The following is a 230,686-nucleotide window of genomic DNA, read 5'->3' as shown; positions in this document are numbered from 1 at the left end:
ATGAGCTTGGTTTAAAAATCCTTTTGCCGTTTACCCCCTTAATAGGAATTCTACTCTCCGTATTGATTGTAGATCTTTTATTCGGAGGAAAAATCGCCAAAGGATTAAGTCACATCATATATATTATAATCAGACGTAAATCTGACATTCCACGCCGTGATACAATCTCTCATTTACTAACAAGCGGGGTTACAATTGGAATGGGTGGTTCGGCAGGACTCGAAGCGCCGATAGTTATAATAGGTGCAGCTATAGGATCCAATTTTGCAAAGAGTTTTAAACTAAACTATCAAACAAGAACTTTACTGCTGGCATGCGGATCTGCTGCCGGTATATCGGCAATATTTAACAGTCCAATTGCCGGAGTTATTTTTGCATTCGAAGTTTTACTACCTGAAATAACAGTCTCATCATTCATTCCTCTCTTGATCGCATCTGCATCTTCGGCTGTTCTTTCTAAATTTCTTTATAGTGGACAGTTGTTTTATTTAGTTACTGAAGGGTGGCAACTGTACGCAATCCCATATTATATAATGCTGGGAATTCTTTGCGGATTAATTTCTTTGTATATAATTAAAACCTCTTTTTTGATGGAAGCTCGCCTGGAAAAATTTCAAAAACATTATGCTAAAGCCGTTATAGGAGGTTTATTATTATGCGGATTAATATTTTTATTCCCTCCGCTTTTTGGTGAAGGTTATACAAGCGTTATAAAATTACTTTCAGGAAATCATTTTAGTCTATTAGAAAATAGTCTCTTTAATGAATTCATTAACAAAGATTTATCGTTAATTGTTTTTGTAGCTCTGATGATTTTTACAAAAGTGATAGCCACATCTTTAACAATCAGTTCCGGCGGAAACGGCGGAATATTTGCGCCTTCTCTTTTTATCGGCGCATTAACAGGCTTTTTTCTTGCTCACTCATTGAGATATTTTGGCGTTGCAGAACTAAACAGCCAAAATTTCATTGTTGTAGGAATGGCCGGTGTTCTATGCGGAGTATTACATGCGCCTTTAACAGGAATCTTTTTGATTGCAGAGATTACAGGAGGTTATACTTTAATTGTTCCTTTAATGATTGTTACGGCATTATCCTTTTTTATTTCAAAACATTTTCATCCCCATTCGATTTATACGACCTCATTGGCAAAAAAAGGGATAAAGTTCAGATCCGAGAAGGAGAAGTATTTTATACAGCAAATGAGTGTAAGCGATTTAGTTGAGAGCGATTTTATTATTATAAAACCGGGAATGACCTTAAGAGACTTAGTTGAAAAAATACCTCTTACAAAAAGAAATTTATTTCCGGTTGTAGATGACGAAAAAAAATTGATTGGTGTTATCACTCTTGATGATATCCGGGAGATCATGCTTGATTATGAAGCATATGATATAATTCTTGTGACCGATATTATGGTTTCTAACTTTAACGCTATCGATCTCAATGAAGATATCAACAGAGTCATCGAGATATTTGAAGAAACACAATTGTGGAATTTAGCTGTTACAAACAATGATGAATATGTCGGCTTTATATCTAAATCAACTATATTTAACAAATATTTATCTGTGTGGGCAAAGCAGCAGAAAGAATCGATATAATAACAGGTAATATCTTTGTATTATATACCACTATTTTCTCCAAGATTAAATAAAATGGTTAGCGATTTGTGATTAGTAGAGATATGTAGCAGCAGTAAAGAGGTAGGCAGTTGCGTGTCACTACTTGGAATGATTTAGTTGAAGGAGGTGACAAAAAATGGAAATTTTAGAAAAGATGAATAAGAGAGTGAGAAGGTTTAGCATAGTCGATTTGAAGCTTGCACTTGGTTCTACGATGTTTTTGGCGCTTATACTTGCTAAACTATTTCCACAAATAATGACAATCAGCATCTGGTGGTTCGCGGTGTTTTGGCTGTTATGCGGCATAAAGCCTCTTTACACTTTCTGGGCAAAGAAGCAAATAGAGTAGCATGTAGAGACGTTAAGTTACTTTTTTGAGACTCGCCGCGGTGAGTCTCTATTAGAGACAATATGAAAAGAGATTCAACAATGTTGAGACGGAATATCCCTTCTCTGGTTTAAAACAAAAAATCCCGCCTAAAGCGGGATTTTTTGTTTTAAACTATAAAGGAAATTAGAAAGTAACTTTTGTTTTGGTTCGTTTAGAATATTCAAGAACGAACGCGCTTGCAACGAATACCGATGAATAAGTTCCGGTGATCATACCGATAAACAGAGCAAATGCAAAACCTCTCAATACCTCACCGCCGAAAATTAAAAGTACGGTGATACTTAGTAATGTTGTTAATACTGTTATAATTGTTCTGCTCATTGTTCTGTTGATTGCGTAATTCATATTTTCTTCAACAGAAAGAGTTTTATGAATCTTCATCTGTTCACGCACACGGTCGAACACAATTACAGTATCGTTAATTGAATAACCGATAAGAGTTAGAAACGCTGCAACAACGCTTACCGATATTTCCAGATTGAAACCCGGAATAACACCGTATAAAGCCGCAAAGACACCAAGCGTAAGAAGAACGTCATGAAAGAGCGCAATTACAGCACCGATTGCAAATGCGAATTTAAACCGGAAACCAAGGTAAATTAGAATCACGAGAAGAGACAAAATTACAGACAATACTGCGTCTCGTTTTAATTCTTTACCAACCTTTGGACCGACCCTATCTTCTTTCTCAACTTTAAAATGGTTATCTGCGTATACCTCTGACAGTTTTTCTTTAATTAAATCGGAAATACCGAGACGAACATTTAATTTGGTATTAGTAGGCTCCATAGAATCGAGAGCACTCTGATACCCGGCTAAGTTTAGTCTATTATTTAAAACAATAGCTGTCTGTGGATCGGGAAGTGAATAAGTAATTGATGTGGAGGTTGAATCCGTAATTTTCTTTTCAACACCAGGATAAATCTTTGCCATTTCAGATTCAATACTCGTTCTAACTCTCATTAAAACGTTTTTCGGAAGTTCCTGAAGTTCAGTTCTTAACAAAACGCCAGTTGCGTCGCCAAATGTTTTCACTTCTAAGTTGCCAATTCCAAGTTTATCAACTTCGTTTCTCATCTTTTCGATATCAACGGGTCTTTCGAATTGAAGTGCAATCTCCGAACCGCCTTTGAAATCGATTCCAAACTCGACACCTTTGAAAACAATAGTTAACAAACCCAGAAGGAGAATTGCAGACGACACCAAGTAGAAGGTCGTGCGTTTTGCCATGAAATCAATATGTAAATTTTCAAAAAGTCGCATCTATGATTTTTCTCCTAAAATTTAACCGACGTTAATTTTATAACCTTTTGTCAACATAAAATCGAAAATAACACGAACAACTACCAACTGCGCAAATAAGCTTGTAACCAATCCTATCATAAGAGTTAAAGCAAAACCTTGAATTGGTCCGCTTCCAAACTGATAAAGAATTAGTGCGGTAAAAAATGTTGTTATGTTAGAGTCAAAAATTGCTGAGAAAGACATTTTAAAACCGCTGTCTACAGAAGCTTTTACTGTTTTACCCGTGGCTAATTCTTCCCGGATTCTTTCATAAATAATTACGTTTGCATCCACAGCCATACCCATTGTTAAAATTATACCTGCAATACCGGGTAATGTAAGTGTAGCTCCAAATCCAGCCAACACTCCGACTAGCAATAATATTGTTACCATTAATGCAAAAGAAGCAAACATACCGGCTTTCCTATAATAGAATATCATAAATACTGCAATTACAAAGAAACCAATTACGGTAGAACTTAATCCTTTATTAATAGAATCCTGACCGAGTGAAGGTCCAACAACTCTTTGTTCAAGCGTTTCGATTGGTGCCGGGAGAGCGCCGGCTTTCAATACGATCTCAAGAAGTTTAGCTTCTTCCATGTTAGCTGAGCCGGTAATTCTTGAACTACCGCTCGGAATTTTACCTTCTATTGTCGGGGCAGTATAAACTTGACCGTCAAGTATAACAGCGCATCTTTTACCGATATTAGCGCCTGTAATTCTAGCCCATTCGCGCGCGCCTTCATTGTTCATCTGCATTGTAACTTCAGGAGCGGAAGTGGATGGGTCAATATTAGCCTGGGCATCAACTACTACTCCGCCCGTTAATTCAGCTTCTTTACTAACCATATACATTCTGTAATAATCAATTCCGTCATTACCTTTTAAAGGTTTTGCATCATAAATGAATTGAACATTATCCGGCATTACTTTTTTAACTTCAGGATTTTCCAGCAACGCATCAATTTTATTCCGATCATTTTCTTTAACATAAGCATCGGCACTTCTTTGAGGATCGATCAGTCTGGCAAGAGTGAAAAACGGATGTTCCTTTGCAAACTGTTCTTCTGTAAGTTTTTGATCTTTTTTGGTAGTATCTGTTTTTACAGCGGATACATTTTTAGATGAGTCAATTTTATTCAGTCCGGCAACAGTTTCATCAATTTTATTCATGATGGCAATTGCAAAACTAGCATCCTTCACCATTTTGAATTCCAGCAATGCCTGTCCTTGAAGTAGCCGTTTAGCTTCTTCTTCTCTTGCAATGCCAGGTAATTCAATTACAATCCGGCGGGAACCCTGCTTTTGAATACTCGGTTCAGAAACACCGTACTGATTTACTCTATTGCTGATAATTTCAATAGCTCTTGTTACGGCATCGTTTTCCTGCTGTTCCAGTTTACTTGCAATTGCATCATCGCTTTCACGAATTGAGCCGAAGTATCTGCTCATCCGTACATTCTTTGCTTTCATCTTACGGACAAAAATTGCTACTACATTTTCGTCAGTAGATTTTGAATCGGCTTCCGATTCTTTTAATATTTGTTTGAATTGCTGGTCGGGATCTTTAGCTAATTTTTCAAGAAGCTTTGCGGTATTCACTTCCATAACAAGATACATTCCGCCCTGAAGATCTAGACCGAGCTTCATTCTTTTTTCTCTCGCGGATTTGTATTCCGGTGTATTGACAAGAATACTATCTTTGATGGAGGAAAGTTTAGTTTCTAATTCTGTAGGAGTGATCGACGGATCGTTCTTTTTAATCTTTGCCTCATAAGAAGCCAACTTTGAAGTAACTTCTTTAGTATTCATTGAATCTTTATAAGTTGGGTAGAGGAGGTAAAGACTGAGAGCAATAGCCGCGATAATCATTATGATTCTGAATCTTAGCTCTTTCATTCTGGTATGTAATTTTTAGTGATTGAAATAGTAAAATTTATGAGTATTAAATAATGCCCCGAATAAACGGGGCACTTAAAACAAAATTTAAATCTATTCTCTTACCACCCAGGTTTTAACAACTGCTGAAACGCTCGGGTGAACTTTAATAGTTACACTGTAAATGCCGAGAGATTTAATCGGTTCTGTAATTTCGATTTTTCTCTTATCTATGTCGTAACCTTTTTCTTTCATAGAATCAGCTATCATCTGGCTGGTAACTGTACCAAAAATTTTATCTTCTTCACCAACTTTAACAGGAATGGTGATAGATACTTTTTCAATATCGTTAGCAAGTTTTTGAGCAAGGTCAAGTTCTTTAGCTTCTTTTTTAAGAATTTGTTTCTTCTCTTCTTCAAGAGCTAAAATATTTCCTTTGGTTGCCTGATACACAATTTGACGCGGGATGAGATAGTTTCTTGCATATCCGTCCTTAACGGCAACTACATCTCCAACTTTTCCAAGCTGATCAAAATTTCTTCTTAATATTACTTTCATTGCCGCTCCTACTTAACTGCTTCTGAAACAAATGGTAAAATTGCCAACTGACGGGCTCTTTTAATTGCCTGAACTAATACTCTGTGTTGTTTTGCCGTTAGTCCGGTTATTCTGCGGGGAATGATTTTACCTTGATCGGTTAAAAATCTTCCGAGTTGTTTAGAGTCTTTGTAATCGATGTAACCATCAATTGTTCTCTTAACTTTTTTCTGGTTTTTATTTCTTTCATTTCTCATATTTTGTTACTCTTCATTAAGTCTGATTCTTCATCGGTTAGAAATTTATCGAATGAGTTATCTTCATAATCTGCTTCGTCTGATTCAACAATAACATCTTCGCCGTTACCGGTCGTCTTTGCAAATTTATTCAGAAATTGAATTCTCTTAGCTTTAATCTCAACGATTGTTCTGTTTTTTCCATCTTCTGTTTTAAAAGTTCTGCTTTGAAGTTCTCCATCAATTAAAACAGCGCTTCCTTTTTTAAGACGGTCTTTGCAGCTATCGGCTAATTTATTCCAAGCAACAACGCCGACATAGCAAACATCTTCTTGCCATTGATTGCTGCTGTCTTTATACCTTCTATTAGCCGCAACATGAAAATTTACGACCGGTGTATTATTAGAAGTCTGTCTGAAGACGGGATCTTTTGTAAGATTGCCCGCAACAATAACACTATTAAGTTCTGGCATCTTAAGTTCAGCCATCGTTACCTCCATTGCTTAACAAATTAGTTATACTTGGCTTTCTGTCGTTTTTAATTGGGCTTCAGCAGCAGCTGCAGCTTCTGCATTCTTAAACGCTTCTTTTTGTTTAGCTATTGCTTCGAGCGCAAATCTATCAAGTTGAATTGTTAAATAACGAATAACATTTTCATCCAGCCTGTAGTTTCGTTCTAATGTTGCAATCAGATCTGTTGATGAATTAAATCTGAAGATAACATAATAACCGCTTTTTGCTTTATTGATCGGGTATGCGAGGCGCTTTCTGCCCCACTTATCCAAATCAAGCATTTCACCGCCATGTGTTGTAATTGTTTCTTGCATACGGGCAATGGTTGATTCGATTTGATCTTCTTCGAGTGCTGCGTTGATAATTGCAACGCTTTCGTAGGTTCTCTTACGCATTGTGATACTCACCTCCCTATGGTCTTTGTCCCTCCGTCTATGCGGAGAGAAGGGTTTATAAATTGGGCTCAAAAATAGGATTATTTAAGAAGCCGTGCAATAATTTATTGAATAATTAATTTTATTCGTTTTTAGAGTTTTTTGGGCGGATTATTGAGGTCTAAGCCGTCTTTTTGATCTGGCTGCTCTGAATTTACCGAAAAATTCTTTTTTGATTTACTGTACAAGTCCAACATTGATTTATAACCGCCGTATACAAATTCCTCAATCAACTCAACGGCAAACTCTATACTTTTATTTATAACACTCAATTCTTCTTTAATAAATTTATCAAGAACAAATTCTGCCATTTCACCTTTTTCAAATTCGTTTCCAATTCCAAATCTTAAACGGGGGAATGAATCACTTTGCAAATGGTAGATTATTGATTTGATTCCGTTATGTCCGCCGTCGCTTCCGGATTTTCTTAAGCGAATTTCTCCAACGGGTAAATTTACATCATCAACCAATACCAGAATATTTTCAACATCAACGGAATGTTCTTCCAAGAAATCTAAAACCGGAATGCCGCTCAAATTCATGAATGATGTCGGCTTCAACAAAAAAAAATCGGAAGAGTTCATCACACCTTCCGAATAAACGTAATCCTTTTTCGAGGAAATAAATTTTAACTTATTCTTCTGAGCAAAGCGATCGAGTATTTGAAACCCAATATTGTGCCGGGTCAACTCGTATTTTGTACCCGGATTACCTAGCCCAACAACAACATACAACTAGATTATTCCTCTTCTTCAGTCTGCTTGCCTTTAGTAATAACTTCAGGTTCAGATTTTTCATCACCCGGTACAACTGCTGCTACTGTAGGTTCAACTGCTGCACGCGGTACAACAACGGAAACAATTATAACATCCGGATGCTGTACGAATTTAACTTTTTCGATGTTCAAGTCACGTACGTGAACAGAATCACCTAAAGCCAATTCGGAAATATTAATTGCGATATGATCCGGAATATCTGCCGGTAAGCAAGAAACAGTAAGTTTATGAAGTGTCTGCTGAACAACGCCGCCTTCTTTAACACCTTTAGCTTGTCCTTCAAAAAGAAGCGGTACATCAATTTCAATTTCCTGATCTGCAGAGATACCAAGAAGATCGAAATGGACAACACGATCTGTAACCGGATCGAACTGAACATTTTTCAAAATTGATTTGAGTTCTTCACTATCACCAATTTTTAGATTGATGATATGAGTTTCCGCTGTAAAGACAATTGGTTTTAATGCTTTCTCGGAAACATAAACTGGAATCGGTTCAACACCTTTGGTATAATAAATTCCCGGAACGTTTCCATCTCTTCTCAATTGGTTAACAACACCTTTTGTAGAGAGAGTTCTTTTGTTTCCTTGTACTAGTATTTCTGACATTTCTTAATTATCTCCCAGAATAAATTTTTCTCTAACTTTTATCTATTTCGAATAAAGAACTTATTGATTCATTCCTGCTGGAACGAATAATTGCTTCCGCAAATAGACCGGAAGCTGATCTTACAACAATTTTTCCGCCTGCATCCGACTTTAACGGAATGCTGTCTGTTACATATAATTTTTTAATTTCCGAATCTTTAATTCTCTCAATTGCCTCACCGGAAAGGAGGGCATGAGTAATAGCACCGTAAATATCTTTTGCACCTTTTTCTTTAAGGGCTTTAATAGAACTCACAAAAGTTCCGCCCGTATCAATCAAATCATCAACAAGAAGAACGTTTTTCCCTTTAACTTCACCAATAATATTCATTGCTTCTGCTTGATTATGCTTTGGTCTTCTTTTATCAATAACAACAAGACCGGCATCTAATCTTTTTGCGTAAGAACGCGCAAGTTTAATTCCACCCATATCTGGAGAAACAACAACAAAATTTTTCGTTTTCTTTTTGAATATTCCTGTAAATGCCGGTGAAGCGTACAAGTGATCGAACGGAATATCAAAGAAACCTTGAATCTGAGCCGCATGCAAATCCATAGTAATAACTCTATCTGCACCGGCAACCGTAATTAAATTTGCAACGAGTTTTGCAGTAATGGAAACTCTCGGCTGATCTTTTCTATCCTGCCGGGCGTAACCGAAATATGGAATAACAGCAGTAACCCTAGTTGCGCTTGCTCTCTTGGCAGCATCAATTGTTATAAGGAGTTCCATTAGATTTTCTGCAGGAGGATGTGTAGATTGAATAATAAACACATCTCTGCCTCTAATGTTTTCCATGAACTTAACCCAAATCTCACCGTCGCTAAATCTTCTAAAGTCAATCGAACCGGGGGTCAATTTCAAATACTTACATATTTTCTTGGTCAATTCCTTACTGGAAGTACCGGAAAATATGAGTGGTTGATGCTTCAATTGGCAAATAATCTATCTTAGTTCTAAAAACGGTGGGCAAATATAAAGAAATCAGCAAGGCGTGTCAAATTAATTGGGTTTATCTTTTATAGGTCAAAATTTTACATCATTTCATCCTTTTACTAAAGAGAAATACAATAACTACAATTAAAACGAATAACGCGCAGATATAAATCCAAACCGGTGTTTCTTGCAATTTAAACGGACGGTATGTTGCCGTTATATACTTTCCGGTGCCGATATCATCAAGTGAAAATTTCCAGGTAAGTTTATTCCGATCAATTTCCGTTGCATTATGGCTTAATGTTTCTCCGGGAAGATAATAGATATATGTAATTGAGAAATTTTTGCTCCCATAACCAAATCCCGTTGCAAAGGGAGGAACAAACTGAGAGAATATTTTTGTGTTTTTTGTACCATCCTTAATTGATAATTCCGATTTCCGGAAAGCAGGAGTTGTATTTAATGAATCCAGACTGTTAAAATCCAATGATACTTGCGCATGAATTGTGCTGTCGCCAAGATCCTTAAATATCTCAACTTTTTTAATTGAGCTGTATTCTGAAGAAAATTCTTTATTAACGGAATCCTTGCTGAAAATCCCAAGTTGTTCAACTATTGAAGAATCTTTTTGCGAATTCCATTTCATCCAGTAATGGATGAACATGTTGCCGGATCCGTCTTTTTTAATTGTCGTAATTTGAGTATAGTTTAAGCAGCCGCTGAGAAATAATAAAAATGAAGAGACAAAAAGTAAAAGGATTCTGCGATTCATAACGCCAATTTTTTTGTTGACAAATATGCGAAAAAAACGATTAACAAAATAGAAGTTTGATTTATGAAACCTACTGAGTATTTTTGCCACCGGTTTAAGAAAATATCAATAAGGAAAATTATGCCGACTTACGATTATAAATGTTTGGATTGCGGTTACACTTTTGAACATTTTCAACGGATTAATGATGAGCATCTAACTAATTGTCCTAAATGTAACGGGCATGTTAAAAGATTAATTGGCGCGGGTTCAACTCCAATTTTCAAAGGTACAGGATTCTATCAAACAGATTATAAAAACATTTCTAAAAACGATTCAAAAAAAACAAGTACAAATTCTACTGAAAAAAAATCCGGGGAGTCAACCCCGGATAAAAAATAGATTTATAATTGAAGAATATTTTTTAAAAATCCAATCCAATGGAAACTAAATACCGCGGCACAGAAAAATGCTGCAAATCATATTTCCATGCAATGTCCAGTCTCCACAAAAACAAAAAATAAAATCTAAAACCAACTCCGGTACCAATTAAAAGATCTTTTGTAATATGTGAACCGGTATCATCGGAGCCGATTAGTTGAAGTTTTTGAGTCTTGTCCCACGCCGAGCCGGCATCTATAAATGCTACGCCAAGAATATTCTGAAAAAATAATGGCAAACCTCCGGTTAGTAAATATCTAATTATTGGAATGCGAAGTTCTAAATTTACCAATCCATATTTAGAGCCGATCCGTTCGGCATAATCGTAACCGCGAAGTGGAAGAGCCGGACTTAAGAAAGCGAAATCATTGGCATTAGAAATTGGAATGCCGCCGGTAGAAAATGTGCGGTTAATCCAATTTTCTGTTCCTCCGATAAAAAATCTTTGCGGAGTTGCACCCGCTGATAAACCTCCGGAAACTCTAAACACAAATCCGTTATCATAAAAGAAACGAAGATAATTTCTGTAATCGAAAGTTATCGAATAAAAACTTTGAGACTTTCTAACAAATCCGGGATCTCCGAAAAGTGTTAACGAATAGCGTGTTCCTTCTATCGGCGAAGTGTATCCCCATAAAACATTATCCTGCACATAACTCATTGAAGGAAGTGTATAAGTATTGTGATCGGATGGGACAGAAAGATTATCAAGATTATCCGCACTTACGCTCAAAACACTAAATCCGAAATCTAAACGATGAAAGCGGTCAAGAGGATAACTTGCAGTTCCGACTAAGCCGAAATTTGTAAAACGGTATAATTCCGATCCTAAAAATCCGTCTTTGTAAAGAAACCGTGCGGTATGAAAGGCTTGTATGCTAAGATCGAGACGTTCTTTCAGATAGTAATATGCCAAACCGTAATCGCTATTTTTAATATCAACTTGCAAACTGGTTATGCCTACCAAACGATGATTTCCTAGAACATCACTGAATGAAAGAACAGTAGTTCCCAGCAAACCGTAAAAAGTACTGTACCCGGCGTTGGCGTAAACTAAATCCGGCGAGAAATTAATTTTATATTTATTAACAAGGAAATTTCCATTCTTATCAAGTTCTTCTTTGAATAATTGATTCCGTTTTGCAATACGCGCACTATCACTTTCGGTTTTGTCGCTAGTAAAAATATATTTTCTATATGCGTTATTCAAAGAATCATCCACTACCTTTTTATCACTAATATATTGCCCAACAAAAATCTTGGGATTGGTTATATTTGAAGTAGAATCGACTTTCGCTAACTCATTCACTTTTAATGAATCTTGGTTTGAAACCACTTTCTGAGTCGAATTTTTTGATTCTTTATCCTTTGACTTGATCAAACTTGTCATGTACTTAGTGAATTTGAGAGAATCAGCATCCGCTTTCATATCGAAGGGATTGTTGAGAAGGAAAATATTATAACCAAGATTATAGAGCGCGGTGAAGACTAATTTTTTGCCGTCGTATGTAAGCGAAAGCTGGCCAAGATCGCTTTGCGAATTAGTAATCGGGATTGCCTTATATTCTAGTGAAGATTTGACAGAATCCTGTTCTGAGGTTTTAATCTTTTTCTTATAGATGTTGTTAATTCCATTATGGTCTGAAACAAATAGAATCTCTTTTCCATCCGCCGATACAGCCGCATATTTTTCATCGCTCAAGTTCCAATCTGTAATTCGGTCAATTTTTTTGCTAGCTAAATCAATCGAATAAAGATCATACTGTTTGTAATCATGTTTGTACATATCAAAATCAACAGTTGGAACCGTTTGAGTTAAATCGTTCCCGCGGTCGGATGAAAAAATTATTCTTTTTCCGTCCGGAGTCCAAACCGGTTCTGTATCGCTGTAAATATCGTTTGTAATGTTGGTTACCTGCTGAGTAGTAAAATCATAAATATAAATATCTGATTGAACAGCATCCTGACCGACAAAAGCTAATTTATTTCCATCACGAGACCAGTTCACAGATTCAATTCCGCTTAGTCTGAAGGGAAGTTCATAACTTTTTTCTGTTTCCGCATCAATTATTGTGATAACATCGTAACCGCCTGCTGTAGAAGAGAGTGCAAGACGTTTATTGTCCGGCGACCAAGTTAAAGATGGATGTAAAACGGTTAATTCCTCAAAATCATTAGTCCAGCCGCTTTCAACAATTTTTTTCAAAACTTTTCCGTCTTGTGAATTCATTACATAAACATTCAAATAAATATCACGGTCGGATATAAACGCAATTTTATCACCTTGAGGAGAGATAACAGGGCTTGTATTATAGAAGCCGCCGATTTTTTTATTATCGGTTAATCTTTTAGACAATTCGTCCGGGTCTTGAGTAGTAGCAACATCCGGCCAAAATTCTTTTTTCAAACTTTTTTTCCAGCGTTCATTTAATTCTTCTATATTAATTCCAATAGCAGATTTCATAGCAGATCCTAAAGAGCCTGTACTCTGGACGCTATTAATTATTTCACCAACTTTTTGTCTGCCGTAATTATCGGCTATGTATCTAAAAACGGATTGACCTCCGCGGTAAGCAAGGTATCCATCAAGCTGGTCTATATCCGGAAGCGTTTCACTTATAATTGAATTACGAATAAACATATCGGTATTTGTTTCCCAGCCCTGCGAAAGAAATTCAGCGCTTCCTTCCATAAACCAAGTTGGAAGCTGCAATGAAATTCCTTTGGCAATTATGTTCTGTACAGTTCCACCGAAATACATATCGCGCATAACGGCATGAACAAGCTCGTGAGCAATTACATGTTGAAATTTTTTGTAAGAACCTTCAAAAGGGAAGACAACGCGGTTTTTGAATGGCTCCGTAAAGCCTCCGGTTCCTTTGCCGGTGTATTCATCTGTAACATTGGTTTCCTGGAAGTCATTGTGAGAATTGTAAGCTATAATGGTAACTCTGTTATTCAATTGGTAATTAATATCTTTTTCAATATGCGAAAGAGCGTCTTCCGATGCTGATGCCGTAAACTCGGCAATTTTTTCGCCGCCTTTTGAAAAATAAATATCAAAATGACGTGTTTGTATATAATACCAATCAAAATCTTTATAGTTTACTTTGTTCTGCCCAAACTGAGCGAGCGAAACAGAAGTCAAAATAAAACTCATTACAATTGCAAAATAAATTCTATTCATCCACTACCGCCTTTTTATAATTTTAATCTTCTAATAGAATGAAATCAATTTCACGTTTTTCCTCATCAACACGGATCAATTTGACATTCACTTTATCACCGAGACGAATTCTTCTTCCGGTTCTTTTCCCAGTAATTGCATAATTTTTTTCATCATAGACATAAAAATCATCCTGCATATCACGCAGTCTAACAAGTCCTTCCGATAGTGTCTGGCTCAATTCAATAAAAATTCCAAAATGTGTTATACCCGATACAACACCGTGAAATTCTTCACCTACTTTACCTTTTAAATACTCGATTTGTTTCAACTTAACCGAGAGTCGTTCCGCATTAACCGCATTACGTTCTTGGGCAGATGAATGATCACAAATTTCTTCTAATTCTTCCAGCGATAAATTTTTCTCCAGGCTGCCGGAATTAAATTTGTAAATCAAATTATGGACAACAAGATCGGGGAAACGGCGGATCGGTGAAGTAAAATGAGTATAATATTTGAATCCCAATCCATAATGCCCGATATTTTTTGTTGCGTAGATCGCCTTTGCCATTGAACGAATAGCCACTTCATTAACGACGGCTTCTTCTTCTTTTCCAACCACTTCATCTAACAGCATCTGAAATTGTTTTGATTTGTTCGCGGAGTTCGGGTCAAAGTGATAACCTAAAGTCTTAACAAACCGTGCAAATTCCAAAATTTTATCCTTATCCGGCAAATCATGTATCCTATAAACAAAAGGAAATGTTTTTTTGTTCTCTTTTGGTTGCACATGCTGAGCAACAATCTGATTCGCCAGAAGCATGAATTCTTCAATCAATTTATGACTCTCTCTGACTTCCTTAATCTTAATTTCTACCGGTACGCCGTTTTTATCTAACATGAATTTAACTTCCGGTGAAAAGAAATTTATGCTTCCTTTAGACATTCTTTTCTGGCGTAAGGTTTGAGCAATTTTGTTAAGCTTATTAATTTCTTCCCACAATTCGCCTTTTTCATTTTCTAATATTGTTTGTACTTCATCGTAGGTGAATCTTCTTTTACTATTGATTATAGATTTATGAATTTCATAAGAAACAATTTTATTGCGCGGTGTAATTTCAACAATAACGGAATAAGTAAGCCGGTCTTTATGAGGAACGAGAGAGCAAATTGTATTTGATAATTTTTCCGGAAGCATAGGAATAACTTTTCCTACAAGATAAACGCTTGTTGCGCGTCTGACTGCTTCTTCATAAACAGCGGTGCCTTCATGAACATAATGACTTACATCGGCAATATGAATTCCGACTTGATAATTACCATTGGAGAGAGTTTCAACTGAAACTGCGTCATCGAAATCTTTTGCATCTTCCGGATCTATTGTGAAGATAGTTTTATTTCGCAAGTCCAAACGTTTTTTAATTTCGGCTGGGGCAATTATTTCCGGAATTGCTTCGGCTTCTCGTTCAACTTCTTTTGGAAATTTATAAGTCAATCCAAATTCACGGGCTATAGAAGAAATCTCGGCATCATAACTTCCTGCTTTGCCAAGAATTTCTTTAATTTTTCCTTCAGGATTAAGCTGCGGAGATTTCCAATCTATTTCGCCCGCAACAACTTTATCTCCGGCTTTTGCACCGCCTAATTTGTTTGCCGCTATATAAATATCACGATGAATTTTTTGATCGTCCGGTTTTATGAAGAAGAACGATTTACTTTTTTGAAGTGTGCCTACAATCTCATTCCGTTTACGTTCTACAACTTTTATAATTTCGCCTTCCAAACTTTTGCCGCGGTGCGAAGCAATCAAAGAGATTTCTACTAAGTCGCCGTCGAAAGCGACGTTAAAATTTTTCCCGGTAACAAAAATATCTTTACTGTTTTTATCTTTTAGAATCACAAAGCCATAATCTCCATCACCAACAATCTGCAGTGTTCCTATCAATTTGCCGCTTCTTTGAGCATTATAAATGTAGCGCTTCCCATCTCTTTTAATAAATCCTTCTTCAGTAAGCATGTGAAGAAAATGTTTCAGTTCTGCGTATGCGTGATCTTCAACAATGTTTAATTGTTCGGAAAGATCCTTCGATTTAATTTTTAGAGAAGGGTGATTTTTAAAAAATGCTATTAATTCTTTTTTCATCAGAACTCAAACCTATATTTAAGTGAAAATTCACTAACCTTGTCTTCAGAGCCGAATTGTGTTACTACCGGGTCTCTTCTCTCAATTCGAATTAAGAAACTTGGACCTAGAGGAGACCAATCTAATTTTAAATTTGCTTTGCCGATATTCTGGAACACTTCTGTTGTGCCGCCAAATGAATAGCGTAAGTTTTGAATTTTACCGGAAAGTGAAAACTTTGTGGCATAACCAGTTTGATTGATCTGGATATTATTCACTAAATCACCAACAGAAGAATTTAGATAATTTGTTAAGACAGAACCGAGCAATGAATAGCCGGTGCTTCCAATAGTTTGACCTGCAACATTAGTCTTATCCTGAACCGTCAAATCATCTTTAAATTTACCCGTAAGAATAAATGAGAATGCGTCGGCATAATCGTAACGCGTATCCCGTATATTATTCTGAATATTTTTTGCGCCGATATAAACACCTATGCTTTCTGTATTACCGGCAAGGCTTTTCCCAAGGTCAGAAAGAGGCGACCTAATTTTAATTTTTACCGCAACTTCCTGCGGCTGGCTGTTTTCTTCTCGCGGATTAATGTAATCATTTGTATATGTAGCAACTATATCCAGATAAGGGTTTGTTATGTCGCTCTCGAAACGTAAGAGACCGGTTGCATCAAAAGTTTTGAAGAATTCAAGTTTGGAATCTTGCAATAATTCAAATGAACCCTGCGCGCGCGTTTCTCCGCTGAAGTTGGAATATTTCAAATCGCCGCGCATTTCAACAATTAATTCTTGATTAGCCGCTTGTGATAGAATTATTACAGCTTTTGCGCTGTTCTCGGTGCGTATTTCAATTTCATAATCAAAGCTTAGAGGTTTTTCCGTTTCTTCTTTAACGTTTTGTAAATCTTTCTCTTTCAGAAGGACTTGCTGAAATCGTGCGAGTTCTGAATCAATCTTTGATGAATCTTCAACAAAAATAAAATTGAAATTTTTATTTGTAACACCGCCATTTTCTTGTCCGCTTGTATAAGTTAAATCAGTATTTTTCAACAAAACATTTCCTTGAAAGAAAACCCGGTCGCCATTTTTGGTTAATAGCCAATCTCCGTCGGTTCCAATTAAAAGATCGCCATAAAAGAGAGGACTGACAATTTGCGATTGCTGACCAAGTACCGCAAGATCTCCGTTGAAACGGAGTTTAATTTCTTTTGTTTTAAAGCCGTCAAAATCAATTCCGCCATAGCCGTTAATTGTACCTGAATATTTTGTACCTCCCGCATTTGAGAGGACAAAATTATCAACCGTCATAGATTCTTTTTCGAAACGCAACTTCATTGCGCATTTGTAGTCTAAATTATTCAAGCGGCTTTTAAATGCACCATCTGTTAAACTAAGAGTGCCTGCGTATACAGGTGAGTTAATTGTTCCGGTGATATTTAAATCTGCAGATAGTATCCCACTCTGATCTGTTATTCCCGGTACTACTCGTCCAAGGGAATTTAAATTAAATTGCGAAGAAGTTATTTGAATATTGATTGGTTCGTTATGCATCAATCTCTCACTAACCGAACTAAAGCTCAAATCAATCGGTAAAATTCCATTGATTAAAAAGAGCGGCTTCATTTCATCCGAAGTGGAATCCAGAAATGCAATGTTAGTAGTAAGTTTTTTCCCCGTATAATTCAATATTCCCTTAATGTTGCCCAATTGAGTTGTAAGGAGCTTAAGATTTTTCAAGTCAACGGATAGCTCAATAATAGGGTTTTCCAGTTCTCCTTTGATAGTAGCGCTCGCGGAACCGTTCGCAATAAGTTGACTCTCTTTTAATCCAAAAATATAACGTTCCAAAATATCGCCAGAAATTCCGGTCGCATTCAAAAGCCAATCTTGTTTACCGGAACTTTCGATTATTCCGCTGAGACTTATCAGCGATGTATCCCGCTGCATACGGCATTGACTGACTCTAAAATAATTTGGATTAAACAAAACTTTAATTGTGTCCTTGTTCTTCCATTCAATTTTATTATAGTCAAAAGAAAGATTATCAACTAGCAGCTGTTGTTCACCGGGAGTCATCTTAATGATCCCTTCCGCTTCGGTGTTAAACATATCTGCAATATTTGCTGATGCGCTAAAATATAACTTGCTCTGATTGAATGTTACATCTGCGGCAATGGATTTAATGTTGCTGCCGGAATAAAATCTTTTTCCGGTTAATGATGCCGTTCCAAAAAGTTTATCGAATGAAAGAAAATTATTATCGCGTGTAAAGTTAAGTTGTGTATCAAAACCCGAAAGATAAATTGTCTTATCCTTCTGCATCATTACAAAATAATCGAGATTCAATTCCGTTGAGACAGAAAAATTGCCGGACTCGTTTTTTACGTTGCCGTTAAATTCACCGGAAAAATCGAGCCGGTCGTAACCGATAATTTTTGTAAGTAATTCTAAGTCTTTAAATTTTCCGTTGAAATTGAATTTCAAATTTTCATTCACAAAATCCGGAAGCTTAGAGGAAATTGAATCATCTACCACAGCCGGTTTAACAATAGATATTGGATTTAATTCGGAAATTTTTGATGAAATTATTCGCGAAATGGTTCCCGATTCATAGGTAACCAATTCAATAGCTTTGCTTAATGAAAAACTGCCATTAATTGTAAAATCTGCAAAATCTGATGTTAAGATAATTTCACGTTTAGCAGAATCTTTCTTGAATGAACATTGAATATCGGAATTGCTGATTCTTTCTCCTTGAAAGCGGGAAGAGTCAATACCTATTTTAAATGTGGCATTTAATTCATCGGGGTTAAAACTTTTGCCATCTGCGCTGATATAAAAATTGAAATTGCTTTCATACTTCTCATCTTTCAAAAAGTTTGCGAGGTTTACATTTTTTAATTGCCCTACTAAATTGTAGGAGGGAATTGTATCTTTATCAAAAGAGACCTCTCCTTTTAGAAACGCAGAAAGTTTATCGCTTGAGCCGTCCATCTGTAAATCTATCAGATGGTTTGCCGCATGTGAGCTGAAGTTAAATTTAGTAATGTTGTAACCATCTATACGGGAGCCATCTGCATTGATCTGGAAATCAGCAGCAATATCGGAAATTGAAAAACCTTTTCCTTTCAGTTTTCCGCTTGAAACCAGTTTTGTATTTATATTTAATACCGGAAAGAGATCAAGATTTTCAGTCTTGAAATTAATATCGTAAGTCATGGGCTTGGAATTGAGATTCATTGCCGCATCAAGGCTTAATTTGCCCTCGTCAATATTACCCGCAAACCGTGATTTGAAATTCAGCGGTTCACCCTCGAATTCCATATCAACTGCTGAAAATTTAAGTTTTGCAAACTCCGGAATTTTTAAGGTGGGAAGAAAAGCTAGTATATCTTTGTAACTGATATCTGTTTCATTCATCTTCGCATTAATAAAAAGTTTTTCGGGTTTGTTAAGATTTTGAACTTTGCCTTCCATCTTAATATGTATGTCACGGAAATCAACGATAAATTTATCAATCTTGAAATTGCCGAATTTACCGTGAGCTTTTAAATCCATTGATGGATTACCTTTTAAAATCTCGGTACTGGTTAAGAAAGAAGAGAGGTCATCAAAGTTAAACGACTTTGATTTTGCACTTATGGTAAAAGGATAATTTTTAAAATCATCTAATTGTATTTTCCCAAATAAATTTAGACTGTCAAGACGGGCGCTGATGTTAACCTCGCTGCTGTCCGTTAAAAGATAAAAATTGCGGACACTCACAAACTCTTTTGTTACCGCAATTTCACCGGAGATATATTTTAGGTTAAAGTGAGAGAGGTTCGGCTTGAATGATAATTCATTCAGAGCCAGTAAATAATTTGAACTTGGAATATCTGCAAACGCATGCGCGGAAAAATTTAGATTTTCAATCCGCAGATCGTCCATGTTTATCGTCGGATAAATTTTCTTCGATTTTAAGTTTGAGAATGATTGTCTGATAAACGAAATGTTATGAAACTGAATGTCATTGGCTTGAATCGCAAATGAGAATGTTGATGAAGTTGTATCAACCGGTTTTGGTTTTAAAAGCTTTTCAAAATTCCATTGACCTTCACGGTTTTGAAGCATCGCAATATTCACATCCTCAAGCAAAATGTTTCTCACAAAGATCTTCTTTAGAAGGAGCTGAAGCGGACTTGTTTTTATTTCGATTTTTTTTGCGAAGAGGAGAGTGTCGTTATCAACAACAATTGATGTATTCCGGAGAAAAAGAGAAGTTAGAATCGTCCCATCGATATTCTCTATGTTTAATTTTCCGTTGAGTTCCTTGTTGGCAAGTGCAATAACTTTTTCTCTTAATAATTCCCGAAATGTTCTAGTCTGTGTAAAGCCGACGGTCAAAATGCTTAGAATTAAAAGCCCGAGGAAAATCCCAATGAAGACGTTTATTATTTTCCTGAATAAACTTCTCTGAGGTTTTTTTTGTTTTTGATCCGGAGCATTATTTTTTTCGAGGTCAGGCATTATTTTTTAAATCTTTCAAGAACTGTTTTGATTATGTTCGTCGTAGAATTGTCATTCACAAATTCTATTGTTTCCACCTTGCCGCCGTTCGCTTCAACAATTTCCCGTCCAACAATTTTATCTATTGACCAGTCCGCGCCTTTTACCAAAACATCGGGTATCAGTTTGTTGATGATTTCGTCCGGTGTGTCTTCGTCAAAAACTACAACGTAGTCAACCGGTTTAAGTGAAGAGATAATAAAAGCCCGTTCCTGCTGGTTAACAATCGGTCGAAGCTCACCTTTAATACTTTTAACGGACGAATCGGAGTTTACACCAACAATCAGCACATCACCTTTCTCTTTTGCTTTGGTAATATAATCAACGTGACCGGCATGAAGAATATCGAAGACACCGTTTGTAAAAACAACTTTTTTATTTTGCTGTTTCAAATCATTTCTGATTGCGGTAAGCTCATCAATATTTTTTACGTAATTCATTTTAACTCTTTGGCTACTGCGTTGAACAAAATATTTAATTCGATCGGAACAATTCCAACTTCCTGACAGACTAATCCGCCCGCATAATTAGCAAGATATGCGGCGTCAAAAATATCGGCTCCGGCTGTAAGTGCCATAGTGAGTGTTGATATTACAGTATCACCGGCACCGGAGACATCCGAAACTTTTCTGGCAATTGTAGGAACACGTCTTTCCGGTTTCCCTTTTTCGAATAATGCAATACCGTTTTCTCCTAAAGTCAGAAGTGCGTATTTACATTTTAATTGATCCAATAATTTTTGCCCAGCTTTAGAAATATCTTCGGCGGACCTTATTCTGGTTCCGAATACATCTTCGGTCTCTTTTCTGTTCGGTTTGAAAACCGTTACATTCTGGTAAGTAAAGAAATTGTCAAATTTCGGATCAACGGTTACAACTTTGTTTGCTTTATGCGCAAGTTCAATTACTTGCTTTATTAAATTTTCGGTCAGTACACCCTTGTTGTAATCTTGCAGAATAACGGCATCTATACTTTTGATTGTCTTTTTTAAAAGATCTAGTATTTTTTTTTCGGTTTGAGAAGAAATTTTAGTTCTCTTCTCTTTATCAATGCGAACAACATGCTGTTTGTCCGCTATAACACGCGTCTTTGATGTAGTCGGTCGTTTAGAATCTATAACAATACCTTTTGCAGAAATATTTTTCTCGTTTAAAAGTTTTTTGAAAATTTTTCCTTCATTATCTTTTCCAATCACTCCGATTGGAATTGGAACTCCTCCGAGAGTTAATATATTGTAAGCAACATTCATTGCACCGCCGAAACGGTAAAACTCATTATCAACTTCCAAAACGGGCACGGGTGCTTCGGGGGATATTCTGGTTATTCCGCCCCAGTAATAACAATCAAGCATCAAATCACCTATTACTGCAATCCGCTTTCCTTTGAAATTATTTTTTAATGCGTTCAGTTTTTTTAGCGAGACATTAATCATTTCTTAACTCCCGATTTGGTATTGTCACGGACTAAAGTCCATTGAGCAAGTTTGTTAAAGAAATTTATTTTTATCAATCCGGATTCAGTACCGAGCCAAATATTTGTTCCGTCAAAAAAGATTGAATAAACGGTTGCAGGAATTCTTTCATCTCTTAAAGGAATAATTTGATTTGTAAGTCTGTCGATCAAGACAATTCCTCTGCCGAAAGTTTCCTTTGTGCTTTTCCCAAATTGATATAAGGAAGCCCAAATATAATTTCCTGTTCTTTCAAGATCGTAAACACCGTTTGCCGGCAGCCCGTTCCTGTCATCGAATCTCTGCCAATCGTTTCGGCGGTTGAAGCGGAATAATCCGCCAAGATTAAATTCCGGTCTTTCCGGAGTTATAAACTCATCGAGCCCAATCCAGATATTTTTTCTTTCAAAGAGCATGGATGTAATTGAAACCTGCTCTCCTTCGCCGTCAAAGTAATTATATCTTGTATCATAAAAAGTAATTGCGCTCTTATCTTTCAGATCTTTCGATTTATCATACTTATCCAAACCGGCTTCGGTTCCGAACCAAACAAGAGAATCACCGTCAACTTTTATTGTCTTGATATTATTTGTCTTCTCGTTCCCGCGGACAGTTAAATCATAATCGGAATATCTTTTGTCGTTCAGATCGAATTTGGTTAAATATTTAAAGCGTCCGATCCAGAGAACATTTTCGTATTTATCGAATGCCAGCGCGCGAATCCAATTAGAAAGCTGACCGCCGAGACCAAATTTTCTTTTCGTCCAGGTACCGCGTTTAATATCAAGAATGAAAAGTCCGTCTGTTGAGCCAGCCCATACATAATCTTTGTTTGCCGCAATGCAATAAAAGAAATCGTGCTGTAAATTGCCATTTGAAGTGGAGTATGTCATCCATGCATTGCTCTTTGGAATGTATTTAAATATTCCGTTTCCGTTTGTGCAAAACCATAGGTTTGTTCCGTCGCTCGTAATATCTGTTACTTGAGCGCCTTTAATAAAAAATTCAAGATCGGGCTGATCCTGTGCAAAGAGATTTATTCCAAACAATATGAAAAGCAGAAACAATATTTTCTTCATGGTGAAAATTTTCAGTTAGTGAAAAAGTTTGATTTCTATGGGGAAATTTAACACTAAGAATGAACGGATGGAAATGTTTGAGAAAGATTTTTACTCTACAGAAACAATAGAATGTCGGCTCTCAAATTTTATATTCCACTCCAGTTCAAATCCAAATGTTAGACATGTTTTCAGTTTGTCGTAATCGATCTTTTCATTCAAGATTGTTTGCAGTTCTGTGGTTTTATCGTTGAGTTCGAACGAAAGGGTCCGGCGTGTTTCATCATTGCAGTTAAGATAATCGACAAGTTTTCTATGAAATGAACCGCACAAAATTGAACCATGCTGAAGGACTATATTGTTCAATTTTCTTTGTGCGCTGCCAATCAATTTCTTTCCGTTAAACTTCACTTCATTCTTAGCAGTGCTTGCAAAACATAAAACACCCGCAGGTTCCTCAAGCAGTTTTGGAAAATCCGGCTGATAATTTTCTAATTCCGATTTGGCAAGAAGGGGATTATAAATCTCCAGTCCTCTCATTAATGCGTTAGAGACTTTAACATAAATTTCGCGCGGAGAAAATTTATAATTAAGCGGAAGTACAACAGAATAAGTAAGTTCTTCGGCATGAAGGATTGCACGTCCGCCGGTAGGGCGTTTTACAACATCAATCCCATCTTGATTTGTTTTTAGCAGATTTATGTCATCAAAACTTTGATTTGCACCAAGAGAGATACAAAACGGATTCCATCTATAAATTCTCAAATATGCTTCATCGGGATCGCATTTATGGGCGAGTTCCAGATCGAATTCCATATTATAGGAGCCGGTATTAGCGCCTGAATCAATTAAATTCCAGATCATTTACGAACTAATCCGCGTGATGATTTCTCCATAAATTCAAGAATGCTTTTAACGTGAGGCTGAGTTCCGAATTTTTCAACAATTTTTTCTTTAGCCGCGACAGGATTCATTCCGGAATTGTAAAAGATCCGGTAAGTTTCTTTTATCGCGTCAATCTCTTCATTTGTAAAACCTCTCCGTCTCAAACCGATAATATTCAATCCCATAAAACGTGCTGGGTAACCGGAAGTCATAATAAACGGGGGAACATCCATATTCGCCATAGAGCCGCCGCCTACCATGGCGTGTTTTCCAATTTTACCAAATTGATGAACAGCTGCTAAACCGCCGATTATAACTGTGTCTTCGATCTCTACATGTCCGGCAAGTTGAACGCCATTTGCGATGATGCAGTTATCGCCGATATGACAATCGTGGGCGATATGGGCATAAGCCATCAACAAACAATTTTTTCCGATGCGTGTTTCGCCGGTTGCATGAGTTCCGCGGTGAAGAGTTGCAAATTCACGGACTGTTGTGTCGTCGTCAATTTTTAGTAATGTTTTCCCTTTATCGAATTTTAAATCTTGCGGTAAGTTGGAGATTGAAGCTCCTTGAAAAATTTTTACACGTTTCCCGATTCTCGCAAAATCATAAATCACAGCATTGGGACCGATTTCACATCCCTCATCAATTTCAACATCGTCATTGATTACAGCAAATGGACCAACTATAATATCATGTGCAAGTTTTGCTTTAGGACTTACGATTGCGGTTGGATGAATATTGCTCATAGAGTATTTTTAATTTTCTTTTTGATTTTCTTTATTAGTAATAGCGCCCATAAATTCCGCTTCGGCAACAAGATCGTTATTCACGTAAGCAGAACCCTTAATTGAAAAATATTTACTCTTCTTACTAATGACCTCAGCTTCCAGGTATAATTGATCTCCGGGAACAACAGGTTTTCTGAACTTTGCGTGATTGATGCTCATGAACATAACAAGATGATTTTCGGGATCAAGGAAAGAATTTAAAATCAGAATGCCGCTAACCTGTGCCATAGCTTCAACAATTAATACGCCCGGCATTATAGGCTGACCGGGGAAGTGACCCTGGAAAAACGGTTCGTTGATTGTAACTGATTTCACACCGACAACTTTTTTATCAAGATCGAGTTCAACAATTTTATCAACGAGGAGGAAGGGGTAACGGTGCGGAAGAATTCTCTGTATCGCGTTTGCATCAAGCACAACGCCTTCTTTCTTAACCAGCTGGAATTTCTTAACTATTTTTTTCTGCTGATAAAGACTTCTGATTTTTTTTGCGAATTCAACATTTGCTTTGTGTCCGGGTCGTGCGGCAAGGATTTGAGCTTTTATCGGTGTTCCTATTAATGCCAAATCGCCCATCAAATCAAGAAGTTTATGACGCGCCGGTTCATTTTTGAATCTTGGTTTATTGTTATTTAAAAATCCTTCATGGCTCATTGTTAAATCTTCAGCCAATCCCAGTTTCTCTTTCAAGCGATTCAATCCGGCGTCATCAATTTCATGGTCAATTATCACAACCGCATTATCAATATTTCCGCCTTTTATCAAACCCTTATCGGCAAGCATTTCAACTTCGCTTAAAAAACTAAAAGTTCTCGAAGGGGCAAATTCCGTTACAAATTCTTTTTCCAAATCAAATAAACCAGTGTGCTGGCTTCCAAGAATCGGGGTTTCATAATCAACCATCAATGAAATTCTATAGCTATCCATTGGAAGAGCAACAATATCAATTTTTTCTTCATCGTTATGGTACATCACGGTTTGATCAATTACCAAATAATCTTTTGGAGAATCTTGCGTGACGAACCCGGCTTCCAAAAGTTTTTCAACATAAGGCATCGCACTTCCGTCGCCAATCGGCGGTTCAATGCCGTCTAACTCAATTGTAATATTATCTATTTGTAAACCGACGATTGCGGCAAGAACATGTTCAACTGTATAGACCTTTGCGGAGCCAAGACCAAGCGTGGTGCCTCGTGATATGTCAACAACAAAATCCGCGTTAGCAGGAATTTCCGGTCTGCCGCCTAAATCCGTTCTGACAAATTTGATTCCGCTGTTATCAGGTGCAGGTGTAAAAGTCATTGTACATGATGTGCCGGTATGCAAACCAATTCCGGAAAGTGAAACAGGTTTTGCAATCGTTCTTTGAAGTTCGAGCATCAGTTACCTTTAGATGTTAGTTGCGAGATTTTCTCCTCCAAAGATGCAATTTTTTCTTCTAACTTTTTAATTTTTTCTGCATACGTGCCAAGGTTTTTTAAATGTGCCTCTCTTTTAAAAGCATCTCTGAATTCGATTGCGGGCGAGCCAAAGTATTTCCCCGATTTTTTTATTGATTTTGCAACCCCGGATTGTGCTGCTATCATAACTTGATCTGCAATCTCTGCATGACCAATTATTCCGACTTGACCGCCGAACATACAATTCTTTCCAACTTTAGTACTGCCGGCAATTCCGACCTGAGCTGACATGACAGTGTTCTCTCCGACTTCAACATTGTGAGCAATCTGAACAAGATTATCAATCTTAACACCTTTTCTAATTATCGTTGATCCTAGAGCTGCTCTGTCAATAGAAACATTTGAACCGAGTTCGACATCATCTTCCAATATTACATTTCCAATCTGCGGTATTTTTTGATAGATGCCTTTCTCATCAGGAACAAAACCGAATCCATCTGAACCAATAACAGTATTCGGATGAATAATAATATTGTTTCCGAGAATACAATTTTCACGGATGGAAACATTTTGATAGATTAAACAATTACTGCCTATCTTAACATTTTCAAGTATTACACTATTATGATAGATAACCGAATCATCTCCGATAGAGCAACCTTTTTCGATTACAACATTTTTACCGATCGCCACATTTCTACCAACCTTTACAGAGTTATGAACGGCTGCGCTTGGATCAATTCCATGCAAATTGATTTTCGGTTTTAAGAAAGTTGTTATAATTTTTTGAACTGCGTCGGAAGGATTTTTAACATCGATGTAAGCAATATCTGTTCTGGTTTTTTTAAACTCCGGTCCAATAATAACCGCGGATGCTTTTGTGGTGCTGAGGAATTTTTCATAAGCGGGGAGAGATAGAAAAGTTAGATCTCCTTTTTTTGCTTCCTCGATTTTAGCAAAACCCGTTAATTCAATTTCAGGATTGCCGATAACAACACCGCCGACAAAGTCGGCGGCTGATTTCAAATTTATTTTCATAAATTCTCACTTAAGTTTATCGATTACCTCTTGCGTCAGATCATATTCTTCTTTCGCGTAGAGGAACAATATATCGCCGCTTCTATCGAAAACATAATCATATTCTTTTTCTTTTGCTATTTGTTGAATTACTGTAAAGATTCTATTCTGAATCGGTTTCATTAATTCTTCCTGCTTCTGAAAAAGTTCTCCTTTGACGCCAAATTTATCTTGACGGTACTTGGAAACCTGATCTTCCATAGTGACAAGCTCTTTTTCAATCTCAACACGTTTCTGTTCGCTCAATATTAATTTACGCTTGTCGTAATCGTCGTATTTGGTTTTCCAGTCTCTTTCCATTTTAGAAAGTTCTTCCTGCCATTCTTTAACCATGGCGTCCAGTTTTTTCTGAACATCCTGGGCATCTGGAAGCTGCTTCATAATTGTGTCGCTGTCCACATAACCAATTTTCAGTTGTGCATCTAGTTTCTGTGTAAAAACAGCGAACAGAATTAACGATAGAACTAATCCGGTCTTTTTCATATTGAACTCCCCGGTAATTATTTTTTACCTCTTTTAAGTAGATCGAGTACTTTGTAAGTAATATCGAACTGAGGATCGGCTTTAAGAAGAATTACTTCGCCTGCTTTATCAAAAACAAACTGCATGTTCTCTTCTTTAGAAACTTCATCAATTGCTTTGAAGATTTTTTCTTTAACCGGTTTCATAAATTGATCTTGTTTTACAAAATATTCGCCGTTAGGCTGATTGAATTTTGAATCCTGATATTGCTGCGCTTTTTGTACTTTTTCACCGTACTTTGCTTCTGCCGCTTTAACTTCTTCAGGCTTCATAGTTTTAGCTTGTTTCTGATAATCATCGGATATTTTCTGAATGTCTGTCTTCATACTGTCTAAATCTTTTCTCCATTTAGCAACTAATCCGTCAAGATCAGCTTTAGCTTTTATAGCTTCTGGATACTGAGCAAGAATAACTTCTGAATCAACATAACCTATTTTTAACGGTGTTGGTTGAGTAGTTTGTGTTTGAGCAAAAAGCGATGTAGAAAAAACAATTAATGCAAATAAAATAATTCTTTTCACGGTTACCTCTATTTTAATGTTTGTTAAAAACCTTTTCCAAATTGGAAGTGGAAAACCCATTGTGGATCTAATCCGTCAACACTTCTGCGGTCAAATCCGTATCCATAATCGAATCCGATCAATCCAATCGGATTTAATAATATTCTTGCCCCAATACCCACCGAGCGTTTCAAATTGAATAAATCGGTATTTTTCATATTCAAATAAACGTTACCTGCCTCTGCAAAAGCAAGTAAATAAATTGGAATTGGTTCCATTGATAGTGCCACTCTGAATTCAGTAGTGAACTTAGCCATTACGCTGCTGCCTCTAACGTTGTTTGTTTGAGGGTCTCTTAGACCTAAACTGCGGTCTTCGTAACCGCGTAAAGGCGTAGTAGCTATTATCAAACCATTTCCACCCATGTAAAAATATTCGAACGGCTGAATTGGGGTGTTGTCTTTTAACTCTCCAATATAACCCAGATCTGCCGAAGTGTAAAGTACAAATCTATTACTCCTAAATAAAGGCCTGTACCATTCAGCTTTAAATTGCAGTTTGTAGTAGTCAACATTTCCCGGCAAGAAAGGTCCGCCTGAAAGTTCACCGCTCAACATAATTTTGGATCCGCGCGTAGGGAAGATAGGATTATCAATATCGGTTCTTGAAATTGTTGTGCCTAATGTGTATTGACGTGAAAGACCCGTTGGATAATATCCTGCGCCGTCAATTACATCGTTATATTGAAAACGCATTGTACCTTGAACATAGAAAAAATCATCCGGCCACGTTAATCTTTTTCCTACACGGAAAGTGATGCCTGACTGTTGAAGATCGTAAACATATCTTTGGCGGGTATCGAACAGATCGAAACCGAGAGAAGTCGGAGTATCCATAAACCAAGGTTCTGTAAAACCGAGAGAGAAAGTTCTATAAAAATTTCCAACTCCAAACTGCCAATTGAAATTTAGAATCTGCCCGCCGCCCATTTGGAGCGGTTCTGCAATAGAAAAATTTGATAATGTAAATCCGACAGCACCGCTAAAACCGAATGCGCCACTGTAACCCACAGAAGCATTTAAATAGTCGCTCGATTTTTCTTCCACTTTGTAGATGATATTTACAATACTGTCGTTCGCAGGTCTATAATCAACACCGCTTTTATAGAGGGCTTCCGAATTGAAATACTGAAGATTCGCAAGCTGTTGTAAACTTCTTAAAATATATCCTCGGCTGAAATAACTACCGGGAATGGTATAGAGCTCGCGGCGAATAACTTTATCTTTTGTTTTATCATTACCTGTAATATCAACTTTACCGACTTTAAAACGATTACCTTCATTAATTTTAATTCTAATATCGATTGAATCCGGGGCTACCTTCTCTTCCTTAGCATCAAGTTGAAAACCAAGATATCCATTGTCCTGATAGAGCGAAGAGACATCTGATTGTTTTTCATTGTAATGCAGATTCTGGTTAAATTTTTCATAATCGAAAACATCACCCTTCTTAAACGCAAGACGAGCACTTAGTTCTTCCGAAGGATAAACAGTATTGCCTTCCCAAATTACATCTCTAATTTTGTATTGTGCGCCTTCGTAAACATCGATTAGAACATCAAGATGTTTTTTATCTTCGGAAAAGACTGTACTATCGCGCAGAACAACAAAATCTCTGTAACCATTCTTTCGATAGAAATTTGTTAATAGATCTTTGTCTTTTTCAAATTTATCTTTCTTGAATTTTGGAGAAGACCAGAATTTCCACCACTTAGGTTCTTTTGTTTCATCAAACTGGCTGATTAAATCATCATCCGGAAAGGCTGTATTACCATGAAACCTAATACGTTCAATTGTAACTTCATCTCCTTCTGTAATATCAAATATTACAACTGTGCGGTCTTTTATTTTGGCAACCGAATTTAGGGAAGAATTTTTATCAAGTTCGTAAGTAGTTTTATATTCTTTGGAAAGATCTTTTTCATTGCGCCACGTAACACTTAATTCTTGACCAACTGTATCTGCACGAAAAAATTGATAATAGTCTGGTACAATCTTAGCATTCAGATAGCCGTCGTCGTCATACAACAATTTTACTTTGTTTATAATTCGTGTTATTTCTTGCGGTTTTAGAGTTTGTCCGCGAACGATATTAATCTTTTTATTGATATTGTCGCTGCTTAATTCATCATTGCCGGTTAATACAATTTTTTCGAGACGCGGATATTCTTGAACCTTCAATTGAAGAAAAACACCGTTATCAATTTTCTTTTCAATTAAAAGTTGAACATCTTGAAAAATTCCCAAATTCCATAATCGTTTAATTGCGTTATTGGATTGATCGCCGGGCATGGTAATTTCGTCACCAACCTTCAACCCCGAATTTGCAATAATAGTTGCGGCATCTGCAGACTTATTTCCAATAACAGAAATACCAAGGATTTTGTAATTAATCTTTTGCGTTTGCGGATAAACTTCGGCTAATGTAATTAGTAATAAGATTAGACTAAGCTTTAACCACTTTTTGGGAGTGTGTTTTATCATTATGCTCTTTTATCTGTTTGCTCGATAGTTGTTCGCTAACCAAACCAAATCTTCTTTCTCTTTTTTGAAAATTTTTAATCGCTTCAACCAAATGTTTACACCGGAAATCGGGCCATAACACATCTGAGATAAATATTTCCGAATAAGCAATCTGCCAAAGCAAAAAATTACTAATTCTAAATTCGCCGCCGCTTCTAATCAATAAATCCGGTTCGGGCAACCCTCTCGTAGAGAGATTTCCCGAAATTGTATCTTCTGTTATCTCTTCTGGTTTTAACTTTCCGGCAATTACTTGTTTGCTTATATCTTTAACTGCCTCAACAAGTTCCCATCTTCCGCTATAACTAAGAGCAAGGTTTAAAATCATCCGATCATTATGAGATGTCTTATCCAGTGCAGCTTTCAATTCATCTTGAACAATATTCGGTAGCGAAGTAGTATCGCCGATAGTAGTCAATCGAATTCCATTACTGTTCAACTCATCTGTTTCGTTCTGAAGACTTCTTACAATTAATCTCATCAAAGTAGAAACTTCATCTTGCGGGCGTTTCCAATTTTCTGTGGAAAAAGTATAGAGAGTAAGAATTTTTACACCGAGCCCTACACATGCTTCTACAACTTGTCTAACCGATTCAACACCGCGCTGATGTCCGGCAACACGGGGCAAACTTCTTTTATTTGCCCATCTACCGTTTCCATCCATTATTAATGCGATATGCTGAGGGATGTTGCCTTTTGCTTTTACATCTTCAACTAATTTTTTATCAGTGGCACTAAGCTTTGTAGCCAACTTATCTTGTCATCCTCAAATTTTGGCTCGAAAAAATAGTTCCCATGCGTGTAAATGTCAAGGTAAACTAAGTTTAGATATTTTGAACAAAATTTAAGGTAGAAATTTATTTCGATGACGGCTCTGGTATAGTGATTATTTTGATATGCTTTTGCGTCTCTTCATCAAGAGAAGAAATTAGAAGAGATGCCTTAACTAACGAGTTATATGGAACTCCAATAAATAGAGTAATTCTGTTTTGAGGAAAACGTGCAGAGTAGTTTGCTAAAAAATCAAGCTTGCTTAAAAATGAATGGTCATTCAATTCTTCATCGGTAACAGTTAATCCCAATGCAATTTTCTTTTTATACTTTGCCACGGCATCAACTTCATACTCGCCCATTAATGGAGGAGCGGGTAGATACTTACCGAACTTTCTACTAAGAGTTAAATATCCATGCTGCCATAGATGGTCTATCAGGTAATCAACTCGTTCTCTTTTTAATCTTGGTGCCATTTTTTACTCTAATTAAATCTCGGTATAATTGGAATAACCGGAGAAAATTTTTCAAATGAAAATATTTTGATATTGCTCATCTTTTCATACTCGAACATTTTGATTTCATTTGTACAGCTCAGTTTTCCATAAAGCACTTTCTTACCATTTTTATTCCGTGCTATGTAATAAGGTTCCAAATTTATCTCTTCAAAACCGTACAAAAATTTTACTCTATTTCTATTTCTGATTGCCGATGTAAATAGCAGTGATTTCATTTTTTCTCCATTCATCAGTTATACGTTCTAAAGACACCGATTACTTTTCCAATAATTGAAAAATCTTCCCGGTCTGCAATTTCAATCGGGTTATATTTTTCATTTTCAGGCATTAAATAAATTTTGTTGTCCTTTGCTATAAATCTTTTCATCGTTGCTTCATCTTGAAGAAGCGCAACAACAATATCTCCGTTTGAAGCATTCTGTTGAGGAGATACAATTACCAAATCACCTTCAAGAATTCCTGCATTGATCATACTATCGCCTCGAACCTTTAGACCGAAGCAATCATTTCTTTTATTTAATAAACCGGCATCCACCAAAACGTTCCCTTCTATATTTTCTTCCGCAAGTATCGGTTGACCAGCGGCAACACGACCAACAATTGGTATTCCTATCATATTATCGAGAACTTGTCTTGATTTGTTTAATGTATTTTCAATAAGTGCAATAGTTCTACTTGTTTTGCTTTCATTGGATAGGAATCCTTTTTTAACCAATGCATCGATATGTCTTTTGACGCCGAATGTACTCGCAATGTTAAATTGTTTTCCTATTTCCCGGTAAGTTGGGGGATAGCTGTTCTGATTCGCATAGGTTTGAATGAAATCAAGTATTTCTTGCTGGCGATCCGTGAGTTCATTTTTCATATTAGTGCTCCTTTGTGCACCTACAATATAGTGAACGAATGAGCACTGTGTCAAGGGAAAAATTTAAGGCATGTTCTGGCTTATGAATGTATCTGTTAAATGAGATTTAGAAATAGATCTTTTCTATTAGAACGTGTTGTGTGAATTAAAAAATATAGTTTAATAAACTGTTGAAACAGTTAACAAAAACATTGTTTCATTGATTAACCCCGCGATTAATCGCGGGGTTAGAAGCACAATGTTAGAACCGTTTTAACGGTTTACATTCTAATTCACACAACGGGTTATTAGAGATAATAAGTAATGCAGAATCTATTTCCATTTGAAGAGTGGGTTTATAAAATTTATAATTTTCCGGCCTATGATATTATTGTCTTGAATACCTACAAACATTTCGGAGCCCGGACCAAAACTAAAAACACCAACTAAATTTGCCGTATGATATTTTGTTGCCCATACAACATCAAGTTCACCAGTCTCTTTATTCTTTCCCGAAATACCGAGACTTCCGGTATCGTGGTCGGCAAGAACAATTACTAATGTGTTTTTATCTTTTTCAGCAAACTTCAATGCGGCTTCTATTGCAGAATTAAAATCTTTCAATTCGCCAAAAAGATAATCTTTATCATTTGCATCCGCTGCCCAGTCCATTTGAGAACCTTCGACCATAAGAAAGAAACCATTTTCATTTTTGCTTAAATACTTTATTGCATTATCGGTAAGAAAACCGAGTGTATAATCCCTTTCTTTGGCATGCGGAAGTGCTGCAGCACCGAAAAGTCCAAAAAATTTTTTCGATGGAAGTTTTTCTTTAAGCAAACTTGGGCTAGATATGAATTCATATCCAACAGATTTCATAGAGTCAATCAAATTATATTTATCATCCCTTCTACCGCCAAGACTTTTGGGGAGGAAAAAATCTGTGCCGGCACCAAGTAAAACATCTACACCGCATTTTACAATCTGTGAAGCGATTCCGTATTCTTCTTTACGGGTTCCGTTATGAGAGATAAAAGCTGCGGGAGTGGCATTGGTAACAGAACTTGTTGCAATTATCCCCGTAGCCATTTTTTGCTTCTTCGCAATTTCAATCACAGTTTCTAAAACTTTTCCATTCTCATCAATACTTATCATTCCATTTTTTGTTCTATAACCGGTTGCGTATGATGTTGCACCTGCGGCTGAGTCGGTAATCAAATTATCTATATTACAAGTATTTATAAGCCCAATGGAAAGAAATTTTTTGAACTGGTCGTTCTGCATTGATTGAGCGGAAACAGAAACCTGTGAGACTCCCATTCCGTCGCCAATCAAGAGAATTATATTTTTTGGTTTATTATTGTTTTTAGAATAAAAAACGGCTGCAGTTAATAACACTGCAACCGTTGCGTAATAAAATATTTTCTTTATCAAAAAGCCGCCAATATTAGTCTATGTAAGTCATCCATTTATGTTTGTCTTCAACTCTACCGTAATGTATGCCCGCTAATTCATTGTACAATTTTGTGCCAAGTTCACCGGCTTCAGTTTCACTGAATTGGAGGAGTTGATCATTAAACTTCAATTTACTAACTGATGAAATTACCGCAGCAGTTCCAGTTCCAAACATTTCAATTAAATTACCTGCTTTATATTCATCAATAACTTCTTGCAGGCTAATCATTCGCTCAGTTGTATTATATTTCCAGTCCTTCAAAATTTCGAGAACGGACATTCTGGTAATACCGGGAAGAATCGATCCAGTCAGCATAGGAGTTGTAACTTCATTTTTGAAACGAACAAAAATATTCATTGCACCGACTTCTTCAAGATATTTCTGCTCAATTGCATCAAGCCAAAGAACTTGCGAATATCCTTCTTTCTTTGCCTCATGCTGGCCCATTAGACTTGCTGCGTAATTGCCAGCGGTTTTTGCTTCACCTATTCCTTTTCTAACTGCGCGTGCATATTTATCAGTTGCATAGATTGGTACAGGTTTAAAACCTTCGGGATAATACGGACCAACAGGACTGAGCATAATTATCAGTTTGAAGTTCACAGCGCTTCTAACACCAAGTAATGGCTCCGAAGCAAACATAACCGGACGGATGTATAGAGAATGCCCGGGACGTGTTGGAATCCAATCCTTATCAATTCGAACTAATTCAAGCATAGCTTTAAGAACAAAATCCGGATCAATTTCCGGGATACACATTCTTCTAGCAGAATTATTTAATCGCTCAACATTTTTGTTGGGGCGGAAAAGAGCAACTCTGCCGTTATCTTGCTTGTAAGCTTTTAGCCCCTCAAATATTGATTGACCGTAGTGAAAAACCATAGCTGCCGGGCTGAGATTAATATTTTCGAATTGTTTGATTGTAGGATTATACCAACCGCCTAAATCTTCATCGTAGTCAACTTCAAAAATATGATCTGTGTAAATTTTTCCGAAGATTAATTTTTCAGGTAGAATTACTTTTGTGTCTCTTTCAAGAATTTCAATATTTAGATCGTTCATATTAATCACCATTCCTTCTCTTTTATTGAACGGAACTAATTAAAATAAAAAAACCCGGTCAAAACAAAACCGGGTTATGCTGAAAACCAGAAATTGTAATTACTAGAATACCGAGAATTATATCTTTTATAATAAAATTTCTTCGCATTTATTTTTTATTTTCTTTTCAATTATTTGTGCGGAAAAAATATACAAAATTACTGATAATTGCCAAGTTGATGATTTTGTACTTAATGGCAAAATACGGCGAAATATCAGAATGCGTTAAAGAATAGCTTAAAATTCCGCAAACTTTTTCTTTAACAAATCTACTAATATCTGATTTCAATATTGGAACAACTTTATTAGCTTGCATATAGAATAAAAAATTAAAATATGATTAGCCTTCTCTTTCAAAAAATTGGTAAAAAGACTATTGACTTTTTCCAGGAGTTCGGACAAGTCGTTCGGCTCTTTTTAGAAATAATAAAATCTTTGCCCTACCTATTTAAAAGAAGGCGAAATTTTTATTTTCAGATGGAACACATTGGAGTAAATTCAATTCCGCTTGTGCTGATAATTGCAACGTTTACAGGCGCAGTTGCAGCATGGCAGGCGGCTTATCAATTAAAAGGAATAGCACCTTTATCATTTCTTGGTAGTGCCACCAGCAGATCTATAATTACTGAATTGGGACCTGTTCTTACAGCTATTGTTATTGCAGGGCGTATAGGCGCTTCTATTGCGGCTGAACTTGGCTCAATGAAAGTTACCGAACAGATAGATGCACTTGAAACAATGGGAATTAATCCCATCTCTTATTTAGCAGCACCCCGGTTTTTTGCTTCCTTAATAATGATACCGATACTTGTACTTTTCGCCGATGTAATTTCAATAATCGGTGCCTATTTTATTTCAAATTTTTTTCTCGGTGTTTCATTTAATGTGTTTTTTATCTCCGTCAAACGTTATTTTCTATTCAGTGATTTTATATTTGGTATAGTAAAGGGGATGCTTTTCGGCAGCGTAACTTCATTGCTTGGCTGTCATATTGGTTTCAGAACCGAAGGCGGTGCCGAGGGGGTTGGTTTATCAACTATCCGATCTTTTGTTATTAGCTCTGCTATGATTCTAATCCTTGACTATATACTGTGGACATTGATTTTCTGATTTATTTCTTTACAATTGATCTTCCAGAGTAATTAAGAACAATAGATTCTGAACATGTACAAATTTATGAAACGAACAGTTGATATTATCCTTTCACTATTACTTATTATTTTGACATTTCCGTTTCAATTAATCATTGCGGCAGTTCTTTTAATAATTGTCAAAGATAACCCACTTTTTTTTCATCCGCGGGGATTAACACTAGATACCTACCGCTTTACTATGATAAAATTTAGAACAATGCCGTCTTTTCAAATTGAACGAAAAAATAAGAACAGGATGAATGAAGTTTTTTTAATGCCGAAAATGGAGACCCATCTTAATGCGTTTGCATGCTGGTTAAGAAAAAGTGGTCTAGACGAATTACCTCAGATTTACAATATCCTCCTTGGTGAAATGAGCTTTATTGGACCGCGTCCTTTGATGATTAAAGATTTAGAAATTTTAAAGGCTCAATCATCATTCTATTATAATTTGCGGGAAAAGATAATTTCAAAACCAGGCATTACTGGAATTTGGCAGATAATAGGAGACCGGTCTCGCGGCGCGGAAAATCTGGTAGGTCTTGATCTTTTTTACGAAGAGAAAAAATCTTCATTATTAGATTTAATTATTCTTTTTTCAACAATTCCAATGATTCTTTTTGCAAAAAATTCAGATGAAAGGATTCCGGATAACGATTTTATAAGCAAAATATTTATTACCGCTCTTGAGTACTTTAGATTTGCCCCCTCAAAAGAATTACTTCCCGGGAAACATGAATAAGAATGAAATATATCTAACACTGTTTTACTCTCATGCTTTTATTACAATGATAATTTTTATTGATATAAAGATATAAAAAAGAGTTTTTCCGCTTGCGTAAGAATCTTAATGCAATTAATTTGTATTAAGAATAAGAGTTATTCCTTTATAGATGATAAGCATATACATTTATTCAGAAAATATTATTCTCCAACTTTTCCTTCATTCTAATATTCCTAACTGGCAAATCATATTTCTAATACATTCTTGTAATACCCTTCCTACTTATCAAATCACTTATTCACTAATCAATCATCGAGGCAGTTATGTCAGAGTTCGTTAAAAGTCTAATGGCTCAAGTAAAAGCCAAGAATCCAAATGAGCCGGAATTTCACCAGGCAGTGTTTGAAGTTGCATCATCATTGACTGTAGTACTTGAAAAACACCCGGAGTACCGCAAAGAAAAAATCTTAGAAAGGATTATTGAACCGGAACGGCTCTTAATGTTTAGAGTTCCATGGGTTGATGATCAAGGAGAAGTTCAGATCAACCGCGGATTTAGAATTGAAATGAATAGTGCAATTGGTCCCTACAAAGGCGGATTACGTTTTCACCCTTCTGTAAATCTTGGCATCTTAAAATTTTTGGCTTTTGAACAAGTATTTAAAAATAGTTTAACAACACTCCCAATGGGAGGAGGTAAAGGCGGTTCGGATTTTGACCCGAAAGGAAAAAGCGATGGTGAAGTTATGCGTTTCTGCCAAAGTTTTATGAATGAACTATTCCGTCACATCGGTTCAAACACGGATGTACCGGCTGGCGATATTGGAGTAGGCGGGCGTGAAATTGGTTTCATGTTTGGTCAATACAAAAAATTGCGTAATGAATTCACAGGTGTTCTTACAGGTAAAGGACTAAATTGGGGCGGTTCACTTATCCGACCGGAAGCAACCGGTTACGGCGCCGTTTATTTTGCAGCCGAAATGTTAAACACTCGTAAGCAAACTTTAGAAGGAAAGAAATGTTTGGTCTCCGGCAGCGGTAATGTTGCTCAATATACAGTAGAAAAAATTTTACAGCTCGGTGGAAAAGTTCTAACACTCTCAGATTCCAATGGTTACATTTATGATGAAGTCGGTATTGATGCAGAGAAATTAAAATTTGTGATGGAATTGAAAAATGTTCGCCGCGGAAGAATGAAAGAATACACAGATAAATTCAAAGGATCGGTTTATACTCAAATTGATGCAAGCGGAGATTTCAATCCATTGTGGAATCACAAAGCCGATTGCGCATTTCCTTCAGCAACACAAAACGAAATAAATAGTAAAGATGCGGCAAATCTTTTAAAGAACGGAGTTTATGTTGTTAGCGAGGGTGCAAATATGCCGTCGAGTATAGAGGCAATCGATCAGTTTGTTGCAGCGAAAATTCTTTATGGACCAGGTAAAGCAGCAAATGCCGGCGGCGTTGCAACTTCCGGTTTAGAAATGGCGCAGAATAGTATGCGTTACGGCTGGACTCGTGAGGAAGTCGACAACAGACTTCACATGATTATGAAGAGCATTCATAAAACGTGTGTTGATACAGCTGAAAAATACGGAACTCCGTTTAATTATGTTAACGGTGCTAACATTGGAGGATTCGTAAAAGTTGCAGATGCAATGTTAGATCAAGGAATTGTATAATTAAATATCATTCGTGAATTAATGGGGCGATTTTAATCGCCCCACTTTTATATTGAAACGTGTTCGGTAACAAATTCGAAATGCTCGAAAATTTTCCGTGAAATATTTTTATGAACAGCCAACCAATCAAATTTGATAAAGAGCTGATAGAAACAAGCCGCTATTCCAAGTTTCAGGATTTCCATAACCTGATGCGCTACCGCATTCATGATATACTTCTCGTTTCCAGTCTTTACGATTCATACATTTTTGAAGAAGACAACCGTCTTTATGAACTGATCCGTCAAGAATATCAAGGGTTAAATCTTAGCCATTCACCAGAACTTGTTCATGTTTCCAACGGTGAGAAGGCGATCAGTATGGCTAAAAAGGAAAAGCGGTTCAATCTAATTATAACAACGCTGCATATTGAAGATATGTCGGCACTAACTTTTGCAAGAAAAATTAAAGAGAACAAACTAGAAATTCCGGTTGTCCTTTTGAGCTACGATAACCGTGAAATGACCGATCTTATCGCAACAAAAGATATTTCCGTTTTTGATAAAGTTTTTATTTGGCAGGGCGATTATAGAATTGTGCTCGGCATCGTAAAATATTTAGAAGACAAGATTAATGTAGAACACGATACCAAACATGTCGGCGTGCAATCAATAATTCTCATCGAAGACAACATTAGATTTTACTCATCGTATCTACCAATTATCTATACAGAAGTACTCAAACAGTCGCAAAGTTTAATTTCTGAGGGAATAAATCTTTCTCATAAATTTTTAAGAATGCGCGCGCGTCCAAAAATATTATTGTGTTCCAGCTTTGAAGAAGCATGGAACTATTTTGAAAAATACGAGGAATATGTTCTTGGAATAATTTCTGATATTGATTTTAATCGTGAGGGAACACGCGATCCAAATGCGGGAATTTTATTTGCGCAAAAAGTAAAAGAGCATAAACCGGATATCCCGATTCTTCTTCAATCAACAAATCATACTATTGGAAAATTAGCCTCCTCAATCGGCACAACTTTTTTGGAAAAAGATTCTCCTACACTTTTGGAAAATTTGAAAGAGTTTATGCTGACTCATTTCGGTTTTGGCGATTTTGTTTTCCGAACCGATGACGGAACTGAAGTAGGAAGGGCAGAAAATTTAACCGAGCTTGAAGAACAACTCGAAATAGTTCCGGATGAAAGTATTGTTTACCATGCTTCGCGTAATCATTTTTCCAATTGGTTAAAAGCAAGAACTGAATTTTGGCTTGCGCATCAACTTCGGCCGAAAAAAGTAGAAGATTTTCCATCAACCTCTGCATTACGCAAATTATTAATTGATTATGTAAGTGAATTTAGAAAATCCCGTCAGATCGGAGTTATTTCTGATTTTCACAAAGAGACATTTGATGTTACAACAACATTCGCAAGAATCGGCGGCGGTTCTCTTGGCGGAAAAGCACGCGGTCTCGGTTTTGTAAATACGTTACTCAGCAATTTTGAAATTCGTTACCGATTTACTGGAGTGAAAATTTTTGTTCCTTCTGCAGTCGTATTGGGCACAGATGTTTTCGATCAATATTTAGATGATAATGAATTAAGGGACTTCGCATTAAATTCTGAGAATGATAAATTGTTGATGGATCGGTTTTTCAAAGCAGATAATTTTCCGCGCTTTGCCGTTGAAGATTTGCGTTCATTCTTGGATTTAGTTCGTGTTCCGCTGGCGGTTCGTTCATCAAGTCTTCTTGAAGATTCGCAAGGTCAACCATTCTCTGGTGTTTACGATACATTCATGCTTCCAAATAGCCACGAGGATCCGGAAGTACGGCTCAAACAACTTTTTCATGCAATAAAAAGAATTTATGCTTCAGTCTTTTTTCATAAGTCAAAAGATTATTTCAAGGTTACTACATACCGCCTTGAAGAAGAAAAAATGGCTGTGATAATTCAAAAATTAGTTGGCGCCGATCATGACAAAAAATTCTACCCTGAATTTTCCGGTGTTGCTAAATCATATAATTTTTATCCAAACCCGCCGCTAAAATCAACCGATGGAACAGTCGCTGTTGCGCCCGGACTTGGTAAGGCTATTGTTGACGGCGGATTAAGTTTTAGATTTTGTCCTAAGTTTCCAAAGCATCCGCTTCAAATAGGAAGTTTTAATGATTTATTGAAATACACACCGCATGATTTTTTTGCTCTTGATCTAAATGAAGAATATACTGATAGAAATATTGATGAAGATCGTTTAGTAAAAAAATATTCTTTGGCAGATGCGGAAAAAGATGGAACGCTCGATTTAGTTTGTTCGACTTATTCTAAAGAAAATCAAACATTGTATGATGGTGTAGAAAGAACTGGACCAAAAGTTTTTACTCTGGCGCCGATCATCAAACAACAAGTTTTTCCTCTTCCGGAAATATTAGACCTACTCCTGGAAATGGGTACATGGGGAACCGGTTCTCCAATTGAAATTGAATTTGCAGTCAATCTTAAAGTACCGGAAGGAAAACCAAAAGAGTTTGGTTTGCTTCAAATGCGTCCGCTCGTTATAAGTAATGAAATAGAAGAACTCGATCTGGATCATAATGATTCGAAAGATTTAATTTGCAGAAGCGATCAAGTTTTGGGACACGGGGTTGTTAGCGATATAAAAGATATTGTTTTTGTCGATCTCGAAAAATTTGACCGCAAGTTTACAATTGATGTTGCACATGAAATTGCTCAATTCAATTCAAAGATGGTTAATGATGAACTTTCTTATTTATTGATTGGAGTTGGACGATGGGGTACTCTCGACCCCTGGCTCGGCATTCCAGTTACATGGGAACAAATCAACGGTGCTAAAGCAATCATAGAATCAAACTTTATGGATTTCAATGTTACTCCTTCGCAAGGATCTCATTTTTTCCAGAACCTTACTTCATTTAAAATCGGTTATTTTACTATAGACGATTTTACAGAGCAAGGATTTATTGATTGGACTTGGCTGCAGCATCAGAATATTGTAGAGCATAAAAATTTTACTAAACATATTCGTTTAGAGAGACCTCTTACAATAAAGATTAATGGTCACCGTAATAAAGGAATTATTCTAAAACCCGCCTGAACTTTTCCTTAAAGCATTCTTACTTGTTGGATAATGGATTTCAAAAAGACTAATTTTTGAACGCATTATTGAAATTAATGGAGAAGTGATGTCAAACTTTGTAATTAAACCGGCTGTAAGAACAGAAAAGATTACTTATGCGGTACGTGATATAGTTGTACTTGCAAATGAAGTTGCAAAAACGGGAAAAGAAATGTTGTATCTAAATATCGGCGACCCGAATGTTTTTGATTTTGAACCGCCAAAACATCTTATAGAAGCTACTTATTATGCAATGAAAAAAAACTATAACGGTTATTCTCCTTCATCCGGAATTAAGCATGCATTAGATGCAATTGCAAAAGAAGCAGAGCGTAAAGGAATAAAAAATATTCAAGATATTTTTGTAACTACCGGCGCGAGTGAAGCAATTGATATTTGTCTTACTGCACTTGTAAACGAAGGTGAGAATGTTTTAACACCAACTCCGGGTTATCCTCTTTATACGGCAATTCAAAGCAAATTACAGACAATGGAAAATCCGTATTACTTGGATGAAAACAACAACTGGCAGCCCAATATTGAAGACATCAAAAGTAAAATAAATAGCAAGACACGCGCAATTATATTAATCAATCCAAATAATCCAACCGGATCAATCTGCTCAACAGAAATTTTAAAACAAATAATTGAGATTGCATTAGAGCATAATCTTGTAATTTTTGCAGATGAGATTTATGATAAACTTTTAATGGATGGAAAAAAACATACTTCAATTGCGTCTCTTAATTCAGAAGTTCCTATGATTACATTCGGAGGTTTGTCTAAAAATTACATGGTTCCCGGTTTTAGAATTGGATGGGGGATTGTTAGCGGGAATAGATCGGTACTGAATGATTACATTGAAGCAATAAATAAAATATTGCGTGCGCGTTTATGTGCTAATCATCCTGCACAATATGGTATAGCGCCTTCACTTCTCGGAGATCAATCTCATCTTGAAGTTGCAATGAAAAAATTGACGAGCAGAAGAAATCTAACTTTTGAGATGATGAACTCAATTCCAGGAATTTCATGTGTTGCACCTGAAGGAGCATTCTACGCGTTCCCGCGTCTCAATGACGTTTCTAACGATACGCATTTTGTTGCCGAGTTATTAAAAGAAACAGGAGTTGTAGTTGTACCGGGAAGCGGATTCGGACAATTACCGGGAACAAATCATTTCCGAATTGTATTTCTTCCACCGGAAAATATTTTGGAAAAAGCATACAAAGCAATTGGCGAATTTCATGCAATGTACATTGAGAAATTTGAGAAGATTTTAGCAAAATAATTCTTGACTGCCGCGGTTTGGCTCTAAGTTGTAAACCAAACCGCGCTTCTCTATATTTGCCCACCATTTTCTAATAACATAAGAACATTTCATTTGAAGAATATAAATATTACAGAACTGCCTAACGGAATTAAAGTAATTTCTGAAAAGATCAGCTATGTTAAATCATTCTCGCTTGGCTTCTGGTTTAATGTTGGTTCACGTGATGAAACTCCGGAATACAGTGGTATAAGTCACTTTTTGGAACACATGTTCTTCAAAGGAACTAAAAAACGTTCGGCTAAAAAGATTGCGGAAGATATTGAATCGCTGGGTGGATATCTAAACGCGTTCACTTCTAAGGAACATACTTGTTTTTACGGAAGAGGACTTACAAATCATATCGAAAAAACTTTTGAAGTGCTGGCAGATATGATGCAAAATTCTGTTTTCAACCCCAAAGAAATTCAAAAAGAATCTGCAGTTGTAATTGATGAACTTTACGATATTGAAGACTCACCCGATGAATTGATATTTGATAAATTTGAAAGCAATGTTTTCAAGGGCAATTCTCTTGCAATGCCTATCATCGGTACAGAAAAAAACTTGCGTGAATTCAAGCAAAAAGACCTATTCAATTTTGTAAAAGAGAATTATACATTCGACCGTTTTTTCATTGTGGCTTCCGGAAATATTGAGCATAAAGATTTAGTTAGATTCGCAAAAAAATATGTTACAAAAAATCTAAAGTCAACCAGCGAAAATAAACGCGATCTTATACTCAAGCCGGCTGCAGATATTTATGTTGAGAAAAAAACTCAGCAAGTTCATTACATATTGGGTAAACCGACTTACGGAATCAAAGAGAAACGTAGAAATATAGTTAGTGTTCTTTCACATATTTTGGGAGAAGGAAGCAGCTCTCGGCTATTTCAAAAAATACGTGAAGAGAACGGAATAGCATATCAAATAAATTCATTTTTAAATTCTTTTTTTGATATCTCCACATTCGGGGTTTATCTTTCGACCAACGATAAATCGGTTTATAAAGCACAGGATTTGATTCTAAAAGAGCTTGAAAAGATTAAACAAAAAAAGGTTGGAGAAATAGAACTCAGTCGCGCAAAAGAATATCTGATTGGCAATATGCTTATGAGTTTGGAAAGTACAACTAACCGTATGCTTAGAATTGCGCAGTCCGTTATCTACTTTAATAAGATAAAATCAGTTGAAGAGACGGTAAAACATATTCAATCTGTTACCGCTAAAGATATTCAGGAAATGTCGAACGAATTATTTTATTCATCAAATAAATTTGAAAATGGTGGTCTAACAAGAGTAATTTTATCTTCAAAAAATTTACTGCTTAAGAAAGTTGTGTAAAGGAAAGCAATATGCCAATGTTAACTGTTGATGGTAAACAGATCGAGTTTAAACAAGGACAAACTGTAATAGAAGCCGCACGTGCTGCGGGTATTGAAATTCCTCATTTCTGCTGGCATCCGAGTTTATCGGTTTCCGGTAATTGCCGTGTTTGTCTTGTAGAAATTGAAAAGATGCCTAAGCTTGCTATTTCATGTTCAACATACGCAATGGATGGAATGGTCGTTTACACTCAATCTGAAAAAACTTTGCAGGCACGCAATGCAGTAATGGAATTTATTCTCATAAATCACCCATTGGATTGCCCAATATGCGATGAAGCCGGTGAGTGCAAACTTCAAGAGTATGCTTATGCACATGGCAGCGGTGAAAGTCGTTTTGAAGAAATTAAAGTCAGAAAAGAAAAACGTGTTCAACTTGGTCCAAATATAAAATTTGACGGTGATAGATGTATCATGTGCTCGCGTTGTATCCGGTTCTCGGATGAAATTGCAAAACAGAATCAACTTACATTTGTTAAACGGGGAGATAAAGTTACTATTACAACTTTCCCCGGTGAATCGTTTGATAATCCTTACACATTGAACACAACCGATATTTGTCCGGTCGGAGCGTTAACAAATCAAGATTTCAGATTTAAATCCCGTGTATGGGAAATGTCGAAAACAAATTCTGTATGTGTTGGATGCGCACGCGGATGCAATTCAGAAGTTTGGGTTCGCAACAATCAGATATTAAGATTAACACCGCGTCAAAATGATGATGTGAACAGTTACTGGATGTGCGACAACGGGAGATTAAACACTTTTAAAAATGTAAATGCGGATAATAGAATTAATGGAACTTTCATACGCAAAGAAGGAAAGCTCGAAAAAGTTTCTTGGGAAGAAGCATTTAAAGTTGCTGCAAAAAGTTTGAAGGATTACAAGAGCGGCGAAATTGCATTCATCGGTTCTGCATTTACTACATGTGAAGATAACTTTGCGTTAGTAAAATTTGCTAAGTCTCTCGGTGTCGTCAATTTCGATTTTGTAAATCATACCGTTCCGGGTGATCAAGATGATATTTTAATTCGCGAAGATAAAACTCCAAACAAACTTGGTGCGGAATTATCTGGCGTAAGAGCCGGTTCTAATGGATTGAGTGTCGAAGGAATAATGAAAGCAATTAAAGAAGGTAAGATCAAAGCACTTTATGTTATGGAAGATGATGTTGCAACATTCAATGATGAATATGAAAAAATTCTGGATAAACTTGAGCTCTTGATTATTCATTCTTCGAACGAAAACAAAACTACAATGCTGGCAGATATAGTTTTCCCCGCTTCTACATTTGCCGAAAAGAACGGTACATTTGTAAACTTTCAAGGTAGAGTTCAAAGAATTCGTCCGGCAGTAGCAACGGAAGAGATGGACCGCGCTCTTGATGGAATGGAAATGAGCCGTTGGGATAAATTTGGTACTAAGTTCGACCGCTGGATGCAAGGATCAAAATATGATTCTCGACCGAGCTGGAAAATTTTTACAATGCTCTCTTCATATCTTGGCGGAAAAACAAAATACGAAATGGCGGAAGATGTTTTTATAGATATGACTCATTCGGTAGATAGTTTCAAAGGTCTTGATTATAATAAAATTGGTGAGCAAGGAGTATTGCTTAAAATTAAGCAAACAGTTTCAGCTTAAAAATGGAACGCTGATATTTATGATGATTATGATTTTTAAAAATTTGCGTTCTATTAAAAAATTCGGAGTGATTGGTTCATGAACATTTGGGAAATATTAATAGTCTCTTTTATAAAGATTCTGATTATAGTTGTAATGCTTCTGTTAACAGTAGCGTATTCAGTTTACTTTGAAAGGAAGATTAGCGCATGGGTTCAAAATAGAGTTGGACCAAACCGTGTAGGATGGCATGGCTTATTGCAGCCGTTTGCGGATGTTTTTAAATTAATGTTTAAAGAAGATATAATCCCAGATGCTGCAAATAAAACATTACATACTTTAGCCCCGTTCATCGCATTGTTTGTTTCTTTTGCTACATATGCCGTAATACCGTTGGGTCCTCCAATTGAAATATTCGGCTACAAAATAAATTTGGTAGTCGCAGATGTAAATATTGGAATTCTTTATGTCCTTGCACTCACTTCTCTTGGCGTATATGGAATTACTTTTGCAGGATGGTCTTCCGGAAGTAAATATTCTTTACTCGGTGGAATTCGATCTTCCGCGCAAATGATTTCATATGAAGTCTCAATGGGTTTTTCAGTTGCCGGTGTGATTTTGATGTCGCAGTCTTTAAGTCCGGTAAAAATAGTAGAAGCTCAGCATGGTTGGATGTGGAATGCAGTTGTTCAACCTATTGGATTCATAACATTTTTAGTTTCGGCATTTGCAGAAACAAATAGATTACCTTTTGATTTGCCCGAAGCAGAACCGGAACTTGTTGGGGGCTACCATACAGAATACAGCTCGTTTAAATTTGCCGGTTTTTTTCTTGCCGAATATGCAAATATGGCAATAGCGAGTGCAATGATTGTTACGCTTTACCTTGGCGGTTACCAGGTTCCATATATAGAAAAATTAGGACTCAGTTATACAATTACAACTATTATACAGATCGCTGCTTTCTTATTTAAAATTGGTGCTTTGATATTCTTCTTTATGTGGGTTAGATGGTCCTTACCGCGTTTTAGATATGATCAGTTGATGAATCTTGGCTGGAAAGTAATGTTTCCGTTAGCTCTTGCAAATATTATTTGGGTTGCCGCATTAATAATGATTTTTGGATTATAATTTGTAGTGCGAACTTTAGTTCGCAAAAGATTAAAAGGTAAAAGATGCCGGTACAAAAAAGGAAAGAAGATTTAAACATATTGCAGAAACTCTACATTCCCGAAATCGTAAAAGGAATGGCACTTACTCTTAAGAATATGTTTCGTCCAAATGTAACGATGCAGTATCCAGAGGTAAAATTTGAACCGCCGTCATCATACCGCGGCCGGCCTGTTCTTGTTCAAGAAAATAATGGAACGGAACGTTGTGTTGCATGCGGATTATGTTCCCGTGTTTGTCCCGCATTGGCAATTGAAGTACAAGCGGCAGAAACTGCATTGGAAAAAGAAAGATATCCGCAGAAGTTTGAAATCAATATGCTGCGCTGCATCTTTTGCGGTTTCTGCGAAGAAGTTTGTCCGGAAGAAGCAATTGTTATGAGCAAAGATTATGAATTGGTTTTCACGAATAGAAATGATGCGATCTATGGAAAAGATAAATTATTGGTTCCCGTTGAGAACTTAAAAGATAGATTGGAATTCTTAAGAAAGTTTAAATAGAATTCCTTTAATGATTTTTTTCAAACCCTCGACTATTTCGAGGGTTTTTTATTTTAAAGAATCATGCGTAAAAATTTAAAGTACTTCCTTCGATTCCTTTTTTATAAGATGCAGAAAAATTTATCTTGACAATAAATAACCAGTGCCCTATATTATTAGTGTAATAGTAGACTATTGCATTGATTAACTAAATCGAATAAATTATAAGGAAATGCTTATGATTGAATTCAAACTTGACCCCAGGAGCGGAGTTCCTTTCTACAAACAGATTGTCGATCAGATTCGTTTTGGAATTTCTTCAGGAAGTCTGAAAGTTGGAGAGCAACTCCCCACCGTTCGTTCTCTTGCGGTTCTATTAAAAGTAAATCTCAATACAATATCGAAAGCATACAAGGAACTTGAGATCCAGAATGTACTTGAGACCCAGCAAGGGACCGGAACATTCATCGGTACAATTCCACCTCGTATCGATTCGGATGAATTAGAGAGTAAATTATCAAACATTTGTTCGGAATTTTTAAGTATCACATCTAGTTACGGTTTCAAAATTGATGAAGTAATTAATGAACTAAAAAAAAAGAAGGGAGGTAGCAAATGAATCCTCGTGAAGTAGGAAGAAATGATTTCAATCTTATTGCAATGACTATTTTTATTTGTCTGGCCATTCTCGGTTCACTTCTATTTGTCTTTATGTTTATAAGCATTTATGGTTTAACTGCATGGTTTATTATATCATTATTATTCTCATCCTCTTTTAAAATTGCCGATCAATGGGAAAGAGCCGTCGTTTTGAGAATGGGAAAATTCATTGGTCTGAAAGGTCCCGGTTTATTTTTAATAATTCCAATTGCGGATCGTGTAACATGCTATATAGACCAACGAGTTCGAACTACATATTTTAAAGCCGAAGAAACTCTGACCAAAGATACAGTTCCGGTAAATGTTGATGCTGTTGTGTATTGGACTGTCTGGGATGTGGAAAAAGCTGCATTGGAAGTTCAAGACTATATTACTGCGGTATCTTACATTGCACAAACCGGGTTGCGTGATAATATCGGCAAGCATGAATTGGCAGATCTTCTGCAGAACAGAGAAAAAATTGCAATCGATCTACAGGCGACACTTGATGAACACACTAATCCCTGGGGAATCACCTGCAATACCGTTGGTATTAGAGATATTGTTATTCCAGCCGCACTAGCTAATGCAATGAGTAAACAAGCACAAGCGGAAAGAGAGAGACAGGCAAGAGTAATATTAGGAACAGCGGAAACAGAGATCGCAGAAAAATTTGCTAAGGCGAGCGAGAATTACAAAAACAATCCCGTTGCATTGCAGCTAAGAGGAATGAACATGTTGTTTGAAGGACTTAAAGAAAAAGGATCATTAATTATTGTTCCTAGCTCTGCTTTAGAATCGATGAATCTCGGAGCTGTGGGTGGATTGGCTGCTTTGGCACAAAATGCAGCGGAGAAAAATTAAAATGAAGTTGAGATAAAATGCAGTTTGGTATATTCTTAAAAAATATTTTATTCTTATTATAAAACCCTGGTCAAACGCCGGGGTTTTATATTTTATATTTTTTTGTTAGTTTAAATTCAAAATCGGGGAAAGCATATGTTTTCTAAGATCCTCTCCGGTGCTACATTTGGTATTGACGCTTATCTGGTAGAAGTTGAAACTCATTATGAGAAACAACTTCCGTCTATTACGATTGTAGGCTTGCCAGATAACGCGGTAAAAGAGAGCAAGGAAAGAGTGCTTGCAGCTATTAAAAATTCCGGTATTGAATTTCCACTTAAAAAAATTACGATCAACTTAGCCCCTGCAGATATTAAGAAAGAAGGCAGTTCATTCGACTTACCAATCGCGGTTGGAATTCTTGCCGCAACAGAAATAATTAATCCGGATTTACTCAATCAAACTTTTATTCTAGGAGAACTTTCACTTGATGGATCTCTTCGTAAAATAAAAGGTGCACTGCCAATTACTGTTGAAGCAAGAAGACTCGGTATTAAAAAGATAATTCTTCCTGCAGAATCTGTGAAAGAAGCATCTATAGTTGATGGAATAGAAGTTTATGGTTTGCTAAATCTGACGGAAGTAATTCAATTCTTAAATGAAGAAGCAAAATTTGATCCTGTTTATACGAACAAAGATGAAATATTTTCTCAAGTAAATACTTATATGCTGGATTTCTCAGATGTCAAAGGTCAAGAGAATGTTAAACGCGCTCTTGAAATTGCCGCAGCCGGCGGACATAATATTTTAATGATTGGACCGCCTGGTTCAGGCAAAACGATGCTGGCTAAAAGATTTCCTTCAATTCTTCCGCCGCTCAATTTTGAAGAAGCACTTGAGACAACAAAAATTCATTCCATTGCCGGAATTCTCCGTAAAGATCAGGCTCTAATAACCGAGCGTCCATTTAGAAGTCCACATCATACAATTTCTGATGCAGCTTTAATTGGTGGCGGAACCATTCCACGTCCCGGAGAGGTTTCTTATGCGCATCATGGAGTACTTTTTCTAGATGAGCTGCCGGAGTTCAAGAAAAATGTTTTAGAAGTTTTGCGCCAACCGCTTGAAGATTACAAAGTTACCGTAAGCCGATCGAAAATGTCTCTTGAGTTCCCCGCAAATTTTATGCTTGCTGCAGCAATGAATCCTTGAAGTTGTGTTGCCTTTCTGTCATCAATTTATCCCCGGCGGAAACGTATTGAAGCTGTATAGAAATATCATTTTGTCCAATAGTTATCTTATCGGTAATAGTCTCAATAATCTTACGTTTTTCATCAGAATTAAATGTTTCCCACCGATCATATAGATCCTTCGCTTCGCGAAGTATTTCATCACTAGAAAGGAACTGAATCTTAAGAAAGTCTATCTCAGCTTGTAGTTCAGGGATTTGATTCTCCATCTGTATATAACGTTCGTCAAGGGGCTTATAATGACTTCCAAAGCCTGTTTTGGGTAACTCCCCGGCTAAGTGTAGCTGTACCAATTTGTCCATCTCTAGCTTGATTTTAGACTGTTCTTTGAGAAGTGTAGTAAGAAGTTCCTCTTTTTCCCGAATAGAATGATCAGCCGTATTGAGATATTGCATCATTTCTTTAGGAGAAAGAAGAAAGCTTTTTAATTGTTCATGGAAAATAGACTCAAGATCAGAAATTCCAATTTTATTGTGGCACTTTTGGCAAATGTATTTTGGTGAATTCGAAGGCACATACATTTTATTACCGTTGGTCTCGCAGTCACAGAATACAAATCCGGTAAATAAATGTGTTGCCTTTTTAGTAGGGCGGTGATTTGCTTTTTGCTGCTCGTCCAAAATTTGATTGCATTGATTCCAAAGTTCTTCAGAAATGATCGGTTCTATTTCTATAAATACCCAATCCGATGGTGGCTTTAATTCCCATTTTTTATTGGCACCCAAACTCTTGGTATAGTTTGCTCGACGAAGTCCTTTTGCACTTGAGTCTTGAAGTAGTCGCATCACTGTAGTGTCACTAAACTTTGAACTGTTGCGAGTTCTATAACCAGATTCATTTAATAAACGTGCAACAGTTTTTTTACGTTTATGCTCAATGAATAATTCATACATAAGTTTTCTGATTGGAGCTTCTTTAGGATCAGGAATAAGTTTTTTATCAAGCCACTGAAACCCAAAAGGAGCTTGTCCTCCTAATGGTTTTCCCATCCTAGCGCGAACGGGAACAGATGCGGCAACTCGTTCAGCAATTTCTTCGCGTTCCCACTGAGCCATAGCCGCAATCATCGTATAAAATAATCTTCCGGCGGGTGTTGAGGTATCGATTGATTCTTGGAGAGAAATAAGATCGGCATTATACTTTCTAAATATTTCTGCAAATTCTAAAAGCTCTTTTGTGTTTCTTGCCAAGCGAGCAAGTTTAGAAAATATAATTCCCGTAATTTTTCCTGACTTGATATCTGAAAGCATCCGTTGGGTTTCGGGATGTTCCATGACTGATTTACCACTTACGGCCTCAAGCTTATATACTTCTTTAATATTCCATTCTTTCGATTCTGCATAATAACGAGCACGTTTCTCATGATGTTCGGGGCTTTCACCTTTTACCTGATCTTCAGTTGAAACACGAATCCAAATACCTATTGATTTATTTCCATCCATTTCATTTCCTCATAGTTCATTGCAACAAAAAATCTCGTTACGTAATCAAGTTATTATTTTTTTGTAAAACAAAAAAGGAGATGTTTAGCATCCCCCTTTTTCTTTACGCATTGCCGACACGCTTAAAAGATGAATTTGCTTTTTCTTTATAATGAGAAGAGGAAGCAAGATCAATCTCATGGAGAGAATAATTAGATGGAATTTTATTCTCCATTTCTGAAATAGCTTTATATAGTAATTGATTCACCAATCGCGTCATGGGAATGCGTTTCTGTTTTGCAATAGGATAGAGCTGAACAACGAGCTCCTCCGAAATTTTTGGACTATACATAATACAATCCTCTATGCTGTTGTCAAAGAACTCTTCAAAGCATAAGGGAGATAAAAAAATAAATAAGGAGTGATTATTTGTCTAAGTCTACAAAAACATCCGACTACATCACAAATATCTCAATAATCAAAGAGTCTTTTTTGCTTTTTTTCATTAGGAATTTGAGAATAAACATTTGTTTGAATTTCTTTTCTGATTAATTCATGAGGCTTCGTATAACGCTCACGTGAATAAGTGATGATTTCATCTTTCATTGTATTCTTAGGCAATGGTAATGGAAGTGTTACTCCGCTAAAGGGAACTGAGGTAATCCCATCAATCATAAGTTTAATACAAATGTTATAATTGGGAAGATTGATCAAATCAGTTTCTGCAAAGGTAGGTTCAAACTCTTTTGCTAAATAGCGTGCATCATCAACACCCACTCGAAATGCAATCATCGTTCCTACATTACCAAAGATTGCATCACGAACCGGCTCTTGTAATTGTTTTACATATTGATGTGCTAAAACTAAATTGAGTCCATACTTTCGTGCCTCAGAAAGAATGTTCGCAAAAGAAAGCGTCATGAAATTATGAAACTCATCAACATAGAAATAAAACGGTCGTCTCTGATCTTCTGAAACATTTGCCCGATTCATAGCGGCAAGAAAAATCATAGTCGTAATCATTGAACCTAATAACGAACTGGTATCTTCACCCAATTTTCCTTTTGAAAGATTTACAATAAGAATTTTCCCTTGATCCATAATCTCTCTGAATCGAAATGTATTTTGCACTTGACCGACAATATTGCGTAAGGGAAGATTAGTGAGAAAGTGACTCATCTTATTGAGTATTGGTGCAATGGCTTCAGAGCGAAAGTAGGGTGAATATTTATCAAACTCTGTTGTCCAGAATGTTCGTATTTGTTCTTGGGTACAAAATGCCAACACGTGTTTACGAAACTCTGCATTCGTTAATAAAGTTGGCACATTAAGTAATGTTCCCTGTGGATATTCAAGTAAGGTATAAAATGAGTAACGTAAAATGTGTTCCAATCGTGGTCCCCAAAATTCTGCATATATTTTTTTAAATACCGAAATCAATCCAGACACAACGAGATAATGAGAGCCAAGTGAAACATGCGCGAGTGGATTAAATGCAATCGGATATTCACCATCACTCGGATTAAAATAAATCACATCATTAATTCTTTCTTTGGGAATGTGTGATAGCAAAGTCTCTGCTAAATCTCCATGTGGATCAATTATTGCAAGACCATTACCTTGATTAATATCTGAGATTGCCATCTGAGCAAGTAAACTTGATTTTCCCGTTCCCGTTTTACCGACAATATACATGTGACCCCGTCTGTTCTTCTCTTTGATACCAAACTTCTTTCGGATATCGCGCCAATTAGTGAGTGCAATGGGGGTGATCGATTGTGCATCATGTTGTATGTGTTCCATATGAATCGATCATATATAAACTTCAATACTGAAATAAGCAGTGTGGTTTTGTCTATACACGCAAATTATCCTCTCTTATTGCTCACCCCTTTTTGAAGGAAGATGATCATAGCTCATCACAACTTAAAAAAGGAGGAACAGATGCAACCAGCAAAATCAATCGAAGTATATACCCCAAGCGGAATTCTACTGTTCAAAGCAGTACTCACCGACATTGCGATTTCTCTTCAAACAAAATCAGAATCGCAGATCCAAAGTTCGTCAAGGCCCGAAGTGAAGGGCAATGGCAGATCCAACGGAGAAGCAGTCACTGATCCACAAAAACGGCTGCTTTTCCGGCTTATCGCTACGAACTATCATCTCGAAGGTGATCAAGCGTTTGAAAAACTCAAAGAACTCTTTAATGCCAATTCGCTCAAAGAGGTTTCAAAATTTGAGGCAAGTAAAATGATTGAACGCTTACTCGAAGAAGAACGGGGGGGTGGGCATGATTAATCATTTATCAGCAAGTCAAATTAATCTCTATCTTCAATGCGGTTTGAAGTATCGATATCAATACATCGATCTACTTCCTAAACCGTTTCGTCCTTCGGCACTTGCGTTTGGGAGTGCATTGCATTCCACCCTTGCCTGGTTTCATGAAGAAACCATGAAGGGTAATGTCGTTACTCTTGAAAAGCTCTATCGGATATTTGATGCCGACTGGTATAGTCAGTGCATTGATGTGAATATTCATTTCAAAGAAAGTGAAAAAGAAATGAATCTACTCAACACCGGAAGAGAAATGCTTACGATCTTTTTTCAAGAGAAACATCCCAAAGTAAAAGGGTGCGAAGTGCCATTTACCGTCCCCTTGCGCTCACCTACCGAAGGACCTGATTTAGAGATAGCACTTGAAGGATACTTTGATCTCATTGAGGAAGACGGCACCATCGTTGAATACAAAACATCAGCTATCGCATTGAGTGCAAGTGATATTGATGCACGTATTCAATTAACGGCATACAGTTATGCGTATCAGTTACTCTTTCGCAAATCACCGAAAGGAATTCGAGTTGTAGATTTTGTAAAAGGGAAGAAACCAAAGATCGTGGTGATAGAAACCAAGCGTGATAAAAATGATCATCTTGGATTTCTACACACGGCACAAGAAGTATTAAAAGGAATCAAAGCAGAAATCTTTATTCCTCGTCAAAGCTTTTGGTGCAAAGAATGTGAGTATGCGGATATCTGTCCATTGTTTAAAAACAAGGCGACAGCTCCTAAAGCAGAATCACTCTATGCGGCATAAACAGCTTCATTGAACACATTTATATGCCCTGTTTACACAGGGCATTCATTTATAAACATTTGGAAGGAGAATAAGTCATGAGTCATAATATTAATATCGTTAATGGAGTTGCCTCAATGATGTATGTAGGTGAAACACCGTGGCATACCTTAGGAACCAAACTTGATAAACCTGCAACGGCATCAGAAGCTATACAAGCTGCGGGTCTTGGATTCCGTGTTGAAAAAATGCCCTTACGGATTGCGGTGCACAACATACCAGTTACAGATCATTATGCAACCGTGAGAATCGATACCATGCAAGTATTGGGTGTTGTTGGTTCGCGCTATACACCGATTCAAAATAAAGATGCATTCTCTACCTTCGATGCATTAGTGGGTGAAGGGAGTGCAATCTATCATACAGCTGGTGCGTTGGGTAAGGGTGAACGGATTTGGATATTGGCTAAATTACCGGAATATATACGAGTCAATAAACATGATATCGTCGAACCGTTTCTATTGTTAACCAATACCCATGATGGTTCAAGTGCGGTTACGGTAAAACTCACACCGATTCGTGTCATATGTGAAAATACCTTATCAGTTGCCTTACAGGGAACGGAACAAGAAGTGCATATTCGACACACCACACAAGCTGAAGAAAAGTTAAAACAAGCACATGAGATTCTGGGACTTAGTAATAGGCTCTTTGAAATCTTGGGACAATACTATGTCGGCATGAGTCAAAAGATGATTAATGCAACCATGTTTACTCAATACCTCAATCAGATATTTCCAGAACCAATTTTCACATTACAAAGTAACCGAACAAAAGAAATTCATGAAAGAATTATGGAGTTGAGTGAGGTTGGAGTTGGTGCTGAATTATCAAGAGGGACATTATGGGGTGCGTATAACGCGGTTACTGAATATGTCGATCATATTCGACTGCAATCAAAAAACAGTTCAATGCGATTAAAATCCATGTGGTATGGATCGGGAGACGCGCTCAAGAAGAAAGCATTTACTTGTGCTGTTGCTATGTTGAATTAACTAACAACGGAGAGTTTATTGCTCTCCGTTTATACTTTTTGAAGTAAATTAATTTATCTAAAGTTAAGAAAAATATAATCGGACTTCATATTACTAAATAAACTATAGTATCTCGGAATTGAACATTTATAAAGATTTCTAAAAATATTTTGTTGATATTGAAGCGTTGATTTATTAAAATAAATTGTTCAAATAAAATTAGAAGATTAATGAAGATGAAACCCATCAATCAAATCTATTCTTTGAAAGAATTGGAAACCAGTGACCGTCGAGTTTCTCATACAGAAAATCGACCCTCAGAAGAAAACAAAACAATCTGGGAAAAATGGTTTACTGAAATTCATAATCGGACTTATATGAGCTTCAATTCTAGCTACGAAAGGAGAGATGTTAGAGTAAACCACAATTTCAAAATTAAATTATAATTTTCCAATCGGGGATAATGAATCACGAAATTCTAGAAGCCGGTATTCCTTTCAAAAAAGATTGGGTCGATTTAGCCGATAAAGTCGTTCTATCGAGACCTCCCGCACTGAGAGACAATGATCAAATTTATATGATGTCGGGCGGTATGATTCTACAAACCCTTCTGATGCACGATTATATAGGTGGGAAACATATTATTTTTGTAGGCGATGGGGATGGGATGAGTATGATGTTTGGGATTTTCTCTCATCATGGTATAATTCCAAAGCCAAGTTATATGACTGTGCTAGATATGGATAAAAGAACACTATCCCATATCAAGCGATTCGCTAATGCAGAAGGATTCGGCCATATAATTGATGTTCGTTCTTATAATGTATTTGAAACTGTACCTAAAGATCTTGTAGAACAAGCAGATGTATTTTATACGAATCCACCATATGGATCGAAGAATTGTGGCAATAGTGGAATTGTATTTTTATCCCGATGTATGGAATTGTCAAAGAAATCCAAATCATATGGAATAGCTATTTTACCATATGGTAGTGGGCATCCTTGGTCTATTACTGCTATGTATAACATTCAAAAATTTGTTGTCGATCATGGATATTCAGTTTCAGAGATGATTTGTGGATTACATAAGTATCATTTACCGGACAATCCTATTCTTGCTTCAGGCTATGTAGTTATGGACAGAATTAATTACATCCCCCATCCCTGGACGAATTCAGTTGTTCCCAGTGAATACCTTAAAAATTTTTATGGTGATCACAACAATACACTTCCTCATTACATCGAAGAGGACGGGCAATTAATCTTATGGGAAAATGAAAAATAATACAGAACAAAAATCAAAAATATTTTTGATTGATGAAGAAATTCCAAAGCTTTTTTTCCGAAATAAAACGTATCCTGTCCATTCTTGTATTCTCATGAAAGTTGGTAGTCACGGAGCCGAAAGCTTCACAGAAATTTTAAACAGAAAAAAATCAGAACATATTAGTTATGGCTTTATGCTTTGGGGATATTCAGGAAACCTTCTTAATGTGATTGATACACGGAAGCATTTTGAATCCAAAACCAAATTAGGAAATAAGTTTTTTATTTTTATGATTGAAACTAAATCGCCCTTTAAGAATTCTCCAGTTAGAAGTAAATATTTTTCTCTAGATAAAATGAGGTGGTTCGCACTACCTCAAAATTTGTTTACCACGGGGTGTGACAAGGCGATTATTTGTCGAAATTTAACTAAATCAAATTTTCAATTTGATTTGTCCAAATATTCTGTTGCTTCAGGTGCAAGTAAAGGAAAAAATGCAAGTGAGTATTTAAAATTTAGAACAGATAAGGCTTGTATCGAATTATCTGGTCATACTGATAATTCTGATCCATCATTCATCACAGTAAGTTGGGTTGCGGAAATATTACCTCCATATGCAATTCACATGAAAAAAGATGAAACTTTCCAACAAAATCTCTTTTCAGATAAAATTCCAAAATCAAAGTTGGGAGTTTTTGGTCGTTTGCAGACTGATGAATAACGAGAGCTTTTCTCAAATAAATAACAATTAGTTTTTGATTAGATGTAACACTATTTTAGTTTGACGAAGGTCGGAATGGATATTGATTTACTTTCTCAACTAACAGGATTTAGCAAGACAGATCTTACTGAAGCAATTGCCGGTGATAAGATTTTAGGATTGGGTTTAGAACTTACGAGACAATGCAATTTGAAATGTGTGTATTGTTATGCTAATTCGGGGAAGCCTCTAAAAAATGAATTAACCTACGAAGAATTATTAAAAACTGTTGATGAAGCTACACTTCTTGGTGTAAAAAAGATTGGTATTATTGGCGGGGGTGAACCTTTACTTTATGAAAATCTCAAAAATCTAATAAATTATATTTTTCAGAGAGGAATAAGTATTTCCTTATTTACCAATGGTGTCTTAATAGATAAGGAATGGGCTTCGTTTTTATATGATAAGGGTGTTTCAATTGTACATAAGTTAAATAGTTTTGATAAAAAAGTTCAAGATAAATTGTGTGGAGTAAAAGGGAGTTTTGAACAAATACAAAATTCATTAAATATTCTGATGGGGATTGGTTATCCAACTGCAAATCATAAATTAAGTATCGAAACAGTTATCTTAAAAGAGAATATTTCTGAACTACCTTCTATTTGGCGTTGGGCTCGTAATAATAAAATAATACCCGTTGTTGAACGATTAACCCCATTTGGTAGGAGCACAAAACTTTTGAATAAATGTTCAACGGAAGATATTAAAAACCTTTTTGAGAAACTTTCAAAAATTGATATGGAAGAATTTAATATCAAATGGTTACCACATCCACCATTTGCTGGTACGAGAGGGTGTTATCACCATTATTATGCTCTCTACATTACATCGAATGGAGAAATTCAGCCTTGCAGTGGAGTTACAGTTTCTTTAGGGAATATTCGCACTAGAAAGATAAGTGATGCATTGCGTTCAAGAACAATCACGGAACTAAGACATATCGGAGAATCGATCAAAGGAAAATGTAAAATTTGTGAGTATGCGAATGTTTGTTACGGGTGTAGAGGCTCCGCATATCATGTTAAAGGAAGTTATCTTGCAAGTGATCCACAATGTTGGATTTCCTAATTATTTATAAAAAAGGGAGGACGCAATCATTAATAAAGGTATTATACAAATAATTGGAATCTCTGGATCTGGCAAAACAACTGTTGCTAAAATGACCGCAAATCAACTAGGTATCAGATTTGTTGATTTTGCAGATTTAATAGTCGAATGTGCTAATTCATTAGGGATGAAATCTGATTCTCATGATGATATCATTAATTTCGCCCCATCTTTTTTGGCAGAATCAGTTAGTCTGGCAAGATCGAATTTATTAAAAATGTCTGGGGAAGAATTATTGATTCTCGAAACACATCTGGCTCCTAGAATTAAAAAACTTTGGTATACCTTTACGAGTCCAGATATATTAAAGGAACGAAACACAATAGGTATTGTGGTTATCGCAGATGACCTTAATGATATAAAAAATAAAAAACAGAATCGTTCAGCGAAAAGAGATTTAATTAATCAATCTTATGAGATATTGAATGAAGATCAACAGATGAATATTATTGCTGCAACTACATGTTGTGTTTCTTTAGGCATTCCTCTTCAAATAATATGGAATAAGTTTAATCATTTAGAGGAGTCGATTAATCAATTAACTGAATTTATACTTGAACTAAAGAAAAAAATTAATTTGGAGTAGATTGTAAATTAGTCCCACTTATAAGAGAGTTATTTTTAAACTTTTGAAATCAGGGATATGAATATACTTACCCTCAGAAATATGTTGTGAGATTTGGTTGCGAACATCGTCCACGATGGCTCATTGAAAATCAATAGAGGATTACAAACCCTCTTTTTTGTAGGGAGATTTTGATCCTTCAAGCAAATTAACATTTCTATTCTAAAAGTTTTCCAATGGTATTCTTATTACGAAAAATATTATGCTTACTCTTGAACATGTCAAGGAACTTGTGAATGATCCATCACTCTCTGAAGAAGAAATTGAACAAATTAGGGACGGATTTTATAACCTTTCAGAGATCATTTATGAACAATGGAAGCTTGAGTTCACATTAGAAAGCAAAAATCCATTCAAGGGCACTTTAAATAAAGATAAATCCTAGACTTTACTTTAAAGCTTTTTAAAGCTATACGTTTAAACGAGAAAAATAAGTAGCATGATTTATTACATCTCACCATAGAAATAGTCGCGTTATATCTCATCTTTTACTCCATGAAAGGCATCATATACACACGAGTATCTAGCGACGAACAAGTAAATGGTACCTCTTTAGAATTTCAAGAGGAGCTTTGTCGTAAATACGGTGAACAAAAAAATATTGAAATTGTAGAAATCTATCGAGAGGAGGGAGAGTCGGCTAAAGATTTGAGTCTGAATAATCGGGAAAAATTCTTGGAAGCATTAGAGTATTGTAGAAGAAATAAAAACCAAATAGATGCATTCATTGTTTTGCGAGTTGATAGATTTGCGCGTAATACTGAAGATCACTTTGCAGTGAGAAAAATATTATTAGGATATGGAACAACGCTGTATTCAGTAACCGAACCAATTGGAAATAAACCAGCAGAAAAATTTATTGAAACCGTTCTTGCGGGTGCGGCAGAATATGATAATGCATTACGTAAACAGCGTTGCACTGATGGAATGTTAGCCCGCATCAATCAAGGAATTTATCCTTTCAGGCCACCGATCGGATATGCGTGCGCAAATTTTAAAAAGAGGGGGGAGAAAAAAACTGAACCTGACCCACCAGATGAAAAAACATTTCCCATCATTCAAAGAGCATTAAGAGAATACGCGCGAAACGTTTATCGACAAACCGACATAATACGCATGTTGAAAGAATGGGGATTAAAAACTTCATCTGGAAAAAATCCTACCCCACAAATGGTAGATCGAATGCTCAGAAACAGTCTCAAGTTTTATGCTGGAATTATTGTGAATCCTTGGACAAAAGAAGAAATAGTAGGACTTCATAAACCGATGATCACGAAAGATGAGATGTATCAGATTCAAATGGTTCTCTCAGGTAATTCCCGCAATAATTCACTCATACGAGCTAAGTACAACCCTTTGTTTCCATTGCGTCGCACAATACTGTGTGGCGAATGTAATCGACCTCTTACGGGCAGTATAGTGCATGGCAATGGTGGCAATTATCCATATTACCATTGTGCTTATAAGCTATGCTCAATGTATGGCAAGGGGATTGGGAAAAATCTTCTGGAAAGCGAATTTATAAAAATTCTTGAAAAGATTATTCCAAAAGAAAAATGGTTTAATGTATTTCGAGATTCGATTATTGATGTATGGAAAGAACGCGGCAAACAATCTGAAACAGATGTAAAAAGAAATGAGGCGTGCATTTCTATACTGAAAGCTAAGAAAAACCGCATCTTTGAAATGCGTGAAGATGGTTCCTATACAAAAGAAGAATTTCAAAAGAGAAGAGATGAAATCGAAGGTGAGATAGAAGTTTGTAAAACAGAGCTAAACAGACATAAATACGAGGAATTCAATCTCGAGGAGGTGATGGCTTATGTAATTGATTTTATTGGCGCTCTAGCTCAAAAATGGCTCCTCATGCCAATTGCACAAAAGACACGGTTCCAAAAATTAGTGTTTCCAGATGGAATTCCATTTAAGAGAGGCCAAGGACTTGGAACCACAAAATTGGGTTATGTTTTCGAGCTTATTCAGTCTTTTGACGCTTCAAAATCCGCTTTGGTGCACCTCAATGAATTCAGTTGGAACCAGATTATCGGGGAGTTGGAAGAGTGGCAAAAAGCAATCGACTCTATAGAGTTGACTAGTCAGTCATCAAATTCCAATTCAGATGATATAAGGCAACTATATCGTAATGTTGCTTGATTTTATTATTAAAAAAACGTGAACAACAAAAAAGGATGAACAATTTGTCCCTCCTTATTACAAATTAATTTATTGTTAACACTCAGACTATGAAGTGTGCATAATACAAAAATATTACTAACACATTGAAAGCTCATCGACTTGTAAAAGGTCTCACTCAACAAGATGTGGCTCAATTACTTAATCTCAAAAATAACACGCTGATTTCTAGGTGGGGGAAGGAGAATCGTTCCCCAATCTTATTAATATCATCAAATTATGTGAATTATATCAAGTCTCGTTTCACGATTTGTTTGAAAAATTAATAACGATAAAAAAGAACGAATGCCGTTAACAAATATATTGGACAAATATCGTCTTAGGTATTAAAAGATGGTTACTCAAGTACATAATTTCTTTTCCTATTCTAGGTTTATATGCAAAATGCGGTAATGTATATCGTTTTGAACGATATGATTTATAAAGTTCTCTTATTGGTAGAGTATTGTCATAAGTCAGAATCCAATGACTATTCTTGATGGATTTGATAACTCGTGAGACTTCCACATGATCATCAAAATTATATGAATTAAGATATAAGCTCTCGCCCTTCAAAAAGTATGGCGGATCAAAATAAAATATTCCGTTTTTTACTTTTTGTGATAATTCCAATTTCTTCACTAACTCTATAGCATCAAGGTTATAAACATGGATCTTACCTTTTTTCTCGGCTATTTTTTTTATCCGAGAAATCAATTCTTTTTTGTTATATCTACAATTAATTTTATAATCTCCTGTCTGCTTAATTCCACCAATAGGGCCACCTTCAATTATGCCCGATCGATTTGTTCGATTGAGAAAGAAGGTTGAAAAACCGAGCTCTAACAAAGAAGCATCTTTTTTCTTTTTTTGTATTTCTCTTTGTTTTTTCCATTCTGATAGACTTATAGGGGTTTTATTTATCAATTCACAAAGTTGTAAAGGATAATGCTTAACCGAATACCAAAAAGCATATATTGAACGATCTTTATCATTGATGGTAATTTCATCAACAACTTCCTGCAATAGCAAATATAATGCTACTGCAGCCCCACCAGCATATGGCTCAATATAATGCCCTCGAACCACATTCCTTTCACAAACTCTAGCAATGAAGTTAGCTAGTTTGCGTTTTCCGCCTGGATATCTTAAGGGTGAATATAATTTCATTTACTCTTCTTTTTAAAATAATATTCAAGTATTTCTGCAACAATCTTAGATGTCTGCACTATTGTTTGTTTAGAATAATCGATATTGCCATGTGCAAATTTATGTAGAATAGCTTCTAAACTATACTTATCTGAAATCCACTCTAAAGTTAGAGAGGTGGAATTTTTTTTCATTTGTGCCCAATCTTTTTTCAGCGCGGATTTAGCATCCTTTATAAACCGGTTGCTTATTTGATCCTCCTGTGAAATAGTCTCGTCTCGGCTTTCGTAATATAACCGCCCCGCAACATCTAGTATAAGACGGAAGGACATAGCAATTATTGGCAATACATTCTCTTTATCCTTAAATCGTTCATACACATCAGTTACACCACAATACAAGTTGTTAACGGGTCCACTTTCTAGAATAAGCTTGCGACCAAAAAGTTCATCAGAAGTGGATGTAATTGATGTTCTGCGAACAGAAGCATCACTTACACTATCAAATCGAGTTGTAACATCTTCATTAGTTTGTGATTCATTTAATGTTTTTATAATATTTTTATTTTCTGGATACTTCGCTAATAACGGTTTCTTTAGCAAACCACGATTTTTTCTTGTTGTTATATCCTTATCTTCTACCAAGGAACCTACCTTCTGTAATATATCTTTTTCCTGTTGTTTGTCTTTATAAATAGAAATTAATTTTGTATCCTTCAAACCAAATCCTACGTCTTTCAAATTTTTCTCTGTAAGAATTTCATCTTTCACAAAGCCTTGATTCATTATCGGGAAAGCACTAATTAATCCAGTTTGTTCTTCAATTAAAAGGAACAAACTTTTAGGTTGACCACGATGTTGATGTAAAAAATATTCCCGTTGTATTGTTCCCCAAGAGCCATTGTTTACGTGTTTCCTCTCAATGTTAGTCAATGCTGTCTCCTTATCACAAACATTACATGGGATTTCATGAAGTTCCCGTAATCCCTTTGGCCCGTCGTTATAAAACAATTTTCCAGTCAAAGTTGAATAGAGTTCTTTGTTTTGCAAATATTTAAGTACTGCCACACGCCGATTGCCATCAAAGACTACGGGTATTCCTTCTAGATATACAACAGTTGGGATTTCACTAAAATCATAATGAGCGCCCATCTCCTTTACAAGTTTGTCAAGATTCCATTGATCTGGGTTATCGTCGATAGCACGTTTAATGACATCAAAATCCGTACTCTTGTGATCAATGGGATCACGCGGATTTTCTGACCAAAGTCGAAGTTCATTAACCTTTATTTGTTTTATTTTTTGTTGGGACATATTAACTCCAAAACACCATTTAAACAAATCTCTTTACATTACAAGTGTAATTTATTTCTTCAAATTCATTGTAGCAAGAATTATAACAAAAATAAATAGAACCACCCTACTATCACCGAAAGAAAGAAATAATTACATCCTGCTTTGATCAAAAGGCGAATAATTTAAAAGAGGAATCTTGTCTAGCCCTTCTTCCCTATATAACTTAGTATTTATCTAACTTACTTACCATCTGTGTCTAATGACAAGTTAGTCATTATTTGTGCACCTCAATGAATTTAGTGGGAATCGATTGCAAGAAGAACTCAAGAAATGGAAGAAAGACATTCGTGTATTCGAGAAATCTATTTCAGAGGGTGAAGAATCTAATTCAGAAGATAATGACATCTTTCTATTCCACAAAGCTGCGTGATTTATTTCCTTCATGATATGTTTTATCAATCCATAATAAAAGGTTGATAAATTTGTTGTAATAGGAAAATTATATTTGAGTTTATCTCAAACTATTATAACTAATTGATGTTTATCCACAGACTTATTGACATACCCATCAAGACTGATATAATGACGGGGTGCTTGTGGGGCGTCAGCCCTATTCGGCTAATACATAAGCTGAAGGCAAGCATTTCAAAGATACCGTCTTTTATGACGGTGTTTTTGTTTTAATCTTCCTCTGGATTACCTTTCATTGTGGCAACGAATCGAGTATCACGATATTTATTAGTCATCCATGCAGGCACAATACTCCAAAAATGAAGTGTTCCATTTTCTCCCACTTTTCTAATAATTACTTTAATTTTTCGTCCATCAATAATCGCAATCAATCCCCAATAATATACTGGTTTTGTCGTGACGACTCTTTTCTTAAAATGTTTAACTTCAAATTCTTGTAACGTTTCTTCAAACTCTTGATAGGTAGTTGCAACCTCCACAAGATTTTTTGCAAGTGGCAAAAGTTTCATACGCATAATTTGAGAAGATCGGTCTCGTTCAGTACGTGCTCGTCTGAAAATGATGTGGTTAAATCCTTCCGCGCTGAAACGGATATTATCTTGGAGCAACGGAGAATACACGTGATTGATTTCATTGTAGTATCGCAATGCGTCCTCTCTTAATTTTTCATAGTTTGAATTGTCTTCCATAGAGAAATGGTATCGCATTTTTCTACAAAATCAAGAATGATTATTGTCTTCTTTCCGTTCCTTCTGGTGTTCTTCCTGCCACTGCTCATAAATAATTCCGGCAAGAAGACGAAATTCATCTCTAATTTGTTTTACTTCATCATCACTTAGGTTTTTGTCTTCGTCGGGTAAGAGTTTCCGAACATCTTCAAGTGATAGCATATAAAATGTTTTTAGTATAAGGCGCCCTTTGGCGTATTTTATACTAACCGATTCATTTCATGAATGGTTTGTATGAGATCACCGAATAGATCGGTGACAGAAACCTTATACAGATCGCATAATCTAAGCACATTGATCAGATTGGGTATTGCTCTTCCTCGTTCCCATCGAGAAATAAGGGTCTTATTCTTGAGCCCAAAAGCAGTAGCTACCTGATCTTGTCCTAATCCTCGGTCTTTACGACACTGCCTGAGATTATTTGGGATACTGTGATACTTTTGGTAATCCATACCATTTATGATAGTAGGGACTGTCTGAACCTATAAGGTGGGTAAAGTTGCTGTTAAGGGCAAATACATCCTCAAATAAAAATAGTGTAGTATTTAAAACAAAAATCGCCCTTGCTTGAGGCAGATCTTTGTTGACTATGTAGTCAACTAGTGCACCCTGCCTGGCTCAGATCGAACCAATTTATTAAGGAACCCTTTTTTATATCCATCTCTTATAAATACTCACCAAAAATAATTATGTCGTAGTTGTACGATAGTAATTAATCAACGGATTTATTTCATTATTATCATAATTGTCGTTCTATATGCCCAGAATAAAATGATTAAAATATTCCCAATCTGTTGATGGAGGTAACAATAGATGAACAAATTTCATGAGTTATAATAAAACAAAAAACATTTATAGTAGCTCTACTCGTGTTTCTTTATTCCGTAGTTGTTACATGAATATCACAGAAAGAGCAAAAACTATTTCTCAATAAATTTGTACTTTCGTCCGGAACTCTTTGAAGACATAGAATGATTGATTTAACAACTTTTAATAATTATGACGATGCGTGCGATCCCGGGATAAATGAATCGAGGGGAGTTATCTAAGACGCCCATGTATTTTAATTTAATAAATAATTACATTTATAGTATTATTTGAGGAATTATCTAACATTAAGGAACAAGAAATGAGTACAATGCTGGATCATGATCCGTTGCGAGAACTTGGTGAAATTAGGAATCAACTATCGTATACAAAAAGATTGGGTTTTTTATTTGGGGCTGGGACATCCAAAGCTATGGGAATACCCGATATAGCCACTATTACACAGACAGTTGAGGATGAACTCAAAAGTGACGATAAAAATAATTATGTCGCTATCAAAAAGACGCTAGAGAAAGATTTACAACATATCGAGGCCATTCTAAACCAAGTGCGTCTTATTCGACAGATTACATCTGACAATAAAACTAATTCGTATGATGGTTTAAATGGAGAAAGAGCAAAACAACTTGATAAAGCCATATGTGAGGCAATTTATAAAATTATATCTTCTGCAGAAATAAAAGCAGACTTATCTATTGCTAAGGGGTTCATTAGCTGGTTAAATTGGATATCAAGGGATTTTACTAAGGAAATATTTACCACAAATTATGATTTAATCTTTGAGAGGGCTTTTGAAAATTTACTAATTCCTTTTTATGATGGTTTTGTAGGATCGCATGAACCATTTTTCGCACATGAAAGTTTGGATGGTAAATCTAATTATGACAGACCACCAGTTTCATGGATCCGCCTTTGGAAATTACACGGCTCATTAGGTTGGTTTTGGAAACTAAACGATGATAAAAAGACCCATAGAGTAATACGCTTAAGTGATGGAGCGAAAGAGAAATTCCCCGACGCAGAGTTAGTAATATATCCATCAAGAGACAAATATGAATCTTCGAGAAAACAACCTTTTACTAGCTTCTTTGATAGATTAAAAGAATTTTTATTGAGTGGCGAGGGGATATTTATAATAAGTGGTTACTCTTTCTCGGATGATCATATTAATGAAGTTATTTTTAACAGCCTTAATCAAAATAACAGACTTCATATAATTTCATTTTTCTACGAAAATAAGCCAATGGAAAAAATTGTTGCAGAAGGTAAGAATTTCCCCAATTTAACAATGATCGGACCTACTAAAGCATCAGTTTCAGGTTTGTATGGGAATTGGGTTTATTCCAAAGGCGGAGAAATACTGGATACGTTTTGGGACAAAGATAAATTAAAGCTTGGCGATTTTAAGGAGCTTGTTAAGTTTTTAATCGTGACCTCTGGATTAAAAGAAAACGTAACTATCCCAATTAAAACGAAATGAAAAGAGATATTACATATTTAGGCGATGTGATTAATGTGAGTAGTGGAAGCGTAGAAGTTGAAATTTCCAAAGAAATCCCATCTGCTGCACCAATCATTGGAGGAAGGCTGTATAAAATTGGGCAAATCGGAACATTTGTTAAGTTTCCTATAGGGAGTTTAACTTTATATGGGCTAGTGTCTTCAGTAAGTAATACTCCGTCAAGTAATGAAAGTAATCAATATGAACCAAACTATGGTTCTCGATTTTTACAAGTTCAATTAATTGGCGAAAAACTTGGCAATGAAAAATTTCAAAAGGGAGTTGGCACATTCCCCACAATTAATGACGAAGTCCATATTGTTACAGAAGAGGATTTGAAACTTATTTATGGAAATAAATCAGACGGCTATATTGAAATAGGCAAACATTCATCGTCTGAAAACTTACCAGTATATATTGATTTGCATAATTTAATTTTGCGACATTCCGCAATTCTGGGATCAACAGGAAGTGGTAAATCAAACACTACAGCGCATTTGATTAAGCGTATTCTAAATGATTATGAAGGAGCCAGAATCGTATTGGTTGATACTCATGGAGAATATCCTTCTGCTTTTAAGGATAGTGCTCAAATATTCAAAATTAATGATAAAGTTAATCCCCTCTTCGTTCCATTTTGGACAATGACTTTTGATGAATTATCTTTCTTTTTAGTGGGCAGATCAGAAGGCCAGGAAAAACCCGAAGACAAGCAGTTAAGAGAAAAGATTGTTGAATTAAAAAAGATAAATGCTGGCAAATTAAAAGCTGGGAAAGTTGAGGATAATTATATAACAGCAGATTCACCAATCCCTTTTGACATCAAACAAATGTGGTATGACTTCGATAGAGAATTAAATGCTACTTATAATCATAATAGTGATCACATTACGGCAAATGAATGTCTAGAATCTGAAGGAAATGCCAAAGATTTAATACCTGCTAGATTCACGCCATACTCTCCTAATAATACCCAACCATACAAATCGAAAAAACAAACAATGTACCCTTATATCGGAAAAATATATTCTAGATTAAAGGATTCAAGGTTTAGTTTTATGTTCAACCCACCTGATTACTATGATGTCAGAAGTAAGCATGACATCGATCATTTATTAAGGAGTTGGATTGAACACGACAAACGACTTACAATTTTAGATTTGAGTGGAATTCCATTCGAACTAATAGATATCTCTGTTGGTTTAATCAGTCGTTTCTTGTTCGATGCTATGTACTGGGGACGCTTCGAGACTTATACGGGCCGAAACCGGCCTTTATTAATGGTTTACGAAGAAGCTCATTCATACCTTCCAAAATCAGAAAAAAATTCAAATGTGTATGGATATGCTCGTAAAGCTGTCGAAAAAATATTTAAGGAGGGACGAAAGTTTGGAATCGGAGCTATGGTGGTTACTCAACGCCCTTCGGAAATTTCTGAAACTATTCTTGCCCAAGCGGGAACCTTTGTTGCGTTGAGGTTATCGAATAGTAGTGATAAAGGAACAGTAGAATCTGCAGCTCCTAATAATATGAATAGTTTAATGGAATTGCTCCCTTCACTTAGAATTGGTGAGGCTATTGTTGTAGGTGAAGCCATTAATATTCCATCACGAGTTAGAATTGACCTTGTCGAACCGAGACCTAGTAGTAATGACCCCGAATTGGTCAAAACGTGGAAAACAACTTTTACACCGAATGACAAAAATTATAAAGTTATCGTTACAGCAATTAGAGAGCAAAAAGCTATCACTAAAGCAAGGAAGAAATAAATCATGGAAATGGTACACGTAAGTTCATCACACATCGAAGCAGTTGGTTACGATCCCAATACAGCCGTCTTAGAGATTCAGTTTAAAGATGGTAGCGTTTATGACTATTATGATGTGCCATCATACGAATATGATGGGCTACTTAGTGCTGAATCAAAAGGAACATATGCGCATCAAAATATTTATAAAAAATATAGACAACAAAAAATCGGTTAAAATGGGCAATATAAACCTGAATCAAAAATTAAAAAGAGTTGAGCTTGGAAAGTTTGAAATTGAAAACGATATTGTGTTTAATTATTTCAATAACTTATCGGCTAACGAGCGGGAATCCAAACTAGTAAAAGCGATTTACATAGGTGTATTAGCATTAATGGAAGACCGAATCTCCTCTTTTTTATCAAAAACTTCCAACGAGCTTGGAACTGAATTGGAAAGTTTGAAAATGATTTTTGATATGAAAAAGGAACTCTTTTTTAAATCAACTATTAAAGGGACTTTGGCTGAAGATGATATTGTAGAATATTTAAATGCTTATTTCTTGGATAGGAAATTAAGAGATCGAGCTTTTTTGACAGGTAATAGCATCGGGAAAATTCCCAAAAATAAAACTGGTGATATTATTTGTGAGGTGAATAGCGACTCTGAATTAAAAATTGCAATAGAATGTAAATTTGATAAGAGTATTCGCTTAGGTGATATTGAAAGTAAAGATGTTTTTACCCGAAAAGCAGACACTGCTTGGAGCCAATTAATTGAGTCACAAGCCAACAGAGAAAGCAAAGTTAGTCTCATAGTATTTGATGTATCATTAGTCGATAGTTCGATTATTAAAATTTATGAAAATGTTGGTTATATCCCCGGAGTTGGCCTAATAGCTATCATTAATTCCCAGAAAGGAGATTATTCAAATCTTATTATTGCTTATATGCTGGCCAGAGATATTGCTCTTAATGCCAGAGTTATTGATTTGGACAAAGATTTATTAGCCATTTTAGTCAATCGGCTTGTTAAGGACGTGACTGATATTCTTTCCATTAAATCCTTAGTATTGAATAATATTGATAACAATCGGGCCATATTAAAGCAACTAGATAAATCCATGCTTCTTATGGAATTTAATCAAGAATATCTAAGACGTTTTTTAAGTTTAGGTACACTTTCAAAAAAGGATTTGTTTGAATTTTATTCAGGAGATGACGTAAAAGATAAATATAGATTAATTGAAAAGGAAATAAGTCGACTCTAAGTAATTACTAAAGTTTAGATCAAACGCTGGAGTAATTTGTGGATCAAGACACTAAAAGTGTATGACATGCTCTGGCATACTATTTATTGCACATTCATCCACAATGATTATAAAAGGACAGCTAGGCGAATTGTTTCTGAATAGAGTGAGGTTTTAGTCAATTATATAATCATTTTAAAATCACACCACTAATTAAAATCGACAAGACGGGGTGCACTTAACTTATGAACTTCGATTTTGAATAAAGGTCAATGTTTTTAATTTTTAAATACCACAAATTACTGTAACTGCTTGTATCCAACTCTATCCCACTTTTCAATGCTATCGTCTGAGCAACGTATCCTAATTGACTTGGACATTTTGAAAGAGTTGCCTTAACAATTGCTCGCGCTCCATAAAAGGATGGCTCAAAAAATTGTGGAATCTTTTTCCTAATTAATTTTGTTGGAACTACTCCTATAATTCCTTCAAGTATAAATCCATATCGGGCATATAATCCTACTAAGGTCTCTCCATTTAAGCTACCCACACGTAATGCTGCATCTGAACCAGAAAAAAATTCCATTGCCTGATATTGATGTTTTGAAATTTTTCCTTCAAACGAATATAAATCATTCCATCTTTGACCATTTTTAAAAGGATCGCCGGGAAATAATTGCGCATATGGTTATATAATGCCATCAAAAAGTAAGTTGGAGTTTTCGAAAATTTGCTCATCCCTAATACCTCTACACCATAGATCCATTGCACCTACATATATATTTTTCTCTCTAATACCAGTGATTAATTTACCCACAGCTAACGACCCAAGGGCTCCAACAAGTGTTTGAGCTGCAGCCTCAAGCAATGGTTTCCATAATAAATTTGAATCAACCATAATATTTAGTTATCCGTTATTCGAATAGATGAATTACAAATTAATATAATGCAGAATCCCTTTTTGTGAATTATTTCAACTTTTTACGCAACTGGTTTAACGAATCTACCTGAAATTTATTAAGAAGAGTTCCCAGCTTTGTATTTCCATTAAACTTTTCCAGTTCTGGATAATCCTTCTTAAGATTTTTTACAAGAGAATCACTTCTTTCTTTACGGAAGGTGCCTTTTTGTGTCTTTTCATGTTTTCCTAACATAATATTACCTTAAATATTTATTCTATATAATCTAAAAAATCATGATTTAGTTAACATCAGTATAAGTACGACAAATGAGTTCGTGAATTAAAGGTGATATTTCCCCACAATTATGGCTCCGGATTTTAGAAATAAACATATTATGGTCATCTACAAGGACAAGTTCATCCCCACAAATGATTTGAAAACATGAATTTGCCTAGTTGTGCCAATTCTTATATTCCAAGTTTATATACCTCAATCAATCTTTTTAAACTGCTTTGTCATTAAAATCCAAAATCATTTATCGTACTTATACTGATGTATCATAATATTGAAGATATTATGATAATCAGTCCAAATCGGGGGGATTTGGACTTTTATAAAATGAATTTTAAATTCAATTCAGATTAATAGTGCAACAGACGAGGTGAATTATGAGAACAAGAAAAATCCTATTCTTATTTTTATTCGTATGTTTATTGAGTACAGAACTATTTTCTCAAACAGTCTATATCACAAAAACTGGTGCAAAGTACCATTCAAGTGGTTGTCAGTATCTAAGAAGAAGTTCAATTCCCATTGAATTGAAAGATGCATTAGACAGAGGGTATTCAGCATGCTCGAGATGTAACCCGCCTACTCAGGTTAATAAAAAAGAAAAGGCCACCATAAACACTCAATCTCAAATCAAAGAAAAAGTGAAGTCTTCTTCTGAAGTAACATCTTCTCAATGTCAGGCAATTACTAAGAAAGGAACTCAATGTAAAAGAAAGGCGGAACCCGGCTCTAAATATTGTTGGCAACATTCTCGTTAGTCGGAGGGGACATGAAACGGTTACTCTTAATAGGTTTTTTTCTATTGTTATTTTGTGTGAATTGTAAAGATAGTTCCACAGATCCATCTGAAAGAAAGGGTGCCGTATGTAAAGATGGGACCCGAACAGATGCAACCGGCTCGGGTGCATGTTCTAGTCATGGTGGAGTAGATCATTGGTTATATTAATAATTCTGGACTGCAGTGTTATTTCTTGCTCTTAAATACATTAACAGATAAGAGCGATATCAATTAAAAGAGGTGATGATGAAAAAAAATATAAAATATTTCCTCATGGTATTGTTATCATTTTTATTTATTACACCGCAACTATCATCAATTGATGGTGCGCCACAAAAACGAAAATCCTACAGTTATAAGTCATACCATAGCAAAAGTTATAGTACTCATAGAAGAAGTAATGGTGGATATTATAAAGGAGGAAAAGGTTCATCTCATAAAGGTGGGCATTACGTAAATCCCAAAACAAATAACCATTACTCGAAGCATAGAAAATAATTTAATACTGTTTTGATGAACAAATTTCTTGTTATTGATTTCTATATCTTTATCTGAAAAGATGGTGTTAGTTTATTCCTAATTCAATTTATTTATATAATGCTTGGGAGTTTATACTATGTATAATATATTTATTAGTTATGCCCAAAATGAACTCAGATGGGCAGAGTATTTAAAACAACATTTAGCGCTTAACAATGTGGATATATTCGTAGCTGAACACGATCTTCCTGCAGGAAGTAGCCTCAGTATTGAAATATCAGATCAGATAAAAAGAAGTGATTTATTTGTTCTTTTATGGACTTCTAATGCTCGTGAATCAAAGTATGTAAATAACGAACTTTTTCTTGCTAAAACAGAAGGGAAAGATATTCTTCCGGTGCTTTTACAACCTGGGGCAGCATTTCCACCTTTGCTTGGTGATATAAAATATCTTGACATTGCAAAAGCACCAGAAGCACAACTCGCATGGTTACGTGACTTTGTTCAAAAACGGGCTCAATCAAAAACATTGTCAGACGTTATTGCGTTGGGTTTATTAGGACTTGTCGCATATGTTGCCTTAAAAAACTGAACCAAGACTTTTATTTTAAATTCAATCATTTTTTATTCAATTTATTGAGTATCCTTAATTGATATTTTTCAATTGTATATAACTTTATTTCAATAATAGTAGTTTCATAGTTTGCGAAAAATGGGAAGTTTGTAATCGATAAAAATATACACCACTTGATAAAGAATTACCGTCAAATTTAACAGAATATGTCCCAGCGGGTTTTTCTTCATTTACTAATGTTGTTATCTCTTTACCACAACTATCGTAAATCTTCAGTTTCATGAAGGTCTTTTCGTTGAGTGAGAATGATATGTTTGTCGTTGGATTGAATGGATTAGGATAATTCTGAAACAACTGAATCTGATGTGGTACCTGTACATTGAGGTAATCATCGACTTTTGTTATGGTTCGATTTATCTTATATAGTGATCCTCCATCCAGATAGAATATATCCCCAAAAGAGTTTATTTGCATCTGTTTACCATACGTATGACCATTATCCCCATTCAATTCCCCTAATAGATTCCATATGAAAGAGCCCTTCGTATTTTTATATAAATAACTCTCGCTGTAATTAGTAGATTGTACGTACAAATCATCTTGTTGATCTCTAACAATTTTATACGTCACAAATGGAGATTGAGTTAAAGGAAAAATACCCAACGCTGACCCGTTGTCCATCGTATTTCTGATTTCATTTGAGGTTGTATAATAGATTAATCCATTCGACTGAATCGCTGTTGAATAGACAGTTCCTGGCTCACAAAATTGCCATGATTCACCGTCGGTGGATTTATATAATCCTTGATAGGTCCCGATGTAGATCGTCTTATTGGGATGTACCGCAATACCAAGGCCAAGACTTTTACTGAATTGAGATGGAATGTAATTCCAGTTAAGGCCATTATTTTTTGAAAGATAAAACGTATATACGCTATTATACACGGCTGGATTATACGCATTAATATGACAGACTAAATTACCCGTTGCACTTTCAAAAATCTGATCAATTTCCACATCTTGAAAGCCGACCAATTCCCAATTTCCAGTTCCCCCTTTGCTTCGATAGAGACCGTTGTATTGTGCATCAACATACAAATTTCCCGAACTCGATTTATATGCCATGCCTGTTAATGAGTGAGGAAATGTAAGGTAAATCCACGTGCTACCATTATCGGGTGAGTAATATAATCCGTCATTTTGTGTCCCTACAAATATTCTGTTATCTGCCAGTACTGAAATTGATCGAGCGGTGCCAAAGGGAGTTATGATTTTTGTCCCAATTTTTTGAGCCCACAGTACTTGGGTAATACTCAGAATAAAAAATAAAATATGTTTTCGTTTCATGTATGCTCCTCCATATTTACATGCAAGACAAAATTTAAATACATCATGTATTCCAGTGCCCACTATTACAGATGAAATGTGTGTGCGGTTTTTATCAAATGTACACACATCAAATGTTTTATTTCGTTTCACCACTATTCGAACGGCTTTCAATTTTTTCATACAAATAATTTTCTAAATTTTGAACTTTCTCGATATTGTCTTTTGATATATCGTGCCATGCAATATTTTTTGATGAAGATTCAAGTGTGGCCATGATGGTAATGGTAGTAGAATATTTTCCTTGTGTTTCAAACATGATGTTGTATTTGTATCGAGTTGTAAGAGAACCACCCAATACGCCAGCTTGTGTGAGTCCTTGAATATAATCCGTTTGTATCCTTTTGTTTGCTTTGTCTTGCGTGATAATAGTGATGCGTTCTGTTAACAGCACATCTTGAATTACTTTCCACACATCATCATATGATTTCTCATATGTTTTTTTAGGATTATATCCCTCAGTTGCAGAAGGAAGCGTTGCGGAACCAATCGAAAAACAAGAGCATAAAAAAATGCTCATGATCGCAGAAGCTACAAATACTTTTTTCATACATTTCTCCTAGTTTGATTTAGCAATGCACACATTCTGTTACGCTAGGCGTATGCGCACTGCTATTAAGCATTTGTCTAGCAATGAATCTACTTGTTAGGAATTGCACGTCTTTAAAAAATAAAAAGGACGCAACTTTCATTACATCCTTCTTCGAGGCACTGGCATGCCCGTGCACAAAGACATAAGAAAGCGCGTCCATTTCGGACGCAACTTACTTGCTTGTTCTCATGCACTTTAAACTTGCCAGTTTTCGAAGAAGAACAACGCAGTAGCTGCGTTATAAAATTATGTTAAAAAGTTTTTATTGTTTCCTTCTGTTGGTTTTCAACTCGCAATAAATCTAATAAAAAATTTAATAATATGTCGACAAAAAATACTTCCTTTGACTTTCGGCACACTCAATAGGAGATATTCTTCTTCTTACAAAGATGGTTCTTATTCAATTGTTTTATTGCATCATAAAATGAAGAATTTTTTTAGTCTTTTATAAAATTATCATCTGCTATCTGTCATTGTTTCAAAAGTAAATTTATTTATCGGATTCATTTTATCCAAGGAGTACAAAAAACGATTCTTTTAATAATTGCTTATAAAAGCAAATTATCCTTCCTTTTTTTCCTCAGCACACATATTAAACTTATGTAATGGAATATGAGAGATATAAAAAAATTCCCAATCTCATGCGCAAGTACCGGAAGATAAACGGGTACAAGCAAAAGGATGTTGCTAAGATTTTGGGAATTAAAAGTACGAGCAAAATCTCGCGATGGGAGAAAGGTGAATGCATTCCTAATTTAATAAATGCATTTAAAATATCCATTCTCTATCGTGTGATGGTCGATTCGTTATTCATTGATCATCTTCGCCAGTTACGTGAAGAAATGAAAAAACGGGAATCCGAGTTCACGAAAAAGAAACAAGCAACACCTCGTAATTAAGTACTGAATTCATGGAATATCCTCACATGTACAACCAACGAACCATGTATGCGGGAGAGTGGTATTGGGTTGCTAAGGGAGTTATCTGGAAATATCCATCTCTAGTCGGTTTCTCTGCATTAGCAGTGTATTTTTTCCTTGCAAGTATGGCAGATGAAAGACAATCCTGTTTCCCATCACAAAAATATATTGCAGATCATTTGGGGTGTTCTCGGGCGACAGTTAATCGAGCAATTCAAAAACTCACTATGCATAAACTCATTGCTCTTGAGAAAAAAGACAGAATGCACAACCGTTACTACTTACTACATGTGGAGCGTTGCACTAAAGGAATTCAGATGTCACATAAGAGAAACTCACCTGTATTAAAAGTTGACACTAACAATACTAACCAACAAGAAATAAATAACAACACAATAGCTCAAGCAAAAAAGAAAGAATTACTTGCTCAAGAAATTGCCGAAATACTTAATGATCAAGAAAATCGTAAAACTTACTTGCAATTTGCAAACAGATATCCAGAAGAGTTTCTAAGAAAAATAGCAGCAGAGGTTAAATTAACCCCATTCCATAAAATTAAAAAAAGTCGATGTGCATTATTTACCTACCTTATTCGTCATTATGAAAACTCACGGACATAATATTTTATCAATCGTTTTGGGAACTAGATATATCGGTGTCGCAATATTTAATGATTCAGATTTACGCGATTGGTTTATAAAATCGCTCAATGGAAAAACGCTCAAAGAAAAAATAAAAAACCTAGTCGGATATGGATCTGATTACATTGAACGATTTAACATAGATGTTGTAGCAATAAAAAAGATGCATTCATCTCGGAGTTCATTGGCGTTGACCAAACTTAATGAATCAATAAAGAACATTGGAAGACAGAAACATCTTGCAATAATTGAATATCCAATCAGTGCTATCGAGAAAACATTACTTTCAGGTAAAACAAATAAAAGGTTATTGACCGAAGAAGTACTCATAATATATCCCGTTGTATATCACGAATATGAACGGGAGAAGAAAAACAAAAGCCGATATCTCACCCGTATGTTTGAAGCTATCGCGATGGGAGTTGTCTGTTTTCAAAATCTTGGTACAAGACAAAGAAAAGTTGTTCAACGTGTACATTAATTATTTATCTATATGAAAAAACTTATTTCACGAAAAGTTCTAGCTATCGATCCGGGAACTCGGCATCTTGGGGTTGCCTTCTTTGAAGGGAAAGAACTTATTTATTATGGAGTCAAGACTATTAAGCATATGAATCTTGCCCATGAAACTTTAAAAGAAGGGAAGAAGGCTATATTGCGTATGATTCATGATTTCAAACCAGAAATACTGGTTGTTGAAAAAACATTTTTTTCAAATAACCGAAACTCTGCATTACTCAATGTTTTTGCCGATGAAATACAAACTATAGGAAAACGGCAAGGACTCAAAGTATATGCATATGCAGCAAATACCGTAAGAAAGCAAATTTGTGGCAATGGTTCAGCAAGTAAAGATGAAGTGGCTAAAGTAGTTGTTTCTTATTATCCTGAACTCAAGCCTTATTTGACATCAGATCGAAAATGGAAAGAAATATTTCACCGCAATATGTTTGATGCGGTTGCGCTTGGATTAATAGCCGTTAATAAAATATAAATCCGACTTCAACAACAAATCAAAGGCATAATTTAATTGAGCGAAAGTCTTTTCAATAGACATGCGAAGTAAACCAACTCATATAACTGATTAATCCCACCTCGCCAGAACAAATAATTAAGAATTATTCTCCTTTATCTTTCAATAAAAATGAAGAAAGATGCTTGTTGGAATTTTTTAAAAGATCCTCAAGATTTAAGGAAGATAATACTTGAATTAATCTAACATTTTCATTGAAAGTATCATCCATTTCTTTTAGTAAGGAAGCCCTTACATTTTGCTCTTCCATATCAAGCATTATATTTTGTATCCTTGAAGAAGATTTCTGTAAAACATCTTGAACGGTAAGTATAGTTGTTTGAAATAGTTTAAATATTTCTTCATTAACCCTTTTATATCGAGCTCTATCAACTAATAGAAGCCCCAATGGTAATACTACACTTAAAGGTATCCACCACCATGAATGGTCATTAAAATAGTCACCAATTGGACGAATAATAAAAAATATATTCAAAAAAAGAATTAAGAAAAACAGAATGGAAAATATAACCGTTGAAAGAGAAATATAATCTATTACTTTTACTTTCATATTGTAACCCATTTTATTTTTACATGGTTGTATTATAACTAGTGCTACATTGATCTACTCGTTTTAACGCGTGTTTAGGTATTCAGTTGCCTATATAAAATTGTGAATATTTCTTCTGTCGTTTCTTAACTCGTTTTATTATGTATGTTAAGTACGACTAAGGATCCAAATAATAATAATAATTGCATTCAAATTGTACTTGAAGGTTGAACATTTATGTCTCAATTTAATACTATTCGAATTGGTTCTTCAATATCTAGGAAATTCGAGAAGAGTAATTAGATCTGAATGTTTCTTGTCCATCAATATACCTTTGACATATTCCTTTGGAATTCGTCCAATGCTCTAAGTCTTGATTTTTTATCATTATTATGAAAATAAATTGAGCTAAATATTCTGGCTAATTACATCAGTATATGTTCGACAGTACAAAAGATTTTTGATTATTGTTTAATAATCATAGATTATCGTGAGATCTAAGTTTTATCTATGTGGTCAAAGGTTATCGTACTTATACTGATGTTGTTTTGAACAAAAAAGATTTATTTTATCCAGAGGAATGAAATTAACCTTTAATTATTTTCAGCGGATACTTATAACCTGACGATATAAATGAATAACTTAGAGAATTACACGAATCAATTTTTTACTTTTCAAAATCCATTTTTCTTTGCAGTAATTATGAGCATCGTTGTATTGAGCGTAACTATTTTGATTTTTATAAAAGTAATCTTTCCTTTACAAAAAAAATTCGTTTTGGAAAATCAGCGATACTTGCTAGAGAAAGCTGAGCTTATGGCATTATTTGCAGAAATGGATCCAGATCCATTAATTAGAATTGATTTATCGGGTACTATAATTCAAACAAATGAAGCTTCTAGGCGACTATTCCCTGGTATCGACTACAAAGAGAAAAAGATTAATGAGGTGTTACCATTATTTTCCGAACTATCAAAAAATAAAACATATCCTTCAATAGAAAAAATAAATGATGTGATATTTTCCGTTATTGTAAAAAAGTATGATAAGTTAAAATTCAGTAATATTTATTTACACGACATCACCCAAGTAAAAAAATATGAATTTGAACTTGAAAATTATAAAAACAGGTTAAAATCACTCGCCAATCGACTCGATTCCGAGTACGAAGAGTTAAAAAAAACATTATCACGTGAACTTCATGATGATATTGGTCAACAATTAGTGATGATAAATATGAAACTTGCTCAGTCGGGAAATTATAAACATGAAGAACTTCTTTCCGACATAGCTACCGTATATGAAAAAATAAGAGAGATATCTAGAACTCTAAAACCAATAGAGCTTAATAATCTTGGCCTCAAATTGAGTGTACAAAGTTTGATTCATAATGTAACTACAAATTCTCAAATTACTGGAGACCTGGAATTCGAGGGGAATGACCACGGACTTAACCATGATGTTGTATTCTGCATCTATCGTATTATTCAGGAAGCAATTAATAATATTATTAAACATTCACAGGCTAACGAATTTTCAATTCATATTGAAATCCTTGAACAAACTATTAATATGGTTATTTCTGACAATGGTGTAGGAATTCCTGCGGAGTATTATTCAAATAATCATAATCATTTAGGTGTTGGTTTGATCAGTATTCAAGAGAGAACTGAAAAACTGAAAGGAACTTTTAAAATTGATTCTTCACCTAGTGAAGGAACGACTTTACTTATTCAGATTCCGAAGGAAGGAATATAATATGTGTACAATCCGATTGCTAGTTGTAGATGATCACACAATTCTCCGACAAGGTCTTGGAGATCTTTTACAAGGTTATGATGATATCTGTGTTATTGCTGAAGCAAAGAGTGGGGAAGAAATGATTGATAAGTATTTTAGTTTTCATCCAGATATCGTTCTCAGCGATATTGAAATGCCAGGCTTGAATGGAATAGAAGCAGCTATTAAAATTTTTGATCGAGATGCTGATGCAAAAGTTATTTTTTTAACAATGTATAATTCTGATGAATATATTTACAAGGCCCTCCAAATAAATGCTTCTGGTATCATTCCCAAAGAGATTGTGAAAATCGAACTCGTGAATATCATAAGACTGGTTTTTTCAGGCAAGAAATATTTTATGGGTAAATCCGAGGAAGAATTAGATAGAATTAAAAAGAAATATGATGAATTTATGAAACCACCCCGTACACGATCTCTTACTCTCACACCCACCGAAAAAATGATATTATTTTATATTTCCGAGGGCAAATCGACAATGGAAATAGCTCAAGAAACGGGTAAAACAAAAAGAACTATTGATACAATGCGTTCAAATATCATGGGTAAATTAAATATTAAATCACTTCCGATGCTTATTAAGTATGCAATCCAATATTCTTTTTTTAATAAAAAAAAGGTATAAATTAAATCCGGTTAAAATCTTGTTGCACTGTATTAATTCTAGACAACAAGTCGATTTTTATTAAAATTCAGCTAAACTCTAATTTGTATAATTTTTGTTAATAGTTTTAATGAAATGTCGTACAAGTACGATATTGATTGCGTAAAGAATAGCATATTTTTCACTATAATATTTATTAAAAATTCCATGGAGATATATATGAATAATTCTCAACCAATTGGTAAAATATTTACAAAAGAAGAAGCTAATAATTTATTTGGAAATGTTATTGATTCAGTGTCTATTAAACAAGGAGAGATTACTTCAGTATTGAATCAGATTCAAAGTTATATTATGTTTCAAGTAAGTAATGGTGAATTAGTGATTCTTGGTGAAGGGAGAAAATTGTTGTATCCAATAGTGAAAAACGTTGGTCCAGATGAAGTATTCGCACTTTTTAGTAAATCTAAAGTTGTGGAATTGCTTAGTTCTGGTACTGGGGAGACTATATCTATTGAGAAAAGGCAGAACCATCTAACAGTCACATTTGGACTTCTTACTTTAGAAGAAGCAGTTTGGTGCCCGCCATTTTGTCCATATTAAAAAATGAATTACCCTTTAATCATTGTTATTATTTCGATCACTGTATGGTTTTTCCCATTATTTAAACAATATAAGACGGACTATTTTTACTTTTTTTTAATACTAGCACTATCAGATATTGTAAAAATCATTTCATTTTACTTATTAAGGATAAATCCTCAAGTATTTTCATTGACATTTGCTTTTCTTCTCACATCATCCTTACTGTCAAACCGTAAACAGAAATACTTTTTTGTTATTCTTTCCATATTAACGTTCATAATCTTTTTGAATTTTTCAATGAATAGAAGTATCCTAATTCTTTCACTAATAGTGACTCATTTTATTATCGCATTAATACTTGTCTTATCGTTGATAAAATATATTCAAAAAGTAAAAGCGGTAAATTTATTCTTGATTTTGTTAATCACTTATGAATACATCGATATAATTAAATTCGTCACCGGGCTCTTAAACAATGAGCAAGGAGGTATTAGTTTTTATTTAGCCACCTTTACTCAAATATTTTTTGGTCTTCTTTTTTCATTCATAACATTTACCTCAAAGGATTTCCCTCTGTTTGTAAAAAAATAAATCTCACACATTATTTATTTACCGTTTTTTACAACTACATTTTATTAAATCGTCTGTAAATTGTATCCGCCTTCGGCTGAAAATGTTAAACAAATGATCGGACGATTTTAAAAAATAGTAATTAATCTATAGAAAGATAAAATAATCATTGCACGTAGTTACTAACCGTACTTGTACTGATGTAAGTATTTAATTTAAAAGATATATTATTCGTGGAATAATACATAATGTATTTCTCAAAAATAGTAAGGCAATATTTGAGGTGATGAGCCGTAAATCACCAAAAAATGAACGTTGCGGTAATAGTTGCCAAAGTTTTCTCACAACTATGATGAGTCAACAAAGATTGTCGACTATGGTTGATTTTTTTTGAAGTCTTTACTAAATCAATCACTGACAAGTTTTCAGTAATTTCTAGCGGAAATCTTGACAACATTTTTAATGAAATATTTGAAATTCAAAACTTATTTGAAACAAATGCTTAATATCAAAACGCAGCCCTTGCTTAAAGGTTAAATCGCAAAATTGTAACAAATAGATTTGAGAGTCGGTTTTCAAAACTAATTACTCAATTATTCATTAAATCGGGGTTTAAATATGAAAAGCATTAAAAGTATTGGGAAAATGTCTGTTCTATTGGCGATAATAGCTATTTCAACATCCTGTACAAGCCAAGAAGACTCAATTACAGCAAATGTTCCAAGTGGATTAAAGATCCCCGTTGAAAGTAATATCAACGGCAAGATTATAAGAGAAATGATTGGTATTGATATAACCCATAAAAATAAACTTAGTAAAACTAGTTCTGTTCTGAGTGGCGGCCTTGAAGATCAATATCTTGTTGATGATTTCAATCATGATGGTTATGCAGATGTTGCTGTGAGAAGAGGCTATTATATTCTGATTGATACTAATCGTGATGGTGTATCAGATATAGCGTTTTCTTTTGGTAATGGTAATTCGGAAAGATGTTATGAACCTTCTAACGGTGGTATTGCTATTGTAAGAGGTAGCTCGGTTTATGTTGATGACAACCTAGATGGAACAGCTGACAGATCATTTAGTTTTGGAAACGGAAATAGTGAGGATCAATATATTTTTATGAGACCTTCGGGTATAGCGGTAAGAAGAGGGAATCAAATCATTTATGATTATGGTATGGATGGAAATGCCGATGGCAATTTTTACTTTGGAAATGGCAATAGTGAAGATCAATATATTCATGGATTTGATCTTCCATCAAGTGGTGGATGGAGCCTAAGGCGTGATTATGTATGGCATCATTATTATACTACCCCTACTTATTCTTATGGTTATGGAAATTCTGAGGATGGGTACTTTCTTGGGAAATTTGATGGCGGTTCGAATTATGACTTTGCTGTATTACGAGGCAACACACTTTATTATGATAATAATCGGGATGGAACTGCAGACGGTAATTTTTCATTTGGCAGCGGACTCAAATAGTAAACAAATGTATAGAAGTTATTTTTCTTTATGAAAAATATAAATGAGAACCGACTCTTTTCATATTTTTAATAAGAAAGTGTAAAATTCTGGGTGAATGTCTAATATTTAACATTATTTATTTTAAGATGTACTTTTCATTTCAGAAAAGTGGGCTAAAAGTTTAATAATGTCACACCTCCTTTTGATTACATTTCATTTAGAAAACAAACCCAATTTTCATTTCAAGTAGGGTTTCATCATCATTGTAAATTTTTATTAATGCGTGGAGTTTTTGATTGAAACGACTAAAATTCGACATTAAATAAAAGATTTTTTATCTTAAAATTTTAAATCATAATAAGATACTCACAGACGAAGTTTTTGAAGGACATTTGAAATGGATAGATACACCGAAAAAACAAAAAGTTGGTTAGAGCAACGGTTTAAGCGAACAACTAATGAGGGTATTTATTATGCTCACCAACCTATATATGGATTCAGAGGTGGTAGTAGTGGCGGATGGGTGATTTCTAGTTACACTGTGACGTACCAGATAATCAAAGCATTATCGCACATGCAATTCAATTCATTATTAGATGTAGGTGGAGCAGAGGGTTATACAGCAGCGCTTATTCGTTCAATATTCAAGGTACATGTCAGAAATTGTGACTTATCAAACGAAGCATGCAACAGGGCGAAAGAAATTTTTGATATTGATGGTGAATCAGTAGACATACATAAATTGCCTTATAGTGATAATGAATTTGATATTGTTGTATGTAGTGAAACTTTAGAGCATGTTCCTAATTTTCGTTTAGCAACAAATGAACTATTAAGGGTTTGTAAGAAAGCTGTTGTTATTACGGTACCACATGAAGCAAAAGAGATAATCGAAAATAACATCAAGGAAAATATTCCTCATGCCCATATACATTATTTTGATATGAAGACTTTTGATTTTGTAAAACCGATTGTAAAAAAAATTAAGACAAATAAAATGCTTAGCACCAGATTAAATATTCCTCGTGCTATTGTTGAATCTAAAAAAAGAGAAAAAGAAGAAACAAGTTATTCCTCGATTTCAGTAATAGTTTATAATTTATTTAGACCATTATTTCATTTGGTCTTTGGGAAAAAAGCTGTAACATTTTTAATGAAACTTGATGAGAAATTTTCGAAAAACGTCAAGTCTTTTTCGGGAATAATATTTATCTTACTTAAAGACGAAGAATTCTTTTCGGAAATCCCGCTCAGAAAAATTTCGGCATCCCAAATAATAAATTTTACAGTCCCGTATTATTATTTGAATAGACAACATTAGTAAAAGAGAATAAAACAGCCGGATACCACAATGTAACTTTTGATGCAAGCAGATTAACAAGTGGAATTTATATTTATACCATTAATTAATGCAGGTAAATTTGCTCAGTCAAAGAAGATGCTGCTAATGAGGTAACTTTTAGCCAAGATTCTCAAATCCAAAGTCGCCTTATTGAATTGAGGCGACTTTTTTATTATTTACTATCCTTATAGAACATTCACCCGATCGGAACTCTGACAAAAATTTACACAAAAATATACTATCACTATTAATTCTTCTGAAATTAAAGGAAGCTTATCCAAACATTCTAGTTGCAGAGTTTATTTTACGAAAATCATCTGCTCGAGTACTTGTCGTACTTATACTGATTCCTCACACATTTGCAAACCCTATATTTTAATTAATTAAACGTGATTTAAATTATTTAATAATGAGATATAAAATGGCTCCAAGGATTCGAGTTTCTTGTATTAATAAACATGAGCATTATAATCCACACGAACGAATAATTAATATTGGTGGTGTAAATCTTGACGGTAGTAGATGGAAAATGGCGCAGCAAAAAGTTATTGTGGCCATCAAGAAGGGTGAATATGCTTTCTATGTGAAGGTTGGTAATTACGAAACTAATGTCATTGTCTCGACCCATAATGGTAATGAATACATTAAAACTCTTCCAGATGCAACAGGAAAAGATAATTTGCTCAATCTTCCGGAGTGCCCTATTTAATATAGCTAATAAAAACAATGTTTTTTAAAGGATACAGGTTTGAGAAGACATAGAAGACACATGAATGGTGAAAAATACTTGGGTAACAAAAACACTAAAGAAGTCCATGATCTAGATAATGAGAAAAAAGTGTGTCAGATTGATGAGATTATAAATGCTGCCAATGATGTTCCCTTTACTTCTTTACTAGAGGCATATATTCAAAAATTTGATAATTGTGCTTATTGTATCGGGAATTCAAAAAGATAATAATATTGCTGTTACTTAATAAGCGCGATTTTAATTTCTTTTTGTAATATAAGTATTAACAACCGAACGGATAATTAGAAATAAAAGCCAATCGTGTATACTGTCTTTTTTATGTAACTAAATTTATTCAAATTATTAAGTCTGAGGCGGTTCTTAACTAATAGAAAATACTACTCTACAATATCAAATTGAGTAATGAATGGATGTAAGAGATTTCATTTATTGTAATGAAGTACAACAATTAATAGTTGATTTAAAAAAGTCTGACGCGAAGGCAAAACACTATTCTGATCTTATAGATGACGAAGGGAATCAATATGTTGACCTCGTTCAAGAAGGAGGCGGAGTTCTAGGAATTGCATTGTTGGGATACACCTATGTGATGGAGGAGATGGGTATTAGGTTTTTTAGTTTGGCTGGGACATCAGCAGGGGCAATCAATACGCTACTTTTTGCTTCGATTGGTAAGATTGAAGAGAAAAAAAGTGAAAAGATTTTAGAGATTCTAAATTCAAAAAATCTCTTTGATTTTGTAGATGGTCCTCCGTCAGTTCGACGGTTGATTCAATCAATAATTAATCCATCTGGGATTTTGAAAAAGATTTTTTGGTTTTTGTGCAGCATAAATCACCTCATTAAATTTAATGGATTAAATCCTGGTGATAACTTTTATAATTGGATTACTGAAATTTTAAGAAAAAATAATATTCTTTCTCAATTACAGCTCACTCATCTTCGAAGTATTCAGCCAAAGGAACTAAAGATTCGTGAGGGCATTAATAGAAGCGTAAATGATTTGATCCCAAAACTTAAAATAATTGCGGCTGAAATCAAAACCGAGACTCGTGTTATTTTTCCCGAGATGAATGAACTGTTTTGGGACTTATCCGAATGTGCACATCCTGCTGATTATGTACGTTCTTCAATGTCAATTCCGGGATTTTTCCATCCTCATAAAGTAAAGCTGGATACTCATATTCAGAAAGAAGATTGGATTCGATTAGTAAAATATAATGGTGAGCTACCTCAAGAAGCTGTTTTTGTTGATGGTGGAATTATGTCAAATTTTCCCATCGATGTTTTTCACAATATAAATATGGTCCCTCGATTACCAACGTTTGGAATAAGGTTGGGAACAGATAGAAATACGTTAAATCATGCTGGTACAATTCCAGGTTTATTAATGTCAATTTTCAATTCTGCCCGTCATGTACTTGATTATACATTCATACTCCAAAATCCGGATTATGAAAAATTAATTTGTAAAATTGATGTTGGTAATCACAACTGGCTCAACTTTTCGATGCGTGATAGCGACAAACTTGATCTTTTTATTCGAGGGGCAAAAAGTGCTGCTGAATTTTTAATGAAATTTGAGTGGGAAGAGTATAAAAAAATCAGAAAAAGTATGATAAATAATTAAGGTTTAGAAACAATTTTCGTTTTGTGACATCTCCCAAATAAGTTATTAAGTAAAGAATAGAGGTAGAATTATGAAATTAAAATTATTTTTTTCAGTCTCATTATTTCTTACTATGATACTGTGTGCATTTGTTGTCTCTCCTAAACTCAATCCAATAAAACCAAAGGATCGAATTTATTTCGAACTACCTGAAATAAACATGGGTGATCAAATTATTAAGCATACAGCATATACTCTCAAATATTCAGAAGAATATGAGGAAGCCGAATGGGCAGCATACATGTTGACAAAAATAATGACAATTGCAAAGTATCCCCGAACCAATAAATTTAGAATAGATCCTGATGTGGAAACGGGTTCAGCTGCACCGGGAGACTATAAACAAACGAGAAATGATAAATATGATAAAGGACATCTTGTTCCGTGTGATGATATGCGCTGGTCGAAGGTAACTGAGTCTGAATCATTTTTCATGAGTAACATGAGTCCTCAAGTACATTCGTTCAACGCGGGAATTTGGAAACGACTCGAAAGCTGGGTTCACAAATATGCCAACACATATGATACAGTCTATGTTGTCGCGGGTCCAATATTAGAAAAAGGAATGAAAACAATTGGAAAAAATAAAGTCGCAGTTCCAAAATATTTTTATAAAGTTCTATTAGTGTATAGGCAAAATGAAAACAAATGTATTGGATTTATTTTCCCACATAAACAGTCTCCAAAAGACATCATGACATTTGCGGTTTCAGTAGATTCAGTTGAAAAACGAACCGGAATAAATTTCTTTGCAGCCATTCCTGATAGTACTGAAAACCGAATTGAATCAGTTGTAGATAAATCTCAATGGAAATTGAAATAACAAAACAATTACAATGACTCGCTCAATAGCTGAAAATGTTATTGGTCGCATGATTCTCTCAAATTGTTTTAATTTATATAAACAGATTATAATCTAATATTAAATGATAAGGAGGTAACATGTCATCATATTATGTCAATAAGAATGCGCAAACAACTGGTGAACACGAAGTTCATAAATCTGGATGCAGTTTCTTACCTACTGCTGAAAATAGAATTTATTTAGGAGAATTCTCAAACTGTAAAGAAGCAGTTAAAGAAGCGAAAAAGCATTATTCAAACGTTGATGGTTGTTATTATTGTTCAACCGAATGCCATACGAGATAATGAAATATATAGTTAAAACGATTTAGTTGACGTGTTGAAAAAAACAGTGTTTTATTCGACATTTTAAGTCATTATAGAATTTGGCTAAGCTGATCAATATTAATTTGACAGATCTACTTAAATATATTTTCCTTGATCAAGGGAGGGAAATCCATGGCTAGTAAGGAAAGCATACCATTTGCTCACTGGTCTCATCTTACCGAGGGGTTACAAGAGTCTGCGCAAAAATTTTATGCCTCTGTTGAAGAATCAGTAAAAAAACGTCAGATACCTGATATCAAACTTTCTCGTATTGATTACAAAGAAGGAGGCTTATTTTCTGCAAAGAGAGAATATCTTCGCGTGAAGTGGAAATCATATATTTTTGATATATGTGCCGCTCCTTTTGGAACGGGATTCTTTATGTCATGGTGGCTTGGACAAATACCATCCCCTATCATGGCACTGGTATATATGATCCCTTTTATTGGTCCACTCATGGTGCGTTCATTTAAACCAGAAACGTATTATCAACTCGATACTACTCAAATGTTTCAAGAATCAATTCATCTCGCTGTATTAGAAGTATTGGATCAAACAACACAAGCAAGTGGATTACGATTACTTACTGAATCAGAACGAAAACCAATCATGCAAGATCTATTAAAAAAATCATGAGTGATAACGCATGCAGTATGAACTGATTGAAGAATTAACAAGGAATTTTTATGAGTGGGAACAACGGGGAAGAGGATGGGATGTATATAATTTTCCCGTTGATCCAGAGCCACCGTTTGTTCCATTCTATTATCATTATGCATCTCATGTCACGCAAATTGATGATGGACGTAAACCAACTCTACTTAGTTCTTTCGTTGATAAACTTAAAAATGTTTTGGCCCCTACATCAACACAAAATGCACTTCCAGAACATCCATTATTTACGATACAAGATGCCGTTCCAAATCAATTCAGGCGCAGTGATGAAATTCAAGAAATAAAAATTGTATTGCCATCAGATTATAAAATGGAAGCGGAGTATCTTGAGCAATGTATTCTAGGAATAACTCTGCATACCTCACTCATTAGTTTTGAAATACTAGGAACGCACGAATCTATCACCGTCCAATTTACCTGTTGTGCGCATGACACCACACATCTTTCTCAACAGCTTCTCGCATACTTTCCTGAATGCACGCTCTCAATATCAGGAAATACTTTTTATGATCGATTCTTTCCTGATTCTGAAGATGATACAGTTGTTGTGGACTTTGGATTATCGGAAGAATTTATGCGACCGATTCGTGTGTATGATTCATTCGATCCTGATCCTCTTACTGGAATAATTGGAGTATTAGAGAATCTTGCAGAAGAAGAAGTGGGACTCTTCCAAATACTTTTTACTCCAGTTGAGTCACCGTGGTCTTTGAGCATTATGAGATCAGTGATGAATCATGAAGGAGATTCTTTTTTTGCAGACGCACCGGAAATGGTAAAACTCGCACAAGCAAAATGTAAGTCCCCTCTCTTTGCGGTGAATGTAAGGTTGATTGCAAAAGGGGCTAATCCCAATCGTTCCTGGGAAATAGTAAAAGCTATCACTAGTTGTCTAAGTGTTTATACACTTCCGCAAAGTAACGAATTGATCCCCCTTACTAATCATGAATATAACAACACGGTGCATTGTGAGGATGTTATCTTACGACAGACTCGTCGAAGCGGAATGATTCTTAATTGTGAAGAGTTGCTATCATTAGCACATTTCCCATCAGCATCAATTGTTTCTCAAAAACTTAGAGGGCAGAACCAAAAAAGTAATCGTGCACCTGAAAGTCTATATAGTCATGAATACATATTGGGTGAGAATATTCATAACGGAATTTCACATGAAGTATCATTGAGTCACGAACAGCGACTCAGACATATGCATATTATAGGTGCCACAGGTACCGGAAAATCTACATTACTACACTCTCTCATTATGCAAGACATTGAACATGGACTTGGAATAGCGGTTCTTGACCCGCACGGAGATTTGATAGATTCAATCCTTGAAAATATTCCACAAGAGAGACATAAAGATGTAGTCATATTTGATCCGAGTGATGATCAATATCCAATCGGGTTTAATATACTCGAAGCTAAAACAGAAGTTGAAAAAAATGTTTTGTCATCTGATCTGGTAGAAATATTTAAACGATTCTCCACCAGTTGGGGTGATCAAATGAGTGTTGTTTTAGGCAATGCAATCTCTGCATTTTTAGAAAGTGATCGATCTGGTTCTTTGATGGATCTGCGTAAATTTCTGATTGAAAAAGATTTTCGAGAAACTTTTCTTGAAAGCGTATCGGATGATCACGTTGCCTATTTTTGGGAAAAAGAATTTCCACTTCTTCGAGGAACTGCATTAAGTTCGATTCTCACGCGACTTGATTTTTTCTTACGTCCTAAATTGATTAGAAATATAGTTGCTCAACCGAAAGGAATTGATCTTAAAGAAATAGTGAATAGTAAAAAAATACTATTGGTAAAACTTTCTCAAGGAATTATCGGTGATGAAAATGCCTACCTCTTAGGATCGTTACTGGTTTCTAAACTGAATCAAGTTGTCATGCAGCGACAATTACAAAGTAGTCATGAACGCGAACCTTTTTATTTATATATAGATGAGTTTCAAAACTTTATTACTCCATCAATGAAAGCAATGTTATCAGGTGCAAGAAAATATCATATGGGATTGATTCTTGCACATCAAGACTTACATCAACTATGGGAAACAGACACCGGACTTGCCAACTCCATCATATCAAATGCGGGAACTCGAATTTGTTTTCGGATTGGTGACTTTGATGCGCAGAAACTTGAAAGTGGATTTACACATTTCGATACGAATGATTTACAGAATCTGAGTATTGGTGATGCGGTGGTTCGCGTGGAACGATCTGATTATGATTTTAATATCAAAACACTTTTACCGTTAAATATTGTTTCTGAACAAGCTCAAAAAAATAAAAATGAGATTATAGAATTATCAAGAAAGAAATATGGCGGAATTCCAGTTGTTATTGAACGAATAAAATCTGACCCCCAAATTTATCCACTATCTCACACACCGATAAAAAGAAAAGCGGAAAAGAAAGAATCTGCAACTACTAATAAAATAGATGTTATTACTCTACCTGTGCAAAATGAAAATCAAAAGAATATTACTTATCATAAATATCTACAAACATTGATCAAGCAATTAGCAGAACAAAGAGGTTATAAAGCTGTTGTCGAAGAGCAGACTCTTGATAAACTCGGACGAGTAGATGTGGGGCTTGAGCGTGATGGTGAAAAAATTGCATGCGAAATCTCAGTGACTACAAACGATGATCATGAATTGAAAAATATCGAGAAATGTTTTCAGTCCGGATACAGCAAAGTTCTATTCTGCTCTCCGGAACAGAAAAGAATCGATGCGGTTCGAAAATTAATTACTGACAAGTTAGCCCCGCAATATTTAGATAAAGTTTTTTTCATGCTACCAGATAAACTGATTTTATTCTTTGAAGAAGAAACAATAAAAGAAATCAAAAAAGGAAATGAAAATGTTATAAAAGGATATCGAGTGAAAGTGGAATACAAAACAATCTCAGAAACTCAGAAAAAAGAAAAACAAGACTTAGTGAGTGGTGTAGTTGTAAGAGCCTTAAGAAGATTAAAGAGAGATTTATAAGCTTGATCAAGGTTCAAGGTTGGTGGTTATAATCATGGGACTATTCTACAACAATCCAATACAGCACAAGTAATTGCTATAAACATAATTAACTTAAGAGAGTAAACATGGAATCAGAAATTAAAATACTGCATTTATCAGATTTACATTTTACTGAAGGTAAAGATAAGTCATCACCGAATCATAAGCATTCTATAAGTCGTTTAAGAGGTATAGAAAAGTTTTATACTGAAAATAATAATTATGATCGAGTTATCATTACTGGCGATTTATCAAATTATGGTGATAAAGAAAGTCTCTTAACTGCGAGAGGATGGATTTTCAATAAATTGCAAATCGGCGAAGGTGATGAAACTGGATTGCATTTATCGCCCTCAATTACACGCATTGTGCCTGGAAACCATGATGCTTTCAATAATGAAAAAAGTGGAACATTTACGAATAGGAAACAAAAATCACTCGAACATTACAATTTTGCTTTTAAGGATTATTATGCAATGCAACCACCACACTTTGCTTACTACGATTGGATAGAAAAAAGCAATATGTACATATTTATGGCATTCTTAGATTCATGCCATTTGGGTGATACTCAAATTGAGAATGAAGATAATAAAGCTATGATTTTTGATAAAATTGCGCGAGGAAACATTACAATAAGGCAATCAGAAGTTTTATTGGAATGGTATGATAAAGGAATGAAAGGCAATCTAAATATTCCTAATAATAATCAAGAATGTATACTCAAAGAGAAATTTGCTCAATCATTAAAAATACTTGTCATGCACCATTATTTATTTGAACCCGTTGAAAAAAAATATGATTACTTTATGAGCATGTCCCATAGAGATGTGGCTATTAAAAATTTTGCAATGTCAGATTTTGATATTTTGTTATGTGGCCACAAGCATATACCTGATTTTCAATCTCAACAATATGGTGACCATTTTAACCGAAGAGCAAAACATCGCCTATTATTTAATTATTTTCGAAGAATCATTGGCATTCCTTCACTACCAATGCAATACAGCGATGAAAATGGAAAATTCTTTGATAGGCTAATCTCTCAATTCTTTAATTTTCTTTCCTTATCGGTTAAAGATAATACTCATGATGAAGTCTCCGAATCTGCCTTAGTAGATTTATTAAATGAATTTTTAGAAGATCCGGATAAAGTTGAATCAAAACTTAAAAAACTAATAATAGATTTTCAATTCAAAGGTAAATCCGAAATTTCTTCTCATGAGCTTAGAGAAATTCAGAAGTTTATTAATACTTCTATTTCTCAAACAAAACGACAAGAACTTAAAAAAATAGTGTCCGAATTAAATAAAATAATAAAAGAATTTAAACATAGACCTTTTCTTCAGCTAATGGCTGGCTCAGCATCAAAATCAGTTAGTGATTTTTCCAGGGAGCGAAGCTTTAATGACTATACAATAAAAAGAGATGCGGCCGGATATCACATAAAATCTTCGCGCCATGATTGGGATGATGATACAAAAAATTTCGACAAGGATGGTTTTTCGCAAGAAAAAGAATTTACTGATACGAATAAAAAAAAGACATCATCTTTTTCAAATAAAATACTAAGTAAGTTTCCAATAACTCTTTCATTCGATAAATGAATGTTTATGACTTCTTTAATAAGTAGAAAAGCAGGAAGTTGTGAGCGGAGTAGTAGTACGCGCACTTCGAAGATTAAAAGGTGAAAAGCAGAAAATTGTTTTAGGAAACTTATTATATAAATATAGTCACATATACAAGTTCGGTAGTATGCTATACAAAATTAATTTTTGATGAAAATATTAATTCAAACACAATGTTTATTAAGGAGGAAGGATGAAATTCAAAAAAAATAATTTGAGAAGACTATTTGTCATTTCACTAACTATTTCATTATTAGTAGCCTGTAATTCAATAACAATTATTTCAAATTACGATGAGGTTACCGATAAATATCTCACAACATTGCAGCAATCAGTATCAATATTCATTGACAGCCTTGAACAATTCTCAGGGACTGATACGGCTGCTTTTGCGAAGCACCAAAAAACTTATGACATGCTGGATAACCAAATCAAGATACTCGAGTTTAGAGTTGCCGCAATTCCAAAGAATGATCAAACTATTATCATTGTGAAAACAATTCGATTAACTATTTTGGGTAATGAAGATACATCACAACCCAAAACCGGCTTAAAAGATTTGCATTGTTTAAATGATCATAATAAAAGTTATGGACCCTCAAAGGCTGTTTTAGAAGTATGTAGGAGAAATATAAATCAAACCATTTCTGCTGCTCTAACTCTTGAATTAGCAAAAAAAACAGGGAAAAGCCCTCAATAACTATTATAAAGGAGAACTACCATGGCATTTATTGATGATTTAAAAAACACAATACTGAGTGCGGCTGGAACTGAATTAGGTCACAAACCTCAAGCGGTTTTTGACTATTTGAAAAGAGAAGGACAAAATCTAGCAGAAACTTTAGTGATGATAACCGAAGGAGTAGTAAAAGGATCAATTACAATTGAGGAAGCACCTATCTTGCTCAATCAACAAAAGGAGGCATCTATAGCAATTTTGGCTGCTGCTGAAGGAATGACAAAAGTAATTGCTCAAAATGCTGTTAATAACGCAATGGATGCAGTAAAAAATATGGTGAATTCCAAATTGCCGATTCTATTAATCTAAAAGTGAAGATTCAAAAATGAATTGTAAGAAAAGGAGAAAAAATGGAAAATTTGGAAAATCGATTGTGGCCCAAGGATGAGGAAATCGAATACTTAGTTTATGAGACAGATGAATTTATTGTCTGGATTGATAAAGTGATAGATATCGATTGGTCGCATAATGATGATTACGATGAGAAATGGAATCCAGATGAAGAAAAACAAAATATGGTATTTAATTATGTTACTAAATTAGAATGCATTCCAAATGATCATCTTACCAAAAATATTCGCATTAATTTCAAAAGGATGATTGGAGAGGCAATAGTAAGAAATCTTAAAACAGACTATGAAAATGCTATGCAGATGGCAAAAAATGCTGAAGAGTTTATTACAAACAGAAATAATGAACAGTCACGTTTATGGTTTTTGAAAGCAAGTGGTGGCACGGCTTTAATTGTGACTGTACTTGGTTCTATCTTATGGCTAACGAAATATTTTCTTAAACCAATGTTGGGAGAGACAACCTTTTTCCTTTTAATCGCAGGCAGTTGTGGAGCTTTGGGTGCTCTTTTATCTGTGATAATGAGATTGGGGAAAACCAATCTTAACCCCGCAGCAGGAAAGGATTTACATTTTTATGAAGGAGGATCTAGAATTATAGCGGGTTGCATTTCTGCCATTATTATAGCTTTGTGTGTAAAACTGCAACTACTGGTACCAATATTTTCAAATATTAATAATACTCAAGTCGCGATGGTTTTAGCTGGTGTGATTGCAGGCGCTAGCGAGCGCTGGGTTCCATCCCTTATCGCAAAAGTTGAAAGCAACACACTAAATGATTCCAATAAATAAAAAACAAGGATGTAAAATATGATCAAAAGGAGAGCTATAATTATTGGAAACCCAGGTGAGATCGGTGCTGTAAATTATTGTGACGGCGTTAATAAAGATTTACAAAATTATAAGTCATTTTTAACATCTCCGTTGGGTGGGTTGTGGTATGATAATGAAATCGAAGTGTTATTAAAACCAAATCTCAAAAAAACTAGAGAAGCGCTTGGGAAATTGAAAGATTATGATTACACGAAAGTAATATTCTCTGGTCACGGTGAATATTCTTCTTCGGTAAAATCAACGATCCTAGAACTAAATAAAGTTGAAACAATTGATCTAAATGAATTACGAAAAGGAAGCCCAAGACAGACTATAATAGTGGACTGCTGCAGGAAAATTGCAAAATCTGTTCTAGTTAAATCATTTCAAGAAAGGATGATAAAACTATCCGATCACGTAACGAATAAACAAAGCTGTAGAATGTATTACGATAAATGCATAGAGGAATGTACTGAAGCATTGTTAGTCTTATATTCGTGTAATATTGATGAAGTATCAAATGACGATAGTGCTCGCGGTGGATACTATTCATTTAGCCTTATTGATTCTGCTGAAGAGTGGGAGAATAATGACTCAACTGATACAAGTAAGTTCTATAACATTTTCTCTTTACCCGTGGCGCACGAGAAGGCTAGTATAAAAACTAAACGATTAAGTGGTGATAGACAAAATCCACAAATTGAAAAACCAAAAGAGGAAAAGTATTTCCCGTTTGCAGTTATAGCATAAAAAAATATTGGTACTTTGATTTTTTAATATGCGTAAGAGCAAATTTAAGGATATAACATTTTATTATTCTAATATTAAAAAAATAAGGAGACGAAATGGCACTTTTGATTAGCACGTCTACACCCGAAAATTTACTTAAGTTAATTAAGAAGACAATTGATGATAAAGCCGTTGATACATGGACGTATGATAAAGACGGCGATTTTACACATACTCCTCCTCAATGGAAGAATAAGGCCTGGCTTCGCCCAAGTATCCAATCTAATATTTTGAAGTTTATAATTGTTAGTCCTGAAAATGTAATTCTGACAAAAGAAGTCATCGGAGTATATCATGGTCGATTCATTGAGATGCTTCTTGTTCATTTTGATGAAAAGTTTACACTGGTCTCGGCCCAAAAGTGAGTGAATAAAAAATCTTTATACGGGGAAGAAAATATTTCTTCGTTTTCCCCTATATAAATTGTATCAATAGATGGGCTTTAATTATAGATATATAGATTCTAACAATGAATTGTAGACCTCCTATCAAATTAGTAAGTTTTTAAATGAAATTAATTACAAAAAAAGATTATGAATTAACATTTGCAAACTGAAATATTGGCATTACCTTTTATTTCCCAGAAAAAAACAAGATCTAGTGAATGGTGTAGTTGTAAGGGCAATAAGAAGATTAAAGAGAGATTTATAAGCTTGATCAAGGTTCAAGATTTGAGGTTATATGTATGAGACTTTTTTTTATTTTTTATTGAAATGTTATCTCAGACACTAAGATAAAAAGCATGATTAGAAGGAATATCTTCAAAGCTTAAAATGGTCATGAACAACAAAAACTACTCAGACATCAATTGGTTAAGACAAACATGATTTATGCACGTGAATTGAGTCGAAGGATTTGCGTAAGGATTCCATTGGATTAGTGTTTTTATCAAGAAATAATTTCGCGATAAATGATTTCACATAAGTTATTTATCAAGACAAAAAAATTGTTTTTATGATTTTAGAATATTTATATGATGATAAAGGATAGTATGAATTTATTTTATCGTAGTAAAAAAAGGAAGATAAAGCGATTTACCACAGCGGATCGAATTCAGTATAAATATATGTTAGAACACATAATTAAAGAGACAGAATAAAATGAAAAAAGAATTAAAAGCAATGGATTTTATATCTTACAAACATTTGACAGATTTTGTAAAAGAAAAGAATATCCAAAGAGAGGATATTTTAATTATAACTACTAGCTCCGAGTATTATCAGATCCTATATTATTACGAATAATGAATGAGCTAGGCAATACTTTGAAAGCTAAACATAGTAACTGTAGCAATGAAACTGTATGCTTATATATTTTCCGTACTAATAATTTCATACTGAGTAAGTAAAAGTTAGAACAAAAAATAATCAATCAGTAGAGGAAGGAGACCTAATGGAAAAAGTTTACTCACAAGAAATTCCTTCATTTGAAATGGATTCAATGCCAATTCAAAATGACTTTTTTAGAACAGCGATGGGCCACCGAGTTTGTGATAATTGCGGCGAAGAAAAAGATATTTCTGGTGGTAAGTCATGTTCGAAAGGCCACTTTATATGTCATTCATGCTCAAGTCGTCATGTGCATTGTCCACTTTGTGGGCATACTTTGAGATAGTTAAATTCCATATGTATGTGGAAAAATTTATTTCTCAAATATTAAGGATAAATTAAAATGGAAGAACAAAATTTATTTGATGAAGGCGGTGTACTTGTAACACGCACAAAACTGAGTTACGAAAACAAATATTATCAACTAAGTTCAATTAAAAGCGTTCTTTTTATTAAAGAACCGTTTGATGTTAAGGGTTTACTTATAAATCTTTTAGTAGCGATTGCGGGACTCTATGGTATTCTTACTTTCTCAACTATTGGGCTTATTCTAGGATTAATCGGTTTGGGAATAGGGGGTTTTAATCTTAAAGGTTTTTATCAAGATTTTACAGATCCAGTATATATTGTATGTGTTGATTTACATTCTGGTGAAACAATATATATAAAACGAAGAAATTTAGATTTTGCTAAAAGATTAACCGATATATTAAATTCGGTTTTAAGAATGGACTAATTATTCTTTTCTACATTCTTGTTCTGGGTTGCCCCGCAATAAAACTGCGGGTTAAACTATTAGCGGCAAGGCTGTTAGACAGTAAAATGTCTAAAGTCATTTGTATTACAAAAAATCCTATTGTTCACTCATTAAAATAAGGAGAATGCAATGGACGAAGAAACTAGGAACACAAAAGAGCTGCATCCAGAGGAACTGGAACTTCTAAACTTCGAATACGAGAAACCGGAAGTTGAGAACTTACTCGACGGTTCATGTAAGTGTACGTCCAGTTGTGGTGCGCATTACAACGAGAGTTAACTAGAATAAACTTGGCTTGTCTGGATTTGATCGGGCAAGCCAAGTTTTAACTAAGTACTCTAAAAAGAGAAAAATATGAATATAACTTCAACCAACATAAGTCAATTTGATTATGTTATTGATCCTAAATATAAAGTCATTAAGGATGATGATAATTTCTATTTGTCAAATGATGTTTCTCGTCAGCAAATTAACTTTAGCGCAGCTTTCATTATATCTAGTCTCATCGAGCATAAATTTCTTGATAGTGTTTTACGTAAGATGACCTCTCGCTTCAACATAACCCTTGAACAAGTATTTGAGGATGCTCAATCACTTCTGAAGAATCTTTACCGTCAAAATATATTATCAATTTACAAAAGTGGAAAAAAGGTTAATATAAGATCTTGGCAGAAGTATGCAATTGAAAATGTACAGGTTATTCTAACGAGGAAATGTAATCTTAGATGTAGACATTGTTTTATCGATGATTATGGCGGGCATAACGAAATGAAACTAGAACATTTTGATTCATTATTTTTTCAGCTTGTCGAAAGAGGCGCGGAATTTGTACATTTTTCTGGTGGGGAACTCTTTATGCGTCCAGACTGGCTACAGATTTTTCAACTTGCTTCGAAAGCTAAATTAGCTTTTGGATTAAACACAAATGGTACTCTTTTAGACGAAGGCATAATTGACCTACTAAAAGTATATTCACCAAGGGATTTGAGTATTAGTGTTTACGGACATACTGCTCAACTCCATGAACAAATTACTCGGAAGCGTGGAACATTTACTAAAACCACAAATGTTATTCGACTCTTATCTAATGCAGGACTAGATGTATTTGTAAAAACGATGGTTACAAAATATAATAAAGATTATCTCAAGGAAATCGAAGAATTTACATACTCGTTAGGGGCCAAATCAATTATTTTTGATCCATTTATTATAAAAAAGATGGATGGGGACACATTCCCACTTGATTTGAGAATATCAAATCTGGATTTGGTGAACTTTGACAAAAGTGATTTTCGCTTGAAATTAAAATATTCAGATAAGAATCCTGAGTCATTAGTATGTAATGCGGGAATTGACAGGGTTGCCATTGAATCTGACGGGACAGTTTATCCTTGCAGCGCCTTCAGGTTACCTATTGGAAATATAAGGTACGAAAGCCTTGAACAAATCTTAACAGAGTCGGAAACATTAAAAGAATTTCTCAATTTCAAATTTAAAGATTTGCCAATAGATTGCATTTCCTGTAAAGCTATCAACTATTGCCAGATTTGTCCAGGTAGATCATATGCCGAGTACGGGGATTATAAAGCGCGCTGTGCGTTTACATGTTTAAGAACAAAGATGAATATGTATAAAAAAGAAATGCATGTATGAAATTTGTTTTTTTAATCATCTGCCAAACTATCGTATCAACAAGGATGCTACTAGTATACCGTGATTTCAAAGTTTGGCTCTTTGGAGAAATTTAATCTTTTATTGACTCTATTGTTTGTTGTGAATTACATTCTAGTGAATCGATAAATATAAAACAAAGAAATATAAATTTTTGCAAAGAGATTGATTTATATATTGAATTCAGTTTTAAGAATGTGCTAAACATTCTTTCATTAATAATTTTGGGAATGTGTTCTAACACGCCGCTCAACACGGACAGCGTTTTTCAGTGCGGCATTTGTGTAATTATAAAGTTTGGTTTGTAATACCATGTTGTTCCTCAAAGTAGGTTGTTCAAAGAAACATTTTTATAAATAAAAGTTGCTGTAACTATTCGACATCTTGAACTAAGGTACTAATTACAGACAGCGTAAGTTTGAAATTTTAATTAGGAATAACCATGAATAAATTAACTTTATTATCAAGATTGATTTTATTCCTGACCTCTTATATTCCCCTAGGTATCATTTTTCTTATTATTGATTTCCGAGAACTTATTTACCCATTTTTCAAGAATCCTTTCATTTCGTTCTCTCTTATAGTTTTCACTTGTATTCTAATAGTTCTTCTTTTAACATTTTTGAAATATTTCAAAAATAAATCATCGCCTATTGAATCAATGAAAATAATAAATGTTCAAAATATGGATGGAGAAATTCTTGCCTACATTTTTACTTACATTCTACCATTTCTAGGATTCCCGACTGAGAAACAATTTCCAATTTCACTTTTCCTTTTGATAGTCATTGGGATCCTATACATTAAAAGCGATATGATAGGTATCAATCCAATACTTGCTTTCTTTGGGTTTCATATTCTAAAGGTTGAATGGACAAAAGATGGCTGGAAAAAATCTAAAGAAGTCGTATTAATTAGTAAAGAAGACTATTTTATTCTCAAGCATTCGGAAATTATTTCTACAATTCAAATCGAGAAAAATCTTTATTTATTGAAGGAGATTAGTAATGGTTGATATTAAAGAATTTAAGGAATTGAAAAAATTAGATGAATTGAAAGTGGCAAAAGTATCGCTGTACCTTTTCGAAAATAAAAGCACTAAAACGAATCCCATAACAATTTATTCGTTAAACATTCAAAAAAATGCGATAGCTAAAATCAGAACCATTGGAGATGATTATTTAAATGAGATTGATAGCATTTTTAAAATTGATGAAATGAAGAGCATACCCGTATATAACCCTGATTCTCATCAAATATTATTTAAAATGAACCCAGATGAAATTAAAAGCTTTCCGGAGATATTAGAATTTGTAACCGGTGAAAAACCATGTGCAAATTATAATAAAGAATCCATCAGAGAAGATAAAATCAAATCTTGGATTTTACGTTTTGAATTGGTGCTTAAAAATCGAACTGAGCAATTACTAATATTTCAAAAATTTCAGCCATCTAAGATGCTCTCGCAAAAGTTTCTTACTCTATTTGAAAAGAATAAACAATTTGAAATGCTTGATGAAAATATTCTTAATATTAACTACGCCATGGACTTTCTTTATTATAAAAATACTTTCATTGTTTCAAAGATGTCTGCATTTGAAAGAGTGTTTGGTTTTCATGAATATTATAAAAATGTCGCAAATGAACTTGTTTGTGCACTAACGGCTCAAAAGTCCGTCGGACAAGATTGTAAAATAATATTCGAAGACACGGATGATGTAAAGATAAAAATTGATACAAATACGCGGTTAGCTCACAAACTCTTTTCAGCAAATAAAAATAACTATTATAAAAATATTTACTATAAGAAGTTGGTTGCTCTAAATAAAAAATATCAATTAAAACTAAAATTGAAAGATGATCAAAAAGAATGGTTTGTTGATAAGGACGCCGATTTAAAAGTAGTTGCAAGAGTATTGAATGATGATTATGAGATTTCACAAATTACAGATATCGAATATCTTGTTGATTCTAAAGAAGTTGTTAAATAAAACGACTTAATTAACCGCCCTGCCGTTCAGAGTTTATGGGCGCAGCGTTTGCGAGATCGCAAAATTGCATTCATCGGGCTAAGTTACTCATTAAGATTGGTTATTCTAATAAACATTTTATATAAGTATTAAGCCATGATGATTAATTAGCGTTACTGTGTTTGGATGCAAGAATTGACAATTTTGTTAGAGCGAATAAATAAGAAAACAGTTCATTTTTTTGTACTGGTTTCTCAAGTGGATGCTGAATGCAATATCAGAAGTTCAGAAAAGAGAAAAACAAGAAATGGTAAGTGGTTTTGTGGTGCGAGCTTTAAGAAGATTGAAAGAGAGTTTATGGTGATTCTGATAAGACTAATTACTCTTTAAAAAATATAATAAAAATACTATATATCTTTAGAAGTGATTAATTCCAATATTATATTTTATTTTTTCTTGCTTAATGAAGCATCACAGTGATGTTTATGATTCTTAAATGTTGAATACTTAAAAACTAGTACAAAAAATTTATAATATAAAATTTTTGGTTACTTAAAAGTGTTATTGTAAATCTTAGCGCTTATGCGATAGGTGGTATCTTGGCTAGCTTGACAAAAATAGAGCTTGAAGGTTTACATTATATGTTTAACCTTGGGGACGCTCATACCCGAAAATTGCAATTAAAAGAATATGATTCTATTATAAATACTTTTGGCAATAAGTTCGACAGTGTTGACTTACAAAATTATTATACTTTAAGACAAGAATTTTTGAAAGAGTATTTCAGACTTATTGGGCAAACCTATAAATATGAACAGACTTTATTATCGTATGCCTCCTCAATCTCTATGGAAGTTATAGCAAATTTTTTACGTTTGTATAACCTAAAAAAAATGGCTCTTGTAGAACCAACGTTTGATAATATACCTGACATATTATATAGGCATGGAATTGAGTTAATTCCATTCGGCGATCACGAAAATTATAGAATCTTATTAGAAAAACCTGAATTGTATCACAATTTAAACGCCATTTTCGTCACTGTGCCTAATAATCCAACTGGAGAAATAATAACAAAAGAAGCGTTGGAAATAATTTGTAGTTTTTGTTTTACAAATAATGTTTTGTTAATAGTTGACGCTTGTTTTAGACTTTTCTCGCCTCAGATGCTTAGTTATGATATGAGAGAGATATGTGAAAAATCAAATATTGATTATATTATTATAGAAGACACTGGTAAATATTGGCCTTTACACGACCTAAAAATTGGAATAATTGTATGTTCTCGTAGTTTATTTGATAAACTTAATGATGTCCATTGTGATTTTATGCTGAATGTATCTCCTTTTATATTGAGTATACTAAAGGATTTTGCATGTTTAGAAATGAAACTTAAAAGCAGACCAGTACTTAATGTTATTAAAGAAAATCGAAATACTTTAAAGAGAGCATTGGAGACAATGGATTTAGAAACGTACAATAGCAATTCTACTGTTAGCGTTGAATTTATTAATACTTCTAAACTGCATAAAGACTCCAATTATATTTGCCAAATATTGAAATCAGGTGGAGTTATAACTTTACCTGGAGAAAAGTTTTATTGGAGCGGAAATGGATTAGGGGAAAAGTATATGAGAATAGCATTAGCAAGGATACCAGAGTATTTTGAACAATCAGTCCGAAGAATGATGGAAATTATGTGTAAAAGTTTTCCAATTAAATAAAGATTACAGCAATGAGCATCGCGTTGTGTCCAAATGATATCGGTTATAAGGAAAGTATACGTATATATAACGGAATGATTTCTAAAAAACCTGAATTTGTCTTTATCTGTAATAATGATAAAGATATAATAGAGGCCATAAAATTTGCGAGAATACATTCAAAAAGTATCAGTGTACTGGGTAGTGGGCATAACGTATCGGGTAGAGCTATTCAAGGAGAGGTGGTAATTTCGGTTAGAAATATGCAACACATTAAAGTGTTTCCTAAAAAATCACTTGCAATATGTGAGCCTGGTGTAACAATGTCAATATTTGATAAAAACACATTTATGCATGGTTTAGTTTGCACCGGTGGTACTGTGTCTTCAACGGGAATATCTGGTCTTACTTTAGGAGGAGGGATCGGTTGGTTACACGGATGCCTTGGTTCAACTTCGGATAATATATTAGAGTTTGAAGTTTTGAATTATTTAGGAGAAAAAATTGTTTGTAACGATAGAACTAATTTAGACCTATTCTGGCTTCTCAAAGGAGCCGGTTTTGGAATTGGTGTTGTTACCAAAATAATTTTTAACCTGCATAAAATTAAAAAGTTCATCGCTTATAATTTCTTAATACGTTATGATAATTTTGACAAAATTGTAAACTTATATTCAGATTTAACTAATAATGATTCATTTAAAATTACTTTTTTCTTATCCTTTCTGACGTTAGAAAATAATCAAAAAGTTATTAGTTTAGAAATTGCATTCGCAAATTTCGAGGATCAAAATAGTGACGAAATTGAGAACTTCGTGAACAATATTAAAAAAGAATTTACGAATGAAATTATTATAGAGAAAATTTTTTCTAACTACGTTGAGTTTCAAAGTTATTTTGATAATGAGAAAAAATATGGGATGCGATCATACTGGAAATCAGTAATAAAAAAGGAATTGATAAATTTTGATTGGGAATTAATTAAAGAAGCAATTGAGCAAAAACCATCTAGATATAGTTCAATATTTATAGAGAGATATCATGGGAAAATGTGTCAAATACCAGTCGAGGATTCAGCCTTTAACAAAAGAGAGGAAGGATATGGTATTCTTATAACCTCTACTTGGGAGAACCAAGACAGAGACGATTTAAATGTTTTATGGACTAGAAAGTTGTATAATAGTTTAGTTCGAGATAACGACACAAACTATATTAATTATCTTTACGATACCTACCCTAATGATTTAGAGTTGACAAGGGTGTTTGGAAAAGAAAAACTTGAAAGAATCAGAACTTTGGTAAAATTATATGATCCAAACAATCTTTTTATAAAGCCCATAGTTTGCAATTCTAATAAAAAGAGAAACTGAAGTCACAGTAATTCTGTAAAATTAAGAATTGAATCAGTTTAAAATTTTTATAACTATATATGGTGAAAAAAACAATGTCAAATAAAATTCTTGTAACTGGCTCTAGTGTTCGACAAGAACTATTAGAACCACTTGTTAGCGCTGGGTACACAATTGATAATCCAACGCATCTTTTATCTGAGAGCGAATTGAAAAACGCACTTAAATCTTCAGTGGCTTATTTACTCGGGGGCGATGAATACGCCAGTCGTGATACTTTAGTGACTGCTAATGAGCTAAAGATCATTGCATTTCTTGGAATGGGATACCAAACCTTTATCGATGTAACAGCGGCCAAGGAATTTCAGATACCAATTACTTATACACCAGGGACTTTAAGCAATTCAGTTGCTGAGTTTACTGTAGGATTATTACTAAATAGTACACGCAAGTTATTTCTTTACGCCTCTGAGTTTGCTTTGGGTCATTCCGGAAACGAAGAAAAGCAATCTGAATTATCTAGTCTACATATTGGAATAATCGGACTCGGTGGAATTGGGACAAAAATAGCTGAGATTCTTCGAAAGGGATTTGGATCTAAGGTTAGTTATTATTCAAGAAATAGAAAACCCACTGAGGAAAACCGACTTGGTATAAACTACCTAACATTTGAACAACTAACTAAAGAAGTAGATGTAATTATTATAATGACACCAAGTACTTCTGAGACTAAAAATCTAATTGGAATGTCTCAGATTTCAAATTTCAAAAGCGGAACTATTCTTATCAATACTGCCCGCGCAGATATTGTTGAACCCGAATCATTAGTAACTGGACTTCAAAACGGTCAAATAGGATATGCTGCTTTCGATGGATTTTTCGAAAATCCCGTGGAGGTAGTACAATACCTTAAAACTATGATTCCAAATAAACTTATGATAACTGGTCATATTGCATCTCTAACTCATGAAGCTCGTGATCGTATGTCTAAAATGTCGGTACAGTCAATTCTCAATATATTAAGAACCGGAAGAGATAAATATATTATAGAAAGTTTAAAGAGACCTCAATAAACATTGCTTGAGATTTTCGATGAAAGAAATAAGTAGAAAAGAATCGATATTATTATTCATTTGTGTATTGCTAAGTCTTGCACTTTTTTATGTACTGATGCTGAACTTGTGGGGACTTTCTCTATTTGGTGAAACAATTGATTATACTCGATTTGGAACCTGGAGTAATGCCCTCTCGGGTATTGGAACGACCTCCGCACTCATAGTTGCATTGACAAGCTTGTATTTGCAACGTTCTATTTACAGAAAAGCTGAAGCTCGCCGTTTTATCGACGAAGAAACTTCTATCTTCCTATGGCTTACCTTCAAAGAAGTTAGAGATGACTCAGGAAAACTTGTTTGTAGATTATGGGATATGATCGTACAGAATTCTACCGTTGCCCCAATTTATCACTGGCAAATTTCCATTGATTCTTATACGACTCATATATGCAGCTTTTTAAAGCACCCTCTATTGCCAGGGGTAAATGTATTTAATTTATCTTTTCTTGATAACCTTGAGCCCAGCAAGGTTCCGGAATCTATTTTGGTATTTGAAGGAAGATCTGGTCGCATTTGGACAAGATCAACTCGAGGCACTATAAAAGAAGACACTATTAAAGATTTGAATTGTAATCATAATGTTATAGAAGGTTAATTAAAATATGCCTGATCTAGATGAACATAGAACTCCTGAACAAGAAGTTATTAAAGCTTCTTCAAATTCTAGAAAAAAAAAGTCAGTAAGTACTGGACTTGCTAAATACTTTCAGGCAGCACTTGAACATTTAAATTATTTAGAATATGGTGATCCCTCTGAATATATCTTAAGAAAACATAAAATGGAGGTATTTAATAGTCCTCTTGAATCTATCTGGGTGCCCCCTAGATTCCGGAGACAGGATCAATCTGGTGATGAAGTCCCATTCAATACCTTATTGAATGACTCAAATCAAGGTCAACTTGTTCTTGCTGATCCAGGCTGTGGCAAATCTACACTATCAAGGTATCTCACTTGTTTATTTATTAAAAATTTTCGACAAGAAAAACAAAATTATTTTGGAATATTAGTCCCATTGAGCTTGATTCAATTATCAGGAAAAACATATCAAGAAGCAGTAGCACATTGTGCTGCAAAGTATGTTGGTTTAGAGAAGGATAATGAAGTTATCGATGAATTGAAAAAAAACATTTCCTATGCATGTATCATTTTTGATGGTTTTGATGAATTGCCAATTAGTCGAAAAACAATAGCAGATAAAGATTCAGCATCACTTAGACAAGAAGCTGCTGCTCTCATAAGATCGCTTCTCTACGTACAAATCCCACAAGCAGAAAGCGACACTCCTTATAAACTAATTATAACTTGTCGGACAAAAGACTATTTTGAAGATCGTACATCAAATCTAGGTACGCTTCCACATTATTATATGTCAAAATTTTCGCCGAACCAAATGAATTTGGCAATACTTAGATGGCATGAGGCTGCTAGAATTCAGGTTATTGATCATTTTAAAAGCAACAATGAGGCCATTAAGTCACTTGCCGAACGATGTGTTGGTATACAAAGTACGTTGCGAGAGCATTCTGATTTGGCAACAGTATGTCTTACACCACTTATGTTAAACGCTTTACAAACAGTTTTTTCGGATGTAAAAGATATACCATCATCTGTTAGTCAACTGTGTTGGCAAGCTATTAATTGGTTTTTTATAGACAAATACCGCGATACGAACCAAGATTTATTCGTTAAACAGAATGGGGCTTGGTTAATGGAAACAATTACTGAGATTGGGTGGTCAATGCACGTGCGTGTAGTTGGTGGTCAACTAAAGGCTTTTAACAACATCGAGCTTAGGGAGCTAACAAAATCTGCTTGTACTCTAAAGGATTTTACAAAACTTGATTATGATTCCCAAGAAGATGCAATTACTCGTGTGGCTTCATTTCTAAGACGTGGGCACGGTATTCTGGTTAAAGTCTCAGATGATGGATTTGATTTTGTTCATAATGTATTTCGAGAGGTTCTTGCAGGTCGTGCATTGGCAAGACTATCGATGTCTGAGCGCCGATTGTATGCACTAAATGAACAATGGCAAAATCCGATACGTTACTGGGCAGGTTTAAAAGCTTCAGAAAATGATGGTTTATATGAAATAAGTTCCTTTGTTGCTGAATTGTCTCAAGATGTTCAATCTGAAAGTTTACAAGCTACCCTTGCTTGTGGTGGAATGCTGGTTGAAGTTATTGCAATCGTACCATCTCAACTAATTACACGGATGCTGAAGACCCAAATAGATGAAATTCGGGAAAAATTATGTTGTTTGCTTCAAAAAGAAAATCTGAGGTTGGTGGATAGGATTAAAATTGGGGATATGTTAGGTACCTTAGGAGATCCAAGGCTTGAGAAGGGGGTCCTGGACAGAATTATTTGGATTGCTGCAGGTAATTGTCAAATTGGACGCATTGAAAACCATCGAACTAGAATTTTAAAATATCAGAAATGTCCGGCGGCACCACCACTTTCTGGACAATTAGAAAAATTTGGAATTAGTTCCTATTTAGTAACAAATGCAGAGTTTCAGCGTTTTATTGAAGCTGGTGGATATGATATTGATAAATATTGGTGTAATGAAACAGCTTTAAAATGGGCTCGTGGCAACGAAGAGACAATTCAAATTCTAATAAAAAAATCTAGTGATGTTGCACAAATTCATTATTCAAGCGAATTAGCAGCACAGCGATTAGTGCCTGACGAAATTCCCGAACGTTGTATTCAAATGATTAAACGAAAGTTTCCACTATACTGGGAAGATCCAGCCAATAATAGACCAAATCAACCAGTTGTAGGTTTAAATTGGTGGGAAGCAATAGCATATTGTCGTTGGTTAGAGGAGACTCTAAAAAATAAAGGTTTATTAGATCCACAAAAAACCATACGCCTTCCGATTGAAGCAGAATGGGAAATTGCTGCTCGTCTCTGTGGTGATAACAGTATATATCCGTGGATAGACGGAGAGCCTTCGGATTGCGCTCTAGTGAGAGTCGCCTTTACTAAAGAGGATATTGCGCCTTTGTTCAGATCATGTGGAGTTGGCCTATTTCGATCAGTCAAAACCAAATTTCCAATTTATGATCTTGTCGGAAATGTTTGGGAATGGTCTGGTTCCAAAGCTAATCCATATGATAAAAATAGCTTTATACAAACTTTAGACACAATTGGTCTAGAGGACCGAATTTCTCGTGGTTCATCCTGGCTTTCTTCCGAGGAGGAATCTACGCAAATTACTTTTCGTAGCTTTGATCCACCATATAATGCTTATGAAGATCTTGGTTTCAGAATTGTTATCAAATAAAAATTTAAATGGCAATAGGTTTTAATAAACATATTGAACCTTATATTATAGATGTTTCTCATGCATGGCGAATTCTTGGACGATTAGGATTGGTTGACACAATCTTTAATCATATTTCAGCTGTAGCCGGAGATGAAGAAGGAAAATTAAGTTTGATAATGAATCCTAGTGGGAGACTTTCAATTGAAGTTTACCCAGAGCATTTATGTGTTTTTGCCTTGAAGGAATACATGCCTTCAGAAGCAGCTAGACTTGGTGTTATAAAAGATGGATTACATATGCATTCTGCCATGCATAGCTTGAGAAGGAAAGTAGGTGCAATTATTCATACACACTCACCTTATTCTATAGCAGTGGGCTGTTCTGAATCTGGATTACAATCGATGAGCCAAACTGCAATGGAGTTTTTAGGCGAGTTGAAAATGATTGACTATGATGGAATGTTTCGCAACCAGATCTTATCCGAAAGCATTTCTAATCTTGCTATTCATGGTGGGGTCGCACTGTTACGGCATCATGGGTCATTAGTTGTGGCAGATAGTATTGCTGAAGCATTCTATCTAGCATACTACATTGAAGAAGCATGCAAAATTCAAGTACTAACTCTTTCACAAGGTGTTCCACTGATAATTCCTGAAAAATCCTCAATAAATGAAGCACATCAGTTACTACAAAATGATAGAAAAATTGTAGCAAAGCAACTTTTTGAAGCTTTTTGCCGGCAATTGGAGAATAAAAATGCATCAAATAAAACAACAAAGAAGTAATATAGCAGTAATTGGAGGTGGAGTCGTTGGCCTTACAACTGCTTTTATCTTGTCAAAAGAGTATAACGTCACTGTGGTTGCAGAGCACATTGGTACAGCAACTGATTCTATCAAAGCTTCCGCAATCTGGCATGTTTACCTAGTTCCTGAAACTGACGAAGTCCTATCTTGGGCTCAAATCACATTAGAAAAATTATATGATTTAGAAACTAATGAACCGTCTGCCGGAGTTGAGGTAGTTCCAGGTGTTGAACTATTTCGTAAAAGTGGACCAATTCCTCATGTTCCAAGTTGGTCACATATTCCAAAGAGATTTAAGATATTTACAGAGAAAGAGGTTGCAATGTATAACAAATATATTGCTTCAGAGCTCACTGAAATTGAACTTCAACTTTTACGAGAAAATCCAGTCACTTGGGGATATTATATTGATGCACCTGCCGCAGATATGCAAAAGTATTTATCATGGTTAGAGAAAAGCGTTATTAACCAAGGAGTAAAAGTTAGAAAAGTAAAACTTTCAAGTTTTGATGATATATCAAATGATTATGAAATCATCATCAACTGTTCAGGTTTAGGTGCAAGAGAATTAACTAAAGATAGAAATTTTATTCCTTATAAAGGACAGTACTTCGTGCTTAAGGCTTCTACTACATCACCAAAAGATTATGTTGGAGATGATTACCATCCTAATGGCATAACATATGTAATTCCAAGACTTGGTGAAGTGTTGGTGGGGGGATGGGCAGAAAAGGGATGTGAAGACCTTGAGTTAACTCTAAAATTTACTGATGCAATTAGAAAAGCTGGATTGTATACCCCTTGGTTGCAAAGTTGTTCAGAAAGTGATCAGGCTCGGTCACCTGTAGTGGGAATTCGACCTGCGCGTGTTAATGGTGTACGTTTGGAAACAGATACTCTTTCTGCTAAAATCCCTATAGTTCACAACTATGGTCATGGGGGGTCAGGGTTTAGCCTTTCCTGGGGTTGTGCTGAGGCCGTGAAGGTATTAGTTCTAAAATTGTAAAAAATGTTGTAAAACGCACTTTATAAAAGGGGTTACCTAGGCTCATAAATCTAAGTTGAGGGCACTCTCAATTTCAAGATGAAATTCTCATCCTTGGCGACTACAAATGTTTTTGGTTCAAGTTAATGTGGAATCCAAGACAATCATTAGAATGAGAAAAAAGAATAGCACAAAGTAATAAGTGGAGTTGTAATTAACGCACTGATAAAACTTAATAATTTAGAAATAGTACAATAAAAACATCTCTCCAGATTTTCCAATATGTGTCGAGGGTCATCATAATCCCCAGCTGGGTCATAAGTATCTATAGAAAAGAAAAGTCAAGTAAATAATTTAATATTACTAAGGAACGCTTTTGGCCCCCGACACAATATGGGAATGTGCTATCGAGGAGCAATAACATTCTTTAACCATCACTTCGAGATTAGAGAAAAAATATTCTTTTTTAATCGAAAAAGAGATACAATAAATAATATTGACTTTCATACATTAATTAGATAATTTTTCTTTACCAAGTTGGTAAAGAAAAATACTTGGCTTATTTTATGCCGATATGCTACTATGAATATAGAATTTTATAATCTAAAACATGAGAGACTCGTGAATGATTATGAGTCGTTGAAAAAGCGTTATAATAAGGTGAAGGGCGTTGATTCGGCTTCCGATATTATTGCAACCTTAGATGTTTTGTTTGCAGCACCTACCTTAGCGGATGTTCCAACGGGGTTTCGTCCCCATCCACTAAAAGGAACTTACAAAGGCTATTTTGCAGTAGATGTTGATAAAGTTATTAGAGTTATTTTCAGACCAAATCACGAGGGGGATTCCGAATATAGAATAGATAATTATAAAACCATTAAAAATATTTCAGTCATAGAAATATTTTCGAACTATCATAAGGGCTAACATTAATATGAGCTACTTACCTAATAAAGCAATACATCCTGGTCGCATCATAGCTGAAGAGCTTTCGCGTGAGGGAATGACCCAAAAAAGTCTCTGTGAACGAATGGGTATTACGGAAAAGCATCTCAGCCAAATCATTAATGGGGAGGCATCCATCACCGTTGAAACATCTCTTTTATTGGAGAATGCGCTTGGTGGATCGGCTTCATTTTGGATCAATCTTGAAAAAAACTTTCAGGAAACGAAAGTGCGTATCGAAAAGCTTTCAATAATTAAAGAAGAAATATCCATTTTATCAAAATATCCTTATTTAGAATTAGTTAAGCGTAGGTATGTGGAACAAACAACTAATAAAGAAAAGAGAATCGAGAATCTTTGGAAATTTTTCGGTGTGAATTCTCTTTCTTTCGTATCGACAACCGAAGGAGTAGCCTTTCGTAAACGAAACGAAGCAAGTATAAAAAGTGAATCTATCGCTGCATGGTTAAGATGCGGAGAACTAGAAGCTAAAAAACAAATTCTTCCAGAATATTCCGAAACAAAATTGAGGGATATACTGAGTACCCTAAAATTATTATCTACGAAAAAACCCGAACAATATTCAGTAGAGGTTATTAAACAATTGAATGAAGTTGGTATTGCCCTAATATATATTTCACATTTCCCGGGATCGGGTGTAAGTGGTGCTGTTCGTTGGATTAACAACAAACCCGTTATTCAGTTGAGCTTGTATTATTCGTGGGCGGATATTTTCTGGTTTAATTTATATCACGAACTTGGCCACTTGGTATTACATGGAAAGAAAGAAAAATTTATTGAATTTGATAAGAAGGAATTAGCTCTTGCAAGAGACAAAGAAGATGAAGCGGATGAATTTGCGAGTGATGAACTCATTTCACCCAAGAGTTATTCACAGTTCTTAAAAAACAATCCCATTATTTCAAAAAGTAGTATCCTAGAATTTGCAAATAGTCTCAAGATTCATCCAGGAATAGTGGCCGGTAGATTATGCCATGATAAGAAGGTTAATTGGAATACGGTTTCAAGCTTGCGTCCAAGATTAAAAATAGCATCTGAATAAAATGAATGTAATTATAAATTAAAGGTCGTTAGTAAATTTGATGGAGGTACATAATATGGAAAACGAAAAAGATCAAAAAGAAAAGTACGAAGGAAACGGTGGAGAAAAAAAAGAAGTTACTATCATCGTAAACACGCGTGAAAAAAAATGGCCCAAAACCAAGATAACGTATGAAGAAGTGATCGTAATTGCCTTTGGTTCGTATTCTTCAGACGAAAATATTATTTACACTGTCACTTACGCAAAAGGTGCAGATTCAAAACACGAAGGATCACTTGTGCAAGGTGGAAGTGTTATGGTTAAGGACGGAATGATTTTTAATGTCACACAAACTAATAAATCTTAATCCAGATTTAAAAAGGCTTAGGGATGAAGGGTATGAGATTAATGTCGTTAAATCCTATTTACTCGTGTATCATGTCCCATATGTAAACTCGAAAAAGGAAGTTGTTTTAGGTGTGCTTGTTGCTCCTATACAGATTATACAAGATAATCGAATAGCAAAACCTAACGACCATACAATTCACTTTGTTGGAGAACATCCTTGCGACCAAAATGGAATACCTTTGAAAGGAATGGTTAATGAAAGTAGGCACAAAACTCTAGCTGAAGGTATCGAAGTTGATCACTACTTTTCTGCAAAACCTATTAATGGTAATTATGAAAATTTCTATGATAAAATTACCACATATGTTTACACATTGCTGTCTCATGCACAAGCAATAGATGAAAACACCAAGGCAAAAACGTTTAATATTATTGAATCTACCGATCCAGATGATGTTTTCAAATATTCAGATTCAAATTCAAGTAGGGCTGAGATTGATGCTATCTCCGAAAAGTTACAAAACTTAAAAATATCAATCGTGGGATTAGGTGGGACGGGATCATACATTTTAGATTTTATTACAAAGACTCACGTAAAGGAGATTCATCTTTTTGATGAAGATCAATTTTTTTCTCATAACGCTTTCCGCGCGCCTGGGGCAGCTTCAATAGACGATCTAAATAAACAACAGAAAAAGGTTGCCTATCATCACGAAGTATATTCACATATGCGGAATTTTGTTTTCCCACACGCATATAACCTTTCACCCTCAAATTTAGATGAATTGCGTGGAATGGACTTTGTGTTTATCTGTATAGATAAAGGAGAGATTAAGAAACTTATAATACAAAAACTAATGGAGTTAGGAATACCATTTATAGATACGGGCGTAGGTATCGATAATATTGATGGTAAATTAACGGGTAGTGTACGAGTGACCACAGGTACGGTGGAAAAGAATAATCATATTGATTCAAGAATATCTTTTTCTGACACTGGTGGGGGTGATTATAATAAGAATATTCAAATTGCAGAGATCAATGCGCTCAATGCAGCCCTTGCTGTAATAAAATGGAAAAAGTTGTTTGGTTTCTATCATGATTTGCAAAAAGAATATCATTCAGTTTTTAATATCAATTGTAATCAAATGGTAAACGATGAATCAATTAACGCATAAGTTTGTAAAAAATATCCCTGAGAAAATAGAAGATGGTGTTATTTATATATCCATAGATTATGCCTCGGTTATACATAAATGTGCGTGCGGATGTGGGAAAGAGGTTGTAACTCCCCTCTCACCAACAGATTGGAAATTAATTTTCGATGGAAAAACAATTTCTTTATATCCTTCAATAGGTAATTGGAATTTTGCCTGTCAATCTCATTACTGGATTGAAAGAAGCCAAATCAAGTGGGCACCTAAATGGTCAAAAGAACAAATAGCCACAGGAGTGAAACAAGATAAATCCAATAAGAAAGAATATTACAGTGGTAAGGAAAAATGGTCTCTATTTGATTATTTCAGGAAAAAATAAATCTAATTTTAAAAGTAACTTTTGTCTCATAAGATTATTGTTGGATGTGAAATAATATTTTTCGTACCTCCTAAGGGTTCCTTGATCAATCCCAAGATTCGTTGCCATTTTTTTCTGACTTAGTCCATGAATCTTTCTATAATAGATTAGTTGTTCTCCAAGTGTTTTATTTGGAAAAATCTCAGGTATATATCCTAAAAATTTTATGACCTTGGGAATGTACTTAACCGATGGATTACTTCTATTACTTTCCCAATTATAGATACTCGTCTCTTCGACACCGATTAATCTAGCAACATCAGCTTGAAAAAGATTTTGCTCTAGTCTTCGTTTTCTAATATGTTCCCCTATAGATTGTGGATTTTGAGGTATATGTGAAGGTTTTTGAGCCTTTAATGTTATTTGGCAGATGGGCAACGCAGGTATGAAAATTTATAGCTGAAAGCAATATAAACTTTGGAAGGATTTTTTCCTTATCTAAATAGTTGAAGTTCACAATCTATAATAATAGCTCAGAATCGCTGTAAATTGCCTGATTGTTAATCAGTCAGCTCAATCACATGCTCATTTTTCAAGAATTCGATTCATGGATAAAGGTATAATTGTTGTAAAATATTTAATTCTTCACAAATATCTATTCGATACTCGAAAAACTGACCTAACTATCCAATGAAATTCTTCTTTGCCTTGTCATCAATTTTAGAAATCAAATTAAGATGTTGTGGAAGAAGTATTGGTAAAGAACAATAAAAACTCGGATACAAGTTTAAAGACAAAAAACTGATTTAGTTACATGAAATCCCTTTCAATTTGAATAACATTAGTACAACTACTAAACTTTTCCGGTAAAAATGCCCTAAATATTTTAAAAATGTCGTATAACTACTAATGCTATATTCAAGACCTCGCAATATATTCAGTAGTAGAATTGATAACTCCTGAACAGCGAGGACTTTTAAAGTTGTCAAATATTTTATCGTTTTAAAGTTTCGAACGGCTATAAATTTAATAATACCGGTCTTCTTAATTGCTCTCTCGATTTCTTGGACAGGCAAAATTAAATTTTTACAAAAAACATCAACTATAATATGCGAGGAATAACCATGGAGAAAATCCGATTGCTTGTGGCTGAGGATGAGACCATTATAAGAATGGCTCTTATTAAATTACTCGAATCTTATTCCGGATATTGTGTTGTTGGTGAAGCTGAAAACGGTCATGAATTAATGGAAAAGTATCCGAAAGCAAAGCCTGACATTGTTCTTTGCGACTTAACTATGCCGATTATGAATGGATTAGAATCTTCGGCTAAAATCCTCAAACAAGACAGATTTGCTAAAATAATTTTGTTTACAATGCACAATGAGGAAGAATATATCTGCGGTGCAATAAGACTTGGTATATTGGGCTACGTTACTAAATACTTATTGGATAGCGATTTGAGATTTGCGATTCAATCTGTATACGAGGGGGGAACATATTATCTGGGAAAGACAATTGAGGAAATAGAAGAAATTAAATCTAGATGTTGCAACAAGGGAATGGATGGTAAATTTGATGAATTATCAACGCGTGAGAAAGAAGTATTATTTTGGGTTGCAGCCGGAATGACAAGTGATGAAGTCTCGATAAAATTAAATATATCTAAAAGAACGGTTGATTGTCACCGTTTTTCAATAAAAGAAAAAACAGGTCTTAACAAGAGATCTGAAATTGTTGATCTTCTAAAAAATATTAAACAATTCCCGAGAGTAAATTAGCATGAAAATATAAGACTGATTTTATTATGGAAATAAATATATAAGTATAAAATAGGTACTTTATACTTATTTGCATGATAGAATTAAATATTATCTTAAAATTGAAAATCTAAGGTGCAAAAGCAAATCTTCACTACAGCTAATACAAATCCAGGGATGGGGGTTACGACAACTAAATTGCTGACTATTTTATTGGAACTTTTATATTATTTTATTGCTGTGATTCTGCTTTTCTCAGGGGTGAGTAAAGTTCTTGATCCTTCCCCAATGTTTGGAACAATGAAAGCGGCTTTTAAGATTAATGAGGAATTGTTAATACTTGCGGTAACAGTAGTCCCTATAGTAGAAAGTGCACTTGGCTTGATGTTGCTTTTAAAAGTACAAACAAAGAAAACCTTCTTGGCAACTATAGTATTATTCTTTGCTTTTTTTGTGTTCAGTGTTTACGGAACTGCAATTGGTTTGAATACAGACTGTGGATGCTTTGGAGATGCGGTTAGCAGTGAGTTTGGGATTACGATGATAATTAGAAATTTAGTTTTGTTAACCATAATAATATGGTTAGCAGTTGATATTAAGAAGTTTGCTTCTACCAGGCACAAAATAAAGTAACTATTAAATAATTGAGGATAAAACTCAATCTGTGTTTTTATTTAATCACTAATTAATAAAATAGAATGTTTAAGAAGTTATGAAGATTAAAAATATTAAGGTAATTTTAGCATGGTCCATTCCAGCTCTATTGCTTTTGTTTTCTTTTTTTAATTTTATTGAGACAAAAAACAAAAACAAAGACTTTACTAAATTTTATTTACAACCATATGAAATAAGTGTTTCGCAATCACTTCAAATCGATAATCACTTTATTCCAGATCTGTCATTTATTAATTTAAAAAATACTAATAGTGTAAATATCCTAAACGAATCAAAACATGAAAATTATTTAATAGTTGTATATTCGGAACACTCATGTAATCCTTGTTCAGAATTACTTCTTAATTTTTGTAATGAACTAACTCAAAGTGGCTACAATAAAATTTATGGGATTTTCAATTATGAGGATATGAATGAAGCTAAAAGATTTGTAATTAATAATTATGTGAACTATCCATCTCTTTATGACCCTGAAAATCAATTCATGGAAAAATTAAAAATTACAGAAAGTCCAGTTATTTTATGGGTTGATAAAAATAATAATATAATTAATTCACACTTTTTACAACCTGAACTTGAGAATATAACTAGGATATTTTTTGATTACATCAGGTCACAGGTAATTACAAAACCAAGTAGTTAATACTTTAAACTCAGTGTTAGGAGGTATTTATGAAAGTGCAAAAAGTTATTTATTCCGCTGTATTATTATTATCCCTTAGTATTTTTTTCTATTCACAAGTTAAAGCCTTGCCAGAACCTTATGAAAAAGGCCCTATGACCGAAAGTTATTGCAATAAAGACCAAGCTTGGGATGTAAATTGTGCTGGTGATAGTGGTATTTGTACAAGTCAACACCACAAATGTAGTGCATAATTAAAAATTTAATTAGTCGATTGAGTTTGTTTGCTAGGTATTTGATAACAAACTCAATCACTTTTTTCCTAAAAGAAGTTTATATGAAAAATAAAAGAAAAATTGGACTCTCTATATTAGCTACTTTTTGCATTGTTCTGTCTTGTAGTAAAGAAACTCCATATGAAAGAGCAAATAATCATTTTACTATTGACACGGCAAAGGCTGAAGTAATAAAACAAACTAAAACGCTTGAAGATATATTCGAAAAACAATCCTTAATTGAATTAGAGACAAATAATAGATGTAAAATTGGTAGGATTGACGAATTTATTGAAGTAAAATCAAAGAATAGAATAATCGTTCTAGACTATAAGAACTCAGAAGTATTTCTATTTGATACCGATGGAAAATTCATTAATCAAATTGGGAAAAAAGGAAAGGGTCCAGGCGAATTTATTAGATTATTTTCGGCTTGTTATGATAATGATAAAATTTATATAGGTACGAATTACACGCTGTTAGTTTATGATATTAAAACCGGTGACTACCTAACTTACTATTCATTAATCAAGAATGAAGATATTATTTATGTTCATAAAATATATGTAAAAGATGACATTTTAGTAACATATCAAAGGTATCCTAGTAGTAAAAAAAATGACGTAATTGTTTACTCATTAAGCAAAGAGAAAATTATAAATGTGTACGGACATGGAGAAACAAATTATGGTTATCAGGTCAACTTGTTCACTCAATTAAACAATACTTATTTTATATATGGTAACAGTTTTAACAAAGACCTTTATCAAATTGATCTGGATAATAAAACTATTAAAGTGTTTTCCACTCTTGATGATGTGACTATACTTCCCGATAAGTTTAAAAATATAAAAGATCAAAATCAGCAAGTAATGTGGAAACAAAAGAATAGAGACATAAGCAATAATTTCAAGCCTTTATATAATATACAAACAGTTCAAGGTTTTATTTTTGTTGAACAAATAATTACTTCTAAAGGTGGAAAGTATTATATCTATGATTCAAATGGAAACTTACTGAATATTCTAAATGATTATGATTTTCTAAGTTCATATAAAAACTTAATGTTCAGAGATGAGCCAAATTATAAATTCACATCCGAAGGATTAATTATTTATGGGTATGAAAAAGAAAAACCCATTAGTGCAAATCCAACATTAGTCTACTATAAATTAAAAGATAAATTGGACTAAATATTCCGATAAATGTTTTGTGAATTGAATGATTCAGAAAGCACTTTTAGTTACTACTATATTATTCTTCGTCCTTAATTGAGTAGCGTTAATGGAAATGTAATTAGGTTAGGCGCGAGTTGAATACGTTTTAGTACTACCATTAAAAGTAAGTTTTACTGTAATTATAATAATTTGAATTTTGGTTTTGTTAACGAATGTTTTTGCCTGGTGATGATAAAGAAAAGTGTGCCTCCAATGGAAAAATTATTGTAATAATATTTTCAAGGAATACTAATTATAAAAATTATTTGGACATCCATTGTTGCTCGAATAATTCGATATTAAATCAAATATAAGTAAAGTTAAATTCATCAATTTGTATAAAGTACATGGTGAATTAATGTTATATTTAAAAAATATTATTTAAGAACAACAAAAAGGGAAATGACATACCCTGTATAATTATATAAATGTAAATGTTATCCCACTCGCGCCAGAAAAATAGGGATTGTGATTGAGTGCTGAAAATGTGAAAAAAACAATTCACTATTTAAAAGCAGATGTATGACAAATCAATTAATTAAACAAAATGGAGGTTACATGTCGGTACCAACAAAAAACAAACTAAAAGTTTGGAGTAAGAGAGCAAGTGTTGTACTTTTTGCTATGCTCTTTTTACTCAACATTAAAATTGCTTTTACTGATGATCTTTCAGATGGTGACATTTCATTGTTCGGGATGAAGTTAACCTTGTTCCAAGCCACTTCTGCTTTAGAAGCAGATCCTAGAACTGGATTAACTTATATGAGTACTCCTGGCGGAACGATAATCTGTTGCTTGCATAATGCCTCAACAGCTGGTTGTGCTTATGTCCCGGAATGTGATAGAGGTAATTAAGGTTAGTATTTTCCTACCTTTCAAAAAGAGAGGTAGGAATTTATTTATCTGATTTTGTGTCATATTAAATATTAAGTTGTTTTATAGGAGAAGTTAGATATGAGAAGAATTGTTCCATTGCTTATAATATTATTTTTATTTGCATGTAGCTCCGATGATCTCAAAATGAATCATAAAAAATTTAACTTTAGTAAAGCAACATTTGATTCGATCTTTGTAAAAACATCCCAAATTAATCTAAAAGGCAATCTCGAACATTCAATCGCTAGTATAAGAAAAATATGCTTAACAAAGACGAAAATCGTCGTTCTTGATAGCCGTTCAAAAAATATACTTGTGTTTAATAAAGATGGTAAGTTTGAAAACACAATTGGTAAAAAAGGTCATGCACCTGGAGAATATATTACTCCATTTGACATTGATACTAATTTGAATAATGAAATTTTAGTCCTAGATGTTGGAAGTCAGCGCATCTCAAAATTTAAGGAAGATGGTTCATATATTACTGCTTATAATGTTCAAATTGGATTTGGAGTTTGTTCAGATTTAAATGGCGGTTTTTATCAGTATAATCCTAGTGAATCTGCAATTGCGGAAAAGAATTCAATAAAACATTATAACGAAAACGGAATATATGAGAAATCCTTTTGTCCACCGTTTTATAAAATTGGTATGATTGGTGCTAATATAACTATTGACAATGAAGGGAATGTTTATGTTATTCATTCTTCTATGTATTTAATAAAAAAATTTTCTCCTTCTGGAGATTACATTAAAGAATTTGGGAAAATCCCAAAGTTTTATAAACCTTTAGAAGTCCTCCCAGGAAGATTTGCTAACCGTGAAGAACTTGATGCTTTTACGTCACTCACAAAAATATTAGTAACAAAAAGCAATTTAGTTATGATTGAGCTAGTTCGTTCAAAGCCTCGCACACATTGGATTGAAATTTATGATACTGACGGAAATTCCTTAATTGGTGGAATTAAAGTTGATCCCGATCTTGCATTGACTGCAGTCGGAAGAGATGATTCAATTTATTTTATTAAAAACCCACCAGAGGAACCATCCCCTAATAGTAATGAAGTACCAGATTATCAGCTTGTTTGTTATAAAATTAATGGAAAATAATTATGTATAATTTATTTCTATTAATTTCCGGTTTATTTACATTTTATCTAACAGGTGCACAAAACATTGAGAAAGAATTCGCAAGATTTTTTACTCAAGTTGAGGAGAAAAATATTTTATCTAGTAACTTTAGGAAAGTTAATACGGATATTGTCAAAATACTTCGTGATGGCACCATACTTTTAGTGTACAAAAACGAGTTTCTCGTTGAAAGATATGACGAGAACAATAAAATAATTACTCATCTCGATTTGAAAGGTAAAATCAATTTTATTGATGATGTTGATATTGACTCTTCAGGCTTCTTTTTCGTTGTTAATGACTACGATAATCAATTAAAAAAATTCGATAAAAATGGTATTGAACTTAAGTCAATTCGGGTTAAAAGTGGCCAAATGTTGTGTCTTGTAGATAATGAATTGTTGCTTTACAATAAGTACCATATTAATGATAGATTACACGATCCGGTAATACATTATTATGCTCGGGATGGAAGTTTTGTCCGTTCCTTTGGAAAGGAACCTAGGAAACCTAAAATTGGGTTAATTCCGTTAGGTGCAGGAAATATTACTTATAATGGAAAGGATATTTTTGTTTGTCATAGTTCCGATTACATTATTGATGTATATAACCGAATATGGATTTTAACCAAAACTTATAAAAAACGACCAACATTTTTTTTCATGCCTATGGAAATTAATTCCTTAGATGAAAAAGAGATGAAAATATGGCATCGTACAACTCAGCTATTAAATAGTTATTCTTTTGGGAACAATATTATAGTCTCTTATTTTGAAAGAGTTGATGGAACCAAACGCTGGCTATTTCTCCAGAACGATAGAAAATCTTTAGAAGTACTCTTACCATCCACAATCTCTTTAGTAGGGACTTTTCAAAATAGAATCTATTTTTTAGAAAATAAAAAAACAGATATTTCTAGCAAGAATCTACCTAGGATTGTTAGTTATGAATTTCAAGATCAATTTTTCAAGTAGGTATTATTTACCTTTGTTATTAATACTCATAGCGCTCTTAACATGGCATATTTTATATCTAAAGTTAAAAATAAAGCAGAACCATGATAGCATAGTTTTATTACATAATAGTTCTTATGTAGATTCAAACCTCCAAGCTATTTGCGACACTGTGGAAGGACAAATAATGGATAATATTGTGTTGCATAATGTTAAAGGTAAAAAGTATTTGGGTGATTTATTTGAGAATCATGATTTTTTTATTGCAGTTTACCAAAATGGAATGGTGTGCGATCCATGTTTGGAATTTATTCAGAATTATTGGGCTGAAAATTCTCAAAAATTCCCTCAGGGACTTTCAGATAAACTGATAATCATTGGAAGTAAAAATTCTCGTGATACCTTTGTTTTTTTAAAAAGGTATAACCTTGAGAATTCATATTTTATTGATATAAATCAATATATTCAAAAAAACCTATTATTGAGTAATATTCTACCGGTAAATTTTCTTTTTCTAATTGATAAGAAACTTCATATTGTATATATAAGTTATTTTACGACTATAGTAAAAGATCAGTTTAAGAGCTTTGTTAGTAAGTCGAAAAAGCTTATAAATGAAAAAAAATGATTCTTGTTTTCGAAACACAAAATTGTAATATATAAAATTGCTGATTATTAATAGTTCTCAAGTTATATGTCTCTTTATTGATAACGAAAGAAAAATTATATGTGATTAAGAATTAGCTATAGAAAATACTCAACAAACAAAGTGAATTTTTAGAAGATCATTAGTCTCTAAAAAATACATTGTTCAATGGGTATATACCAATTTTTATTCAGCTCATTTATAAAACCATTCTGTAGCTGAATCGTAATACCTTTATTTTTTTATTTCCTTCATTTTGAAATAATATTGAGAATTTTGGAGCAAAAATTTACTAAACAGACATTAAATTCATCAGTAATTGTTGTAGAGATCTATAGTTCGTGTTGATAAGTTCATAAAGAATCCACGTCATATAAGAATAATGGAGAGTCCCACTAAATCCCTACTATAAGGAGTAATAAAATGTTGATCGTTAATAATCATTTAGTAGAAATTATGTTTGTTCTCTCTTTGAATTTAATTTGGGTGACTATATGAAGTTAGAAAATTCTTTTTTGAACTTGCATCAAACCATTTGAAGACTTATAATAACCCTGATCTATTGAGAATTAATGGGAATTCATTTCTGTGTCAATAACCTCAACCAGTATCCACCGCCCTATTACAATAACTGTTATTTTTGTGGCAGTCACCCTGCTCGGTATCTTCTCCTTTTCCAATCTCGGAATCGATCTTCTCCCAAACGTTAATATTCCTCATTTAATAGTTCAAACAACATACACAAACGCTTCACCTGAAGAAGTAGAAAAACAAATTACCGAACCTCTTGAATCAGCAGTTGCAACTGTATCCGGTGTGAAAAAAGTAACATCTGTTTCTAAAGAAGGTGTTTCAATTATTTCTGTGGATTTTGTCTGGGGAACGGATATGAAGTTTGCTCTTCTTTCATTAAGAGAGAAACTTGATAACATGAGTTTTGCTTTACCTCGAGAGACTGGCAGACCGACAATCATTCGCTCGGATCCTTCGTCCAGCCCGATAATGACGTTGATTCTTTCGTATCGTCAAGAGATGAGAGGCGAGAGACGAGAGGTTGAAAGGAAAGAAGAAAAGACTGCCGGAGAAATTTCAGATTCACTCTACACTCAACATTCAGCATTCAACATTAGATACATCGATCACGATTCTCCGAAGGAAGATATACAACGGCTGATTGAACTTAAGGAAGCTGGAAGAGTTTTATTCAAACGGCGGCTGGAACAGATTGATGGAGTTGCACAAGCAATAATAACTGGTGGACTTGAACGGGAAATTTTAATACAAATTGATCCGGTAAAATTAAATTCTCTCAATCTTACATTTGATGGAGTGTCCTCAGCGCTTAACTCCGCAAATCTTAACATGTCCGCTGGTTCAATAATGAAAGGATTATTCCGCTATTCATTAAGAACTTTAGGTGAATATAAAAATGTAAATGAGATTGAAAAAACGGTTGTTAGGAAAAATAATAACGGCAGTTCAATTCTTGTTGAAGATATTGGGACTGTAACAGAGAATTTCAAAGAGAGGGAAGGTCTAACCCGTATCAACGGTAATGAAGCGATCGGAATCCTTATCTACAAACAGCCAGATGCAAATACCGTTTCAATCGCTCAATCGGTAAGGAATACAATCTCCTCGCTAAGGAAGAACTATCCCGAGTATGCTCTTCTTGTAGTTTCGGATCAATCCGGTTTTATTGAAAATGCAATATCAAACGTAAAACAGGAGATTTATTACGGCGGAATATTAGCAGTAATAGTTCTCTTCTTCTTTCTTGCTAACCTAAGACATATCTTAATAATTGGAATTACTATTCCCGCATCATTGGTGATAACTATACTTCTCCTTTACCTGTTTAAAATAAATTTTAATATTATTTCTCTTGGCGGAATAGCGGTGGGTGTTGGAATGCTTCTCGATAATGCTATCATTGTTATCGAGAATAATATGCGTTATAGAGAGCTCGGATATTCCAACCGGCTGGCAGTAATAAAAGGAACTGAAGAAGTTGCAATGCCTGTAGTTGCATCCACATTAACAACAATCGCTGTATTTCTTCCGCTGATATTTGTCCGTGGAATAGTAAGCGAACTTTTCAGAGACGAATCCCTGGCAATAGCATTCTCTCTTTTTGCATCTATAATTACGGCACTCACATTAATACCGATGCTGGATTCCCGTGAAAGTTTTAGACTGATCAGCAATCCCGAAAAATTCACTCAAGGCTTTCTAATAATTAAAAGAAATGAAGAAAAGAAATTCTCCAGACGTTTATTATTCTGGATACTATTTCCGTTTAAAGTCTGCATAAAGTCTTTCATCTATCTTCTTGCTTTAATCTATATAAAGATCGGCGGATACCTGAATAAGAAGCTCTCTTTTTTCTTTAAGAGAGTTGATAAGTTTATGGAATACCTTATTGAAAAATATGAACTGCTTCTCGAGTGGTCGCTTGGAAACAAAAAAACCGTTCTCGCAGTTACACTCGGTTTAATTGTAATTACTGTTCTTGCCGCAATGGATATGAAGAAAGAATTTATTCCAAAGGGAGCGCAGGATGAGTTCATACTTGAATTCGATTATACCGCAGGAACTTCCTTGAGGGGAAACGCGGCACTCACTTCTAAAATTGAAAGCTCGATTCTCGCAATCCCTCATGTAAGTGCTCTCGTTTCAAATATCGGGAGAGTAAATGAATTTGATTTTATGAATAAAGAACAGATTACGGTTAATAAAACAAATCTTATTGTCAAATTGGATTCCTATGAAAACTATTATGATGTGCAGAATTATCTAAGAAAGATTCTTGAAAAACTGAAAGGAATTAAATATACTTTCAAAGATGTAAAAACTTCCTACTCCATGCTGCTTAACCCGTCCGAAAACGACATAGCGATAAAGATAAAAAACAAAGATCTTGATAAAGCTTTTTCAAAAGCTGAAGAGATACTGAAAAAAATAAATGAAACAAAAATTGATGGAATAAAAGAGATCAGAATTGGTCTGGAAAGAGGAACACCGGAATACTCTATTACAATTAACCGTGAAAAGTGTCTTGCAAAAGGTGTAAGTATTGCTTTGGTGGCGAATCAGATTGTCAATATGGTTAAAGGAAATGTTGCTACATATTTCTCCGATTTTGATAAAAAGATCGGTATAAACGTTAGAACTTCGGAAAATAATAGAAACGATATTACAACACTTCTTCAATATTATATCCAAAACGGTAATAATAAAATTCAGATAAAAGATTTGGTTGATTATAAATTCGGTTATAACTACAGCGAGATATGGAGGGAAGATCAATCCAGAATGCTCTATATTTATGCTACACTACAAAATGCAAAGCTGGATGATGTGATTAAGAAAATCAATAACGCAATTTCCACTCTTCCAAAATCACCGGAAGAGATAATAACTGTCGGTGGTGTGAATGAAGAGATTACGAATGCTTTTTCAGCACTTTATATTGCTCTTATAATCTCAGTTTTATTGATGTATATGGTACTTGCCTCGGAATTTGAATCTATTCTCTACCCGTTTATTATTTTGTTCTCGGTTCCGCTTGGACTTATTGGAGGCATTTTACTTCTATATGTATTCGGTGAAAGTATTAGCGTTATCTCTTTAATGGGTTTAATTATCCTTGTTGGTATTGCTGATAATGATGCTGTTGTAAAAGTTGAGTTTATAATCAGAAAAAGAGAAGAAGGACTTTCGGTTCATGACGCGATTGTAGCTGCAGGCAAAGACAGATTCAGACCGATCGTTATGAACTCATTTACGGTCATGTTTGGATTAATACCAATGATGATCGGTATCGGTGCGGCAACACAATTACGTATTTCTCTTTCGCTTGCTGTATTCGGTGGTTTAATCTCTTCAACATTTTTGACGTTGACGATTATTCCTGTTTTGTATACTTATATGGAGAAGTACTCAAGAAAAAAAAAGAATAGCACACAGATTTAACAGATACAATGGATATAAACAGATAAAAAAATGGAATATTTGCACAAAGAAATTACTGATAAAATTATCAAAGCATTTTATAATGTTTATAATTGTCTTGGTTATGGGTTTTTAGAAAAAGTTTATGAAAACGCCATTAGTATTGAATTAAATGCAATGAATATAAAATGCGAAAAACAAGTTCCAATTGATGTTTTTTATAAAGGAAAGGGAGTCGGTGAATATTTTGCAGATATAATGGTTGAAAATAAAGTAATTGTTGAATTAAAATCTGCGGAAGGAATTATAACTGAACATGAGGCACAATTATTAAATTATTTAAAAGCTACAGAAATAGAAATTGGATTATTATTAAATTTTGGAAAAACTCCACAGATCAAAAGGCAAATATTTGAAAACAAATTCAAAAATCAGTTTCAATCTGTTTAATCAGTTTAATCTGTGTCCTATTAATCTGGATATAGGAGATAAATATGAAAATTAAATTATGGGTTTCTATAACTATCGTTATTTTGGTAATCCTTGCGTTTCTCTGGATAATCCTTCCGGCTAAATCAGATCAAAAGAAAGATGGAGATGAAGCAAACATAAACTACGATAAATTGGATGAAGTTGTTTTTGATGTGCGTGCAAAACCGGTAGTAATAGGTGATTTGATTCTCTATATAAACGCAAATGGTATTGTAAGAGCAACTGAAGAACTTGAATTAACTTCAAATATCAGCGGTATAATAAATACACTCAATATTTTTGAAGGCAAAGATGTTAATAAAGGGGATCTGCTAATTGGTCTTGACGACAGAGAATATGAATTGGCGTTAAACGATACCAGGGTGAAGGTGACAGATTCAAGAGTAGAATACGGATTTCTTGAGAGGGAAGCTCCGACAGACACAACAAACAATTCTAAAGTCCGCGAGATTATGGAACAGATTAAAAAATTAGACAAAGATTATAAGGACGGAAAGATAGATGAGTTAAAATACAACGCATCGAAAGATGACCTTGACATGAAACTAATATTCTCAGGAGCTAAAAGAGAAGAAGTAATTCAAAATAAAAGCGGGTTAACCACGGCTATAAATGCTTACAAGAGAGCAAAACTTAATTATGAATACACAAAAATATTAGCACCTTTCAATGGTGTTGTAGGTGATTTCGATTTGGTAAACGGGCAGCGGATTAATGCTGGACAGAAACTTTGTAAGCTATTCAATACCTCCACACTCAGAGTTGATGTTGGAGTTCTGGAAAATGATGTAACTAAAATTAAAGTCGGAAATATTGCAAAGGTAGAAGTACCATCCGTAACAGGCGAAGCGTTCAGCGGGCGCGTGTTAAATGTTAGTCCTTACATAGATAAAGAAACTAAAACTTGTAAAGTGACGATACAAATACAGAACAGTTCGAATAAATTAAAACCGGGCATGTTTGTTAAGGTATTCATCGAATCAAATAATCTTCAAAATAGAATTCTGATTCCTAAGGAAGCATTGCTTGTAAGGGATAAACGTCCTCTTGTTTTTGTTGTAGAAGGTGATCTTGCAAAGTGGAAATATGTTCAGATTGGCGAGCAGAATGATGAATTTATAGAAGTAAAAGAAGGTGTTGATAAAGGAGAGAATGTTATTGTAGAAGGGCAGTATACATTAGCTCACGATGCTAAAGTGAGGGTGATAAAATAATCAGTCTTACGCTGATAATGTTTTGTTTATCTGTGATAATCTGTTTGACCTGCTTGCAGCAGGCAAGTCTGTTCAATCTGCGTTCTATTTATTTAGAAAATTTTTGAAAAAAATATTTTACATATTTCTCACTCGTCCCATAACAACAGCGATGTTCTTTTTCAGTGTAGTTGTTGTTGGAATTGTATCCGTTCTTAATCTGCCGATTGAGTTAAGCCCCAATGTTGAATATCCTCGGTTATCTGTTTCTGTTGCTTGGCCCGGCGTTTCACCTGAAGCGGTCGAAGCACATCTAACATCTCCAATCGAAGCAGAGCTTTCAACAATTCAAGGAGTAAAGAAAATTTCCTCTACTTCGTCGGAGGGTTCGGCGCAAATCTCCTTAGAGTTCCATCCTTCTGTTGATATAGAATTTGCCCGTGTAGAAATAAATGAAAAACTCTCATCAATTAAAAATAATTTGCCGGTTGGAGTTTTATCACCTAGAGTATCCCAATACATACCCAAAGATCTTCAAAACTTGCAAGGTTTTTTAACTTATTCAATTTCCTCTAATAGATCATCAAACGATGTCCGCAAATACTTGACTGAAAATGTTGTGATGCGTTTAAAAAATGTTGACGGCGTTTCCGAAGTTGAGATAAGAGGCGGTTCAGATAGATTAATAGAGATAGAAATTGATTACGATAAATCCAAATCGCTTGGTATACTCAACGAAGAGATCAATAATGCAATTTCCGAGACTGAAAAAATAATTCCCGCAGGTAAACTGGAAAGAAATAACAATCAAGTATTTGTAAAGATAAACAATGAGGTGGTGAAGCCGTCATTAATAGGAGAGCAGGTTGTTAAAATTTTACCAAATGGAAATTCAATCCGTATAAAAGATATAGCAAGGATAATTGATGATTATGAAGAACAACGCTCTTATTATAGAATCAATGGGAAAGAAACCGTAACACTCATTATAGATAAAGAACTCGGTGCAAATACACTTAGCGTAGCAAAGTCTGCTGACGAGAAGCTAAAAGTACTCTCCAAAGAATTCCCTTCGGATTTTATCATCACAAAAGAAGTTGATAGAAGTAAAGATATTTCCAAAGATTTGGATGAACTATATAAAGACGGACTCTTCTCAATTCTTATTATCTTTCTTGTTGTATTGGTTATTTTTAGAAGAATTCGTTATTCCTTAATAATATTGTCATCAATTTTCTTCTCTTTGTTGGCTTCATTCTCTTTATTTTATCTATTCAATTTAACCCTTAACATAATCACGTTTTCATGTTTTGTTCTTGGTTTCGGTTTTATTGTAGATAATTCAATAGTTGTTCTAGATTATCTTGATAGACATTATGAGGGACGCGGTGAAAGACATTTAACTGTACTTGTCAAAGAAATTTTCTTTCCATTATTTACCTCTACAATTACAATTACGGCAGTCTTCATTCCATTAATTTTTCTAACAGGGGAACTTCAACTTTATTTCCAACAATTTGCTCTTGGAATCGGCTTTACTCTATTCGCTTCTTTAATAGTTTCTTTTACAGTTGTGCCGTTGTTATATCTCAAAACATTTCATAAAAGGAAAGTAAAAGAAAAAAATAGTGAAGGATGGTTATATAAAATTTACAGGAAGATCGTATCACAAATCATAAAAAGGAAAAAGTTGAGCATTGCATTTCTGATATTGGTCATCGGGTTTCCTGTTTGGCTAATTCCGAATAGAATTGAAACACCTGTAATTGGAGAAGCATATAATTCTATTTTTGATTCAGAGACTTATCAAGATATAAAACCGTATGTAAACTATGCATTGGGCGGTGTACTGAATTTGTTCTTTAATCATGTCTCACGCGGAGAACTTTGGAAGTATGGAGAAGAAACATACATTTATGTACGGCTCGATCTTCCGAACGGAAACAGAATTGAAAGAATAAATAAATTATGCAAAGATCTGGAAAATGAAATTCTTGCTTACAAGGAAAGTTTTAAAACAATTATAGCCAACGTACTTGATGAAGAAACCGCAACACTTAGAATTGAATTTACACTCGAACAATCAAATTCCGCATTTCCCTACATGCTGAAAAATTATGTTACCGCTTATGCAACACGTCTAGGTGGAGTTGATTCTTACGTTTACGGATTTGGCCCCGGTTTCTCAAATGCCGGCGGCGGGTCATCAAGCATGTTCAATGTTGAAGTGAAAGGATTTAATTTCGAACGAGTAAGATCACTTGCGGAATCATTCAGAGATATTATAAAAAGAAATCCGCGAGTTGATAATATTGATATAGACAAATCGATGTCTTACTGGTCGCCTGAAACATATGAATTAGTAGGGAAAATTGACCGTTCGCAATTGGCTGCATATGGAATTTCAGTTCAAGAACTATTTGCAATTATTGCTAAGAACACAAGTGGTAACATGAACTACAGCCGCTTCAAAATATTAAATGAATCTGTAAACTATCGTGTAAAATTTTCTAATTATAATGATATGCAACTAGATGAGCTTAAAAATCTGATTGTAAACGAAAAAGGGAATGAGAGACTAAAAGTAAGTGATCTTGTAACATTTGAAGAAAGAAAAGTACTTTCATCAATCAACCGGATCGACCAGCAGTATGTCCGTTACGTTAGTTTCGAGTTCAAAGGTCCGTATAAATATGGTAATAAGTTTTTGGAATCCTCCGTTGCATCCATAAAAGTGCCGGAAGGTTATTCGCTTAAACAATCAGACTATTCGTATCTTTTTGCTCAAGAAGATGAAATTAATATTTGGAAAGTATTAGGTGCTTCACTTTTCATAATTTTTATGGTTACTGCAGGATTTTTCGAATCATTTAAGAAACCTTTGATAATTATAACAGCGGTCCCCTATGCAATTGTCGGAGCTATCTTTCTTTTCTGGTTAACCGATAATAATATTGAACGAGGTGCTTATGCAGGAATGTTGCTGTTAGTTGGTTTATCTGTATCAAACTCAATTGTTCTTGTTAGCTATCTTTCAAAAAATGTTATTATGAGTTCGGAAGAATTAATAAGTGCGGCAAAGAATCGGCTTCGCGCAATAACATCCACGACATTAACAACATTTGCTGCCTTACTTCCTTTTATTTTGAGTGATCGTGCAACATTCTGGAAGAATTTAAGCATTAGCATAGCGGGAGGAATATTCATTTCATACATATATATCAGTCTATTTTTACTACTCATATATAAATTAGTTGTTCTTCGAAAAAGGAAAATCTGGCGCAAGTAGAGCATTGTGATATTCAAAATATATTCCAGAAGAATTCTTAAATGATTTTCATTTTAAGCTATTATTCTTTCAAGAAATTGATAAAGTCTAAAAATAAATTTACATAAATTGAATAATTTTCCTAAATTGTTGTTAATGCGTACAGCAACTGTACATTTTTAAATAAATAATTAAGAATTCGGTATCGAATTTAGCTTGATACGGAATTACCTGTCTTTCTCTGGATCAGAAGACTTCAGGTTCGACCCCTGACTGGGCAGCACATTCTGGGTTTTATAAACGAATAGTTTGTAAAACCTTTTTATTTTTGATTTGGCCTAAGCAATTTTGACTTTAATATACTATCGTTTTTTGCATCTGCTTTTTATCACTTTCATCTCAAATTTAGATTTATTCATTCGCTCATGAATCGTTAAAGTAGTGATCAATGCAATGAGTTTTTGATTTACTGTCATGAACTAAGATAAATTTTACAAATAGAAAAACCTATCAATTATTTACAGATGAACTACTAGTTATTGCCAATTTAAAAATCTATTATTTTGCTTTCATTTCATTGATGGATATGAATACAAAGAAATTTGAATGTCTTTTCAATAACTTTTTGCTCGGCTTACTTATATTTCTCTCCCATCTCCTCAAAGTTGTTTGATCAACCCCAAGTTTCATTGCCAATTTTTTCTGACTGAGTCCATGAATCTCTCTATAATAGATAAGTTTTTCTCCTAATGTCGTATGGGGAAATATATCCGGTACATATCCCAAAAATTTTATGATCGTGGGAATGTATTTAACTGATGGGTTACTTCTATTACTTTCCCAATTATAAATGCTCGTTTCTTCAACCCCAATAATCCTTGCAACATCAGATTGAAAAAGTGATTGCTCTAATCTTCGTTTTCTTATATGTTCCCCTATAGTTTGTGGGTTTTGAGGAATATTTGATGGTTTTTGAGCCTTTAATGTTATTTGACAGATGGGCAACGCAGGTATGCCCATGCGGATTTTTTACAGATCCAACTAAAGAGTGTACCTGCAATACGATGCAAATTCAAAAATACATGGCAAGAATTTCAGGCCCTCTATTGGACAGAATTGATATTCATATTGAAGTACCCGCGGTAAAGTTTAAAGAGCTTGCTTCAAGCTCTATAGGTGAAAAATCAAGTGAGATTAGAAAACGAGTAATTTCTGCAAGGGAAATTCAACAATCGAGATTTCACGGTATCAAAAATATTTATAAAAATGCAGATATGGCTTCTAAAGAAATTCGCAAATTTTGTAAAGTAGACAATCAATGTGAAGATTTATTAAAGATGGCAATGACACGGTTAGGATTGTCGGCTCGTGCATATGATAGAATTCTTAAAGTGAGTAGAACAATTGCTGATTTAGACGGATCGTCTGAAATAAAACCGCAACATATTTCCGAAGCAATCCAGTACCGGAGTTTAGATCGGGAATTGTGGGGTCATTAAGTCCATTTTAGGCAATAAATTAATTCATAATAACTTTTCTTGCTTTTTTATTTCCTCCGTTCTATATTTGAAGCTCGATTTTTGAGTTATTGGGTGAAATCTATCTGGGCGGACGCCGGAGTTGGAGAGCCGGGGCGGACTGTAAATCCGTTGGCTAAAGCCTTTGGGGGTTCGAATCCCTCGCCGCCCACATAAAACGAATTGATGAAGTAGAATATCACCAAACATATTCACACTTCGCTGATTCACTCTGGGAATAAAAAAAATAAATTTTAGGCAGAGAATATCTGCTGCTATTGTTTTGTTCTTTTTGAAAATGCGGGAGTAACTCAGTTGGCTAGAGTCACAGCCTTCCAAGCTGTTGGTCGCGGGTTCGAGTCCCGTCTCCCGCTCTGAAAGCTGATGTAGCTCAGTTGGTAGAGCATCCCGCTTTAGCGGGAGAAGAAGTAAACTGGAAGTCGGTTTTTACTGATGCTGATGTAGCTCAGTTGGTAGAGCACTTCCTTGGTAAGGAAGAGGTCACCGGTTCAATCCCGGTCATCAGCTCAAAGTTGAAAAATTTTATTGCAAAAAGTTTTATTAGAGGAATTATAAGATGGCAAAATCTAAAAACGTTAGACAAATAATAATATTAGAAAGCAGTGCAAATACCGGCTTCCGTTATTCAACAAAAAAGAATAAAAGAGAACATCCAAATAGAGTTGAATATAAAAAATACGATCCTGTTGTTCGCAAGCACGTAGTATTTAAAGAAACTAAATAATACGTCAGTGGCTCAATTGGTAGAGCAGCGGTCTCCAAAACCGCAGGTTGGGGGTTCGAGTCCCTCCTGACGTGCGAGAATTAAAACTGGTAAAATTTTATGAAAGAAAAAATAATCAACTTCGTTAATGACGTAGTAAAGGAAATGAAAAAAGTTACCTGGCCTACTCGTGAAGAATTGAAAGAATCTACTTCGGTAGTAATTGTGGTATGCCTCATTCTCTCTGCATTCACTTATGTTGTAGATATGGTCGTCAATAAAATATTGCAAGGAATTTTTTAGGATTGGAAAACGAAAAGGCAAAATGGTACGTCGTTAGAACTTTCTCCGGGCATGAGAACAAAGTAAAAACTTTGATTGACGCTGAATTGAAAGACAGTGATGAATTACGTGCAAGAATTTTTGATGTACTTGTTCCAACTGAAAAAGTTTTTGAAGTTAAAGACGGGAAAAAGAAAACCAAAAAGAAAAATTTTTTCCCCGGTTATATTTTGGTATGCGCTGATTTAGATATTCGAGTTAAGGATTTTATTATTAATACTCCTTCTGTAATGGGATTTCTCGGATCCGCAAATCACCCCGTGCCTTTACTTCCGGAAGAAGTTAAGAGGATCGTAGGAAGACTTTCGCAAACAGAAGAAACAGAAAGAACGGAAACAATTTTTAGAACCGGCGATTTTGTCAAGATTACAGATGGACCATTCAATAATTTTTCAGGCTTTATTCAAGAAGTAAATGAAGAGAAAATGAAAATTAAAGTTATGGTTTCGATTTTTGGTAGAAAAACTCCGGTTGAAATTGATTTTGCACAAGCTGAATTTGAAAAATAAATATTAGATAGGTTAAACAATGGCAAAGAAAATTGATAGTTTCATTAAATTACAAATTCCTGCGGGAGCTGCAAATCCGTCTCCACCTGTTGGCCCGGCATTAGGTCAAAAAGGCGTTAACATTATGGAGTTTTGTAAGCAGTTCAATGCTAGAACTTCAGCACAGCAGGGATTAATTATTCCTGTTGTTATCACAGTTTATTCTGATAAATCTTTTACATTCATTACAAAAACACCGCCTGCTGCCGTATTGTTGAAAAAAGCGGCAAAGGTTGAAAAAGGTTCTGCTGAACCGAACAAAACTAAGGTTGCAAAAGTAACCAGTTCTCAAGTTCGAGAGATTGCAACATTGAAAATGCCCGACTTAAACGCTCATGATGTTGACCATGCAATGAGTATGGTTGCCGGAACAGCTCGCAGTATGGGTTTCACTGTTGAAGACTAATTTTATAAAAATAATTTTTCATCGGAATTAAAATGAAAGTTTCAAAAAGAATTAAAGCAATCAACAAAAATGTTGATAGAGAAAAAGAATATTCTGTAGAAGAAGCAATAAAACTTCTTAAAGATAATTCAAAAGTTAAATTTACAGAAACTCTTAACTGCGCAATCCGTCTCGGCGTAGATCCGCGTCATGCAGATCAAATGATTAGAGGAACAGTTTCCCTGCCTCACGGAACCGGAAAAAAAGTTTCCGTTCTTGTAATTGCACGCGGCGCTCAAGCTGAAGAAGCTCTTAAAGCAGGCGCAGATTATGCAGGCTTTGACGAGTATCTTGAAAAAATAAAAGGCGGCTGGGCTGAGGTTGATGTAATTATCGCTACACCAGATTCAATGGGTGAACTTGGTAAACTTGGGCGTGTTCTTGGACCGAAAGGTTTAATGCCTAATCCCAAGAGCGGAACAGTTACTCAAGAAGTTGCAAAAGCAGTTAAAGAAGTTAAAGCCGGAAAGATTGAATTTAGAGTTGAGAAAGCGGGAATAGTTCATACTGCTTTAGGTAAACTAGACTTTTCGACTGAACAATTAACAGAAAATACACGTGCTTTTCTTAAAACAATTGTTAAGATGAAACCATCTTCTGCAAAAGGCCATTATGTTAGAAGTCTTTTCCTCTCATCTACTATGGGACCTGGTTTAAGAATTACGAAAGAAGAAACTGCAGTTTCTACTAAACACGAATAAAAATTTTACGCACTCATCCCGCGCAGAGCGGGATAAATTAAATGCTTCTACATTAATTAGTGTGTTGTTATAACTGAATGGGAGTACGATGAAAAAAGAAGAAAAAGGAGAGATGATTGAGCAGATAAAAGAGCTTATCAAAAAGTCTCCCTCCATGTTTCTTGTTGATTACCGCGGCGTAAACGTTGCAGATATTAATAAGATACGTTCTGAATTCAGAAAGGAAGGAGTTACTTATAAGGTCTTTAAAAATACTCTCTTCAAAAAAGCACTCGAGCAATCGGGTGGATTTGAAAAATTTAATCCGCAACTTTTAGGAATGATTGGTGTTGCTTTTACCGGAGAAAATTTTGTTTCGGCTGCAAAGGTTATCAAAAAATACTTCGACGAAAAACAAAAACTTTCCTTTAAGGGCTGTTACATCGATTCTGCTTATTACGGGGCAGACCAATTAAATACAATTGCATCCATGCCGACAAAAGATGAAATCATGTCTGGAATTGTTGGAAGCATTGCAGCACCTGCAAGCGGAATCGTTGGTGCAATCAATGCAGTTATTAGAGACCTTGTGAGTGTTATTGATGAGGTTGCAAAGAAGAAAGCTGCATAAATAAAATTTGAATTGAACAATTAATTATAAGTTATAGGAGAAATAAAATGTCAGAGAAAATTGCAGAGATTGTAGAGAAGATTAAAGCTCTTACACTCGTTGAAGCATCAGAATTAAAAAAAGCATTAGAAGAAGAATTTGGTGTTACAGCTTCTGCACCAATGATGATGGCTGGCGCAGCAGCACCGGCAGCAGCAGCAGTTGAAGAAAAAACAGAATTCGATGTTGTTCTTGAAGCAGCAGGCGCAACAAAAATTAACGTCATTAAAGTCGTTCGTGCTCATACTGGTCTTGGTTTGAAAGAAGCAAAAGACTTAGTTGACGGCGCTCCTAAGACAGTTAAAGAAGCGATCTCTAAAGACGAAGCTGAAAAAATAAAGAAAGAATTAGAAGAAGCTGGCGCAACAGTTAAAGTAAAATAAACTGATTCAATTCCCTTCATTCGATATATAATTGAAGTGGTAAGATGGTAAAATCCGTCTTACCACTTTCTTGCATTTTTTGATGTAAGTAAAACTGACAAAAACCACATTGGAGGTTAGGGTTGGAAAAACAAAAAATTAACAAAAGCACAGGTAGAATTACCTTTGCTTCTATTTCTCAATCGGTGAAAGTTCCGGATCTTCTGAACATTCAATTGGATTCTTTTGAAGAATTTATTCAATTGAAAGTCACACCGTCGCAAAGAGAGAATAAAGGTTTACACGCGGTATTCAATACCAACTTCCCAATCCTTGATAACAAAGAATTTTACAGATTAGATTTTATTGAATACTACATTGAGAAACCACGTTTCTCTATGGCTGAATGCGAAGAGAGAGGACTTACTTATTCCGCTCCGCTGAAAGCAAAACTACGTCTTTCTACAAAAGATGATGAAACCGGAGAGTACGTAAACTCCGTTGAACAAGAAGTATATCTTGGCAATCTACCTTTCATGACGGGACGCGGTACATTTATAATTAATGGTGCAGAAAGAGTTATTGTAAGTCAATTGCACCGTTCACCCGGTGTTGCGTTTGCTCAAACGTTGCATCCGAACGGAACGCCGATTTACTCCGCACGTATTATTCCGTTCAGAGGTTCTTGGGTTGAATTTGCAACCGACATTAATAACATTCTCTATGTTTATATAGATAGAAGAAAGAAATTCCCGTCAACAACTTTGTTGAGAGCACTTGGATACGAAACTGATGAACAGATTTTAAATCTATTTGATTTGATTGAAGAAATAACCGCAAAACAACTCAATGTTGATAAACATACCGGACGAGTTGCTGCAAGCGATATTATAGATACTTCAACCGGTGAAATTTATGCAACTAAAGACACCGAGCTTACAGAAGAAATCATCCTGAACATTAAAAAATCTGCACTTACAAGAGTTCAGCTTCTAAGTATCGATACTTCTTTCGAACAGGATCTTATTGTTAATACTCTGAAGAAAGATACATCGACAAATAAAGAAGAAGCGCTTTATGCAATTTACCGTCAGTTGCGTTCAGGCGAAGCACCGGACGTTGATACGGCAGTCAGTTTGATCGATAAATTGTTCTTCAACGAAAAACGTTATGATCTTGGCGATGTTGGACGTTTTAGAATGAATGACAGGTTAAATCTGAATGTGCCTGATAACGTGAAAGTGCTTACAGTTGAAGATATAGTTGCGATCATGAAAAATATCGTCAAACTTAAAAACGGAAACGTTGCGGTTGATGATATCGATCATCTTGGCAACAGAAGAGTTCGTACAGTTGGCGAACAATTGCAGCAACAGTATAATGTTGGTTTGGCTAGAATGTCGCGTACAATAAAAGAAAGAATGAATATGCGCGATAACGAAAACATGCAACCGCAAGATTTAGTTAATGCAAGAACCATCAGCAGTGTTATCAATGCATTTTTCGGAACCAACCAGCTTTCTCAATTCATGGATCAGACAAATCCGCTTTCAGAACTAACGCACAAGAGAAGAATCTCTGCGTTGGGACCTGGCGGTTTAACACGCGAACGCGCAGGATTTGAAGTTCGCGACGTGCATCATTCACATTACGGTCGGTTATGTCCAATCGAAACACCGGAAGGTCCAAACATTGGTCTAATCTCTTCACTTACGATTTATGCACGGGTTAATCACTACGGATTTTTAGAAACACCATATAGAAAAGTAAAAGATGGAAGAGTTACAAACAGCGTAGACTTTTTAAGTGCAGATCAAGAAGATGAATTTATTATTGCACAAGCAAACGCTCCGATTGATGAACAAGGAAAATTTTTAACGGAAAGAATTAAAAGCCGTGAACGCGGAGAATTTCCAATTGTTCCTGCAAGCGCACTTCATTATATGGATGTTGCACCCGCGCAAATTGTATCTGCAGCCGCAGCATTAATTCCATTTCTTGAGCATGATGATGCCAACAGAGCTTTGATGGGTTCTAACATGCAACGTCAGGCAGTACCGCTTTTGGTTCCCCAAGCTCCAATTGTCGGAACCGGTATGGAAGCAAAGATTGCTCGCGATTCTCGATCTGTCATTATAGCAGAAGATAACGGAATTGTTGAATATGCCGATTCTAAAAAAATTATTGTAAAATATGATGTTGATGAAAGCGCCCCAGAAACTTTGGTAAGCTTCGACGATGAAAGAAGAGTTGAACATATACTCACAAAATTCTCCGGAACAAATCAAGAAACATGCTTCAATCAAAAACCAATTGTTGTTACAGGCCAGAAACTTAAAAAAGGTGATGTTCTTGCCGATGGTCCTGGAATTGAAAAAGGAGAACTCGCACTCGGACGAAACGTTTCTGTTGCATTCATGCCTTGGCGCGGTTACAATTTTGAAGATGCAATTGTTCTTAGCGAACGCCTTGTTGCCGATGATGTATTTACATCAATCCATATAGAAGAATTTGAATTACAAGTTCGCGAAACTAAACGCGGCGAAGAAGAACTTACACGCGATATTCCGAATGTTAGTGAAGAAGCAACAAAAGATCTTGATGAACACGGAATTGTTCGCGAAGGCGCTGAAGTTAAAGAAGGTGATATTCTAATTGGAAAGATCACTCCTAAAGGCGAGACCGATCCAACACCTGAAGAAAAATTATTGAAAGCAATCTTTGGAGATAAAGCAGGTGATGTAAAAGATGCATCATTAAAAGCTCCTCCAGGTCTTAAAGGAATTGTAATTAAAACAAGATTATTCAGCCGTAAAAAGAAAGATATAGAATCAAAAAAAGTTGAAAAGAAATTGTTGGATACTCTTGAAGTAGAATACAAGAAACGGAAAGAGAATCATTACAATAAACTCATTACTAAATTAACACGAATCACAGAAGGTAAAACAACCTCCGGAATTCGTGATTTAGATGGAAGCGTTGTATTAAGAAGTGGAACATCTATTAAGGAAGATACTTTTTCTAATCTTGAAGATGTTACAAAATTAGATTACACAAAAGAGTGGTTTGAAAGAAAAGCTCCAAACGAACTTATCAAACAACTTTTTACAAATTATTTTCCTCTTCTAGCTGAGATAGAAGAAGATTATAAACGAGATAAATTAAAAATTCAGAGCGGTGATGAATTACCTCCGGGAATCACTCAACTTGCCAAAGTTTATGTTGCTAAGAAAAGAAAAGTTTCTGTCGGTGATAAAATGGCAGGCCGTCATGGTAACAAAGGCGTTGTCGCAAAAGTTGTTCCTGTTGAAGACATGCCGCATCATGAAGATGGAACTCCTGTTGATATTGTTCTTAATCCGCTTGGTGTACCATCTCGTATGAATTTAGGTCAGTTATATGAAACCGCACTCGGATGGGTTGGAAAAAAACTCGGCGTCAAATTCGAAACACCAATTTTTGATAGTGCCCAAGTTTCCGAAGTTGAAGGTTGGCTGACACAAGCCGGACTTGACGAAGGAAGTAAAACCTGGCTATACGATGGAAGAAGCGGTGAGAGATTCCATCAGAAAGTTACTTGTGGCTACATCTATATGATGAAACTGGGCCACATGGTTGACGATAAGATTCATGCCCGTTCAATTGGACCATACTCGCTTATCACACAGCAACCTCTAGGCGGTAAAGCTCAGTTTGGCGGACAGAGATTTGGAGAAATGGAAGTTTGGGCTTTGGAAGGTTATGGCGCTGCACATATTCTTCAAGAAGTGTTAACAGTGAAGAGTGATGATGTTCAAGGCAGAGCTAAGGCTTACGAAGCGATTGTAAAAGGTGAAAATATACCAACACCAAATATTCCTGAGGCATTTAATGTTCTTATTAAAGAACTTCAAGGTCTCGCTCTCGATATAAAAATTAAATAATCAACCAAGAGTTTGATTAAAGGAGTATGACAATGCGATTTAAACCGCAAGAAAATAAAATCAAATTGATTGAAAGTCTTACAATTGGCTTGGCTAGTCCTGATGATATTCTATCCCGCTCTCATGGCGAGGTAACCAAACCAGAAACAATCAACTACCGTTCATTCCGTCCCGAGAAGGATGGATTGTTCTGTGAGAAAATTTTTGGGCCTGTTAAAGATTGGGAATGCGCATGTGGTAAATACAAAGGCATTCGCTATAAAGGAATTGTGTGCGATAGATGCGGTGTTGAAGTTACATTGAAAAGTGTACGCCGCGAAAGAATGGGACATATTCAACTTGCTGTTCCGGTTGTTCATATTTGGTTTTTCAAAGCGTTACCATCTAAAATCGGTAACATCATTGGAATGACCACTAAAGAACTGGAAAAAGTTATCTACTATGAATCTTATGTAGTTATCAATCCGGGTCCAACAGGATTAAATAAAAAAGATTTGATTTCGGAAGATCAGTATTATGAAATCATGGGTTCACTTCCACACGAAAACGATTCTCTGGAAGATGAAGATCCGAAAAAATTTGTTGCAAGAATCGGCGGCGACGCAATCAAACATTTATTGAAGAAAATCGATATTGAATTTACATTCCTCGATTTAAAATCTCAGCTTGGTCCCGATATATCTCAGCAAAAACGTGCCGAACTTCTGAAGAGATTAAGAGTTTACGAAGCGTTCCGCGAGTACGAAGGAAAAGTTCCTAACAAACCGGAATGGATGGTGCTCAATGTTGTGCCTGTAATTCCGCCTGAACTTCGTCCTTTAGTTCCGCTTGAAGGTGGAAGATTCGCAACATCGGATTTGAATGATCTATATAGAAGAGTAATAATTCGTAATAATCGTTTAAAAAGATTAATTGATATAAAAGCTCCTGAAGTAATTCTTCGTAATGAAAAAAGAATGCTTCAAGAAGCTGTTGATGCTTTATTCGATAACTCGCGCCGCGCAAGTGCAGTTCGCAGCGATGGCAACAGACCGTTGAAATCTCTCAGCGATATGTTGAAAGGTAAACAAGGTCGTTTCCGTCAGAACTTACTTGGTAAACGTGTTGATTATTCTGGTCGTTCTGTAATTGTTGTCGGACCGGAATTGAAATTACATCAGTGTGGATTGCCGAAAGATATGGCAGTCGAATTATTCAAACCGTTCATCATTCGTAAACTGATTGAACGCGGACATTTTAAAACTGTGAAGAGCGCACGAAAAGCAGTTGATAGAAAAGACGCGATGATTTGGGATATTCTAGAAAAATTGATTGATGGTCATCCGGTTATGTTAAACCGTGCGCCTACATTGCATCGTCTTGGTATTCAAGCATTTCAGCCAATCTTGATTGATGGAAAGGCAATTCAATTACATCCGTTAGTTTGTACAGCTTTCAACGCGGATTTCGACGGCGATCAGATGGCAGTTCACGTTCCGCTTTCTTATGAAGCTCAGCTCGAAGCATCTGTACTAATGTTAAGCAGTCACAATATTCTTTCTCCACAAAATGGTTTACCAATAGTACTTCCGTCACAGGATATCGTTCTTGGTCTGTACTATCTCACAAAATTAAGACCCGGTGCAAAAGGTGAAGGAAAGCTTTTTAGTAATGTTGCCGAAGTTCTTATTGCTTACAATTCGAAAGCTGTAGATCTTCATGCGAAGATAAAAGTTAGAATTGATGCTCAGATGATTGAGACAACTGTCGGACGTGTCATTTTCAATGAAATTGTGCCAAAAGAGATGGGCTACATTAATGAACTTCTCGTTAAGAAAAGTTTCTCCGGCTTCATTTATAAAATGTTTATAAAAATCGGAAATGAAAAAACCGCAATCTTCCTTGATGACTTAAAGGAATTAGGTTATAGATACGCAACAGCTGCTGGTATTTCAATCAGTTTCAGTGATATGATTGTTCCTGATGAAAAAGTAAAATTGATTGATGACTCGAATAAAAAAGTATCTGGAATTTTGAATGAACATGAACAAGGTTTGATTACTGATGCCGAACGTTACAATAAAATTGTTGACGTTTGGACCCACACAACAAACAACGTTGCCAAATCATTAATGGATAGAATTAAAACTGACCAAGGTGGTTTTAACTCTCTTCACATGATGGTTGATTCCGGTGCAAGAGGTTCGCAGGATCAGGTTCGTCAGCTTGCCGGTATGCGTGGTTTGATGATGAAACCACAAAAGAGTTTAACTGGGCAATCTGGTGAAATTATTGAAAATCCGATCGTTGCAAATTTTAAAGAAGGATTATCAGTATTAGAATATTTCATATCAACTCACGGTGCACGTAAGGGTCTTGCAGATACAGCTTTGAAAACTGCGGATGCCGGTTATCTAACACGCCGTTTATGCGATGTTGCTCAAGATGTTATTATTACTGAACTCGATTGCGGTACAATTCGTGGTGTTTACATTTCTGCTTTGAAAGATGTCGAACTCGAAAGAGAACCATTGGCAGAGAGAATCACCGGTCGTGTTGCGCAAGAAGATGTTTACGATCCTCGCACAGATGATTTGTTGATCGAAGCAGGCGACGTTATTACAGAAGAAATTGCTGAAAAAATAGACGAAGCAAATATTGATCAAGTTTACATCCGTACTGTTCTAACTTGTGAAGCAAAGCGCGGAGTGTGTGCAAAATGTTATGGTCGTAATTTAACAACAGGCCAGTTAGTAGAAAACGGAGAAGCAGTTGGAATTATTGCTGCTCAATCCATTGGCGAGCCTGGTACACAGTTAACTTTACGTACATTCCACTTGGGCGGAACTTCATCACGTATTGCAAGTCAATCGCAAGTTGAAGCAAACGTCAACGGAACAATTAAATTAGACAGATTAACTTTCGTAGAGAAAACTGATTTCTTTGGTAAAGTTAAAGTTGTAATCGGTCGCCGCGGTTCAATTGGAATTTATGATGATGACAACAGACAAATAAAGAAATTTGATGTGCCTTACGGTGCTGAGTTGATGGTGGGTGAAGGTCAAGAAATTAAGAAAGGTCAACCGCTTTATAATCACGATCCATACAACTCTGTAATTGTTGCCGATGTAAGTGGTAAAGTTTCATTTATCGATTTGATCGATAACGTTACTATACAACAAGTCGCTGATGAGCAGACAGGCCACGTTCAAAAAGTAGTAATCGAATCAAAAGATAAAACTTTAACTCCTAGCATCTCTATAAAAGATAATAAAGGGAATGAAAAAGTATTTAACATTCCAACACGTGCTTACTTATCAGTTGAAGAAGGTGAAGAAATTCAAGCTGGAACAATTTTGGCGAAAATTTCAAAATCATCAACAAAGTCACGAGACATTACAGGTGGTTTACCAAGAGTAACAGAACTTTTTGAAGCACGCCGTCCGCACGATCCAGCAGTAGTTTCTGAGATTGAAGGTAAAGTGAAGTTTGGTGCTCGTAAAAAAGGTTCGCGTGAAATTATAATCGAATCACTCGACGGTTCAATCCAAAAAGTATATAACATTGCTTATGGAAAACACACCCTTGTTCAGGAAGGCGATGAAATTCCTGCCGGTGAAAAAATAACCGATGGTCCTACTGATCCGCATGATATTCTTAAAATCAAAGGAACAAATGCAGTTCAAGAATATTTGGTAAATGAGATTCAAGATGTTTATCGTTTGCAAGGTGTTAAGATTAATGATAAACATATTGAAGTTATAGTACGCCAGATGTTGCAGAAACTTCAAGTTATTTCTGCCGGGGATACAATTTTTATCGAAGAGGATTTAGTTGATAGAAATAAATTTATTGACGAAAATGAAAAAGTCAAACAAATGGTTTTCACTTCGGATCCTGGACAGTCGAAATACAAAATGGGTCAGCTAATTACCCGTACAAAGTATAGAGAAATTAATGCAGATCTGACAAGAAAGAGCAAAAAGCCGATGAAAGTTCGCGATGCTGAACCAGCGACTTTTGATAACATTTTGCTTGGAATTACCCATGCTGCACTTTCAACGGAAAGTTTCATTTCTGCAGCGTCTTTCCAAGAAACAACAAAGGTATTAACAAATGCTGCAACAGAAGCTCGAGTTGATACTTTGGTTGGTCTTAAAGAAAATGTGGTTATGGGACATCTAATTCCTGCTGGTACCGGACTTAAGAAATATAAAAATATCATACTTACCAGCGATGAAGTAGAAACTATAGTAACAGAGGAAGTATTAGAGACAGAAAAACAATCACTTTAGTAATAAAGTTGAAAAATAAGGGCAGACTTTCTTGACAATTGAAATGAATAATAATAAATTTCAAGTCTGAATTTTAATATAAAATATTAGTTGTGGAGGACTGTAGTGCCGACGATAAACCAGTTGGTTAGAAAAGGTAGAGTAGTTGTTTCGTCAAAGAATAAGGCTCCGGCGTTAGATGCTTGCCCTCAAAAAAGAGGTGTTTGCACTAGAGTATATACAACAACTCCCAAAAAACCGAATTCTGCTTTAAGAAAAGTTGCAAGAGTTCGTTTAACAAATGGAATTGAAGTTACTGCTTACATTCCTGGTGAAGGTCATAATTTGCAAGAACACTCTATTGTTCTTATTAGAGGTGGTAGAGTAAAAGATTTACCTGGAGTTCGTTATCATATAATTCGTGGCACACTTGATACAAGTGGCGTTGAAGACAGAAAGAAAAGTCGTTCCAAATACGGAACTAAAAAACCAAAAGCAAAATAAGCGACTATGAGAAAGAAAAAAGCAGAAAAAAGGTATTTGAAACCAGATCCAAAGTTTAATGATATCCTCGTTTCGAAATTCATTAATTACTTGATGTGGGCTGGGAAAAAATCTACAGCTAGAAGTATTGTCTATGACAGCTTCGATCTGATTGAACAAAAAACAAAAAAACCTGCTATTGAAGTTTTTAAGAAAGCAGTTCAAAATGTTCAGCCATTGGTCGAGGTAAGAAGCAGAAGAGTGGGTGGTGCAACTTATCAGGTGCCCATGGAAGTTAGACCAGAAAGAAGAACTGCATTGGCTTTCCGCTGGATTAAGACTTATGCACGTGATAGAAAAGATAAATCTATGGCTCTTAAAGTTGCAGCAGAATTAATGGCTGCGGCAAATGGAGAAGGATCTGCAGTTAAGAAAAAAGATGATACTCATCGTATGGCGGAAGCAAATAAAGCATTTGCTCATTTTAAGTGGTAAGGTAGAAAAGGAATTATAATTTAGATGTCCAAGCGTGTTGAAATAAATAAAGTAAGAAACATTGGTATTATGGCTCATATAGATGCTGGTAAAACAACAACTACAGAGCGCATTCTATATTATACTGGAAAATTGCATAGAATGGGTGAAGTACATGATGGTGCCGCAACTATGGATTGGATGGAGCAGGAAAAAGAACGCGGTATTACAATTACAAGTGCCGCTACCACAACTTTCTGGAGAGAACATCAAATAAATATTATTGATACTCCCGGGCATGTTGATTTCACAGTTGAAGTAGAAAGATCGTTACGAGTTTTAGATGGCGCAATAGCTCTTTTTTGTGCTGTTGGCGGTGTTGAACCCCAATCGGAAACAGTTTGGAGACAAGCTGATAAATATAATGTACCGAGAATTTCGTTTGTAAATAAAATGGATAGAATTGGCGCCGATTTCTTTAATGCTGTGAAGATGATGAAAGAAAAACTTGGTGCACCGGCTGTTCCAATTAATCTTCCTGTTGGAGAAGGTGATCTATTTAGAGGCATAATAGACTTAATGAAAATGCGTGCTATTATGTTTGTTGAAGAATCTTTAGGAGTTGATTTTGAAGAGGTTGATATTCCTCTTGATCTTCTGCCTTTAGCTCAAAAGTATAGAACATGGATGCTTGAAGCAGTATCCGATGTTGACGATACATTATTAGAGAACTACCTTGAAGGAAAAGAAATTTCAGAAGATGAAATCAAAAATGTTTTAAGAGTAGCTACAATACAAGGTAAAATTATTCCGGTATTATGCGGGTCGTCATTCAAAAATAAAGGCGTACAGCAATTATTAGATTCTGTTGTTGATTTTTTGCCATCTCCTCTTGATTCTGGCAGTTTATCAGCGCATCATATTTTTAAGAATGATCACGTTGAAAGAAAAATTGATCCTAATGAAAAATTTGCTGCACTCGCTTTTAAAATTATGACCGATCCATATGTTGGTAAACTAACATTTATTAGAGTATATACTGGAACACTTAAGGCAGGATCGTATGTGCTTAACTCTGTCTCCGATAAAAAAGAGAGAGTTGGAAGAGTACTTCAGATGCATGCTAATACACGAGAAGATTTAGAAACTATAAGATGCGGTGATATTGCGGCAATTGTTGGTTTAAAACATACAAGAACCGGTGATACACTTTGTTCCGAAGAAGATGCAATTGTTCTTGAAAAGATGATCTTTCCAGAACCTGTTATTCAAATTGCTATTGAACCGAAGACGAAAGCTGATCAAGATAAACTTTCCGAGTCGCTTGCAAAACTTTCTGACGAGGATCCGACATTTAAAGTTAAAGTCGATGACGAAACCGGTCAGACTCTAATCAGCGGAATGGGAGAACTTCATCTTGAAATTCTTGTTGATAGAATGAAACGTGAATTTAAGGTTGAAGCTAATGTTGGCAAACCTCAGGTAGCTTATAGAGAAACTATTACTAAAACCGTACAAGCTGAAGGTAAGTTTGTTAAACAATCCGGCGGGCGTGGTAAATACGGACATGTATGGATTGAACTTTCACCAAATGAAACTGGAAAAGGTTTTGAGTTTGAAAATGCAATTGTTGGTGGAGTAGTTCCAAAAGAATATATTAATCCCGTTATGCATGGCTTGCAGGATTCATTAAGAAATGGTGTTTTAGCTGGTTTCCCAGTAGTTGATGTAAAAGCAAAACTATATGATGGTTCTTATCACGATGTTGATTCTGATGAAATTTCATTTAAGGTAGCTGCTTCAATGGCTTTTAAACAAGGCGCTTTGAAAGCAGGTCCGATTTTACTTGAACCGATGATGAGTGTTGAAGTCATTTCGCCTGAAGAATATCTTGGTGATGTTATGGGTGATCTTAATTCGAGAAGAGGAAAAATAGAAGGATTTACATCAAGAAAAGATGCTCAAGTAATTAAAGCAATGGTTCCGCTTGCGCAAATGTTTGGTTATGCAACAATACTTAGATCTATGACTCAAGGGCGTGCGATTTATTCGATGCAGTTTTCACATTATTCAGAAGTGCCGAAATCTGTTGCTGAAGAGATTCAAGAAAAATCTCAGGCAAAGAAGCATGCTGAATCACATTAGACAATAATTTAAAATAAATAATTAAAGAAATAAAAATCATTAAGGAGAGTATTTAAGATGGCAAAAGAAAAATTTGACCGGAGTAAACCTCACGTTAATATTGGTACTATCGGACATGTCGACCATGGTAAAACTACTCTTACTGCTGCCATCACCATGGCCCTTGCAAAAAAAGGATTATCACAAGTTAGAACATTCGACAGTATTGATAATGCCCCTGAAGAAAGAGAAAGAGGTATTACTATTGCAACAGCGCACGTAGAATATTCAACTGCAAATAGACATTATGCTCATGTTGATTGTCCTGGTCACGCGGATTATGTTAAGAACATGATCACCGGTGCTGCTCAGATGGATGGTGCAATATTAGTAGTCGCTGCTACAGATGGTCCTATGCCTCAGACACGAGAACATATTTTGCTTGCTCGTCAAGTTGGTGTTCCGAAAATGGTAGTTTTTATGAATAAAGTTGATGCAGTAGATGATCAAGAACTTATTGATCTTGTTGAAATGGAATTGAGAGAGCTATTAACAAAATATGAATTTCCTGGCGATGAAATTCCGATTATCAAAGGTTCTGCTTTACATGCTTTGGAAGCTGGTGCATCTGGTGCTGATCCTTCTGATCCAAGATACAATTGTATTTGGGAACTCATGGATGCAGTTGATACTTACATTCCGGTTCCGGAAAGAAGTATTGATAAACCTTTCTTGATGCCTGTGGAAGATGTGTTCTCTATTACCGGACGCGGAACTGTTGCTACTGGTAGAGTTGAAAGAGGTCAAGTTAAAATTCAAGAAGAAGTTGAATTAATTGGATTAGGCGCTCATAAAAAAACAGTTGTTACGGGAATTGAAATGTTCCGTAAAGAACTTGATTCTGCAATGGCTGGTGATAACGCCGGTATCTTATTAAGAGGCGTTGATAAATTAGAGATCGAAAGAGGAATGGTACTTGCAAAAACTGGTTCTATTACTCCTCACAAAAAATATGAAGGTAAAGTTTACATCCTTTCGAAAGATGAAGGCGGACGTCACACACCATTCTTTAATGGTTACAGACCTCAGTTCTATTTCAGAACAACTGACGTAACCGGAATTGCAACTTTACCGGAAGGAACCGAAATGGTTATGCCTGGTGATAGCGTAACTCTAAAAATCGATTTGATTTCTGAGATCGCAATGGAAGAAGGTTTGAAGTTCGCTATTCGTGAAGGCGGAAGAACAGTTGGTGCTGGTTTCGTAACAAAGATTATTGAGTAAAAATAAATTATTTGAGCCCCGCTAACGCGGGGCACTATGTTGAACAAGGAGATTATAAAAAGTGCCCGGTCAGAAAATTAGAATCAAGCTTAAGTCATATGATCATATATTGATTGACAAATCAACCGAAAAGATTATCAAAACGGTTAAGAGCACTGGCGCGGTTGTATCTGGACCGATTCCATTGCCAACACGCAGAACAGTGTTCACAGTTTTAAGATCTCCGCACGTTGATAAAAAATCAAGAGAACAATTTGAAATTAGGGCACATAAAAGAATTATAGATATACATAATTCAAATAATAAAACAGTTGACGCACTCAGCAAATTAGATATTCCCGCTGGCGTTGACATTGAGATTAAGTTATAGGAATCATGAAATGCCTGGCTTGTTAGCAAAAAAATTAGGAATGACAAATATATTTTCGGAAGACGGCAAAATTGTACCGGTTACAGTTTTAGAAGTCGGTCCGTGTAATGTATACGCAATCAAATCGAAAGAGAGAGATGGCTACGAAGCTGTTCAACTTGGATTTGGCGAAAAGAAAGAGAAGAGAACAAGTAAACCTCAACTCGATTATTATAAAAAACACGGATTGAAAATTCCACAGACTGTAAAAGAATTCAGAAATTTTGATGCATCGCAATATAAAATTGGTGATGAATTAAAAACTGATGTTTTTGAGGTCGGAGATAAAGTAAAAGTTTCCGGAAAGAGTAAAGGAAAAGGTTTTCAAGGTGTAATGAGAAGACACAATTTTGGCGGTGTCGGCGGAACAACACATGGTCAAAGTGATAGATTGAGAGCTCCCGGTTCAATCGGTTCAAGTTCTTATCCATCAAGAGTTTTCAAAGGTCAGCGTATGGCCGGAAGAATGGGCTTTGACAACGTTACCGCTCCAAATTTGAAAGTTGTAAAAATTATTGCTGAAAAAAATATAATTATGGTTAAAGGAGCTGTTCCAGGCTCTATTAATTCAATTGTTGCTATCAACAAAAAATAAGTTTGATAAAAATGAAATTAGAAGTTTATAAACAAGACGGCACAAAATCTGGCGAGACAGTTGAACTCTCAAAAGAAATTTTCGAAATCGAACCGAATGATCACGTTCTTTATTTGGCTGTAAAAGCTTTCTTGGCAAATCAACGCCAAGGCACTCACAAGTCAAAAGAAAGAAGTGAAGTAAGCGGTGGCGGTAAAAAACCTTGGAAGCAAAAAGGTCGTGGCGGAGCTCGTGCCGGTACCTCTCGTTCTCCTATATGGGTTGGCGGCGGAAGGATATTCGGACCTAAACCGCATACATATAAACAAAAATTGAATAAGAAAGTTTTGAGTCTTGCAAGAAAGTCTGCGCTCTCTTACAAAGCTAAAGCAAATCAAATAATGGTTGTTGAAGATTTCAACTTCGACGGACCAAAGACTAAAGAATTTGCAACCTTGTTAACCGCATTGAAAGTAACTGGTAAAAGAACATTGCTTCTTACAAACGGAACACAGGAGAATGTTTATAAATCCGGACGAAATATTACAAAAGTAAATGTATTGGAAGCCAACAAAGCATCCGCGTACGATTTGTTGAACAATCAAGTTTTATTAGTACAGAAAAGCGCAGTTACAATTTTAGAAAACACAATAAATTAAATCGGTTTGAAAATGAAAAGTGTTCTAGTACGACCTTTAATAACAGAAAAAATGAGCGGCATTAGCGAAAAGAATGCAAGCAAGTACGGTTTTATAGTTGCTATCGACGCAAATAAAATAGAAATAGCTAAAGCTCTCAAAGAAAAATTTAATGTAGATGTCTCTTCCGTAAATACGATTAGATACAAAGGAAAAGCTAAAACTCAGTTGACTAAGAAGGGCAGATTTACAGGAAGAACACCTAAGTTCAAAAAAGCAATTGTTACCTTAAAAGAAGGTCAAACTTTAGATATTTTCGGTCAAGCATAGTATTACCGAAACTCGGAGCTGAATTAAATGGCAATTAGAAAATTAAAACCAAATACACCCGGAACAAGATTTATGAGTATCTCATCATTTGATGAGATAACCAAAACTGCGCCCGAAAAAGCGTTGACTGCTGCAATTAAAAAATCCGGTGGTAGAAATAATCAAGGTAGAATTACTTCTCGTCATCGCGGCGGCGGACATAAAAGACGTTATAGAATTGTAGATTTTAAACGTGATAAAAATGGAATTCCGGCAAAAGTATTTTCTATTGAATACGATCCGAACAGAACATCAAGAATTGCTCTTCTTAATTATGCAGATGGAGAGAAAAGATACATCATTGCGCCGGATGGTTTGAAAGTTGGTGCTTCGGTTGTATCAGGTACGGGTTCAGAAATTAAAGTCGGCAATGCAATGCCGTTAAAAGAAATTCCGCCTGGAAGTTTTATTCACAACGTGGAATTAAGACCCGGTAAAGGCGGTCAGCTTGGAAGATCAGCCGGTTCATCACTTCAATTGATGGCACGCGAAGGAAAGATGGCTCAGTTAAAAATGCCTTCCGGTGAAGTAAGAATGGTTTCTGTTGAATGTATGGCTACATATGGTGTCGTTGGAAATATTGATCATGAAAATATTAGTCTTGGTAAAGCTGGAAGAAGCAGATGGTTAGGTATTCGTCCTGCAAGTCGTGGTGTTGCAAAGAATCCAGTTGATCACCCGATGGGTGGTGGAGAAGGTAAAACTTCAGGTGGAGGTCATCCGGTCTCTCCTTGGGGTCAAAAAGCAAAAGGTTTAAAAACACGAAAGAGAAAAAATCTTTCTAATAAATACATTGTCAAGCGTAGAAAATAAGACAGAGTAAATATGCCAAGATCAGTCAAAAAAGGTCCATTCATAGACCTGAAGTTAATGTCAAAAGTTCAAAAATTGAACGACACAAACCAGAAGAAAATAATTAAAACTTGGTCCCGTACAAGTACAATTACTCCTGACTTTGTCGGTCACACAATTGCTGTTCATAACGGCAACAAAATGATACCCGTTTATGTATCTGAAAATATGGTTGGTCATAAACTCGGAGAGTTTGCACCAACAAGAATTTTCAGAGGTCATCCGGGAACTAAAGCTGAAAAAGCATCTAAAGTAAAGTGATTCTAGGGAAATAATGATGGAAGCAAAATCAACTCACAAATACATTGGAACTTCACCGCGAAAGATGAGATTAGTTATTGATCTTATCAGAGGTAAATCGGTAGAACAAGCTATCGAGATACTTCACTTTTCGCCAAAGCATTCTTCTGCTGATGCAGTTAAGGTTTTGCGTTCCGCTGTATCGAATTTAATGAACAAGGACGAAAACACAAAGCATGAAGTCTCCGACTTCTTTGTGAAAGAAGCATTTGTGAATCAAGGTCCGACCTTGAAAAGAATTTCGGCTGCACCGATGGGCCGTGCGTACAAAATAAGAAAAAGATCTAATCACGTAACTATTGTAGTAGCTACAAAAAAGTAATCTCAGGAGGAAGTTTTGGGTCAGAAGGTTAATCCAATCGGTTTTAGAGTTGGCGTCATCAAAGGCTGGGAATCGAACTGGTATGAAAACAAAAGCTATGCGGTTAAGCTTGTTGAAGATAAGAAACTTAGAACCTATGTAAGAAAAAGATTACAGAACGCTGGAATTTCTTCCATCGTAATTGATAGAACTTCTAAAAATATTGTTCTAACTATACATACTTCTAGACCTGGCGTAGTTATTGGAAAAAGCGGTAAAGAAATTGCTCAGCTTGAAGAAGAATTAAAAAAATTGACTGATAAAGAAGTTAAGATTCAGATCACGGAAATTAAAAGACCGGAACTAGATGCAAATTTAGTAGCGGAAAATATTGCAAGACAACTCGAAGGAAGAGTATCGTTTAGAAGAGCTATGAAACAATCAATTACTACAGCAATGAGAATGGGTGCTGAAGGAATTAGAATTATGTGTGCCGGAAGATTAGGCGGCGCTGAAATGGCTCGTACAGAACAATACAAAGAAGGTAGAATTCCTTTGCATACGATACGTGCCGATATAGATTACGGTACAGCAACTGCGCAGACAATCTACGGTTCACTAGGAGTTAAAGTCTGGATTTGCCGCGGAGAAATTTTAGGTAAACGTTCAACCGAATAATAAGTTTGAGGAATTTTTTTCATGTTAATGCCCAAAAGAGTAAAGTTTCGTAAAGCACATAGAGGTAGAAGAGCCGGTAAAGCTACACGCGGTCATCTTGTGAACTTTGGTGATTACGGTTTAAAAGCATTGGAACCAGCATGGATCACAAGCAGACAAATTGAAGCTTGCCGTGTTGCTTTATCACGTCATATGAAAAGAGACGGAAAAATGTGGATCAGAATTTTTCCAGATAAACCGGTTACCAAAAAACCTCTTGAAACAAGAATGGGTAAAGGTAAAGGCGCTCCAGAATTTTGGGTTGCCGTTGTTAAACCCGGTAGAATCATGTTCGAGATTGGCGGTATTGATAAAAAAACTGCTCACGAGGCAATGGCTATTGCTTCTCACAAACTGCCAATTAAAACTAAAATTTGTCAACGTCCGGACTTAGAAGCATAAAAGGATTTATAGAAAATGAAGATTTTTGAAATTAGAGAAATGGCCACAGAAGAGATCAAGAAAAGAATTTTTGAAGATCAAAAAAGTCTTGTGGATCTAAATTTTCAGCAGGAATTAAAAAACTTAACAAACACTGCTAAACTGCATTCGGTCAAAAAAGATATCGCCAAGTTGAAAACTATTTTGAAAGAGCGAGAAATGCAGGAAGCAAAAACCTCAAAGGCAAAAAAATAAGGAGTATTCGAGTTCCATGGAGAAAAGAAGTCTAAGAAAAACCAGGATCGGTACTGTTGTTAGTAACAAAATGCAGAAAAGTATTACCGTTGCAATCGAGAGACAGGTGGCTCATCCGATTTATAAAAAATATTTTAAGAAAACCACTAAACTAATGGCTCACGACGAAAAACAGGAGTGTAAGATCGGTGATGTTGTAAAGATTATGGAAACACGTCCTTTGAGTAAAAGAAAAAATTGGCGCTTGGTTCAAATTGTTGAAAAAGCCAAGTAATAAAAGTTTGAGGAGCAGGTAAACAATGGTACAAGAAGAAACTAATTTAATTGTAGCGGATAATTCCGGCGCTAAAAAGGTACAATGCATTCGTGTACTTGGCGGCAGCGATCGTCGTTATGCAAGTGTTGGCGATGTAATTGTTGTAGCCGTAAAATCTGCAATTCCTGGCGGCGGAGTTAAAAAAGGTGAAGTTAGCCGTGCGGTAGTTGTTAGAACAAAAAAAGAAGTTAGAAGAAACGACGGCTCTTATATTCGCTTCGACGAAAATGCTGCGGTTCTTTTAAACGCACAAGGCGAACCTAAAGGTACCCGTATTTTTGGTCCCGTTGCAAGAGAACTCAGAGATAAGAAATTCATGAAAATTATCTCGCTAGCTCCAGAAGTATTATAAGGATAGAGAAAATGAAGATTAAAAAAAATGATTCAGTAGTTGTTATAACCGGAAATAGTAAGGGCAAAACTGGAAAAGTATTAAAAGTATTTCCTGTAAAGAACCGTGTTATTGTCGAAGGAATTAATCTTCGTAAAAGACATACTAAACCGAGTCAGAAATCACCTCAAGGTGGAATTACTGAAAAAGAAGCACCAATAAATGTTTCAAACGTTATGATCTTGGATCCTAAGACAAATGTAAAAACAAGAATCGGCGCTAAACTTATTATTGATGAAAAAACAGGCAAGAAGAGAAGCGCTAGAATCAGCAGAGTTAGCGGAGAAATGATTGCTTAATAAATTCGCCGCGGCGAATAAATTTTAAGGATATGTAATTACGATGGCAAAAGAACAAAAAGAACCAAAAGAAAAGAAAGAGCAAAAAGAAGGTAAAGAGAAAAAGGTTAAGGCTGTTGAAGAAAAAAAACCCGCAGTCAAAGTCATTCAACCTAAAATACCGGCTCGATTAAAAGAAAAATATCAGAAAGAGATTGTTCCAAAATTAAGAGAGCAATTTGCTTATAAAAGCATTATGGAAGTTCCAAAGCTTGAAAAAATTGTTATCAATATGGGTGTTGGTCAGGCTGCTTCCGATGCGAAAATTTTAGATGAAGCTATTCGGGATCTTGAAACAATTTCCGGACAGAAACCTTCGGTGAGAATTGCTAAAAAAGCGATCTCTAATTTCAAGTTGCGTGAAGGTATGAAGATTGGCGCAAAGGTTACACTAAGAAAAGAAATGATGTATGAATTTTTAGACAGATTTATTTCTCTTGCTCTGCCTCGTATGCGAGATTTCCGCGGCATCCCCGATAAATCTTTTGACGGACGCGGTAATTATACAATGGGACTTAAAGAACAAATTATTTTTCCGGAAATCAACGTTGATAAAGTAACAAAGATTTTAGGAATGGATATTACATTCGTAACAACGGCTAAGTCAGATAAAGAAGCTCTTGAATTATTGACTGCTTTCGGTATGCCGTTTAGAAAAAAAGAAATTAATTAAAGGGAAGTTATGGCAAGAAAAAGTTTGCTCGCGCGCGAAGATAAAAGAAAAGCTCTTGTAGATAAATTTGCGGCGCGTAGAAAAGAATTGAAAGAGAAGGGTGATTATGAGGGCTTACAGCAACTTCCAAGAAATTCTGCCCCGACCCGTTTACATAACAGATGTAAAATGACCGGAAGACCGAGAGCTTATTACAGAAAATTTGGCGTCTCTCGTTTAGTTCTACGCGAAATGGCTTTACGCGGTTTGATTCCTGGTCTTAAAAAAGCAAGTTGGTAACCGAAGGAGAAATGTAAATGCATACTACCGATCCGATTGCGGATTTTTTAACTCGAATTAGAAATGCTGTTAAAGCAAAAAAGAAATTTGTTGATATTCCTTCTTCAAAGATGAAGATCAGCTTAGCAGAAATTTTAAAAAACAATAAATTTATTAGAGACTATAACGTTGTTGAAGACGATAAACAGAATGTTCTAAGGGTTCATCTTCAATATGTTAACGGAGCTCCTTCAATTACCGGTATTAAAAGAATTTCGACACCGGGCTTGAAAAGATATGTAAGCAAAGAAAAACTTCCGCGCGTGTTGAACGGACTTGGAATTGCAGTTCTCTCTACACCGAAAGGATTGTTATCAGATAAACAAGCAAAACGAGAAGCAGTCGGCGGTGAAGTTATCTGCCACGTTTGGTAAAAAATTTTAAGAGGAAAAGAAATTGTCACGTATAGGTAAAAAACCAATTCCCATTAAAGATGTAACCGTTACCAAAACCGGTAATGCCATAAAAGTAAAAGGCAAACTCGGCGAACTGGAAATGAAAATACATCCGAACATCACAGTTGATGTTACAAAAGAAGAAATTGTTGTTACAAGACCAAACGATTTCAAAGAGAACAGAGCGCTTCACGGATTAACACGCGCTTTGATTAATAATATGGTCCTTGGCGTTACTCAAGGATATATGAAATCTTTGGATATAGTTGGTGTTGGTTATAAAGCAGAATTAAAAGGCGAAGCTGTTTTATTTACAATTGGCTACTCGCACCCAATTTTATTTATGCCTCCGGCAGGTATTAAAATTGAAGTTCCGGCCCCGACGCAAGTAAAAATTTCGGGTTATGATAAAGAATTGGTTGGCTTAATTGCGGCTAAGATCAGATCATTCAGAAAACCTGAACCGTATAAAGGTAAAGGTATTAAATACTCAAACGAAGTTATTGTTCGTAAAGCAGGCAAGACAGCCGGTAAGTAATAGGAGAAATTGAAAAATGTTTTTGAAAGACACTACACATAGAGCTACAAAGAAAGCAAGAATTCGTAGAAAGATTTCCGGCACTGCTGAACGTCCGCGTCTATCAATTTTTAGAAGCAACGAAAATATGTACGCTCAATTAATTGACGATGTAAAAGGAACAACTTTACTTGAAGCTAATTCTCTTGCAAAAGAACTTGCTGAAGAATTAAAAGATTCTAAAGGTAAACTTTCTAAAAGTAAAGCAGTTGGAAAATTGCTAGCAAAGAAAGCAATTGAAAAAGGAATTACGACAGCTGTGTTTGACAGAAGCGGTTACCGCTATCATGGCAGAGTTCAAGCTGTTGCGGAAGGTGCCCGCGAAGGCGGCATGAAGTTGTAAGGATTGCCGGGTCGTCTAATGGCAGGACAACGCCCTTTGGAGGCGTCTGTAGAGGTTCGACTCCTCTCCCGGCAGCCAAGAAATTAGACGATCAATAAAAAAGATTAAATAAGTTAGTTAACAAGGGAGTTAAAATTGAATTTCAAGTACAAAAAAGTATCGGGTCTTGAGAATCTTAAAGAAAAGATTGTTCACATCAATAGAGTTGCAAAAGTTGTTAAAGGCGGTCGTAGATTTAGCTTTAATGCAATTGTTGTTGTGGGAGATTCAAATGGTCACGTTGGTGTTGGTCTTGGTAAAGCAAACGAAGTTACCGATGCAATTTCGAAAGGCATAGACGACGCTAAGAAAAATGTTTATAGAGTTTCAATCATCAAGGGAACTATTCCTCATGCAATCACCGGAAAGTTTGGCGCCGGATCGGTTTTATTAAAACCGGCAACACCCGGTACTGGTTTGATTGCTGGCGGCGGAGTTCGTGCTGTACTTGAAGCTGCTGGAGTTCAAGATATTCTTACTAAATCACTCGGTTCAAGCAATCCGCATAACCAAGTTAAAGCAACTTTGAATGCTTTGTTAAATCTTGTTGATGCAAGAGCTATGGCGCGTAAACGCGGATTAAAAGTAACTGAGTTATTCAATCTGTAATTTTGAGGTTATGATGTTAAAGAAAATAAAAATTATTCAAACAGGAAGTGTTATTGATCGTCCCGTTCCGCAGAAGAGAACAATCGAAGCGTTGGGTCTTGCAAGACCGATGCATTTTGTTATTAAGAACGATACACCTCAGATTAGAGGAATGATCAAAAAAGTACAACATCTTGTAAAAGTTGAAGAAATTGAAGCGTTAGGTGATAAATGAATATTCTAAGTAATCTGAAACCTGCAAAAGGTTCGAACAAAAAAGTAAAAAGAATTGGACGCGGTGAAGGTTCCGGTCATGGTGGAACTGCAACACGCGGAGAGAACGGTCAGCGTTCACGCGCCGGTGCTAAATTCCCTACGTGGTTTGAGGGCGGTCAAATGCCGCTTCAAAGAAGAATTCCAAAGAGAGGATTTCACAGCCCGTTTAAGATTGTTAATCAAGTAATTAATCTTACTACTCTACAGAGATTAGTTGATGAGAAGAAAATTCAGGATGGAGAAATAAACGCAGTTTCTTTATACAAGAGCGGCGCAATTTCTAAAGCTGCAGCTCCTTATAAAATTCTTGCTCAAGGTGAATTAAAAGCAAAATTGAATGTTGAAGCACACACATTTAGCGTTGCTGCAAAAGAAAAAATTGAATCCGTTGGCGGAACTATTAAAGAGATTAAATTCTAATGGCTAAATTTCAAGAAACATTCCGGAATATTTTCAAGATTCATGAATTACGTCAGAGAATACTTTACACTTTAGCTCTGCTCGTAATTGTAAGAATTGGAACTCATATTACCTTACCGGGTATTGATACTTCATTACTGCATGAGGCAACTAAAAATCAATCCACCGATAATTTATTCGGTCTATATGATTTATTTGTAGGCGGTGCATTTTCTAATGCGGCAATACTTGCTCTCGGAATTATGCCTTACATATCGGCTTCTATTATTTTACAGATTGCCGGTGCGGTAATTCCGTATTTCCAGAAACTTCAGCGGGAAGGTGAAGAGGGAAGAAAAAAATTAACCCAGCTTACACGCTATGGAACAGTTGTAATTTCAGCTTTTCAGGCTTGGGGAGTTACTATTCATCTTCTGAGTATTCATTCCAATAATGCACCCATCGTTCCAGAAGCTGTTAGAGGTATTCTCTGGACCCTTTCTGCAGTTGTAATTCTTGTTGCCGGAACAATGTTCATTATGTGGCTTGGTGAACAAATAACGGATAAAGGAATTGGAAACGGTATTTCACTCATAATTTTTATCGGCATCATTAATCGTTTCCCATTTGCATTACTTGATGAATACAGATTAATTGCAAGCGGTCAGCGCAATATCGTTATTGAAGTTGTAATTCTTGCATTCATGGTTTTAATAATTGCCGGGGTGGTTCTTGTTACGCAAGGAACTAGGAGAATTCCTGTTCAATATGCCAAGAGAGTTGTCGGCAGAAAAGTTTACGGTGGAGTTACTCAATATATTCCGTTAAAGGTTAATACGGCGGGTGTTATGCCTATTATCTTTGCACAGTCAATTATGTTTATACCGGCAACATTGTTCTCATTTTTTCCGAATAATGAATTTATTGCATCTGTTGCAACATATTTTACACCTAGAAGTTTAACGTACTCTTTCTTTTATGCTTTGATGATTATCTTCTTCACTTATTTTTATACAGCAATTGCGTTCAATCCGCAGGATGTTGCGGAAAATATGAAGAAGCAGGGCGGTTTTATTCCGGGTATAAGACCGGGTAAACAAACTGCAGATTTTGTTGATAATATTTTAACCAAGATTACATTACCAGGCTCAGTATTTTTAGCTATCATTGCAATTTTGCCAACGTTCATTATGAGATTCGGAGTTTCGCAAAGCTTCGGTTCATTCTTTGGAGGAACAAGCTTATTAATTATTGTAGGCGTTGCATTAGATACTTTGCAGCAAGTTGAATCTCATTTATTGATGAGGCATTACGACGGATTCATGAAATCCGGAAAACTAAAAGGCAGAAGATTCTAGATTAGATAGTGATATTAATAAAAAGCAAACGCGAAATAGATTACATTCGTGAAAGTTGCAAAATAGTAGCAGAGACATTACAATTAGTGAAGCGTAACGTCAAAATTGGCGTAACGACACAAGAGCTGGATAAAATTGCCGAAGATTATATCTTAAGCAATAACGCTCGTCCCGCATTCAAAGGTTATTCGCAAGCGGGATCGTTCGATTTTCCAGGCTCAATTTGTTCTTCTATTGATGATGAGGTTGTTCACGGGATTCCCGGCAACAGAGTTTTGAAAGAAGGTGAAATTCTTTCCATTGATGTTGGAGTCGAAAAGGACGGATACTTTGGAGATGCAGCTCTTTCGGTAGCAGTAGGTAAAATTTCCGACTCAAAACAGAAACTGATGGATGTAACCGAAAAATCTTTATATCTCGGTATCGAGCAAGCAATTGAATTGAACCGGATTGGAGATATTTCAAATTCTGTCCAAGTTTATGTTGAGGAAAACGGATTTTCAGTTGTTCGAGATTTGTGCGGACACGGAGTTGGAAAACATCTTCATGAAGATCCTCAGATTCCAAATTATGGAAAAAAAGGAAACGGAGCTGTTCTTAAAAACGGTATGACCTTGGCTCTTGAACCGATGGTTAACATGGGATCATATAAAGTTATTGTTGCTGAAGATGGATGGACGATTTTAACCGCTGACGGAAAACCTTCGGCACATTTTGAACATACAATTGCAATTATTGATGGTAAACCAGAAATTTTAACGAAGTGTGAATAAAAATAGATGGCAAAACAAGGACCGATAAAGGTTGACGGAGTTGTAACAGATACATTACCAAATGCGCATTTTAAAGTCCGCCTAGATAACGGTCATGAAATCCTTGCTCATATTTCCGGTAAAATGAGAATGCACTTCATAAAAATTTTGGTTGGCGATAAAGTAGCAATAGAACTTTCGCCGTACGATTTGAATAAAGGTAGAATTACATACAGATATAAATAACGGAGAAGAAATAAAATGAAGGTCCGCTCATCTGTTCGCAAGATTTGTGAGAACTGTAAGATCATTAAAAGAAAAGGGGTTGTAAGAGTGATCTGCAAAAACCCTAAACACAAACAAAGACAAGGTTAAACCTAGGAGGTTATAGATTTGGCTCGTTTAGCTGGTGTTGATTTACCAAAAAATAAAAAAGCTTATATCGGATTGACCTACATCTTTGGCATCGGTGATAAATCTTCTATGGAGATTTTAACCAAAGCCGGTGTAAACCCCGATAAAAAAGTTTCTGAACTGACCGAAGAAGAAATTGCAAAGATTCGTTCCGTAATGACTTCTGAGTATAGAGTTGAAGGTGCGCTTAGAAGCGAAGTCCAACAAAACATTAAGAGATTAATGGATATTGGTTCTTATCGCGGTATTCGTCACAGAAGAGGTTTGCCTGTCCGCGGTCAGCGTACTAGAACTAATTCAAGAACTCGTAAAGGTAAACGTAGAACTGTTGCCGGTAAAAAGAAAACTCCGGCTAAGAAGTAATTAATAATTTTTTTTGAGGAGTAAAATTGGCAAAGGTTGTAAAAAAGACTAAAAAGAAAGTTCACGTTGATGCTGTTGGCGTGGCTCATATTAAAGCCTCATTCAATAACGTGTTGGTTACGCTAACTGATATTTACGGAAATACAATTTCTTGGTCCTCAGCCGGTAAAAACGGTTTCAAAGGCTCAAGAAAAAATACTCCGTTTGCTGCCCAGGTTACAGCAGAAGCTGCTGCTAAAGAAGCGCACGATTTAGGATTGAGAAAGGTTGATGTGTTCGTAAAAGGACCCGGATCCGGAAGAGAAGCAGCAATTAGAGCGTTAAGTACTGCAGGTTTGGATATTCTTTCAATTAAAGATCAAACTCCAATACCGCATAACGGATGCCGACCACCAAAACGAAGAAGAGTTTAATAGGAGAAACTTTAGATGGCAAGATACACTGGTCCCAGCTGCAAATTATGCAGAAGGGAAAAACAGAAATTATTTTTAAAGGGAACTAAATGTTTATCGGAAAAATGTCCGCTTGAACAAAAAAACTACGCTCCGGGTCAACATGGTTTGACACGCAGAGCAAAGTTTTCTGAATACGGCGTACAGCTTAGAGAAAAACAAAAAGTTAAGAGAATTTACGGCTTAATGGAAACCCAATTCCATAATATTTTTGAAACGGCTAACCGCCAGAAAGGTATTACCGGCGGTAATTTGATTAAGCTACTTGAAAGAAGATTGGACAATGTTGTATTTCGTCTTGGATTTGCCCCCTCTAGAAAATCAGCTCGTCAATTAGTTCTTCATGGACATTTCTGGGTAAACGGAAAGACTGTTGACATCCCATCATATACTCTCGCACCTGGAGATTTAATTTCAGTTCGCGAAAAGAGCAAAAAGCTGGATGCTATTCATAATTCCTTAAGAAGAACAAAAGACAACGTTTACAATTGGTTGTCTGTAGATAAAGCAACTTTATCCGGTACTTTCTTAAATGTTCCGGAGAGAGAAGACATTCCATTGAATGCTAACGAACAATTAATTGTTGAGTTGTATTCTAAGTAATTAATAAAAATTAAAGAGGATACTAAATGAGCTATCCATTTATAAAAATGCCTGATGGCGTTATTCTCGATGAGTCTTCATCCAAAGAGAATTTTGGAAGATTTATAGTTCAACCTCTCGAAAGAGGTTTCGGAGTTACACTGGGCAATGCCCTTAGAAGAGTATTATTGTCATCCTTAACCGGTGCTGCAATTAATGCTGTTAAAATTGAAGGCGTTCTTCATGAATTTTCTACAATTCCTGGTGTTGTTGAAGACGTTACAGAACTTATTCTTAACTTGAAGCAAGTTAGAATGAGAATTACGAATAAAAAAACTACAGGCTGCGAAATTTCTCTCAGCGGTTCAAAAGAATTTAAAGCAGGTGATATTCAAAAATATTGCCCGGATATAGAAATATTAAATCCCGATCTTCACATTGCAAGATTGAATTCCGATGCAAAGCTAAATATGGAATTACGTTTTGGAATTGGCAAAGGTTATGTCCCTTCATTAGAACAAAAAATTCTCGAAATGACGATTGGAACCATTCCAATTGATTCCATCTATACACCAATTGTCAATTGCCGCTACGATGTAGAAAATGTTCGTATAGGTGAGAAGAATGATTTCGAAAAACTTTCACTCGAAATTCAAACCGATGGTTCCATAACTCCTGAAGAAGCTCTTTCAAGTTCTGCAAAAATTTTGAAAGATCACATTCAGATGTTCATCAACTTTGACGCTGAGCCTGAAGAAGAAAAAGTTGAAAATGAAAAAGACGCCGAAGCAGAGAGAATCAAAAAGATATTATTGACAAGTGTTGATGATCTTGAATTAAGTGTTCGTTCTCATAACTGCTTGAAAGCCGCTAACATCAAAAATTTATCTGACCTAGTTAGAAAAGATGAAAGCGAAATGCTGAAGTTCAGAAACTTCGGAAGAAAATCTTTAGCCGAATTAATTGAGATCGTTGATAATCACGGGCTCGAATTCGGTATGGACGTTGATAAATACATAAAAGATAAACCAGAAAACAATTAGTATTCCATAAGGTTGAAGAATGAGACATGGCGTAAAAGGAAGAAAATTAGGTAGAACTGCAAGTCACAGATTAGCTACATTAAAATTGTTGGCAACATCTTTACTTCAGCATAAAAAAATTAAAACAACCGCAGCAAAAGCCAAAGAGCTGCGCAGATTCGTTGAACCTATCATTACAAGAGCAAAAACAGATTCCGTTCATGCGAGAAGAATAATTGCTGAAAAAATTAATGATAGAGCTGTTCTTTCAGAACTGTTTAGTGACATTGTAACCAAAGTCGGCGATAGACCCGGCGGTTACACCCGCGTAGTTCATCTCGGACAGAGAAAAGGCGACGGCGCTCACATGGCAATAATCGAATTGGTCGATTACAGCGGTGTTATTAAACCTAAAGCTCCTAAGAAAACAAAGGGCGAAGAAAAACCAACTGAAACTGCAGAAGAAGTTAAAGCAGAAGAAAAGAAAGAGAAAAAGGAAAAGGCTGCTAAAAAAGCGGTAGTTCCAAAACCAAAAAAAGAAAAATCACCAAAAGAAAAAATCACAAAAGAAAAGATTACCAAGACTACAAAGACTCCGCAGAAAAAAGGCAGTTAATTTTAGGATTATAGATTAATTTGAGAAGAGTAATCGGGTTCGGTTACTCTTTTTTATTTTTATGAAAAAAATTGAGTTCATTAAATCCGTTTTTAATCTTGGTGAATTACCAAAAGAAAACTTGCCAACGGTTGTCCTTTGCGGTCGCTCCAATGTTGGAAAATCCTCTTTCATAAATTCCGTTTTTAATACAAAGATGGCAAAGACTTCCTCCTCACCGGGAAAAACCCGCTCAATAAATTATTATCTCGTAGAAAAGAAATTCTTCATTGTTGATTTACCCGGCTTTGGTTACGCAAAAGTTTCGAAGAAAGAACGCGATGCGTGGCAGCTTTTACTTGAAAAATATTTTTCAATGAACGAAAACATTAAGTTGGCAATTCACATTATTGACAGCCGGCACGATCCAATGCAGCTTGATATTGAACTTAATAATTTTCTGCGGAACAAAGAGATTCCTTATTTTCTGCTTATGAACAAGTCCGATAAGTTGAAGCAGGCCGAAATGGCTTCGGCTAAAAAACGGGTTGTACAATTTTTCCCGGAAATTATACCCGGGGAGAACATGCTTTTCTATTCGACTATAAAAGCGACCGGTAAAAAAGAAATTGTAAAACATCTCACTTCGCTCTTCCTTATATGAAAATATCTTAAATCTTTCTTATTATTGAATTGGCAGTTGATACTTTTTAAGCTTCTAGCCAAATATTTCTACATAATCTCTAAGAAGGACAATGGGAATCAAAGAAAAAATTAAAAAGAGAGTCTTCATTTTCTTGTTTATTCCCATTCTCATCGCCATTCCATTTTTTACAGAAGATACATACATACGTATTATTTCCGGTGTCGTTCTTTTAATATATGCCGGATTTATAATATTTCTTCGTGATTCAATGCGGGGTGAATCGTTTGATCAGACCTACGAACCAGATCTTTTTGAAGATGAAGAAAAAAACGAAAGAGATTCTTATGAAACTGATACCGGTGAAGATTTTAAAATAATTTCACCAACTAAGAATATTGAAATAATTACTTCCGAAAATTTTGGAAGTTCATTCAGCAAAGGCAAGCAAGATTTTTTCAAACCGCCGGATTTTAAAACAAATTACGATAAAATTGCTCTGGAAGAATTGCCGGAAGATGTTAATCACGATGAACAATTCGGTTTTGTTCTTGAAAAAATTCTAAGTGTTGTTAAAGATTCTTATATGGCTCACACAGCGGCATTCTTCTGGTACAATAAAAACAGAAAACGTCTAACGCTTGAACGTTACGTAACGAGTTCATCACAAATCAAACAGCAGAAGTTCGATCTCGAAGATGACATCCTTGGTAAAATTGTTCAAAGAGAAGAGCCTGAACTTTTAACCGATATCGCTACCAATGCAGAGATTGATGTAATTCGTTATTACGGCGTTCCCCAAGGAATTAAAAGTTTTGTCGGCGTTCCATTATTTTACGGAAAACATTTGACTGGAATTCTGGCTTTAGATTCAAAAATGAACGACGCGTTCGGTATTGAACAAGTCTATTCATTAGGTAGAATTGTCCGTGTCATTTCAATAATCATCTCATTATTCGAAGAAAAATTTTCAGAATCGCAAGCGGATCAACGGTTGAAAACGCTTCTCAGCATTTTAGGTGCCGACAAAAAATTTGAATCGGAAGTAGATGTTCATCAGACCATTGAATCTTCAATGCAAGGTTTGCTCGATTGGGATTCTTTTACCTTGGTTTCATATAATCCTTCAGAACAAAAATTTAAGACTACAAAAATCATTAATAAAACATCGCTAAAGTATGTCGGCGAAAATTTAGAGATCGACTTGAACGGAACATTGGTTGGAAGAGCGATATTAAGCGCCACACCAGTAAAGATTGACGATACATCTTCATCGGAGATACCGCGTTTTGCAAAAACCGAAGATGTAAGTTTTGACGGTTCTTTCCTTGCGATACCTCTTGTGTATGATGAACATAATTACGGAGTTCTTTGTTTTGAAAGTCTAAAGAAAAATGTCTATTCAAACAATGAAGTTTCTTATATAAAAAATGCTACCAAAATATTTGCTTTTATACTTCATTCTTACTCGACGATAAATATTTTAAAAGGATTGCTCTCCGTAGATATCGAAACTAAAACATTGAACTACGATGCGTTTATTGAACGGTTCACAATTGATCTTGTGCGCAGCAAAGAGATCGGAATTCAAGGTGCTATAGCAGTTATTAAACTTGATGAATTCTTGGAGCAGGAAACTCTTTTTGAAGGAGATCCATTTCCTAAAGTTCTCCGGACTATCGGGCAAATGATAAAAGATGAAATGACACCGCTGAATTTACTTGGACGAATAAGCGAAAAAGTTTTTGCGGTTTATTTTTTCAATATGTCTCCCAAAGATGTTTTTTTATGGGCTGAAAAATTAAGAATTAAAATTGCTCGCAAAGCGATTGCAGTTGCATCTAAACAGACAACTTTTACAGTCTCGATTGGTGTTGCTACAACGACAAATAAAACCGATGTTCAGGAAATCTTAACTAACGCAGAGCTCGCATTAAAAAAAGCGATTGAGAAGGGCGGTAACTCTGTTAAAAGTATCAGTTAATACCCGGGTTAATCTTTGAATAATTTTTTTATAATAGTGCTCGATGGTGTCGGGATAGGTGAACTGCCTGATGCAAAAAATTATTCCGATGAGGGAAGTGATACTCTCGGGAATATGGCAGAACGTCTCGGTGGTTTAAATCTGCCGAACTTAGAAAAATTCGGTTTAGGGAATATCCATCCAATCAAAGGAATTGAACCGCAAGTTTCACCAATTGCTTCTTTTGGTAAGCTTGCAGAAATCTCTCCCGGCAAAGACTCAACTACAGGTCACTGGGAACTTGGTGGATTAAAAGTTGAAATTGAATTTCCTTTTTATCCTGAAGGATTTCCTAAAGAACTTATTGATCGGTTTATGAAAGAAACCGGTGTTAAAGGAATTCTTGGTAATTACGCCGCATCCGGAACTGAAATTATTAAAGATCTTGGCGCTGAGCATGTAAGAACTGGATTTCCAATTGTTTATACATCGGCAGATTCTGTTTTTCAAATTGCGGCACACGAGGATGTAATTTCTTTAGAAAGATTGTACGAGATCTGTTCAATTACCCGTCAGAAAGTTCTGATTGGAAAAGATTCTTGCGGAAGAGTAATTGCCCGTCCGTTCGAAGGATCTGAAGGAAATTTTAAACGTACGACTAATAGAAAAGATTTTTCATTAGATCCACCCGATCCAACGATTCTTGATTATTGTTTGAGTAATGGAATAGAGACTTATGCAATCGGGAAAGTTAATGACCTTTTCAACTACAAAGGAATTAAACATCAGTTAAAGACAAAATCCAATCAAGAAGGAATCAGCAAAATTATAGAAGTTGCAAAAAGTGTTAAAGGTTCATTAATTTTCACAAATCTAGTCGACTTCGATGTTTATTTCGGGCACAGAAATGATCCTGAGGGATTTCACAAAGCACTTCAAGAATTTGATGAACGATTACCGGAGATATTGAATTCATTGGATGAAACGGACTGTTTGATATTAACGGCTGATCATGGTAACGATGCGACCGATATCAGCACAGACCATACGCGCGAGTATGTGCCGCTTCTTTTCTACAAAAAAAATATAGGCGGTAAGAATCTAGGCATCCGCAGGACTTTTGCTGATGTAGCGCAGACAGCGGCGCATTTTTTCAAGATCAACAATGATCTGCACGGAACAAGTTTTTTAGAAGAGTAAATAGCCGACTCTATTTATCCTCCGTTAATTGGAGAAATCATTTTGACGATGGTTTGACCCTTACAAATATTTTTAATAAAGTTGCGACCGAACATTCAGCAAAAATTGTCTTTTGAATAGTATTAGTATATATAGTAGACAGTTACTTAACCAGAAAGAAAGATCGTAGTAAAAAAATATTTCATATAAAGAACAGCGAGGATGAATTGGTACTTGGAAAAGTTATCGGAACAGTTTGGTCAACAAGAAAAGACGAAAATCTTGTAGGCGCAAAATTTTTAATTGTCCGGCAGCTAGATCTTGAATACAAGCCGAAAGAAGCAACAGTAATAGCTGTGGATTCGGTTGGAGCCGGTGTTGGAGAAGTTGTATTGGTAGCACAGGGAAGCTCTGCGCGTCAAACCACGTTTACAAAAAATAAACCGGTTGATGCTGTAATTATGGCAATTGTGGATAAGCTCGATATTTCAGTGAAAGAAAAAAAGAAAGAGGCGGTTGAGGTCTAATGCATCTTGGCAGAGTAATAGGAACAATATGGGCGACAAGAAAATATGAGACTCTTGCCGGTTACAAAATGCTTTTTGTTCAGCCGATTAATGCAGAGTATAAAGACCTTGGCGGACCGATTGTGGCGTTAGATACAGTGGGTGCCGGGGCGGGAGAAATTATTTTTTATGTTACTGCAAGCGAAGCCGTAATTCCGCTTGATGTTGAAATGGCTCCAGTTGATGCTTCAATTGTTGGGATTGTTGATTCTATTAATGTTCAATCCGTGTAGGAGAAGTAGTTTTGAAAATCACAAAACAGTTCACTAACAGAGAAAGTCAATCGTTAGATAAATATCTTCAAGAGATCGGAAAAGTTGATCTTCTTACACCTGATGAAGAAATTGAACTTGCTATTCGAATCAGAAAAAATGATCAGCTTGCTCTGGAAAAATTAGTCAAGGCAAATTTGCGTTTCGTGGTTTCGGTTGCAAAACAGTATCAGAATCAAGGTCTTACACTTGGTGATCTAATTAATGAAGGAAACCTAGGTCTAATAAAAGCTGCGCGTAGGTTTGATGAAACGCGCGGATTCAAATTTATTTCTTATGCTGTGTGGTGGATTCGCCAGTCAATTCTGCAGGCACTTGCCGAACAATCGAGAATTGTACGCCTTCCTTTGAATAGAGTCGGTGCTTTAAATAAAATTGGAAAAGCTTACAGTAATCTTGAACAAGAATATGAACGTGAACCAAGCGCTCAAGAACTTGCCCAAGAACTTGATATGGATATCAGTGAAGTCTCCGATACTTTAAAAATTTCCGGTCGCGCTGTTTCTATGGACGCTCCATTTGCACAAGGTGAAGAAAACCGGCTGCTGGATATTTTAGAAAACGATGAAGAACCTTCTCCCGATCAATCTCTAATGTCAGAATCACTCAGGCGTGAAATTGAAAGAGCATTGTCAACATTATCCGAAAGGGAAGCCGAAGTGATAAAACTTTATTTCGGTTTGAATAAGGAACATTCACTCACTCTTGAAGAGATTGGTGAAAAATTTAATCTTACACGTGAACGCGTACGCCAAATTAAAGAGAAAGCAATTAGAAGATTACGACATGCTTCTCGCAGTAAAAATTTAAGATCATACTTAGGCTGACCGGCCATACAAATGAGGCTAATATATTTGACTAGAACTTTACTTCTGGGACTTCTTGTTCTTGCAATTTTTGTGAGTTGTTCCGCATCGTCAAACGCGCAGCGTTATAAAAAAAATAAAGAAAAACCGGCAGCACCATTAAAAACTCATTCAAAAGACACAGTAAAAAAATCTAATTCAAAGAATGAAAGAATAATATTTAATGATCCTGCAGATTCATCATCAACCGACGATGAGTTTGACGAACCGCCTCCGGCTGGAACCCCAATTGATAAATCCAAGTTCGCGTTTAATATCGATAAACTGAAAGAATTTAGCGTTGTGCTTACTTCGCGTGAAAAAGTATTATTGGAAGTGATAAAATTTTTAGATACTCCTTATAAATATGGCGGAAGTACACAAAACGGAATAGACTGTTCTGCTTTCACATTACAAGTTTTTCAGAGCTCACTTTCAATTGACCTTCCACGCTCTGCAAGAGAGCAATATTCTGTAGGAGAGAAAATATCAAAAGATGATCTGAGATTCGGCGATTTAGTATTTTTTAATACTCGCCGTGCTTCTAATCCGGGTCATGTTGGAATTTATCTTGGCGAAAACCAATTTGTTCATGCAAGCCGCTCTCTTGGTGTTACAGTCTCATCTCTCGATGAAGCTTATTATAAAAAACGGTACATTGGGGCAAGAAGAGTAGATCAAATCGAACAATAATTGTGACCATTTCGCGTCAATATCCTTTTCAATCCAAATTGAAATTAAGATCAGTTTGCCTTAATTTTAATTACCAACTAAAACATTTCGGAGTGAACAATGGAATTTAGAATTGAAACTGACACTATGGGTGAAATGAAAGTGCCGGTAGATAAGTATTATGGCGCACAGACAGCAAGATCATTAATGAACTTTAAAATCGGCGGTGAAAGATTTCCAGCCGAGTTGATACGAGCACTTGGAATTGTAAAAAAAGCAGCCGCTCTTACAAGCCATGAATTAGGAAGTTTACCTAAAGAAAAATTGGATTTGATAATTAAAGCTGCCGATGAAGTGATTGACGGAAAATTGAATGATCATTTTCCTCTTGTAGTTTGGCAGACCGGCAGCGGAACTCAAACCAACATGAATTGCAATGAAGTTATCTCCAACCGCGCAATTGAAATGGCTGGAGGAGTAATGGGCAGCAAAAAACCAATCCATCCTAACGACGACGTTAATAAAGCTCAATCTACTAACGATGCATTTCCCACAGCAATACATGTTGCCGCTGTCGAAGAAATTCACCGCCGTTTGATTCCAATGGTTACTAAATTGAGAAATTCATTAGATGAAAAAGCAAAAGAGTTTAAAGACATAATAAAAATAGGCCGTACGCATTTAATGGATGCAACTCCACTTACTCTTGGAGATGAATTCAGCGGATATGCAATGCAATTGACTAATGGATTAGCACGAATTAGCGATTCATTAAAGCGCTTATATGAAATTCCTCTTGGCGGAACTGCAGTAGGAACCGGTTTAAATGCTCATCCGGAATACGCGGTAAAAGTAGCCGATACAATTTCCAAGTTGACCGGTAAACCTTTTAAAACAGCGCCTAATAAATATGAAGCTATGGCTGCCAAAGACGCGCTTGTTGAAATGAGCGGTGTGTTAAAAACTATTGGCACTTCATTATTAAAAATATCGAATGATATACGATGGCTCGGTTCAGGTCCACGTTGCGGTATTGGCGAAATCTCATTGCCGGAAAATGAACCGGGAAGTTCAATCATGCCGGGTAAAGTTAATCCAACTCAATCGGAAGCAATGACGATGGTTTGTGCTCAAGTTTTTGGCAATGATGTTACAATTAATATTGCCGGCTCGAGCGGAAATTTTGAATTAAATGTTTTCATGCCTGTTATCGCTTTCAATGTTCTTCAATCAATTAAATTATTAGCGGATGCGTGTGAAAGTTTCAGCGAACATTGTGTTGAAGGAATTACTGCAAACGCAGCGAACATCAAAAAACATCTTGAAAATTCTTTGATGCTTGTTACATCGCTCAATCCGGTTATTGGATATGATAACGCGGCAAAAGTTGCAAAGAAAGCTCACAAAGAAAATAAAACTCTAAAAGAAGCAGCAATGGAACTTGGACTTCTTACATCGGAAAAATTTGATGAAGTAGTTCGTCCGGAAAAAATGATTGGTCTCAGAAAATAATAAAGATCATCAAGTTGTAAATAAAATTGAATCTTAGTGTCTTTGTGTCTTGGCGGCTGATAAAATTATTTTGCCGCGAAGGCACTAAGACTCTAAGTGATAATCTAAACTCTGAAATAGCTTCGTTTACTATTCGTTTTAAGAACTATGAAAACGCTCACTAATATTTTCATATTAGTTTTTTGTTTTACACTTATTAGTTTTTGTTCCGCGACTGAATCCGAATCGAATTACACAATTGGAACGGTAAAATTTCTTTCATTTGAGGGAGGATTTTACGGTATTGTAACCGATGATGGGAAAAGTTTAGATCCCTTAAATCTTTCTAAAGAATTTCAAACTGATGGAAAACGAATTCTATTCAAGTATATTGAGAAAAAAGAAATGGCAAGTTTCCACATGTGGGGAAAGATAATCGAAATTATTGAAATCAAAGAACTGAGATAAGCTTTTTAATTGATCTAACATTTATTGGTATTTATGAAAATCGCACTAGTCCAGCAGAAGGCAACTGCAAACAGAGAACAAAATATTCAGAATGGTGTTGATGCCGTTAAGAAAGCCGCTCACTCCGGAGCTAAGATAATTTCATTTTCGGAACTGGCATTTGTTCCTTTCTTCCCTCAGAAATCTTCATCAGCAAAACCATTAGAAATTGCTGAATCAATTCCTGGTCCGACTACAAATATATTTTCTAAACTAGCCAAAGAATTAGATGTCGTTATAATTCTGAACCTATATGAAATAGATAAAGACGGAACATACGATTCATCTCCGGTCATTGATGCGGACGGAAAAATTCTCGGCACTACGAGGATGATTCACATTACAGATTATCAATGCTTTCACGAAAAAGATTTTTATACTCCCGGTAATAACGGCACTCCGGTTTATAAAACTAAATTTGGAAAAATCGGTGTGGCAATCTGCTATGATAGACATTACCCTGAATATATGCGTGAACTTGCAATTAATGGCGCTGAGATTGTTTTTGTGCCTCAAGCCGGTGCTGAGGGCGAGTGGCCGGATGGTTTGTATGAAGCCGAAATGCGCGTCGCGGCGTTTCAGAACGGATATTACACAGCGTTATGCAACCGGGTTGGTGAAGAAGAATGTTTGACTTTCTCGGGTGAATCGTTTGTATGCGATCCGGAGGGAAACGTTATTGCCCGAGCGGGATTAGGAACCGAAGAAATTTTGTATTGTGATGTTGAACTTGATAAATGCAAAACTTCTCATGCAAAGAGATTATTTCTCAGAGACAGAAGACCGGAGCTGTACGAAGATTGGTTTAAGCACCGCAAGTGAAAAAGATTCTAATTAACCGAGCTATAAGAGATGAATAATTTTGATGGAATAATTTCGTTATTAATCGCATGCATTGAACTTGTTTACATTATCAATCTCTTGATCTTTGCCGAGAAGAATACAATCAACAGATACACAATTGGAATAATTGCACTTCTGTTCGGCTATCAATTTTTTGAATTTCTTATCTGTTTTGTCGGTATTCAAAAACAAATTATTATCTATCTCGCATTTTTTGATATAACTCTTTTACCGCCTCTTTGCTTATACGCTGTTCTAAAGTTTTCGGCAAGAGAAACTCAATTCAGCAAACTTGTTTTTATTCCGGCTCTCTTTTTCATCGTTTACTATCCGTTCGTGCTTGATCAATTTGCAGTTACAAAGTGTACTGTACTTTATGCATCATACCATTATCCATTGGGCGAGTTATACGGAATCTTTTATTATCTGCCAATTATCTTTTCAATTATAATTCTGAACAAAAAATGGGGGGCGGAAAGAGATCCGCTTCAGAAATCTCTTACAAGAACATTTCTGTTCGGTTTCCTATTCACATTTATACCCTCAATGATCCTTGCAATCGCAATTCCGACATTTTTAACCGCGGTCGAAAGTTTGTTATGCAAACTTGCGTTCGTATTCGCATCATTCTTATTTTATTTTGCGTTAAAGAATAAACATAAATTAGAAGGGAAATAAATTGCAAGAAACAATTTTAAATATATATCTGATCATTGATAAGAATATTGTCACCGCTTACAAATGCAAAGCTTATCAACAGGATGGAAGCGATGAAGAAAAAATTAAATTTTTGAAAGAACAAGCAAAAGAAGATTTTTCTAACTCATATCATTTTGATGCGCCTCAAAATAAAAGGGGCGAATTCATGTCATATAAAAAATTTTCAAAGATTGAATCGCAAGGACTGCAATACAAATTATTTGAAGAAATATTCGAAAAATTTCACGTACCGGAAAAACCGATGGTATGTGTTACTCCGGTTGTTGATGGCGATGTCTGGGCTAACTAAAAACTGCTTGTAACATTTCATTCCTAATGGGGTCTAATTGTAAAGCTCATTTATTTTAGTTGGGGTTATGATCAGCAAAGATAAATCGGTTACGGAATTATTCAACTCTTACTCGAACGATGTCCTCAATTATTCAATGAGCATTCTTAAAGATCATGATGAAGCGAAAGATGCCGTTCAGGAAGTCTTTATCCGTTATATAAAAAATGAAGAGAATTTTAGGGGGGACTGCAGTTACAAAACATGGCTTCTCACCATTACACGGAACTATTGTCTAAAAAAACTGAACGGAAGATCAAGCAAAACCGAAACATTAGATGATAATTTTATCGAAGCGAACGAATCCAGCATCGAAACAAAAATTTCTTTAAATGACGCCCTTGATAAACTAACTGCAGAAGAGTATGAACTTATTTACTTAAGAGATTATGAATGCCATACGTACCATGAAATGGCTTTGATACTTGGTGTTACAGTCGATAACATAAAAGTGAAACTCTTCCGTGTGAGAAAGCATCTTAGAAAATATTTAGAGTAGAGGTTACTATGAAACATTATGAATATGAAATAAATCTATTTGCAGATGGTGAATTGCCTATAGGAGATCAAACAGAATTGTTCGCCCATCTTGCCGAATGTGCCGAATGCCGAAAAACTTTATCTGACTATTTACTCATGAAAGAAAGATCGAGAGAATTTTGTTCTAAGAATATTTCTCATATTATGAACAAACCATCAAAACAAAATGTCATCTACAAAGTTGGATTTTACACAAGTGCCGCTGCGGCTGTGATCCTTTTAGTCATCATGATCACAAACAAACCGGCACAAACATATATCACTAAAAACGAAGTCAGAGTCGACACTGTCTTTGTTCAAAAAGAAATACCAATTGCACAGAACCAAAATGTAAAGAACAACTCTTTAACTCCCGGGAAGAAAGAGTTGATTGAAGAATCATCACAAAAAGCTTATCTGCATTATCTAATGAGTTTGCGTACTGTGAAAATTACCGACGCAGATGTAATCAAAACAAGAAACGGGAGCTAAAAATGAAAAAAATATTTGTAGTCATTATACTTATTAATATTTGTGTATCCGCACAAAAAAAAGATTATACCAAATATTTAATTGGAATAAAAATTGAGAGCAAATCTGATTTTGGTCAGACGGCTTATTCCAGAGAGCAAAATGAAAGTGGATTTATCACCGGGTCATTTTATTGGGGAAGGTCCGGATTGTTTGGTGTTTCTGCCAACTTAAATTCCTCATTCTTTAACTCATTTTCGGAGTATTTCTGGTTGAATGCAAAGAATCGACCCCTCAAGCTAGATGAACAAGAATATCTGAAATTAATTTCGAAAGACAATGAATTTGATACAGCAGATAAAATTGTAGATTTCAGTTTTTCCCCACAGAAAGCTGGTACAGATTCAGTGCTCTTATATTGCAAATATAATCTTTACAAGAAAAAATCAGTGGAATCTCCGAACCGGTTTAATTATGAAATCACCTTCGATGAATGTTTAGTAAAAATCAAATTAGAGAAAGATGAAGAGTTAAAGATTTGGGAAAACGAATTTCCGACTTTAAAAATGAATATAAAATGTTCTCGAAATGAGGAAAAGCTAGTGACTAGTAAACGTGAACGTCTGTTGAGCGATGTGAATGAAGATACTTATGACCCTGCTGAGGTCTATAATCTATCGAACTTCCAATTTTTAGCAAAGTTATCAGAACTGGTTAAAACAAATTTCTCGATGGGTATGGAATGGATCAGAACTAACAAAAATGGTGACCAAATATTAATGAAGAGGACTTACTCACCATTGAAAGTGCTTTCTCAAATTAATACCAAAGGGGGAGAAGAAAATTTCAACACTAGTTTTTATTCGGGATTAGTTACAGCTCCGTTTCGTATCTATAATCCCGAAAAGTTGAGCCTTCTAAATGAATCACAAAAAAGCAGAGAAAAAAAGGTATTTTATTCTATCCTTGGAGCACCGATCAAAAAAGAGAATAATAAATACACAATTCAATTAGTAATTTGTCAAGGTGTTGCAGACAGCCGAATGTTTTCTTTGAAAAAAATTGAGCTCGGAGTTGACGAAAGAATTAAAATTGAACTTCCCTCAGTACATTGGACCTGGGAAGAAAATGTTGATGGAGAAAGACTACTTCTAAATGCAGATACTGATTATAACAAATACGTAAACGATTATATTATCCTCTCACTCGAAAGCGATAAATAAATTCCATTCATAACAGAGCCGGGATTAATTCTAAATCGATTCCGGCTCCACATTTAATAGCTCTCTTCTGTTTGCATATTTTGGCTTACCGCCTTATCTTGAATTTAAATTTTGAGGGAAAATTGTATGGCTATCTATAAAGATTTCAAGACCATTCCGCAACTTTTTCAGATTATTACAAAGGATTTTGCAAAGGGGAAAGACCGGGCTGTATTAAAATATAAAACCGGCGATCAATGGATCGGGATAAGTTATGATGAGCTCTTCAGAGAAACAGAAAACTTTGCGTTGGGACTTGCTGCAATGGGCGTCAAACGAAACGATAAAGTTGCAATCATTGCTGAGAACCGACCAGAATGGGTATACTCCGATATGGCAATTCTTGGTTTGGGCGGAGTTGATGTTCCTCTTTATCCGATCTCAACTTCTGAGACAATTGAATTTTGTCTTAACAATTCGGAATCTGTCGGCATAATTGTTTCGAACAAGTTTCAGCTCAATAAGGTTTTGAAGGTAAGAAATAATTGCAAAAATCTCCGCTTCATTATAGTTATGAATAATGCGGAAAATGGAAATGAAAGAGACGTATTCAGCTTTTCGGAAATTCAATCCAAAGGTTTAGAGTTCGGGAAAGATCATTCAAATTATTTTTCTGAAAACTGTATGCTTACTAGAGAAAATGAGCTATGCACAATCATTTACACTTCCGGTACAACCGGTGAACCAAAAGGTGTTATGCTCACTCATAAAAATATTTGTTCCAACATAAAAGGCGCTCACGAAATTTTTGATATCGGAGAGACCGACATCTTTCTTTCGTTTCTACCGCTATGTCATATCTTTGAGAGAATGGGCGGTTATTATACAGCGTTCTCTTGTGGCGGTTTGATTGCATATGCTGAAAGTATTGAAAAGATCGCAAGTAATATGGAAGAAATTCATCCGACAATTTTAACTGCTGTACCGCGTCTATTCGAGCGGATGTACAGTAAGATAAAACGGAACGTTGAAACCCAGCCGGAAAAGAAACAGAAAATTTTTAATTGGGCAATTGAGATCGGAAAAGAATTTCAAGTCGCTAAAAAATCCGGTAATCCTATCCCAATATTTTTATCGCTCAAACACAAACTTGCCGATCGACTTGTCTTTCATAAATTGAGAGAAAAGACCGGCGGTAAATTACGCTTCTTTATTTCCGGCGGTGCCGCGCTTGCAAGAGAATTGGGATTGTTCTTTGAAGCTGCGGGAATATTAATTATTGAAGGATACGGGCTGACAGAATCATCACCGGTAATCGCTGCTAACAGAGTAAACGATTACAAATTCGGAACAGTCGGCAAAACCATGCCCGGTGTTGAAATTAAAATCGCGAAAGACGGTGAGATTCTTGCATACGGTCCAAATATAATGCAAGGATATTACAAGAATAAAAAAGAAACCGAAGAAACAATTAAGGACGGCTGGCTTTACACCGGAGACATCGGTGTTTTTGATGCCGAAGGATTTCTGATAATTACTGATAGAAAAAAACATTTGTTTAAAACTTCCGGTGGAAAATATATTGCCCCGACTCCGATTGAAAATATGTTCCTCGCGAGTAAATATATTGATCAATTTATTCTGATAGGCGACCGCAGAATGTTTTTGAGCGCATTGATAGTTCCGGATTATGAAGCTTTGAAAGAATATGCCGATGCAAACAGAATTCAGTACAAATCTCTCGAAGAACTTGTTGAGATGAAACAAATTTATGAACTGCTCGATAAAGAATTAGATATTTTTCAAAAGAAGCTTGCCAACTTTGAACGCGTTCGCAAGTTCGCCATTCTCGATAAACCGTTTACAATCGAAACAGGAGAACTTACGCCATCACTCAAAATCAAACGGAAAGTTGTGGAAGAACGGTACAAGGATTTGATTGAAGATATGTATAAAGGTCTCGAAGGTTAATATTTTACAAATGTATTTAGTAATCTCGCTCTTGATCGTGATCTTGCTCTTTATTTAGAGATCAAGATTACGATTAAGAGCTTGAACAAGATTTCATTCTAAAACGGCACTATCAATAACTTAATCCTTTCTGCGAATTTTCTTATATTTGCACTCAATAAAATCAATTTGCGAGATTTATTTTGGCTAATGAGAAAATCCTTGTTACTTCAGCGCTCCCTTATGCGAATGGTAATATTCATCTAGGACATCTAAGCGGTGCATATCTACCTGCTGATATATACGTCCGCTATAAACGCTTGAAGGGTGATGACATCCTTTATGTATGCGGTTCGGATGAACACGGTGTCCCGATAACAATCACTGCGGACAAAGAGAAAGTAACACCAATACAAATTATTGACCGTTACCATAACATGAACAAAAATGCTTTTGAAAAATTCGGAATGAGTTTCGATATCTATTCGCGCACAAGTTTGCCGATTCATCATGAAACCGCGCAGCAATTTTTCAAATCATTTCACGATCAAGGAATATTGGTTGAAAAAAAATCAATGCAGTTTTACGATGAAAAAGCGAAAATGTTTTTGCCTGACCGGTATGTAGAAGGAACTTGTCCTCGTTGCGGAAATGAAGAAGCCCGAAGCGATGAATGTGAAAGATGCGGTTCTCTTTACGATCCTTCCGAACTGAAAAATCCGAAAAGCAAAATTAGCGGCGAGACTCCAGTTTTGAAAGAAACTTCTCATTGGTTTTTCCCTTTGGGTAAATACCAGGAAAGATTAGTTAAATATGTAGATGAGATGAATGAAAAGTACGGTTGGAAAGATAACGTTCTTCAATATTGTAAGAGTTGGTTTAATGACGGACTAAAAGACCGTGCTGTAACACGCGATCTTGATTGGGGTGTAAAAGTACCACTCGACGGAGTTAATAATAAAGTTCTATACGTTTGGTTTGAAGCGGTTCTCGGATATATTTCTGCTGCAAAAGAACTCTCTAATAAACGCAACGAACCCGATTTGTGGAAATCGTATTGGCAAGATCTCAATACAAAATACGTCGCTTTCATTGGAAAAGATAACGTTGTATTTCATACAATTATTTTTCCTGCAATGCTAATGGCCTGGAACGATGCAAATGAGGATAAGTTTGTTTTACCGCAGAACGTTCCGGCTAATGAATTTTTGAATTTTGAAGGAAAGAAGTTTTCTAAATCACGAGGATGGGGAATTGATGTTGATGAATTTTTAAATTTATTCCCAGCCGATCTGCTTCGTTATACTCTTGCGGCAAATCTACCTGAAAATAAGGATACAGACTTTTTCTGGAAAGAGTTTCAAGGGCGTACAAACAATGAACTTGCCGACATTCTAGGAAATTTTGTAAACCGAACTCTCACATTTGCACACAAGCATTTTGAAGGTAAAGTCCCGGTTCTTGGAAAACTTGAGAAGATTGATTCTGATATGCTCGAATATTTGAAAACGCAACCGCTCAAAATTGCTGATCTTCTTGAGCGTTATAAAATTAAAGATGCTGTTTTTGAAATGATGAATCTTGCGCGTGCGGGAAATAAATATTTCAATGATTCCGAACCATGGTTAAACTCGAAAAAAAACATGGAACAATGTGCAACTACAGTTAATATATGCTTGAATACAATTTTTACTCTTGCTGAAGTATTCGAACCGGTGATTCCGTTTTCAAGCGTTAAGATTTTTAAAATGTTAAATATTAGACCAACTATTTGGGAAAAGTGCGGTAATGTAAATATGCAAGCCGGGCACGTGCTTAATGAGCCGGAAATTCTTTTCACAAAGATTGAAGATAAAGTGATTGAAGAGCTGGTGCACAAATTACCTCATAGCGATGAAACTCCAAAAGAAGTAATTGAAGAGATTACAATTGATGATTTCAAGCGGGTTAAATTACGTGTCGCAAAAATTATTGCAGCGGAAAATGTTAAGAAAAGCGATAAACTCTTAAAATTGCAAATTGATTTAGGAACCGAGAAACGCCAATTAGTTGCAGGTATCGCTAAAAGTTATTCTCCGGAAGAATTGATCGGAAAAAAAGTTATGATAGTAGCGAACTTAAAAGCGGCTAAACTTTTTGGAGTTGAATCCCAAGGAATGATTCTGGCCGTAGATACACCGGAAGAGGGAAAAGTAAAAATTATTGAGATTGACGAATCAATAAATCTTGGCACTACAGCTAAATAAATTTTAAAACATTACGCTGGTATTTATGATAGCTAAAGCTCGTTGATATCATAAGCAATTATAATGACCAGCGTTCCATTCAACTGTACATCTAAATTGAATAAACCAAAATCAACAAGAAATAAAACTCTTCAACTTTCTAAAAAGGAAATCGACGAGTACTCCAAACGGATTGTTAAGTTGAATGAAAAGATTTCTGTAAAAGAAATAATAAATAAAACTATCAACCAAGATTTATTCTCCGCACTTGAATTTCTGCCGGACAAATTTGTTGATTTGCTTATAGTTGATCCGCCTTATAATCTCTCAAAAAAATTCAATACCACTTCATTCAAAGAAAAATCGATCCATGATTATGCCGAATGGATCGAGAGTTTTATTATTAAGCTGAAGCGGACTCTGAAGCCGGATGCATCAATTTATTTCTGCGGAGATTGGCACACCTCCATTTCTATCCCGTTGGTTCTTGAGAAGCATTTTATTATCAGAAATAGAATTACCTGGGAACGTGAAAAGGGGCGGGGCGCTAAACAAAATTGGAAGAACAGTTCAGAAGATATCTGGTTCTGCACAGTTTCAAATAAGTTTACTTTCAATACCGACACAGTAAAACTGAAAAGAAAAGTTCTAGCGCCATACCGGGATTCGGACGGCAAACCGAAAGACTGGAATTCTAATTTAGACGGCGATTATCGTTTGACGCATCCGTCAAATATCTGGAATGATATTTCGGTCCCATTCTGGTCGATGGCTGAAAATACAGATCACCCGACGCAGAAACCGGAAAAATTGATTGCTAAACTTATTCTTGCCAGTACTAAGAAAGGCAAGATTGTTCTGGATCCGTTTCTTGGGAGCGGAACTTCATCGGTTGTTGCAAAAAAACTTGAAAGAAAATATGTCGGTATTGAAATCGATAAATATTATGCGTGCCTTGCGGAAAAACGTCTTGAAGCATCTGAAAAAATCAATGCAATTCAAGGTTATAAATATGGAGTTTTCTGGGAACGCAACACAGTTCCGGTGAGTATAAAACCGGAAAAAAGAAGCGGTAATGAGTGTTATTAACCGTTTCATTTCTTGATTTTCAGACCCTCAATGGGTAAAATAGCACACCAAAAAATCACTCTAATGGAGGTTTACGAATGCGCAGCGCGAAGCTTATTCTTCTTCTTTTACCATTAATCATTCTTATCTCCTGCACATCCCAAAATTCAAATATAGTTGTTGCAGAATTTGGCGGTAATAAGATTTACTTAGATGAGTTTGAAAAAGCATACGCTAAGAATTCAGGCGGTTTTGAAAAAGCAAAGAATGATTCTTTATCATCACTTAAACAATTTCTTGATCTCTACGTTAATTATAAAATGAAATTACGCGATGCTTCTGTTCGCGGATTAAAATCAGATGAGGATATGAAGAAAGAGTACCTCGATTATAAAATGAATATCGGGAAGACTCTTTTTCTTGAGAATAAATTGTATGATCCGAACTTGCATCAACTTTACGAGAGAAGAAAAACAGAATACCGGGTAAGCCATATCTTTCTTCTACCCGATTCAACTCACAGTCAGCAGCAAATTATCGATCTTGGAAACCAACTTATTAAAAGGATCCAGAACGGTGAAGATTTTGCAGAACTTGCTAAACAATATTCAAACGATCCATATACAAGCAAGCAAGGTGGTGATGTTTACTTTGTTACTGCGGGACAAATAAATATTCCGGCAATTGAAGATGCAATTTACAGCACCGAACCTGGAAATATTTATCCTCAACTTGTCTCTTCTGGCTTCGGCTATCACATTCTCAAAGTTACTGTTAGACAACCGCGCAAACCTTCAATAGAAGCAGCTCATATTCTTATTCCTTTTGCAGATTCAACGGGAGTTGTTGATACAGTAAAAGCATTGAATAAAATAAGTGATATTGAAAAACAGATTAAAGACGGTAAAAATTTTGGTGAAATGGCAGCTAAGTATTCAGCAGACAAAGGGAGTGCAGCAAAAAATGGTGAACTAGGCTCCTTTCAACGCGGTCAAATGGTAAGAGAATTTGATGAAGCTGCATTCAATCTTAAAGTTGGAGAAGTTTCCTCAATTGTAAAAACAAAATTTGGATTTCATCTGATTCGCGTGAATGCAATTTCTCCATTAAAATCTTATGATGAGGAGAAAAATGAGTTAAAAGATATGTACGACCGCACCCGGTATAAATTTGATTTAGAAAAACTGATGCAAGATTTGAAAACCGAATTTAGTTTTGTGCAAAACCAGGTTACATATAATAAAATCCTTGCTAACAGCGACACACTTAAAATTGGTCCATCTTACTGGACAAGTAATTTGAGAAAACAGGCCGGCAGTGATGAACTTTTTAAAATTAACAACAAACCTTATTCATGTGATAGTCTATTTAATAATATGATAAAAGTTGGTTCGAACCTTAACATGACTGTCAACGGCAAAATTCTTCAGGATGCAATAGATCAATATGCGGGGGTTGTATTGTTTAGGGAAAAAGCTTTGGTATATGATAAAGAAAACCCAGAGTTCGCAAAGTTACTTGAAGATTATGAGAACGGAATGTATTTATTCAAAATTCTGGAAGATGAAGTTTGGTCCAAGATCTCAATTGATAGTGTAAAAACTTATGAATTCTGGCAGCAGACAAAAGAGAATTATAGATGGAAAGACCGGGTCGAATTGAAAGAAATATACAATCAAAGTGATTCATTAATGAATAACTGCTACTCAATGGCAATTTCCGGTTATTCGTATGATAGTTTAGTCGCTAAATATAATCGCCGGTCGGGATATGAAAATAAAATTGGTTATAATGGTTTGACTGCCGTTGATTTCAATGAACTGGCCAAGCAGGCAAATTCACTTAAAAACATTGACGATATATCGAAACCTTTCAAGTTCGAAGATGGATGGTCAATTGTAAAATTATTAAAACGTGAACCCGCTCGTGCTAAAACGTTTGAGGAAGCAAGAGCCGAAGCTTCAAGCCTTCTTCAAGAAAAAGAAAGCAAGCGCCTTGAAGATGAGTATATGAATAAATTAAAAAATATCTATCATCCCAAGATGTATTATGAAGAATTGCAGCAAGCATTTAAGCAGCCTCAATAACTTTGCGGTTATTATTTGTATCGGCTGCTTCAGTTTTACGGGATGCTCTAAGAAAGAGACGCCTGATAAATATGTTGTAAAAGTTAACGATGCCGTTTTAACTGAAGAGCAAATTAAATCGGCACTTTCTCAAGAGAGCAACAGAGGAAAATATCGATCCGAGTTTATTCATGACTGGATTGAAAATGAAATCCTTTATCAACAAGCCGCAAAGGAAGGAATTTTAGAAGAAAAAAAATTCAACTCCATTGTTGAGCAAAGTAAAAAAGAAATTGCGGCGGCCTTATTCATAAATAAATTATTGTCTGAAAATAAAATTGAGCCGACCGAAGACGAACTTAGAAAATATTATGAGGCTAATAAAGAAGAATTTAGATTGACCGATGATCTTTTTCGTTTCAACATTGCTTATCTAAATGATTTCAATACAGCTATTCAGTTTCGTAATATGGCAATTGAAAACAGCTGGAATAGCTCTCTAAATAAGTATAGGATGGAATCATCAATTATTTCTTATCAATCCGGTCAATTATATAAGAAATATCAGCTTCAGCCAACCTCACTTTTAAGGAGCGTGGCCGGACTTCAAAAAGATGAGGTAAGCTTAGTAATCGAAACGGAACCGTCAAAGTTTGCTGTTGTTCAACTTACTGAAAAACTGGATAAAGATACGATCCCTTCTTTTGATGATTCTAAAGAAGAAGTAAGAGAAAGATTGACGATGATCAAGAGAAAAGATTTTTTAAGATTGTACATAGATAAATTAATTGAAGATCACAATTTGGAGATAAAGAGGTATTCCGAATGAAAAAAATTTTGTTATTATTATTTGTTTTTGCTGGATTATTAAATGCTCAGCAAGCATTAGATAAAATTGTAGCTGTTGTAGATAACGAAATAATCTTACAATCAGAATTTGAATTTAGAGCAAACCTGGAAGCGCAACAGAGAAATATTAATCCTGCCGATACAACTTTTAGAAGACAGGTTCTAAACGCGATGATTGAAGAAAAACTCCTATATGCCCAGGCGGAGCTTGATTCAATAACAGTAACAGACGACCAAGTAAAACAACAGCTGGAATACCAGATTAATTATTTTATACAACAGTATGGTTCGCGCGAACGCCTTGAACAGGTGTACGGTATGCCGATCGAAAAATTAAAAAGATCATTGCAAGATGATACTAAAAAGAATTTGATGGCTGAAATGCTCAAACAAAAAAAGTTTGGACAGCTGGATCCTTCAAGAAAAGAAATTGAAGAGTTTTATGATACATATAAAGATTCGCTGGGAGTAGTAGCGGAAAAATTTACAATTGCACATATCTTCCAGAATCCTAAAACCGGCGAGAGAGTGAAAAAGAAAGCAAGAGATTTTGCAGAATCGTTATTGGATTCTTTAAAACACGGAGCCGATTTTGCAAAACTTGCAACGAAATATTCGGATGATCCGGGCAGTGCGGCTCAAGGTGGAGATCTAGGATCTGTAAAACGCGGTGTCTTTTTCCCAGAATTCGAAGCAGCTGCTTTTGCACTGGCTCCAAATCAAATTTCCGGTGTTGTAGAATCTCCCGTGGGATTTCATATAATTCAATTGCTGGAAAGACGGGGTGAAGCAATACATACAAGACATATACTTATAAAAGTAAAAAGTGATGATGAATCGGATCTAAAAGCTATTGAGTTCCTAACGGATATTCGCGATAGTATTGTAAAAGGTAAAAACACTTTTGAACATTATGCAAAACTTTATAGTGATGATAAAGAAACTGCAAAGTTTGGAGGATCCCTTGGAACATTTGAAGCCAGTCAGCTTGATAAGCAGCTTCTCGATATTATTTATAAATTGAAAGAAGGCGAAATTAGTTTTCCTAAACGACTTGATGTAGATAAGAATGTTTATGGCTATCATATAGTTAAATTGGAAAAGAGAATTCCACAGCATAAAGCTAATATGGACTTGGATTTTGCGGAACTCAAGCGAATGACGGAATACTATAAAAAGCAGAAACTCTTTGCAAAGTGGATTGAGGATATTAAAAGTAGAATATATTGGCAAGTTCGGCTCTAGCAATTCATAAACACTAAAGATATTGCGAAATTGAATTGAGATTTTCTTTTCTGTTCCTTTTATTCATGTTCTATTATTTTACTATAAGGAAACAACTTTGACTGAAAAAATTCCTACAAACGATGTTCAAGCGGTGCAACAGCTTGCCGACGCAGTTAAGAGGATCAAAAAGGAAATTGCAAAAGTTATAATCGGTCAGGATAAAATTATAGACCAATTACTAGTCAGTTTACTTGCACGCGGACATTGTTTGCTGGTTGGAGTTCCAGGACTTGCAAAAACATTACTTATTAAGACGGTTGCCGAAGTGCTGGACCTTAAATTCAGTAGAATACAATTTACACCCGATCTCATGCCGAGTGATATTACTGGAACCGAGATAATTGATGAAGATCCAATTACAAAGAAAAGAGATTTCCGCTTCATTCAAGGACCTGTATTTGCGAATTTAATTTTAGCGGATGAAATTAACCGCACACCGCCTAAAACTCAAAGTGCACTTTTAGAAGCAATGCAGGAGCATAAAGTTACTGCTGCAGGAGTAACACGTACACTTGATGAACCATTTTTCGTTTTGGCTACTCAAAATCCAATTGAACAGGAAGGAACATATCCTTTACCGGAAGCGCAGCTGGATCGCTTCATGTTCAATTTGTGGCTGGATTATCCCAATCTAAAAGAAGAAATAGAAATTATTAAATCGACAACTAGTGATTATCAACCTGAACTTAAAAAAGTATTAACGGCAGATGAATTGATCGGCTTCCAAAAATTAATTAAGCGGGTTCCCGTTGCAGAAAACGTAATCGAGTTTGCTGTAAAGTTTGTTGATTCCACTCGTCCAACAAATAATGCAAATGAATTTATAAAAGAACATGTTGCCTGGGGTGCCGGTCCTCGTGCCTCGCAATATCTTATTCTCGCAGCAAAAACAAAAGCTGTCATGGAAGGAAGATTCACTCCCTCGATCGATGATGTAAGTACTTTCCTCATTCCGGTTCTACGACATAGAATTATTCCAAACTTTTCTGCCGAAGCAGAAGGAATTAATTCCGTGGAGATAATTAATAAGTTGATGTAAGTATTAAAGATTTTCTAACAAATCGAATATTATAACCGAAACAAACAATATTGAAGTGAGTGTGAATGGCGCTAAATAAATACTTCCGAAAACTATTCCTTACTGGGATAAGTCTAACAATCTTAATTTTCACCTTCACTGGCTGCACAGAAAAAACGCAAACAAAAATTCAAGAAGAAAAACCGAAACCTAATCAATTTGGCTTAACCGTTAACAATCTAATAGAAGTACGTGATACAATTGAAACCAACCAGACACTTACCGATATTTTAATTCCTCACGGAGTAACACAGCAAAAAATTAATGAAATAGAAAAAAAATCACTCAACGTATTTCCACTCAGAAGTTTCAGAGCTAATGATGAATTGTATATTTATGCACAATGGGATTCCGTTGAAACTGTGCAGTATCTTGTGTATAAGAAAGATCCTGTAAACTATGTCGTTTTCGATTTACGTGACGCGATTAACATTTATAAAAAACAAAAGCCATTTTCAATCAAACAGGCTACTGTCAACGGAAATATCAAGGATAATTTAATTCAAACTCTGTTGGATAAAGGCGTCAAAAAAGAAGTTGGATTTAATGTAGCTGATATTTATGAAAGCCAAATTGATTTCGGTACTTTACGGGAAAATGACAGCTTTACAATTATTTATGAAGAAATAAATGTAGATAATGAACCCGTCCAAATCGGAAAAATTCTTGCGGCGAAATTCAATTATCGGAAAAAAGATTATTATGCATTCCGTTTCGATAAAGAAAGAGAAGGACAGTATTTTGACGAACATGGTAATGGTCTGCAAGGAATGTTTCTAACGGCTCCAATTAAATTCAGATACAGAATTACATCTCGTTATTCATCCAATCGATTTCACCCAATACTGCATAGAAATAAAGCTCATCTTGGAACAGATTACGCTGCCGCTACCGGAACACCAATAATGACTGTGGCTACCGGTGTGGTTATAGAGGCAGGTTATACAAGCGGCAATGGAAACTATGTTAAAGTAAAACATAACGGTACATATACAACACAATACTTGCACATGTCGCGTTTTGCTAAAGGTATTCGACGCGGTTCTCATGTAATTCAGGGGCAGACAATTGGTTATGTTGGAATGACCGGCTTAGCGACCGGTCCACATGTTTGTTTCAGATTTTGGAAGAATGGAAAGCAGGTGAATCCGTTAAAAGAAAAAAATCAATCCGCAGATCCTGTAAGTAAAAAGAATAAAGCGGATTTTAATGAAGTCGGAAAAACTTGGATGGAAAAAATAGCTGCTGTTAACGAGCAACCCTCAAATATTAACGACCCCAAAACAGAATCTAAGAACTAAAAACAATTTTAAGAGACCAAAAACTTTAATGCATTAACTTCCATTCTTGTGAATAATTATTCATCAGCGTTTTTACCTCCAAATCCCTTCGTGAGAGAAAAATTAATTTTTCTTAATCTATACTTAAAAATATTGCGTTGGAAAAAATTGTTTCCTACTTTTGCATCACTTTATATAACTAAGGATGACAAAAAATGAAAACAGAATGCCCTGTCTGCGGTGCAGAGATAGCATTAGCAAAAGATGCAGTTCAAGGAGAATTGATCGAGTGTGCAGAATGTGGAACTGAATTGGAAGTTGTTTCGGTAGATCCTCCGAAAGTACAAGAAGCTCCACAAGAAGAAGAGGATTGGGGTGAGTAATTTGGTCTGGGTATTAGACTCAACTCTTCGCGAAGGCGAACAAACACCCGGCGTTTATTTTGATAAGCATATCAAACTGGCTATCGCAAGTCTGTTAGATGAAATTGGCATTGATATTATTGAATCGGGACATCCGATGGTAACTCCTGAAATCCATGCTGCTGTAAAAGCGATTGCTCAAAAAGGATTTAAATCAATTGTCGGCGCACATTCGAGATCACTTCAAAGTGATGTTGATCTTGCACTTGAATGCGGTGTGAAATTTCTTGGAATATTTTATTGTGTTTCGGATGAAAGACTTGAATCTGTTTTTAAGAAGGATCTCGATTCTGCGATTAAATTGATTACCGACGTTATCAAATACGCGAAAAGTCAAAATCCAAATTTGTTGATACGTTACACACCGGAAGACACAGTTCGATCGCAATTTGAAAATGTTGTTAAGGCTGCAACCGCCGCAGTTGAAGCCGGAGCCGATATAATCAGCGTTGCCGATACAACTGGTTTCATGGTACCCGGTACATCCAGAAGCATGTACGATTACATTTCCCGCTTGATTGAAGAATTAGATAATAGAAATTTGCATCCAAAGATTGCGGTACACTGCCACAACGATCGGGGACTTGCTCTAGCAAATGCTCTAGATGCTTACCGCGCCGGTGCGAATATTATTGACGCCGCGGCATTAGGACTTGGTGAAAGAGCAGGCATAGTAGATCTTGCTCAACTTTTAACTGTATTAACTGTTGATTATAATCAGAATAGATGGAATCTTAAAAAACTTGTTGAACTCTATGATTTAGTAAGCAAACATTCCGGAATTCCAATTCCTGCAAATTATCCAATCACGGGGAAGAATGCTTTTACACACTGTGCCGGTGTTCACACTCACGCCGCTTCTGTTAATCCTATGCATTATGAAAGTCTGAGTCCGGATATTCTTGGAAGAACCAGAACATTCTCGCTTGATCATATGTCTGGAATTGCATCTCTTAGATACGCATTGAAATTAATCGGTGAAGAAGCGCTGGACGATTCTCATCAGATGGATGTTCTCAAAGAAGTCAAATCTGTCGGTCAACGCGGTCGTACAGTTGATCTTGCCGAACTGAAACATATCCTTGAAGCTGTAAAGCATCATAAAATTTATAATAGCTGAGATATATATCAGCTCTACTTCTAAAATTTCATAATAGGTGGAGAAGGAAAAATGAAAATAGGTCTGCTTCATTCGTTGATTAGAAAAGATGAAAAATTTTTAATAGATGAATTCAAAGCTATTAAAGGGATTGAATTAGAAATGATTGACGACCGCGAGATCACTTTCAATCTTGGTAAAAATAAATTTGATCTCGATATTGTAGTTGAAAGATGCATAAATCACTCGCGGGCTCTTCATGGATTGAGATTATTCGAATCGGCTGGAGTTAAATGCGTTAACACATATAATGTTGCAACAATATGCGGCGATAAACTTCTTACATCATGTGCTCTAGCGGAACATAATGTTCCTCAACCGGAAGTAAGAGTTGCGTTTACTGAAGAATCTGCACTCGAAGCAATTGAAGAGATGGGATACCCTGTAGTCCTGAAACCTGCAGTCGGTTCATGGGGAAGACTTCTTTCAAAAGTAAATGACCGTGATGCCGCAGAAGCAATCCTTGAACATAAAACTGTTCTCGGTTCATACCATCATTCGATCTTCTACATACAAAAATATATTGAGAAGAAGGGAAAAGATATTAGAAGTTTTGTCGTTGGTGATAAATGTATTGCAGCAATTTATAGAACTTCTCCGCATTGGATTACAAATACTGCTAGAGGCGGGGTTGCCACAAAATGTGAGGTAACCGATGAATTGAGTGATATCTCCGTCCGAGCTGCAAAAGCTGTTGGCGGTGGAATTGTTGCGATCGATGTGTTTGAGTCTGCACAAGGTCTAATGATTAATGAAGTGAACTACACAATGGAGTATAAAAATAGTATCGCAACTACAGGTGTAAATATTCCGCAGAAAATGGTTGAATACGTTTTACAAGTTGCAGAGGGAAGAAAGCAATGAAAGTAAATGTTTCGATTGTTGGTTCGTCCGGTTATACTGGTGGAGAGTTACTGCGGCTTTTACTATTCCATCCAAACGTTGAAGTGAAACAAGTTACATCGGAAAGTTATACTGGAAAATTTGTTCATAAGATTCATCCGAACTTGCGAAAATCAACTACATTAAAATTTGTATCCGCCGGTGAACTGGAATCGTGCGACCTTTTATTCTTATGTCTGCCTCACAATAGTTCTCAAAATAAAATTGATGATTACAAAAAATTAGCACCCAAAATTATTGATCTCAGCGCAGACTTCCGGTTAAAAGATTTGAACGAATATGAAAAATGGTACGGGCATAAACACGCGCGTCCAGAATTATTAAATGAGTTCGTTTATGGAATTCCGGAGCTTCACCGCGAAGAGATGAAAAAAGCTAATTTCATTTCAAGTGCCGGATGTAATGCAACTGCAAGTATTCTTGGTTTATATCCGCTTTACAAAAATGGATTGGTGGAATTGGATAGAACTGTTATTGAAGTTAAAGTTGGTTCAAGCGAAGGTGGTAATAAAGTCAATGAAGGTTCGCATCATCCGGAACGTGCGGGAGTTGTGCGTTCATATCAACCGACTCAGCATAGACACACTGCAGAAATGCTTCAAGAAATGTCATTTGGGAAAAAGATACAAATTCACTTTTCAGCTACTGCGATTGATATGGTCCGCGGTTTGCTTGCTACCTGTCATGTTTTTCTAAAAGAAGATCTACAGGAAAAAGAGATCTGGAAGATTTACCGGGATGCCTATGGAAATGAGCCGTTCATACGAATTGTAAAAGAGAGTGATGGAATTTACAGATTCCCCGAACCGAAATTATTAAGCGGAACGAATTACTGCGATATAGGATTCAAGAAAGATGAATTCTCGAACAGACTAGTTGTTATTTCTGCAATTGATAATTTGATGAAAGGCGCTGCCGGTCAAGCTCTGCAGGCATTTAATATAATGCATGGTTTTGATGAAAGAACAGGATTAAATTTTCCCGGGCTTCATCCAATTTAAAATCATTTTCTTGCCAATAATCATAATCCTGATCTTAATCATGATCATGATCTATCTGAGCATGTGAATCAATAAAAGCAAGAATACAATATGTGCAGACTACTTTACGTTAACTCAAAAACAAATATTTCTATTTCAGAATACTTATCCAAGTTTTCTGAAATATCTAAAAAGAGTAGAGAATACCAAGGACACGGATGGGGATGCGCTTATTTGCAAAAAGGTGAGTGGATCTATTATAAAAATGTTAATCCGATTTGGAAAGATGATCTTACCCGCTTTAGTTCTTCAACTCGATTGATCGCTCACACAAGAAGCGCGTTCAAAGATGAAGGAATTGTAGTAGAAAACAACATGCCGTTTTATGATGATAAATATATTTTCGTTTTTAACGGGCAGTTAAGCGGTGTGAAAATAAAAGAGGAAGGGAGAATCGGAGCCGAGAAAATTTTTAATTATATAAAACGCTTTGATAAAGGCAGTATCAAGGACGCATTGAAAAAGGGAACTGAGATCATAAAAAAGAAATCAAGTTTTATCCGTGCGATGAATATAATTATGACTGATTCAAAAGCGGCTTATGTTTATTCTCATTTTAATGATGCAGTAGATTACTTTACAATGCGTGCTAAAATTTCTGATGATTCAATTGTCATTTGTTCGGAATCTTTTGTCGGAGAAAATGATTGGCAGCCGATTCAAAATAATTCCTTAACGGAGTATAAATGTTTCTAATTAAAATCGGCGGCGGAAAAGAAATAAATCTTAGCGGAATCATTTCCGATCTTGCCGCGACTCAAGAAAAATTTATTATCGTTCACGGCGCAAATGCGTTGCGTGACGACCTGGCAAATAAACTTGGTTATAAGAAGAAAGTCGTTACATCGCTATCGGGTTACGATTCTGTTTTAAGTAATGAAGAAACAATTGATCTTGCTATGATGGCTTATGCAGGTTTGAAAAATAAACGCATTGTAGAACTTTGTCAGAAGAATGGAATTAATGCTGTTGGACTTTCCGGTTTAGATGGAAAAGTTATTCAAGGAAAACGAAACAGCGGAATAAAAGTGCGCGAGGGCGGTAAAACTCTTCTGCTGCGAGATTTTTCCGGAAAACCAAAAGCAATTAACAAACAACTTCTTGATTTGCTTCTGGATAACGGTTATACACCTGTATTAAGTGTGCCTCTGATTGATGAAAATAATTTCGCTATCAATTCTGAGAACGATGACATAATCGCATTGCTTCAATCTGAATTCAAAGCAGATAAAATTATTTCACTTATAGAAGCTCCCGGTTTTCTTCTGGATAAAAACGATTCATCTTCACTTGTGTCAAAAATGTCGAAATCGGAACTGGAAGAAATGGAACAGAAAGTTGATGGCAGAATGAAAAGAAAAATTCTTTCTCTTAGAAAGTTATTTTCTGCCGGTGATACAACAGTAATTCTGTCTGACGGAAGAACAGAAAATCCAATTAAAGATGCGTTAAATGGTAAAGGAACAACAATACTATGAAAAATTACAAAGAGTTAATTCAAAAATATGAAGTTGACGTATACCCAAGGCGGGATGTTGTACTTGTAAAAGGTAAAGGCGCTCATCTATGGGACGATCAAGGAAATGAATACATTGATATGGCTGCCGGCATAAGTGTAGCCAACATAGGTCACGGAAACGAAAAACTTGCTAAAGCTATTTCCGATCAAGCAGCGACACTTGTTACTTGTCCAAATACTTTTTACAATGATAAAAAAGCACTCTTCTTAGAAAAACTTTTTGAAATTGTACCTAAAAATTTAACACGTGCGTTTCTTACCAACAGCGGTACGGAAGCGGTAGAAGCTGCATTCAAGTTTGCGCGACTTAATTCCGGGAAAACAAAATTTATTGCGGCAATGAAAGGATTTCATGGAAGAACTATGGGCGCTTTAAGTGCTACATACAAGAAAGAATACAGAGAAGGATTTGAACCGCTAGTTCCGGGCTTTACTTTTGTACCTTACAATAATTTTGAAAAACTTGCCGAAGCAGTTGATAATGATACTGCTGCAATTATTCTTGAGCCGGTTCAAGGCGAGGGTGGAATAAATGTCGGAAATAAAGAATATTTTCAAAAAGTTAGACAGTTGTGCGATGAGAGAAATATTTTTCTTATCATTGATGAAATACAAAGCGGATTTTGCCGCACAGGAAAAATGTTTGCGATTGAGCATCTTGGTATTGAAGCAGATATGATGACCGTCGCTAAATCAATTGCAGGCGGATTCCCGATGGGTGCGCTTTTATGTTCCGATAAAATAAAAATTGAAAAAAGTAAACACGGTTCAACATTCGGTGGTAATCCTCTCGCCTGCGTTGCCGGAATCGCTTCGATCGATTTTATGATTGAAAATAAACTTTGGAAAGAAGCCGATGAAAAAGGAAAATATTTCAAAGAAAAACTGGAAAAACTTCAACTCTCAAAAGTCCGTGAAATAAGAATTCTTGGATTGATGATCGGTATTGAACTGAAAGACAAAGTTCAACCGGTTATTCTTGAATTACTAAGCAAAGGAATTATTTCACTTCCGGCAGGAACGACTGTTTTACGTATGCTTCCGCCGTTGGTAATTAGTTATGAAGATTTAGATAAAGTTGTTGAAAAGTTGCAAGAAGTGCTTAAATAAAGTACAATTTAGAGTGTAGAGTTAGTCTTAACGCTTAATTCTACATTCTATTTTTAAAAATCTCTTCTTTTGCTTTCTACCCCCATTTGAATTATTTTTCGCCAGCAAAAATCTAATTATAATAAATGATAATTGATTATATACCAATCTTTCTAGTGATAATTGTTGCCGCACTATTTGGTGGAATAGTAGTATTTTCATCTACATTATTCGGTCCGCAGCGCCCAAATAGAGTTAAACAGATGACTTACGAAAGCGGCAAAGATCCCGTAGGAACGACTCACGAGAGAATCTCGATTAAATACTATTTGGTCGCAATGCTATTCATCATTTTTGATATCGAAGTTATTTACGTTTATCCATGGGCAGTTGAATTCAAAACTCTTTTTGTTCAGCATGGAATTTTTGCTTTTCTACCGATGTTTATCTTTTTGATAGTGCTTGAACTAGGATTTTTTTATGTCTTTATGAAAGGAGGACTTAAGTGGGATTAGAAGCTAAACTCACTCAAGACGGATTTATAACAACCACAATAGATTCTGTTATTGCATGGGCTCGCAAAAGTTCTGTCTGGCCAATGCCCATGGGAATTTCCTGCTGTGCCATTGAGATGATTGCCGCTGCAGATCCAAAATATGATATTGCTCGTTTCGGCTCAGAAGTTATGCGATTTACACCGCGTCAATGCGATCTAATGATTGTTGCCGGTACGGTTACTTATAAAATGGCACAAGTAGTAAGAAGAATTTACGATCAGATGCCGGAACCAAAATGGGTGATTGCCATGGGCGCTTGTACTTCGTCCGGCGGAATGTATCGTTCATACAATGTAGTTCAAGGGATAGATCAATTTCTGCCTGTCGATGTTTATACTGCCGGTTGCCCGCCGCGTCCGGAAAATTTATTGAACGCGTTAATGACTATTCAAGAAAAAATCGGAAAAACAAAAGCGCGCGACTTTAAAAACAGATCTCTTAAAGAACTCGAACTTTCACAAATCTAATCTTATGAATCCCAAAGAACTCATTGCAGATAAAGTAAAAGAGAAATTCGGCGCAGCGCTGGAAGAAGTTTCCGATTTCAGAGACGATCTTTGTCTTACTATAAAAACTGATCAGATAGTGCAACTCTCAAAATTTTTGAAAGAAGATCCCGCACTTGAATTTGTAATGTTGAAAGATGTTACCGCGATCGATTGGGCGACCCGCAAAAAGAGATTCACAACAGTTTATCATGTTTACTCTTTCAAAATGAATTATACACTTCGCATCAAAGCTAATATTGATGATGATCCGCCAGCTATAGAAAGTGTTACGCCGGTTTGGCAGAGTGCCGATTGGTACGAGCGTGAGACATGGGATATGTATGGAATCAAATTTATCAATCATCCTGATTTAAGAAGAATGTATATGCCGGAAGGATTCGAACATCATCCGTTAAGAAAAGATTTTCCTGTGCTCGGCATTCCGGGCTCTTTACCACTTCCACATGAAGCTGAATAGAATGGATCGAATTACACAAATATATAACGAAGAGAAAATTTACAAGAGACTTCTCGAAGATAAAAACATCACCATTGATGATGCATTAGAAAATGAGATGGTGATCAATATGGGTCCCCAGCATCCTGCAACACACGGCGTCCTGCGCTTGGTATTACGGCTTGATGGCGAAACTGTGACTGGCATTGTGCCTGAACTCGGTTATCTCCACCGCGGGTACGAAAAGATGGCTGAGAACATGAGTTATATCGAATATATTCCTCATACGGACCGGCTTGATTACACCGGAACAATGTGCAATAATGTTGCATATGTTCTTGCTGTTGAAAAACTTATTGGTATCGAAGCACCGAAACGTGCACAATATATTCGAATGATTGTTGCTGAACTTTCCAGAATTGCAGCGCACATGGTTGCAATAGGAACATTTGCGATGGACGTTGGTGCCGTTACTATGGTTATGTGGACATTCCGAGAACGTGAAAAACTGCAAAATATTTTCGATCGGCTTGCAGGTGCAAGATTCACAACAAGTTATACTCGTATCGGCGGCGTTGCATCAGATATGGATGATGAAGCGATTGCGATGACAAGAAAATTTTTGGAAGAGCTGGAACCTTCTCTCGTTGAAATGGATAAACTTCTTCTAAGCAACAGAATTTTCATTGAACGCCTCGAAGGAATTGGAATCTTATCTAAAGAGAATGCAATTGCTCTTGGAGTTACCGGACCTAACCTGCGTGCAAGTGGTGTTGAATATGATATTCGTCGTGCGAAACCATATTTATTCTACAATGAAATTGATTTCAAAATTCCAACATATCAGCAAGGTGACGCGCTTTCCCGTTATTTCTTAAGAGGTGATGAGGTTCGCGAGAGCGTTAAAATATTGTTTCAGTGTCTGGATAAAATGCCGCAAGGCGAAGTTAATGCAAATGAACCAAAGAAAGTTCTTCCTCATAAAACAGAAATTTATTCCAAGATGGAAGAGCTTATACATGATTTTATGATAATCAATTATGGAATTAATCCACCTGTCGGTGATACATATTTTTCCGTAGAGAATCCAAAAGGCGAATTAGGATTTTACATTGTTAGCAACGGAACCGGTCAGCCGTGGAAGTTGAAAATTCATTCACCTTCATTCTGTAACTTGCAAACATTATCACTGTTGTGTAAAGGCGCTATGGTTTCTGATGTTATTGCAATTATTGGAAGTCTCGATCCGGTAATGGGTGAAGCGGATAAATAGTTTAACGACATGAATAAGATTCAGAGCAAGAAAAAATAGAAGAGAAAATGGAATTTAAGTTTACTGAAGAAAATATTTTAAGAATAGAAAACGCACGGAAGAAATATCCTACTGCATTAGCTGCTATAATGGATACGATCTATATTGCCCAGGAACAGAACGGTTACATCAGTAACGAAGTGATGGAAGAAATTGCAAGCGTTCTCAGTATTGACAAAGTTAATGTACTTAGTGTTGTTACATTCTACACAATGTATCATACAAAGCCGATGGGGAAATACCACGTTCAAGTTTGTACAAATGTTTCATGCATGCTGCGCGGAGCTTATGAAATTTTTGACGGGGTAAAAGAGAAATTAGGACTGGATCACATGCAGGTTTCTCCAGATGCAAAATTTTCTTTGGAAGAAGTTGAATGTATGGGCGCATGCGGTTATGCGCCTATGATTGCTGTAAACGAAGACTACTTCGAAAATCTAAATAAAGAAAAAGTTTTTGAAATTTTAGACTCGCTGAAATAAATGGAAAAAATTGTCCTTCCCGAAATACCGGATTTTAATCAGATCGAAGTTTATCTTGATAACGGCGGATTTGAATCTGCCAAAAAAGCATTTACCAGAACTCCGGATGAAATTATAGATGAAGTAAAAAAATCCGGATTGCGCGGTAGAGGCGGCGCTGCATTTTCCGCCGGTCTAAAGTGGAGTTTCATGCCTAAGACGACCGATAAGCCGAAGTATCTCTGTATTAATGGCGATGAAAGCGAACCCGGTTCATTTAAAGACAGACAAATTTTTGAAGACAATCCATTCCAGATTATCGAAGGCGCAATTATAACATGTTACGCTATTGGTGCAAAGGTTGCATATCTCTATATCCGCGGTGAATATCATAAATGGATTAAGCTGATGCAGAAAGCCGTTGATGAAACTTATGCCCGCGGATTTGTTGGCGAGAAGATGAAAGAAACTTTCGGAATCGATTTCAGCTGCGATCTTTTTATTCATAAAGGTGCGGGCGCTTACATTTGCGGTGAAGAGTCCTCTCTTATGAATTCCTTAGAAGGATTGAGGGGTTATCCTCGAGTTAAACCGCCGTTTCCGGCACAACGCGGATTGTGGGGTAGTCCTACAACAATTAATAATGTAGAAACAATTACAAACATTCCGGCTATTATAAAGAATGGATGGGAATGGTTTTCGAAAATTGGTGCGCCGAAACATCCCGGCACAATTTTATTCGGAATTAGCGGGCATGTTAATAAACCCGGTGTTTATGAATTTCCATCTGGAACACTACTAACTGATTTGATCTACAATGTTGCAGGCGGAGTTCCCGGAAACAAAAAAATTAAATGTGTCATCCCGGGTGGATCATCAATGCCTCCATTACGCGGTGAACAGCTTGAAAGTATCAGAATGGATGCCGAGTCTCTCAAGGAAGCCGGCTCTGCAATCGGTACCGGCGGTGTGATGGTGATGGATGAAGATACTAATCTATTAAAAGTATTGATCCGCATTGCTCATTTTTATCATCATGAAAGTTGCGGGCAATGCACACCTTGCAGAGAGGGAACAGGCTGGATGGAAAAGACTTTGCGCAGAATTGATGAAGGAAACGGAACATCTCAAGATTTAGATCTTCTTATAAGTGTTGCTAATAATATTGAGGGAAATACAATTTGCGCATTAGGTGATGCAGCGGCTTGGCCTGTCAAGTTTATGATTACCCGGTTCAGAGATGAATTTGAAAAGTATGTTAAAAAAGAGATTTCCATTCCGGTCCCAAATAAAGTTCACTCTATGAGAGAAACAGCTACACCTTTAGCAGATTTATATAAATAGGATTGAAAGAATAAATTTTTATTTAATAGCTTGATAAATTCAGTACCAGCCACTTTTATATCGAATAGCATACTTATTAAATCTTCTTCAGAAAGAGATCTAACCAAACACTTTTTAGAGCCGGATCTTGGATACAAGAAAATTTTACGTTAAATAAAAATTTTCTTTAGTTCTAAAATTTAGTAGAGTTTTCTCGATAATACATATGAACATTTTGTTCTAATGATCGTCTAACTTTATAGTTTTTTCACTTTATAGAGTTTAAATATCTGATTCGGAAAATATAATGAATGTAAAAGTATTATTTGTGGCTGTCTTACCTGATACAATTCAAGAAATTGAAAAAATTGAATTGACTAATAAGGAGATTGAATTTTTCTTCGTACGGAACAATGTAGAAGCAATAAATTTTGTATCAAGAAATGATGTTGATATCGTTGTGACCGATTTCAGTACTCCTAGGTTGAATAACTCTGAATTTTTAAGTCTGCTTCAAACAAACTTTCCAAAAGTTTTTAGAGTTTGTCTATCAACGCCTTTTGATAAAGAAAGAACGATTTTCCTTGCTAAAAGTGTGCATAGATTTGTTAATACTCCTTTGGATTCTAACAAGCTCCTAGTAACCATTACCGAATTAGGAAATCTTCTAAAGATTAATTTAGATGCGAAATTAGTTTCAAAAATTAATGGAATTGGAGCTATTCCAATATTGCCAGATATTTACCAAAAGCTTGAAAGAGAGATTAACAAATCCTCCCTTTCAATGATCAAAATTGCGGAGATAATTCAGAGAGACCCTTTAGTTGTTGCCCGCGTCCTTCATATTGCCCATTCATCCTTTTTCAACATTCCATCCGGTGTTACTGATCTTTTACAGGCGATCAATTTCTTGGGTATAAATATTATTAAAACTCTTGTGCTCTATGTTAAGATTTTTTCTTTAAGCAATGTTTCGGAAGAAACCAAGCATAGACTTAAAGAAATCAAAGCACATTCTATGAACGTTGCCAAACTTGCAAAGGCAATTATGGAAAAAGAGTCCGGTGATAAAGAACAAATTGAACTTGCTTATATCTCCGGGCTAATTCATGATATTGGCAAAATAGTCTTGTTGCAATTGAATGATAAACAAAAGCAGAAAACTTATTTCAATTGTCTTCATGATTTTAATTCACCCGAAGTAGAAATAAATTTATTTGGGGTTTCACATATTAATACCGGCGTTTATATTTTGAAATTATGGGGTTTCCGCGATGAAATTATTGATGCTGTTGCCTCGCATCACGATCCAAGTATTATAAAAGGGAGTGCCGTTTCATTGAATGAAGCCGTTTTTATAGCAAACTCGTTTACCAATAGATTTGAAGACATGTCGTTGAACATTTCCAAATCATTTGGTCTCGAAAAATACAATGAATGGGATCAGCTCCTAAAATCAGATGAAAGAAACACACTTCAATTAGAGATATAAAACCATAAATTATTTTTTTATATAATAATTCTATAACCGAGGCGAATCTTTGATTCGCCTTTTGTATTTTTATAGAGAAATATTTCTCAACTAAAATGTAAATGAACAGATTAAAAAATATTTTTCTGTTTTTAATAGCGCTTGCATTCGCATTCAATTCGTTTGGATTTATAATCTATTTCATTCTTGAAGTAGAGAATACAAAAGAAAATGCTTTTGAAAAGGTAATAAAGTTGGAAGGTGATGAGAAAGTCGAGGTTATTTCCGTCTCAATTTCACAACTGGAAAGTGGAATAGGAATAGAAAGGATTAATAACAGAGAGATACGATATGATGGCAAGATGTATGATCTGGTAAAAGTAGAACGACACTTGGATGTAATTACGTTCTATTGTATCCATGATGAAAAAGAAGATAAACTTGAAAAAGAATTTTCAAATAATCTTCAAAAAAATATAAACCACAGATCTGTAACCAATACTCAAATACAATTTAATCAACAAATACAAAACACAAACGAAAAGGAAAAGATTACTCTCATTTCCCCGTTTCATAAAACATCTTATCCAATCTTCCTCGCAAGCAGCTATCTTTTAGATATTTCAAAAATATTGACGCCTCCTCCAAAGTCTAATCTTTAGTAAACTTAGATATATTCAGTGCAATTCTATTCATAAAATTTGAATAGGAAATAATATTCCTCCTTATAACTGAAAATAGGATTAGATAATGAAAAAATTATTATTGCTATTAATTGCAGTGACTCCATTTATAAATGCACAGCAAGCAATATCGAGTTCTCAGCCGGATACTTTGACATACGAGCTTAAACAAATATCTGTATCGGCAACTCGGTATGCAGAACAAATTTTAGAACTTCCTTACGCAGTTACAATACTTCAAGCAAAACAGCTGAAAAATTTACGCGGATACGGATTGGACGAAGCGCTTTCAACAATACCGGGAGTTTTAGCTCAATCACGTTCGGGAAATCAAGATGTCAGGCTTGTAATACGAGGATTTGGTGCACGTGGTGCTGGCGATCGGTCAAACTCCGGAACATCACGCGGTATACGCGTAATGATTGACGGAATTCCGGAAACTGAACCTGACGGAAGAACATCATTCGATCAGATTGACTTGAGTATTGCTGATAACATAGAGGTTATTCGCTCTAATGCTTCCGCAATTTGGGGAAATGCTGCAGGCGGTGTTGTAAATTTATCAACAGTTCCAACCGGGACTGAAAACGTTTATTCTCTTCGTACAATTGCAGGAAGTTTTGGCTTCAATCAAGTTCAACTAATTGGTAATGCGAATTTCCGGAATGGAAAAATATTTTCATCCTTTTCTAATAGTAATTTAGAAGGATGGAGAAAACATTCAAGTAGTTTTAGAACACTTCTTAATTTCGGAATTGTATCATTTTTGAATGACGTAACAAAACTAGGTTTATTTGTCTCGGGAACTTCGAATATGTTTCATATCCCAGGACCACTTACACAAAAACAATTTGATGCAGATCCTACTCAATCTAATCTTATTTATGAACAGCGAGACGAAAGACGATTCAACCGTCTGGGAAAAGTTGGGTTGACATTAAACCATGAATTTGACAATTCAAACGGAATTTCAGGAATGATCTTTGTAAATCCGAAATATTTACAACGTTCGGAACGAGGTACATTCCGTGATTTTACACGTTATCATCTTGGCGGAAATTTTATTTACAGTAATCACTCTTCGTTTTCATCCTCCATACAAAATAAATTAGTTGTTGGTGTAGATGAAGCTTATCAAGATGGTGCAATTTTATTTTACAGTTTATCTTCAACAAACTCACGAGGCAATGAGCTTAAAGATAACAAGAGGGAAGGTGCCAATACCTTCGGTGCGTTTGTACAAGATGAAGTCGTGCTCAATGAAAAACTAAGTTTGATTTTTGGCGGGCGATACGACATGATTTCATATTACAGCGAAAGTTTTATAACTTCCGGATATGGTTTGCAATCTAAAATATTTGAGCGCATTACACCTAAAGCAGGTATTACTTACCGTTTATCAGAAACTCAAAGTCTATATGCAAATCTTGGCGGCGGTATTGAAGTACCGGCGGGAAATGAAACTGATCCGTCAAGCACTTACGGACAAGACAAAGTATTTTTGATCAATCCTCTCCTCGAACCGATCGTTTCTACCACATATGAACTTGGTACAAAGCATTTGGTCTCATTTGAAAAAAATGATTTTGTTAGGTCTGTCTATTACGATGTTGCTCTTTATCTAATAAATGTTAAGAATGATATTATTCCATACCGGGGCGGAAGATTTTATTTTACAGCCGGAAAAACGGAGCGCAGCGGAATAGAACTTGGTACAACTATTCAATTCACTAATGGTTTTTCATTCAATGGTGCGTTCACGTTTTCTAATAATAAGTATCAAGAATACCGCGTTGATTCGGTCCATTACGATTTGCAGAAAGCCGGAAAGTTTGCAGACTATTCAGGTAATAAAGCAGCCGGAATACCGGAATTGTTTTACAACTTCGGTTTAACTTACTCTCCATCCAAACTAAACGGCGCATTCATTTCTATTGGGCTAAACGGAATTGGAAAATATTTTGTCGATGATGCGAATACATTGTCCGTACCTTCGTTTAATGTGTTGAACGCAACAATTGGATTAAATAGACCGATAGTAATTGCGGGTGATTTTACAATACGAGGATTTTTGACGGCAAATAATCTTTTCGATCTTAAATACGCTTCATCGGCATTTATCAACCCGGACATTGTGAACAAGGAAGCAGTCTTTCTTGAACCCGGAATGCCGAGAAATATTGTTCTATCAATTTCAATTGGTTATTAATTCTAAGTTAAGGCGAATCATTTTGATTCGCCTTAACTTTATTCGGTGTAACAATGTTGTTAGTAAATTCGTCTATAGTATCAAAGACCAGAGTAATGTATGATAAGAATATTTTTATTAACTCTCCTCATAGTTTCTTCGCTTTTTTCACAAAGCCTTAAAGTAACCGGTATTGTATTTAACGAAGAATCTAACGAACCGATTCCTTTTACAAGTATTAGAATAGCAGGAACAACACAAGGCACTTCAACAAACGTTGAAGGAAAGTTTGTTTTGATTCCACCAAAGGGCAAGTCAAAATTGATTTTTACAGTTGTCGGTTTTAAGAAGAAAGTGCTGGAAATTGATGCTACGGTTTCCAAAGAATTAAAAGTATCACTGAAACCGGAACCGATTCAATTTATGGAAATCGTTGTTGGCAGCGATGAAGACCCGGCATACAGAATTGTAAGAGAAGCAATCAAGAGGAAAGATCAAAATAGAGCCGGTTTGAATAGTATTGAGTATGATTTCTTTTCCAAAGATATTTTTCTTTCTGCCGGGAATGTTGCGATGGTATCGGAAAGATTTTCTACCGGTTATTTCCGACCGGATAAAAAGGAGAAAGTAATTACACATTCGGTGCATATATCAGAAAATGAAAAGAAAAACGCTCTCAGTTTTGATCAGAATATTCTTGATAAAATGTATGTTGACTTTGCAGACGATACATTGTCAATCATAGGTAACAAAGTATTTCTTCCTCTTGCAAAGAATGCTTTTGATTGGTACGATTACAAACTTCTGGAAGTGAAGCAATCCGGATCCGTTCATGAGTGTTATATCGAAGTGATTCCTAAATCCAAAATACAACCTCTTCTTAAAGGAAAAATTGTAATTGAAGATTCGACTTACTCATTGAAAAATGTTGACCTTAAGAACAACGACGGCTTAAGGTTTCCATATGTTCAAGATCTGAAAATAGAGTTCATTCAAAACAGAGACCGTTTTAATAATTATTGGCTCCCTACATATTTCAAAGTTGAATCCGGTCTAAAATTCAGCTTTGCCGGATTGATAGGAACCGACGCTATTTCCATGAACCAGGTCAGTATGTTCACAAATTATAAAATCAATCCAACTATCCCGGATTCGATTTATAATCTTTATTCAACTATTAAAGATGATTCCAGTAAGAATAAAAAAAATAAATATGTTAAGACAGATATGTTAAGTAGAACGCAAATTGATTCTCTTCGACCTATCCCTCTTACCGGTGATGAATTGAAAGCGTACAATGAACTTGATAGTACAAAAACGGTTGTTACTCAAATTAAATTTACCGGTGTATTTGGTGGACTTGTCAAGGATGCAGTAAATAAGGATCAGAATAGTAGTTCGGATAGCGGTTTGCTCAAGTATGTTGGAAAAGTATTTTCAGTTCTTAGTTTCAGAGACAATAGAGTGGATGGAATATTGTTGGGTGGTCATTACGGCAATGATATGTTTGATAACTCAATAAAATATAAAGTTAATTTAGGGTACGCATTCGGAAGAAAGAATTTTGAGTGGAATACAAATGTTTCGTACAGTCCAAAGAATTTTATTATTGACAATATTGAATTAGAATTGTTTGATGAAGCTGTACAGTGGCAGATGCTCAATCCTTATCCCGATTGGCTTAACGGTGCCAATGTATTGCTCGGTTTCAATGATCAATTTAATTATTACAGATCAAGAAGTTTCAGTCTTGGATTTGGAAAATATTTCGGCGCAAATATTTTATCGAATATAAAATTTGTTTTCGATAAACAGGAATCTCTGCCGGAGCTTAAGTACAACAGCCTTTTTAATACAAATAGAATTGTAAGAGTTAATCCAATTATTGCAGAAGGAAATGATAATAGAATATCATTTAATATTCGGATAGGGAAGAACCCGAATGAATATCAGCCGATAGCGAGTGACGGCTTTATAGCTCAACTCGATGTATCAAATCCTATTTTGGGAAGTGACTTTAATTATAAGCGTCTAAGATTTATCTCTCAAATCACTACCAAAACTCTTTATGAAGAATTGTTTTCTTCCCCATACTTCTTGTTAGGAATGGAAGGAGGATTTGTTTTAGGAGATTTCTGGCCGCAACATCGTTTCACCCCGAATACAGCTCTTAATATTTATTCTCCATTCTTATCATTCAAAGGATTATCTCCTTACGAATATTACGGTGATAAAATGATTGCAATTCATGCCGAACATAACTGGCGCTCGGTTCCGTATCAAGCTCTCGGTCTTAATTTTCTTACCGATCTTAATATTGATTTCATTACAGGGATTAATCTCCTTAAGATGTGGACTATAAACAGTTACTTTAGCAGCAACAATCTTAATTCTGTTTATTGGGAAGCATATTTGAGCTTTGGCAAAATTTTAGGAGTTCTTCGGCTTGATTTCTCCTACGGATCTAACGACAAATTTGTTATTAGAGTTGGTCTGTCTAATGTATTGTGATTTTATAAAAAATATGTATAAGCAAAATTTTTGTTTCGCATCTCTGATCAAAAACAATCTTACTGTATATTAAAGAAGAATAGCTGACCGCTATATAGCAATTAATTCTCTCATCCTTGTATTGTAAAATCCTCTCTTTAATCTTAGCGCCGAATAAGTTATTTTAATAACGCATTTAGATAATTTTCACTTTAATTGAACTTTTCAATCATATATAGAGGTTTATATGTCAAAGACATTCGAAGTTATAGAAAGAGTTGGAATATCAACTGAAAGTATTGCCCAAGCGGTTAAAGATGTAGTTCTTGAAGCAAATGCCGAAAAAAAAGTCGGCTGGTTTGAAATTATTGAAGAACGGGGCAGAGTTACTTCTGATGACAAAGTGGAATTCCAAATCAAAGTTCGAATTGGTCGAAAACTTAATGACTAATATTTAGGGAAGGAGAAACTTATGTCGTTGAAATTAGGCGATATTGCACCAAATTTTACCTTGAAGGACACAAATAACGCTGCAGTTACCTTGAGCGATTTCAAAGGAAAAAGTAATGTTGTTCTTTTATTTTTTCCTGCTGTTGGAACAGGAGTTTGCGAGAAAGAGCTATGTTCAACAAGAGATAGTATGAAAGATTATGAAGGATTAAATGCTCAGGTATTTGCAATAAGTGTTGATGGTCCCTTCTCTCAAAAATTGTGGGTTGATAAATATAAATTTAATTTTCCATTGCTCAGTGATTTCAATAAGGATGTTGCTCCTGCGTATGGTGCCTTCTACGATTTATGGCTTCCCGGAAAGTGGGATCTTAAAGGAGTGGCTAAACGTGCCGCTTTTGTAATTGATAAGAAGGGCATTCTCCAGTATGTAGAAGTTTTAGAAAATGCCGGAGAGGAACCAAATTACAACGCAGTTCAAGAGACTTTGAAAAAATTATCTTAATTACATTTAAGTAAAAATGAAAGGAAGATTAAAAATCTTCCTTTCTCAATTCTGTTCTGGAGTTCAGATATGTTGCAAATTGGGAAAAAAGCACCTTCCTTTTCTCTTCTGGACGGAAGCGGGAAAAATGTTTCCTTAAATGATTTTAAAGGAAAGAAAGTTGTTCTCTATTTTTATCCGAAAGATATGACTTCTGGTTGTACGCAGGAAGCATGCGATTTTCGCGATGCGCTTCCAAATTTCCAAAAAATTAAAACAACTGTGCTGGGTATTAGTATTGATTCAACGGCATCTCATAAAAAATTTGCGGACAAATATGAATTACCGTTCACACTCCTTAGTGATGAAAAAAAAGAAGTTGTTGAAAAGTACGGTGTATGGAAAGAAAAAAGTATGTACGGTAAAAAATATATGGGAATTGAACGTACTACTTTTATAATTGACGAAGAAGGAAAAATTCAAAACATTTTCCCCAAGGTTAAAGTTGCGGGACATGTAGATGAAGTGATGAATGCAATAAAAGGGGAATAAATGATTTATGTAACCCGTCGTGAAGTTTTCAGCTCGTCTCACCGTCTTTTTAATCCAAATTTTTCCGATAGTGAGAACGAACGAATTTTTGGAAAATGCAGCAACTTAAATGGACACGGGCATAACTACACACTGGAAGTTATTATTGTCGGTGACATCAACATCGAAACCGGTTATGTAATTGATCTTAAACTACTCAAAGAAATTATAATTGAGAATGTGATTCAAAAAGTTGATCATAAAAATCTCAACTTGGATGTTGATTTTTTGAGTGGGAAAATTCCTACAGCGGAAAATATTTGCCTCGGAATTTGGAACCAGCTGATTGATAAAATTCCTTCCGGAAAACTTTACTCGGTCAAACTTTATGAAACGGAAAATAACTATGTTGAATATAAAGGTAAGGAAAAGTTGTGAACTACGAATTAATTGAAAATAGTGTACTTAATATTCTTAAAGAAATTGGTGAAGATCCAAATAGGGAAGGATTGAAAAGAACCCCCAACAGAGTTGCAACTGCATTTGAATTTCTTACTCAAGGATATAATAAAGACATTAAAGAAATTCTAAATGGTGCTGTTTTTGATGAAAAATATGACGAAATGGTGATTGTGAAGGATATTGATTTTTATAGTATGTGTGAACATCACCTTCTTCCATTTTTCGGTAAGGTTCACGTTGCATATATACCGGATGGCAAAATAGTTGGATTAAGTAAGATTCCCCGGATTGTAGATGTTTTCGCTCAGCGGTTACAAGTACAGGAAAGAATGACAAAGGAAATTGCAGATACGATTGATACTTTTGTTAAACCGCGCGGCGTTGCTGTTGTTGTTGATGCTTATCATATGTGCATGATGATGCGCGGTGTTCAAAAACAAAATTCAATTACAACAACCAGCGCAATGCACGGTGTTTTTACGAAGGATGCACGCACAAGAAATGAATTCTTAAAGCTCATATCGCAAGAGCGAATTTGATGACTGATAAAAAAAAAGCTGTGTGGATTACAGGCTCAAGTTCCGGAATTGGCAGAGCTCTTTCGATTGAGTTTGCCAAGAATGGAGTTTTTGTTTTAGGCACAGCAAGAAGAAAATCTTTATTAGATGAATTGAAATCTTCTTTAGGCGAGTTTAGTGAAAACTTTGAGGGACATCAACTAAATCATTCCAGTTTCGATTCATTGATAGAATTCCACAATGAAATTTCTTCTAAATTCCAAATTGATTGCCTCATAAATAATGCCGGGACTACTTCTTTTAAAAATGCTGTTGATGATTCAATTGAAGAAATAGAGAAAATTATCCAGGTAAATCTTCTCGGCTCCATATACGCGATTAAAACCGTCCTTCCGGAAATGATTGATAAAAAATCCGGAACGATTATAAATATACTTTCAGTTGTCACTCGAAAAATATTTATTGCAAGCAGTGCTTACTCTGCTTCCAAAGCCGGACTTTACGCTTATACAAACGTGTTGCGTGAAGAAGTTCGTGATCAAAATATTAGAGTTATTAATGTATCACCGGGCGCAACCGCAACAAACATCTGGCCGGAAGGAACACTTAAAAAATATTCAGATAGAATGATGAGTGTCGAAAATATTGCTAACCTTATTTTCCGGATTTATTCGGAAAAGAGCAATATGGTCATTGAAGAACTTATTATTCGCCCCATCAAAGGTGATTTATAATTGGATGATTATATATTGTAATGATGCGAGATAAATATGAGAGGTAAACCAGCTAAATTAATTTATTTGTGCATTTGTGTTTTGATTGCAATTCTATTACTAACACAGGTAATTTCACCAATAGTTGGCGGTTTTATTTTCGCATCGGCTTTGTTGATACTTGGGAGTTTATCAAAAGGATTTAAGCGGCTATAAATTAATATCGGTCAATAATATTAACAAAAACCCTCGTTAAAATTCACGAGGGTTTTTGTTTTTAACAATGGCTTTATCACTTCATTTCATCTTGTTTTGGCATTCCTTTTCCATGTTGCATCATCATTCCGGATCCTTTTCTACCCATCCAATTTCTCATACCTGCTTTCATCCTTCCCATACCTGCTCTGGAATCAGTCATCCGAGAAACAAATTTTGTGAAAATAGCTTTTTGTTCATCGTTGAGAATCTTGTAAACATCTAGCCAATGTTTTGTTGCCGAGTATTTAATATCACCTTGTAATTTACTGTTATCTTCGACGAGTTGTAAAATTTTCTTATCATCAATATTTCCGTCTGCAATCATCTTTTTTAACTCAAGACGGTTTTTTTGAATCTTAGCATTAATATCTACTACTCCCTGTTGATGCTGGTACTTCAGATCATCGAACTTTTTTTCCTGTTCCGGAGTAAGTTTTAACGCCGTTTTAATTCGGTCTCCTCTTTGTCCAAATGGAGGACCTTCTTTGGCTGGTTGCGCGAAAATCGAATAACTTCCCAAAAGCAACAACCCGATGAAGTAAATACTTAGCTTTTTCATAAAGACCTCTTTTTAATTATGTTGAAATATTTTCTTTTCATTATTTTGACAAAGGTAATACCCGCAGGGTTTAATTGTTTAGTTAAACCCCTTGTGTATAATATGTGTCTATAATATGAAACATTGTATGGGAACTGTGCAGGATAACGACTTTGAACTGATTAATCGATTTTTAGCCGGCGAAGAAGTCGCGTTTAATTTGATTGTTAAAAAATATCAGAAAAAAATTTATTGGCATGCGAGACAAATGTTAGGTAATCATTTAGAAGCAGATGAAGTAACACAGGAAGTTTTGATAGTTCTTTTTAACAAATTGAGAAGTTTTAATTTTAACAGCTCTCTTTATACATGGATCTATAAGATTGTGAGCACAAGAAGTCTAAATCAGATCCGTAAGAGACAAATACAGAAATTTTTTTCTATTGACTCGGCAGATAATGATTTCGAATTAAAAGATAACACTGACATTATAGAAGATTATTCCAATAAGGAAAAGTTGGAAAGAGTCGAAAAAATTTTACAAAAAATTCCTCCTAAGCAAAGAGAAATATTTATTATGAGAAATTACGATCAGCTGACATATGAGGAGATTTCCAAAATAACGGGTAAAAGTATTGGTGGATTAAAAGCGAATTATTTTCATGCATTGAAGAAAGTGTTGGAGTTGTCAAATGAAAAATAATGATGATAGAATTCTTAAGTATCTATCGGAATTGATGGATCTTAATGGACGGGCTGAATTTGAGAAGGAATTGTCAAATTCGGAAGAGCTTAGAAATTATTTCGATTTGATAAAGAATCAAATTAATAATGCGGTGATGGCAGAATCTACACCGGTTGATGAAAGATATTTTGTAAATCTTTTACCCCGCATTCATAAAAAAATGGAAAAAAGAAATAAATTTTTTTCGTGGAAGACTGTTTACTATACTGTACCGACTGCGGCAGCGATACTCGTTTTCACTTTATTGATGGTAAATCCAAAACAAAATTTCGATGCGAGTTATAAAGATTTGGCTAATGAAGTTGTAAATAATTTTTCCGATCATGATGTCTCTGACAACTATTTTGCTGACCTGGAAAGTAATCCAGCGGATGACCTTTTAACACCGAACAACGATGAACTTAATATTCAAATCCCGTCCGATTTGGATATTAACAGCGAGTCATATACAAAATTAATAGACAACCCGGTTTCAGAAGATTATTCAACATTAAACAGGCTTTCCGATAAAGAATTGGAAATAGTATATGAAAAATTAAATTCAGCAAACGCTCAAAAGGTGATAAAATGAAAAAAGTATTTTTACCTTTTCTTATAACTTGTTTATTCTTTTCTTCTATAATCGCACAAAATAGAATGAAGATGGGAAAAGATTCAAAACCACTTCAACGAATTGAGCAATGGGAAAAATTGAAACTGATCGATGCTTTAGGACTTAATGAGGAGACCTCGGTACGGTTCTTTGCAAGAAGGCATGAAAATCAAGTAAAGGTAAGGGATTTTCTTGATCAACGAGATACTGCATTGAGGAAAATTGAAGATGAGATAAATAATAATACTCAGAAAAGCGATGCGATTTATAAAGATCAAGTAAGCAAACTTATGGCTTTGGAAGAACGTATTACAACCGAAAGAGGAAATTTCTTAAAATCATTAAGTGATATTCTAACTCCGCAACAAATTGCCAAATTGGTAGTGTTCGAAAGTAGGTTCCGAAAGCAAGTTAGAGAAACATTGATGGGGCGCGCGCGACAACGACCGAATGATTAATACCATTTAAACAATTCTTCCGTGTATGCTATTGCATTTTGATTAGTTCTGGGATATTTTTGGCTCAGATTTTTGCGGAAGTGGTGAAATTGGTATACACGCTACTTTGAGGGGGTAGTGCCCGTTAGGGCGTAGGGGTTCAAGTCCCCTCTTCCGCACTGAGATTTACCTCACATTCCCCACTTAATACCATTGAAATTCACTTTTAGATACAATATGATTTGACTATTTTCACTAAAAATTTTTCCGATTCATAATGTCGAGAAAAAATTCTATGACATTATTAACTCAATTCGGCTTGATCATGAATTCCTTAAGTACATGCTATTTCAAAATTATTTAATAGGATTGTTCTTCGCCTCGTTGATCTCATATCTCTCGTATAGAATGAGATTATTGACGTGGAGCGGGGCAATAGCCACATTTATTCTGGCTCAATTGATCTTTGATTTCGGAGGTATGAAATGGTCCATTCCTATTATCATATTTTTTATTTCATCGAGCATTCTTACAAAATATAATAATCAAAAAAATAAAGAGGTGAGAAATTATTTTGAGAAAAATGGTGCTCGCGATTATCTCCAAGTAATTGCAAATGGCGGAATAGGCGGAATTCTTGTACTTTTAAATACATTTTCTAACAATGAGCTTTTCTATTTGATTTATATTGCAAGTTTATCATCGGTTTGTGCGGATACATGGGCTACTGAATTTGGAACTTGGAGAAAAACTGCTACGTATAATCTAATAAATCTGAAGCCCGTTGAACAGGGAACTTCCGGAGGAATCTCATTCATTGGTTTAATTGGCTCATTGCTGGGATCTCTTTGCATCGCACTTTCGGCGATTGGATGGGTAGAGATTTCTTATATTCAATTTGTAATTTTAATTTTATTGGCAGGGTGTTTGGGAAGTCTTTTTGACAGCATTCTGGGTGCTTCTGTTCAAGTGCAATATGTATGTCTTGTGTGTAATAAAGTAACTGAGAGAAAAATTCATTGCGGTATAAGAACGAATCGGTTGAGAGGGATCGGCTGGATTAACAACGATGTTGTTAATTTATTCACTGGAATCATGGGTGCAGTCCTAATCGTCATTTTGAAAAGTCTATTAAAATTCTGAATAATCATGAGAAAAAAAATATTAATCATTTTATTAATTACGGCCTCTATTTCCGCACAGCAGATAAGCGATAAATTTTCCTCAGCTGTCGGTTTTTATAATGATCATAATTTTGGAACAGCGTTTCAAATATTCAAAGAGATTATTTCTGAAAATAAACTTGATGAACAAAATCTTGCTTCCGCAAAATTTTATTCTGCGGATTGTTTACTTAATCTAAACCAGCTGGATGGTGCCGCAAGTGAACTTGAATCCTTTATTGATCAATATAAATATTCCAATTACCGAGACGCCGCTTTATATAAACTGGGAACAATTTATGTTCAAAAGGGGGAATATCGTAAAGCCCGTGAACGGCTTTCAACTTTACTAATGGAATATAAGAATGGCGAATATTACGGTTCGGCATACTACTGGATTGGAGAAGCTTTCTTCGCCGAAAGTAAATTTATAGATGCTATAGAAAATTTTAAAGAAGCGATATCTCAAAAACTAACAAATAGGTTTATTGTTAATAGTTACTATTCGCTCGGTCAAGTTTATGAAAAAACAAATGATTACTCGCTTGCTGTTGCAAGTTATGATGAATTACTTGCTTATTACAAAGACGATCCGATGGCTCCCAAATCTCAGATGAGAATTGGAGTCTGCTACTTTATTCTGAAGGATTATGATAATGCAATTCTCGAATTGACCGATCCTTTAGTTAATAAATTACAGCCGAAGGAATTAATTGAAGCAAAATACTTTTTGGCAAGTTCTTATAGTAGATTGAAAGATTATAATAATGCCGAGCAAGTGTATACCAATCTACTCAACAATCCGGAAGACGAATCGATAAAGAATAAAATAAATTTTAGCCTGGCGTGGATCTATTTTCAGCAAAATAAGTATGATGAAGCATATAAAATTTTTAATCAACTATCCGAAAATCCAAGCGATTCACTTAAAATCCAATCGTTATATTGGAGCGGTGAGTGTAAACGGTATCTTGGAGATATCAATTCGGCAAATGCAATATTTAAACTTCTTATAGAAAAATATCCCGAGCATCCTTTAGCATCCAAAGCACAGCTTGGAATCGGATCTTTGTTATTCAACAACAGTAATACAGCAGATGCAGAGAAGGCTTTACTTAATGCGACTATTTCGGAAGATAAGCCAACACGCGGCAGAGCTTATACCCTGCTTGGCGAAATCCGCCTAAACCGAAAATTATTTGATGAGGCGAAAAAATACTTTTCTGAAGCCCTAAAGCTGACATCGAATCAATCTGAACTTAATAATAGGGCGCTATTCGGGCTTTCAGTATCGGAATATTACTTAAACAATTATGACACAGCAATAAAGAATTTGGAAGAATTGAAACTACGAGCTAAAAATTTTGAAAACGATAAAGTTAATTTTTATTTAGCAGAATCATATTTTTCCAAAGGACAGTATGCTGCTTCACTAAAAAATTATAACTCAATTAAATCATCTTCCGAAGATTTAATTAGGCAGTCTGTTCTCGGTAAAGGGTATTCGTATTTCAATTTGAAAGATTTTCCTAATTCGATCTATTATTTCAATGAATTTTTAGCAAAATATAAATCCGATAAAAATATAAACGAAGTGAAACTCCGTCTTGCGGACAGCTATTTTGGGAATAAAAATTTTGACAAGGCAAGCGGTATTTACCGGGAAATCTTTTCTAAGGAAAAAGTTGATCTCAATAACGATTTGGCTTATTACCAATACGGTCAATCGTTATTCAAAGCGGGAAAAGCGAGCGAGGCAATTGAAGTGTTCCAAAACCTTCAAGAAAAATTTCCACGCTCAAAGTATCGTGATGAATCGCAATATGTAATTGGCTGGATTAATTTTCAGCAAAATAAATTCGATGAAGCAATTAAAAGTTATATGAAATTGATCGAATCGTCTTCTCGGTCTAACTTAAAACCGGTAGCTTATTATTCAATTGGAGATTCGTATTTCAATCTCGGGCAGTATGATTCTTCGATTGTGTTTTATTCCAAAGTATTAACTGAATATCCAAATACACAATATATATTTGATGCGGTTAGCGGAATCCAGTATGCGTACGTTGCCGAAGGGAAACCGGAACAAGCAATTAATTTTATCGATCAATTCATTGCGGCAAACCCGAGTTCAAAATACAACGACCAATTATTTTTTAAAAAGGGCGATCTATACTACAGCATTCAGAAATATGATGAAGCTATGAAAATTTATAAAGAATTTATTGATAAGTATCCCAGCAGCACATTGATAGCGAATGCATATTACTGGATTGGGAAAAGTGCCGCTAATATGAAAAATGAAACCGAGGCAATAAATAATTTTACGTTTGCTAAAGCACGTTCACCAAAATCCGATATCGGAATTTCATCGGCTATCGAACTCGCAAATATTTATTCCTCCAAGAATCAATTCTCTGCTGCCGTAAGTGTGTTAAAAGAAAGTTCCGATGCGGTACCAACCTCAAACCGGGTACCCGAGCTTTTATTTCTACAAGGAGTTAATGAAGTAAAAGATAACAAAATTGCCGAAGCGGCATCTATTTATGATCAGATAATCAATTATTACGAGGGATCAATTTTTTCCGCTAAAGCAAAAGTTGAATTAGGCATTCTGAAATTGAAACAGAATAATTACGAAGAAGCTCAAGCATTGTTAAAAGAAGTCGGTGATAAAAGAACGGACGACATCGGTGCGCAAGCGCAATATTATTACGGCGTATCGCTGTTCAACCAGAATAAAATTGAAGATGCCATAAGCGCATTAGTTCGGGTGCGTTCTGTTTATGGCGCTTATGATGAGTGGTATTCGAAATCATTGTTGATGTTAGGTGATTGTTACGTTAAGCTGAAAGACAAGAAACAAGCTCGGGAAATGTACAGAGCAGTTTTAAGCAAACATCCAACCGGTGAGTTGGCAACTGAAGCAAAAAGAAAAATGAATCAGCTATGAAAAAAATAACAATAACAATTTTTGTCTTATTATCCAGCCTGCTGTTCGCGCAGACTGAACAGCAAAACATTGAACTCCCGGATTTTGTAATTACCGGAAAACAAAACGTTAATGTTCCTATTGCAGTCAAAAAGAAACCGGATTTTATTTCAACATTATCAAGGGATTTTTTTACTCCGCAAATCGCACCAGAAGAACTCCCATTACTAATTTCATCTGACCCTGTTCCGGTTAGACCGGAGATTAAAAAATTCAACGACTTTGTAAACGGTACATTGAAAGTTCAGATTGGAAACTACTCTTTACCCGTCGGTGACTTAGTTCTAAATCAATCATACGAGAATTATCTTGTCAACGCCAGACTTTGGGGTTCCAACATAAAGGAATATATTCCTAATGCCGGTTATAACAATTCTGGTGTGGCGATGCGCAATGATGTTTTCTTAAGTACAAAATCAGATTTTCTTCCCGGAGCTAAATTAAAAATTGCCGCTGATTACATCCGCGATTCTTACAAATTATTTGCTTCACAGACTCCTACACTTTTGAGGGAAACCAATAAGGGTTCGGCAATTTTCTCTTTAGCGAGTTCATATAACCGCTGGGTTAATTTTGGTTTTGAACTCAACGGTAATATATTATCTCTTAACGAAAATAAACTTAAAGAAACAAACTTCTCATCCAAAGGTTTGTTCGAATTCAAGCAGAATAACTTTGTTGCGGGGATAAACGGCTCTTTCTCAATGCAAAAACTTACAAACAACCTTAGTGGTATTGATAGTTATAATTTTTACTCAACGGAAGGTTACATAAAAGTATTCCCAGATAACACACTAAATTTTATTCTTGGAATTAATTATGCGGCTAACTCGTCAAATTCATTTTTTGCTCCATTCGGCTCACTTGAATATAAATTGGATAAAGGTCTTACACTCAACGCGGGTTTTAATCCTCACGTGGAATATTTTAACGTAAGTGATTTCCTTAAGCGGAATATTTATTTCAATCCCGGTTTAATTGATAATATCTTTTCAAAATACACAACCGACTTTAATGTTCTAATTAAATATGAATACGAAAAATCATTCTCGCTTTCATTTAAAGGTGTGTATTCTAAAGTAAGTAACTATTTCTATTATGATGATGCGGTAAATGCCGGGAAATTTGATTTAAGCGTTTTACCAGATGCTAAAATTATTTCAGCTGGAATAAATTTAAAAGTATATCCGGAACAATACGGATATATATTTGGTAACCTTCTATACAAGAATGCTTCCGATCAGTTTGATAACATAATTCCTTACGAACCTGAACTATCAACATCTGTTACTTACGGATATAATTTTTATTTTGGTCTGGGTTTTAAAATTCGTTATGCCATGGCGTTTAACGTTTATACAGATATTACTAATTCTAATAAACTTGATAATTACAACGACATTTCACTTACTCTGAATTATGAAATATTCACCGGATTAAAATTAACAGCAGACTTTCAAAACATATTGAATCGAACTAACTTTGTATGGAAGCAATATCAGGAAAAACCATTTGATGTTCTATTTGGAGTTGAGTACCGTTGGTAGACAAAATATATAAATACTAAAATGAAGATAGCCCAATTACAAAAGAAAGTTGCCGACGTTCTCGGAGTATCTGCATCTCAAAAAAATTTGGCGTTTGAGATCTTTATAGATAAAATTTCCGAGATACTTCTCGAAGATATTACTATCAAGGTTCCGCGTATCGGATTCTTCCAGTTAAAAACGGTATCCTTTAAGAATGTAAATCGTCCGTTAATATTTTCTCCGCTCTCAGAAGATTTTTTAAAAGATGCCCGTCAGCTCTATCTTACTATTGATGTAAAACCAAAAACGAAAAATACAGTTGAATTCGATTCGGATATTTTTAGCATAGGAGTCGGGAAACCTTTATTGCCATTGTCAATTGATGAACAGCCTGATACAGAAACATCTTACGCAATGTTGAAAAAATCGATTGAAGAAAGAGTTAAAGAACTTTTAACCGAGTCTGATCAAATTCCAAATTTTAACATTTGGGATGATTACTATAAAGCCCCAAGTAAATATGAAGATGAAATTGGCGAAGAAACAAAGAATCAGCTTTCCGAACTAACTTCAGATCTAAAATTCAAGAAAGAAGATGTTCCAGATAAATCTCATGAAAACACATTAGAAAATTATGAGACCCTTTTGCCTGGAATAGATAAATCTGAACCGCCGGAAGAGTTTAATCAATTTATTGTAAATAATGATTCACAGGATGGAACTGGAGATTCAAAAAATAAAACCGATCGAAAGGAAGATATAAGTGAGTCAGATTCGGGAAAAACCGGGGAGACTATTACTATTGGAAAAGAAATTAGAATTGAGGAAGAAATTATTTCTTCGGATGAAGATTTTTCTGAATTAGAAAAAATGAAATACGAAGACAGTCATAATCAGCAAATTACAATTGCTGAATTGATGGATGGGGCAACTTCTACAATGTCTGAAACGAATATTAGCGGTGGTGATGAGTATGTTAAAGATGAGAACATAGTTCCGATAAAAGAAACAATCGACAGAATTCTAGCTGATGAAAAACTAAAAGAAGATAAAAATAAAATTGATAATTATGATGATGAATTGCATGAGCAAAATATTTCTGCTTTTGAGGAACTTCATAAGATAAAGGACGAAGTGATTTCCTCTGAAGAATTTAACGCGGATTTATTAGAAGAAACCGGACATGAAATTTCAAATGAGAAAATAGAGAGCAGTTTAGAGAATGCTGAAACCCCTGCTGGTGAAATAGAAGAAGGTAAAAAATCGATTTTTGAAGAACTTCACCAAATTAACGATGAAGTGATTTCCTCTCAAGAAACAGAAGAAAATTCCGGCAATGAAAATGAACATGAAATTAAAAGTGAAGTAATAGAAACAGAGAAAGTGAATGTTGAAATTCCATCTGATGAATCAGATAAACAAAATAGTCAGTTAATTGAACATGTCAGTAAATGGAATGACGGTGAGGAGACAGAGGAAATTGATGATGAAACTCTTTCTGATAATGATAACCAGAAAGTTGAATGGAACTGGGGTGATGAACTTCGGGAAGAATTTGGAATTCCGAAAGTTGTTGGAGAAGAATTAAAATATGAGATGATTGACGAAATTGGAGAAACCGGCGGCGGTCTTGAACTTACCGATGATTATTTAAATGACAGTGAAACAACCAAAGGTTTATTTGATCAATTGGAAAAAACTCTCGAGAGAGAATTTAATATTGATGAGAGACCAAAAAACAGATTCACTAATAGTGACAAAAAAAGCACTATTGATCGAAATAACCTTAAAAAAGTTGTTCTTGAATTTTCCGGACCTCCTGCTAAATACGAATTTGTAGAAGATCGTTCGAGCGGCAAAGAAAAGAGAATGGCAATTACACTAATTGATGAGAATGGTGAAAACAATTATAAAACACATCCTACTTCAGATAACGAACCGGGCGAAAAGTACAAAGACAATTATTTTAGGAAAATGGCACTAATAATTTTTGGTTCATTTATTATTGTCGGTTCAATAGTGGTATTTATTATACTAAAAGGAAACAGTAATAAAGAATCACAAAATAAATCGAATCTAACACAACAAGCAAAAGATAATACCGCTGCGAATGATTCGGCAATCATTTTTACTCCAGAACAAATTGGACAAACGAACAAAGATACTTCTGCAAATCCATATGAGATAAATGATTTTCCAAGAACAGCCTTTCCTCCTGTACCGATCAAGGATGCAACCGATAAACAAATCTTAGAGACAATTAAAAACGAAACAGCTAAACTGCAGTCTGCGCAGAAAGCAAAAGTTACGCCTTCCGAAAAACAATCGGCAGCCAATGTCATAAATAAAGACCGCGGTAAAAATGTTACGTCAGAGACACGCGTGAGTGATAGAGTCTATTACGACGGCAAAAACTATAATTTACAAATATCATCATGGCCTAACCGTGCTAGGGCTGAAGAAGAATTAAGCCGGCTGCGAAAACTTGGTGCAAATGCAATTATAGTTGAAGCGAACTTACCTCAGAAAGGCGGGATGTGGTATAGGATTCGACTAGGACCTTACAAAACTCAAAAAGAAGCTGAAGAAATTCTGAAAAAAAATAATTTTTAAATATCCCTAAAGGTAATTATGAAATTAATTGACATGTTCCTCAAAGGCGGATTAGTAATGTGGCCAATTCTAGCATGCTCTATAATCGGGTTGGCTATTGCGATAGAAAAATTTATTGTAATTCGTAAATCAAAAATAAATGTTCCAGCTTTTTCAATTAAGATCCGGGGAATACTGAAGAAAAAAGATGTTGCCAGCGCAATGGGGTATTGCATGGAAGAGAAATCTCCAATCGCAAATATAATCCGGCGTGGTTTAAAGAAAATTAAATTTGGGCGAAGAAGAGTTTTAGAAGCAATTGAAGTCGCCGGTAAACAAGAAATTAGTAAACTTGAAAAAGGGCTTTCAACACTTGCAACTGTTGCCGGAGCCGCTCCAATGTTAGGTTTTCTTGGTACTGTAACCGGAATGATTGCCGCATTTATGAAAATTCAAGAACTTCAAGGAAGTGCAAGTCCTGCGGATCTCGCTTCGGGTATATGGGAGGCACTGCTTACCACCGCTTTCGGTTTGTTTGTTGGAATTCCAGCGCTTGCACTCTATAACTATTTTGTAAGCATAATTAATAAAATTGTATTGGATATGGAAAGGGTTGCAACAGATGTACTGGATGTGCTGGATGAAACTGAAAAAGATTTTACCGAAGATGAAGAAGCGGAGTTATAGGAGCAAAAATGAAAATTGAATCTTCACACAAAGTTATTAGCATGTTCAATTTTTCGTCTCTTACAGATATTGTTATGCTGCTTCTGATCTTTTTCCTCTTATCGTCTCAATTTGTAATGCAGACAGGAGTTAAAGTAAAGTTACCGGGAGCTAAAAATAATGAACAAGCACAGCCGACAAATTTTTCAGTTACGATAACTGACCAAAATAAAATTTATGTAGGCGCTGATGAAGTAAGTTTATCCTCCCTAAGTGCGAAATTGTCTACTGCCAGGTCGAGTAATTTAAATGAAAATTTGACTATACGGGCTGATAAATCGGTAAGGATTGATATAATAATCAAAGTAATTGATGCTGCCAAAGGAATCGGTGTAGATAAATTCACAATTCAAACGGAAAAGATTAGTTTCTAATGTTGATAAAAGAACCTCGAAACATATCGTATGTGATTTCCATATCCTTTCACATTTTACTTGCAATTATTTTTTTGTTTATTAAGATGTCTACCGATTCTCCTGCCGAGGATTATTTATTAGTCGGTTTTGGCTCAGGCAGCGGATTAGGCAACCCGAGTTCAATAGGGACTACAAAGACTATAGATGAGAATAAAACCACGCCGGAAAAAAGTGTTGATAAAAAAGATAAATTAAAAAAAGTTGATCTTCCAAAAGCGAACCAGACAGACGAGAACAATGTAGTTGTTAAAAACGATAAGAAAAAAGAAAATTCAGAAATTGCTACATCTGAAATAAAACCTCTTGTTAAAGGAGACAATAAAAAAACTGGAAGTGAGATTGGCGGCGAAGGTGACGGCGGATTCGGATTTGAACTGGATTTTGGCGGCAAAGGTGTGAGAAGAATCTATAGTTACAATTTACCTGAATACCCTGAGGGCGTTGCAAAAGAAATTGACGTTAAATTACGCTTTACAATCTTGCCGGATGGTACCGTAAGTAGAATTGTTCCTCTAATAAAAGCAGATGCACGCTTAGAATTTGTCGCCATCAATTCATTAAAACAATGGCGGTTCGAACCTTTGCCGTCAAATGCAAAACAGGTTGAACAAACAGTAGTTATTATTTTTCCTTATCGTCTTCTGTAAGATTATTTTGAATGTGCGGTTCTTCTTTATAATAAAATCTGTAAAAAAAGTATTCTCCAATTGAAAGAAGAGAAAGAGAAATTGCGTCTGCATCGAATTGAAGTCCAAAACCTTTACTGTCAATAAATAATTTTACTACCGATGTCGATATCGACCAGCCAACAGCAAACAGAACAATTATCAAAGCGAGATTAATGAAAGCAGAAGAAAGCGATTCGTCTTGCCATTTTTTTGTGAAGATTACAGTCATGAAAATTAGATGCAAACTGAAAATTAGTGCAGTTATCATTTTTAGGTTAGCTTGTGGTATTATTTAATTTGTTATTTATTATTTGTGCACCAACCAGACCTCCAACTGCTCCAAAAATTGTATTGACAATAAAATTGTTAATCAGAACTGAAAAAGTATAAAGCACGGAAAATCCCTTAGTCAAAATTTCTTCCCGTACATTCTGAAAAAGCTTTAACACTTCTGTCTTAATTTCCGGACTGACCGCGAAACTATTTATCATCCTTTGCAATTCCGGAAAGGTTGCTATTATGTCATTATTTTTTGTAATAAGAGTAATAAAAACTTCAAAGAAACTTCCAAACAATGCCGCATAAAGACCCGTTACAATTCCAAACATGATTGCTCTTTTAGAACCGATTTTTTCTCTGCTGTTGGTTGCGCGCTGATCAAGCATTAGTGAAACAAACGCTGCCAAAGGAATTATAAAGCAGCACGAAAAACTTCTTAAGAAGGGAACAATTAATAAGACTCCTGCCCCAAAACCACAAACTAATGCAGAAAGATATTTTTTCACTGAGCTCTCAATTTTTCAATTCTATAATTAAATTATTCAATCCTTTGTAAAGATATAAAAATCCGACCGAACCTAAAAGTAAACCGCTAACAAATGCTACTGGTTTTGAGTAATGATAGATATTTATCGAGTACAATATAACATCAGCAATCATTGGTATTGATGCGTAGAGTAAAAACTTAATTGGAAAATTTCTTTTATAATCTTTAAATAAAAAAATCATTGAGACAAGCAATAATCCGAGATAAATTCCGGTGCAACGTGCGCAAGTTAATGTCTCAGCATGATTAAATATCATCAACTTCGCTTTCTCCTGATGACAGACTAGCGAGTAAGTTTTTTGAAGAAAGGGAAGGGCAAATAAAAAATGGTTGTCGAGGGTAATTAACCATTCTACAAATATTCCTGCGAACCAAATTAAGAGGACTAAAAACAAGGCAAGTCTATATTGAAAACGCATAGCAGCAGATCAATCTTTTAGAATAATATTAAAAATAAAGATCGAGTTCTTTGTAAGAAGGTAGAGCTTGTTGTTGAATACAAGTGTATCAACTATCTCCTCATCTATATTCGGTTTAAATGTGATCGGGTTAAAATTTCCTGTCTCAAGATTTGATTCGTAAAACAAAATTATGTGCGATTTATCATTTACCGTAATATTCTGAAATGAAGCGTTAATATTTTCCGGAATGATTTCTAAATTAATTTTTTTTATACCGTTGCCAAACTGATCGAATACCACTAACCAATTTGCATCAACAACTAATATTTTATTTCTTGTAACTGCAAACTGTTTGGGAGATGAAAGAGAATAGGCACCGGCATCAAACCCTCCTATGGTAAGTTGGAATTCTCCTTTCATATTATATTTTAATATTCTGTTATTGTCGGAATCAAAAATAAATAAATCTCCTTGAGTTGATACAGCAGATCCGGTTGGATATCGGAATGCATTCCTGTCATCATTCGAATTTTGAGTTGAGAATTGAGAAAGAAAATTTAAGTCTTTGTCGAACATTTGAATACGGTTGTTATTTTTATCGGAGACGTAAACATTTAATGTATTGGCATAAACATCAATGGGGTCATCGAATGAAGATTCTCCCCAACCGTATCCTCCAATTGATTTTATTATTTTTCCAAGAGTATCGAGTTTTATAATTTCATTCTTACCCGGGTCGGATACGTAAATAAATCCAGCCGGATTTATAGAAAATGAGCTAGCGGCATTAAAAGCGCCAATTTGGCCAAATGATACCAGATTTTGTGCCGAAACGAGCTTAATAGCAGTAAAAAGTAAAATTAACAGGTAATGTTTTAGTTTCATACTATCCTCAATCAATATCTAACGTAAAATGGCAAATTAAGTTAGGCATACTTTCTGAAAGAAATTTCTTACTAAAAATAGCGAATTTTATTAAATTTGCTTAGGTCAGAATGTCCAAACCGAAAATAACATAGAGGAAGCAATGCAAAGAATAATATATTTATCATTTGTTTTCCTAATTATTTTTTCCTCGTGTAAATTAAAAGATGGTTCATCAACATCCAACCCTACATCTCCGGAGGATTTAACACTTAGTATAACAAATCCAAATGGCGGGGATATATTATCTGTTGGAACTTCATACCAGATTAAATGGAGCGGTACGTCAACTGCTTTGGTGCGAATTCAATATTCAATCGATAACGGTACAACTTGGAGTTTAGTTGTTGATAGTTTAGCAAATACAGGTGTTTATACTTGGTTCCCAATTCCTAATAATATTTCAAATCAATGCAGAGTTAGAGTTGCTACTGTTGATGGAGTTATAAGTGCACAGAGTGCGAATCCTTTTTCGATTGTGAAAAATTCCAACAAAATTTTGAAAATTGACTATCCTATAGGAAAAGAAGCTTGGGAAGCCGGTAGTGCCCAGCAAATAAAATGGTACAGTATAAATGTGGATTCAGTTAAAATTGAGTACACTACAAATAACGGTCAGTTATGGAACTTGATTGGTGTTGATAAGAAAAATACCGGAGTCTATTATTGGGCACACATCCCGAATACACCTTCTACTCTTGCAAAAATTAGAATTACAGATGCGAAAGATCAAACTGTATATTCTTTAAGCCCAGATCCATTTACGATTTTACCGGAACCGATTTTACAAGTGACCTCCCCGAAAGGAGGGGAAAGATTATATGCCGGAACTGTAAAAGAAATTGATTGGCATTCGGAAAATATTGAGAAAGTTAAAATTGAGTTTACAACAAACAATGGTGCAAACTGGAATTTTATTGATTCAACGGCTTCAATTGGATTTTATTCTTGGTCGATACCTACTCAAATAAATTCTCAACCAATTAATTCTCAGAATTGCAGAATAAAAATTTCCGATGCAAAAGATGGTCAACCATTTGCTGTAACCGATAGTGTATTTACAATTTCTACTTTAGGAACCAGATCAGTAAAAGTATTATCTCCAAATGGCGGAGAAAGATTAATAGCTGGTTCAACCCAAGCTCTTTCATGGATTGCTGATGGTATTCAATCTGTGAAAATAGAATATACATCAAACAGCGGTCTAACATGGAATCCGGTTTCTGAAACAAATGTTATAAATAAAGGCACTTTCGATTGGTTCCCTGTTCCAAACATTACTTCCGATAAATGTAAAATAAAAATCACAGATGCACAGGATGCCACGTTTTTTGATGAGAGCGATAATTATTTTGCGATCACTCCAACACCGCTTATAACGGTTACAACTCCAAATGGCGGAGAGTACTGGCAGAGCGGTTCAAACCAGGAGATTACATGGAAATCTGAGAACGTTCCATTTGTGAAGATTGAATTTTCGTCCAATGGACTTGCAGACTGGATTACAGTTGCCAATTCAGTTCCAAGTACAGGTTCATATTTCTGGAATAATATTCCGAATATGAATTCATCACAATGTAGAATTAAAATTACTGATGCTACATATGGCAGCCCAGTAGATGTTTCAGATAATAATTTTACGATCTCTAATCAGGTTATTAAATCGATCAAAGTACTTACTCCTAACGGTGGAGAAGATTGGGAAGCAGGCACCTCACAGAATATTACATGGAATTCTTCCGGAATTGCTAATGTAAAAATAGAATTGTCTACCGATAAAGGAGCTAGCTGGGGTGTCATAGTTGATAATTACGCAGGTAGCGCCTATGAATGGAATGTTGGTGAAGCATTGAATTCAACTTCGTGCCAAATACGCGTAAGCGATGCTACTGATCACAGCATCTCTGATATTAGTGATGCTGTATTTATAATTTCACCAAGAAAATTTATAACGGTTACCGGCCCGCAATCTGCAATTTATAGATCAAGCGAACCAGTTAGGATTACATGGGATGCTGGTGGTATTCAAAATGTTGGGATCAAATATACAACGACTAATGGAATAGCAGATGCTAATAATCCAGCTTTTTACGAACTAGCAAAAGTGGGTGCGGGACTAGGATCTTATGAAGCATACTTCTCATTACCATCAGATAAATATTTTGTCGTGGTGTATAATGCCGATGAAGGATCGAATGGAATGCCGAGCAACAATAGCCCTGGTTTTACTATTATATCGTTTACTCCAAAAGTTACTGTAATAAGTCCAAATGGAGGTGAGCAGTGGTTGGGCAATGACCCGAATATACCTATCACAGATCATCAAAAATATCATCCGTTTGAAATTAAGTGGAATGCCGACAATACTGAAAAAGTAAAAATTGAATGGAGTACAAATGGCGGCGGAAGTTGGTATGTTGTCCCTGGTGCTGATAGTACGGCAGATGACGGTAGTTATGTATGGGCTCCAGGTCGATTGGATAGTCCTGTTGTACCGGATAGTTCTGATAATTGTAAAATTAGAATAAGTTCCGCAGACAAAGGCGGTACCACGTATTCTGATGTTACAGACGGCTATTTCTCGATTCATAAAAGTAAAAAGATACAAGTAAAATATCCGAATAGCGGTGAAGATTTTTACAAAGAAGATGCACTGAAATATAGGATGGGAATTACCTGGACTAGTTACGCAGTTCAAACAGTTAACATCTATATTAGTCTCGACAATGGTGTAACTTGGGCACCAATAGCTGCAGATGCAAGTAATGCTTCTTCGTTGAACTATCCGTCTACTGGACTCTTTATGTGGTATTATCCGTATGACCAGGCTTCAGGTCCATATTCAAACAACGGAAGAATAAAAATAGTAGATGTTGACGATGATAAAGTCTGGGATATAAATGATGTACCGTTCTTGCTAAATATGAAAAGACCACAAGCATCAATAGTCCCTAAATCTAATTCACCAATAAAAATACAGAAAGTTAAATGATGAATTAATAGTTAAATAGGTATGTATTCTTTATAAAGGTGTTTCTAATTAAAAAAAGGAACACCTTTTTTTATGAAATATTTATTTTACAAAAGAGTCAATACATTATTGAAAAAGATATTAATCGTATGAAGATCGTTTGGTTTCTGCAGTAATGTTAATTATTTTTGCCTAGAATTTTTATTGCCCCGTAGTGTAATTGGCAACACGTCTGACTCTGGATCAGAAGACTTCAGGTTCGACCCCTGACGGGGCAGCTCTAAAAGCTTTATTATTAAATATAATCAAGCTTTTTTGGTTTACTCCGGTTTTAAGCCGAAATCTGTTTTAACAATTTCAATTTTGAAACTTAACTGGTGATTGCCACAACTATTATAGATTTTTCAAAACGCATGCTTTTTAATTTACAGTAAATTTATTCCTCTACCATACAACCTGAAGAAATAATTTTATCTTCCAGATTCAATGTAAAGAAAAGAGTGATTTCCACACATCAATTTTGTTTCATCCTATAAAAACAAATTTCATTTATTCCAGATGAAATCAATTCCGAACATTTTTATTCATTTCATTCACTCTTCTTATTTTCTTTTGTGAAATTCATCCATTGAAGCCCGACAATCTCAAAAATTTTTACGCACTAATATTTAATTGAAGAATACGATTCGGATTAAGTATCAGATCAAATTAATGATGAATCAAGTCGTACGCCTTTTGTCTTTTAAATTTTCCATGAAATAAAATAATTGACAAAATGAAATAAATAGTATAAGTTGTACCAACAACCCAACAAGTTCGGCTTTTTTAGAAATCTAATTGATAGCAAGATGAGGAGGTTCCATGAAGAAATTGGCAAGGCTAAAAATCATTCTGATTTACTTCCTGTTTTTTATTTGTACCGGAATAACTGCGCAAAAGCAATTAAAAATTGTTTCACTTGCCCCAAACTGGACGAATATAACTGCAGCCATTGGAGCGACAGATAATTTAGTGGGTGTCACCAGATATTGCATTTTCCCGGATTCAATTCCGCGCTTAGTAAAAGAGGGAAAACTTCAAATCGTTGCAGGATTTATGGATGTTGATTTCCAAAAAGTAAAGGATCTTAATCCGGATATTATACTTACATGTACAGGTGTTCAAGCAAAGATAAGAGATAGATTTCTTAAAGATGGTTATAAGGTGATTCACATGGATGAATCAAGTTTAGAAGAAGTCTATTCGAAGATTTTGGAATTTGGAAAATCGATTGATAAAGAATTGTCTGCTTCAAATTTAGTTAATGATATAAAATCAAATCTTCAGATTGTCGCTAATAAGTATAAAAACTATCCAAAAGTAAGTGTTTATTATGAAATAAATTATTATTACAAGTGTGCGCCCGGAAAAGATTCTTATATCACAGAACTGATAAGAATGGTAGGAGGCGAACCAATATTTTCTGATAGAGCCGGCATCGCGCCATCTGTAAAATGGGAAGAAGTTGTTAAAGCAAATCCGGATGTTATTCTTATTCCGATTTGGGATAAAGCAGGCGGACCATATTTCGAGGGAGAAAAAGTTGGTTACGGTACCACTACACCTTTCGAGATTTCTGCAAGAGTAGAAGCACAAAATGTTAATGCAGTAAAATCTGGAAAGGTCCGCTATATAAATTCGGCAAAGACCAAACAGGCCGGACCTCAAATACCGATTGCTGCAGAATTGTTTGGCAAGACAATCCATGCGGAAGGAGACGTGGAATTATTGAAGATTGATAAGGTGCCTGAAAACATGGAAACAACTTTTTCAAAATTGTTCTTTTTCCTTCCATTTGTAATCAATGAAGAACATGTCGCATATGTTAGAAAAGCACAAATGAAATAATTAAAGGAACATTGATGGAATTAAATAGAAATAGTGTTATGCCGCTTTATTATCAACTAAAAGAAATCTTAAAAGAAGAAATTGATATCGGGCAATATAAATCTGGAGAACGGATTCCATCCGAAAATGAATTATCGTCATTGTTGGGAATAAGCAGGAATACTTCAAAGCAGGCAATTGCCGATTTGGTGGCGGAAGGAATTTTGTACCGAATTCAAGGTAAAGGAACATTCGTCTCTGATAAGAAAATCTTAACGGGTCTTACCGAAGCTTTCAGTTTTTCGGCGGAGTTTAAAACCAATAATGCTAATCTAATCACACGTGTGGTATTTGCGGAAGAGATAATAGAAAGCAAAGAATCGTTAGAGTATATAAAGTTAAAAAAGAGTACAAAATTATATAGAATTCAACGGCTCCGTTTGTTGAATGATATTCCTGT

233 protein-coding genes, 7 tRNA genes and 1 pseudogene (2 of these 241 running past the window's edge) are annotated in these 230,686 nt (G+C 35.3%); 193 read left to right on the top strand and 48 right to left on the bottom strand.

Going from position 1 to position 230,686, the window contains the following annotated elements:
* Window positions 1-1,604: the 3' portion of a chloride channel protein gene (locus tag NTX65_05430; GenBank protein MCX6168756.1), read on the top strand. 199 nt of this gene lie to the left of the window's left edge; the window shows 1,604 of its 1,803 coding nt (coding positions 200-1,803); its start codon lies beyond the left edge, outside the window; it ends in the stop codon at window positions 1,602-1,604.
* Window positions 1,605-2,139: 535 nt separating this feature from the next.
* On the opposite strand, the gene secF is transcribed toward NTX65_05430, so the two are convergent.
* The 10 genes from secF to NTX65_05380 all read right to left on the bottom strand — a co-directional run bounded on the left by secF (window position 2,140) and on the right by NTX65_05380 (window position 10,033).
* Window positions 2,140-3,279, bottom strand: a complete 1,140-nt coding sequence (secF, locus tag NTX65_05425; protein MCX6168755.1) for a protein translocase subunit SecF — start codon at window positions 3,277-3,279, stop codon at window positions 2,140-2,142.
* Window positions 3,280-3,300: 21 nt separating this feature from the next.
* A complete protein-coding gene (gene secD, locus NTX65_05420; GenBank protein ID MCX6168754.1) occupies window positions 3,301-5,202 on the bottom strand; it encodes a protein translocase subunit SecD in 1,902 nt (633 codons plus the stop codon).
* A gap of 93 nt (window positions 5,203-5,295) precedes the next feature.
* Entirely contained in the window at window positions 5,296-5,739 is a 444-nt protein-coding gene (rplI, locus tag NTX65_05415; protein ID MCX6168753.1) for a 50S ribosomal protein L9, read from the bottom strand.
* Window positions 5,740-5,747: 8 nt separating this feature from the next.
* Window positions 5,748-5,975: a 30S ribosomal protein S18 gene (gene rpsR / locus NTX65_05410; GenBank protein ID MCX6168752.1), complete on the bottom strand. Its 228-nt coding sequence runs from the start codon at window positions 5,973-5,975 to the stop codon at window positions 5,748-5,750.
* Window positions 5,972-6,442: a single-stranded DNA-binding protein gene (locus NTX65_05405; GenBank protein ID MCX6168751.1), complete on the bottom strand. Its 471-nt coding sequence runs from the start codon at window positions 6,440-6,442 to the stop codon at window positions 5,972-5,974. Before NTX65_05405 ends, rpsR begins: the two co-directional genes overlap by 4 nt.
* A gap of 27 nt (window positions 6,443-6,469) precedes the next feature.
* Window positions 6,470-6,862 carry a 30S ribosomal protein S6 gene (rpsF, locus tag NTX65_05400; GenBank protein MCX6168750.1) on the bottom strand — a complete coding sequence of 131 codons (393 nt, stop codon included), beginning with the start codon at window positions 6,860-6,862 and terminating at the stop codon, window positions 6,470-6,472.
* 131 nt (window positions 6,863-6,993) lie between these two features.
* Window positions 6,994-7,635 (bottom strand): aminoacyl-tRNA hydrolase, encoded by a 642-nt coding sequence (gene pth / locus NTX65_05395; protein ID MCX6168749.1) that lies wholly within the window; start codon window positions 7,633-7,635, stop codon window positions 6,994-6,996.
* Window positions 7,636-7,640: 5 nt separating this feature from the next.
* Window positions 7,641-8,285 (bottom strand): 50S ribosomal protein L25, encoded by a 645-nt coding sequence (locus tag NTX65_05390; GenBank protein ID MCX6168748.1) that lies wholly within the window; start codon window positions 8,283-8,285, stop codon window positions 7,641-7,643.
* 31 nt (window positions 8,286-8,316) lie between these two features.
* A complete protein-coding gene (locus NTX65_05385; protein MCX6168747.1) occupies window positions 8,317-9,258 on the bottom strand; it encodes a ribose-phosphate pyrophosphokinase in 942 nt (313 codons plus the stop codon).
* A gap of 106 nt (window positions 9,259-9,364) precedes the next feature.
* On the bottom strand, window positions 9,365-10,033 hold the full coding sequence (locus NTX65_05380; protein ID MCX6168746.1) for a hypothetical protein: 669 nt from the start codon (window positions 10,031-10,033) through the stop codon (window positions 9,365-9,367).
* A gap of 120 nt (window positions 10,034-10,153) precedes the next feature.
* Between NTX65_05380 and NTX65_05375 the strand changes: the two genes are divergently transcribed.
* Window positions 10,154-10,414: a zinc ribbon domain-containing protein gene (locus tag NTX65_05375; protein MCX6168745.1), complete on the top strand. Its 261-nt coding sequence runs from the start codon at window positions 10,154-10,156 to the stop codon at window positions 10,412-10,414.
* Between the two features lie 22 nt (window positions 10,415-10,436).
* On the opposite strand, the gene NTX65_05370 is transcribed toward NTX65_05375, so the two are convergent.
* From NTX65_05370 to NTX65_05280, 19 genes are all read right to left on the bottom strand, one after another.
* Window positions 10,437-13,640, bottom strand: coding sequence for a peptidase MA family metallohydrolase (locus tag NTX65_05370; GenBank protein MCX6168744.1), 3,204 nt, complete (start codon window positions 13,638-13,640; stop codon window positions 10,437-10,439).
* A 22-nt stretch (window positions 13,641-13,662) separates the two neighbouring features.
* Window positions 13,663-15,762: a ribonuclease R gene (gene rnr / locus NTX65_05365; protein ID MCX6168743.1), complete on the bottom strand. Its 2,100-nt coding sequence runs from the start codon at window positions 15,760-15,762 to the stop codon at window positions 13,663-13,665.
* Complete coding sequence (locus NTX65_05360; GenBank protein ID MCX6168742.1) at window positions 15,762-20,264, bottom strand: hypothetical protein; 4,503 nt, start codon at window positions 20,262-20,264, stop codon at window positions 15,762-15,764. The genes rnr and NTX65_05360 overlap by 1 nt, the downstream gene beginning before the upstream one ends.
* A complete protein-coding gene (gene rfaE2 / locus NTX65_05355; protein ID MCX6168741.1) occupies window positions 20,264-20,743 on the bottom strand; it encodes a D-glycero-beta-D-manno-heptose 1-phosphate adenylyltransferase in 480 nt (159 codons plus the stop codon). The genes NTX65_05360 and rfaE2 overlap by 1 nt, the downstream gene beginning before the upstream one ends.
* Window positions 20,740-21,735, bottom strand: coding sequence for a D-glycero-beta-D-manno-heptose-7-phosphate kinase (rfaE1, locus tag NTX65_05350; protein MCX6168740.1), 996 nt, complete (start codon window positions 21,733-21,735; stop codon window positions 20,740-20,742). Before rfaE1 ends, rfaE2 begins: the two co-directional genes overlap by 4 nt.
* Complete coding sequence (locus NTX65_05345) at window positions 21,732-22,832, bottom strand: hypothetical protein (protein MCX6168739.1); 1,101 nt, start codon at window positions 22,830-22,832, stop codon at window positions 21,732-21,734. The genes rfaE1 and NTX65_05345 overlap by 4 nt, the downstream gene beginning before the upstream one ends.
* 90 nt (window positions 22,833-22,922) lie before the next feature.
* Window positions 22,923-23,675 (bottom strand): hypothetical protein, encoded by a 753-nt coding sequence (locus NTX65_05340; GenBank protein ID MCX6168738.1) that lies wholly within the window; start codon window positions 23,673-23,675, stop codon window positions 22,923-22,925.
* Window positions 23,672-24,448 carry an acyl-ACP--UDP-N-acetylglucosamine O-acyltransferase gene (lpxA, locus tag NTX65_05335; protein MCX6168737.1) on the bottom strand — a complete coding sequence of 259 codons (777 nt, stop codon included), beginning with the start codon at window positions 24,446-24,448 and terminating at the stop codon, window positions 23,672-23,674. The genes NTX65_05340 and lpxA overlap by 4 nt, the downstream gene beginning before the upstream one ends.
* 9 nt (window positions 24,449-24,457) lie before the next feature.
* Window positions 24,458-25,870, bottom strand: coding sequence for a bifunctional UDP-3-O-[3-hydroxymyristoyl] N-acetylglucosamine deacetylase/3-hydroxyacyl-ACP dehydratase (locus NTX65_05330; GenBank protein ID MCX6168736.1), 1,413 nt, complete (start codon window positions 25,868-25,870; stop codon window positions 24,458-24,460).
* Window positions 25,870-26,928 (bottom strand): UDP-3-O-(3-hydroxymyristoyl)glucosamine N-acyltransferase, encoded by a 1,059-nt coding sequence (gene lpxD / locus NTX65_05325; protein MCX6168735.1) that lies wholly within the window; start codon window positions 26,926-26,928, stop codon window positions 25,870-25,872. Before lpxD ends, NTX65_05330 begins: the two co-directional genes overlap by 1 nt.
* Window positions 26,929-26,934: 6 nt before the next feature.
* Complete coding sequence (locus NTX65_05320) at window positions 26,935-27,450, bottom strand: OmpH family outer membrane protein (protein ID MCX6168734.1); 516 nt, start codon at window positions 27,448-27,450, stop codon at window positions 26,935-26,937.
* A gap of 17 nt (window positions 27,451-27,467) precedes the next feature.
* On the bottom strand, window positions 27,468-28,010 hold the full coding sequence (locus tag NTX65_05315; GenBank protein ID MCX6168733.1) for an OmpH family outer membrane protein: 543 nt from the start codon (window positions 28,008-28,010) through the stop codon (window positions 27,468-27,470).
* Window positions 28,011-28,033: 23 nt separating this feature from the next.
* Window positions 28,034-30,532 (bottom strand): outer membrane protein assembly factor BamA, encoded by a 2,499-nt coding sequence (gene bamA, locus NTX65_05310; protein MCX6168732.1) that lies wholly within the window; start codon window positions 30,530-30,532, stop codon window positions 28,034-28,036.
* On the bottom strand, window positions 30,495-31,322 hold the full coding sequence (locus NTX65_05305) for an isoprenyl transferase (protein ID MCX6168731.1): 828 nt from the start codon (window positions 31,320-31,322) through the stop codon (window positions 30,495-30,497). Before NTX65_05305 ends, bamA begins: the two co-directional genes overlap by 38 nt.
* A 106-nt stretch (window positions 31,323-31,428) precedes the next feature.
* Window positions 31,429-31,818 (bottom strand): hypothetical protein, encoded by a 390-nt coding sequence (locus NTX65_05300; protein ID MCX6168730.1) that lies wholly within the window; start codon window positions 31,816-31,818, stop codon window positions 31,429-31,431.
* A gap of 8 nt (window positions 31,819-31,826) precedes the next feature.
* Window positions 31,827-32,075, bottom strand: a complete 249-nt coding sequence (locus tag NTX65_05295) for a hypothetical protein (protein ID MCX6168729.1) — start codon at window positions 32,073-32,075, stop codon at window positions 31,827-31,829.
* A gap of 14 nt (window positions 32,076-32,089) precedes the next feature.
* A complete protein-coding gene (lexA, locus tag NTX65_05290; protein ID MCX6168728.1) occupies window positions 32,090-32,725 on the bottom strand; it encodes a transcriptional repressor LexA in 636 nt (211 codons plus the stop codon).
* Between the two features lie 312 nt (window positions 32,726-33,037).
* Window positions 33,038-34,138: an alkaline phosphatase gene (locus NTX65_05285; protein ID MCX6168727.1), complete on the bottom strand. Its 1,101-nt coding sequence runs from the start codon at window positions 34,136-34,138 to the stop codon at window positions 33,038-33,040.
* A gap of 13 nt (window positions 34,139-34,151) precedes the next feature.
* Window positions 34,152-35,222, bottom strand: coding sequence for a branched-chain amino acid aminotransferase (locus NTX65_05280; GenBank protein MCX6168726.1), 1,071 nt, complete (start codon window positions 35,220-35,222; stop codon window positions 34,152-34,154).
* Between the two features lie 375 nt (window positions 35,223-35,597).
* Here NTX65_05280 and NTX65_05275 point away from each other — a divergent pair, with 375 nt between their 5' ends.
* The 12 genes from NTX65_05275 (at window position 35,598) to NTX65_05220 (ending at window position 50,582) form a co-directional block, all read left to right on the top strand.
* Window positions 35,598-36,371, top strand: a complete 774-nt coding sequence (locus tag NTX65_05275) for an ABC transporter permease (GenBank protein ID MCX6168725.1) — start codon at window positions 35,598-35,600, stop codon at window positions 36,369-36,371.
* Window positions 36,372-36,437: 66 nt separating this feature from the next.
* A complete protein-coding gene (locus tag NTX65_05270) occupies window positions 36,438-37,136 on the top strand; it encodes a sugar transferase (GenBank protein ID MCX6168724.1) in 699 nt (232 codons plus the stop codon).
* 305 nt (window positions 37,137-37,441) lie between these two features.
* Entirely contained in the window at window positions 37,442-38,803 is a 1,362-nt protein-coding gene (gene gdhA / locus NTX65_05265; protein MCX6168723.1) for an NADP-specific glutamate dehydrogenase, read from the top strand.
* A 110-nt stretch (window positions 38,804-38,913) separates the two neighbouring features.
* Complete coding sequence (locus tag NTX65_05260; GenBank protein ID MCX6168722.1) at window positions 38,914-41,901, top strand: histidine kinase; 2,988 nt, start codon at window positions 38,914-38,916, stop codon at window positions 41,899-41,901.
* Between the two features lie 88 nt (window positions 41,902-41,989).
* Complete coding sequence (locus tag NTX65_05255; GenBank protein ID MCX6168721.1) at window positions 41,990-43,213, top strand: aminotransferase class I/II-fold pyridoxal phosphate-dependent enzyme; 1,224 nt, start codon at window positions 41,990-41,992, stop codon at window positions 43,211-43,213.
* Window positions 43,214-43,306: 93 nt separating this feature from the next.
* Window positions 43,307-44,575, top strand: a complete 1,269-nt coding sequence (locus NTX65_05250; protein MCX6168720.1) for a pitrilysin family protein — start codon at window positions 43,307-43,309, stop codon at window positions 44,573-44,575.
* A gap of 11 nt (window positions 44,576-44,586) precedes the next feature.
* Window positions 44,587-46,260, top strand: a complete 1,674-nt coding sequence (locus tag NTX65_05245) for a molybdopterin-dependent oxidoreductase (GenBank protein MCX6168719.1) — start codon at window positions 44,587-44,589, stop codon at window positions 46,258-46,260.
* A 78-nt stretch (window positions 46,261-46,338) separates the two neighbouring features.
* Window positions 46,339-47,370: an NADH-quinone oxidoreductase subunit NuoH gene (gene nuoH, locus NTX65_05240; GenBank protein ID MCX6168718.1), complete on the top strand. Its 1,032-nt coding sequence runs from the start codon at window positions 46,339-46,341 to the stop codon at window positions 47,368-47,370.
* Between the two features lie 44 nt (window positions 47,371-47,414).
* On the top strand, window positions 47,415-47,909 hold the full coding sequence (gene nuoI / locus NTX65_05235) for an NADH-quinone oxidoreductase subunit NuoI (GenBank protein MCX6168717.1): 495 nt from the start codon (window positions 47,415-47,417) through the stop codon (window positions 47,907-47,909).
* A 217-nt stretch (window positions 47,910-48,126) separates the two neighbouring features.
* Window positions 48,127-48,507: a GntR family transcriptional regulator gene (locus NTX65_05230; protein ID MCX6168716.1), complete on the top strand. Its 381-nt coding sequence runs from the start codon at window positions 48,127-48,129 to the stop codon at window positions 48,505-48,507.
* Window positions 48,504-49,391, top strand: coding sequence for a slipin family protein (locus NTX65_05225; GenBank protein ID MCX6168715.1), 888 nt, complete (start codon window positions 48,504-48,506; stop codon window positions 49,389-49,391). Before NTX65_05230 ends, NTX65_05225 begins: the two co-directional genes overlap by 4 nt.
* 135 nt (window positions 49,392-49,526) lie before the next feature.
* Entirely contained in the window at window positions 49,527-50,582 is a 1,056-nt protein-coding gene (locus NTX65_05220; GenBank protein ID MCX6168714.1) for a YifB family Mg chelatase-like AAA ATPase, read from the top strand.
* On the opposite strand, the gene NTX65_05215 is transcribed toward NTX65_05220, so the two are convergent.
* From NTX65_05215 to NTX65_05205, 3 genes are all read right to left on the bottom strand, one after another.
* Complete coding sequence (locus NTX65_05215; protein MCX6168713.1) at window positions 50,554-52,062, bottom strand: recombinase family protein; 1,509 nt, start codon at window positions 52,060-52,062, stop codon at window positions 50,554-50,556. The two genes, NTX65_05220 and NTX65_05215, sit on opposite strands and share 29 nt — an antisense overlap.
* Before the next feature lie 103 nt (window positions 52,063-52,165).
* A complete protein-coding gene (locus NTX65_05210) occupies window positions 52,166-52,393 on the bottom strand; it encodes a hypothetical protein (protein ID MCX6168712.1) in 228 nt (75 codons plus the stop codon).
* A gap of 119 nt (window positions 52,394-52,512) precedes the next feature.
* A complete protein-coding gene (locus NTX65_05205; protein ID MCX6168711.1) occupies window positions 52,513-53,844 on the bottom strand; it encodes a type IV secretion system DNA-binding domain-containing protein in 1,332 nt (443 codons plus the stop codon).
* Window positions 53,845-53,985: 141 nt separating this feature from the next.
* On the opposite strand from NTX65_05205, the gene NTX65_05200 reads away from it, so the two are divergent.
* The 9 genes from NTX65_05200 to NTX65_05160 all read left to right on the top strand — a co-directional run bounded on the left by NTX65_05200 (window position 53,986) and on the right by NTX65_05160 (window position 62,061).
* Window positions 53,986-54,339, top strand: a complete 354-nt coding sequence (locus NTX65_05200) for a hypothetical protein (GenBank protein MCX6168710.1) — start codon at window positions 53,986-53,988, stop codon at window positions 54,337-54,339.
* Window positions 54,332-55,135, top strand: coding sequence for a PD-(D/E)XK nuclease family protein (locus NTX65_05195; GenBank protein MCX6168709.1), 804 nt, complete (start codon window positions 54,332-54,334; stop codon window positions 55,133-55,135). Before NTX65_05200 ends, NTX65_05195 begins: the two co-directional genes overlap by 8 nt.
* A gap of 77 nt (window positions 55,136-55,212) precedes the next feature.
* The gene (locus NTX65_05190; protein ID MCX6168708.1) at window positions 55,213-56,169 is read left to right on the top strand and encodes a DUF932 domain-containing protein; all 957 of its coding nucleotides are present in this window, start codon (window positions 55,213-55,215) and stop codon (window positions 56,167-56,169) included.
* A 442-nt stretch (window positions 56,170-56,611) separates the two neighbouring features.
* Window positions 56,612-57,433 carry a bis-aminopropyl spermidine synthase family protein gene (locus NTX65_05185; protein MCX6168707.1) on the top strand — a complete coding sequence of 274 codons (822 nt, stop codon included), beginning with the start codon at window positions 56,612-56,614 and terminating at the stop codon, window positions 57,431-57,433.
* Window positions 57,423-58,136 (top strand): hypothetical protein, encoded by a 714-nt coding sequence (locus NTX65_05180; GenBank protein ID MCX6168706.1) that lies wholly within the window; start codon window positions 57,423-57,425, stop codon window positions 58,134-58,136. The genes NTX65_05185 and NTX65_05180 overlap by 11 nt, the downstream gene beginning before the upstream one ends.
* A 75-nt stretch (window positions 58,137-58,211) precedes the next feature.
* Window positions 58,212-59,243 carry a radical SAM protein gene (locus tag NTX65_05175; GenBank protein ID MCX6168705.1) on the top strand — a complete coding sequence of 344 codons (1,032 nt, stop codon included), beginning with the start codon at window positions 58,212-58,214 and terminating at the stop codon, window positions 59,241-59,243.
* 58 nt (window positions 59,244-59,301) lie between these two features.
* Window positions 59,302-59,868: an AAA family ATPase gene (locus NTX65_05170; protein ID MCX6168704.1), complete on the top strand. Its 567-nt coding sequence runs from the start codon at window positions 59,302-59,304 to the stop codon at window positions 59,866-59,868.
* 241 nt (window positions 59,869-60,109) lie between these two features.
* Complete coding sequence (locus NTX65_05165; protein ID MCX6168703.1) at window positions 60,110-60,292, top strand: hypothetical protein; 183 nt, start codon at window positions 60,110-60,112, stop codon at window positions 60,290-60,292.
* 110 nt (window positions 60,293-60,402) lie between these two features.
* Window positions 60,403-62,061, top strand: a complete 1,659-nt coding sequence (locus tag NTX65_05160) for a recombinase family protein (protein ID MCX6168702.1) — start codon at window positions 60,403-60,405, stop codon at window positions 62,059-62,061.
* 330 nt (window positions 62,062-62,391) lie between these two features.
* Here NTX65_05160 and NTX65_05155 read toward each other — a convergent pair whose 3' ends face one another.
* The 4 genes from NTX65_05155 to NTX65_05140 form a co-directional block, all read right to left on the bottom strand.
* Window positions 62,392-63,249: a DNA adenine methylase gene (locus NTX65_05155; protein ID MCX6168701.1), complete on the bottom strand. Its 858-nt coding sequence runs from the start codon at window positions 63,247-63,249 to the stop codon at window positions 62,392-62,394.
* On the bottom strand, window positions 63,246-64,541 hold the full coding sequence (locus NTX65_05150) for a hypothetical protein (GenBank protein ID MCX6168700.1): 1,296 nt from the start codon (window positions 64,539-64,541) through the stop codon (window positions 63,246-63,248). The genes NTX65_05155 and NTX65_05150 overlap by 4 nt, the downstream gene beginning before the upstream one ends.
* Before the next feature lie 662 nt (window positions 64,542-65,203).
* Window positions 65,204-65,701, bottom strand: coding sequence for a hypothetical protein (locus tag NTX65_05145; protein ID MCX6168699.1), 498 nt, complete (start codon window positions 65,699-65,701; stop codon window positions 65,204-65,206).
* 12 nt (window positions 65,702-65,713) lie between these two features.
* On the bottom strand, window positions 65,714-65,884 hold the full coding sequence (locus NTX65_05140; protein ID MCX6168698.1) for a hypothetical protein: 171 nt from the start codon (window positions 65,882-65,884) through the stop codon (window positions 65,714-65,716).
* A gap of 967 nt (window positions 65,885-66,851) precedes the next feature.
* On the opposite strand from NTX65_05140, the gene NTX65_05135 reads away from it, so the two are divergent.
* The 4 genes from NTX65_05135 to NTX65_05120 are packed head-to-tail and all read left to right on the top strand — an operon-like array spanning window position 66,852 to window position 71,069.
* Complete coding sequence (locus NTX65_05135) at window positions 66,852-68,030, top strand: SIR2 family protein (GenBank protein MCX6168697.1); 1,179 nt, start codon at window positions 66,852-66,854, stop codon at window positions 68,028-68,030.
* Window positions 68,027-69,820 carry an ATP-binding protein gene (locus NTX65_05130; protein ID MCX6168696.1) on the top strand — a complete coding sequence of 598 codons (1,794 nt, stop codon included), beginning with the start codon at window positions 68,027-68,029 and terminating at the stop codon, window positions 69,818-69,820. Before NTX65_05135 ends, NTX65_05130 begins: the two co-directional genes overlap by 4 nt.
* A gap of 9 nt (window positions 69,821-69,829) precedes the next feature.
* On the top strand, window positions 69,830-70,036 hold the full coding sequence (locus tag NTX65_05125) for a KTSC domain-containing protein (protein MCX6168695.1): 207 nt from the start codon (window positions 69,830-69,832) through the stop codon (window positions 70,034-70,036).
* On the top strand, window positions 69,987-71,069 hold the full coding sequence (locus NTX65_05120) for a hypothetical protein (protein ID MCX6168694.1): 1,083 nt from the start codon (window positions 69,987-69,989) through the stop codon (window positions 71,067-71,069). The genes NTX65_05125 and NTX65_05120 overlap by 50 nt, the downstream gene beginning before the upstream one ends.
* A 217-nt stretch (window positions 71,070-71,286) precedes the next feature.
* Here NTX65_05120 and NTX65_05115 read toward each other — a convergent pair whose 3' ends face one another.
* The 3 genes from NTX65_05115 to NTX65_05105 form a co-directional block, all read right to left on the bottom strand.
* Complete coding sequence (locus NTX65_05115) at window positions 71,287-71,634, bottom strand: hypothetical protein (protein MCX6168693.1); 348 nt, start codon at window positions 71,632-71,634, stop codon at window positions 71,287-71,289.
* Between the two features lie 102 nt (window positions 71,635-71,736).
* Entirely contained in the window at window positions 71,737-71,946 is a 210-nt protein-coding gene (locus NTX65_05110; protein ID MCX6168692.1) for a hypothetical protein, read from the bottom strand.
* Window positions 71,947-72,016: 70 nt separating this feature from the next.
* Window positions 72,017-72,202, bottom strand: coding sequence for a hypothetical protein (locus NTX65_05105; protein MCX6168691.1), 186 nt, complete (start codon window positions 72,200-72,202; stop codon window positions 72,017-72,019).
* A 416-nt stretch (window positions 72,203-72,618) separates the two neighbouring features.
* Here NTX65_05105 and NTX65_05100 point away from each other — a divergent pair, with 416 nt between their 5' ends.
* The 3 genes from NTX65_05100 to NTX65_05090 all read left to right on the top strand — a co-directional run bounded on the left by NTX65_05100 (window position 72,619) and on the right by NTX65_05090 (window position 74,091).
* A complete protein-coding gene (locus tag NTX65_05100; protein MCX6168690.1) occupies window positions 72,619-72,999 on the top strand; it encodes a hypothetical protein in 381 nt (126 codons plus the stop codon).
* Window positions 73,000-73,010: 11 nt separating this feature from the next.
* Window positions 73,011-73,187: a hypothetical protein gene (locus NTX65_05095; protein ID MCX6168689.1), complete on the top strand. Its 177-nt coding sequence runs from the start codon at window positions 73,011-73,013 to the stop codon at window positions 73,185-73,187.
* A gap of 448 nt (window positions 73,188-73,635) precedes the next feature.
* Complete coding sequence (locus tag NTX65_05090; protein ID MCX6168688.1) at window positions 73,636-74,091, top strand: toll/interleukin-1 receptor domain-containing protein; 456 nt, start codon at window positions 73,636-73,638, stop codon at window positions 74,089-74,091.
* A gap of 84 nt (window positions 74,092-74,175) precedes the next feature.
* Here NTX65_05090 and NTX65_05085 read toward each other — a convergent pair whose 3' ends face one another.
* Both NTX65_05085 and bamC read right to left on the bottom strand, forming a co-directional pair.
* The gene (locus NTX65_05085; protein ID MCX6168687.1) at window positions 74,176-75,420 is read right to left on the bottom strand and encodes a T9SS type A sorting domain-containing protein; all 1,245 of its coding nucleotides are present in this window, start codon (window positions 75,418-75,420) and stop codon (window positions 74,176-74,178) included.
* A gap of 118 nt (window positions 75,421-75,538) precedes the next feature.
* The gene (gene bamC / locus NTX65_05080; GenBank protein ID MCX6168686.1) at window positions 75,539-76,009 is read right to left on the bottom strand and encodes an outer membrane protein assembly factor BamC; all 471 of its coding nucleotides are present in this window, start codon (window positions 76,007-76,009) and stop codon (window positions 75,539-75,541) included.
* A 647-nt stretch (window positions 76,010-76,656) separates the two neighbouring features.
* On the opposite strand from bamC, the gene NTX65_05075 reads away from it, so the two are divergent.
* From NTX65_05075 to NTX65_05060, 4 genes are read left to right on the top strand one after another with little or no spacing between them, the layout of a single operon-like run.
* Window positions 76,657-76,950 (top strand): helix-turn-helix transcriptional regulator, encoded by a 294-nt coding sequence (locus NTX65_05075; protein MCX6168685.1) that lies wholly within the window; start codon window positions 76,657-76,659, stop codon window positions 76,948-76,950.
* 26 nt (window positions 76,951-76,976) lie between these two features.
* A complete protein-coding gene (locus NTX65_05070) occupies window positions 76,977-77,591 on the top strand; it encodes a helix-turn-helix domain-containing protein (GenBank protein MCX6168684.1) in 615 nt (204 codons plus the stop codon).
* Complete coding sequence (locus NTX65_05065; protein ID MCX6168683.1) at window positions 77,572-78,093, top strand: hypothetical protein; 522 nt, start codon at window positions 77,572-77,574, stop codon at window positions 78,091-78,093. Before NTX65_05070 ends, NTX65_05065 begins: the two co-directional genes overlap by 20 nt.
* 12 nt (window positions 78,094-78,105) lie before the next feature.
* Window positions 78,106-78,606 (top strand): crossover junction endodeoxyribonuclease RuvC, encoded by a 501-nt coding sequence (locus NTX65_05060; GenBank protein ID MCX6168682.1) that lies wholly within the window; start codon window positions 78,106-78,108, stop codon window positions 78,604-78,606.
* Between the two features lie 124 nt (window positions 78,607-78,730).
* Here the strand turns inward: NTX65_05060 and NTX65_05055 are convergent, their stop codons facing one another.
* Entirely contained in the window at window positions 78,731-79,195 is a 465-nt protein-coding gene (locus NTX65_05055; protein MCX6168681.1) for a hypothetical protein, read from the bottom strand.
* A 612-nt stretch (window positions 79,196-79,807) separates the two neighbouring features.
* Here NTX65_05055 and NTX65_05050 point away from each other — a divergent pair.
* From NTX65_05050 to NTX65_04810, 49 genes are all read left to right on the top strand, one after another.
* Window positions 79,808-80,932, top strand: coding sequence for a sensor histidine kinase (locus NTX65_05050; GenBank protein ID MCX6168680.1), 1,125 nt, complete (start codon window positions 79,808-79,810; stop codon window positions 80,930-80,932).
* 1 nt (window position 80,933) lies between these two features.
* Entirely contained in the window at window positions 80,934-81,599 is a 666-nt protein-coding gene (locus tag NTX65_05045) for a response regulator transcription factor (GenBank protein ID MCX6168679.1), read from the top strand.
* 198 nt (window positions 81,600-81,797) lie between these two features.
* Window positions 81,798-82,181: a hypothetical protein gene (locus tag NTX65_05040; protein MCX6168678.1), complete on the top strand. Its 384-nt coding sequence runs from the start codon at window positions 81,798-81,800 to the stop codon at window positions 82,179-82,181.
* Between the two features lie 1,197 nt (window positions 82,182-83,378).
* Window positions 83,379-84,221 (top strand): hypothetical protein, encoded by an 843-nt coding sequence (locus NTX65_05035; protein ID MCX6168677.1) that lies wholly within the window; start codon window positions 83,379-83,381, stop codon window positions 84,219-84,221.
* Window positions 84,222-84,600: 379 nt separating this feature from the next.
* The gene (locus NTX65_05030; GenBank protein ID MCX6168676.1) at window positions 84,601-85,524 is read left to right on the top strand and encodes a class I SAM-dependent methyltransferase; all 924 of its coding nucleotides are present in this window, start codon (window positions 84,601-84,603) and stop codon (window positions 85,522-85,524) included.
* 442 nt (window positions 85,525-85,966) lie between these two features.
* A complete protein-coding gene (locus NTX65_05025; GenBank protein MCX6168675.1) occupies window positions 85,967-86,254 on the top strand; it encodes a DUF3892 domain-containing protein in 288 nt (95 codons plus the stop codon).
* 60 nt (window positions 86,255-86,314) lie between these two features.
* Window positions 86,315-86,503 carry a hypothetical protein gene (locus tag NTX65_05020; GenBank protein ID MCX6168674.1) on the top strand — a complete coding sequence of 63 codons (189 nt, stop codon included), beginning with the start codon at window positions 86,315-86,317 and terminating at the stop codon, window positions 86,501-86,503.
* A gap of 199 nt (window positions 86,504-86,702) precedes the next feature.
* The gene (locus NTX65_05015) at window positions 86,703-87,926 is read left to right on the top strand and encodes a patatin-like phospholipase family protein (GenBank protein MCX6168673.1); all 1,224 of its coding nucleotides are present in this window, start codon (window positions 86,703-86,705) and stop codon (window positions 87,924-87,926) included.
* A 70-nt stretch (window positions 87,927-87,996) separates the two neighbouring features.
* Window positions 87,997-88,788: a DNA/RNA non-specific endonuclease gene (locus NTX65_05010; protein ID MCX6168672.1), complete on the top strand. Its 792-nt coding sequence runs from the start codon at window positions 87,997-87,999 to the stop codon at window positions 88,786-88,788.
* Window positions 88,789-88,907: 119 nt separating this feature from the next.
* On the top strand, window positions 88,908-89,114 hold the full coding sequence (locus NTX65_05005) for a hypothetical protein (GenBank protein ID MCX6168671.1): 207 nt from the start codon (window positions 88,908-88,910) through the stop codon (window positions 89,112-89,114).
* 153 nt (window positions 89,115-89,267) lie between these two features.
* A complete protein-coding gene (locus NTX65_05000) occupies window positions 89,268-89,771 on the top strand; it encodes a hypothetical protein (protein MCX6168670.1) in 504 nt (167 codons plus the stop codon).
* Between the two features lie 10 nt (window positions 89,772-89,781).
* Complete coding sequence (locus tag NTX65_04995) at window positions 89,782-92,811, top strand: type IV secretion system DNA-binding domain-containing protein (GenBank protein ID MCX6168669.1); 3,030 nt, start codon at window positions 89,782-89,784, stop codon at window positions 92,809-92,811.
* 107 nt (window positions 92,812-92,918) lie between these two features.
* Complete coding sequence (locus NTX65_04990) at window positions 92,919-94,439, top strand: metallophosphoesterase (protein ID MCX6168668.1); 1,521 nt, start codon at window positions 92,919-92,921, stop codon at window positions 94,437-94,439.
* Between the two features lie 214 nt (window positions 94,440-94,653).
* A complete protein-coding gene (locus NTX65_04985; GenBank protein MCX6168667.1) occupies window positions 94,654-95,160 on the top strand; it encodes a hypothetical protein in 507 nt (168 codons plus the stop codon).
* A 21-nt stretch (window positions 95,161-95,181) separates the two neighbouring features.
* Window positions 95,182-95,508 carry a hypothetical protein gene (locus NTX65_04980; protein ID MCX6168666.1) on the top strand — a complete coding sequence of 109 codons (327 nt, stop codon included), beginning with the start codon at window positions 95,182-95,184 and terminating at the stop codon, window positions 95,506-95,508.
* Window positions 95,509-95,549: 41 nt separating this feature from the next.
* Window positions 95,550-96,341 (top strand): hypothetical protein, encoded by a 792-nt coding sequence (locus NTX65_04975; protein MCX6168665.1) that lies wholly within the window; start codon window positions 95,550-95,552, stop codon window positions 96,339-96,341.
* An 18-nt stretch (window positions 96,342-96,359) separates the two neighbouring features.
* Window positions 96,360-97,112, top strand: a complete 753-nt coding sequence (locus tag NTX65_04970; GenBank protein MCX6168664.1) for a caspase family protein — start codon at window positions 96,360-96,362, stop codon at window positions 97,110-97,112.
* A 95-nt stretch (window positions 97,113-97,207) separates the two neighbouring features.
* The gene (locus NTX65_04965; protein MCX6168663.1) at window positions 97,208-97,516 is read left to right on the top strand and encodes a hypothetical protein; all 309 of its coding nucleotides are present in this window, start codon (window positions 97,208-97,210) and stop codon (window positions 97,514-97,516) included.
* Between the two features lie 1,027 nt (window positions 97,517-98,543).
* The gene (locus tag NTX65_04960; GenBank protein ID MCX6168662.1) at window positions 98,544-98,765 is read left to right on the top strand and encodes a hypothetical protein; all 222 of its coding nucleotides are present in this window, start codon (window positions 98,544-98,546) and stop codon (window positions 98,763-98,765) included.
* Window positions 98,766-98,822: 57 nt separating this feature from the next.
* On the top strand, window positions 98,823-99,215 hold the full coding sequence (locus tag NTX65_04955) for a DUF6232 family protein (GenBank protein ID MCX6168661.1): 393 nt from the start codon (window positions 98,823-98,825) through the stop codon (window positions 99,213-99,215).
* Between the two features lie 150 nt (window positions 99,216-99,365).
* Window positions 99,366-99,515, top strand: coding sequence for a hypothetical protein (locus tag NTX65_04950; protein ID MCX6168660.1), 150 nt, complete (start codon window positions 99,366-99,368; stop codon window positions 99,513-99,515).
* 75 nt (window positions 99,516-99,590) lie between these two features.
* Complete coding sequence (locus NTX65_04945) at window positions 99,591-100,889, top strand: radical SAM protein (GenBank protein MCX6168659.1); 1,299 nt, start codon at window positions 99,591-99,593, stop codon at window positions 100,887-100,889.
* 460 nt (window positions 100,890-101,349) lie between these two features.
* The gene (locus NTX65_04940) at window positions 101,350-101,922 is read left to right on the top strand and encodes a hypothetical protein (protein ID MCX6168658.1); all 573 of its coding nucleotides are present in this window, start codon (window positions 101,350-101,352) and stop codon (window positions 101,920-101,922) included.
* A complete protein-coding gene (locus NTX65_04935; protein ID MCX6168657.1) occupies window positions 101,915-102,898 on the top strand; it encodes a DUF4868 domain-containing protein in 984 nt (327 codons plus the stop codon). The genes NTX65_04940 and NTX65_04935 overlap by 8 nt, the downstream gene beginning before the upstream one ends.
* A 578-nt stretch (window positions 102,899-103,476) precedes the next feature.
* On the top strand, window positions 103,477-104,601 hold the full coding sequence (locus tag NTX65_04930; GenBank protein ID MCX6168656.1) for a pyridoxal phosphate-dependent aminotransferase: 1,125 nt from the start codon (window positions 103,477-103,479) through the stop codon (window positions 104,599-104,601).
* Between the two features lie 23 nt (window positions 104,602-104,624).
* A complete protein-coding gene (locus NTX65_04925) occupies window positions 104,625-105,950 on the top strand; it encodes an FAD-dependent oxidoreductase (protein MCX6168655.1) in 1,326 nt (441 codons plus the stop codon).
* A gap of 59 nt (window positions 105,951-106,009) precedes the next feature.
* Window positions 106,010-107,002 (top strand): NAD(P)-binding domain-containing protein, encoded by a 993-nt coding sequence (locus NTX65_04920; GenBank protein ID MCX6168654.1) that lies wholly within the window; start codon window positions 106,010-106,012, stop codon window positions 107,000-107,002.
* Between the two features lie 19 nt (window positions 107,003-107,021).
* Window positions 107,022-107,639, top strand: a complete 618-nt coding sequence (locus tag NTX65_04915; GenBank protein MCX6168653.1) for a hypothetical protein — start codon at window positions 107,022-107,024, stop codon at window positions 107,637-107,639.
* Window positions 107,640-107,646: 7 nt separating this feature from the next.
* On the top strand, window positions 107,647-110,337 hold the full coding sequence (locus NTX65_04910) for an SUMF1/EgtB/PvdO family nonheme iron enzyme (GenBank protein ID MCX6168652.1): 2,691 nt from the start codon (window positions 107,647-107,649) through the stop codon (window positions 110,335-110,337).
* Window positions 110,338-110,345: 8 nt separating this feature from the next.
* On the top strand, window positions 110,346-111,104 hold the full coding sequence (locus tag NTX65_04905; GenBank protein ID MCX6168651.1) for a class II aldolase/adducin family protein: 759 nt from the start codon (window positions 110,346-110,348) through the stop codon (window positions 111,102-111,104).
* Complete coding sequence (locus NTX65_04900) at window positions 111,076-112,131, top strand: FAD-dependent oxidoreductase (protein ID MCX6168650.1); 1,056 nt, start codon at window positions 111,076-111,078, stop codon at window positions 112,129-112,131. Before NTX65_04905 ends, NTX65_04900 begins: the two co-directional genes overlap by 29 nt.
* 561 nt (window positions 112,132-112,692) lie before the next feature.
* Entirely contained in the window at window positions 112,693-113,037 is a 345-nt protein-coding gene (locus NTX65_04895) for a hypothetical protein (protein MCX6168649.1), read from the top strand.
* A gap of 7 nt (window positions 113,038-113,044) precedes the next feature.
* Window positions 113,045-114,118, top strand: coding sequence for a HigA family addiction module antitoxin (locus NTX65_04890; protein MCX6168648.1), 1,074 nt, complete (start codon window positions 113,045-113,047; stop codon window positions 114,116-114,118).
* Between the two features lie 55 nt (window positions 114,119-114,173).
* The gene (locus NTX65_04885; protein MCX6168647.1) at window positions 114,174-114,464 is read left to right on the top strand and encodes a multiubiquitin domain-containing protein; all 291 of its coding nucleotides are present in this window, start codon (window positions 114,174-114,176) and stop codon (window positions 114,462-114,464) included.
* Window positions 114,439-115,623, top strand: coding sequence for a ThiF family adenylyltransferase (locus NTX65_04880; protein ID MCX6168646.1), 1,185 nt, complete (start codon window positions 114,439-114,441; stop codon window positions 115,621-115,623). Before NTX65_04885 ends, NTX65_04880 begins: the two co-directional genes overlap by 26 nt.
* The gene (locus tag NTX65_04875; GenBank protein MCX6168645.1) at window positions 115,604-115,981 is read left to right on the top strand and encodes a DUF6527 family protein; all 378 of its coding nucleotides are present in this window, start codon (window positions 115,604-115,606) and stop codon (window positions 115,979-115,981) included. Before NTX65_04880 ends, NTX65_04875 begins: the two co-directional genes overlap by 20 nt.
* 1,103 nt (window positions 115,982-117,084) lie before the next feature.
* Window positions 117,085-117,741, top strand: a complete 657-nt coding sequence (locus NTX65_04870) for a response regulator transcription factor (protein ID MCX6168644.1) — start codon at window positions 117,085-117,087, stop codon at window positions 117,739-117,741.
* Window positions 117,742-117,855: 114 nt separating this feature from the next.
* Window positions 117,856-118,353: a methylamine utilization protein gene (locus NTX65_04865; protein MCX6168643.1), complete on the top strand. Its 498-nt coding sequence runs from the start codon at window positions 117,856-117,858 to the stop codon at window positions 118,351-118,353.
* Between the two features lie 79 nt (window positions 118,354-118,432).
* Window positions 118,433-119,038, top strand: coding sequence for a redoxin domain-containing protein (locus NTX65_04860; protein MCX6168642.1), 606 nt, complete (start codon window positions 118,433-118,435; stop codon window positions 119,036-119,038).
* 29 nt (window positions 119,039-119,067) lie between these two features.
* A complete protein-coding gene (locus tag NTX65_04855) occupies window positions 119,068-119,271 on the top strand; it encodes a hypothetical protein (protein MCX6168641.1) in 204 nt (67 codons plus the stop codon).
* Window positions 119,272-119,354: 83 nt separating this feature from the next.
* Entirely contained in the window at window positions 119,355-120,485 is a 1,131-nt protein-coding gene (locus NTX65_04850; protein MCX6168640.1) for a 6-bladed beta-propeller, read from the top strand.
* Window positions 120,486-121,067: 582 nt separating this feature from the next.
* Window positions 121,068-121,364: a hypothetical protein gene (locus tag NTX65_04845; protein ID MCX6168639.1), complete on the top strand. Its 297-nt coding sequence runs from the start codon at window positions 121,068-121,070 to the stop codon at window positions 121,362-121,364.
* Window positions 121,365-121,463: 99 nt separating this feature from the next.
* Window positions 121,464-122,495 (top strand): 6-bladed beta-propeller, encoded by a 1,032-nt coding sequence (locus tag NTX65_04840; protein MCX6168638.1) that lies wholly within the window; start codon window positions 121,464-121,466, stop codon window positions 122,493-122,495.
* Between the two features lie 2 nt (window positions 122,496-122,497).
* Window positions 122,498-123,490, top strand: coding sequence for a hypothetical protein (locus NTX65_04835; protein MCX6168637.1), 993 nt, complete (start codon window positions 122,498-122,500; stop codon window positions 123,488-123,490).
* A gap of 151 nt (window positions 123,491-123,641) precedes the next feature.
* Entirely contained in the window at window positions 123,642-124,097 is a 456-nt protein-coding gene (locus tag NTX65_04830) for a hypothetical protein (GenBank protein MCX6168636.1), read from the top strand.
* 606 nt (window positions 124,098-124,703) lie between these two features.
* Window positions 124,704-128,090 carry an efflux RND transporter permease subunit gene (locus tag NTX65_04825; protein MCX6168635.1) on the top strand — a complete coding sequence of 1,129 codons (3,387 nt, stop codon included), beginning with the start codon at window positions 124,704-124,706 and terminating at the stop codon, window positions 128,088-128,090.
* Window positions 128,091-128,120: 30 nt separating this feature from the next.
* A complete protein-coding gene (locus NTX65_04820; protein ID MCX6168634.1) occupies window positions 128,121-128,519 on the top strand; it encodes a GxxExxY protein in 399 nt (132 codons plus the stop codon).
* Between the two features lie 44 nt (window positions 128,520-128,563).
* A complete protein-coding gene (locus NTX65_04815; GenBank protein MCX6168633.1) occupies window positions 128,564-129,775 on the top strand; it encodes an efflux RND transporter periplasmic adaptor subunit in 1,212 nt (403 codons plus the stop codon).
* A gap of 103 nt (window positions 129,776-129,878) precedes the next feature.
* The gene (locus NTX65_04810; GenBank protein ID MCX6168632.1) at window positions 129,879-133,043 is read left to right on the top strand and encodes an efflux RND transporter permease subunit; all 3,165 of its coding nucleotides are present in this window, start codon (window positions 129,879-129,881) and stop codon (window positions 133,041-133,043) included.
* 537 nt (window positions 133,044-133,580) lie between these two features.
* Here the strand turns inward: NTX65_04810 and NTX65_04805 are convergent.
* The gene (locus NTX65_04805) at window positions 133,581-134,042 is read right to left on the bottom strand and encodes a helix-turn-helix transcriptional regulator (protein MCX6168631.1); all 462 of its coding nucleotides are present in this window, start codon (window positions 134,040-134,042) and stop codon (window positions 133,581-133,583) included.
* Here NTX65_04805 and NTX65_04800 point away from each other — a divergent pair.
* The 95 genes and pseudogenes from NTX65_04800 to NTX65_04330 all read left to right on the top strand — a co-directional run bounded on the left by NTX65_04800 (window position 134,006) and on the right by NTX65_04330 (window position 210,603).
* Entirely contained in the window at window positions 134,006-134,521 is a 516-nt protein-coding gene (locus tag NTX65_04800; protein ID MCX6168630.1) for an ATP-binding protein, read from the top strand. The two genes, NTX65_04805 and NTX65_04800, sit on opposite strands and share 37 nt — an antisense overlap.
* Window positions 134,522-134,627: 106 nt before the next feature.
* Window positions 134,628-134,711: transfer RNA gene (locus tag NTX65_04795), tRNA-Tyr, on the top strand.
* A gap of 128 nt (window positions 134,712-134,839) precedes the next feature.
* Window positions 134,840-134,913 (top strand) — tRNA-Gly (locus NTX65_04790).
* A gap of 81 nt (window positions 134,914-134,994) precedes the next feature.
* Window positions 134,995-135,067 (top strand) — tRNA-Thr (locus NTX65_04785).
* A 49-nt stretch (window positions 135,068-135,116) separates the two neighbouring features.
* A complete protein-coding gene (gene rpmG, locus NTX65_04780; GenBank protein ID MCX6168629.1) occupies window positions 135,117-135,284 on the top strand; it encodes a 50S ribosomal protein L33 in 168 nt (55 codons plus the stop codon).
* A 1-nt stretch (window position 135,285) separates the two neighbouring features.
* Window positions 135,286-135,358: transfer RNA gene (locus NTX65_04775), tRNA-Trp, on the top strand.
* 25 nt (window positions 135,359-135,383) lie between these two features.
* Window positions 135,384-135,566 (top strand): preprotein translocase subunit SecE, encoded by a 183-nt coding sequence (secE, locus tag NTX65_04770; protein ID MCX6168628.1) that lies wholly within the window; start codon window positions 135,384-135,386, stop codon window positions 135,564-135,566.
* A gap of 2 nt (window positions 135,567-135,568) precedes the next feature.
* Window positions 135,569-136,114: a transcription termination/antitermination protein NusG gene (gene nusG, locus NTX65_04765; protein ID MCX6168627.1), complete on the top strand. Its 546-nt coding sequence runs from the start codon at window positions 135,569-135,571 to the stop codon at window positions 136,112-136,114.
* 19 nt (window positions 136,115-136,133) lie between these two features.
* Window positions 136,134-136,559: a 50S ribosomal protein L11 gene (rplK, locus tag NTX65_04760; GenBank protein MCX6168626.1), complete on the top strand. Its 426-nt coding sequence runs from the start codon at window positions 136,134-136,136 to the stop codon at window positions 136,557-136,559.
* Between the two features lie 32 nt (window positions 136,560-136,591).
* Window positions 136,592-137,299 (top strand): 50S ribosomal protein L1, encoded by a 708-nt coding sequence (gene rplA / locus NTX65_04755; GenBank protein MCX6168625.1) that lies wholly within the window; start codon window positions 136,592-136,594, stop codon window positions 137,297-137,299.
* Window positions 137,300-137,387: 88 nt separating this feature from the next.
* Window positions 137,388-137,909 carry a 50S ribosomal protein L10 gene (gene rplJ / locus NTX65_04750; GenBank protein MCX6168624.1) on the top strand — a complete coding sequence of 174 codons (522 nt, stop codon included), beginning with the start codon at window positions 137,388-137,390 and terminating at the stop codon, window positions 137,907-137,909.
* Between the two features lie 47 nt (window positions 137,910-137,956).
* Window positions 137,957-138,331, top strand: a complete 375-nt coding sequence (gene rplL, locus NTX65_04745; GenBank protein MCX6168623.1) for a 50S ribosomal protein L7/L12 — start codon at window positions 137,957-137,959, stop codon at window positions 138,329-138,331.
* A 122-nt stretch (window positions 138,332-138,453) separates the two neighbouring features.
* Window positions 138,454-142,233 carry a DNA-directed RNA polymerase subunit beta gene (gene rpoB, locus NTX65_04740; GenBank protein ID MCX6168622.1) on the top strand — a complete coding sequence of 1,260 codons (3,780 nt, stop codon included), beginning with the start codon at window positions 138,454-138,456 and terminating at the stop codon, window positions 142,231-142,233.
* Between the two features lie 32 nt (window positions 142,234-142,265).
* Window positions 142,266-146,507: a DNA-directed RNA polymerase subunit beta' gene (gene rpoC, locus NTX65_04735; GenBank protein MCX6168621.1), complete on the top strand. Its 4,242-nt coding sequence runs from the start codon at window positions 142,266-142,268 to the stop codon at window positions 146,505-146,507.
* A 105-nt stretch (window positions 146,508-146,612) separates the two neighbouring features.
* Window positions 146,613-146,990: a 30S ribosomal protein S12 gene (rpsL, locus tag NTX65_04730; protein MCX6168620.1), complete on the top strand. Its 378-nt coding sequence runs from the start codon at window positions 146,613-146,615 to the stop codon at window positions 146,988-146,990.
* A gap of 6 nt (window positions 146,991-146,996) precedes the next feature.
* Window positions 146,997-147,464, top strand: coding sequence for a 30S ribosomal protein S7 (rpsG, locus tag NTX65_04725; GenBank protein ID MCX6168619.1), 468 nt, complete (start codon window positions 146,997-146,999; stop codon window positions 147,462-147,464).
* 24 nt (window positions 147,465-147,488) lie between these two features.
* On the top strand, window positions 147,489-149,588 hold the full coding sequence (gene fusA / locus NTX65_04720; GenBank protein MCX6168618.1) for an elongation factor G: 2,100 nt from the start codon (window positions 147,489-147,491) through the stop codon (window positions 149,586-149,588).
* A gap of 57 nt (window positions 149,589-149,645) precedes the next feature.
* On the top strand, window positions 149,646-150,851 hold the full coding sequence (gene tuf / locus NTX65_04715) for an elongation factor Tu (GenBank protein ID MCX6168617.1): 1,206 nt from the start codon (window positions 149,646-149,648) through the stop codon (window positions 150,849-150,851).
* Window positions 150,852-150,912: 61 nt separating this feature from the next.
* Window positions 150,913-151,221, top strand: a complete 309-nt coding sequence (gene rpsJ / locus NTX65_04710) for a 30S ribosomal protein S10 (protein ID MCX6168616.1) — start codon at window positions 150,913-150,915, stop codon at window positions 151,219-151,221.
* A gap of 10 nt (window positions 151,222-151,231) precedes the next feature.
* Complete coding sequence (gene rplC, locus NTX65_04705; GenBank protein ID MCX6168615.1) at window positions 151,232-151,855, top strand: 50S ribosomal protein L3; 624 nt, start codon at window positions 151,232-151,234, stop codon at window positions 151,853-151,855.
* A gap of 11 nt (window positions 151,856-151,866) precedes the next feature.
* Window positions 151,867-152,493 carry a 50S ribosomal protein L4 gene (gene rplD / locus NTX65_04700; protein ID MCX6168614.1) on the top strand — a complete coding sequence of 209 codons (627 nt, stop codon included), beginning with the start codon at window positions 151,867-151,869 and terminating at the stop codon, window positions 152,491-152,493.
* Window positions 152,494-152,505: 12 nt separating this feature from the next.
* The gene (gene rplW, locus NTX65_04695) at window positions 152,506-152,802 is read left to right on the top strand and encodes a 50S ribosomal protein L23 (GenBank protein ID MCX6168613.1); all 297 of its coding nucleotides are present in this window, start codon (window positions 152,506-152,508) and stop codon (window positions 152,800-152,802) included.
* Between the two features lie 27 nt (window positions 152,803-152,829).
* A complete protein-coding gene (gene rplB, locus NTX65_04690; protein ID MCX6168612.1) occupies window positions 152,830-153,654 on the top strand; it encodes a 50S ribosomal protein L2 in 825 nt (274 codons plus the stop codon).
* Window positions 153,655-153,666: 12 nt separating this feature from the next.
* Window positions 153,667-153,954, top strand: a complete 288-nt coding sequence (gene rpsS, locus NTX65_04685; GenBank protein MCX6168611.1) for a 30S ribosomal protein S19 — start codon at window positions 153,667-153,669, stop codon at window positions 153,952-153,954.
* Between the two features lie 16 nt (window positions 153,955-153,970).
* Entirely contained in the window at window positions 153,971-154,315 is a 345-nt protein-coding gene (rplV, locus tag NTX65_04680; protein ID MCX6168610.1) for a 50S ribosomal protein L22, read from the top strand.
* Window positions 154,316-154,330: 15 nt separating this feature from the next.
* Window positions 154,331-154,972 carry a 30S ribosomal protein S3 gene (rpsC, locus tag NTX65_04675; protein ID MCX6168609.1) on the top strand — a complete coding sequence of 214 codons (642 nt, stop codon included), beginning with the start codon at window positions 154,331-154,333 and terminating at the stop codon, window positions 154,970-154,972.
* A gap of 21 nt (window positions 154,973-154,993) precedes the next feature.
* Window positions 154,994-155,413 carry a 50S ribosomal protein L16 gene (gene rplP / locus NTX65_04670; GenBank protein MCX6168608.1) on the top strand — a complete coding sequence of 140 codons (420 nt, stop codon included), beginning with the start codon at window positions 154,994-154,996 and terminating at the stop codon, window positions 155,411-155,413.
* A gap of 15 nt (window positions 155,414-155,428) precedes the next feature.
* Entirely contained in the window at window positions 155,429-155,647 is a 219-nt protein-coding gene (rpmC, locus tag NTX65_04665) for a 50S ribosomal protein L29 (protein ID MCX6168607.1), read from the top strand.
* A 16-nt stretch (window positions 155,648-155,663) separates the two neighbouring features.
* Window positions 155,664-155,921 carry a 30S ribosomal protein S17 gene (rpsQ, locus tag NTX65_04660; GenBank protein MCX6168606.1) on the top strand — a complete coding sequence of 86 codons (258 nt, stop codon included), beginning with the start codon at window positions 155,664-155,666 and terminating at the stop codon, window positions 155,919-155,921.
* A 25-nt stretch (window positions 155,922-155,946) separates the two neighbouring features.
* A complete protein-coding gene (gene rplN, locus NTX65_04655) occupies window positions 155,947-156,315 on the top strand; it encodes a 50S ribosomal protein L14 (GenBank protein MCX6168605.1) in 369 nt (122 codons plus the stop codon).
* 11 nt (window positions 156,316-156,326) lie between these two features.
* The gene (rplX, locus tag NTX65_04650) at window positions 156,327-156,653 is read left to right on the top strand and encodes a 50S ribosomal protein L24 (GenBank protein MCX6168604.1); all 327 of its coding nucleotides are present in this window, start codon (window positions 156,327-156,329) and stop codon (window positions 156,651-156,653) included.
* A 157-nt stretch (window positions 156,654-156,810) separates the two neighbouring features.
* On the top strand, window positions 156,811-157,365 hold the full coding sequence (gene rplE, locus NTX65_04645; protein MCX6168603.1) for a 50S ribosomal protein L5: 555 nt from the start codon (window positions 156,811-156,813) through the stop codon (window positions 157,363-157,365).
* Between the two features lie 9 nt (window positions 157,366-157,374).
* Window positions 157,375-157,644, top strand: coding sequence for a 30S ribosomal protein S14 (gene rpsN, locus NTX65_04640; GenBank protein MCX6168602.1), 270 nt, complete (start codon window positions 157,375-157,377; stop codon window positions 157,642-157,644).
* A gap of 17 nt (window positions 157,645-157,661) precedes the next feature.
* Window positions 157,662-158,057, top strand: a complete 396-nt coding sequence (gene rpsH / locus NTX65_04635; protein ID MCX6168601.1) for a 30S ribosomal protein S8 — start codon at window positions 157,662-157,664, stop codon at window positions 158,055-158,057.
* A gap of 22 nt (window positions 158,058-158,079) precedes the next feature.
* Entirely contained in the window at window positions 158,080-158,616 is a 537-nt protein-coding gene (rplF, locus tag NTX65_04630) for a 50S ribosomal protein L6 (protein MCX6168600.1), read from the top strand.
* A gap of 16 nt (window positions 158,617-158,632) precedes the next feature.
* Window positions 158,633-158,998, top strand: coding sequence for a 50S ribosomal protein L18 (gene rplR, locus NTX65_04625; protein ID MCX6168599.1), 366 nt, complete (start codon window positions 158,633-158,635; stop codon window positions 158,996-158,998).
* 4 nt (window positions 158,999-159,002) lie between these two features.
* A tRNA-Gln gene (locus tag NTX65_04620) sits at window positions 159,003-159,076 on the top strand.
* A 57-nt stretch (window positions 159,077-159,133) separates the two neighbouring features.
* Window positions 159,134-159,646, top strand: coding sequence for a 30S ribosomal protein S5 (gene rpsE, locus NTX65_04615; protein MCX6168598.1), 513 nt, complete (start codon window positions 159,134-159,136; stop codon window positions 159,644-159,646).
* Between the two features lie 13 nt (window positions 159,647-159,659).
* Window positions 159,660-159,860 (top strand): 50S ribosomal protein L30, encoded by a 201-nt coding sequence (rpmD, locus tag NTX65_04610; protein ID MCX6168597.1) that lies wholly within the window; start codon window positions 159,660-159,662, stop codon window positions 159,858-159,860.
* Window positions 159,857-160,321, top strand: a complete 465-nt coding sequence (rplO, locus tag NTX65_04605) for a 50S ribosomal protein L15 (protein MCX6168596.1) — start codon at window positions 159,857-159,859, stop codon at window positions 160,319-160,321. Before rpmD ends, rplO begins: the two co-directional genes overlap by 4 nt.
* On the top strand, window positions 160,321-161,658 hold the full coding sequence (gene secY, locus NTX65_04600; GenBank protein ID MCX6168595.1) for a preprotein translocase subunit SecY: 1,338 nt from the start codon (window positions 160,321-160,323) through the stop codon (window positions 161,656-161,658). Before rplO ends, secY begins: the two co-directional genes overlap by 1 nt.
* An 8-nt stretch (window positions 161,659-161,666) precedes the next feature.
* A complete protein-coding gene (gene map / locus NTX65_04595) occupies window positions 161,667-162,431 on the top strand; it encodes a type I methionyl aminopeptidase (protein ID MCX6168594.1) in 765 nt (254 codons plus the stop codon).
* Window positions 162,432-162,437: 6 nt separating this feature from the next.
* On the top strand, window positions 162,438-162,656 hold the full coding sequence (gene infA, locus NTX65_04590) for a translation initiation factor IF-1 (protein MCX6168593.1): 219 nt from the start codon (window positions 162,438-162,440) through the stop codon (window positions 162,654-162,656).
* Between the two features lie 15 nt (window positions 162,657-162,671).
* Entirely contained in the window at window positions 162,672-162,785 is a 114-nt protein-coding gene (gene rpmJ / locus NTX65_04585) for a 50S ribosomal protein L36 (GenBank protein MCX6168592.1), read from the top strand.
* 18 nt (window positions 162,786-162,803) lie between these two features.
* A complete protein-coding gene (gene rpsM, locus NTX65_04580) occupies window positions 162,804-163,187 on the top strand; it encodes a 30S ribosomal protein S13 (protein MCX6168591.1) in 384 nt (127 codons plus the stop codon).
* A gap of 26 nt (window positions 163,188-163,213) precedes the next feature.
* On the top strand, window positions 163,214-163,600 hold the full coding sequence (gene rpsK / locus NTX65_04575) for a 30S ribosomal protein S11 (protein MCX6168590.1): 387 nt from the start codon (window positions 163,214-163,216) through the stop codon (window positions 163,598-163,600).
* Window positions 163,601-163,615: 15 nt separating this feature from the next.
* Window positions 163,616-164,242: a 30S ribosomal protein S4 gene (rpsD, locus tag NTX65_04570; GenBank protein ID MCX6168589.1), complete on the top strand. Its 627-nt coding sequence runs from the start codon at window positions 163,616-163,618 to the stop codon at window positions 164,240-164,242.
* 26 nt (window positions 164,243-164,268) lie between these two features.
* Entirely contained in the window at window positions 164,269-165,264 is a 996-nt protein-coding gene (locus NTX65_04565; protein MCX6168588.1) for a DNA-directed RNA polymerase subunit alpha, read from the top strand.
* 19 nt (window positions 165,265-165,283) lie between these two features.
* Window positions 165,284-165,634 (top strand): annotated as a pseudogene (rplQ, locus tag NTX65_04560) (50S ribosomal protein L17).
* A gap of 286 nt (window positions 165,635-165,920) precedes the next feature.
* Window positions 165,921-166,502 carry a ribosome biogenesis GTP-binding protein YihA/YsxC gene (yihA, locus tag NTX65_04555; protein MCX6168587.1) on the top strand — a complete coding sequence of 194 codons (582 nt, stop codon included), beginning with the start codon at window positions 165,921-165,923 and terminating at the stop codon, window positions 166,500-166,502.
* A gap of 91 nt (window positions 166,503-166,593) precedes the next feature.
* On the top strand, window positions 166,594-168,465 hold the full coding sequence (locus NTX65_04550) for a GAF domain-containing protein (protein MCX6168586.1): 1,872 nt from the start codon (window positions 166,594-166,596) through the stop codon (window positions 168,463-168,465).
* Window positions 168,466-168,480: 15 nt separating this feature from the next.
* A complete protein-coding gene (locus tag NTX65_04545; GenBank protein MCX6168585.1) occupies window positions 168,481-169,644 on the top strand; it encodes a phosphopentomutase in 1,164 nt (387 codons plus the stop codon).
* 206 nt (window positions 169,645-169,850) lie between these two features.
* Window positions 169,851-170,150, top strand: coding sequence for a EutN/CcmL family microcompartment protein (locus NTX65_04540; protein ID MCX6168584.1), 300 nt, complete (start codon window positions 169,851-169,853; stop codon window positions 170,148-170,150).
* Complete coding sequence (locus tag NTX65_04535) at window positions 170,150-170,422, top strand: EutN/CcmL family microcompartment protein (protein ID MCX6168583.1); 273 nt, start codon at window positions 170,150-170,152, stop codon at window positions 170,420-170,422. The genes NTX65_04540 and NTX65_04535 overlap by 1 nt, the downstream gene beginning before the upstream one ends.
* Before the next feature lie 11 nt (window positions 170,423-170,433).
* Entirely contained in the window at window positions 170,434-171,288 is an 855-nt protein-coding gene (locus NTX65_04530) for a sigma-70 family RNA polymerase sigma factor (GenBank protein ID MCX6168582.1), read from the top strand.
* A 27-nt stretch (window positions 171,289-171,315) separates the two neighbouring features.
* Window positions 171,316-171,999, top strand: a complete 684-nt coding sequence (locus NTX65_04525; GenBank protein MCX6168581.1) for a C40 family peptidase — start codon at window positions 171,316-171,318, stop codon at window positions 171,997-171,999.
* Between the two features lie 99 nt (window positions 172,000-172,098).
* A complete protein-coding gene (gene fumC / locus NTX65_04520) occupies window positions 172,099-173,490 on the top strand; it encodes a class II fumarate hydratase (GenBank protein ID MCX6168580.1) in 1,392 nt (463 codons plus the stop codon).
* A 147-nt stretch (window positions 173,491-173,637) separates the two neighbouring features.
* The gene (locus NTX65_04515) at window positions 173,638-173,937 is read left to right on the top strand and encodes a hypothetical protein (GenBank protein MCX6168579.1); all 300 of its coding nucleotides are present in this window, start codon (window positions 173,638-173,640) and stop codon (window positions 173,935-173,937) included.
* 33 nt (window positions 173,938-173,970) lie between these two features.
* The gene (locus tag NTX65_04510) at window positions 173,971-174,798 is read left to right on the top strand and encodes a hypothetical protein (protein ID MCX6168578.1); all 828 of its coding nucleotides are present in this window, start codon (window positions 173,971-173,973) and stop codon (window positions 174,796-174,798) included.
* A 30-nt stretch (window positions 174,799-174,828) separates the two neighbouring features.
* A complete protein-coding gene (locus NTX65_04505; protein MCX6168577.1) occupies window positions 174,829-175,497 on the top strand; it encodes a hypothetical protein in 669 nt (222 codons plus the stop codon).
* Between the two features lies 1 nt (window position 175,498).
* Window positions 175,499-175,828, top strand: coding sequence for a hypothetical protein (locus NTX65_04500; GenBank protein MCX6168576.1), 330 nt, complete (start codon window positions 175,499-175,501; stop codon window positions 175,826-175,828).
* 67 nt (window positions 175,829-175,895) lie between these two features.
* The gene (locus NTX65_04495; protein ID MCX6168575.1) at window positions 175,896-176,366 is read left to right on the top strand and encodes a sigma-70 family RNA polymerase sigma factor; all 471 of its coding nucleotides are present in this window, start codon (window positions 175,896-175,898) and stop codon (window positions 176,364-176,366) included.
* A gap of 8 nt (window positions 176,367-176,374) precedes the next feature.
* On the top strand, window positions 176,375-176,878 hold the full coding sequence (locus NTX65_04490) for a zf-HC2 domain-containing protein (GenBank protein MCX6168574.1): 504 nt from the start codon (window positions 176,375-176,377) through the stop codon (window positions 176,876-176,878).
* Window positions 176,879-176,880: 2 nt separating this feature from the next.
* On the top strand, window positions 176,881-178,080 hold the full coding sequence (locus tag NTX65_04485; protein ID MCX6168573.1) for a hypothetical protein: 1,200 nt from the start codon (window positions 176,881-176,883) through the stop codon (window positions 178,078-178,080).
* A 126-nt stretch (window positions 178,081-178,206) separates the two neighbouring features.
* Window positions 178,207-180,030, top strand: a complete 1,824-nt coding sequence (locus NTX65_04480) for a long-chain fatty acid--CoA ligase (protein MCX6168572.1) — start codon at window positions 178,207-178,209, stop codon at window positions 180,028-180,030.
* A gap of 182 nt (window positions 180,031-180,212) precedes the next feature.
* Window positions 180,213-182,255, top strand: a complete 2,043-nt coding sequence (gene metG, locus NTX65_04475; GenBank protein ID MCX6168571.1) for a methionine--tRNA ligase — start codon at window positions 180,213-180,215, stop codon at window positions 182,253-182,255.
* Between the two features lie 63 nt (window positions 182,256-182,318).
* On the top strand, window positions 182,319-183,323 hold the full coding sequence (locus NTX65_04470) for a site-specific DNA-methyltransferase (protein ID MCX6168570.1): 1,005 nt from the start codon (window positions 182,319-182,321) through the stop codon (window positions 183,321-183,323).
* 77 nt (window positions 183,324-183,400) lie between these two features.
* The gene (locus NTX65_04465; GenBank protein ID MCX6168569.1) at window positions 183,401-185,389 is read left to right on the top strand and encodes a peptidylprolyl isomerase; all 1,989 of its coding nucleotides are present in this window, start codon (window positions 183,401-183,403) and stop codon (window positions 185,387-185,389) included.
* The gene (locus tag NTX65_04460; GenBank protein MCX6168568.1) at window positions 185,352-186,197 is read left to right on the top strand and encodes a peptidylprolyl isomerase; all 846 of its coding nucleotides are present in this window, start codon (window positions 185,352-185,354) and stop codon (window positions 186,195-186,197) included. Before NTX65_04465 ends, NTX65_04460 begins: the two co-directional genes overlap by 38 nt.
* Complete coding sequence (locus NTX65_04455; protein ID MCX6168567.1) at window positions 186,194-187,462, top strand: peptidylprolyl isomerase; 1,269 nt, start codon at window positions 186,194-186,196, stop codon at window positions 187,460-187,462. Before NTX65_04460 ends, NTX65_04455 begins: the two co-directional genes overlap by 4 nt.
* Window positions 187,463-187,559: 97 nt before the next feature.
* Window positions 187,560-188,543, top strand: a complete 984-nt coding sequence (locus NTX65_04450; GenBank protein MCX6168566.1) for a MoxR family ATPase — start codon at window positions 187,560-187,562, stop codon at window positions 188,541-188,543.
* A gap of 65 nt (window positions 188,544-188,608) precedes the next feature.
* Window positions 188,609-189,883 (top strand): peptidoglycan DD-metalloendopeptidase family protein, encoded by a 1,275-nt coding sequence (locus NTX65_04445; protein MCX6168565.1) that lies wholly within the window; start codon window positions 188,609-188,611, stop codon window positions 189,881-189,883.
* Window positions 189,884-190,077: 194 nt separating this feature from the next.
* Window positions 190,078-190,245: a lysine biosynthesis protein LysW gene (gene lysW, locus NTX65_04440; GenBank protein MCX6168564.1), complete on the top strand. Its 168-nt coding sequence runs from the start codon at window positions 190,078-190,080 to the stop codon at window positions 190,243-190,245.
* Complete coding sequence (locus NTX65_04435) at window positions 190,238-191,404, top strand: 2-isopropylmalate synthase (protein MCX6168563.1); 1,167 nt, start codon at window positions 190,238-190,240, stop codon at window positions 191,402-191,404. Before lysW ends, NTX65_04435 begins: the two co-directional genes overlap by 8 nt.
* Window positions 191,405-191,455: 51 nt before the next feature.
* On the top strand, window positions 191,456-192,307 hold the full coding sequence (lysX, locus tag NTX65_04430; GenBank protein MCX6168562.1) for a lysine biosynthesis protein LysX: 852 nt from the start codon (window positions 191,456-191,458) through the stop codon (window positions 192,305-192,307).
* Window positions 192,304-193,347, top strand: a complete 1,044-nt coding sequence (gene argC / locus NTX65_04425) for an N-acetyl-gamma-glutamyl-phosphate reductase (GenBank protein ID MCX6168561.1) — start codon at window positions 192,304-192,306, stop codon at window positions 193,345-193,347. The genes lysX and argC overlap by 4 nt, the downstream gene beginning before the upstream one ends.
* Before the next feature lie 90 nt (window positions 193,348-193,437).
* Complete coding sequence (locus tag NTX65_04420) at window positions 193,438-194,082, top strand: class II glutamine amidotransferase (GenBank protein ID MCX6168560.1); 645 nt, start codon at window positions 193,438-193,440, stop codon at window positions 194,080-194,082.
* Window positions 194,073-194,864, top strand: coding sequence for a [LysW]-aminoadipate kinase (locus NTX65_04415; protein MCX6168559.1), 792 nt, complete (start codon window positions 194,073-194,075; stop codon window positions 194,862-194,864). Before NTX65_04420 ends, NTX65_04415 begins: the two co-directional genes overlap by 10 nt.
* Entirely contained in the window at window positions 194,861-196,015 is a 1,155-nt protein-coding gene (locus NTX65_04410; GenBank protein ID MCX6168558.1) for an aspartate aminotransferase family protein, read from the top strand. Before NTX65_04415 ends, NTX65_04410 begins: the two co-directional genes overlap by 4 nt.
* A 125-nt stretch (window positions 196,016-196,140) precedes the next feature.
* Window positions 196,141-196,509 carry an NADH-quinone oxidoreductase subunit A gene (gene ndhC, locus NTX65_04405; GenBank protein MCX6168557.1) on the top strand — a complete coding sequence of 123 codons (369 nt, stop codon included), beginning with the start codon at window positions 196,141-196,143 and terminating at the stop codon, window positions 196,507-196,509.
* Window positions 196,500-197,018, top strand: a complete 519-nt coding sequence (nuoB, locus tag NTX65_04400) for an NADH-quinone oxidoreductase subunit NuoB (GenBank protein ID MCX6168556.1) — start codon at window positions 196,500-196,502, stop codon at window positions 197,016-197,018. The genes ndhC and nuoB overlap by 10 nt, the downstream gene beginning before the upstream one ends.
* Window positions 197,019-197,022: 4 nt before the next feature.
* A complete protein-coding gene (locus tag NTX65_04395; GenBank protein MCX6168555.1) occupies window positions 197,023-197,517 on the top strand; it encodes an NADH-quinone oxidoreductase subunit C in 495 nt (164 codons plus the stop codon).
* Window position 197,518: 1 nt separating this feature from the next.
* Complete coding sequence (nuoD, locus tag NTX65_04390; protein MCX6168554.1) at window positions 197,519-198,769, top strand: NADH dehydrogenase (quinone) subunit D; 1,251 nt, start codon at window positions 197,519-197,521, stop codon at window positions 198,767-198,769.
* 47 nt (window positions 198,770-198,816) lie between these two features.
* Complete coding sequence (locus NTX65_04385; protein MCX6168553.1) at window positions 198,817-199,290, top strand: NAD(P)H-dependent oxidoreductase subunit E; 474 nt, start codon at window positions 198,817-198,819, stop codon at window positions 199,288-199,290.
* Complete coding sequence (nuoF, locus tag NTX65_04380) at window positions 199,291-200,613, top strand: NADH-quinone oxidoreductase subunit NuoF (protein MCX6168552.1); 1,323 nt, start codon at window positions 199,291-199,293, stop codon at window positions 200,611-200,613.
* A gap of 286 nt (window positions 200,614-200,899) precedes the next feature.
* A complete protein-coding gene (locus tag NTX65_04375) occupies window positions 200,900-202,084 on the top strand; it encodes an HDOD domain-containing protein (GenBank protein MCX6168551.1) in 1,185 nt (394 codons plus the stop codon).
* Window positions 202,085-202,185: 101 nt separating this feature from the next.
* Window positions 202,186-202,725, top strand: coding sequence for a hypothetical protein (locus NTX65_04370; protein ID MCX6168550.1), 540 nt, complete (start codon window positions 202,186-202,188; stop codon window positions 202,723-202,725).
* An 88-nt stretch (window positions 202,726-202,813) separates the two neighbouring features.
* Window positions 202,814-204,955, top strand: coding sequence for a TonB-dependent receptor (locus NTX65_04365; GenBank protein ID MCX6168549.1), 2,142 nt, complete (start codon window positions 202,814-202,816; stop codon window positions 204,953-204,955).
* A 99-nt stretch (window positions 204,956-205,054) separates the two neighbouring features.
* Window positions 205,055-207,445 carry a DUF5686 family protein gene (locus NTX65_04360; GenBank protein MCX6168548.1) on the top strand — a complete coding sequence of 797 codons (2,391 nt, stop codon included), beginning with the start codon at window positions 205,055-205,057 and terminating at the stop codon, window positions 207,443-207,445.
* A gap of 226 nt (window positions 207,446-207,671) precedes the next feature.
* Window positions 207,672-207,875, top strand: coding sequence for a dodecin domain-containing protein (locus NTX65_04355; GenBank protein ID MCX6168547.1), 204 nt, complete (start codon window positions 207,672-207,674; stop codon window positions 207,873-207,875).
* A gap of 21 nt (window positions 207,876-207,896) precedes the next feature.
* A complete protein-coding gene (locus NTX65_04350; protein ID MCX6168546.1) occupies window positions 207,897-208,379 on the top strand; it encodes a redoxin domain-containing protein in 483 nt (160 codons plus the stop codon).
* A gap of 69 nt (window positions 208,380-208,448) precedes the next feature.
* On the top strand, window positions 208,449-208,910 hold the full coding sequence (gene bcp, locus NTX65_04345; protein MCX6168545.1) for a thioredoxin-dependent thiol peroxidase: 462 nt from the start codon (window positions 208,449-208,451) through the stop codon (window positions 208,908-208,910).
* Window positions 208,911-209,327: a 6-carboxytetrahydropterin synthase gene (locus NTX65_04340; protein MCX6168544.1), complete on the top strand. Its 417-nt coding sequence runs from the start codon at window positions 208,911-208,913 to the stop codon at window positions 209,325-209,327. It begins immediately after the preceding gene.
* Window positions 209,324-209,890 (top strand): GTP cyclohydrolase I FolE, encoded by a 567-nt coding sequence (folE, locus tag NTX65_04335; protein MCX6168543.1) that lies wholly within the window; start codon window positions 209,324-209,326, stop codon window positions 209,888-209,890. The genes NTX65_04340 and folE overlap by 4 nt, the downstream gene beginning before the upstream one ends.
* A complete protein-coding gene (locus NTX65_04330) occupies window positions 209,890-210,603 on the top strand; it encodes an SDR family NAD(P)-dependent oxidoreductase (protein MCX6168542.1) in 714 nt (237 codons plus the stop codon). Before folE ends, NTX65_04330 begins: the two co-directional genes overlap by 1 nt.
* A 271-nt stretch (window positions 210,604-210,874) precedes the next feature.
* On the opposite strand, the gene NTX65_04325 is transcribed toward NTX65_04330, so the two are convergent.
* A complete protein-coding gene (locus NTX65_04325; GenBank protein MCX6168541.1) occupies window positions 210,875-211,399 on the bottom strand; it encodes a periplasmic heavy metal sensor in 525 nt (174 codons plus the stop codon).
* A gap of 115 nt (window positions 211,400-211,514) precedes the next feature.
* Here NTX65_04325 and NTX65_04320 point away from each other — a divergent pair, with 115 nt between their 5' ends.
* The 11 genes from NTX65_04320 (at window position 211,515) to NTX65_04270 (ending at window position 223,217) form a co-directional block, all read left to right on the top strand.
* A complete protein-coding gene (locus tag NTX65_04320; protein ID MCX6168540.1) occupies window positions 211,515-212,081 on the top strand; it encodes an RNA polymerase sigma factor in 567 nt (188 codons plus the stop codon).
* Window positions 212,071-212,694 carry a hypothetical protein gene (locus tag NTX65_04315; GenBank protein ID MCX6168539.1) on the top strand — a complete coding sequence of 208 codons (624 nt, stop codon included), beginning with the start codon at window positions 212,071-212,073 and terminating at the stop codon, window positions 212,692-212,694. Before NTX65_04320 ends, NTX65_04315 begins: the two co-directional genes overlap by 11 nt.
* Window positions 212,691-213,173, top strand: a complete 483-nt coding sequence (locus NTX65_04310) for a hypothetical protein (protein MCX6168538.1) — start codon at window positions 212,691-212,693, stop codon at window positions 213,171-213,173. The genes NTX65_04315 and NTX65_04310 overlap by 4 nt, the downstream gene beginning before the upstream one ends.
* A gap of 74 nt (window positions 213,174-213,247) precedes the next feature.
* Window positions 213,248-213,331, top strand: a tRNA-Leu gene (locus tag NTX65_04305).
* Between the two features lie 163 nt (window positions 213,332-213,494).
* On the top strand, window positions 213,495-214,295 hold the full coding sequence (locus NTX65_04300; GenBank protein ID MCX6168537.1) for a DUF92 domain-containing protein: 801 nt from the start codon (window positions 213,495-213,497) through the stop codon (window positions 214,293-214,295).
* Window positions 214,296-214,301: 6 nt separating this feature from the next.
* The gene (locus tag NTX65_04295) at window positions 214,302-217,268 is read left to right on the top strand and encodes a tetratricopeptide repeat protein (GenBank protein ID MCX6168536.1); all 2,967 of its coding nucleotides are present in this window, start codon (window positions 214,302-214,304) and stop codon (window positions 217,266-217,268) included.
* A complete protein-coding gene (locus NTX65_04290) occupies window positions 217,265-218,854 on the top strand; it encodes a hypothetical protein (GenBank protein MCX6168535.1) in 1,590 nt (529 codons plus the stop codon). The genes NTX65_04295 and NTX65_04290 overlap by 4 nt, the downstream gene beginning before the upstream one ends.
* 21 nt (window positions 218,855-218,875) lie before the next feature.
* The gene (locus NTX65_04285) at window positions 218,876-221,449 is read left to right on the top strand and encodes an SPOR domain-containing protein (GenBank protein MCX6168534.1); all 2,574 of its coding nucleotides are present in this window, start codon (window positions 218,876-218,878) and stop codon (window positions 221,447-221,449) included.
* Between the two features lie 18 nt (window positions 221,450-221,467).
* Window positions 221,468-222,115 carry a MotA/TolQ/ExbB proton channel family protein gene (locus NTX65_04280; protein MCX6168533.1) on the top strand — a complete coding sequence of 216 codons (648 nt, stop codon included), beginning with the start codon at window positions 221,468-221,470 and terminating at the stop codon, window positions 222,113-222,115.
* An 8-nt stretch (window positions 222,116-222,123) separates the two neighbouring features.
* Complete coding sequence (locus NTX65_04275) at window positions 222,124-222,528, top strand: biopolymer transporter ExbD (protein ID MCX6168532.1); 405 nt, start codon at window positions 222,124-222,126, stop codon at window positions 222,526-222,528.
* Window positions 222,528-223,217, top strand: a complete 690-nt coding sequence (locus NTX65_04270; GenBank protein MCX6168531.1) for an energy transducer TonB — start codon at window positions 222,528-222,530, stop codon at window positions 223,215-223,217. The genes NTX65_04275 and NTX65_04270 overlap by 1 nt, the downstream gene beginning before the upstream one ends.
* Here NTX65_04270 and NTX65_04265 read toward each other — a convergent pair.
* From NTX65_04265 to NTX65_04250, 4 genes are read right to left on the bottom strand one after another with little or no spacing between them, the layout of a single operon-like run.
* The gene (locus NTX65_04265) at window positions 223,192-223,506 is read right to left on the bottom strand and encodes a hypothetical protein (protein MCX6168530.1); all 315 of its coding nucleotides are present in this window, start codon (window positions 223,504-223,506) and stop codon (window positions 223,192-223,194) included. The genes NTX65_04270 and NTX65_04265 overlap by 26 nt on opposite strands.
* Window positions 223,507-223,513: 7 nt before the next feature.
* Window positions 223,514-224,023, bottom strand: a complete 510-nt coding sequence (locus NTX65_04260) for a hypothetical protein (GenBank protein MCX6168529.1) — start codon at window positions 224,021-224,023, stop codon at window positions 223,514-223,516.
* A gap of 7 nt (window positions 224,024-224,030) precedes the next feature.
* Window positions 224,031-224,483: a DUF2085 domain-containing protein gene (locus tag NTX65_04255; GenBank protein ID MCX6168528.1), complete on the bottom strand. Its 453-nt coding sequence runs from the start codon at window positions 224,481-224,483 to the stop codon at window positions 224,031-224,033.
* Window positions 224,484-224,492: 9 nt separating this feature from the next.
* A complete protein-coding gene (locus NTX65_04250) occupies window positions 224,493-225,350 on the bottom strand; it encodes an NHL repeat-containing protein (GenBank protein MCX6168527.1) in 858 nt (285 codons plus the stop codon).
* Window positions 225,351-225,492: 142 nt separating this feature from the next.
* Between NTX65_04250 and NTX65_04245 the strand changes: the two genes are divergently transcribed.
* From NTX65_04245 to NTX65_04230, 4 genes are all read left to right on the top strand, one after another.
* On the top strand, window positions 225,493-228,381 hold the full coding sequence (locus NTX65_04245; GenBank protein ID MCX6168526.1) for a hypothetical protein: 2,889 nt from the start codon (window positions 225,493-225,495) through the stop codon (window positions 228,379-228,381).
* Between the two features lie 184 nt (window positions 228,382-228,565).
* Window positions 228,566-228,638: transfer RNA gene (locus NTX65_04240), tRNA-Gln, on the top strand.
* A gap of 583 nt (window positions 228,639-229,221) precedes the next feature.
* The gene (locus NTX65_04235) at window positions 229,222-230,247 is read left to right on the top strand and encodes a helical backbone metal receptor (protein MCX6168525.1); all 1,026 of its coding nucleotides are present in this window, start codon (window positions 229,222-229,224) and stop codon (window positions 230,245-230,247) included.
* A 14-nt stretch (window positions 230,248-230,261) separates the two neighbouring features.
* Window positions 230,262-230,686, top strand: partial view of a GntR family transcriptional regulator gene (locus NTX65_04230; GenBank protein MCX6168524.1) — the 5' portion only. 340 nt of this gene lie beyond the right edge of the window; 425 of the gene's 765 nt are visible here — the first part of the coding sequence; it begins with the start codon at window positions 230,262-230,264; its stop codon lies beyond the right edge, outside the window.

It is taken from the genome of Ignavibacteriales bacterium (genome assembly GCA_026390795.1).
Classification (GTDB): Bacteria; Bacteroidota; Ignavibacteria; order Ignavibacteriales; family Melioribacteraceae; genus Fen-1258.
The sequence above is the reverse complement of the archived record's forward strand: the minus strand, read 5'-3'. Positions and strand labels throughout refer to the sequence as shown.

Coding starts and splice junctions, on each gene's coding strand:
- NTX65_04990 (MCX6168668.1), top strand. CDS start 92,919: ATGGAATCAGAAATTAAAATACTGCATTTATCAGATTTACATTTTACT.
- rpsN (MCX6168602.1), top strand. CDS start 157,375: ATGGCAAGAAAAAGTTTGCTCGCGCGCGAAGATAAAAGAAAAGCTCTT.
- secD (MCX6168754.1), bottom strand. CDS start 5,202: ATGAAAGAGCTAAGATTCAGAATCATAATGATTATCGCGGCTATTGCT.
- NTX65_04310 (MCX6168538.1), top strand. CDS start 212,691: ATGAAAAAAGTATTTTTACCTTTTCTTATAACTTGTTTATTCTTTTCT.
- NTX65_05210 (MCX6168712.1), bottom strand. CDS start 52,393: ATGTATAGTCCAAAAATTTCGGAGGAGCTCGTTGTTCAGCTCTATCCT.
- NTX65_05375 (MCX6168745.1), top strand. CDS start 10,154: ATGCCGACTTACGATTATAAATGTTTGGATTGCGGTTACACTTTTGAA.
- NTX65_04905 (MCX6168651.1), top strand. CDS start 110,346: ATGGCAATAGGTTTTAATAAACATATTGAACCTTATATTATAGATGTT.
- NTX65_04250 (MCX6168527.1), bottom strand. CDS start 225,350: ATGAAACTAAAACATTACCTGTTAATTTTACTTTTTACTGCTATTAAG.
- NTX65_04900 (MCX6168650.1), top strand. CDS start 111,076: ATGCATCAAATAAAACAACAAAGAAGTAATATAGCAGTAATTGGAGGT.
- NTX65_05040 (MCX6168678.1), top strand. CDS start 81,798: ATGAATAATTCTCAACCAATTGGTAAAATATTTACAAAAGAAGAAGCT.
- bamC (MCX6168686.1), bottom strand. CDS start 76,009: ATGAAAAAAGTATTTGTAGCTTCTGCGATCATGAGCATTTTTTTATGC.
- NTX65_04280 (MCX6168533.1), top strand. CDS start 221,468: ATGAAATTAATTGACATGTTCCTCAAAGGCGGATTAGTAATGTGGCCA.
- NTX65_04330 (MCX6168542.1), top strand. CDS start 209,890: ATGACTGATAAAAAAAAAGCTGTGTGGATTACAGGCTCAAGTTCCGGA.
- NTX65_05205 (MCX6168711.1), bottom strand. CDS start 53,844: ATGGAACACATACAACATGATGCACAATCGATCACCCCCATTGCACTC.
- rplP (MCX6168608.1), top strand. CDS start 154,994: ATGTTAATGCCCAAAAGAGTAAAGTTTCGTAAAGCACATAGAGGTAGA.
- NTX65_05035 (MCX6168677.1), top strand. CDS start 83,379: ATGTCTGTTCTATTGGCGATAATAGCTATTTCAACATCCTGTACAAGC.
- rplW (MCX6168613.1), top strand. CDS start 152,506: ATGAAAAGTGTTCTAGTACGACCTTTAATAACAGAAAAAATGAGCGGC.
- NTX65_05360 (MCX6168742.1), bottom strand. CDS start 20,264: ATGCCTGACCTCGAAAAAAATAATGCTCCGGATCAAAAACAAAAAAAA.
- ndhC (MCX6168557.1), top strand. CDS start 196,141: ATGATAATTGATTATATACCAATCTTTCTAGTGATAATTGTTGCCGCA.
- NTX65_04860 (MCX6168642.1), top strand. CDS start 118,433: ATGAAGATTAAAAATATTAAGGTAATTTTAGCATGGTCCATTCCAGCT.
- NTX65_04985 (MCX6168667.1), top strand. CDS start 94,654: ATGAAATTCAAAAAAAATAATTTGAGAAGACTATTTGTCATTTCACTA.
- NTX65_04455 (MCX6168567.1), top strand. CDS start 186,194: ATGAAAAAAATTTTGTTATTATTATTTGTTTTTGCTGGATTATTAAAT.
- NTX65_04815 (MCX6168633.1), top strand. CDS start 128,564: ATGAAAATTAAATTATGGGTTTCTATAACTATCGTTATTTTGGTAATC.
- NTX65_04915 (MCX6168653.1), top strand. CDS start 107,022: ATGAAAGAAATAAGTAGAAAAGAATCGATATTATTATTCATTTGTGTA.
- NTX65_05245 (MCX6168719.1), top strand. CDS start 44,587: ATGCCAATGTTAACTGTTGATGGTAAACAGATCGAGTTTAAACAAGGA.
- NTX65_05125 (MCX6168695.1), top strand. CDS start 69,830: ATGGTACACGTAAGTTCATCACACATCGAAGCAGTTGGTTACGATCCC.
- NTX65_04485 (MCX6168573.1), top strand. CDS start 176,881: ATGAAAAAAATATTTGTAGTCATTATACTTATTAATATTTGTGTATCC.
- NTX65_04255 (MCX6168528.1), bottom strand. CDS start 224,483: ATGCGTTTTCAATATAGACTTGCCTTGTTTTTAGTCCTCTTAATTTGG.
- NTX65_04980 (MCX6168666.1), top strand. CDS start 95,182: ATGGCATTTATTGATGATTTAAAAAACACAATACTGAGTGCGGCTGGA.
- NTX65_05295 (MCX6168729.1), bottom strand. CDS start 32,075: ATGAAATCACTGCTATTTACATCGGCAATCAGAAATAGAAATAGAGTA.
- rpsQ (MCX6168606.1), top strand. CDS start 155,664: ATGGAGAAAAGAAGTCTAAGAAAAACCAGGATCGGTACTGTTGTTAGT.
- NTX65_04535 (MCX6168583.1), top strand. CDS start 170,150: ATGCATCTTGGCAGAGTAATAGGAACAATATGGGCGACAAGAAAATAT.
- secF (MCX6168755.1), bottom strand. CDS start 3,279: ATGCGACTTTTTGAAAATTTACATATTGATTTCATGGCAAAACGCACG.
- NTX65_04920 (MCX6168654.1), top strand. CDS start 106,010: ATGGTGAAAAAAACAATGTCAAATAAAATTCTTGTAACTGGCTCTAGT.
- NTX65_05045 (MCX6168679.1), top strand. CDS start 80,934: ATGTGTACAATCCGATTGCTAGTTGTAGATGATCACACAATTCTCCGA.
- NTX65_05390 (MCX6168748.1), bottom strand. CDS start 8,285: ATGTCAGAAATACTAGTACAAGGAAACAAAAGAACTCTCTCTACAAAA.
- NTX65_05225 (MCX6168715.1), top strand. CDS start 48,504: ATGAATCCTCGTGAAGTAGGAAGAAATGATTTCAATCTTATTGCAATG.
- NTX65_05065 (MCX6168683.1), top strand. CDS start 77,572: ATGAAAACTCACGGACATAATATTTTATCAATCGTTTTGGGAACTAGA.
- fumC (MCX6168580.1), top strand. CDS start 172,099: ATGGAATTTAGAATTGAAACTGACACTATGGGTGAAATGAAAGTGCCG.
- NTX65_04880 (MCX6168646.1), top strand. CDS start 114,439: ATGTCACACAAACTAATAAATCTTAATCCAGATTTAAAAAGGCTTAGG.
- NTX65_05015 (MCX6168673.1), top strand. CDS start 86,703: ATGGATGTAAGAGATTTCATTTATTGTAATGAAGTACAACAATTAATA.
- NTX65_04350 (MCX6168546.1), top strand. CDS start 207,897: ATGTCGTTGAAATTAGGCGATATTGCACCAAATTTTACCTTGAAGGAC.
- NTX65_04940 (MCX6168658.1), top strand. CDS start 101,350: ATGAATAAATTAACTTTATTATCAAGATTGATTTTATTCCTGACCTCT.
- NTX65_05105 (MCX6168691.1), bottom strand. CDS start 72,202: ATGTTAGGAAAACATGAAAAGACACAAAAAGGCACCTTCCGTAAAGAA.
- rplO (MCX6168596.1), top strand. CDS start 159,857: ATGAATATTCTAAGTAATCTGAAACCTGCAAAAGGTTCGAACAAAAAA.
- rpmJ (MCX6168592.1), top strand. CDS start 162,672: ATGAAGGTCCGCTCATCTGTTCGCAAGATTTGTGAGAACTGTAAGATC.
- rplD (MCX6168614.1), top strand. CDS start 151,867: ATGAAATTAGAAGTTTATAAACAAGACGGCACAAAATCTGGCGAGACA.
- rfaE1 (MCX6168740.1), bottom strand. CDS start 21,735: ATGATTAATGTCTCGCTAAAAAAACTGAACGCATTAAAAAATAATTTC.
- NTX65_04550 (MCX6168586.1), top strand. CDS start 166,594: ATGGGAATCAAAGAAAAAATTAAAAAGAGAGTCTTCATTTTCTTGTTT.
- NTX65_04945 (MCX6168659.1), top strand. CDS start 99,591: ATGAATATAACTTCAACCAACATAAGTCAATTTGATTATGTTATTGAT.
- NTX65_05220 (MCX6168714.1), top strand. CDS start 49,527: ATGTTTTCTAAGATCCTCTCCGGTGCTACATTTGGTATTGACGCTTAT.
- NTX65_04355 (MCX6168547.1), top strand. CDS start 207,672: ATGTCAAAGACATTCGAAGTTATAGAAAGAGTTGGAATATCAACTGAA.
- NTX65_04835 (MCX6168637.1), top strand. CDS start 122,498: ATGTATAATTTATTTCTATTAATTTCCGGTTTATTTACATTTTATCTA.
- NTX65_05005 (MCX6168671.1), top strand. CDS start 88,908: ATGTCATCATATTATGTCAATAAGAATGCGCAAACAACTGGTGAACAC.
- NTX65_04850 (MCX6168640.1), top strand. CDS start 119,355: ATGAAAAATAAAAGAAAAATTGGACTCTCTATATTAGCTACTTTTTGC.
- gdhA (MCX6168723.1), top strand. CDS start 37,442: ATGTCAGAGTTCGTTAAAAGTCTAATGGCTCAAGTAAAAGCCAAGAAT.
- rplI (MCX6168753.1), bottom strand. CDS start 5,739: ATGAAAGTAATATTAAGAAGAAATTTTGATCAGCTTGGAAAAGTTGGA.
- rplK (MCX6168626.1), top strand. CDS start 136,134: ATGGCAAAGAAAATTGATAGTTTCATTAAATTACAAATTCCTGCGGGA.
- NTX65_04855 (MCX6168641.1), top strand. CDS start 119,068: ATGAAAGTGCAAAAAGTTATTTATTCCGCTGTATTATTATTATCCCTT.
- NTX65_05095 (MCX6168689.1), top strand. CDS start 73,011: ATGAAACGGTTACTCTTAATAGGTTTTTTTCTATTGTTATTTTGTGTG.
- NTX65_05165 (MCX6168703.1), top strand. CDS start 60,110: ATGCTTACTCTTGAACATGTCAAGGAACTTGTGAATGATCCATCACTC.
- NTX65_04470 (MCX6168570.1), top strand. CDS start 182,319: ATGACCAGCGTTCCATTCAACTGTACATCTAAATTGAATAAACCAAAA.
- NTX65_04950 (MCX6168660.1), top strand. CDS start 99,366: ATGGACGAAGAAACTAGGAACACAAAAGAGCTGCATCCAGAGGAACTG.
- rplV (MCX6168610.1), top strand. CDS start 153,971: ATGGAAGCAAAATCAACTCACAAATACATTGGAACTTCACCGCGAAAG.
- NTX65_04275 (MCX6168532.1), top strand. CDS start 222,124: ATGAAAATTGAATCTTCACACAAAGTTATTAGCATGTTCAATTTTTCG.
- rfaE2 (MCX6168741.1), bottom strand. CDS start 20,743: ATGAATTACGTAAAAAATATTGATGAGCTTACCGCAATCAGAAATGAT.
- NTX65_05120 (MCX6168694.1), top strand. CDS start 69,987: ATGCGCATCAAAATATTTATAAAAAATATAGACAACAAAAAATCGGTT.
- nuoI (MCX6168717.1), top strand. CDS start 47,415: ATGCCGGTACAAAAAAGGAAAGAAGATTTAAACATATTGCAGAAACTC.
- NTX65_05215 (MCX6168713.1), bottom strand. CDS start 52,062: ATGGATGGAAATAAATCAATAGGTATTTGGATTCGTGTTTCAACTGAA.
- NTX65_05145 (MCX6168699.1), bottom strand. CDS start 65,701: ATGCGATACCATTTCTCTATGGAAGACAATTCAAACTATGAAAAATTA.
- NTX65_04460 (MCX6168568.1), top strand. CDS start 185,352: ATGAAGAATTGCAGCAAGCATTTAAGCAGCCTCAATAACTTTGCGGTT.
- rpoC (MCX6168621.1), top strand. CDS start 142,266: ATGCGATTTAAACCGCAAGAAAATAAAATCAAATTGATTGAAAGTCTT.
- rplN (MCX6168605.1), top strand. CDS start 155,947: ATGGTACAAGAAGAAACTAATTTAATTGTAGCGGATAATTCCGGCGCT.
- bamA (MCX6168732.1), bottom strand. CDS start 30,532: ATGATAAAACACACTCCCAAAAAGTGGTTAAAGCTTAGTCTAATCTTA.
- argC (MCX6168561.1), top strand. CDS start 192,304: ATGAAAGTAAATGTTTCGATTGTTGGTTCGTCCGGTTATACTGGTGGA.
- rpmG (MCX6168629.1), top strand. CDS start 135,117: ATGGCAAAATCTAAAAACGTTAGACAAATAATAATATTAGAAAGCAGT.
- NTX65_04995 (MCX6168669.1), top strand. CDS start 89,782: ATGCAGTATGAACTGATTGAAGAATTAACAAGGAATTTTTATGAGTGG.
- NTX65_04955 (MCX6168661.1), top strand. CDS start 98,823: ATGGAAGAACAAAATTTATTTGATGAAGGCGGTGTACTTGTAACACGC.
- NTX65_04365 (MCX6168549.1), top strand. CDS start 202,814: ATGAAAAAATTATTATTGCTATTAATTGCAGTGACTCCATTTATAAAT.
- NTX65_05195 (MCX6168709.1), top strand. CDS start 54,332: ATGATTAATCATTTATCAGCAAGTCAAATTAATCTCTATCTTCAATGC.
- rpsG (MCX6168619.1), top strand. CDS start 146,997: ATGAGAAAGAAAAAAGCAGAAAAAAGGTATTTGAAACCAGATCCAAAG.
- NTX65_05300 (MCX6168730.1), bottom strand. CDS start 31,818: ATGGCACCAAGATTAAAAAGAGAACGAGTTGATTACCTGATAGACCAT.
- fusA (MCX6168618.1), top strand. CDS start 147,489: ATGTCCAAGCGTGTTGAAATAAATAAAGTAAGAAACATTGGTATTATG.
- rplC (MCX6168615.1), top strand. CDS start 151,232: ATGCCTGGCTTGTTAGCAAAAAAATTAGGAATGACAAATATATTTTCG.
- NTX65_05200 (MCX6168710.1), top strand. CDS start 53,986: ATGCAACCAGCAAAATCAATCGAAGTATATACCCCAAGCGGAATTCTA.
- nuoH (MCX6168718.1), top strand. CDS start 46,339: ATGAACATTTGGGAAATATTAATAGTCTCTTTTATAAAGATTCTGATT.
- rplR (MCX6168599.1), top strand. CDS start 158,633: ATGTTTTTGAAAGACACTACACATAGAGCTACAAAGAAAGCAAGAATT.
- NTX65_04340 (MCX6168544.1), top strand. CDS start 208,911: ATGATTTATGTAACCCGTCGTGAAGTTTTCAGCTCGTCTCACCGTCTT.
- NTX65_05155 (MCX6168701.1), bottom strand. CDS start 63,249: ATGAAATTATATTCACCCTTAAGATATCCAGGCGGAAAACGCAAACTA.
- rpsR (MCX6168752.1), bottom strand. CDS start 5,975: ATGAGAAATGAAAGAAATAAAAACCAGAAAAAAGTTAAGAGAACAATT.
- NTX65_04465 (MCX6168569.1), top strand. CDS start 183,401: ATGCGCAGCGCGAAGCTTATTCTTCTTCTTTTACCATTAATCATTCTT.
- NTX65_04510 (MCX6168578.1), top strand. CDS start 173,971: ATGAAAATCGCACTAGTCCAGCAGAAGGCAACTGCAAACAGAGAACAA.
- NTX65_05180 (MCX6168706.1), top strand. CDS start 57,423: ATGAAAAATAATACAGAACAAAAATCAAAAATATTTTTGATTGATGAA.
- NTX65_04245 (MCX6168526.1), top strand. CDS start 225,493: ATGCAAAGAATAATATATTTATCATTTGTTTTCCTAATTATTTTTTCC.
- NTX65_04300 (MCX6168537.1), top strand. CDS start 213,495: ATGCTATTTCAAAATTATTTAATAGGATTGTTCTTCGCCTCGTTGATC.
- yihA (MCX6168587.1), top strand. CDS start 165,921: ATGAAAAAAATTGAGTTCATTAAATCCGTTTTTAATCTTGGTGAATTA.
- NTX65_05025 (MCX6168675.1), top strand. CDS start 85,967: ATGGCTCCAAGGATTCGAGTTTCTTGTATTAATAAACATGAGCATTAT.
- NTX65_05090 (MCX6168688.1), top strand. CDS start 73,636: ATGTATAATATATTTATTAGTTATGCCCAAAATGAACTCAGATGGGCA.
- NTX65_04270 (MCX6168531.1), top strand. CDS start 222,528: ATGTTGATAAAAGAACCTCGAAACATATCGTATGTGATTTCCATATCC.
- tuf (MCX6168617.1), top strand. CDS start 149,646: ATGGCAAAAGAAAAATTTGACCGGAGTAAACCTCACGTTAATATTGGT.
- NTX65_05135 (MCX6168697.1), top strand. CDS start 66,852: ATGAGTACAATGCTGGATCATGATCCGTTGCGAGAACTTGGTGAAATT.
- rplJ (MCX6168624.1), top strand. CDS start 137,388: ATGAAAAAAGAAGAAAAAGGAGAGATGATTGAGCAGATAAAAGAGCTT.
- secY (MCX6168595.1), top strand. CDS start 160,321: ATGGCTAAATTTCAAGAAACATTCCGGAATATTTTCAAGATTCATGAA.
- NTX65_05320 (MCX6168734.1), bottom strand. CDS start 27,450: ATGAAAAAGACCGGATTAGTTCTATCGTTAATTCTGTTCGCTGTTTTT.
- NTX65_04375 (MCX6168551.1), top strand. CDS start 200,900: ATGAATGTAAAAGTATTATTTGTGGCTGTCTTACCTGATACAATTCAA.
- NTX65_04505 (MCX6168577.1), top strand. CDS start 174,829: ATGAATAATTTTGATGGAATAATTTCGTTATTAATCGCATGCATTGAA.
- NTX65_04385 (MCX6168553.1), top strand. CDS start 198,817: ATGGAATTTAAGTTTACTGAAGAAAATATTTTAAGAATAGAAAACGCA.
- NTX65_04885 (MCX6168647.1), top strand. CDS start 114,174: ATGGAAAACGAAAAAGATCAAAAAGAAAAGTACGAAGGAAACGGTGGA.
- nuoD (MCX6168554.1), top strand. CDS start 197,519: ATGGATCGAATTACACAAATATATAACGAAGAGAAAATTTACAAGAGA.
- NTX65_04870 (MCX6168644.1), top strand. CDS start 117,085: ATGGAGAAAATCCGATTGCTTGTGGCTGAGGATGAGACCATTATAAGA.
- NTX65_04800 (MCX6168630.1), top strand. CDS start 134,006: ATGTTATTTGACAGATGGGCAACGCAGGTATGCCCATGCGGATTTTTT.
- NTX65_04295 (MCX6168536.1), top strand. CDS start 214,302: ATGAGAAAAAAAATATTAATCATTTTATTAATTACGGCCTCTATTTCC.
- NTX65_04805 (MCX6168631.1), bottom strand. CDS start 134,042: ATGGGCATACCTGCGTTGCCCATCTGTCAAATAACATTAAAGGCTCAA.
- NTX65_05055 (MCX6168681.1), bottom strand. CDS start 79,195: ATGAAAGTAAAAGTAATAGATTATATTTCTCTTTCAACGGTTATATTT.
- NTX65_05280 (MCX6168726.1), bottom strand. CDS start 35,222: ATGAACGATCTAAATATTGAAATTCTTGAAAGAGACACAAAAGTAATT.
- NTX65_04910 (MCX6168652.1), top strand. CDS start 107,647: ATGCCTGATCTAGATGAACATAGAACTCCTGAACAAGAAGTTATTAAA.
- NTX65_05060 (MCX6168682.1), top strand. CDS start 78,106: ATGAAAAAACTTATTTCACGAAAAGTTCTAGCTATCGATCCGGGAACT.
- NTX65_05340 (MCX6168738.1), bottom strand. CDS start 23,675: ATGATCTGGAATTTAATTGATTCAGGCGCTAATACCGGCTCCTATAAT.
- rplB (MCX6168612.1), top strand. CDS start 152,830: ATGGCAATTAGAAAATTAAAACCAAATACACCCGGAACAAGATTTATG.
- NTX65_04875 (MCX6168645.1), top strand. CDS start 115,604: ATGAATCAATTAACGCATAAGTTTGTAAAAAATATCCCTGAGAAAATA.
- NTX65_04490 (MCX6168574.1), top strand. CDS start 176,375: ATGAAACATTATGAATATGAAATAAATCTATTTGCAGATGGTGAATTG.
- rpmC (MCX6168607.1), top strand. CDS start 155,429: ATGAAGATTTTTGAAATTAGAGAAATGGCCACAGAAGAGATCAAGAAA.
- NTX65_05270 (MCX6168724.1), top strand. CDS start 36,438: ATGAAACGAACAGTTGATATTATCCTTTCACTATTACTTATTATTTTG.
- NTX65_05085 (MCX6168687.1), bottom strand. CDS start 75,420: ATGAAACGAAAACATATTTTATTTTTTATTCTGAGTATTACCCAAGTA.
- NTX65_04960 (MCX6168662.1), top strand. CDS start 98,544: ATGGAAAAAGTTTACTCACAAGAAATTCCTTCATTTGAAATGGATTCA.
- NTX65_05150 (MCX6168700.1), bottom strand. CDS start 64,541: ATGTCCCAACAAAAAATAAAACAAATAAAGGTTAATGAACTTCGACTT.
- NTX65_05330 (MCX6168736.1), bottom strand. CDS start 25,870: ATGCTCGAACTTCAAAGAACGATTGCAAAACCTGTTTCACTTTCCGGA.
- NTX65_05255 (MCX6168721.1), top strand. CDS start 41,990: ATGTCAAACTTTGTAATTAAACCGGCTGTAAGAACAGAAAAGATTACT.
- NTX65_05075 (MCX6168685.1), top strand. CDS start 76,657: ATGGAATATGAGAGATATAAAAAAATTCCCAATCTCATGCGCAAGTAC.
- NTX65_04890 (MCX6168648.1), top strand. CDS start 113,045: ATGAGCTACTTACCTAATAAAGCAATACATCCTGGTCGCATCATAGCT.
- NTX65_04495 (MCX6168575.1), top strand. CDS start 175,896: ATGATCAGCAAAGATAAATCGGTTACGGAATTATTCAACTCTTACTCG.
- NTX65_05010 (MCX6168672.1), top strand. CDS start 87,997: ATGAAATTAAAATTATTTTTTTCAGTCTCATTATTTCTTACTATGATA.
- NTX65_04840 (MCX6168638.1), top strand. CDS start 121,464: ATGAGAAGAATTGTTCCATTGCTTATAATATTATTTTTATTTGCATGT.
- NTX65_05110 (MCX6168692.1), bottom strand. CDS start 71,946: ATGGTTGATTCAAATTTATTATGGAAACCATTGCTTGAGGCTGCAGCT.
- NTX65_04395 (MCX6168555.1), top strand. CDS start 197,023: ATGAATCCCAAAGAACTCATTGCAGATAAAGTAAAAGAGAAATTCGGC.
- rplX (MCX6168604.1), top strand. CDS start 156,327: ATGAAGATTAAAAAAAATGATTCAGTAGTTGTTATAACCGGAAATAGT.
- NTX65_05370 (MCX6168744.1), bottom strand. CDS start 13,640: ATGAATAGAATTTATTTTGCAATTGTAATGAGTTTTATTTTGACTTCT.
- rnr (MCX6168743.1), bottom strand. CDS start 15,762: ATGAAAAAAGAATTAATAGCATTTTTTAAAAATCACCCTTCTCTAAAA.
- NTX65_05185 (MCX6168707.1), top strand. CDS start 56,612: ATGAATCACGAAATTCTAGAAGCCGGTATTCCTTTCAAAAAAGATTGG.
- NTX65_04235 (MCX6168525.1), top strand. CDS start 229,222: ATGAAGAAATTGGCAAGGCTAAAAATCATTCTGATTTACTTCCTGTTT.
- infA (MCX6168593.1), top strand. CDS start 162,438: ATGGCAAAACAAGGACCGATAAAGGTTGACGGAGTTGTAACAGATACA.
- rpsF (MCX6168750.1), bottom strand. CDS start 6,862: ATGCGTAAGAGAACCTACGAAAGCGTTGCAATTATCAACGCAGCACTC.
- lysX (MCX6168562.1), top strand. CDS start 191,456: ATGAAAATAGGTCTGCTTCATTCGTTGATTAGAAAAGATGAAAAATTT.
- NTX65_05405 (MCX6168751.1), bottom strand. CDS start 6,442: ATGGCTGAACTTAAGATGCCAGAACTTAATAGTGTTATTGTTGCGGGC.
- NTX65_04325 (MCX6168541.1), bottom strand. CDS start 211,399: ATGAAAAAGCTAAGTATTTACTTCATCGGGTTGTTGCTTTTGGGAAGT.
- NTX65_05000 (MCX6168670.1), top strand. CDS start 89,268: ATGGCTAGTAAGGAAAGCATACCATTTGCTCACTGGTCTCATCTTACC.
- NTX65_05230 (MCX6168716.1), top strand. CDS start 48,127: ATGATTGAATTCAAACTTGACCCCAGGAGCGGAGTTCCTTTCTACAAA.
- NTX65_04845 (MCX6168639.1), top strand. CDS start 121,068: ATGTCGGTACCAACAAAAAACAAACTAAAAGTTTGGAGTAAGAGAGCA.
- NTX65_05140 (MCX6168698.1), bottom strand. CDS start 65,884: ATGCTATCACTTGAAGATGTTCGGAAACTCTTACCCGACGAAGACAAA.
- rpsS (MCX6168611.1), top strand. CDS start 153,667: ATGCCAAGATCAGTCAAAAAAGGTCCATTCATAGACCTGAAGTTAATG.
- NTX65_05275 (MCX6168725.1), top strand. CDS start 35,598: ATGATTAGCCTTCTCTTTCAAAAAATTGGTAAAAAGACTATTGACTTT.
- NTX65_04515 (MCX6168579.1), top strand. CDS start 173,638: ATGAAAACGCTCACTAATATTTTCATATTAGTTTTTTGTTTTACACTT.
- NTX65_05190 (MCX6168708.1), top strand. CDS start 55,213: ATGAGTCATAATATTAATATCGTTAATGGAGTTGCCTCAATGATGTAT.
- NTX65_04565 (MCX6168588.1), top strand. CDS start 164,269: ATGAGCTATCCATTTATAAAAATGCCTGATGGCGTTATTCTCGATGAG.
- rpsD (MCX6168589.1), top strand. CDS start 163,616: ATGGCAAGATACACTGGTCCCAGCTGCAAATTATGCAGAAGGGAAAAA.
- NTX65_04415 (MCX6168559.1), top strand. CDS start 194,073: ATGTTTCTAATTAAAATCGGCGGCGGAAAAGAAATAAATCTTAGCGGA.
- NTX65_05070 (MCX6168684.1), top strand. CDS start 76,977: ATGTACAACCAACGAACCATGTATGCGGGAGAGTGGTATTGGGTTGCT.
- NTX65_04320 (MCX6168540.1), top strand. CDS start 211,515: ATGAAACATTGTATGGGAACTGTGCAGGATAACGACTTTGAACTGATT.
- lpxD (MCX6168735.1), bottom strand. CDS start 26,928: ATGAAAATAAATTTGAAATCAGCCGCCGACTTTGTCGGCGGTGTTGTT.
- NTX65_05260 (MCX6168722.1), top strand. CDS start 38,914: ATGAACAGCCAACCAATCAAATTTGATAAAGAGCTGATAGAAACAAGC.
- NTX65_04445 (MCX6168565.1), top strand. CDS start 188,609: ATGGCGCTAAATAAATACTTCCGAAAACTATTCCTTACTGGGATAAGT.
- NTX65_05030 (MCX6168676.1), top strand. CDS start 84,601: ATGGATAGATACACCGAAAAAACAAAAAGTTGGTTAGAGCAACGGTTT.
- secE (MCX6168628.1), top strand. CDS start 135,384: ATGAAAGAAAAAATAATCAACTTCGTTAATGACGTAGTAAAGGAAATG.
- NTX65_04970 (MCX6168664.1), top strand. CDS start 96,360: ATGATCAAAAGGAGAGCTATAATTATTGGAAACCCAGGTGAGATCGGT.
- NTX65_05345 (MCX6168739.1), bottom strand. CDS start 22,832: ATGAAGAAAATATTGTTTCTGCTTTTCATATTGTTTGGAATAAATCTC.
- NTX65_05380 (MCX6168746.1), bottom strand. CDS start 10,033: ATGAATCGCAGAATCCTTTTACTTTTTGTCTCTTCATTTTTATTATTT.
- NTX65_04285 (MCX6168534.1), top strand. CDS start 218,876: ATGAAGATAGCCCAATTACAAAAGAAAGTTGCCGACGTTCTCGGAGTA.
- nuoF (MCX6168552.1), top strand. CDS start 199,291: ATGGAAAAAATTGTCCTTCCCGAAATACCGGATTTTAATCAGATCGAA.
- NTX65_04315 (MCX6168539.1), top strand. CDS start 212,071: ATGAAAAATAATGATGATAGAATTCTTAAGTATCTATCGGAATTGATG.
- lysW (MCX6168564.1), top strand. CDS start 190,078: ATGAAAACAGAATGCCCTGTCTGCGGTGCAGAGATAGCATTAGCAAAA.
- rplL (MCX6168623.1), top strand. CDS start 137,957: ATGTCAGAGAAAATTGCAGAGATTGTAGAGAAGATTAAAGCTCTTACA.
- NTX65_04935 (MCX6168657.1), top strand. CDS start 101,915: ATGGTTGATATTAAAGAATTTAAGGAATTGAAAAAATTAGATGAATTG.
- NTX65_04975 (MCX6168665.1), top strand. CDS start 95,550: ATGGAAAATTTGGAAAATCGATTGTGGCCCAAGGATGAGGAAATCGAA.
- NTX65_05115 (MCX6168693.1), bottom strand. CDS start 71,634: ATGGAATTTTTTTCTGGTTCAGATGCAGCATTACGTGTGGGTAGCTTA.
- lexA (MCX6168728.1), bottom strand. CDS start 32,725: ATGAAAAATGAACTCACGGATCGCCAGCAAGAAATACTTGATTTCATT.
- NTX65_05050 (MCX6168680.1), top strand. CDS start 79,808: ATGAATAACTTAGAGAATTACACGAATCAATTTTTTACTTTTCAAAAT.
- NTX65_04820 (MCX6168634.1), top strand. CDS start 128,121: ATGGAATATTTGCACAAAGAAATTACTGATAAAATTATCAAAGCATTT.
- NTX65_04410 (MCX6168558.1), top strand. CDS start 194,861: ATGAAAAATTACAAAGAGTTAATTCAAAAATATGAAGTTGACGTATAC.
- NTX65_05175 (MCX6168705.1), top strand. CDS start 58,212: ATGGATATTGATTTACTTTCTCAACTAACAGGATTTAGCAAGACAGAT.
- NTX65_05020 (MCX6168674.1), top strand. CDS start 86,315: ATGAATGGTGAAAAATACTTGGGTAACAAAAACACTAAAGAAGTCCAT.
- lpxA (MCX6168737.1), bottom strand. CDS start 24,448: ATGAGCAATATTCATCCAACCGCAATCGTAAGTCCTAAAGCAAAACTT.
- NTX65_04420 (MCX6168560.1), top strand. CDS start 193,438: ATGTGCAGACTACTTTACGTTAACTCAAAAACAAATATTTCTATTTCA.
- NTX65_05100 (MCX6168690.1), top strand. CDS start 72,619: ATGAGAACAAGAAAAATCCTATTCTTATTTTTATTCGTATGTTTATTG.
- NTX65_05130 (MCX6168696.1), top strand. CDS start 68,027: ATGAAAAGAGATATTACATATTTAGGCGATGTGATTAATGTGAGTAGT.
- rpmD (MCX6168597.1), top strand. CDS start 159,660: ATGTTAAAGAAAATAAAAATTATTCAAACAGGAAGTGTTATTGATCGT.
- bcp (MCX6168545.1), top strand. CDS start 208,449: ATGTTGCAAATTGGGAAAAAAGCACCTTCCTTTTCTCTTCTGGACGGA.
- NTX65_04895 (MCX6168649.1), top strand. CDS start 112,693: ATGAATATAGAATTTTATAATCTAAAACATGAGAGACTCGTGAATGAT.
- rplA (MCX6168625.1), top strand. CDS start 136,592: ATGAAAGTTTCAAAAAGAATTAAAGCAATCAACAAAAATGTTGATAGA.
- NTX65_04480 (MCX6168572.1), top strand. CDS start 178,207: ATGGCTATCTATAAAGATTTCAAGACCATTCCGCAACTTTTTCAGATT.
- NTX65_04265 (MCX6168530.1), bottom strand. CDS start 223,506: ATGATAACTGCACTAATTTTCAGTTTGCATCTAATTTTCATGACTGTA.
- NTX65_04965 (MCX6168663.1), top strand. CDS start 97,208: ATGGCACTTTTGATTAGCACGTCTACACCCGAAAATTTACTTAAGTTA.
- NTX65_04360 (MCX6168548.1), top strand. CDS start 205,055: ATGATAAGAATATTTTTATTAACTCTCCTCATAGTTTCTTCGCTTTTT.
- NTX65_04370 (MCX6168550.1), top strand. CDS start 202,186: ATGAACAGATTAAAAAATATTTTTCTGTTTTTAATAGCGCTTGCATTC.
- rpsH (MCX6168601.1), top strand. CDS start 157,662: ATGCATACTACCGATCCGATTGCGGATTTTTTAACTCGAATTAGAAAT.
- NTX65_05160 (MCX6168702.1), top strand. CDS start 60,403: ATGAAAGGCATCATATACACACGAGTATCTAGCGACGAACAAGTAAAT.
- NTX65_04290 (MCX6168535.1), top strand. CDS start 217,265: ATGAAAAAAATAACAATAACAATTTTTGTCTTATTATCCAGCCTGCTG.